Below are 218,893 nucleotides of genomic sequence, written 5' to 3'. Positions count from 1 at the left end.
GTTCCAGATGCTGGTGGCCTGCGCCACGATGATCATGATGCCGGCGGCGATGTTCGAGCGCTTGTCCACGCCGAAGGCCGCGATCACGCCCATCATGATGGGCACCACGGCCGCGCTGCGGGCGGTCGCGCTGGGCACTACCAGGCTCAGCACGATGGTCACGGCGATACATCCGATCAGGATGCGCCGCGTGCTGGTTCCGACCTTGGACAGCGTCACCAGCGCGATGCGCCGATCCAGTCCGGTGAAGGTCATGGCCGCGGCGATGAACAGGGCGCCGGTGACCAGCGCCAGCGCCGAGTTGGCGAAGCCGGTCAGCGCCATGCTGATGGCGGCCGACGTGCCGTAGACCACCTGCGGATCCTTGATGGTGGGCGCGGTGCCCAGCAGGAAGGCCATCAGCGTCGTGATCATGATCGCGCTGGCTTCGTAGGACACGGCTTCCGTGATCCACACCACCACCGCGAACGCCAGGATCGCCAGCATGCGATGGCCGGCAACGGGCAGGTCGGCCGGCAAGGGCAGCATCAGCACGCCGATCATGACGATGAAGCCGGCGACCAGGCCGATCGGGATTTTGGTTTTCTTGGGGGCTTGCGAGGCAGGGACAGCGGTTTCCGCAGTCATATCCATCTCCGGTTGAGGTCAAACTGACGACACCCCGTTGCCAAGCCTTGGGCTGGATCAAAGCGAAGTGTCGACGCTACAGAATGATCGTGACGGCATTAAGGAAAACCCGTATTGATGCGTGTCAATTCGGCGGACAATCGTGCTTGTCGGAAACCCGCTCCGGAGATTATGCTCGTCGGCCGGCAAAAATCGCAACCCTGCGAATGTTGCATAAAAACAAACAAATACTGCAACACCACCCGTGCGAGGCAGTTAATTCGTTCGTGTTATGGCGCGAATGAGATCAGCCCAACGCCAGGCGCAATTGCTCGTCCAGGTGCAGCGTGGGCGCCACGCGCCAGCCGCTCTGCGCATAGCGCAGCCAGCGGCCCAGCACCAGGTGCGTCAGCAGGCTGGCGTGCGCGGCCACGTTGGCCTCGGGCGGCAGGCCGCCGTCGGTCACGGCGATACGCAGCGATTGCTTCAACGACGCCTCGATGCGGTCGTTGATGTGGTTGATCCGTTCCTGCAGGCGATTGTCCTCGGTGACCAGGGCGTCACCCGTCAGCACCCGCGTCATGCCTCGATTGCGTTCCGAGAACGTCAGCAGCATCGACACCGTCTGGTGCGCCTGCGACAGGCCATAGGGCTCGGCGATGGCGATCTGGTTCACCAGCGTGAAGATGCTGGTTTCGATGAATTCGATCAGCCCTTCGAACATCTGCGCCTTGCTGGCGAAATGCCGATAAAGCGCGGCTTCCGATACCGCCAGGCGCGCGGCCAGCGCCGCCGTGGTGATGCGCGAGGCGTGCGGCTGCTCCAGCATCTCGGCCAGGGTCTGCAGAATCTGGGTCTTGCGCTCGCCGGGTTTGCTCGCCATGGACGGGTCTGGTGTTACGCAGGCTGACGGTGGAGGAGGGAGGGCGCGTCGGCGATCAACCCCGCAAGGGGCGCCGGCGCAGCAGCAAATCACTGACGGAGTTTACCCGCAAGTCGACGTAGGCCGGCCGTTGTGCGCGGCCGCGCGCGAACGGGGTGCCGGGATGGAACACATGCACCGTGCGCAGCCCGGCGCGGCGCGCGCCGCGCAGATTGGCAAGGGTGTCTTCCACCAGCACCGCCTGGCGCGCCGGCACGCCTTCGCGCGCCAGCACGTAGCGCAGCAGCGCCGGCGATGGCTTGGGGCGGAATTCGCCATGCAGGCGCATGTGCTCGATGGCCCACAGGCTGTCGAACTGGCGCAGGATGCCCAGCCGCCGCAGCACCGCGCGCGCGTAATGCAGCGGCGCGTTGGTCAGCAGTACCTTGCGCCCGGGCAGTTGCTTCAGCTTGTACGCCAGCGCCTTTTCGGCGCGCACGAGCGGATTGACGTCGAAATCATGGCTGCGATGCAGGAAGACATGCGGGTCCACGCCATGGTGCCGGACCATGCCGATCATCGTGGCGCCATAGCGCTGCCAGTACTGCTTGCGCACGGCATTGGCGGTGTCGACGTCGACCTCCAGCGCCTCGGCCACCGCCATGGTCATGCCATGGTCGATTCGAGGGAAGATCGCATGCGACGTATCGTGCAGCGTGTTGTCCAGGTCGAACAACCACAGGCGCCCGGGGGCGTCCGTGGTCGTGCGGCGCGAGCGGCGCTGGCGCACCGCCGGCCGCAGCAGGGTGCGCAGCGCTCGCATCAGTGCGAGCTGATCATCGTGCCAACGCCTTGGTCGGTCAGGATTTCCAGCAACAGGCAATGCGGCACGCGGCCGTCGACGATGTGCACCGAATTGACGCCATTCTTGGCGGCATCCAGCGCCGACGAGATCTTGGGCAGCATGCCGCCCGAGATGGTGCCGTCGGCGAACAGTTCGTCGATGGTCTGGGCCGACAGGCTGCGCAGCAGCTTGCCGCCCTTGTCCAGCACGCCCGGGGTGTTGGTCAGCATCAGCAGCTTTTCGGCGCCCAGCACTTCGGCCATCTTGCCGGCGACGACGTCGGCGTTGATGTTGTAGGCGGTGCCGTCTTCACCGTAGCCGATGGGCGAGATGACCGGAATGAACTGGTCGTCCTGCAGGGCCTTGACCACCGCCGGCTCGACCAGGGTGATGTCGCCGACGAAACCGATGTCGATCGGTTCGGCCGGGTTTTCCTTGTTGGCCATCAGCTTCTTCTGGGCCTGGATCAGTCCACCGTCCTTGCCGGTCAGGCCCACGGCCTTGCCGCCGACCTCGTTGATCATCATGACGATGTCCTGCTGGACCTGGCCGCCCAGCACCCATTCGACCACTTCCATGGTCTCGGCATCGGTGACGCGCATGCCCTGGATGAAGGTGCCCTGCTTGCCGATGCGGCGCAGCGCGTCGTCGATCTGCGGGCCGCCGCCATGCACCACCACCGGATTCAGACCCACCAGCTTGAGCAACACCACGTCATGCGCGAAGCTGCGCTGCAGGCGCTCTTCCGTCATGGCGTTGCCGCCGTACTTGACCACGATGGTTTTGCCGTGGAATCGTCGGATATAAGGCAGCGCTTCGGAGAGCACCGCGGCTTTGACAGCGGGAGACGAGACGGCAGCAGGGTCGGGGGTGTCGGTCATGGCAGCTAAGTCGGCAATAAGTAGGGTATGAAAGTTAGAGGTTGAAAGCCCGCGCCAGCGATGGCGGACAGGCATTGCCCCCCGTGGGGGCGTGGGGTCCGGCAGTAAAAAAATGCCTGCACAGGAACGCGTTGGCAACGCGGTAGCGCAAGCATACGACGGATTGTAGTACCCGCAGGTTGCTTATGCTTTAAACCCATGTTGTTATGCCCGACAAATAACCGGCATTCGGGTAAATTGGGGGCGTTTTCGCAACGGAGCACCCCTCACAAGGGGGAATCTCCACACCGGCCGGGCATATGCCCCCAAATTTCTACCTATAAAAGAGGCAACTCATGCGTTTGAATTTCGTCCGTTCCGCCCTGGTGGCGTCGGCCCTGCTGGTGGCAGCCACCGCCGCCCATGCCGAAAAGATCGTGGTGGGCGCCACCCAGGTGCCGCATGCCGAGATCCTGGAAGTGGTCAAGCCGCAGTTGGCCAAGGAAGGCGTGGAACTCGACATCAAGGTGTTCAACGACTACGTGCAGCCCAACCTGCAACTGGCCGACAAGCAGCTCGATGCCAACTTCTTCCAGCACAAGCCGTACCTGGATACCTTCAACAAGGACCGCAAGGCCACGCTGGTGCCGGTCGCCCTGGTGCACGTGGAGCCGTTCGGCGGTTACTCCAAGAAGATCAAGAGCCTGGCCGAACTGAAGGACGGCGCCACCGTCGCCATCCCGAACGATCCGTCCAATGGCGGGCGCGCGCTGGTGCTGCTGCAGAAGCAGGGCGTCATCAAGCTGAAGGATCCCTCCAACATCCTGGCGACCGCCGCGGACGTGACCGATAACCCCAAGAAGCTGAAGTTCCGCGAACTCGAGGCCGCCATGCTGCCGCGCTCGCTGGACGACGTCGACCTGGCCCTGATCAACACCAACTACGCGCTCGAAGCCGGGCTGGTGCCGACCAAGGACGCGCTGTTCATCGAGGGCTCGGATTCGCCGTACGCCAACATCCTGGTGACCCGCTCGGACAACAAGGACGCGCCGGGAATCAAGAAGCTGGTCAATGCGCTGCATTCGCCCGAGGTGAAGAAGTTCATCGTCGAGAAATACAAGGGCGCCGTGGTGCCGGCGTTCTGATCGCGACGCTTCCCCTGCCGAAACCGCCCGCATCATGCGGGCGGTTTCTTTTTGGGCCAGGCGCTGGCTTCGGACGTGGGGCCAGGGGGGCGGCGGGGATCGGCCCGGGGTGTGGCCGAGGCCGGCGGGCCGCCCGCGGCCAAATGAAAACCGCCCGGCAGGCGGGCGGTTCATGGCGGCGGCCAAGCGGACCGGGGTTCAGCCCGCGGCCAGTGCCTTCTCGACGGTGGCATGGAATTCGGCCACGTCGTACTCGCCCAGGTAGCGCTTGATAATGCGTCCCTGTTTGTCGATCAGGAAGGCCGTGGGCGTCAGGCGGATGTCGCCAAAGGCGCGGGCGATGTTGCCCTTGGTGTCCAGCGCCACCGGGAACGGCAGCTTGCGGCTTTCGCTGAAGTTCAGCACGTAGTTGGGCGGGTCGTAGTCCATGGCGACCGCGATGGCCTCGTAGCCCTTGCCCGCGTACTCGTTGTAGGCCGAGATGGTTTCCGGCATCTGCTTGACACAGGTGACACAGCTGGTGGCCCAGAACTTCACCAGGACCACCTTGCCGCGCAGGTCCTGCATGGAGAAGGTCTTGCCCTCCAGCGTGGTGAAGGTCACGTCGGGCGCGGTTTGCGTGGGGCGCAGGGTGAACCAGGCGCCGACGCCGACCGCCACCAGGACGGCCAGGGCTACGATGGCTTTTTTCATTTGATGGGCATCGCCTCTACGGCACTGCCACCGCTGCTGGGCGCGCTGCTGCCGCTGTCGGCAGCGCCCGCGCCGCTTTCGATGGGGGCCTTGGTTTCCGTGGTGGTCGACTTGCTGCCGCTGCTGGACAGGCGGATCGCTTCCTCGCGGCTGATGGTCTCGAACAGTTTTACCACTTTTGCCACGCCGCCGAGGTCGGCCACCGCGTTGGCGGCGTAGTCGCCCTCGGCCTGCGTCACCTTGCCCATGAGGTAGACGACGCTGTGGTCGGTGGTGACGGCGATGGTGCCGGAGGGCACGTACTTGGTGTTGATCAGCGCGGTCTTGGCCTTGGACGTCAGCCAGGTGTCGTTCGAGCGCACGCCGAACGACGCGATCGGACCGACGGTGAGTTGGTTGACCACCTGCTTGACGTTCTCGACGCCCTGGGCGATGGCAGTGGCCTGCGACTTGGCTTCCTCGGTGGGCACGTCTCCGGTCAGCAGCAGGTGGCCGCCGTACGCCATGGCGTTGACGCGCGCCGCGTCGCCGAGCTTGTCGGAGATCTGCTTCTGGGCCTTGAAGGCCATGTTCTGGTCTTCGAGCTGGATCCCCGAGGTGCGCCGGTCGGTGACGACGACGGCGGTGGTGGCGGCCGCGCCGCCCACGATCAGGGGCGCGCAGGCCGACAGCGACAGCGCGGCGCCGGACAGGGCCGCGGCGAGCAGCAGGGGGCGGGCGGCGGTTCTGGCGTCTGAAATCATTCGGTGTCTCCAAGCAGAAGAGCGTCAATGCCGTCGCAAAGCGCATGCAACAGCAGTATATGGACTTCCTGGATGCGCATGGTGCGATCGCTGGGAACACATAGATGGACGTCCATTGGCGTGATGAGTTCCCCCATGACGCCGCCGCCCTTGCCGGTCAGGGCCAGGACGTGCATTTCGCGGCTGGCGGCCGCCTCCATGGCGCGCACCACATTGGGCGAATTGCCGCTGGTGGAAATGGCCACCAGCACGTCGCCGGCCTGGCCAAAGGCGTTGACCTGGCGTTCGAACACTTCGTCGAAACCGTAGTCATTGCCGACGGCGGTCAGGATCGAGGTGTCGGTGTTCAGGGCGATGCCGGCCAGGGGCAGGCGTTCGCGTTCGAAGCGGCCGACCAGTTCGGCGATGAAATGTTGCGCGTCGGCGGCCGAGCCGCCGTTGCCGCAGGCCAGAATCTTGCCGTTGTTGGCCAGGGCGCCAAACAGCACGTCCACCGCGATTGCCAGCGGCTCGGCCAGCACGTTCATGCTTTGTTCGTACGTGGCCATGGCGTCGCGAAAGTGCGACGTCATTCGAGAGGTCATATCCATGGCCGCGATTATCTCACGGGCGGCGCCCGATCAAGGCAGCTCGAACGCCGCGCGTAGCCACCGGACCTGGCCGCCGTCGAAGAGCACGGCGTCGAAGCGGACCGCGGGCGGCCTGCCGCGCCAATGGCGTCGGGCCAGCTCGGGCAGCCAGTGGGCCGCCGCGCGCGCCAGCCGCGCCTGTTTGTCACGGCCGATGCTGGCGGCCGCGCCGCCATAGGCGTCTGCCTGGCGTGAACGCACTTCGACCAGCACCAGGATGTCGCCTTCACGCATGGCCAGGTCGATCTCGCCGGCGCGGCAGTGCAGGTTGCGCGCCAGCAGCACCAGGCCGGCGGCCTGCAGCAGGCGCAGCGCGGCGTCTTCATGGGCGTCGCCGGTGCGTTGGCGGGGCGAGCGCCGGGGAGGCGGGCGGTCCGCGGGGCCGGCGCGTCGCGCCCCGCGGCGGCGGCGTTTTTCGGCGCGGCGGCGTGCCGCCAGGGCGAGCTCGAAAGCGAATGTGTCAACCGTCATGCCAGTTCCGAAACGGGGGGGCGATGGCGGCTACACTGGCATGGTTTTCCGTGTAAGTAGGCTGCAATGAACCAAAATGTCTCACCCCCGGTGGCCGGCGATGCCTGGGCCCGCGTGGCTGAACGCGTGGCCGGGCAGCATTGGCCGGCCTCGACGCTGTATGTGGTGGCCACGCCGATCGGCAATCTGGGCGACCTGGGGTTGCGGGCCTGGCACGCGCTGCAGCGCGCCGACGTGATCGCGGCCGAAGACACCCGCGCCAGCCGCACCCTGCTGGATGCCTGGGGCGTCGGCACGCCCCTGATGGCGGCTCACCGACACAATGAAGCGGCGGCGGCGCAGGCCATCTGCGAACGCCTGGCCCAGGGCCAGCGCGTGGCGCTGGTGTCGGACGCCGGTGCGCCGGCGGTCAGCGACCCCGGGGCGCGCGTGGTGCGCGCGGTGCGTGAAGCCGGTTTCGCCGTGGTGCCGGTGCCCGGCCCCAGCGCGGTGATCGCCGCCTTGATGGGCAGCGGCGTCACCACCGACGAAAATCCCGCATACGCGTTCGCCGGCTTTGCGCCATCCAAGGCCGCGGCCCGCCAGCGCTGGCTGCGCACCTGGTGCGCGTTGCCCGCGCCGGTGGTGATGTTCGAATCGCCGCATCGGCTCGCGGCGACCCTGGCGGATCTGCTGGAGGTCTGTGGCCCCGCCCGCCTGGTGACGGTGGCCCGTGAACTGACCAAGCGTTTCGAGGAGATCGCCACGTTCCCGCTGTCCGAGGCCGCCGCCTGGCTGGCAGCCGACCCGCATCGCGAGCAGGGGGAATTCGTGCTGATCGCGCATGCCCAGGCGGGTGGCGAGGTCGACGAAGACGCCGACCCGCGCGCCGACGCGTTGCTGGACGCGCTGCTGGAAACCCTGTCGCTGCGCGATGCCTCGAAGGTTGCGGCCAAGGTCACCGGCCTGTCGCGCGACGTCCTGTACAACCGGGCCCTGGCCCGCAAGAATTCGTAAGCCATGATCTACATCGCACAGGCACGCAAGCGTCCCGGCGAAGCGGCCGAACGCGTGGTCTATCGGGACATGCCCACGCCTTTGGGTGAAATGCGGCTGGTGGCCAGCGCCAGGGGCCTGCGCGGCGCCTGGTTCACCGACCAGATGTCGCTGCCCCCGGCCGACGGCTGGGTGCTCGACGAATCGGATCCCATCCTGGAACAGGCGCGGCGCGAACTGGACCAGTGGTATGCCGGCGAGCGCCGCGATTTCGACGTGGCGCTCGATCCGGTCGGCACGCCGTTCCAGCACGAGGTCTGGCGCGCCCTGTGCACGCTGGATTTCGGCCAGCTTGCCAGTTATGGCGAACTGGCGCGCGTCGTGGGGCGTCCCAAGGGGGCCCAGGCGATCGGCGGCGCGGTCGGGCGCAATCCGGTCAGTATCATCATCCCCTGCCATCGCGTGATCGGCGCGGACACCTCACTGACCGGGTTTGGCGGCGGCCTGCCGCGCAAGCAGGCGCTGCTCAAGCACGAAGGCAGCCAGTACCTGAGCCGCAATCCGCGCGCGCGGCGGGTTTGCGACGGGCAGGCGCAACTGCCGTTCGAGTTGCCGACGTTCGACTGGCCGCCGGCAAGGTAGGCGTTATTGCGCGGCGATGCTGGGGGTGATGCCGAGGCGGTCGGACACCAGCTGTACCGCGTTCAAGGCGCTCTGGCGATCCGGATAGGGCCCGATCTTGACGCGGTAAAGGTTGTTGGCCTGCTCCACCGCGGCCGCTGGCGCGCCCTCGGCGCCCAGCTGCGTATTGATGCGGCTGACCAGTGATTGCGCGTTGGCCGGCTGGCTGAACGCGCCCACCTGCAGGTAGACGCTGCCGGCCGCGCCCATCGGGCGCACCGGCGCGCTGCCCGGCGCGGGCGCGGGCTGCTGCGCCAGCGGCTGGGGTTCCAGCGCCACCGGCGCGGCGGCAACGGGTGTGGCCACCGGCGTGGAGCCGGTCGCCGAGGCGGGCATCGGCGCCGGCGTGCCTTGCGAGGCCAGGCGGCGGATCTCGTCCTGTCCGATGCTCTCGACCACCACCTGGCCGCTGCCCGGCCCGATGATGCCCAGCTTGTAGGCCGCCACGTACGACAGGTCCATGATGCGGTCGCTGTGGAATGGCCCGCGGTCATTGACTCGCACGACGATGGTCTTGCCGTTGACCAGGCTGGTGACGCGCGCGTAGCTCGGGATCGGCAGCGTGGTGTGGGCCGCCGTCATGGCGTACATGTCGTACGGTTCGCCGATGGAAGTGGAGTTGCCGTGGAACTTCTTGCCGTACCACGAGGCGATGCCCTGGCGCTTGTAGGGCTGGCCGCTGGTATCCGGCACGTAGCGCTGGCCGAACACCACATACGGCCGGTTGGCGCCGCTGGCGTAGGGCTCGATGCGCGGCACCGCGTCCGGAACCTGGTCCAGGTTGGACGGCGGATTGGCGTCCGGGCCATCGTCCTTGTAGTACCCGCCGCCTTTCTTGCGTCCCCCGGTGGAAGAGCAGCCGGCCACGGCAATGGCCAGCAACAGCATCATCAGGATATGGAGCGGGCGGGACAGGATCATGCGGATTCGTCGGGCAGTTGGGTGCGATGGCGCACCAGCAGCGGGTCGTGGTCGGCAAAGCGCTTGGCCAGCTCTTCGACCACGTAGACCGAACGATGCTGGCCGCCGGTGCAACCGATGGCGACCGTCAGGTAGTTGCGGGTGTCTTGCGTGTATTGCGGCAGCCAGCGGTTCAGGAAGCCGGTGATGTCGTCGATCATCTGGCCCACCTGTTCATAACCGGCCAGCCAGGTGGCGACGGGCTCGTCGCGGCCGGTCAGCGGACGCAGGTTGCGGTCGTAATAGGGGTTCGGCAGGCAGCGCACGTCGAACACCAGGTCGGCATCGCGCGGCACGCCGCGCTTGTAGGCGAACGATTCGAAGGTCAGCACCAGCGGCGCGCGGTCGGCCTGGATCAGGTCGCGGATCCACGCGCGCAGCTGGCCCGGGGTGAGTTCCGAGGTGTCGATGACGTGTTCCTGCTCGCGCAGCGGCGCCAGCAGTTCACGTTCGAGCGCGATGCAGTCGGTCAGCGACGGGGCGGTGCCGCCGCGTTGCAGCCGGTCGGTCAGCGGATGGCGGCGGCGCGATTCGGAGTAGCGTTGCACCAGGGTGTCGGTGCTGGCATCCAGGAACACCACGCGCAGGCTGGTTCCCATGGCGCGCAGCGCGGTGACCACGTCCGGCAGTTCGGCCAGTTCGCCCGGCGAACGCACGTCGATGGCGACCGCCACGCGTTCCAGGCCGTCGTCACGGGCATTGGCGATGAATTCAGTCAGGAACCGCACCGGCAGGTTGTCGACGCAGGTGTAGCTGGCGTCCTCGAGCATGCGCAGGGCGACGGACTTGCCTGAGCCTGAGATGCCGGTGACGAGGACGACTTTCAACATGGACATGATTGTGGCACGCTTTTCCGGGAGGATGCCGGCGGGTTGGCATCTGATATGGCCGTAAACTGCGGATCTGCGCCTGTACCGTTTTACCGCCCCTGGCGTAAGCTTGGGCACCGGCACACGACCGAGATTCATCTACGCGCCCCGCCGCCATGCGCTTCCGGGGTTGGTTCGACTTAGTGTTAACTGGCCCTAGATGTTAGCCTTCATTTCCTTTCGTAGTGTTTCACTGCCACGGTTTTGGGCAAAATCCCGGCTTCTGGCCGCCGCCGTTGTGGCCTTTTCCGCAGCCCCCGTGCTGGCCCAGGACACGCCCCAGGTATTGCAGCCCGGCACCATGGCGGCCCGGGTGGCGGCCTGTACGGCCTGTCACGGCGAGCAGGGCCGCGCCGGCGCCGACGGTTATTACCCGCGCCTGGCCGGCAAGCCGCAGGAATACCTCTACCACCAACTGCTCAATTTCCGCGACGACCGGCGCCAGTACCGGCCCATGGCGCACCTGCTGGCGGGCCTGCCGGATGCCTATCTGCACGAAATGGCCGGCTACTTCGCAGCGCAGCACGTGCCGTATCCGCCGCCGGTGCGCGCCGAGGTGTCCGCCGCCACGCTGGAAGCCGGCCGCAGGCTGGCGCTCGGCGGCGATGCCGCCCGCGGCCTGCCGGCCTGTGCGTCCTGTCACGGCGCCTCGTTGGGCGGCCTGTTGCCGGCCGTTCCCGGATTGCTGGGCTTGCCGCGCGACTACATCAGCTCGCAGATCGGCAGCTGGAAGAACGGCCTGCGCCGCGCCGCCGCGCCCGATTGCATGGCCGACGTTGCCCACAAACTCACGCCCGCGGACATCGGCGCCCTGGCGGCCTGGCTGTCGTCGCAGCCGGTGGCTGACGACTATGCGCCCGAACCGGCCGGTTCCCTGCGCCTGCCAGCCGAGTGCGGCAGCCAGGCGCAGCGTTGAGGGGGCACGCCATGAAACTGATGAAGCGACTCCTCGGCATCCTGTTGGCGCTGGCCGTGTTGGCGGTCGGCATTCTCTATTGGCAAGGCACGCGCGACGATGCCAGCACCGGCCCGACCGAGGCGCCGGCCGATCCGCAGCAGCGCATCGAGCGCGGCCGCTACCTCGCCCTGGCCGGCAATTGCATGGCCTGCCATACCGCGCGCGGGGGCCAGGCGTATGCCGGAGGCACCGCCATTCCGACGCCATTCGGCACGATCTACGGCCCCAACATCACGCCCGACGAGAAGACCGGCATCGGCGCCTGGAGCGCGGATGATTTCTGGCAAGCGCTGCACAACGGCAAGTCGCGCGACGGCACGCTGTTGTATCCGGCCTTCCCGTACACCGAATACACCCGCGTCACGCGTGCCGACTCGGACGCCCTGTTCGCCTATCTGCGTACGGTCACGCCGGTCGAACGGCCGAGCCGCGCGCCGGAACTCGATTTCCCGTACGACCGGCGCATCCTGCTGGCGGCGTGGCGCGCCCTGTATTTCCGCCCTGGCGTGCAGGAGGCCGATCCGGGCCAGTCGACCCAGTGGAACCGCGGACGTTACCTGGTCGAGGGCCTGGGCCACTGCGCCGCCTGCCATGCGCCGCGCAACAGCCTGGGCGCGACGCGCGCGGCCGACAGCCTGGCTGGCGGCATCATTCCCATGCTGGACTGGTATGCGCCGCCCTTGACCAACGATCCGCAGACGGGCCTGGGGCGCTGGTCGGCCGAAGACATCGCGGCGCTGCTGCGCACCGGCATCGCGGCCCACTCCAGCGCCAGCGGCCCGATGGCCGAGGTGGTGCTGGGCAGCACGCAGCACCTGAGCGATGCCGACGCACTGGCGATGGGCGTGTATCTCAAATCGTTGCCGTCGACTCCGGCGCCGGCAGCGGTCGCGAGCGCCGCGGTCGCGCCCGCGGCGATGGAGCTTGGCGGCAAGATCTACCGCCAGCAATGCGCGCAGTGCCACCAGCCGGCGGGCGAGGGCAGCGCGGGCGCCTGGCCCGCGCTGGCCGGCAACCCGACCGTGACGGCGCCGTCTCCGCTCAATGCCATACGCATGGTGCTGGATGGCGGCTTCGCGCCGGCCACCGCGGCCAATCCGCGGCCCCACGGCATGCCGCCGTTCGGCCAACTGCTCAATGACAATGATGTCGCCATGCTGGTGTCCTACATCCGCAACAGCTGGGGCAACCAGGCGGGGGGCGTGACGCCGCTGGAGGTCAAGCGCGCCCGCGCCGCCTCGACCCGCAACTGATCAGGAGGGCCGCGTCGCCTGGCTGCAGGCCGCGCGCGCCATCTCGCCCAGGACGCGGATGGCGTCGGCCTTGCCGTCGTCCCATGGATGGCCGTAGTTCAGCCGCAGGGCGTTGCCGAACTGCCCGCTGGCCGAGAAGATCGGTCCCGGCGCCACGCTGATGCCGCGCGCCAGCGCCTGCCGGTGCAGCGCCAGCGCGTCCACCGCCGCGGGCATTTCCAGCCACAGGAAGAAACCGCCCTGCGGACGCGTCACGCGGGTCCCGGCGGGAAACTCGCGCGCGATCGCATTGGCCATCAGGTCCTGCTGGGCCTGCAGCGTTTCGCGCAGCCGGCGCAGGTGGCGGTCGTAGCCGCCTTGCTCCAGGTATTCGGCGAGCGCGCCCTGGGCCGGACCGGACGCCGACAGGGTGGACGACAGTTTCAGGCGCTGCACGCGCTGCGTATAACGGCCGGCGCTGGCCCAGCCGATGCGGTAGCCCGGCGCCAGGCACTTGGAGAACGACGAACAGTGCAGCACCAGCCCGTGCTTGTCGAAGGCCTTGGCAGGCACCGGCCGGGCCGCGCCGAAGTACAGCTCGCCGTAGACGTCGTCCTCGATCAGCGCGATTTCGTGGCGCGCCAGCAGCTCGACCAGCTGCCGCTTCTTTTCCTCGGGCATCAGGCTGCCCAGCGGATTCTGGAACTGCGTCATCAGCCAGCAGGCCTTGGGCCGGTGGCGCTTGATCGCCGTTTCCATGGCCTCCAGGTCCACGCCGGTGCGCGGATGCGTGGGCACTTCCAGCGCCTTCAAGCCGTGGCGCTCCAGCGCCTGCAGGGCGCCGTAGAAGGTCGGCGCTTCGACGATGACCGTGTCGCCGGGTTCGGCCACGGCCTGCAGGCACAGGTTGAGCGCTTCCAGCGCGCCATTGGTGACCACGATGTCGTTGGCCGGCACGTTGATGCCGGCGATCAGATAGCGCAGCGCGATCTGCCGGCGCAGGCCGGGGTTGCCGGGCGACAGGTCTTCTATCGTGTCCAGCGGGTCCTGGCGCTTGAGATGGGCCGACATGGCCTGGGCCAGCCGCGGCAGCGGGAACAGCAGCGGCGACGGAAAGGCCGAGCCCAGCGGCGTGACGTCGCGGTTGCGCACGGAATCGAGGATGTCGAAGATGCGCTCGCTGATCGCCAGCTCGGTCGATTCGCCGTCGGGACAGGACGTGTCCGGTTCGGGCGGCAGACTGTCGTCGCGCGCATTGACGTAGTAGCCGGAACGGGGGCGGGCGCGGACCAGGCCGCGCGCTTCCAGCAGGTAATAGGCCTGGAATACCGTCGACGGACTGACGCCGCGGCTGGAACAGGCATCGCGCACCGAGGGCAGCTTGTCGCCCACGCGCAGCACGCCGTCGCGGATCGACTTGGCGATCTCGTTGGCGAGTTTCTCGTACAGGCTCACGGTGCCGCGGGGCGACGCGCGTTATTTGCTGCTTTGCAGGATCGCCATGGCCTGGCGTTCCATGAATTCGCCCAGGGTGTCGATGCCGCGCAGCTTCAGGATGGTGTTGCGCACGGCGGCTTCGACCAGCACCGCCAGGTTGCGGCCGGCGGCAACCTGCAGCATGACCTTGCGCACGGGCAGGCCCAGCATGTCCTGGGTGATGTCCTGCAGCGGCAGGCGTTCGAACTTGTCCTGCGCGGTGGCGCGCACCAGGTGCACGATCAGCTTCAGGCGCATCTTGCGTCGCACCGAGGTCTCGCCGAAGATGGTGCGGATATCCAGCAGGCCCAGGCCGCGCACTTCCAGCAGGTTCTGCAGCAGCTGCGGGCAGTGGCCTTCGATCATGTTGGGCGCGGTGCGCGAGAATTCGACCGCGTCGTCGGCCACCAGGCCGTGGCCGCGCGAAATCAGCTCCAGCGCCAGTTCGCTCTTGCCCAGGCCGGATTCGCCGGTGATGAGCACGCCCAGGCCCAGCACGTCCAGGAACACGCCATGCACGGTGGTGGTGGGCGCGAGCTTCTTGCCCAGGTAGATGCGCAGCAGGTCGATCAGCTGCGCGGCCGCCACGGGAGTGGACAGCAGCGGCACCTGGTGCTGGTCGCACTGGTCCACCAGGTCCTGCGGCGGCGTCAGGCCGTCGGCCAGCAGGATGGCCGGCACGCCGCCGATCAGCAGCTCGTCCATGTGGTGCATGCGGCGGCGCAGGTCGAAGCGCGTGTAGTACGCCAGTTCCTCCTGGCCGAACACCTGGATACGCGACGGGTGGATCAGGTTCAGGTGGCCCACCAGGTCGGCGGCCGCCATGCCGTCATCGGGAATCGCGCGGTCCGCGGCCCCCTGGCCGGAAATCCAGTTGAAGGGGATTTTGTCGGCGTTGTCGTCGACGAGTTCCTGCACCGTGAGCATGGCAGCGTTTCCGCGAGGGTCAGAGTTGGCCGGTGGTGAGCATCTTGTGCACGACGGCCGGATCCGGCTCGGTGGCCAGGGCCTCGCGCAGGGCCTTGTTGGACATCAGTTGCGCCAGTTCGGCCAGGATGTCCAGGTGTTGTTGCGTGGCGGTTTCCGGCACCAGCAGACAGAGCAGCATCGAGACCGGCTGGCCGTCCGGTGCGTCGAACGTGATGGGCTGCGCCAGGCGGATGAAGGCGGCCAGCGCCTGCTCCAGGCCCTTGACCCGGCCGTGCGGCACGGCAACGCCCTGGCCCAGTGCCGTCGAGCCCAGGCGTTCCCGTGCAAACAGGCTGTCGAACACGAGCGCGCGTGCCAAGCCGTGGTTGTTTTCAAAGAGGAGGCCAGCCTGTTCGAACGCGCGTTTCTTGCTCGTAGCGAGCATATCGAGGACGACGTTGCCGGCGGGAAGGATGCGCGACAAATGATTCATCGGGTCATTATAGGGTTATATGACGCACTGCAAAAAAACTCCGGTGGGAGGCACTTTCCTGGCGGTCCGCACCCTCCTGGATCAGGCCGCCGCTCCCGGCACGAGAGCGACAGCATAGACCGATAGCGCCGCGTTGTGGGCATTCTTCGTGCGCAGGTAGGTATACCAGCACGGTATGGCGTGCTCGCTGCGAGCGGATATTCGGGGAGTACACGGCGCTCCGCGGCCATGTGCCGGGGAATCGGGGGACAAGGAGAAGGGAACTGAGGGAGGGAGTTTGCCGATGCCCCGGCTGGACGATGCGTCTAGCGGGACACCGGGACTTAGGCAGGATTCAACGATTGCTGTTTCCTGGCTCGCACGGCGAGCGGATCATGAAGCGCGTTGTTACTGGGTTGGCGAGAGGCTCGCCGCTTGCCGCTTCACGGACTCTGCCGAGTGGCTTCGTACCTTGTCCTTGTGCTTGATGACCTGACGGTCGACTTTGTCAGCAAGAAGGTCGATCGCGGCGTAGAGGTTTTCATCGGTTGCTTCACAATGAATGTCCTTGCCACTAAGACGCATGGTGATTTCGGCTCTGTGCCGCAGGGGCTCTACTGAGAGCATGACCTGGGTATCGATGACGTGATCGAAATGCCGCAGCACTCGCGCCAGTTTGTTCATGACATATTCCCGGATGGCCGGGGTGACGTCGAGGTGACGACCGCAGATGCTCAGGTTCATAGTGTGCTCTCCTTCTAAAAGAGGAAAAAATGGTGCGCGGAAGGCGCGGTGGGGTCGTTAGGCGTTCTCCTTGTTCGAGGGGTTCGTTTGATACTAGTGTATAGACTCGGGCCGATAAAACAAGCTGACCTAGCGCAAGTTCATGGCACTTTCATGGCGGCCGCCCAGGGGCGTGCCCCAGGGGCCGTCGCGGACCCTGGGACTTTCCCCAATCGGGGTGTTACATGCGGAAGTGTTCGCCCAGGTAGACGCGCCGAACGGCCGGATCGCCGACGATTTCGTCGGGGTGACCGTCGGTCAGCACCTTGCCTTCGCTGATGATGTAGGCGCGGTCGCAGATGCCCAGCGTTTCGCGCACGTTGTGGTCGGTGATCAGCACGCCGATGCCGCGGCCCTTCAGGAAACGCACGATGCGCTGGATCTCGATCACGGCGATCGGGTCCACGCCCGCGAAGGGCTCGTCCAGAAGGATGAAGCGCGGGCTGGTGGCCAGCGCGCGCGCGATTTCGACCCGGCGGCGCTCGCCGCCCGACAGCGAGATGGCGGCGTTGCTGCGGATATGGCCGATCTGCAGCTCTTCGAGCAGCAGTTCCATCTGTTCATTGATCTTGGGCGTGGACAGCGCGCGGCCGTCCGGCCCCAATTGCAATTCGAGCACGGCGCGGATGTTCTGCTCGACCGTCAGGCGCCGGAACACCGAGGCGTCCTGGGGCAGGTACGACAGTCCCATGCGGGCGCGCTTGTGGATCGGCATCGCGGTGATCACCGAGCCGTCGATCTCGATGCGGCCGGCGTCGGCCGGCACCAGCCCGACGATCATGTAGAAGCTGGTGGTCTTGCCCGCGCCGTTGGGGCCGAGCAGGCCGACCACTTCGCCGCTGGAGACGGACAGGGACACGTCCTGCACCACGGTGCGGCCGTTGTAGGTCTTGCGCAAGCCGGTTGCGCGCAGGCTGCCCTGCTTGACGCCCGAAGGGGCGGAGGTCACGGGAGTCTGCACAGAGGGTTGGTTCATCGTGGCTGCGTGTGGATAACGTGGGAGGCGCTTCAGCGCCCCTTCTTCGATTCTTGCTGCTTGCGGCACTCGGCGATCGCGGCATCGGACTTGGCGCGCGGCTCGGCCACCGAGCGCACCCGACCGCCGGCGGCCGACGAGTTCGGGCCTCCCTGGGCCTCGTAGGTGCCGCTTTTCTCGTTGTAGCGCACCCGGTCGCCGCGAATCGTGTCAAACGGCTTGCCACAGACATAGCGCACCACCACGGCCTGGCCGATCAGGTCGAAGGTGCTCTTGGTGCCGTCGTATTCGGCGCGCAGGCCCTTGCCTTCGATCAGTTCGAAGTTCTCGGGACGTTCCTGGCGGATGGTCACGACCTTGCCCTTGTTGGCGGTCGCCGTGCCGTACTGGTTGCCCGCGGCGTCTTCGCGCATTTCCAGATTGTCGGAGGTGAGCGTCATCAGGCCGCGCGTCATGTTGACGTTGCCCGTGAAGACGCTCTGCTTTTTCACGTCGTCGTAGTGCAGCGTATCCGACAGGATCGTGGTGGTGGGTTCCTCGGCGGGCGCGGTCTTGCTTGCGCCGGCGGCCGGCTTGGGGTCGGCGGCGAGCGCCGGCGCAACCGCCGATGCCATCAACAGCACCGCGCCCAGCAGGCGCGTGGTGGGGGCAATGCGAATCCGGAAGTCGGTCATGGTTTCTTCTGGTCAGAGGTGTTGGCAGGGCTGTCGGCCTGGCGGCGCGGCTTGTTCTCCGAGCCGGCGATCTCCACGTCCGTGGAGGCCGATACCTGCAGTTGGCGTGTCTTGTTGTTGTAGTGCATACCCTTGCCGTTCATGCGCGAGCGTCCCTTGATGACCTCGGCCGGCAGGTCGGTGTACACCACGTCTTCGTCGGGCAGCAGGATCAGCTGTTGGCTGCGCACGTCCAGCACGTCGTTGTTGGCGTCGGGCTGGCGGTGCACGTGGGCGTCGCCATTCATGACGATGCGCTTGCCGCCCTGTTCCATGACGGCGGTCTTGGACACGCCCACGGTGATGGGGCTGGCTTCGCGCTGGCCGACGGCCCGCGGTTGGGTGATGTGGTACGAATCGTCGTCGGGGAAATGCTCGGCGTAATCGCCTTCCAGCCGGTTGATGGGGCGACCGGTCGGGTCGGTGCGCAGCATCACGAAATTGCGCGACCAGGCGTCCATTTCGTGCGTGACGCGGCGCGGCGGATCCGTCTGGATGGCCCGTTGCGCGTAGTCGGCGGCCCAATACGTGCTGGCGACCAGCACCAGCAGCAGGAACAGCGCGATCAGGGAAGGGAAACGATCTTTCATCAGGTGTGCGAAGCGAGGTTGGGGGCGCGCTTACTGGATGGCGCCCGGGCCGAGCAGCCCCGGCGCGGCCAGGAATCCGCCCAGCCGGCCCTGGGAAGCCAGCAGCAGGTCGCAGCACTCGCGGACCGCGCCACCGCCGCCAGGTTGCGTGGCGATCCAGTGGGCCGCCTGGCTGACATAGCCCGGCGCATTCGGCACGCTGGCGGCGAAGCCCGCGCGTTGCATTGCCGGCAGGTCGATGATGTCGTCGCCCATGTAGCCGGTCTGGTTCAGTTGGACCGCGCTGCGCTGCGCAAGTTCGGCCAATGCGGCACCCTTGTCGCGCACGCCCTGCATGATCTCGGAAATGCCCAGTTCGGCGGCGCGGCGCGCCACGATCGGGCCGGAGCGGCCGGTCATCAGAGCGACCTTCAGGCCGCCTTCCATCAGCAGGCGCAGCCCGTGGCCGTCCAGCGCATGGAAGCGTTTCTGCACTTCGCCGCTTTCCCCGTAATACAGGCTGCCGTCGGTGAGCACGCCGTCCACGTCGAAGACCATCAGGCGCACGGCGGCGGCGCGTTCGCGCACGCCCGGCGGGATGCGGGCCAGGACCAGCGCTTCGGCGGGGTGGGTGATCGAGGGAGGAAGAGTCATAGTCATACCACTTTGGCGGCCATCAGGTCGTGCATGTGCAGGGCGCCGAGCAGGCTGCCATCGGCATCCAGCACCAGCATGTGATTGAGCCGCAGTTCGTCCATCTGGCGCGCGGCCTCGACGGCCAGCGCGTCCGGGTTGATGCTGCGCGGCGAGCGTGTCATGCCGGCCTCGACGTTCAGGCTGCGGATGTCGCCGTAGCGCGCGATCAGGCGACGCAGGTCGCCGTCGGTGAAGATGCCCACGGGGCGGCGCTGCGGGTCGCATACGACCGTCATGCCCATGCCTTTGGCGGACATGACCTCGAGTGCCTGCGCCACCGGCGTGCCCAGGGCCACCACGGGCAGGGCGTCGCCCTGGCGCATGACGTTGCGCACGTGGGTCAGCAGGCGGCGGCCGAGGGCGCCGCCAGGATGCGAGCGGGCGAAATCCTGCGGGCCGAAGCCGCGCGCTTCGAGGCAGGCCACCGCCAGGGCGTCGCCCAGCGCCAGGGCGGCCGTGGTGCTGGCAGTGGGCGCCAGGTTCAGGGGGCACGCTTCCTGGGCCACGCTGGCGTCCAGGTGGACATCGGCCAGCAGGGCCAGTTCGGACTGCGGATTGCCCGTGATGGCGACCAGGCCCGCGCCCATGCGGCGGGCGACAGGCAGGATGGTCAGCAATTCCTGGCCGGAGCCGGAGTACGAAATGGCGATCAGGACGTCGTCGCGGGTGATCATGCCCAGGTCGCCGTGCACCGCCTCGGCGGCGTGCACGAAGAAGGCGGGCGTGCCGGTGGAGGCCAGCGTCGCCGCGATCTTGCGGGCCACATGGCCGGTCTTGCCGATGCCGCTGACCACGACGCGGCCGCGGCAGGCCAGCAGCATGGCGACGACCTGCGCGAAGCTGTCGTCGAGCCGGGCGGACAGGTCCAGGATGCCCTGGCTTTCGATTTGCAACGTCCTGCGCGCAGATGCCAGCGCGGTCTCGGACGATGTGGTGGGATGGTCGGTCATCAGGGGATTTTAATATCAGGTTGCGGGTTTGCCCCGGGCTGGGGGGTATGGCATCCTGGCGGCTCTTTCATCCGGCTATCACTCTTTCCTTTCCAGGCCCGCTCCATGTCCAGCATTCCCAGTCCCGTCCTCGGCACGCCCCTGTCCCCCCTGGCCACCCGCGTCATGCTGCTCGGGTCGGGCGAACTGGGCAAAGAGGTCATCATCGCCCTGCAGCGGCTGGGCGTGGAAGTCATTGCGGTGGACCGGTATGCGGACGCGCCCGGACACCAGGTGGCGCATCGCGCGCACGTGGTGTCGATGACGGATCCCGAAGCCCTGGAAAAGGTCATCCGGCAGGAGCAGCCGCACGTTATTGTCCCCGAAATCGAGGCCATTGCCACCAATTTGCTGGTGCAGCTCGAATCGGCCGGCGTGGCGCGGGTCACGCCGACCGCCCGGGCGGCGCAACTGACCATGAACCGCGAGGGCATCCGCCGCCTGGCGGCCGAGACCCTGGGCCTGCCCACGTCGCCCTATGCCTTCGTCGACACGGAAGACGAGTTGCGCCAGGCCATCGATGGCGGCATCGGCTATCCCTGCGTCATCAAGCCGGTCATGTCCTCGTCCGGCAAGGGCCAGTCCCTCATCAAGGCGCCCGAAGAGGTCGCGTCCGCCTGGCGCTACGCCCAGGAAGGCGGCCGGGTCGGGGGCGGCCGCGCCATCGTCGAGGGATTCATTCGCTTCGACTACGAGATCACCCTGTTGACCGTCCGGGCGCGCGGCGCCGACGGCCAGGTCGAGACCCGCTATTGCGAGCCGATCGGCCACAAGCAGGTCGACGGCGACTATGTCGAAAGCTGGCAGCCGCATCCCATGTCGCCGGCCGCGCTGGCGCGGGCCCGCGAGATCGCGTCGGCGGTCACGGCGGAATTGGGCGGGCTGGGCATCTTCGGTGTCGAACTTTTCGTGGCCGGTGACCAGGTCTGGTTTTCGGAAGTGAGCCCGCGGCCGCACGATACGGGCATGGTCACCATGATCACCCAGGCTCAGAACGAATTCGAGCTGCACGCCCGGGCCCTGCTGGGGCTGCCGGTGGACACCTCGCTGCGCCAGCCCGGCGCCAGCAGCGTCATCTATGGCGGTGTCGACGCCCAGGCCGTGTCGTTCCACAACGTGGCGCAGGCCCTGGCCGAGCCCGGCACCGACATCCGCCTGTTCGGCAAACCCGAATCCTTCGTCAAGCGCCGCATGGGCGTGGGCCTGGCCGTGGCGGGCGACGTCGCGGCGGCCCGTGCCAAGGCCAAGCGCGTTTCCGCCGCCGTGACCGTCAAGGCCGGCTGACCTTCCCGCTTTTCCGGGCGCTTGGCGCCCGGCTTCCCGTTGTTTCCCGCCACCGTCCCACCGGCCGGTGGCTTTTTTTCGTCGTTCGGCCGCAACAAACGCCGATTGAATCCACGGCGAAAGCGGTTGAATACGCTGCGCTTGCGGTCTTGCCCCCACCGGGAGTGTGGTTTGTGTTTTCGCACAGTTTGTTCGATAATTTCAGGAATTTCTGAAAACGGCGTAACTATTTATGTTTGCGCCGTTGCATTTGTCGGCCTGGATTCCTCATGGTGCTTACCCCCCAAAACGAACGTTTCGTCCTGCACTTCGGCGAAATGGGCAGCCGTTGGGGCGTGAACCGCACCGTCGGCCAGATCTACGCCTTGCTGTTCCTGGCGCCCCAGCCCCTGCATGCCGACGACATCGCCGAAACGCTCGGCTTTTCCCGCTCGAACGTCAGCCTGGGCCTGAAGGAACTGCAGTCCTGGCGCCTGGTGAAGCTGGTGCACCAGGTCGGCGACCGCCGCGACTACTTCGAGACCCCCAAGGATGTGTGGGAGATCTTCCGCATCCTCATGGAAGAAAAGCGCAAGCGCGAGATCGATCCCACCCTGACCCTGCTGCGCGACACGCTGCTCGAGCCCCCGAGCGGGCCCGATGGCGCCTACGCCCAGCAGCGCATGACCGAAATGCTGGAGCTCATCGAACTGTCCACCGGATGGTTCGATGAGGTTCAACGTCTGCCGCCGGAGACACTGCAGAACCTGATGAAACTGGGTTCGAAGGTGCAGAAAGTGCTGGGCTTCGCCGGCAAGTTGCGGGGCAAGGGTTGATTTTTGATCTGCCCCGTTTTTTTCAGGAAACCTCTATGAAGCTGTATACAACGCCCTTATCATGGCGCCAGAGTCGGCCTGGGAACCATGCCGGTTGCTGTGGCTACTCACCTGCAAGGGAGCGCCTCAATGATTGATCTCGACGTCGTCAACCTGTCGCGATTCCAGTTTGCCGCGACCGCGCTGTACCACTTCCTCTTCGTCCCCCTCACGCTCGGCCTGTCGTTCATCCTGGCCATCATGGAGAGCGTGTACGTCATGACTGGCCGCCCCATCTGGAAGCGGATGACAATGTTCTGGGGCACCCTGTTCGGCATCAACTTCGCGCTGGGCGTGGCCACGGGCGTGGTCATGGAGTTCCAGTTCGGCATGAACTGGTCGTACTACAGCCACTACGTGGGCGACATCTTCGGCGCGCCGCTGGCGCTCGAAGGGCTGATGGCCTTCTTCCTGGAAGCCACCTTCGTCGGCCTGTTCTTCTTCGGCTGGAACCGCATGTCCAAGGTCAGCCACCTGGTGGTGACCTGGCTGGTGGCGTTCGGCACCAACTTCTCGGCGCTATGGATCCTGATCGCCAACGGCTGGATGCAGAACCCGGTGGGCGCGGTGTTCAACCCCGACACCATGCGCATGGAAATGACCGACTTCGCCGCGGTGATCTTCAACCCGGTGGCGCAGGCCAAGTTCGTGCACACGGTCAGCGCGGGCTACGTCGCGGGCGCCATGTTCGTCATGGCGATCAGCGCCTGGTACCTGCTCAAGGGCCGCCACACCGACCTGGCCAAGCGCTCGATGGCGGTGGCCGCCAGCTTCGGCCTGGCTTCTGCGCTGTCGGTGGTGGTGCTGGGTGACGAAAGCGGTTATCTCACCACCGAGCACCAGAAGATGAAGATCGCGGCCATGGAATCCATGTGGCACACCGAGCCGGCGCCCGCGTCCTTCAACCTGATCGCGCTGCCCAACCAGGCCGAACGCAAGAACGACTTCGCCATCGAGATCCCCTACGTCATGGGCATCATCGGCACGCGTTCGCTGACGACGCCGCTGCTGGGCATCAACGACCTGATCCTGCGGGCCGAGAACCGCATTCGCGACGGCATGGTGGCGTACGATGCGCTGCAGAAGATACGCGCCAATCCCAAGGACGTCGACGCGCGCATGGTGTTCGACCGCACCTGGCCCGATCTCGGCTACGCGCTGCTGGTCAAGCGCTACCAGCCAGACATGAGCAAGGTCACCGAGGAAGACATCAAGAAGGCCGCGGTGGATACCGTGCCGAACGTGGCGCCGCTGTTCTGGGCGTTCCGCATCATGGTGGCCGTGGGCATGTACCTGATCCTGTTCTTCGGCGTGGCGTTCTGGCTGGCCTCGCGCGGCCGCCTGGACAGCCGTCGCGGCCTGCTGAAGGTGGCGCTGTGGAGCCTGCCCCTGCCCTGGGTCGCCATCGAGAGCGGCTGGTTCGTGGCCGAGTATGGCCGCCAGCCATGGGTGATCGAAGGCGTGCTGCCGACGTACTACGCGGCATCGGGCCTGACCATCGCCGACCTGGCCATCAGCCTCACGATCTTCCTGGTGCTGTACACCGCGCTGCTGATCATTGGCGTGAAGGTCATGCTGCACGCCGTGCGCAAGGGCCCGAAGTCCGACGCGCCGGCCCCGGCCAGCGCCGCCGCCGATCCCGTCCACGCCGCCGTGCGCGCTTAAGGGGAGAGAAACAATGGATACCCTTATTCCTTTCGACTACGCCACCTTGCGGGTGGTCTGGTGGGTGCTGCTGGGCGCGCTGCTGATCGGCTTTGCCGTCATGGACGGCTTCGACCTGGGCGTGGCCGCGCTGTTGCCGGTGGTCGCCAAGACCGATGCCGAACGCCGCGTGGTGATCAACGTGGTCGGCCCCGTGTGGGAAGGCAACCAGGTGTGGCTGATCACCGCGGGCGGCGCCATCTTCGCCGCCTGGCCGCTGTTGTATGCCGCTTCGTTCTCGGGCTTCTACCTGGCGATGATGCTGGCGCTGATCGCGCTGATCTTGCGTCCGGTCGGTTTCAAGTACCGCAGCAAGATGGAAGGCACGCGCTGGCGCAACAGTTGGGACGGCGTGCTGTGCTTCTCGGGCGTGGTGGCCTCGCTGGTGTTTGGCGTGGCCGTGGGCAACATCATCCTCGGCGTGCCGTTCACGTTCGACGACAACGCGCTGCGCATGGTGTACCAGGGCCATTTCTACCAGTTGTTCACGCCCTTCGCGCTGCTGTGCGGCGTGTTGAGCGTGTTGATGCTGGCCATGCACGGCGCCGTGCTGCTGGCGTGGCGCACCGAGGACCCGGTGTCGTCGCGGGCCCGTAACTGGGGCCGCCTGTGCGCGCTGCTGACGCTGGCGCTGTTCGTCGCGGGCGGCTTCTGGGTGGCCAAGCTGGGCGGCCATGCGATCACCAGCACTGTCGACCTGCAAGGGCCGTCGGACCCCATGCTCAAGACGGTCGCCGTGGCGCCGGGCGCCTGGATGGCCAACTACGCCAAGTGGCCGCTGATGTGGATCGCGCCGGCGTTGGGCGTGGCCGGCGCCGTGCTGGTGCTGCTGCTGTTGACGCTGCGCGCCAATGTGCTGTCGTTCCTGGCCTCGGCGGTATCGATCGCCGGGATCATCCTGACAGTCGGCTTTTCGCTGTTCCCGTTCCTGATGCCCTCGTCCAGCAACCCGAAGGCGGGCCTGACGGTCTGGGACGCCTCCTCCAGCCACATGACGTTGTGGATCATGGTGATCGCCGTCGTCATCTTCCTGCCCATCGTGACGCTCTACACCGCCTGGGTGTACCGCGTGATGCGGGGCAAGGTGACCCACGCATCCGTGGGCGACACGCCCAACTCATACTGACAAGGAGTTTGCACCATGTGGTATTTCTCATGGGTACTCGGCCTGGGATTGGCGTGTGCGTTCGCCATCCTCAATGCAATGTGGTTCGAGCTGCGCGAAGGTCACTCGCATGACCCGCGCGCCAACCGCAACGACGAGTGAACGGCCGCGCGAGCAGCCTGGAGCACGATCCCTCGGCCAGCCTGCGCAAGCCGCCGCGCGAGCAATCGCGCTGGTTGATGGCGCTGGCCGGGGTGGCGCGGCTCCCGCTGATGCTGGCCGGCGCCGCGCCCCTGGTGTCGGGCGCGCTGCTGGTGGCGCAGGCCTGGCTGCTGGCCAGCGTGCTGGATGCCGCCATCGTCCGGCACGTCGCGCGCCAGGAGTTGCTGGGGCAGATCCTGGCCATCGTGGCCCTGATCCTGGTGCGTGCATGCATTACCTGGGCGGGTGAGCGCGCCGGGGCGGACGCCGCCGAACGCATCAAGCGCCATGTGCGCCAGGCCCTGTTTGCGCGCCTGCTGCAAAAAGGACCTGACTGGAGCCGCAGACAGGCCTCGGGTGAAATCGCCAGCGCGCTGGTGGATCAGGTCGAGGCGCTCGACGGCTTTTTCGCCAAGTACCTGCCGGCCATGGCCGCGGCGGCGCTGCTGCCGGTGGCGTTTTCGGTATTGCTGCTGCCGGTCGACGTGATCGCCGGGTTGGTGTTGTTGATCACTGCGCCGCTGATTCCCTTGTTCATGGCGTTGGTGGGCTGGGGCGCGCAAGGCGCCAGCCGCCGCCACTTGCGCGCTTTCGCCCGCCTGTCGGGGTTTTTCGCCGACCGCATGCGCGGCCTGTCGACACTCAAGCTGTACGGTCGCGCCGAGGCCGAGGCGGCGTCCGTGGCCGCGGCCAGCGATGCGTTGCGCCAGCGCACCATGTCCGTGCTGCGCATCGCCTTTCTTTCCTCGGCGGTGCTGGAGTTCTTTGCCGCGCTCGGCGTGGCGGGCGTGGCCGTCTACATCGGCCTGAGCTACCTGGGTTTCCTGGACCTGCGCTGGTCGCCTTTCACGCTGCAGGCCGGGTTGTTCTGCCTGCTGATGGCGCCCGAAGTCTATGCGCCGCTGCGCCAGTTCGCGGCGCACTATCATGACCGCGCCACGGCGTTGGCGGCCGTGTCGCAGATCGCCACGTTGTTCGATGGCCTGCCGCGGGAGGAGGGCGTCGCGCCCGCGTCCGATGCGCCGCTGGCGCGCCCGCCGGGCGGCGCTGCGGCAACGGTGGCCGGCCTGACGGTGACGGCACCTGGCCGGCCGTCGCCGGTGTTGGCCGATGTGGCCCTGACGCTGGCGCCGGGTGAACATGTGGCGCTGATGGGCCCCAGCGGCATCGGCAAGTCGACCCTTATCGAAGCGATCGCGCGACTGCGCCCCGCCCAGGGCGACATCCGTCTGGACGGGGTGCCCCTGGATCAGTGGGGCGAGGCCGATTTGCGCGCGCGCGTGGCCTTGATCGGGCAGAAGCCGCAACTGCTGGCCGGCTCGATTGCCGACAACATCCGCCTGGGCCGTCCGCAGGCCGACGACGCGGCGCTGCGGGAAGCCGCCCGCCGTGCCTGTGTGCTGGAGTTTGCCGCCGGACTGCCGCAGGGGCTGGACACGCTGTTGGGCAGTCGCGGACATGGCCTGTCGGGCGGTCAGGCGCAGCGCGTCGCGCTGGCACGGCTGTTCCTGCGCGATCCGGGCCTGATCCTGCTGGACGAACCCACCGCGCATCTGGACGAGGCGACACAGGCGCGCGTACTGGACGAGATCCTGGCATTCGCCGCCGGCCGGACGCTGTTGCTGGCCACGCATTCGCCCGCGGTCGCCGCGCGTTTCCCGCGGGTGCTGCGCATCGCCGATGCACAAGTGAAAGACGCATGAAGAATCTATTGCTGCTCCTGCCGCTCTACGCACGCCGCAAGGGCGGGCTGCTGCTGGCGTTGTTCTGCGCCCTGGCGACTGTCGCCGCGGGCGTGGGGCTGCTTGGCGTGTCGGGCTGGTTCCTGACCGGCGCGGCGCTGGCCGGCGCCGGGGGCGCCTTCAACCTGTTCGCGCCGTCCGCGCTGGTGCGCGGCCTGTCGTTCCTGCGGATCGTTTCGCGCTACGCCGACCGCGTGGTCGGGCATGCGGCCACGCTGCGCCTGTTGGCGGATTTGCGCGCGGCGGTGTTCGCCGCGCTGATCCGGTTGACGCCACGACAGCTGGCGCGCTATCGCAGCGGCGACCTGGTGGCCCGCATGACCGGCGATGTCGATGCGCTGGACACCGTCTTCCTGTTCGTGCTGGCGCCGCTGGCTACCGCCATCCTGGCCGGCGCGGCGCTGACGGCGGTGCTGGGCTATTGGGTGCCCGCGGCCGCGCTGGTGTTCGCGCTGGCCTTGCTGACGGTTTGCGTGCTGGTGCCGCTGTGGCTGCTGCGGGCGGCGCGCGCGCCCGGCGCGGCGGCGCAGGAAAGCGCCGCCGGATTGCGCGCCGCGACGCTGGACGCGGTCGATGGCCATGCCGACATGGTGGCGCTGCACGCGCAGGCGCAGACCCGTGCGCATTTCGAACGGCTGTGCCAGACCAGCGCCAGGGCGCGCGCCAGCCAGGCGCGGGTGGCCGCCAGGGGACAGTGGTTCCTGCAGGCGGCGGCGGGGCTGTCGCTGGTGGCCTTGCTGTGGTTCGGCCTGGCACAGCATGAAGCCGGCGTGCTGGAGGGGCCGCTGCTGGCGGGCCTGCTGCTGGCCGTGATCGGCATTTTCGAAGTGGCGGGTCCCATCATGCGCGGGGCCTCGCGCATGGGGTCGGCCCTGTCGGCCGCGCAGCGCATCCGCGATGTGGCGCAGCGCGAACCCGACATGCGCGATCCGGCCGCGCCCAGTCCGCTGCCGCGACGCGGCGCATTGGAAGTGGTGGACCTGACGTTCGCCTATCCGGCCAGGTCGGCGGAGCCGCCCGCGCCATTGCTGCGCGATCTGCGCCTGCGGGTGGAGCCCGGCGAACGGGTGGCGATCCTGGGCGAAAGCGGCGTGGGCAAGTCCACCTTGCTGCACCTGCTGTTGCGCCTGGAGGATCCGCTGGCGGGCCAGGTGCGCTACGCCGATGTGGACGCCCGCGCCTGCGCCCAGGCCGACTGGCATCGACGCATCGCCTTGCTGTCGCAGGATGCGCCGGTGTTCCTGGGAACGTTGCGCACCAACCTGCTGATTGGCGATCCGCAGGCCGACGATGCCACGCTGTGGCGCGCCCTTGACGCGGCCCGGCTGGGGGAGTTCGTGCGGGGCCTGCCCGACGGCCTGGATACCTGGACCGGCGAGACCGGCTCGCAATTGTCCGCCGGCCAGGCGCGGCGTCTGTGTCTGGCGCGCGCCTTGCTGTCGCCGGCAGAGGTCATTGTGCTGGACGAGCCGACGGCCGGCCTGGACGGCGCGGCCGAAGCCGCGTTCTTCGCCGACCTGGGGCAGGCGGTGCAGGGGCGCACGGTCGTGTTGGCGACGCACGCCGCATTGCCCGCCGGCGCCGTCGACCGCTGTTGCATATTGCGCGGCGGACAGTTGCATGACGTGTCATCGGCGATGGCAATCCTGGCTTAAGCGCGGTTGCGCGGTTATAGTTCGCGTTGCTTCAATTCTTCAGGGCCGTCTTCCATGCAGACCGACAACGCCGAGTACATCCGGCGCACCATCCGCAGCGTTCCAGACTGGCCCCAACCCGGCATCATTTTCCGGGACATCACGCCGGTGCTGCAGGATCCTCGTGCGTTCCGGGTGCTGATCGATCTCTTCGTCTACCGCTACATGCGCCAGCGCCTGGACCTGGTGGCCGGCGTGGACGCGCGCGGTTTCATCATCGGCAGCGTGCTGGCCTATGAACTCAACCTGGGTTTCGTGCCGGTGCGCAAGAAGGGCAAGCTGCCTTATCGCACGGTGGCCGAGGAATACTCGCTGGAGTACGGCAATGCCGCCGTCGAAATGCACACGGACTCCGTGCGCACGGGGCAGCGCGTCCTGCTGGTGGATGACCTGATCGCCACCGGCGGCACCATGTTGGCGGCGATCAAGCTGTTGCAGCGCCTGGGTGCGAACGTGGTCGAGGCCGCCGCCATCATCGACCTGCCCGAGCTGGGCGGTTCGGCCAAGATCGCGGCCACCGGCACGCCCTTGTACACCGTCTGTCAGTACGACAGCGCGTCCGTCTGAAACGCGGCGGCGAGCCCGAAGGAAAAGGGCTCAGGCGTCCGACAGCCGCGGCTGGATGAAGTCCAGGAAGGCCTTGGTCTTGGCGGGCAGCATGCGGGACGGCAGCAAGGCGAACAGGGGCAGCGGCGTCAGGCTCCAGTCGGGCAGCACCCGCACCAGTCCGGCCTGCTTGATCGCGCGCTCCATTGCATCGAACACCAGCAGTGGCGTGATACCCAGCCCCTGGCCGGCCAGGCGTCCCAGCATGCCGACGTTGTTGGCGGACAGCCGCCCGGAGACCTGCACGCGCTCGACCTTGTCGCCTGAATGAAGCATCCAGAAGGATGACTCGTCGCGCATCGTCGGCCGCAGGCATTCGTGATGCGTCAGGTCGGCCGGCACCCGCGGTTCGCCGTGGCGTGCCAGGTAATCCGGCGAGGCATACAGCTGGTGGGCCATCAGCACGATCTTGCGTGAAATCAGGCTGGAATCGGGTTGCTGCCCGAATCGAAGGATCAGGTCGAATGGATTGCTGATGGGATCGATCGGCCGCATGCTCAGATCGAAATCGCACTCGATATCCGGATGCTGTTCGCGGAATTCGCGGATCACGGCGGGCAGGAACAACTGCGCCAGGCTGGTCGGCAGCGAGATGCGCAGGCGGCCCTTGGGCTGCACCGCCATATCGAGCAACTGATCGTGGGCGATGCGGGCTTCTTCGACGATGTGCCGGCACCGCTCGAAATAGATGGCGCCGGCTTCGGTCAGGTCGATCTTGCGGGTGCTGCGGTTGAGCAACCGCATGCCTACGCTGCGCTCGAGTTCGCTGACACGGCGTGACAGCGTGGACGTCGGAATATTCAAGGCTTCCGCGGCATGGCTGAAGTTCTTGCGCTTGGCGACCTCGACGAAAAGCGCGATGTCGTTAAGCTGGATGTCCATGGAGCCCTCGATTTCAATTCCATTTCTGGCAGAGTCATATGATAAATGGAATTATTGTCCCGGCAGTGGAAATGTCTATTTAGTTAGGACAAAGAAACTTCGGGGCGCGGCTGCGCCCATTTTTCTTTACATGGCTGGCGCGTAGCTGAATGGACGACGGCGGATCACATCGGAGCAAGGTCGGCATTGCGCAATTGATGCGCAGGTTCCACGTATGTGCTCGGCAATTGTCCCGCATATGCAAATATGTTCACCAAAATAAGGGTTTTTACTAGGACCTGATCGCCAGATACTTCACCCCAGCAATCGAATTGACACATTGCCGCCGTCGCCCTGGCGGCGGACGGTGTGCCAGGTTTAGGATGGAGTCAACGCAATGAAAGCCCTAGCTACCGCAATCATGGTTACCGCAACGCTCGCAGGCATGTCCGCCGCCCACGCCGAAGGCAAGACCCGCGAACAGGTCCAGCAGGAACTGCAGGCCGCCAAGGCCGCCGGCCAGGTCACGTTCGGCGAACAGGATTACCCCCCCGCCATTCCCCAGCAGACCAACCTGACGCGCGAACAGGTCCAGCAGGAGCTGCAAAGCGCCAAGGCCGCCGGCCAGGTCACCAGCGGCGAGCTGGATTACCCGCCGCGTGCCGCCGCCCCGCAGGCCATGGGCAAGACGCGCGAGCAGGTGCGCGAAGAACTGGCCCAGGCCAAGGCCCGCGGCGAATACACCTTCGGTGAACTCGACTACCCGCCCAAGGGGCGCTGAGTCGTCACGGCCGCGCCGCATGGAGGCATAAGCCCCTGCAAGGGGTTTTGCCTTTGATGCGGGAGGCTGCGTGTGGCCTCGCATGTGGTGTTTATGCCGCAAAAATTGTGCGGCTCGCGCAACAGGTGATGTCGATCGCCCGGCCCGCCGGGCCACGTCGCGGAGGCCGTCGCGGCGCGATTGCGAGCAACAATTCGCATTTGATATCAAGACGTTAAAGCGCGTTCCTCGAGGTGTGGAAGCGGTTGCCGCCGCGCATTATCCCACCCATGGAAAGTAGTTCTTCGAAATTCGGATTACTTCAAATTGTTCCAGGTCCGACACTAGATTCAGTGCAGACGCCGCTCGCTTTCTCGTAGCGGCACGCAGCCCGAAGCGGAACCCGCCGTACGGATGCGGATTGCCTTTATCTTGCCATTTCGAGGACTCTCATGAAAAAGACGCTATTGGCTGTCGCGTTGCTGACCGGCTTTGCCGGTGCCGCGCAGGCTGCCGACTCCGTGACGCTGTACGGCTTGATCGACGCCGGTATCGGCTACGAAAAAGTCAAATTCAACGGCAATTCGCAAAGCCGCGTCGCCGGCGTGCAGGGCGTGAGCAGCGGTTCGCGCTTCGGCCTGCGCGGCTCGGAAGACCTGGGCGATGGCTTGCGCGCCGTGTTCAACCTGGAAGGCGGCTTCGGCCCGATGAACGGCCAGTCGCTGCAAAGCGGCCGTCTCTGGGGCCGCCAGGCCACCGTGGGCCTGGACAGCGACTCCTGGGGCCGCCTGGAATTCGGCCGCCAGACCAACCTGGCCTCGAAGTACTTCGGCTCGATCGACCCGTTCTCGATCAGCTACAACAACGCCAACCTGGGCACCACGTTCAGCAGCGCCAACACGATGCGCCTGGACAACATGGTGCTGTACCAGACCCCCAGCATGGACGGCTTCAAGATCGGCGTGGGCTATTCGTTCAGCGCCGATGACAGCGTTGAAGACGGCGTCAAGGAAAAGCACCAGACCGGCTTTGCCACGGGCAACAACAACCGTGTGCTGACCGCGGGTGTGCAATACCTGAACGGCCCGCTGAACCTGGCGGCAGCCTATGACCGCTTCAATCCGTCCAATGACAACATCGGCGGCAAGTCCAGCGCGCGTATCCAGTCGTACCTGATTGGCGGCACCTACGACTTCGAGGTGGTCAAGGTGGCGGCGGCTTTCGGCCAGACTCGCGACGGCTGGTTCGTAGGCCAGAACATGGGCACCACGCCGGACGGCATGCAGAAGTTCGGCACGTTCAAGCTGGCCGACGGCTTCCGCGCCAATTCCTACATGATCGGCGCGACCGTGCCGCTGGGCCGCCACGCTGTCTTCGGCTCGTGGCAGCGCGCCGCGCCGAGCAACGACAAGCTGACCGGCGACGACGCGACCTTCAACGTCTACAGCCTGGGCTACACGTACGACTTCACCAAGCGCACCAACCTGTATGCGTATGCGTCCTACGCCGACAACTACGCGTTCCAGCGCGATGCCAGCGACACCGCCTTCGCGGTGGGTCTGCGTCACCGGTTCTAAGCGCAGGCGCCGGCCTGGCTGCACCTTGCTGAATGCGCGGCACATCTCCGTGAGCCGCCGAGTGACAGCGAACCCCCCCTCCAGGTTGCAGCCGGGCGGGTCTTGAGCAAAGAAGGGCAGGGCCTCCGTTTGGAGGCCCTCTCGCTTTCCGGACCGGGAATTACAGGAACAGCTTGTAGGCCGGGTTGTCGGTCTCGTTCCAGTGCGGATAGCCGAGCTCGGCCACGAAGTTGCGGAATTGCTTCTTGTCGGCCGGCGGCACCTGGATGCCGATCAGGATGCGGCCGTAGTCGGCGCCCTGGTTGCGGTAGTGGAACAGGCTGATGTTCCATTCCGGGTTCATCGCGTTCAGAAAGCGCATCAGCGCGCCCGGCCGCTCGGGAAATTCGAAGCGGTACAGCAACTCGTCGCGCGCCTGCGCCGAGCGGCCGCCGACCATGTGGCGCAAGTGGGTCTTGGCCATTTCGTCGTGCGTCAGGTCCAGCGTATCGAAGCCATGGCGGCGGAAGTGGCCGGCAATCCTGTCGGGTTCGGTCGGCGCTGAAACCTGCAGGCCGACGAAGACATGGGCGCGGTCGGAATCGGAGATGCGGTAATTGAATTCGGTCACGCTGCGCTCGCCGACCAGTTCGCAGAAGCGGCGGAAGCTGCCGCGCTGTTCCGGCATGGTGACGGCGAAGACGGCCTCGCGCATCTCGCCGACCTCGGCGCGTTCGGCCACGAAACGCAGGCGGTCGAAGTTCATGTTGGCGCCGCAGGCGATGGCCACCAGCGTCTTGTCCTTGAGCTTGTGTTCGGCGGCGTACTGCTTGGCGCCCGCCACGGCCATGGCGCCGGCCGGCTCCAGTACGCTGCGGGTGTCCTGGAACACGTCCTTGATGGCGGCGCAGATGGAATCGGTGTCCACCACGACGAAATCATCGACGTATTTGCGGGTGAGCTTGAAGGTCTCGGCGCCGACCAGCTTGACCGCGGTGCCATCGGAGAACAGCCCTACGTCGTTCAACTGCACGCGGCGGCCGGCGCGCACGCTGCGCAGCATGGCGTCGGAGTCTTCGGTCTGCACGCCGATGATCTTGATCTCGGGGCGCAGCTGCTTGATGTAGGCGGCCACGCCGGCGATCAGGCCGCCTCCGCCGATGGCCACGAAGATGGCGTCGATCGGGCCGGGATGCTGGCGCAGGATCTCCATGCCGACCGTGCCCTGGCCCGCGATCACATCGGGATCGTCGAAGGGGTGCACGAAGGTCAGTTTTTCCTTTTTCTCCAGCGTCTGCGCGTGGGCGTAGGCATCGGAGAAGCTTTCGCCGGCCAGCACCACTTCGCCGCCCAGCCGGCGCACCGCGTCGATCTTGACCTGCGGGCTGGTGGTGGGCATGACGATGACCGCGCGGCAGCCGAGCCGGGACGCGGCCAGCGCCACGCCCTGGGCGTGGTTGCCGGCCGAGGCCGCGATCACGCCGCGGTTGCGCGCCGCCGGCGCCAGGTTGGCCATCTTGTTGTACGCCCCGCGCAGCTTGAAGCTGAAGACGGCCTGGGTGTCCTCGCGCTTGAGCAGGATCGTGTTCGCCATGCGCTGCGACAACAGCGGCGCGGCTTCGAGCGGCGATTCGACCGCGACGTCGTAGACCTTGGAGGTCAGGATGCGTTTCAGATAATCGGTGGACATGGACTGCGCGAGGGTTGGGGCGGAAAGAGGGCGGGGCGCGGGCAGGCCCGCGCGCCGTGGTGTGAGCGCGATTATTGCAGGGAAAGCCGCGTCTCCGAGGGTTTTCAGGCGCTTTCGCCACGCACCGGACGGCCGCGGCCGCGCGCGGCTACACTCGCTGGCATCATGGAAGAAAGCCTCCTCTCCGCCGTCCACTGGTTGCTTGGCCTGCTGGCCTTGCCCTCGGTCGGCCTGCCCGCGATCTTCGCGGTGTCGTTGATTTCCGCCACGCTGCTGCCGCTGGGGTCCGAGCCGGCGGTGTTCGGTTATCTGAAACTGTCGCCGGACATGTTCTGGCCCGCCATTCTGGTGGCGACCGCCGGCAACACCATTGGCGGGGCCATCAGCTATGCCATGGGCCTGGGCGCGGAGAAGGCGGTCGAGCGCTGGAAAGAGCGCCACCCGCACGCGCCGGCCGAACGACGCATGCGCGGCCGTTGGCACGAGCGCGCCCACGACTGGATCCACCGCATGGGACCGCCGGCGCTGCTGCTGTCCTGGCTGCCGGCGGTGGGCGATCCGCTGTGCGCCGTGGCCGGATGGCTGCGGCTGCCGTTCTGGCCTTGCGTGGCCTATATGGCCATCGGCAAATTCCTGCGCTATCTGGCCATGACGGCCAGCCTGCTGTGGCTGTTTCCCGGGCAGGTCTAGCGCTGACGTCCCGCTTAATTGGGGACATATAAACATGCAATTGCCCCGGTTTTGGACGCTTCCCAGGGGGTATTCGGGGGCAGTTCCGGCCAATGGCATAAAATAATTTTTTAAGGGCCCCCTCTTGCCGCCATGAACGCCCCACTCGCCAGCCACATCTTGAACGGGGCGACGCCGCCCGCAGCACCCGCGCGACTGCGCGAAATCCCCTACAACTACACGTCGTTTTCCGATCGCGAGATCGTCGGCCGTCTGCTGGGCGATGATGCCTGGAGCCTGCTGACCGACCTGCGCGGCGAACGCCGCACGGGGCGGTCCGCCCGCATGTTGTACGAGGTGCTGGGCGACATCTGGGTGGTGCGCCGCAACCCGTACCTGCAGGACGACCTGCTGGACAATCCCAAGCGCCGCAAGCAGCTGATCGATGCGCTGCACCATCGGCTGGGCGAGATCGACCGCCGCCGCGAACCCGGCGCGCCGGCCGAGGCCGGCCACGATCCGCATCGCGATGAGAAAGTGCTGGGCCTGCTGGGTCGGGCGCGTTCGGCCATTGCCGCCTTCGAGGGCGAGTTCGACCAGACCGCCATGCTGCGCAAGCAGGCGCAGAAGGTGCTGGGCCGCATCACCGCGCGCGACAACATCAAGTTCGACGGCCTGTCGCGCGTATCGCACGTGACCGACGCCACCGACTGGCGCGTGGAGTACCCCTTCGTGGTGCTGACGCCGGACACGGAAGACGAGATCGCCGCGCTGGTCACCGCCTGTATCGAGCTGGGCCTGACCATCGTGCCGCGCGGCGGCGGCACCGGCTACACCGGCGGCGCGATTCCGCTGACCTGGAAGTCGGCCGTCATCAACACCGAGAAATTCGACAAGCTGGGCAAGGTCGAGTCCTGTATCCTGCCCGGGCTCACCGAGCCCGTGGCCGTTATCCATGCCGGCGCCGGCGTGGTGACCAAGCGGGTGTCGGAGGCGGCCGAGGCGGCCGGTTTCGTGTTCGCCGTGGACCCGACCTCGGCCGAGGCCTCGTGCGTGGGCGGCAACATCGCCATGAACGCCGGCGGCAAGAAGGCCGTGTTGTGGGGCACCGCGCTCGACAACCTGGCCTGGTGGCGCATGGTCGACCCGGACGGCAACTGGCTCGAAGTGACGCGCCTGGCGCACAACATGGGCAAGATCCATGACGTCGACGTGGCCCGTTTCGAACTCAAGTGGTTCGACGGCCGCGGCAAGCCGGGCGAGCGCCTGCTCAAGACCGAGACCCTGGAAATCGCCGGCCGCGTGTTCCGCAAGGAAGGCCTGGGCAAGGACGTCACCGACAAGTTCCTGGCCGGCCTGCCGGGCATCCAGAAGGAAGGCTGCGACGGCCTGATCACGTCGGCGCGGTGGGTGCTGCACCGCATGCCCAAGCATACGCGCACGGTCTGCATGGAATTCTTCGGCCAGGCGCGCGACGCGATTCCTTCGATCGTCGAGGTCAAGGGCTACCTGGACGGCGAGGGCCGCGCCCGCGGCGCCATCCTGGCCGGCCTGGAGCACCTGGACGAGCGCTACCTGCGCGCGGTTGGCTATGCCACCAAGAGCAAGCGCGGCTCGCTGCCCAAGATGGTGCTGATCGGCGATATCGTCGGCGACGACGAGGACGCCGTGGCCGCGGCCGCCAGCGAAGTGGTGCGCCTGGCCAACACCCGCCACGGCGAAGGCTTCGTCGCGGTGAGCGCAGAGGCCCGCAAGAAGTTCTGGCTCGACCGCTCGCGCACCGCGGCGATCGCGCGCCACACCAACGCCTTCAAGATCAACGAAGACGTGGTGATCCCGCTGCCGCGCATGGGCGAATACACCGACCATATCGAGCGCATCAACATCGAGCTGTCGACCCGCAACAAGCTGCGCCTGCTGGGCGCGCTGGACGACTACCTCTGTACGCCGCTGCCCGTCGGCAAGGCCGAGGACGCCGCCGACGACGATGAAACCCGCGCCGAGGTGCTGGCCGAACGCACGCGCCAGGCCATCGAGCTGCTGGCCGCCGCGCGCCAGCGTTGGCAGTGGCTGTTGGACAACCTGGACCTGCCGCTGGCCGACGCCATGCCGCAGCTGGAAACGCTGGGTATGGGCCATCTGCGCGCCACGCTGGCCGAGCGCCTGGAGGCGCAGCCGCAGGCGCGCGTGTTCGATGTGGTGCAGGACCGCACCATCCGCGTGTCGTGGAAGACCGAGGTGCTGGCCGGCCTGCAGGCCGCGTTCTCGGGCGCGGCGCGCAAGCCGATCCTGGACGAGCTGGTGGCGATCCATGGCCGCGTGCTCAAGAGCCGCGTATTCGTGGCGCTGCACATGCACGCCGGCGACGGCAACGTGCACACCAACATTCCGGTCAACTCGGACGACTACGGCATGCTGCAGGAGGCCCACCAGGCCGTCGAGCGCATTATGCAGATCGCGCGCGACCTGGACGGCGTGATCTCGGGCGAGCACGGCATCGGCCTGACCAAGTACGAGTTCCTGACGGAGGCCGAACTGGCGCCGTTCCAGGAATACAAGCGTCGCGTCGATCCCAACGGCCACTTCAACGCCGGCAAGCTGATGCCCGGCGCCGACCTGCGCCACGCCTGGACGCCCAGCTTCAACCTGATGGGCCACGAATCGCTCATCATGCAGCAGAGCGACATCGGCGCCATCTCGGATTCGATCAAGGACTGCCTGCGCTGCGGCAAGTGCAAGCCGGTCTGCGCCACCCACGTGCCGCGCGCCAACCTGTTGTACTCGCCGCGCAACAAGATCCTGGCGACCTCGCTGCTGGTCGAGGCCTTCCTGTACGAAGAGCAGACCCGCCGCGGCGTCAGCCTGAAGCACTGGGAAGAATTCGAGGACGTGGCCGACCACTGCACCGTTTGCCACAAGTGCTACAACCCCTGTCCGGTCGACATCGACTTCGGCGACGTATCGATGAGCATGCGCGCCGTGCTGCGCCGCATGGGCCGCAAGTCGTTCAATCCGGGCACGGCCAGCGCCATGTTCTTCCTGAACGCCAAGGACCCGGCCACCATCAACGCCACCCGCAAGGCGATGGTGGGGGTGGGCTACAAGGTGCAGCGCGCCGCGCATGACCTGCTGTCGGGCCTGGTGAAGAAGCAGACCTCGGCGCCGCCAGCCACGGTTGGCAAGCCGCCGCTGCGCGAGCAGGTGGTGCACTTCGTCAACAAGAAGATGCCTGGCGGGCTGCCCAAGCAGGCCGCGCGCAAGCTGCTGGACATCGAGGACGCGAACTACGTGCCGATCATCCGCGACCCCAAGGCCACCACGGCCGACACGGAAGCGGTGTTCTACTTCCCGGGCTGCGGTTCGGAACGCCTGTTCTCGCAGGTCGGCCTGGCCACGCAGGCCATGTTGTGGCATGCGGGCGTGCAGACCGTGCTGCCGCCGGGCTACCTGTGCTGCGGTTATCCGCAGCGCGGCAACGGCATGACCGACAAGGCCGAGCAGATCATCACCGACAACCGGGTGCTGTTCCACCGCGTTGCCAACACGCTGAACTACCTGGACATCAAGACCGTGGTGGTCAGCTGCGGCACCTGCTACGACCAACTGGCCGGCTACGAGTTCGAGAAGATCTTCCCGGGCTGCCGCCTGATCGACATCCACGAATACCTGCTGGAAAAGGGCATCAAGCTGGAAGGCGCCAAGGGCGTGCGCTACATGTATCACGACCCCTGCCACACGCCGATGAAGCTGCAGGATCCGATGAAGACGGTGCGGTCGCTGGTGGGCGACGGCGCCGTCAAGAGCGACCGCTGCTGCGGCGAGTCGGGCACGCTCGCCGTCAGCCGGCCGGACATCTCGACCCAGGTGCGCTTTCGCAAGCAGGAAGAGTTGCTCAAGGGCGATGCGGCCTTGCGCAGCGATGGCTTCACGGGCGACGTCAAGGTGCTGACTTCGTGCCCGTCGTGCCTGCAGGGCCTGTCGCGCTACCAGGGTGATACCGGCATGGACGCCGACTACATCGTGGTCGAGATGGCGCGCCACATCCTGGGCGAAGGCTGGATGGAAGACTACGTGCGCCGCGCCAATGCCGGCGGCATCGAGCGCGTGCTGGTGTAGCGACCGGCGCGGCTGGTATGGCGCGAGGAACGCCCGGCGGTAACGCCGGGCGTTTCGCTTTTTGGCGGACCGGCGCACCGGTTGGGCCAACAGAAAGCTTGAGTTGAAATTTTATTGCAAATAACATTGCGTCTCAGTTGTAATGTGAGGCGTCGCTTTCCCCATGCCTGTTTCTTCCCGCTCCCCCCTCCTGGCCGTCGTCCTGGCGGCCGCGGCCAGCCTGCCGGCCCATGCCGCGCGCCAGCCGGTCGCCGAAGCGCCACTGTCCGGCGAAACCGAGTTCCACTGCCGCTTTGGCAAGGACAACAGCACCGAGTGCGTCAGCACCTATCGCTACACCATCCTGACCCTGGCCGGGCGCGACCTGGTATCGCGCATCGACCGCAGCTACGCCGAGAACGACAGCCTCAAGGTCGAGCGCGCCGAACTGATCCAGCCGGGCGAAAAGCCGGTGCCGCTGGCCGCCGCCCAGATCGACACCCGCATGGCGCCCAATCCGGACCAGGGCTTCCTGCGCCAGAAGCAGACTTCGCTGGCCTTTCCCAATCTGCGCGTGGGCAGCACCATCGTCTACACCTTGCGTGAACACTTTGCCGGCATCCCTTCGGCCACGCAGTTTCATTACGTGCTGGATCTGCAACCACGCGCCGTGCGCCAGGAGCGCTTCCGCGCCGAGTTCAGCGCCGATCGCCCGATGATCTGGCGCGGCCAGGCCATGGAGGCCTACCGCGTCGAGGTGGCGCCCGATGCCAGGCACATCACCGTGGAGTTGAAGGCCACGCCTTACTACTACGCCTACGTCAATGAGTCGGACCAGGGTTATCTGCGGCAGTCGCCGCGCCTGGAGATCGGCAGTGCCGACGCGCTGCAGGATTATTTTGGCCCGTTCGCCAAGCGCTACAACGAGATCCTGGCGGCCCCGCTGCCGCCGAACGCCGCCGCGGTGGTCGCGGCGCAGCGCGACAAGCCCGCGCCCCAGGCCGTGGCCGGCCTGATGCGTCATCTGCACGAACACTATCGCTACCTGGGCGACTGGCGCAGCAGCGAGCGTGGCCAGATTCCGTTTGCGCTCGACGAGATCGAGCGCCGCGGCTATGGCGACTGCAAGGACCTGGCGGTGCTGCTGGTGGCCATGCTGCGCGCGGTCGGCATCGAGGCCGAACCCGCCCTGGTGGCGCGCGGCACCATGGCGCCCGAGGTATTGCTGCCCGGCCTGGCCGCGCCCAACCATGCCATCGTGCGCGCCCGCGTGCAGGGCGCGACCTGGTGGCTGGATCCCACCAACCCGGTGTTCGTGCCGGGCTTCACCATGCCCGATATCCAGCAGCGCTGGGCGTTCGTCATGGACAGCCAGGGCAATATGCGGCGCGAGGACATTGCGCTGGAGGCGCCGGGCGTCGGCGTCGTGGTGACGCGCAACGAGCGCTTTGGCGAGGACGGGCAGGCGCAGGTGCGCGCATCGGTCGAGGTGGGGCGCATGGTGGCGGCCGAAGTCAGCGTGGGTGATCTGCAGAACGGCGCGACGGCGATGGACCAGGCGCTGTGCCGCAGTTTCGCCGCCGAGAATCGCGATTGCCGGCTGCAGCGCGGCGCCAGCGATTTCGTGGTGCCCGCCACCTATCGCATCGACGCCACGCTGGTGGACCTGCGGGCGCTGGAACGCGTCGGCCGGCAGTATGTGCACACGCAATCGCACCTGGGCGATGACTGGGAGGCCTTCGCCCGCTACCGCCAGACCGGCCAGCTGGCGGATATCTATCTGGGCACGCCGGAGACCGCGTCGTACGACGTGACGCTGACGGGCGGCCAGGTCGACGCGCCGGCGCTGCATTGCCAGGTGCGCTCACCCTGGATCGATGTGGACCTGGACGGCAAGCCCGCCGCCTCGGGTTACCAGTACCGCTATCGCAGCGTCCGCAAGGTCAGCTGGTTCAGCCATGCGGACATCGTGTCGGATGGCTTCGGCCAAGCCATCGACAAGGGCCGGCAGTGCGTGGAATCCCTGCGCCTGGCGGTGACGCTGCCGGGCAAGTGATCGGCCGCCTGTCCTTCGCCGGTGGCGCGGTCACCAATGAAAAACGCGGCCCCGGGGCCGCGTTTTTCATTGGCAATGCGCGCTCATTCGAGCTTGATGTTGGCCTTCTTGATCACGTCGGCCCAGGTGGCGCGCTCCTTGTCGGCATAGGCCTTGAAGTCCTGCGCCGACATGGGCATCGGGATGACGCCCATGTCCAGCATCTTCTGCGACACGGCAGGCGACTTCAGCGTGGCGTCGAGTTCGGCGGACAGCTTCTTGACCACGGCTTCCGGCAGGCCGCCGGGGGCCACCAGGCCTTGCCAGGCGTAGGCGGTGAAGTCGGGCACGCCTTGTTCGGCCATGGTGGGCGCGTCCGGCAGCACGGCAACGCGCTCGGGCGTGGCCGCGCCCAGCACGCGCAGCTTGCCGGCCTTGACGTTGGGCAGGCCGGCGGCCAGGTCGATGAACATCACGTCCACCTGTCCACCCAGCAGGTCCTGGATGGCGGGCGCCGCGCCCTTGTAGGGCACGTGCAGCAGGTTGGCGCCCGTGCGCTGCTTGAACAGCTCCAGCGCCAGGTGGTGCGGCGAGCCGGCGCCGGCCGAGGCGGCGGTCAGCTTGCCGGGTTCCTTCTTGGCGGCCTGGATCACGTCGGCGACCGTCTTGTAGGGCGAATTGACGTTCACCGCCAGCAGCAGCGGGAACTTGGCGATGCCGCCGATGTAGGTGAACTTGGACGGATCGTAGGCCAGCTTGGCGTACAGCGTGGGGTTGTAGGCCAGGGTGCCGGAGTCGGCGGTGCCGACGACGTAGCCGGTGGGTTCGGCCTGCGAGATCGCGGTGGCGCCGATGATGGTGGCGGCGCCGGGGCGGTTCTCGACCACGATGGTCTGGCCCAGCGGCTTCTCGATGCCGCTGGCGACGGTGCGCGCGACCACGTCGGCGCCGCCGCCGGCCGGGTAGGGCACGATCCAGCGGATGGGTTGGGTGGGCCAGGATTGGGCGGCGGCCGTGGCGGCGGCCAGCGACAGGGCGGCAAGCGCCAACAGGCGCCGGGCGTGCTTGTGCATGGGGAGTCTCCTCATTTTTTTGCGACGCTATTATGCCCCGGCAACGCGGCAATATGCGCCTGTTTCCAGGCCCGGATTCAGCGGCTTATTGCGGATCCGGGTAGCTGCGGGCGCCGAAGATGGCGGTGCCGATGCGCACTTCGGTCGAGCCCTCCTCGATCGCCAGTTCGAAATCTCCGCTCATGCCCATCGACAGGCGGTCCAGCGACACCCCTTCGATCGCTTCGTGGCGCAGCTGGTCGCGCAGTTCGCGCAAACTGCGGAAGCAGGCGCGCACTTCGCCCGGATCCGGCGAGTTGACCGCCATCGTCATCAGGCCGCGCACGCGCAAGGTCGGGAACTCGGCCACGATGCGCCGCAGGAAGGCCGACACGTCACTCGGCGCCATGCCGTATTTGCTGGGTTCGCTGGAGGTCTTGACCTGCACCAGCACGTCCAGCGTCCGGCCCTCGAGAACGAGGCGGCGGTGCAGGGCCTCGGCCAGGTCGATCCGGTCCAGCGATTGCAACTCGGTGGCGTCACGCGCCGCGTCCTTGGCCTTGTTGGTCTGCAGGTGGCCGATCAACACCCATTGCAGTCCCTGTCCCGCCAGCGCCGCGGCTTTCTGCCGCAATTCCTGGGTCTTGTTCTCGCCGAACCGGGCCAGGCCCAGCGCCATGGCCTCGCGGATGGCGTCGACCTCGAACGTTTTGCTGACGGGCAGCAGCGTCACGCTGTCCGGTGCCCGGCCGGCGCGTTCGCAAGCCTGGGCGATGCGTTGCCGGATCGCGGCCAGGCGGATGGCCATGGTGTCTACTTCGGTCATGCGGGGTCTCTTCGGTACGGAATGTCCCATAGTGTAGGACGCGCGCGCACCGTTTCGCCACACCGGTCCGCGCCGCGCCGCATCTTCGTTGACCCTGCCGGAGCGGCAGGCTTAGAATTTGGCGATATTTGTTTAGATTTCAATGTTCTAAGCCTCCGGCGCCGTCCGCACGACGACGCGGGTCCTCCCTTTCTCCTCGCCGTCCCCTCCGCCATGTCCAGCGCCGCGCCCGAGTACGCTTTTGCCACGCCTTTCCTGAATCCCCCCGCCTCCCCGATCCGTTCGCTGATGCCCTACGCGATGCGGCCGGGCACCATTTCGCTGGCGGGCGGCTATCCGGCGCAGGAACTGTTCGACGTGGACGGCCTGACGATCGCCTCCACCCAGGTGCTGGCGCGGCTTGGCGCCTGCCTGCAATACTCGAACATCGACGGACAGACCAGTCTGCGCAACGAATTGGCGCGGTTGTCGGCGGCGCGCGGCCTGCACTGCAACGCGGACACGGAACTGGCCGTCACCGGCGGGTCGCAGCAAGCCATGGCGCTGCTGACCCGTGTGATGCTCCAGCCCGGTGACCATGCCGTCATCGAATCGCCGGCCTTCCCGAATTCCGTGCAGGCGTTGCGCTACACCGGCGCCACGGTGCATACCGTGCCGTCCGGCCCGGACGGCGTCGACATCGACGCGCTCGATGAGCTTGCCGCGCGCGTCAAGCCCAAGGTCGTGTGCGTGGTGGCGTCGTTCTCCAATCCCTGTGGCGCCACCATTTCGCGCCAGCGCCGCCTGCGCCTGCTGGAGCTGGCGGTCAAGCATCGCTTCCTCATCGTCGAGGACGATCCGTACAGCGAATTGCGCTTCGCCGGCGAGGCGGTGCCACCCATCATGGCGCTGGCCGAGGGCGAGGCCCGCAACTGGGCCGTGTACCTGGCAAGCATGTCCAAGACCATGGCGCCCGCCTTGCGCATCGGCTGGCTGGTGGCGCCGGCCGAAATCCGCCGCCGCTGCGTCGGCGCCAAGGCGGCCGACGACATGGCTTCGTCCACGTGGATCCAGGAAGTCGTGGCGCAATACCTGGCGAATGGCCGCTACGAAGAGCACGTGCCGCGCATCCGCGCGGCCTATGGCCTGCGCTGCGACGCCATGGCCGAATCGTTGACGCGCGAGCTGAACGGACGCATTGCGTTCAGCAAGCCCGAGGGCGGCATGTTCTTCTGGGCGCGCCTGACGGGCGAGGTCGACGCCACCCGCCTGCTGCCCTACGCCATCGAGCACGAAGTGGTCTACGTGCCGGGCAAGGCGTTCTACGCCGACCCGGCGCAGGCCGACCTGCATGCCATGCGCATGTCGTTCGCCACCATGAACGAAGCCCAGATCGCCCAGGGCATGCAGCGGCTCAGCCGCGCCCTGGACGCGTGCGAGGCCAACCAGCCGGTGTCGATCTCGCTGGCGGCGTGATATACCCAAATAAGCGCTGGTTATTTTGCGCGGGCGCTTCATGTCTATAAGCTTCTCGCCGTGGCGCGCTCGCGCGTCCCGGTACAACAGGAAAAACAGTCATGAACATTGCAAAAGGGTTGGTGGGCGCGGCGTTGTTGCTGGCCGTGGCACAAGGCGCGCAGGCGGCGACGTTGGACGTCGTGCGCCAGCGTGGGGCGGTGGCTTGTGGCACCACCACGGGTTTCGCGGGCTTTTCCGCGCCGGACGCGCAGGGCAAGTGGCAGGGGCTGGACGTGGACCTGTGCCGCGCGATCGCCGCGGCCGTGTTCGGCGATGCCAACAAGATCAAGGTGGTGCCGCTCAATTCGCAGCAGCGCTTCACCGCGCTGCAATCGGGCGAAGTCGACGTGCTGACCCGCAACACCACCGTGACGCAGCAGCGCGACACGGCGCTGGGCATCATCCACGCCGGCATCAATTTCTATGACGGCCAGGGTTTCCTGGTGCCCAAGTCGCTGGGCGTCAAGAGCGCCAAGGAAATCAACGGCGCCACGATCTGCCTGCAGACCGGCACCTCCAACGAGAACACGCTGGCCGACTGGGCGCGCGCCAACAACGTCACCTACAAGCCGGTGGTGATCGAGACCTTCAACGAAGTGGTCAATGCGTTTGCCGCGGGCCGCTGCGACGTGTTCTCCACCGACGCCTCGGGCCTGGCATCGATCCGCATCTCCAAGCTGCAAAACCCCGACGACTACGTGGTGCTGCCCGAGATCATCTCGAAGGAACCGCTGGGTCCGTTCGTGCGCCAGGGCGACGACGCCTGGCTGAACATCGTGCGCTGGTCGCTGTCGGCCATGATCGAGGCCGAGGAATATGGCGTCACCTCCAGGAACGTCGACGAACAGGCCAAGAGCAGCAATCCCAACATCAAGCGCATCCTGGGCGTGACGCCCGGCGGCGGCGCCAACCTGGGGCTGGACGAGAAGTGGGCCTACAACATCGTCAAGCAGGTCGGCAATTACGGCGAGAGCTTCGAGCGCAACGTCGGCCAGGGCAGTCCGCTGAAGATCAAGCGCGGCCTGAATGCGCAGTGGACGCAGGGCGGCCTGATGTACGCGCTGCCGATCCGCTGAGCGCGGCCTGGGTCCGGGCGGCGCCGTTCGGGCCCGCCAATGAAAAACCGATGCCGCGGCATCGGTTTTTTTTTGGGCCGTTGGTGGCGGCGGTGGCGCCTGGTCCGGATCGTCAGCGGCGCCGGTACACCTCGGCAATCCGGGTGAACGCCGCGCGCAGTTCGCGCGTGCCGCCCTGGAAGATCACGGGCCGCCCGCGATGCGTGAACACCACCAGCCGCTTGGAAAAGATCATCGGCACGAAGCGGACTTCGCGCACGTCCTCCCAGGCGACTTCGCGCCGCGAGAACCAGGTCTGGCGCAGGCCGTGTTCGTCGATGGTGGTGATGGAGGTCTGCATGTGCCATGACACGAACAGCAGGCCGATGAAGCACAGGCCCACCACGACGGCCATCATGCCGTCCAGCGACTGGCCCGGGGCGCGGATGGCGGTGGTGACGACCTGGACGCCCAGCACGGCCAGGATGACCCAGGTCAGGATGCGCACCCAATCGGGCCAGGCCTGCCCCGACAGGGGCAGCGGGCCGATGGCGCGCAGCAGGGCGGCGTGATCCTCGGGCGAGGGGGAGGGGGCGGGGGACGTCATGCGGCTGCGGAGTTCCGGTAGCGTTGCGAGAAGACGTGCGCCGGGTGGCCCCGGCGCTCACGCGAAACGCGCGCAGCCATTCTACGAGTTTTTCGCGTCAGGCGGCCCGCTTGGCGGCAATGGCGTTGCCGGCGCGGCTGGAACCCTTGCGATTCAGGTTGGCCGACATCCATTGGCCGATGTCGACCACCGCGTCGAAGTCCACGCCGGTGTCGATGTCCAGGCCGCGCAGCATGTACAGCACGTCTTCGGTGGCGACGTTGCCGGTCGCGCCCTTGGCGTAGGGGCAGCCGCCCAGGCCGGCCACCGAGGCGTGGAAGATCGAGATGCCGGTTTCCAGCGACGCCAGGATGTTGGCCAGCGCCTGGCCGTAGGTGTCGTGGAAGTGGCCGGAGACGCGCGCCGGATCCACCACGCGGGTGACCGCGGCCATCACGTCGCGCACGCGCTGCGGCGTGCCCACGCCGATGGTGTCGGCCACGTCGATCTCGTCGACCTGCAGGGCCAGGTAGCGCTGCGCCACGTCGACCACGGATTCGATGGGCACCTCGCCCTGGTAGGGACAGCCCAGCGCGCAGCTGATGCTGCCGCGCACGCGGATGCCGGCTTCGCGGGCGGCCTGCACCACGGGCTCGAAGCGCGCGATGGACTCGGCGATGGAGCAGTTGATGTTCTTTTGCGAAAAGGCCTCGCTGGCCGCGCCGAAGATGACGATCTCGTCCGCGCCGGCGGCCAGCGCGCCCTCGAAGCCCTTCATGTTGGGCGTAAGCACGGAATAGATGGTGCCGGGGCGGCGCTGGATCCGCGCCATCACGTCGGCGCCGTCGGCCATTTGCGGCACCCACTTGGGCGACACGAACGAGGCCGCCTCGACGTTGGGGAAGCCGGCGGCCGCAAGGCGGTCGATCAGTTCCACCTTGATGTCGGTGGGCACGAATTCCTTTTCATTCTGCAGGCCGTCGCGGGGCGAAACCTCGACGATCTTGACGCGTGTGGGCAATGCCATGTCTCTTCCTGTATCGGTATCGGGGGCGGCCGCGATGGCGGCCTGGTGCCAGGGACAATATTAGCGCCATCGCATCCGGCCCCGTCCGTGGCCGGCGCCAGCCCTGTCCATGCCCTGGCCGGCGCGTCGGACGGCAGGGGGCCGCAGCCTATTTCAGGCGCTGGAAGCGGCCATCGTCCAGGCGCGCGACGCGCGCGGCCAGTTCGAGTTCGAGCAATTGCGCTTGCAGCGTGGCGGTGTCCAGCCCGCAGCGTGCCTGCAGCGCATCCAGGTGCAAGGGGTCGAAGCCCAGGGCTTCGAGCACCGGATGGGTCGGGTTGTCGGCGTCGCCCGGATCGTCGGCCGGCTCGGGCGGTCGGCGCGTGCCCGGTTGGGGGCCGCCGCCAAGTTCGTCGGTAATGTCGGCCGCGGTCTCCACCAGCTTGGCGCCCTGGCGGATCAGCGCATGGCAGCCGCGCGACAGTGGCGAATGGATCGAGCCGGGGATGGCGAACACTTCGCGTCCGCTCTCACCCGCCAGGCGCGCGGTGATCAGCGAGCCGCTCTGCCGGGCCGCTTCCACCACCAGCACGCCCCGCGCCAGGCCTGCCACGATGCGGTTGCGCTTGGGGAAATGCTGCGGCAAGGCGCCGGTCCCCAGCGGCAGCTCGGATACCAGCGCGCCGTGCGCGGCGATGCGGTGCGCCAGGTCGCGGTGGCGCGCCGGGTAGATGCGGTCGATGCCGGTACCCATCACGGCGACCGTGCCGGCGCCGCCCGGGCCGGCGTCCAGCGCGCCTTCGTGGGCCGCGGCGTCGATGCCCAGCGCCAGGCCGCTGACCACGCGCCAGCCGCTGCCGGCCAGGTGGCGGGCGAAGGCGCGGGCATTTTCCTGGCCGCCGGGCGTGGCGTTGCGCGCGCCCACCACCGCCAGCGCGGGGCCTTGCAGATAGGCCGGATCGCCATTCACGTAGAGCAGGATGGGCGGATCGGCGATGGTGAGCAGGCTTTGTGGATAACCCGGATCTGACAGCGTCAGGATGTGATGGCCGGGCGCGTCGACCCACTGCAGGGCGCTGTCGACCTGGGCCGCCATGTCGGCGGGCATGGGCGCGGCCAGCTGGCGGGCCAGCGCGTCGGGCAGCTGGCGCGCCAGGGCGGTGGCGCGCTGGGCGTAGATCTGTTCCGGCAGCCCCAGGGCGCCCAGCAGCGTGCAGGCGGTGGCGGAACCTATGCCCGGTTCCAGGGACAGGCGCAGCCAGGCGGACAATTCAGCGGCGGTATGGGTGAGCGGCATGGGCGAAGAGCGCGGGATGGGCCGGCGCGGGAAAGGCGCAGGGGGCGCGCTTGGCGCGCCGGACGTCCGAGAGTGTCTCATGACGGTGGGGCCGGGGCGGGCGGGGCGGACCGAATCGTCCCGCCCGCCATCGGGCAAAACGGTGCCGGACAGTGCTCCGACAATCCCGGATTTAGCCGAAAACTATTAGAAATCAAGACTCTAATGAATTAAACTGTTGGTCAGACACCAATTACCAACGATCCCTATTCAATGGCTTTACTTCCCATTCTTCGTTACCCGGATCCGCGCTTGCACAAGAAGGCCAAGCCGGTCGCCGAGGTCGATGACCGCATCCGCCAACTGGTGCGCGACATGGCCGAGACCATGTACGACGCGCCGGGGGTGGGCCTGGCCGCGACCCAGGTGGACGTGCACGAGCGCGTGGTCGTCATCGACGTCTCCGAAGAAAGCAACCAGCTGCTGGTGCTGATCAACCCCGAGATCACCTGGCGCAGCGACGATTACAAGATCTACGAGGAAGGCTGCCTGTCGGTTCCGGGCATCTACGACGAAGTCGAGCGCGCCTCGCGCATCCGTTGCAAGGCGCTGGACATCGACGGCAAGCCGTTCGAGTTCGACGCCGATGGCCTGCTGGCCGTTTGCGTGCAGCACGAGCTTGACCACCTGGAAGGCAAGGTGTTCGTCGAATACCTGTCCAACCTGAAGCAGAACCGCATCAAGACCAAGCTGAAAAAGGCCGAGCGCGAAGCGCTGCGCGCCTGACGCCCGTCCCATCCTTCCCGGTCCGACCCTCATGCGCCTCGTTTTTGCCGGCACGCCGGAATTCGCCCGTATCGCCTTCGACGCCCTGCGGGCGGCAGGGCACGACATTCCCCTGGTCATGACCCAGCCCGACCGTCCGGCCGGGCGCGGACTCAAGCTGACGCCCAGCCCCGTCAAGCAGGCCGCGCTCGACGCCGGTATCGAGGTGGCCCAGCCGCGCAGCCTGCGGCTGGATGGCCGCTATCCCGATGAAGCCGCCGAGGCGCGTGCCCTGCTCGAACGCGTGGCGCCCGACGTCATGGTGGTCGCGGCCTACGGCCTGATCCTGCCGCAGTGGGTGCTGGACCTGCCGCGCCTGGGCTGCCTGAACATCCACGCCAGCCTGCTGCCGCGCTGGCGCGGCGCGGCGCCGATCCAGCGCGCCATCGAGGCCGGCGATGACCGCACCGGCGTCACCATCATGCAGATGGACGCGGGCCTGGACACCGGCGACATGCTGCTCGAACGTATCGTGCCAATCGGCGCCGACACCAATGCCGCGCAGTTGCACGACGCGTTGGCGCTGGCCGGTGGCGAGGCGATCGTGGCGGCCCTGGCCGCGCTGGCGCAGGGCGGCCTGGCGCCGCGCAAGCAGCCCGAGGAAGGCGTGACCTACGCCGCCAAGCTCGACAAGGCCGAGGCGGCGCTCGACTGCAGCCAGCCCGCCGCGCTGCTGGCGCGCCGCGTGCGCGCGTTCAATCCGGTGCCCGGCGCCAGCATCCGCCTGCCCGGCCTGGCCGATCCCGTGAAGGTGTGGCGCGCCGAGGCCGTGGCGCAGGCCGTGACGGCCGCGCCCGCAAGCGTGTTGCGCACCGCTGCCGACGGCATCGACATCGCCACCGGCGATGGCGTGCTGCGCTTGCTGGAACTGCAGAAGGCGGGCGGCAAGCGCCAGCCGGTGGACGTGTTCGTGCGAGGCTGGCAGCCGGACTGACGCCGGCCGATGCTGCCCAGGCCGTGCCGCCACCCTTGGCGCCGGGTTCAGCCCCGTTGGGCCAGCAGATCCAGATAGGCGCCGGACACCAGCTGTTCCGGGGCGATCCGCAGGCTGGCCAGCAGTTCCCGCGCTTCGGCCATGCCGGCCTCGGCGCTTTCCCCGTCGCGCAGCACCACTTCGAGTTCCAGGAATTCCCCCAGTCCCTCGACCCGGTCCAGATGGATGCGGGTGCGGCCGGCCATGAACAGCAGGCGCTGCTTGCGCACGCGGCCGATGACGCCGTAGGCCAGCCCCAGCGCATCGCGCAGCGTGTCCGGCGACGACGTCGGCGAGATGACGTAGAAGCTTTCCTTGGGCCCGGTGTCGTCGGCGCGGCGGTAGAAGATCAGTTCACCCGTGCCGTCGCTGAAAGCGCGCAGCTTGAGACGGCCATCGGGACAGGCGAAGAAGGTGTCGTCCTGCGCGATGGCGACCGGCTCCTTGCCGGACAGCGCCGCCGCCAGGGATTCGATGGCGGCAAGGCTGGCCACCCGCGCCTTGATCTCGATGTTGCGTGCCATGGGTGCCTCCGGGGCGAAAGCCGCGTCAAGCGAGCACGGCGGGCAGATCGGCGACCTGCATGATCAATTCGTCGGGGCCGCGCTCGCGCAACGCGTCCACGTGGTTGTAGCCCCAGGCCACGGAACCGACCCTGACCCCCGCCTTGCGCGCGGCGTCGATGTCGCGCATTTCGTCTCCGACCAGCAAGAAACGTTCCGGCGCGGTGTCGTGGCGCTTGAGCAGCCGGTCGATCTTGGCCGCCTTGCCGAACAGGTCGGTGCCACATTCGTAGTCGTCGAACAGGGCCGCGGTGTCGGGCCCCAGCACGCGCCGCACGTTTTCCAGCGAATTGGAGCTGACCACCGCCAGCCGCACCCCCGCGGCCTTCAGGCGGGCCAGCGCGTCGGGAATGCCGTCGAACATGTGCACGCTGGGATCGATCTCCTGCATCAGGGTGCGCACGTGCGCCATGATGGCGGGCAGCTTCCACAGCGGGATGCCGAGGAATTTGAGGATCTCGGCGGCGTCGCGGTGACGCAGCTGGTCGCGTTCGGCGGCGTCGATCTTGCGAAAACCGTACTTGTCCGCGACCGTGTTCAGGATGGAATTGAACCAGGGCATGGTATCGGCCAGGGTTCCGTCGAAGTCGAAGGCTGCGATGTCGTATTTCAAGTAAACAATCCGATGCCGAGCTACATGGGGTGAAGCAGATACTGCACCACTGGCGCCAGGTCTTCAAGCGGCGGGGCGCCGGCGACCACGCGCTGCGCGTTGGTCCAGGGGTAGTCCAGCGCCAGCAGCCAGCCGAAGACGGCGTCGGCGTCGCCAGGAGGCAGGGTCACCATGGTCTCGATAGTGATGGTCAGGCGCGAGGCGCGGTAGGGCTCGGGCTGGAACGTCCAGTCGTAGCGACCGCAACCCACGCGCACGTTGCCCGTGGCTTTTTCGGTCATGCCGACGATCCAGTCACAGGAATAATCGGACAGACGCGCATCGGCTTCGGGCCGCGCCAGGTAGAAGGTGTAGACGTTGTCGTAGGTCTGGCCGAACTTGCGCACCAGTGTGTCGGTGATCGCGGCCAGGCCGTGGGATTCGGGCGGAAACGCAATGGCCTGCGTGCGCAGCGCCATCTTCAGCACGGCCTGCGGCGCGAAGGCGCGGGCCATGTAGTGCGGACGGTTTTCGTCCTTGGCGTGGAAGTAATCGCGCAATACGGACTCGGTGCTGGCGGGGAACGACGAACCGTTGGACATTGCGGGCTTTCCTTGGGGCGGGTTAGGGGGCGCGATGCTCGGGCTTGACCGGCTCGAACCACTTGGAGACGTTGGGCGGCTCGTAGATGGCGTAGCGGTCCAGCAGCGTCGCGGGATCGCTTTCCACCACCAGCATGTCGCGGTGCTGGGGGCGCATGAAGGCTTCGTCGACGGCGTGGTCGACGAACTGCATCAGCGCGTCGTAGTAGCCGGCGATGTTGAGCAGGCCGCAGGGCTTCTGGTGCATGCTGAGCTGGGCCCAGGTCCAGACCTCGAAGAATTCCTCCAGCGTGCCGGCGCCGCCGGGCAGCGCGATGAAGCCATCGGCCTTCTCCATCATCATGGCCTTGCGCTCGTGCATGCTTTGCACCAGGTGCAATTCGGTCAGGCCGCGATGGGCCTGTTCCTTCTTTTGCAGCAGTTCAGGGATCACGCCGATCACCCGGCCGCCGCCCGCCAGCACCTCGTTGGCGATCACGCCCATGATGCCGACGATCGAGCCGCCGTAGACCAGGCCCAGGTCACGCTTGACCAGTTCTCGGGCCAGCACGCGGGCCTGTTCCAGATAGTCGGGGCGCGCGCCGGGATTGGAGCCGCAATACACGCAGATGTTCTTCAGGGTCATATGAAGCTACTTATTGCCGGGCCCGTTACAGATTGCGTCACGGGCCGTCCGGGAAGCCGATAGTTTACGAGAAGCGCCGAACGCGTTTTTGCGCGGCGCGTGAAAGGCCGATCCGGGGCCATGGGCAATGTTTGGACACAGCATCTTTTTGCGTGGCCGGTAGACTGGGTTGTTCGGAACGACTGGAAATCCAGCGTCGTCTTGCTAACCCAAAAGGAGCTAACGATATGGAAAACACGACCCGTAACCGCGAACAGGCAAGCCGCCCCTTCGACATGGATGTGAAGGCGATCCGCGCCAAGGCGCGCCAGGACATCGAGTCCGGCGCCGTCACCGACACCTACCGCGCCGACCGCAAGACCGTGCTCAAGCTGCTGAACGAAGCGCTGGCCACGGAAATCGTCTGTGTGCTGCGCTACAAGCGCCACTTCTTCATGGCCCGCGGCCTGAACGCCGAGCCGGTGGCGGCGGAATTCGCCGAGCACGCCACCCAGGAACAGGAGCACGCCGACAAGTTGGCCGAACGCATCGTGCAGCTGGGCGGCGAGCCCAACCTGTCGCCCAAGGGCCTGCTCGAACGCAGCCATTCCGAGTACGTCGAGGGCAGCACGCTCGAAGAAATGATCAAGGAAAACCTCATCGCCGAGCGTATTGCCATTGACAGCTACCGCCAGATGATCGAGTACATCGGCGAGCAGGATTCGACCACGCGTCGCCTGCTGGAGGAAATCCTGGCGGTCGAGGAAGAGCACGCCGACGACATGTCTGATTTTCTGGCCAAGCATTAAGGCCGACGCCGGCCGAGGGCGGGCCGTCCGCCCGGGACGCGCCGGCTGGCTGTGATCAGCCGGCGCGCGCGGCCGCCGCGTCATGGCGGCGCGCCGCCGCGTCCAGTTGCGCATGGTGCCTTTCGGCCCAGCGATCCAGCGCCACCAGCGCCACATTCAGCGATTTCCCCAGCTCGGTCAGGTGATAGCGCACGTGCGGCGGCACGGTGCGCATGTCCTCGCGCCGCACCAGCCCGTGGCGTTCCAGGTCGCGCAGCGTCTGCGTCATCATCTTCTGCGAGATGCCGCCCAGCTTGCGCAGCAGTTCGTTGTTGCGCAGCGGGCCGCGCGCCAGCGCGGGAAGCACCAGCGGCACCCACTTGCCGGAAATCAGTTCGAGCGCGCGGCGCGACGGACAGGCGGCGTCGAAGACGTCCGCCGATGAAGAGGAAGAGACAGCCATGGCGAGCCTTTCATGGTTACCAAAAGGTGCGTACTTGTGTATGGGTAACTATAGGCCCTAAGCTTGCCGCATTCCAATATCGAAGGGAGGCCGCGATGGCCTGGTGGATCCTGTTGGCCGCGAGCGCGGTGGAAATCGTGATGGCGCTGGCGTTGAAGTACGCAGACGGCTGGACGCGGTTCTGGCCCAGCGCCATCGGCATCGCCGCGGCCTTGGGCAGCATCTTCCTGTTGACCCTGGCGATGCGGCACCTGCCCGCCGGCACCGCCTATGCGGTGTGGACCGGCATCGGTTCCGTGGGCATCACGGTGCTGGGGATCGTGTTGTTCGGCGATTCGCCGTCCGTCGCGCGCCTGGCGTGCATCGCCCTGATCGTGGGCGGCGTGGCGGGCCTGAAGCTACTGGAGGCCTGAGCCGCAGGGGCTGGGGCTTCCTGCCGGCGGCGGGCGCCGCCGGCAACATGGCGCTCAGACCGTGTCGGCCCAGAGGTCGTATTCGTCGGAGTCGGTGACGCGGGCGCGCACCAGGTCGCCGGCCTTGAGCTTGCGGTCGGAACTGACGTAGACGCAGCCGTCGATTTCCGGCGCGTCGCCGGCGCTGCGGCCCACGGCGCCGTCGTCGTCCACTTCGTCGATCAGCACCTCGATCTCGCGGCCGACCTTGCGCGCCAGACGGGCGGTGGAAATCGACTGCTGCATTTCCATGAAGCGTTCCCAGCGTTCCTGCTTGACCTCGTCAGGCACCGGATTGTCGAGCAGGTTGGCGGGCGCGCCTTCGACCGGCGAATACTGGAAACAGCCGACGCGGTCGAGCTGGGCTTCCTGCATCCAGTCCAGCAGGTACTGGAAGTCTTCCTCGGTTTCGCCGGGGAAGCCGACGATGAAGGTCGAACGGATGGTCAGGTCGGGGCAGGTCTCGCGCCACTGCTTGATGCGTGCCAGCGTCTTGTCCTCGAACGCCGGGCGTTTCATGGCCTTGAGGATGCGCGGGCTGGCGTGCTGGAACGGGATGTCCAGATAGGGCAGGATCTTGCCCTCGGCCATCAGCGGAATCACTTCGTCCACGTGCGGGTAGGGGTAGACGTAGTGCAGGCGCGTCCAGACGCCCATTTCGGACAAGGCCGTACAGAGCTCGGTCATGCGGGTGCGCACCGGGCGGCCGTTCCAGAAGCCGCTGCGGTACTTGACGTCGACGCCATAGGCGCTGGTGTCCTGCGAGATCACCAGCAGTTCCTTGACGCCGGCCTTGACCAGGCGCTCGGCTTCGCTGAGCACGTCGCCCACCGGGCGGCTGACCAGGTCGCCGCGCATCGACGGGATGATGCAGAAGCTGCAGCGGTGATTGCAGCCTTCCGAAATCTTCAGGTAGGCGTAGTGGCGCGGGGTCAGCTTGACGCCCTGCGGCGGCACCAGGTCCAGGTAGGGGTTGTGGTCCTTCTTGGGCGGCGCGGCGTCGTGCACGGCGCGCACCACTTCCTCGTACTGCTGCGGGCCGGTCACGGCCAGCACGCTGGGGTGCACATTGCGGATCACCGATTCCTCGACGCCCATGCAGCCGGTGACGATGACCTTGCCGTTCTCGGCCAGCGCTTCGCCGATGGCTTCCAGCGACTCGGCCTTGGCGCTGTCGATGAAACCACAGGTGTTGACCACCACGACGTCGGCGTCGTTGTATTCGGGCGTGACTTGATACCCTTCGGTGCGCAGTTGGGTCAGGATGCGTTCGGAGTCGACCAGGGCTTTGGGACAGCCCAGGCTGACGAAGCCGACTTTGGGGGAAGACATGGAATACCTCGGTGGGCGCGAGCCGGCGCCAGTGATCAAATACTGCGCAATTCTAGCGCGGCAGGGCGGGGGGCCGTTATTTTAGCGGGTCGCCGAGGGCGATTCCCGGCTGGTGTGCGTCCCTAATATCGGAGCAGGGCGACGCCGGGCGTCAGGCGCCGCTGCGGCGGTACAGCGCCAGGGTGCCGGCCAGCCCGATCATCAGCGAGCCGCAGACCCGGTTCAGCCAGCGCAGGCCCGAGCCGCGAAAGGCTCGCACCAGCTGCGCGCCCAGGGTGGCGTAGGCCAGCATGGTCAGGATGTTCATCAGCGCCAGCACGGCGGCCACGGTGGCGTATTGCGGCAGCAGGGGCGCCTGGGTATTGATGAACTGCGGCAGGAAGGCCGACATGAACAGCAGCGCCTTCGGGTTGGTCAGCGCCACCACGAAGCTGCGCAGGCCCAGCTTCAGGCCCACCGGCCGCGCGGCGCCGGGTTCGGCGGCCGGCAGCACCAGCGCGGCGTCCGAGCGCAGCATCTTCCAGCCGAGATAGGCCAGGTAGGCAGCGCCCGCCCACTTGATGACATGGAAGGCCACTTCGGAGGCGGCCAGCACCACGCCCAGGCCGGAAGCGACCGCGCCCACCAGAATGAAATCCGCCAGTACCGCGCCGCCCATGCCCCAGCAGGCGGTGCGCACGCCGTGGCGCGAGCCGTTGCTCATGGCGAGCAGGACGGTCGGGCCGGGCGTCACGATGGCGACGGCCGAGGCCAGGATGAACAGCAGCAGCGTGGCGGTGGACATGGCGGGCTCCGAGGCAAGCGGCCAGTGTGACGCGCCCGGCCGGGTTCGTCCAGCGCTCCGGGGCCGGCCGTCGCGGCGAGGAAAGGCCGCGCCGGGCTACCATAGCGGTCTTGTCCTTTGATTTCCTGCCATGTCCACGCGTTCCGCCCCCCCTCATCTGGCCCCCCCGCTGTCCACCGTCCTGCTTGCCAGCGCGGGCGTCGTGGAGCAAGTCCTGGACGGGCGGTCGCTGACCGAGGCGCTGGCCGACGTCGACGGACCGCTGCGACCGGCCGTGCAGGCGGTGTCGTTCCACGCCATGCGCTATCTGGGCTGGGCCGACGCGGTCGGCCGCGAGTTGGTGCAGCGCTATCCCAACGTGTTGTTCGAGTCGCTGCTGCTGGTCTCCCTGACCCTGCTGCGGGCCGAGGGAGAGGCCGCGGCCGCGCTGCCGGGCATGCCCGTGTACGCGCCGCACACCGTCGTGGACCAGGCCGTCACGGCCGCCTCCAGGAACCGCAGCCTGGCCTCGTTCAAGGGCCTGCTCAATGGCTGCCTGCGCCGCTTCCTGCGGGAACGCGAGGCGCTGGCGGCCGCGGTGGCCGACAGCCCCGAGGCCGAATGGAACCATCCGGGCTGGTGGGTCAAGCAACTGCGCGTGGCCTATCCCCAGCAATGGCAGGACATCCTGCGTGCCGCCAACCTGCCGGCGCCGCTGACCCTGCGCGTCAACCGCCGCCGCGCCAGCCGCGAGCAGGTGCTGGCCGCGTTCCGGGACGCCGGCCTGGCGGCCGAGCCCGTCGGCGTGGCGGGCCTGGTGCTGGCCACGCCCCGGCCCGTGGCGCAACTGCCCGGCTTCGCCGAGGGCTGGTGGTCGGTGCAGGACGCCGGCGCCCAGCTGGCGGCCGAGCTGCTGGCGCCGGTCGACGGCATGCGCGTGCTGGACGCCTGCGCGGCGCCCGGCGGCAAGACGGCGCACCTGCTGGAGCTGGCGGACATCGACCTGCTGGCGCTGGACGCCGATGCCGGGCGCTTGGCGCGGGTCGGCCAGAACCTGGACCGGCTGCGCCTAGCCGGCGAGCGGGCGCGGTTGCAGGCGGCCGACGCCGCCGATCTGGACGCCTGGTGGGACGGCCGGCCGTTCGATGCGGTGCTGGCGGACGTGCCCTGCACCGCATCGGGCATCGTGCGGCGCCACCCCGACATCCGCTGGCTGCGTCGCGAAAACGACCTGCGCCGCACCGCCACGCTGCAGACCCGCATCCTGGACGCGCTCTGGCAGACCGTGGCGCCTGGCGGCCGGCTGCTGTACGTGACCTGCTCGGTATTCCCGATCGAAGGCACGCGCCAGGCGCTGGAATTCCTGCAGCGCCATCCCGATGCCCGGCGCCTGGAGGCGCCGGGGCAATTGCTGCCAGTTGCTGTCGACGCAACACCCGCGGCGCAGCACGATGGGTTTTTCTACGCCTTGTTTGCCAAGCAGTCGTGAATCGCCAAGAATAGGGGGCATGACGGGGGTTCTGGTGTCGTATGTCCATCATTTCACGCTTATTTCTCGGGTTGTTGTTCGCATCTGCCGCGCTGTCATTGGTGCCGGCCGGCCAGGCGCATGGATCCGAGCCGAAAGTGGCGCGGGTCGAACCGGTGGTGCGTGGCGACAAACTTGAAATCGATGCCGACATCGAATTCGAACTGAACCCGCAATTGCGAGACGCCGCCCAGCGCGGCGTGCCCCTGTATTTCACCGCCGACCTGACCATCACGCGCGAGCGCTGGTGGTGGTTCGACAAATCCCTGGTGGATACCTCGCGCACCTGGCGCGTGATCTACAACGCGCTGACGCGCCAGTGGCGCGCCGGGGTGGGCGAGCTTTCCTTCCCCGTGGCATCGCTGGACGATGCCATGAGCGTCATCCGCCACGTCCGCAACTGGCAGGTGGCCGACGCCGACGAGTTCGACGAAGGCGTGGTCTATGGCGGCCAGCTGCGGTTGCGGCTGGACACGTCGCTGCTGCCGCGGCCCTTCCAGGTCAATGCCCTGAACAGCAGTTCCTGGATCCAGGCGACGCCGTGGACCGATTTTTCGTTCACGCTGGGTGACAAGGAGAAAGACCCCTCATGAGGCTGCTGCTTCGGCTGGCCTTGATGGTCGGCGCCGTGAGCGGCCTGGCGTTGCTGGGCCTGCTGGCGTGGTCCACCGGCAATGCCTCGCGCTTTGCCCGCTATTACGACACGCTGTTGATTCTGAACGGCATTTTCGCCCTGGCGCTGTTCGTCTGGGTGGTGGCGCTGACGGTGCGGCTGGCGCGGCAGATCCGCCGCCGGCAGTTCGGCGCCCGGCTTACCGCGCGGTTTTCGCTGGCCTTTGCCTTGATCGGCGTGGTGCCCGGCGCGCTGATCTACACGGTCTCGGTGCAGTTCATGTCGCGCTCGATCGAGTCGTGGTTCAACGTGCGGGTCGATAGCGCGCTCGAGGCCGGCCTGAACCTCGGCCGCGCCGCGCTCGACTCGCTGCTGGCCGACCTGGACGCGCGGGCGCGCTCCATGGCCGCGGAACTGAACCGCAATTCCGACACCGGCGTGACGCTGGCCCTGACCCGCCTGCGCGAAGCCAACGGCGTGCAGGAAGCCATGGTCTTCACCGGCAGCGGTCGCATGGTGGCATTCTCCACCAGCCAGTATGGTCAACTGCTGCCGGCCATGCCGCCGCCCACCGTCATGAACCAGTTGCGCCTGTCGCGGGGTTACTCGGCCGCCGAGGCCGACGATCCGGTCAAGCCGGGCGTGGACGGCGGCCTGCATCTGCGCGTGGTGATCCCGCTGACCGGGCCCGACCGCTACGACAACCTGCTGGGCGCGGCCTCCGAGCCGCGCTGGCTGCAGCTGCTGCAGCCGGTGCCCGAGCAAATCGCGCACAACGCCAACCTGGTGCAGCAGGGCTTTCGCGACTACCAGGAATTGGCCCTGTCGCGGCTGGGCCTGCGCAAGCTCTATGGCATCACGCTGACCCTGGCGCTGCTGCTGGCCGCCTTCGGCGCCATCGCCGTGGCGCTGTCGCTGTCCAAGCGGCTGGTGCGGCCGCTGCTCAGCCTGGCCGGCGGCACCCAGGCCGTGGGCGTGGGCGATTACCGTCCGCTGCCGGAGCCGCCCGAACGCGACGAGGTCGGCCAGCTCACCCGTTCATTCAACGCCATGACGCGCCAGCTCGACGAGGCCCGCCGCATGGTCGAAAGCAACCGCCAGCAGCTCGAGCGCTCCAACGTCTACCTGGAAAGCGTGCTGTCGAACCTGTCTTCCGGGGTGCTGGTGTTCGACGAGTCCTTCCGCGTCACCACCGTCAACCAGGGCGCCCAGACCATCCTGCAGGCCGACCTGCGCTCGGTGATCGGGCGGCCGCTGGAAACCGTGGACGGCATGCTCGAATTCGCGAATGTCGTGCGGCAGGCGTTTTCCACCCACGCGGCGGTGGGTTCGGAACGCCAGCACTGGCAGCAGCAGTTCGAGATCGCCCCCAAGCAGGGCGACACGCCCAACGGGCCGCAGGCGCTGACGCTGCTGGCGCGCGGCACCCACCTGCGGGTCGATGGCCGTGGCAACGGCTACCTGGTGGTGTTCGACGACATCACCGAGGTCATTTCGGCCAACCGCACGGTGGCCTGGGGCGAGGTGGCGCGCCGCCTGGCCCACGAAATCAAGAATCCGCTGACGCCGATCCAGCTCTCCGCCGAGCGCCTGGCGATGAAGCTGGAGGGCAAGCTGCAACCGGCCGAGGCCCAGATCGTCGAGCGGTCCACCAACACCATCGTCAACCAGGTGGCGTCGCTCAAGCAGATGGTGGACGATTTCCGCGAATACGCCCGCACGCCGCCGGCGGTGATGCAGCGCATCGATTTCAACGCCCTGGTGGCGGACGTGCTGTCCTTGTACGGCTGGGAGCCCGACGGCGCCCCCTCGGTGCGTTCGGCGTCGGGCAAGGCGCTGAACCTGGACGTCAGCCTGGGCGCCGACCTGCCGGCCATCGAGGGCGATCCGACCCAGCTGCGCCAGGTGATCCACAACCTGCTGTCCAACGCCCGCGACGCCATCGCCGAGAAGGGCGGCGAGGGCCGGGTCAGCGTTACCACCCAGCTGATGCGCAGCGAGCAGCCCGACCGCGCCGACCAGCAGGCCCTGCGTTTCACGGTCGCCGACACCGGCCCGGGCTTCCCGCCGCAGGTCATGCAGCGCGCCTTCGAGCCCTACGTAACCACCAAGTCCCACGGGACTGGGTTAGGATTGGCAATCGTACGCAAGATCGTGGAAGAGCATGGCGGTCGGATCGACCTTGCCAATCGCAAGGAAGGCGGCGCGCGGATCTCCATCTTGTTGACCCGGCTTGCGCCCGGGGCCGATACTATGGACGCGACCGCGCAAGAAAAGGATAATGCGGCTACGCAATAGGTGGATGCTTTATGGCCAGAATTCTGGTGGTTGACGACGAAGTCGGTATTCGCGAGCTTTTGTCGGAAATCCTTTACGACGAAGGGCATACGGTCGAACTGGCCGAAAACGCGGCGCAAGCGCGCGCCGCGCGCCTTCGCATGCGTCCCGATCTGGTGCTGCTGGACATCTGGATGCCGGATACCGATGGCGTCAGCCTGCTCAAGGAATGGGGCTCGCAAGGCCTGCTGGACATGCCGGTCATCATGATGAGCGGCCACGCCACCATCGACACGGCGGTCGAGGCCACGCGCATCGGCGCCATGGACTTCCTTGAAAAGCCCATCACGCTGCAACGCCTGCTCAAGACCGTGGCGGCCGGCCTGGCCCGCGGCCGGGTGCCGCATCCGGCGCCCGTGGCGGCGCCGGCGACGGCCAGCGCCACCGTGGCCCTCGAAGACGAACTCGATCCGCCGGCGTTGTCGGCTGCCCCCGCCAACGAGGTTCCGGTCACCGCCAACGGCCAGCTGGGCAGCATCTCGCTGGACCAACCGCTGCGCGAGGCGCGCGATGAATTCGAGCGTATCTACTTCGAATACCACCTGGTCCGCGAAAGCCACAGCATGACGCGCGTTTCCGAACGCACCGGCCTCGAGCGCACCCACCTGTATCGCAAGCTCAAGCAATTGGGCATTGAATCGGCGCGCAAACGGGGCGCATGAAGATCCTGATCATCGGCGCTGGTCGCGTAGGCACCAGCGTGGCTGAAAACCTGGTGTCCGAGCAGAACGACATCACGGTGATCGATTCGGATCCGGCCCAGCTGCAATACCTGCAAGAACATTTCGACCTGCGCGTCGTCCACGGCGACGGCTCGCAGGTATCGGTGCTGGAGGGCGCGGGCGCCGCCGATACCGACCTGCTGATCGCCTGCGCCGCCTCCGACGCGGCCAACATGGTGGCTTGCAAGATCGCCCGCCAGTTGTTCAACATCCCACGCCGCATCGCCCGCATCCGATCGGGCGAAATCGCCGAATATCCCGAACTGATGAGCGAAGAGGGCTTCTGCATCGACGCCATCATCAGCCCCGAGCGCAGCGTCACCACCTACCTGCACAGCCTGATCGAGTTTCCCGAGGCGCTGCAGGTGGTCGAATTCGCCGAGGGCCGCGTCAGCGTCGTGACCGTCCGCGTCGGGCATGGCAGCCCGATGGCGCATCATCCCGTCGACAAGCTGCGCGAGGTCTGGCCCGACGTCACCGCCCGCGTGATCGACGTGCTGCGCGGCGGCCGGCCGCTGCGGGCCGGCTCCGGCACCGTGATCGCGCCCGGCGACGAAGTGGTGCTGGTGGTGGACACGCGCCATGCCCGCCGCGCCGTGCGCCAGCTGCGCGAGGCCGAGAAGGCCGTGCGCCGCGTGATGATCGCCGGCGGCGGCAATATCGGCCTGCGGCTGGCGCGCGCGCTGGCCGAAGAGAATTACAGCGTGCGCATCATCGAGCGCGACCTCAAGCGCTGCGAATACCTGGCCACGCAGTTGCCCGACAGCGTGCTGGTGCTGCATGGCAGCGGCACCGACGAGGCGCTGCTGGAACGCGAGAACATCGAGGACATGGACACCTGGCTGGCGCTGACCAGCGACGACGAGGACAACATCATGTCGTCGCTGCTGGCCAAGCGGCTGGGCGCGCGCAAGGTGATCGCGCTGATCAACCGCCAGGCCTATGGCGAACTGATGCAGGGCAGCCATATCGACATCGCCGTGTCGCCGTCGCAAGCCACCATGAGCGAACTGCTGCGCCACGTGCGCCGCGGCGACGTGGCGGCGGTGCACCGCCTGCGCCAGGGCGTGGCCGAGGCGCTGGAGGCGATCGCCCACGGCGACCGCTCCAATTCCAAGGTGGTGGGCCGGCCGGTGGGCGAGATCAGCCTGCCCAAGGGCGCCAGCATCGGCGCCCTGGTGCGCGAGGACGAAATCATCCTGCCCGACGCCGATACCGTGATCGAGACCGACGACCACGTCATCGTCTTCGTGCCCTCGCGCAAGCAGATGCCGCGCGTGGAAAAGCTGTTCCAAGTGTCGGCGTCGTTCTTCTGATGGATCCGCGCGCCCAGCTTCCCGGCGGGCCGGCGGCGGCCGGAGGGCTTCCCGCATGAAGCGCGTCCTGGCCACCCTGCATATCCTCGGCCTGACCATGGTGATGTTTGCCCTCACCATGCTGATCCCGCTGGGCGTGGCCTACGTGGGCGGCGACGCGGCGCGCGACGCCTTCCTGCATGGCTTCCTGATTTCCGTCGGCATCGGCGTGGCGCTCGCGGCACTGACCCGGCGTTCGCGCAGCGAGCTGCGCGCGCGCGACGGATTCGTGCTGGTGTCGGCGGTTTGGGCCGGGCTGCCGCTGCTGGCGGCGATTCCGTTGCTGATCTATTTCCACCGCGCCGGCCTGCCGCTGTCGTTCACCGGCGCGTATTTCGAGGCCATGTCGGGGCTGACGACCACTGGCGCCACCGTCCTGACCAATCTGGATGCGCTGCCCGCCTCGATCAACCTGTGGCGCGCCACCCTGATCTGGATCGGCGGCATGGGGATCCTGGTGCTGGCGGTGGCCATCCTGCCGCTGCTGGGCGTGGGCGGCCACCAGGTGGTACGGGCCGAAACGCCCGGCCCCATGAAGGACGAGCGGCTGACGCCCCGCATCGCCAGCACCGCCAAGGCGCTGTACGCGGTGTACTTCGCGTTTTCGATCCTGTGCTTCCTGGCGTACCGGGCCGTCGGCCTGTCCTGGTTCGAGGCCTGGTGCCACATGGCCACGACCATGGGGCTGGGCGGCTTTTCCACCTGGGATGACGGCTTCGCCCATTTCGATTCCGTGGCCGTGGAAATGGTGGCCATGGTGTTCATGCTGATCGCCGGCATCAACTTCGCCACGCATTTCAACGCCTTCCGCCAGCGCAGCCCGCGCGCCTACCTGCGTTGCCCGGAAGCCATTCCCTACCTGGTGGTGGTGCTGGGCGTGGGCCTGGTGATCTCGGTGTTCCTGTACGTCAAAGGCGTCTACCAGGAGCCGCTGCAGGCGCTGCGCTATGGCATGTTCAACACCATCTCCATGGCCACCACCACCGGCTACGCCAACACCGATTTCGCCCAGTGGCCGTTGTTTGCGCCGCTTACGATGCTGTTGCTGTCGGGGTTTGCCACCTCGGCCGGGTCGACGGGCGGTGGCATCAAGATGATCCGGGCGATCCTGCTGGTCAAGCAGGCTCGCAATGAGTTGGTAACAATGTTGCACCCGCATGCGGTCAGCCCGGTGCGCATCAATGGCCGCGCGGTGGAAGCGCGGACCATGTCGTCGGTGCTGGCGTTCATGCTGTTCTACGGCCTGTCCATCGCCGTCTTCACCAGCCTGCTGCTGTTGTCCGGGCTGGACCCGATCACGGCCTTCTCGGCCGTGTTCGCCAGCGTCAACAACACCGGTCCCGGCCTGGGCCCGGTCGGGCCCATGGGCAATTTCGCCGTGCTGTCCGACTTCCAGATCTGGGTGTGCACCTTCGCCATGCTGATCGGCCGCCTGGAATTGCTGACGGTGCTGGTGCTGTTCACGCCCATTTTCTGGCGCAAATAGCGGCGCATTCCGGATCCGGCCCGGCAGCGGCGTGCCGTCGGGCGCGAGTGACCTGACGCCCGGCCGAAGCGAGCGAATTTGCTTGGGGATAACCCTTGTAAGGGTTATCCCACCCCAAACGAAAAGCCCCGTCCAGCCTGCGCCTGCGACCTTCGCAGGCCGGCGAGCCCCGCCATCCCTACGTTGTGAGTGCTCGCTCACTTTGTCGTATAGGGCAAAACCGAATGCATCGCGATGTTGCACACAAATGTCACGATTTACATTCGTTTTGCCACAAACCTGCGGCTATTATGCAGTCACAAGCCGCCGTCTAGCGCCCCCCGGGAAGTTACCGGGCTTCAAGGTCGAACGGCGCATCCCCTCATCACATATCCGAAGGAGTCCGAGATGGAACAGATCCCGTTCATTTCGTCGGCCCCCAACACCCTGGGCATCGAACTCGAGCTGCAACTGATCGACCCCCGCAGTTTTGACCTGACCGCAGCTTCTGACGAACTGCTGGCCCAAATGGCCAACCATCCCATTGCCGACCGCGTCAAACCGGAAATCACGCGGTCCATGATTGAATTGAATTCCTCGGTGCACGAGCACCCCATGGGCCTGCTGGCCGAAATGCGCGAAATGCGCGATGCCCTGGTCGAAGCGGCCGATGCCGTCGGCGTTTCGGTGGCGGGCGGCGGCGCCCACCCCTTCATGCGCTGGCAGGAACGCTCCATTTCGGATACGCCGCGCTTCCAGTACCTGGCCGAAATGTATGGTTACTTGGCGCGTCAATTTACGGTTTTCGGCCAGCACATCCACCTGGGCGTGAAAAGCGGCGACGAAGCTATCAAACTGTTGCGCCGGCTTTCGCCCTATGTGCCTCACTTCATCGCTTTGTCCGCCTCGTCGCCGTATTGCGAAGGCGTGGATACCCTGTTCTCGTGCTCACGCCTGAACGCGGTCAACAGTTTCCCGCTGGCTGGCCACATGCCGGCCGAGGTCAAGGACTGGTACCAGTTCGAGGCGCACCTGGCGCAGCTGCGCGCCTACGGCCTGGCCGAGAGCATCAAGGACCTATACTGGGACATCCGTCCCAAACCGGAATTCGGCACCGTGGAAATCCGGGTCTGCGACACGCCGTTGACCGTCGAGCGCGCCTGCCAGATCGCGGCGTTCGCCCAGGCGCTCGCGGTGCTGCTGATGCGCGAGGACGATCCCAGTGACAAGGCCTGGCTGTCCTACCGCAGCAATCATTTCCAGGCCTGCCGTTTCGGCCTGCAAGGCAGCTACGTGACGCCGGATGGCCAGCGCCTGCGCCTGATGGACCACCTGCGCGCCTTGTTCCAGCGGCTGATGCCGGTGGCCGAAGAACTGGGAACCGGGGATATGATCGCGGCGTTGCGCGATGAGGCCATGCGCAGCGGCAACGATGCGCGCTGGTTGCGCAGCCAGTTCCATCGCCTGCGCGATCTGCCGCTGGTGGTGGAGTCGATGTCGCAAGCCTGGCGCGGCGAGTCAACCCAGGCGGCGGCGCCGGCCGAGCCGACCGCGGTGTTGCGGCGGCGCATCCGCGCCAACTCCGAGCCCATGCAACCCTTGTCGGCGGCGGAACCGGGCGTGACGGTGACGCTGCCCGAACGGCTGCACTAAAGGGGTAGTTCTGGCTTTACCGGCCCCGGCAGGCGCCCCTTCCCGGGGTTGCCGCCGGGGCGGTGTCTTTCAAGGCGTGCCGCGCTGCCGGCCGCCGATGGCGCTGACCGACAGGCGGGTCTCTCCCGCCACACCGCGATGGGTGGCGGCCCGCCACGCATGGCCATAGGCCACTTCGATGCTCAGGGCGATGACCCCGTCCGGCCGCCGCTGCGCTTCGAGCGCCGCGCACAGGCGATCGCGCCAGTCCCGTCCCACCAGGCCGCCGCGGCGGCCGGCAGCGGGGTTGCCGCCCAGCGCCCGCACGTCCTGCAGCAGTTTTTCCGGCGTGCGGTAGGTCAGCGTCAGGATTTCCTGGTCCATGACCGGATCGGCGAAGCCATTCTCCACCAGCAGGTCACCGAAGTCGTGCATGTCGACGAAGGCCGGCGTGGCCGTGCGCAGGCCGGCGTCGTCCAGCGCCTGGCGCAGTTCGCGCAGGGTGGCGGGCCCAAGACAGGAGAACATCGCCAGTCCCCCCACCTTGAGGATGCGGCGCCATTCGGCCAGGACGGCGTGCGGCTCGCGATGCCAGTGCAGGGCAAGGTTCGACCACACCAATTCCAGCGATTCGGGCGCCAGGCCGCTCGCGGCCAGGTCGGCGTTGACGAAGGCGTTGGCCGGGCCGCGCCGCGCCAGCTTGCCGATCCAGGCGGACAGTCCGCCGGGCGCATGGCGCTTGCGGGCGACTTCCAGCAAGGCTTCGCAATTGTCCAGCCCGGTGTACGCGGCCTCGGCATAGCGTTCGCGCAACAGCGGCAGGTTGTCACCGGCGCCACAGCCGGCGTCGAGCATGGCCTGGGGCTGGACGCGGATGTACTGCAGCCGTCCCAGCATGCGACGGGCGACCTCGCCGTACAGGAACTGGGCCTCCGACAGGTCGCCGCGGCGGGCGAACTGCCGCGGCACGTCGGCGGCGACCAGGGGGAGCGAAGGCGGGGTGGCGGGTGCTGGCAGGGACATTTCGGTCGCGCCCGGGTCGGCGCCGCGGGCGGATCATGATTTCATGGGGGGATGGCTCACATTATTGCCCATCCCGGCCGCGGCGGCCGATTGTCCCTACAGGCCATGGGGCGGCGCCTGCTGGCCCAGGTGCCTTGCGACTGCCCGCTGTGCGGAGCGCGTGTCGCGGGCGCCAGGCTGTGCGAGGGCTGCGAAACCGACCTCGCCGATGCGTCGTTCGCGCCGCGCTGCCCGCGCTGCGCCTTGCGGTTGGAGCCCGATGCCTTGCATTGCACCGCCTGCCTGGCGCGGCCGCCGGCTTTCGTGCGCACGATCGCCGCGTTCGATTACGAGGCGCCGGCCGATACGCTGATCGGCCAGCTCAAGACCCAGTTGCGACTTAGCGCTGCGCCGGTGCTGGCGCGCCTGCTGGCACATGCGGTGTGGTGCGAGCCGCCGGCGCAAGCGCTGCTGTTGGTGGCGGTGCCGTCCAGCCGTGCCTCGCTGCGCCGGCGCGGGATGAACCCGGCGGCCGAGATCGCCCGTAGTCTCGCGGCGCAACTGGGTTGGCCATGGTTGCGGGCGGCGCTGCGGCGGCGGCGCGAAACGCCCCGGCAGACGGCCCTGGGGCGCCAGGCGCGGCTGGCCGGCGCGCGCGGGGTGTTCCATTGTCCGCGCGATCTGCGCGGCCGCCATGTCGGCCTGGTGGATGACGTCATGACCACGGCTAGCACCGCGGATGCCGCCGCCCGCGCCTTGCTGGCGGCGGGGGCGGCCAGCGTGACGGTGCTGGTGGCGGCGCGCACGCCGCGCGGCCGCTGACCCGCCGCGTGGTTGCACCGGCTTACGCGCGCGGCCAAGCGCCGGGGGAAGCGGGCCGCCAAATCGGCGACAATCGCTCCAACGCGGCTCCGGCCGCCAGCCCGTCTTCAACGTCTTTCCGCTCGTTCACCATGTTCCACGTCATCCTCGTCTGTCCCGAGATCCCGCCCAACACGGGCAATGCGATCCGCCTGTGCGCCAATACCGGTGCGCAGTTGCACCTGGTGCGTCCGCTGGGATTCGAGCTCGACGATGCCCGCATGCGGCGGGCGGGGCTGGATTACCACGAATGGCAGCCGGTGCGAGTGCACGACACCTTGCAGGAGGCGCTGGACGACACCGGCGCGTCCGTCTCGCATATCTACGCGTTGACGACCCAGGCGCAGCGCAGTGTGGGCGACGTCCGCTTCGAACCGGGCGATGTGTTCGTGTTCGGGCGGGAAAGCGCCGGGTTGTCGGCCGAGCACCACGCGCTGTTTGCGCCGCAGCAGCGGCTGCGATTGCCGATGCGGACCGGCCAGCGGAGCCTGAACCTGTCGAACGCGGTGGCGGTGACGGTATTCGAGGCCTGGCGGCAGCAGGGGTATGAAGGCGGCGTTTAGGCCTGGATGAGCCTGGCAGCCCCGCCGTCGGGCGGGGGCAGGTTATCGAGCCGCGCCTTGGCATGCGCGCGGGATGGCGGCGGGGTCAGTCCAGCGACAGGTTGAGTTTCTGGATGACCTGGTCCCAGCGGGCCTTTTCGTCGCGGATGCGGACGGTGAGGGCTTCGGGGGTGGAGGCGGCGGGGGTGAAGTACTGCAGCGCCATCTGCTTGCGGACCGTGTCGCTGTTGATGATGCGGGTCAGTTCGCTGTTCAGGCGCTCGATGATGGGCGTCGGGGTATCGGCGGGGGCCAGGATGGCATTCCAGGAGATGGCCTCGAAGTCCGGGTAGCCCTGCGCGGCCATGGTCGGGATGCCCGGCAGGGTGTCGCTGGGTTGCAGGCTGGTGACGGCCAGGACCTTGACCTTGCCGTCGCGGGTCTGCGGCACGGCGATGGCGGGGACCATGAAACCGGCCTGGATGTCGCCGCCGATGATGGCGCTGATCACCTGCGGGAAGCCGGCGTAGGGGATGTGCGCCATGTCGATGCCGGCGCGTTCCTTGAACATTTCCATGGCGAGATGGGCCGAGCTGCCGGGGCCGACGGAACCGTAATTGAGCGAGCTGCCGTGCTCCTTCACCATGCGAACGAAGTCCCGCACCGAGTCCACGTTCCTGAGGTTGCCGGGCACGGTCAGCACATTGGGGCTGGTGCCGACCAGCGTCACGGGCGCCAGGTCGTGCAGCGGGTCATAGCCCAGCGTCTTCTTGTAGAGCGTGGGGGCGGTGACCAGCGGGCCGTTGATCGTATAGAGCAGGGTGTAGCCGTCGGGCTTGGCCTGGGACACGATGCGGGTGCCGATGTTGCCCCCGGCGCCGGGCTTGTTGTCGATGACGATGGGTTGTCCCAGGGCCTGGGCCAGGGGTTCGGAAATGGTGCGCGCCAGGATGTCCGGCGACGACCCGGGCGGGAATGGCACCACCATGTGGATGGGGCGATCTGGCCAGTCGGCGTGAGCGGCGGCTGGCAGGACGGCCGCCAGGCTCAGGCAGAGGCTGCGCAACAGGCGGCCGACCCGGAACTTGCGGGTGTGCGTCATGGGGTGTCTCCAGGGTGTCGTGCGTGGTGTTGTTATGGAAGACTGGGAATAGGGCCCGGCGGCTCGGGCGATTCAGCCGCCGTCGCCGTGCTCGTCGCGGGCATTGCGCGCCAGCAGCGCGGAGACGGCCGTCATGGGCGCCACGCCTTCGAACAGCACGGCGCAGACGGCCTCGGTGATGGGCAGCTCCACGCCGATGGCGCGGGCGCGTTCGAGCGCGGCGCGCGCGCAGCGTACGCCCTCGGCCGTGACGCCGCTGGCCAGGATGTCGGCCAGCTTGCGGCCGGCGCCGATTTCCAGGCCCACGCGGCGGTTGCGCGACAGTTCGCCGGTCGCGGTCAATACCAGGTCGCCCAGGCCGGTCAGGCCGGCGAAGGTTTCGGCCTGCGCGCCCAGGGCGACGCCGAAACGGGTCATTTCGGCCAGGCCGCGCGTGATCAGCGCGGCGCGGGCGTTGGTGCCCAGCGCCAGGCCGTCGCCGATGCCGCAGGCCACGGCGATGACGTTCTTGAGCGCGCCCCCGACTTCCACGCCGACCAGGTCGGCGCTGGCGTAGACGCGCAGCGCGGCGCCGTGCAGGGCCTGGGTGGTGGCGGCGCGCAGGGCAGCGTTGCCGCTGGCGACGGTCAGCGCCACGGGCAGGCCCTGCGCGACTTCGCGGGCAAACGACGGGCCCGATAGCGCGCCGCCGATGGCGCCCGGCAGGGCTTCGCGCACGATTTCATGCGGCAGCCGGGCCGTGTCGGCCTCGAAGCCCTTGCAGGTCCAGACGATGGGTGTGTCCTGCAGGCCCAGGGCGGGCAGGCGGTGCGCCAGTTCGGCGCAGGTGGCGGCAAGGCCTGCCACCGGTACGCCCAGGATGATCAATCCCGCCGCGCCGTCCTGCTTGAGGCTGCGCAGGGTCGCGTCGAGATCGGAGGAAAGGGTCAGGGTCTGCGGCAGCGCAATGCCGGGCAGATAGCGCGCGTTTTCATGGCGGGCGGCCATGTCGGCGGCCTGCGCCGGATCGCGCGCCCAGAGTACGGTGGGCTGGCGGCGGCTCGCGGCCGCCGCCAGCGCGGTGCCCCAGCTGCCCGCGCCCAGGACGGCGACGCGCAGGCCGGGCGGAGTGGGTTGGTTCATGGGGCGCCGCGGATCGCCTTATTGGCGGGTGGCGCTGGCGGGCAGGATGATGCCCGAGTCGCTGCCATTGCCATTGCCATTGCCGTTGGCATTGCCTTGCTGTTGTTGCTGCAGTTCCGCCAGGCGTTGCTCGTACAGGGCCTGGAAGTTCACTTCGGTCAGGTGCAGCGGCGGCATCGAGGTGCGGGTGATCGCATCGGCGATGTTGGCGCGCAGGTACGGGTACAGCATCGTCGGGCAGACGATGCCCAGCAGCGGATCGAGCTGCTCTTCGGGGATGTTGGCGGCTTCGAAGATGCCGGCCTGAGTGCCTTCGACCAGGTACACGACCTTGTCGTTGACGCGGGTGGTGACGGTGACGGTGACCGTGGTTTCGAACACGGTTTCGGCCAGGCGCTGGCCGCCCACGGTGATGCTCACCTCGACCTGGGGCGCTTCCTGCTCCAGGAAGACGTGGGGCGCGTTCGGCATTTCCAGCGAAAGGTCTTTCAGGTAGACGCGCTGCAGATTGAACGAGGGCGCGTCGTTGCCGCCTTCTTGCTGGGTGTTTTGGTCTTGATCAGCCATGAGTGTTTCCGTTGGTGGGAGGGGCAAAAAGGGGCGAATGGCCAGGCGGTCAGCCGGGGCCTGAGCCGTTGAGCATGGGCACCAGGCCGCCCGAGCGGTCCAGCGCCATCAGGTCGTCGCAACCGCCGACGTGGGTATCGCCGATGAAGATCTGCGGCACCGTGCGCCGGCCGGTGCGTTCGATCATGCGATCGCGCTGGCCGGGTTCACGGTCGATCTGGATGATTTCCAGGTCGGTCACGCCGCGCTGCTCCAGCAGCGCCTTGGCGCGGGCGCAATAGGGACAATAGTCCTTGCTGTACATGACAACTTTGTTCATAGGCGCTCCAGGCGGATTCTGTCAGTAATATGGGGGCGCGCCGCGCCGGTTCAACCCTTCTGGGTGACCGGCAGGCTGGCGGCCAGCCAGGCGCGCATGCCGCCTTCGAGCGGCACGACGTCGGCAAAGCCCTGCGCGCGCAGCTTGGCGGCGGCGCGGGCGGAATCGCGGCCATTGTCGCAAACCACGACCAGCGGCTTGTTCTTGGGCAGCGAGGCGGCTTTCTGTTCCAGGTCGGCAACCGGCAAGCTGCGTGCCTGGGCAATGTGGCCGGCCTGGAACTGCTCGGCGGGACGCACGTCGACCCACACGGCTTGGCGCTGGTTGACCATCTGGATGGCTTCCGTGGTGCTGACGGCCGAGCCGGTGCGGCCCTTGCGCAGGGCGGGAATGGCCAGCATGACGCCGGAAACGAGGGTTACGGCGACAATGAAGATGTTGTTTTTATCGAGCAAGAATTGCAGAAGGTCCACGGGGCATCCTGAAGTGCGGCGTCTAGCCTGGTAAGGGCGAACCCTGACGCGCCGCGCCGCGAAATCGACGGGTGCGCCGGGGCAAAATCAAGGGCAAAATCGCTCAATTATAAAATGAGCGCATTCCGCAACTTTAACCCGCGTTACACGCCTGCCAAACCATGCACAAACTCGTTCTCATGCGCCACGGCGAAAGCCAGTGGAATCTGGAAAACCGCTTCACCGGCTGGACCGACGTCGACCTGACGGAAACCGGCCGCGAACAGGCCCGCAAGGCGGGCGAACTGCTCAAGAAGGAAGGCTACACCTTCGACCTGGCCTACTCGTCGGTGCTCAAGCGCGCCATCCGCACCCTGTGGATCGCCCTGGACGCCATGGACGCCATGTACACGCCGGTGGGCGTGAACTGGCGCCTGAACGAGCGCCACTACGGCGCCCTGCAGGGTCTGAACAAGGCCGAGACCGCCGCCAAGTACGGCGACGAGCAGGTGCTGATCTGGCGCCGCGCCTACGCCATCGCGCCGGAACCCCTGTCGCTGGACGACGAGCGCCATCCGCGCTTCGACAGCCGCTACGCCCGGATCCCGGCCGACCAGTTGCCGGCCACCGAGTGCCTCAAGGACACCGTGGCGCGCGTGCTGCCGTTCTGGAACGAGTCCATCGCCCCGGCCATCCGCGCCGGCCGCAAGGTGCTCATCGCCGCCCACGGCAACAGCCTGCGCGCCCTGATCAAGCACCTGGACAACGTGTCGGACGACGATATCGTCAACCTCAACATCCCCACCGGCCAGCCGCTGGTGTATGAACTGGATGATGACCTGCGCCCCATCCGCCACTATTATCTGGGCGATGCCGCCGAGATCGAGGCGGCCATGGCCGCCGTCGCGGCCCAGGGCAAGGCTAAGAAGGACTGATATCCATGGTGCGCATGGCGGGGTGGTTGTTGGCGGTCATGCTGGCCGGTGGAGTGCTGCCGGCGGGCGCCGTGTCCAACGATCTCGCCGGCCGCCAGTCCGATGCCGAGAAGCAGCAGGCGCAGCTGCGCGACCGTATCGAAAACCTGCAGAAGGACATCGATACGCGCGAAGCCGCCCGCAAGGAAGCCGCCGATGCCTTGAAACAGTCGGAATCGGCGATTTCCAGGATCAACCTGCGCCTGAAGGAACTGGCCGAAGCCAACCGCCAGGCGGCGGCCGACCTGTCCGGCCTGGAAAAACAGATCACGGCCCAGCAGGCGGTGCTGGCCAAGCGCCGGGTCGAGCTGGCCGACCAGCTGCGCACCCAATACACCAGTGGCCTGTCGCCCTGGACCGCGCTGCTGTCCGGCGATGATCCCCAGGTGCTGGGGCGCAACCTGGGCTACCTGGATTATGTCTCCCAGGCCCGGGCCCGCGCGGTCGAGGCGCTGCGCGCCGATATCGACCGCCTGGCGGCCCTGCAGGGCCGCGCCGATGCCCGCCGCGCCGAGATCGAAAAGCTGGTCGCCGAAACCTCCGAACAAAAGACCGCGTTGGTGGCCCAGCAGAAAGAACGCGCCACGCTGCTGGCGCAGCTGGAAGGCCAGATCGCCGCCCAGCGCGCCGAAGCGAACAAGCTGGGGCGTGACGACCAGCGCCTGTCGCGCCTGATCACCGACCTGGACGCGGCCATCATCAAGCAGGCCGAAGAGGCCCGCAAGGCCGAAGAGGCGCGGCGTCGCGCCGAGGAAGCCCGCAAGGCCGAGGAAGCCCGGCGCGCCGAAGAGGCCCGCAAGAAGGCCGAGGCCGACCGTCGTGCCGAGGAAGCCCGCCGGAAGGCGGAAGCCGACCGCAAGGCGGCCGCCGACAAGGCCGCGGCCGACAGCGCCCGGCGTGACCGCGACGCGCGCGAGGCCGCCGCCGCCCGCGAACAGGTCGAGGCCGCGTCGCGCCAGGGCCGTGGCCCGGTCGCCGTGGCCGATCCCGACGCCGCCGGCCTGCGCCCGGCCGATTCGCGCCATCCCCGCCTGACCGGCCCGGCCGAGACGCCGCCGGCAAAACCCGCGGAGCCCCCCAAAAAGGCGGAACCCGTGGAAGAGCCCGCCACTCAAACCCGCAGCGCGCCCAGCCAACAGGCGACGCGCGCCGCGCCGGTCGGCGGCGGCAATGGCCTGCGCCATGGCCTGGCGGCACCCGTGCGCGGCCAGGTGCAGGGCCGTTTCGGGGTCGACCGTCCGGATGGCGGCGTCTGGCGCGGTATCGTGCTGCGCGCGCCCGAAGGAACGCCGGTGAAGGTGGTGGCGCCCGGCACGGTGGTCTACGCCGATTGGCTGCGGGGTTTCGGCAATCTCATCATTGTGGATCATGGCCAGCAATATCTGACCGTCTATGCTTACAACCAAAGTCTGCTCAAACGGGTGGGCGATTCCGTCGCGGCGGGGGATACTATTGCTTCGGTAGGAGCAACCGGCGGCCAAGTGGAATCCGGCCTATACTTTGAAATTCGCCATCGCGGCGCTCCTGTGGATCCAGCCCAGTGGCTGGCCCAGTAAAGCCAGACGGCCAAACGCTCCGGGGCCAACCCAAGGGCGAAAACCAATTCGGGAAGTGTGCATGGGCACTCGCAAGTTTCGTGGTTTCGGTCTGATTGCCATCGGTGCGGTGGCAGGTGTCTTGCTCAGCGTGGGTGTGACGGCTGTCGCCCAGCGCGGCAGTCCCTTGCCGCTGGATGAGCTCAGGCAGCTGAGCAACGTCTTTGCGGCCATCAAGAACAACTACGTCGAATCGGTCGACGACAAGACCCTGATCGACAATGCCATTTCCGGCATGGTGTCGAACCTGGACCCCCACTCTGCATACCTGGATGCCGACGCCTTCCGCGAAATGCAGACGGCCACCCAAGGCGAGTTCGGCGGCCTCGGTATCGAAGTCGGCGCCGAGGACGGCTTCGTCAAGGTCATCTCCCCCATCGAAGACACCCCCGCCGCGCGCGCGGGCGTCATGGCCGGCGACCTCATCATCAAGATCGACGACACGCCCACCAAAGGCATGTCGCTGAACGACGCCGTCAAGCTCATGCGCGGCGCCCCCAAGTCGCCCATCACGCTGACCATCATGCGCGCCGACCGGCCGCAGCCGATCGTGCTCAAGATCGTGCGCGACATCATCAAGGTGCGCAGCGTGCGCAGCAAGATGCTGGACAACGGCGTGGCCTATGTGCGCATCGCCCAGTTCCAGGAAAAAACCGGTGCCGACCTGGCCAAGCAGCTCAAGGACCTGGGCGCCAAGGAAGCCCCCAAGGGCCTGGTGCTCGACCTGCGCAATGACCCGGGCGGCCTGCTGACCAGCGCCATCGGCGTGTCCGGCGCGTTCCTGCCGGCCGATGCCCTGGTGGTCTCGACCGACGGCCGTACCCCCGACGCCCGCCACAAGTACCTGGCGACCCCGTCGGAATACGCCCGCGGCGAAAGCAATTACCTGTCGGGCCTGCCGGCCTGGACCAAGACCGTGCCGATGGTGGTGCTGGTCAACGTCGGTTCGGCCTCGGCCTCCGAGATCGTGGCCGGCGCGCTGCAGGACCACAAGCGCGCCAAGGTGCTGGGCAACCGCACCTTCGGCAAGGGTTCGGTGCAGGTGATCCTGCCGCTGTCGGAAACCACCGCGGTCAAGCTCACCACCTCGCGCTACTTCACGCCCAGCGGCCGTTCAATCCAGGCCACCGGCATCGAGCCCGACTACGTCGTGGCCGATACCGCCGACGGCGACCTGTTCCGCCTGCCGCGCGAAGCCGACCTGCAGCGCCACCTGTCGAACCCGGGCACGGCCAACGAAGTGAAGTCCAACTCCGAGCAGGACAACGTCGACGTGCCGACCAAGGTGTTCGAGTTCGGCGGCAAGGATGACTTCCAGCTGCAGCAGGCGATCAACCTGCTGGCCGGCAAGCCGGTGCAGAAGGGCTCGGCCCGCGCCCAGGCCAAGGCCGACGCCAAGCCCGGCGCCGGCAACGCCCAGCGCATGAAGATCACGCCGACCGGAGTCGAGCCCAGCAAGGACAAATGAACGACGAGCAACTGCTGCGCTACGCCCGCCACATCCTGCTCGACGAGCTGGGTATCGAAGGGCAGGAAAGACTGCTGGCGGCGCGTGTGCTTGTCGTAGGGGCGGGTGGGCTGGGTTCGCCCGCCGCGCTCTACCTGGCCACCGCTGGCGTCGGCGAGATCACGCTGGCCGACGACGACGTCGTCGAGCTCAGCAACCTGCAGCGCCAGATCCTCCACACCACCGCGAGCGTGGGCCGGCCCAAGGCCGAGTCCGGGCGCGACATGCTGGCGGCTTTCAATCCCCAGGCCCGCGTGCATGCCCGCGTCGAGCGGCTGCAGGGCCAGGCCCTGTCCGACGCCGTGGCGCAGGCCGACCTGGTGCTGGACTGCACCGACAACTTCACCACCCGCCACGCCATCAACCGCGCCTGTGTGCAGCACCGCAAGCCGCTGGTGTCTGGCGCCGCCATCCGTTTCGACGGCCAGGTCAGCGTCTACGACCTGCGCGATCCGGACGCTCCGTGCTACCACTGCCTGTTTCCCGAGGCGGACGACGTCGAAGAGGCCAACTGCGCCACCATGGGCGTGTTTGCGCCGGTGGTTGGCATCATCGGCAGCATGCAGGCGGCCGAGGCCCTCAAGCTGCTGTCCGGCGTGGGCGAGAGCCTGTCGGGGCGCCTGCTATGGCTGGACGTGCGCACCATGCAGTGGCGCAGCGTCAATGTCCAGCGTGATCCCGAGTGCGCGGTCTGTGGCGCGCGCGGGCACTGATCCGGCCATCATCGGCACATCCCGACCCCTTTAAAGCGGCCCGCCATTGCCCTCGCGGACAATATTAAAGGCTTGAAATACCTGCTATAACGCCAGCCAGCCTGCCGCTCCGTGGCAGCCAGCTTTGGACGTAACGGTGTGGACACAGGATTGAGCTTCAGCCTGCCCAAGTGGCGGCTGACCCGTTGGTTGACGCATTCCGGGCAGGACACGCCCGCGGACATCCGCGCCGCCTTGATCGCCAGTCTGTTCGGCACCTTGCCGATTTTCGCCGGCGGCGTCATCAACACCCTGATGATCTCCGGCGTGGTCGCCTGGCGCCGGCCCGAGCCGCTCTATATTTCCTGGCTGGTCCTGGAGATCCTGCTGGCCGTGGTGCGCGTCACCGTCCTGCGCTCGGCGTTGCGCAATGCCGCTCGCGGCGGCAGCACCCATACCGACATCTACATCGTGCTGGCGCTGCTGTGGGCGTTCAGTGTCGGCTATGGGGTCTTCGTCACGTTCCTCAACCATGACTGGCTGGCCGCCACGCTGGCTGGCGTGTCCTGCGGCGCCATGGCGGGCGGCATCTGCTTTCGCAACTACGGCGCGCCGCGGCTGGTGGCGGCGATGATATTCCTGAGCCTGGGGCCGATGTGCCTGGGCGCGCTGTTCGCCGGCGAATACGTCACCGCCATCGTCTTCATCCAGATCCCGTTCTACCTGGTCAGCATGAGCATCGCCTCGCAACGGCTGCGGCGCATCCTGGTGTCCACCATGCTGGCCGAGCGCGAGAACGAGCGCCGCGCCAGCCAGGACGCGCTGACCGGCCTTGCCAACCGCGCCGGCCTGGAAGCGGCGCTCGAGCGCATCTGCACCAGCGCGCGCGAGCATGACAGCGCCGCCGCGCTGTTCTACATGGACATGGACGACTTCAAGATCATCAACGACACCCACGGCCATGCCGCTGGCGACCAAGTGCTCAAGACCATCGCACAGCGCATGCGCGCCATGTTGCGGGTGGACGACGTGGCCGCCCGCATCGGCGGCGACGAATTCATCGTGCTGGCCACCGGCATCGACGCTACCGCCGCGCTGCGGCTGGGTAACCACTTGCTGCATGATGCCAGCCAGCCCATCGTGCTGGCCGACGGCACGCGCGTCAGCGTCGGGCTGTCGATCGGCATTTCGATCATCTCCGGCGCCAACCGCAAGGCGCAGGCGGTGCTGGATTCCGCCGATGCCGCGCTGTACCGCGCCAAGGCCCGCGGCGGCCGCCGCTGTTCCGTCGCCGGCCTGCCGGATGCCGAGGACGCGCTGCGGCCCGGCGACGCCGCCGCGGCCGCCTGAAGCGCGGCGGGTCCGCACCGACCGGACACGGAAGGGACTGCCAAAAGTTATCAGATAACCTGAAAAGTACGGGTTATACTTCGCCCCTATGCTGACCAAGAGCCTGACCCTCACCGAACAGGTCGCCCGCCAGATCGCGGGCGACATCGCCCATGGCGTCTATCCCGTGGGCGCCAAGCTGCCGTCCGGCCGCATCCTGGCCGAGCAGTACGGCGTCAGCGCCGCCGTCATTCGCGAAGTCACCGAGCGCCTGCGCGCCCAGGGCCTGATCCAGAGCCGCCAGGGGTCGGGTTGCGTGGTGTTGGCGCGCACCGGTGCGCAGGGCTTCCAGGTGCCCGCCGACATCGCCGTCAGCCGCGAACAACTTGCCAGCGTCTACGAACTGCGCATGGAACTCGAAGGCGGCGCCGCCGCGCTGGCGGCCGAGCGCCGCAGCGCCGCCGACCTGGACGCCCTGGCTCGCGCCCTGGCCGACCTGGAACGGCACCAGCACCATCCTGAACATGGAGTCGAACACGACATCGCCTTCCACCTGGCGATCGCGGCCGCGACCCACAATCCGTTCTACCAGGACCTGCTGCAGTACCTGAATCTGCAATTGCGCCTGGCTGTCAGCACCGCGCGCGCCAACAGCCGCCAACTGGCCGGCATGACGGATGCCGTGCACCACGAACACGTCGCCGTGTTCGAGGCCATCCGCGACCGCGATGCGGCGCGCGCGCGGCTGACGGCCGAACGCCACCTGCGCCAGGCTGCCGGCCGCCTGCGCCTCGATTCCCTCTTTCCCGCCTCCAGGCAGACATCATGACCACAACCGACATCGCCCAGCGCCTGGTCCGGGCTTTGGGCCCCGACACCGTCTTCACCGCCAGCGACGACATCGCGCCCTGGCTGTCCGACTGGCGTGGCTTGTATAACGGCCACGCCCAGGCGGTGGTCCGCCCGCGCACCACCGCCGAGGTCGCCACCTGCCTGGCGCTCTGCAACGAGGCCGGCGTGCCGGTGGTGCCGCGCGGCGGCAACACCGGCCTGTGTGGCGGCGCCACGCCTGATGCCGCGCCCATCAACGTGGTCCTCAGCCTGGACCGCATGAACGCCGTGCGCGCCATCGACACCGTCGCCAACACGATGGTCGCCGAAGCCGGCTGCATCCTCGGCAACCTGCGCCGCGCGGCGCAGGACGCCGGCCGGCTGCTGCCCTTGAGCCTGGCCGCCGAGGACTCCAGCCAGATCGGCGGCAACGTCGCCACCAATGCCGGCGGCGTCAACGTGGTGCGCTACGGCATGGCGCGCGAACTGGTGCTGGGCCTGGAAGCGGTGCTGCCCAACGGCGAGATCTTCAACGGCCTGCGCACCCTGCGCAAGGACAACACCGGCTACGACCTCAAGCAGCTGCTGATCGGCTCCGAAGGCACGCTCGGCGTCATCACCGCCGTGGCGCTGCGCCTGTTCCCGCGCACCGACGTGCGTTCCGTGGTGCTGGCCGCCGTCGAATCCCCGGCCCAGGCCCTGCAATTGTTCGAAATCCTGTTCGAACAATGCGGCGCCCGCTTGCAGGCTTTCGAGTATTTTTCCGGCGACTGCCTCGACCTGGTCCTGGCCCATGCCGCGGGCGTGCAGGAGCCGTTCGACCAACGTTATCCGGCCTACGTGCTGGTCGAACTGGCCGACACCGCCGACGAAGCCGCCCTGACCGCGCTGCTGGAAAACGTGATCGGCACCGCGCTCGAACGCGGCCTGTGCCTGGATGCCGCCGTCTCGGCCTCGCTGGCCCAGTTGCAGGCGCTGTGGAAACTGCGCGAGGAAATCTCCGAAGCGCAGCGCGCCGACGGTCCGCATCTCAAGCATGACGTGTCGCTGCCGATCGAACGCATCCCCGACTTCATGGTTTCCGCCGAAGCGCGCGTACGCGCGCTGTACCCGGCCATCCGCCCCTTCATCTTCGGGCACTTCGGCGACGGCAACCTGCATTACAACCTCTCGCGTCCCGCCGGCGTCGAGCGCGGCTGGGTGGCCGAACACGGCGCCGCGATCACCGACGCGGTGCTCGACGAGGTCAACCGGTACGGGGGCAGCATCAGCGCGGAACACGGCATCGGGCAGCTCAAGCGCGACCACTTCCTGCATAGCAAGGATGCGGTGGAGTTGCGGTTGATGCGGGAGATCAAGCGGGTGCTGGATCCCAAGGGGATCATGAATCCCGGAAAGCTGCTGTAGTTTTTCTTGCGCTTGTCGGCGGGCGTTTCAAGGACCTCACCGCGCGCGATCAAAGATCGGACCAATTCCGCAAAAAAACACCGCGGATAACAAAAAAGGCCTGGAGCAGCGCTTCCAGGCCTTTTTCATCTTCCCCGTGTCCGCCGGACCACCGCCATCAGCGGCCAGTCCGGCAAGGGGGATCCGTTCGGAACATCACTGCCGGTGGTAAACCTCGGCGCCTTTCTTCACGAACTCGATCGACTTCTCCTGCATGCCTTTCTGCAGGGCGTCTTTTTCGCTCACGCCCTGCGACGCCGCGTAATCGCGCACATCCTGGGTGATCTTCATGCTGCAGAAGTGCGGCCCGCACATCGAGCAGAAGTGCGCCACCTTCATCGAGTCCTTCGGCAGCGTTTCGTCGTGGAACTCCTTGGCCGTGTCCGGATCCAGGCCCAGGTTGAACTGGTCGTCCCAACGGAACTCGAAGCGCGCCTTGGACAGCGCGTTGTCGCGGATCGCCGCGCCCGGATGGCCCTTGGCCAGGTCCGCCGCATGCGCCGCGATCTTGTACGTGATGATGCCGTCCTTCACGTCCTTCTTGTTCGGCAGCCCCAGGTGTTCCTTGGGCGTCACGTAACAGAGCATCGCCGTGCCGTACCAGCCGATCAGCGCCGCGCCGATGCCCGAGGTGATGTGGTCGTAGCCCGGCGCGATGTCGGTCGTCAGGGGGCCCAGCGTGTAGAACGGCGCCTCGTGGCAGTGTTCCAGCTGCAGCTCCATGTTTTCCTTGATCATCTGCATCGGCACGTGGCCGGGGCCTTCGATCATCACCTGCACGTCGTGCTTCCAGGCGACCTGCGTCAGCTCGCCCAGCGTCTTCAGTTCCGCGAACTGGGCTTCGTCGTTGGCGTCGTAGCCCGAGCCCGGGCGCAGGCCGTCGCCCAGCGAGAAGCTGACGTCGTAGGCCTTCATGATTTCGCAGATTTCCTCGAAGCGCTCGTACAGGAAGCTTTCCTTGTGGTGCGCCAGACACCACTTGGCCATGATCGAGCCGCCGCGCGAAACGATGCCCGTCATGCGGTCCGCCGTCATCGGAATGAACGGCAGGCGCACGCCGGCGTGGATCGTGAAGTAATCCACGCCCTGTTCGGCCTGCTCGATCAGCGTGTCGCGGAAGATCTCCCAGGTCAGTTCCTCGGCCTTGCCGTCCACCTTCTCCAGCGCCTGGTAGATCGGCACCGTGCCGATCGGCACCGGCGAATTGCGGATGATCCATTCACGCGTTTCGTGGATGTGCTTACCCGTCGACAGGTCCATGACCGTGTCGCCGCCCCAGCGGATCGCCCAGGTCATCTTCTCGACTTCCTCGCCGATGCCCGAACTGACTGCCGAGTTGCCGATGTTGGCGTTGATCTTGACCAGGAAATTGCGGCCGATCGCCATCGGCTCGACTTCCGGGTGGTTGATGTTGGCGGGAATGATGGCGCGGCCGCGCGCGATCTCGTCGCGCACGAATTCCGGCGTGATGGCGGCGGGGATGGCGGCGCCGAACGACTGGCCCGGGTGCTGGCGCAGCAGGCGCTTGACCATCTTCTCGCCGTCCGGACCGCTGTCGCGCAGCGTCTGCAGGTAGTGCTCGCGGCGCAGGCTTTCGCGGATCGCCACGTATTCCATCTCGGGCGTGATGATGCCGCGGCGCGCGTAGTGCATCTGCGAGACGTTGGCGCCGGCCACCGCGCGGCGCGGCGGGCGTTGCAGGTCGAAGCGCATGGCCGTCAGCTTGGGATCGGTCAGGCGCTGCTTGCCGTACTCGCTGGTCGGACCCGACAGCACTTCGGTGTCGCCGCGCTCGTCGATCCAGGCGCGGCGCACTTCCGGCAGGCCGCGGCGGATGTCGATCTTGACGTCGGGGTCGGTGTAGGGGCCGCTGCAATCGTAGACGATCAGCGGCGGGTTCTTTTCGCCACCGAACATGGTGGGCGTGTCGTCCTGCTCGATCTCGCGGAACGGGACGCGGATGTCGGGACGGGAGCCGACCTCGTAGACCCGGCGGGATTTGGGCAACGGGGCGACCGCGGCCGCGTCGACTTCGGCGGTGGCGGCCAGGAATTTGGGATTGGCGTTCATGGAAAGCTCCAAGCGAATGGTTTGGAGCCGATCGGGAATGGACTCCCGCCATGCGGGCATGGCGGGAATACGGCTCCCAGCATCGGCATTATCCGTACTGGTACGAAGGGACTCTCTCAACACGTCGGGCCGTTCTGGCGCGACGAGTACCCCTGCGCGAAAGCGAAGTATAGAGCCTGCCCGGCCGGCAGGCGAATAGCGGCCATGCTGCGCCGCCGCAGTGGGGCGGCGCACGCTGGTAGTACCGGTTTACATTTGGAATCAGTCTGCGGAGACAGTGCCATACAGGTTCTGTACACTTTTTCACGTCAGCCGGCGGTCCGCCCACCGGCCCCAGTCCACTCAAGAAGGAAACGAGCATGCAACTGACCCTACGCAAACTGGCGCCCGCCCTGGTTGTCATGACCCTTGCGCTTGCGGGTTGCAAGACCGCCCCGACCAAATCCGGCGCCGCCGCCACGCCCGACGCGGCCGGACAGCAGCAATCGTCCACGCAACCGGCCACTGCCGCGGTGGTCGAGTTCTACGTCGCCCAGACCCAATCGGGCCCCGGCCTGGTCGAGGTGAACCTGCCCGACGGCAAGATCTACATGCAGCAGCAGCCGGTGCTGACCCGCGCCGACCTGACCGAGGCGGCCGCCCTGGTCGATCGCCAGGGCGCCAACTTCGTCGGCCTGCGCTTCTCCGACGCCGGCGCGCGCAAGCTCAATGACGTCAGCAGCAAGAACGTCGGCAACATGCTGGCGCTGGTGATCGACCGTGAACTGATCGCGGCGCCGCGCATCGGCGAACCCCTGAACCGTGGCGTGCTGGCTTTCGGCGTGCCGTCGGCCCAGGCCGCTTCCGACATCGCCGCCAAGATCCGTGGCGAAAGCGCCCCGGCCGCGGGCGGCGCCGCCCCGGCCACCGCACCGGCTCCCGCCAAGCCCTGAGCGGCGATTCACGGCCATGAAAAAAGCCCGGCATCGCCGGGCTTTTTTCATCCTGCCATCGCAATCGCGGCGGCCATCCTCAACTCTTGCGGCCGCGCGGTTTGATGCCGCGGCGCGCCTGGGAGGCTTCGATAAAGGTCTGGTTCAGCGCTTCGAGCACCAACCGGTCGTCCGCCGTCAGCGTATCGAACTGCGCCGGCGCAATATTGGGGAAGGGCCACGGCGCCAGGGGACGCCCGCGGCGGGCAATGGCGCGCGGCAACGGCTCGGACACGCCGGTCGCCGGCAATGTGTCGCTCAGGTCATAGCCTTCCATGGGCAATTCCATGGGGCCCTTGCCCGTCTCCAGCCATTCGAGTTCCACCTTCAATACCTGCGCCAGTTTGCGCAGTGAACGGCTCGAATGCCTCAGCCCGCTCTCATAACTGCCGATCGCGCTTTGCGACAGTCGGGCCATGCGAGCGAGCGCTTTCTGCGTGTGGCCACGCAAAAGACGGGCGTGCTTCAGTCGGTCTGAAAAAGTTTTCACGCGTCGATTGAAGCTTGCACTGTAGGCACTTTGGTAGATATAAATATTACTTAGGTGATAAGTTCGGAGAGGCAGCACATGCAGGAAAGAGGTTACGTCCTCGTCGTGCAACTTGGTGGAATGGCGTGCAACAAGTTTGTGCACACCTTGCGTCAACTTCAGTGGGAGGTCGGCCTGTGCCGGTCCCCAGACAGCCTGTTGGCACGGCTGCGCAGCGAACCGGCCGACATCGTCGTGTTGCGCGGCACGAGCGACAATCTGTCGCAACTGATTGCCGAACTGCGTCGGGCCGCATCTGGTAGCGCAGTCGTGTGGCAATCCCCCGAAGATTCCCCCACGGCCCGCATCGCGGCGCTCGACGCCGGCGCCCATGCCTGCGTGCCGTTGCAGGCGAACATCGCGGAATGGGATGCGGTGCTGCGCAACCTGATCCGTTGCCGGCGCGCCGAGACCGACACATTGCCGCGCTGGCGTGTCGATGGCCGCGGCCGGATGCTGGCCGGCCCCGCGGGCGAACGATTGCCGCTGACCAACACTGAACGCGCCTTCTTTGTCAGCCTGCTGAACGCCCCGCATCAGTGCCTGCCCCGCGAAGGCTTCTTCCCCGAGGCCACACGCGACCCCATGGACGGCGCGCGGCGCGTGGATGTGCTGGTGTCGCGCCTGCGCAGCAAGGCCCGCCGCCTCAACATCGACCTGCCGGTGCTGGCGGTGCGCGGGTGGGGGTACATGTTGATGCCGCAAGGCGTGCCGGCGCCCCACGACTAGGACGCGGTCCCGCGCGTGCTCCAACACCAGGCCGCGGGGATTCCTACTAATGTGATATTCGAATTACATAGGTAGGGGAGCGTCGCGCCGGTACAGGCGCGCATGCGATTGCGCCAACGGGCGGCGGATGCCGCCTTGTTCGGGAAGAGGGAGGGGCGCCGCCCGCGCGCTGTCAGAGCACGACCAGGTTGTCGCGGTGCATCAGCTCGGGGTCGGTCATGCTGCCCAGGATGCGGGCGATCTGCGATGACGGCTGGCGCAGGATGCGTCGGGTGTCCACCGAGGAATAGTTGATCAGGCCGCGGGCGCATTCGCGGCCCTGGCTGTCGACGCAGGCGACCACGTCGCCGCGGCCGAATTCGCCTTCTACATCGACCACGCCGATCGGCAGCAGGCTCTTGCCTTCACGCAGCAGGGCCTGCACGGCGCCGTCATCGAGCACCACGCGGCCGCGCAGCCGCAGGTGGTCGGCCAGCCACTGCTTGCGCGCCGACCAGACCGGCAGCACGGCGCGCAGTTCGCTGCCGATGCATTCGCCTTGCGCCAGGCGCGTCAGCACGTTGCGTTCGCGGCCGGAGGCGATCACGGTGTGCGCGCCGCTGTGCGCGGCGCGCTTGGCCGCCAGAACCTTGGTCAGCATGCCGCCGGTGCCGATGCCGCTGCCGGCGCCGCCAGCCATGGCTTCCAGCGCCGGATCGCCGGCCTGGACGTGCGCCATGAATTTGGCGTCGGGATTCTTGCGGGGGTCGGAGTCGTACAGGCCGCGCTGGTCGGTCAGGATGATCAGCGTGTCGGCTTCGATCAGGTTGGTGACCAGCGCGCCCAGCGTGTCGTTGTCGCCCAGCCGGATCTCGTCGGTGACCACCGTGTCGTTTTCATTCACGATCGGCACCACGCCCAGGCGCAGCAGCGCGAACAGCGTGCTGCGCGCGTTCAGGTAGCGGTGGCGGTCGGCCAGGTCTTCGTGGGTCAGCAGGATCTGCGCGGTGCGCAGGCCGTATTCGGCGAATGCCGCTTCGTAGGCCTGGCACAGGCCCATCTGGCCCACCGCCGCCGCGGCCTGCAGTTCGTGCATCACCGACGGGCGCTTGCGCCAGCCCAGGCGGGCCATGCCTTCGGCGATGGCGCCGCTGGATACCAGCACGACCTGCTTGCCCTGCTTGTGCAGCGCGGCGATCTGGGCCGCCCAGTGCGCCACGGCGGCGCGATCCAGGCCTCGGCCTTCATTGGTGACCAGCGATGAGCCGACCTTGGCGACGAGGCGTTGGGCATTGGCGACGACGGAAACGGCGGGTGATTCGGCAGACATGATGGCGGCGGGCTGCGGCGCGAAAAAAGGCGTAATCGAACGAGATTGCGATTATGGCTTATTCGTCGCCGCGCGGCGCGGCAGTCTTGTTGTCGGCGTCGCCGCGGGTGTCGTCGAAACGCGGATCTTCGGCCACGTAGGTGCCATCGGCCTGGTCCTGCGCCAGTTGTTCCTTTTCGCGTTCGGCGTCAAGGTAGTCCTGCAGCGCGTAGATCAGGTCCTGGGTGCCGTCGCCGGACAGGCCGGAGATGCCGAACACCGGACCCTTCCAGTCGTACAGCTCGATGAAGCGGCGCTTGGTGTCCTCGGGATCGGCCACCATGTCCAGTTTGTTCAGCACCAGCCAGCGCGGCTTGGCGGCCAGCTCGGGATCGTAGCGGCGCAGTTCCTCGACGATGGCGCGGGCGTCAACCACGGCCTGCTCCACCGGATCGGCATCGGGATCGGGCGTGGACACGTCCACCAGGTGCAGCAGCACGCGGGTGCGCGCCAGGTGGCGCAGGAACAGGTGGCCCAGGCCGGCGCCTTCGGAGGCGCCTTCGATCAAGCCGGGAATGTCGGCCACGACGAAGCTGCGCGACGGCGAGGTGCGCACCACGCCCAGGTTCGGGTGCAGCGTCGTGAACGGGTAGTCGGCGATCTTCGGCTTGGCGTTCGAGATGCGGGTGATCAGCGTGGACTTGCCGGCGTTGGGCAGGCCCAGCAAGCCCACGTCGGCCAGCACCTTCAGTTCCATGCGCAGGTAGCGGTGTTCGCCTTCCTTGCCGGGCGTCCACTGGCGCGGGGCGCGGTTGACGCTGGACTTGAAATGCATGTTGCCCATGCCGCCCTGGCCGCCGGCGGCCAGCACGACCTTCTGGTCGTGGCGGTTCAGGTCGAACAGGACTTCGCCGGTCTCGGCGTCATGGATGATGGTGCCGACGGGCACGCGCAGCGTGATGTCCGGGGCGGCGGCGCCGTACTGGTCCGAGCCGCGGCCGTTTTCGCCGTTCTTGGCGCGGTGCAGGCGCGCGTAGCGGAAGTCGATCAGCGTGTTGATGTTGCGATCAGCCACGGCGAAGATGCTGCCGCCGCGTCCGCCGTCGCCGCCGTCCGGGCCGCCCTTGGGAATGAATTTCTCGCGGCGAAAGCTCGCCACGCCATTGCCGCCTTTGCCGGCGACGACTTCGATGGTGGCTTCGTCTACGAATTTCATGATGTCTGCGCGTGTATGAGATAGGGAGTCGCCGCAGCGCGGCGAGGGCCGCCACGCATTTGCGGTGGCCCGAAGGAAAAAAAGCCCTGCCGCGTGCGACAGGGCTTTGCCGTTCTGGCTGGCGGCGGATCGCTGAGGCGACCGCGCCGCGTGCCGGACCGTGCTGCGTCGAGGATTACTCGGCGGCGACGATCGAAACGGTTTGCTTGTTCAACGCGCCCTTGAAGCCGAATTGAACCTTGCCGTCGACCAGCGCGAACAGGGTGTGGTCCTTGCCCATGCCGACGTTCACGCCAGCGTGGAAACGGGTACCGCGCTGACGCACGATGATCGAACCAGCGGGAATCAGTTCACCGCCGAAAGCCTTGACGCCCAGACGCTTCGATTCTGAGTCGCGTCCGTTTCGCGTAGAGCCGCCGCCCTTTTTCTGTGCCATGTTTAGCTCCTGCTAATGTGGTGCCGAGTCGCGTCTTAGGCCGTGATGGCTTCGATGCGGATTTCGGTGTAGTTCTGACGGTGGCCCTGACGCTTCTGATAGTGCTTGCGACGGCGCATCTTGAAGATCTTGACCTTGTCGTGGCGGCCTTGCGCAAGAACCGTTGCCTTGATCACGGCGCCGGCGACGAGGGGCGTACCAACTTTCAGTTGGTCGCCTTCGCCCACGGACAGCACTTGATCCAGGGTGATTTCTTGCCCAATGTCAGCCGGTATCTGTTCTACCTTGAGTTTTTCGCCAATGGCAACACGGTACTGCTTGCCACCGGTTTTTACGACCGCGTACATGGGGTATTCCTTAAATAGGTAAATGGGTTCATTCGCTTGCCGGCCCTGCTGGGCTGGCAGTGCTTGCCTGGGGTTGCCAAGATTGGGGTTGCCAATATGGGGTTGCCAAGACCAAGCGCGCGTAATTCACCGACGTAATTCGGCCATCTCTGACCGAATCCGGGATATTAGCCCGCGGCTGGGGAAAAGTCAAAAAGCGCTTGCAGGCTAAGGGCTTAGGTGTGGCCGGGGCGCCGCGTCGGGGTGGCGCGCAGCCGAAAAAACGGGGGCGGGGCGGTTCGGATGGGATGGCGGAGGGGGATTCCGCGCCCCGGGCAGGGGCGTCGCTACGTCCGGCTCCGGTTCCTGGCAGCCCGTATAATCGCTGGTCGAATCCCCCGCCATCCCGGCGGCCCAGCGGTAAGAGCTGTTACATATGGCTCGTTTCACTCTCCGGATACGTCTTGAATCTCCCCGCGCTCATTGCTCCCATAGTTGACGATATGAAAGCCGTCGATGCGGTTATCCGCGAGCGGCTGAATTCCGATGTGGTGCTCATCCGTACGATCGGCGACTACATCATTGGCGCGGGCGGCAAGCGCATGCGCCCGGCGATGGTGCTGATGGTGGCGCGCGCGCTGGGGTATCAAGGGACGCACCACCAGTTGCTGGCCGCCGTGGTGGAGTTCATCCATACCGCGACGCTGCTGCATGACGACGTGGTCGACGAGTCCGACCTGCGCCGCGGGCGCGAAACCGCCAACGCGGTGTTCGGCAACGCGGCCAGCGTGCTGGTGGGCGACTATCTGTATTCGCGCTCGTTCGAGATGATGGTCGAGGCCGACTCGATGCGCATCATGAGCATCCTGTCCGAAGCCACCACGGTCATCGCCGAGGGCGAGGTGCTGCAGTTGCTGAACGTGCACGATCCGGACGTCTCGCAGGAGCGCTACCTGCAGGTCGTGCGCTACAAGACCGCCAAGCTGTTCGAGGCCGCCGCCCAGGTCGGCGCGGTGCTGGCGGGCGCCACGCCCGAGCAGGAAGCCGCGGCCGCCGCCTATGGCCGCCACGTGGGCACGGCCTTCCAGTTGGTCGACGACGTGCTGGACTACAGCGGCGACGCCGCCGCGCTGGGCAAGAACGTGGGCGACGATCTGCGCGAGGGCAAGCCCACGCTGCCGCTGATCCGCGTAATGGAAGTGGGAACGCCGCAGCAGCAGCAATTGATCCGCGACGCCATCAAGACGGGCGACGCCGACTTTGCCGCCGTGGCCGCCGCCATCCAGGCGACGGACGCGTTGGAACACGCCCGCCAGGCCGCCGTGGCCGAGGCGGATCGGGCCCGCGAAGCACTTTCTGCATATCCCGTTTCCCCTTTTCTAAATTCTCTGTTAGAATTCTGCGCTTTCGCGGTGAATCGAGATCGCTAGCTGAAAACAGCACTGCAAGCGCTGCTTTGAGCAAGGTTGGAATTCACGAGGCGGGAAGGGCAAAACCTTCAAGCCGAAGCGAAAAGATGATTTGGTTGCACTGAGCGCAACGAAGTCAGTAGCTGTAGGGTGTGGGAGATGTATAAGCCCATGCCCAGACTCGGGGCGTAGCTCAGCCTGGTAGAGTACTGCGTTCGGGACGCAGGAGTCGGAGGTTCGAATCCTCTCGCCCCGACCACTTATCTGTGGTCGAATTCTTGAAGGTGTTTCCCGACGCCTTTGGCTGAAAGCCGGTACCGCGCAAGCGTTGCCGGCTTTTTTGCGTGGGCACGCCGTTTGCTGGCGTGGCGCCCATGAACTCGTTTTCTCTCGCAGACGGCCCGCTCGTGGTCGCTTATCCTCGCCGCGCTCGGGCGTCCGAGCACGAAGTGGCGTCGCATGACGCCCTGGCGGCGCGCCTGGCCGCGCTGTTGGGCGGGCGCCATGTTCGCGATTACCGGCCCAGTCGCCATCGCGGCGGCCCGGTTCCGTATTACGTGCCCGACCGCAGCATCGCCGGCGCGGCGCGCGCGGCCATCCTGGGCATCGCGGGCATCGCCGACCTCTATGGTGGCGTCGTGCCGCATGCCTTCGTCGCCACCAAATCCATCAGCCATGGCCTGGCGCGGCCGGATGCACCGGCGCCAGCGGGTTGGGTCGCCTCGCTGGCGGATGCATTGGGTGACGCGGTGCTTGCCGGCTACACGGCGTTCCGCCCGGAAGACGCGCTGGCCGGTGGCCTGCGGCTGTTGCAACGCGGGCCGGTGCGGTTGAAACCTGCCGATGCGACCGCCGGGCGCGGGCAGGAGGTCGCCTCGGATGCGGATGCGCTGCGGCAGGCCTTGGAGCGCCAATGCGCGCGGACGATGGGACGGCTCGGCTTGGTGATCGAGGAAGACCTGGACGAAGTCGAAACCTGCAGCGTGGGCTGGTCCAAGGTGGGAAAAATGGAGATCGCCTATGTCGGCACGCAGTCGCTGACGCCCGACAATGCGGGCTGCCTCGTGTACGGCGGCTCGGAACTGCGCGTGGCGCGGGGCGGCTTCGATGCCTTGCGCAGGCTGGATCTCGCCGACCGTGAACGCCGCGCGATCGACCTGGCGTGCCAGTATGACGCGGCTGTATCGGCCGCCTATCCCGCGCTGATTGCTTCGCGGCGCAATTACGATGTGGCGTTTGGTCTCGGCGCCGATGGCCGGCCGCGCGCGGGCGTGCTGGAGCAATCATGGCGCGCGGGTGGCGCCAGCATCGCGGAACTGGCCGCCATGCAGGCCTTTGCGCTCTCGCCCGCGCTGCGCGAAGTGCGCGCCGCGACCCGCGAGCGCTATGGCGCCGACGAACCGGCGCCAATCACGCAACGCCTGGTGTTCCACGGCCACGACGCGGCGGTCGGGCCCATCAGCAAGTCGGGCGGCATCCTGGAGGCGGCCGATGGCGGCGCATAGCAGTCCGCTCGCGCTCGACGTGGATGGCGTGTCGCTGGACGCCACGTTCCTTACCCCGGAAGACAAGGTGCCGGGGGTGCTGTTCATTCATGGCTGGGGCGGCAGCCAGCAGTTCGACCTGTCGCGCGCCAAGGGCATTGCCGCGCTGGGTTGCGTCTGCCTGACCTTCGATCTGCGCGGACACGCCGCCACGCAGGCGCGGCAACGCGAGGTGACGCGCGAGGACAATCTGCGCGACGTGGTGGCGGCCTATGACCGGCTGGCGCAGCATCCGTCGCTGGACTCCGGTTCGATCGCCGTGGTGGGCAGCAGCTACGGCGGTTACCTGGCGGCCCTGTTGAGTACGCTGCGTCCGGTGCGCTGGCTGGCGCTGCATGTGCCTGCCCTGTATCGTGACGACGAATGGCTGGTGCCCAAGAATCAGCTCGATCGCGAGACCCTGCGCGCCTATCGCAGCGTCTACGTCGCGCCGGAAGAGAACCGCGCGTTGAAGGCGTGCACGGCGTTCGCCGGCGACGTGCTGTTGGTCGAGGCGGAACACGACAGCTATATCCCGCATTCGACCATCATGAGCTATCGCTCCGCGTTTCGCCGATCGCACTCGTTGACGCACCGGATCATCGACGGCGCCGACCACGCGCTGACGGAAAAACCGGCGCAACGTGCCTATACCTCGATACTGGTGAACTGGGTGACCGAAATGGTCATGGGCGCCCGCATGGGCGAGGGTAGGGCGCGCTACTGAGCGGCCGCGGTCGGGCTGGCGCGTTGCGCGCAAGGCCGGCAACGATGCCGGCCCTGGCGCTTTCCGCCGCGCGGGTCAACCCGGGTAGAGATCGGTGCGGCGATGCTCCCAGGCCGGCAGGCCGGCGCGCAGCGTGGCGACGCGCTGCGGGTCGAGGTCGGCCAGGATGTAGCCGGTGCGGTCCGGCATGCAGGCCAGCACCGTGCCCCAGGGGTCGATGATCATGCTGCGGCCGAGGCAGGGCAGGCCCGGGCCGTCGCCGCCGATCTGGGCGGCGGCGATCACGTAGCACTGGTTCTCGATGGCGCGGGCGCGCAGCAGGGTTTCCCAATGATCGCGCCCGGTGTGCAGGTTGAAGGCCGCGGGCACCACCAGCACGTTGGCGCCGCGTGCGCGCAGCGCGCGGTAGAGTTCGGCGAAGCGCAGGTCGTAGCAGATGCTCAGGCCCAGCGTCAGGCCCGCCGCCTCGACGGTCCGCAGGTGCGCGCCGGGCGCGAAGTCGGCGGATTCGCGGTAGGGGATGCCGTCGACCACCGCGTCGTACAGGTGGACCTTGCGGTAGGAGGCGGCGATGCTGCCGTCCGGGGCGAAGGTGACGCCGGTGTTGCCGAGCCGGTCCTGGTCCGCCAGGCGTTCATGCATCGAGCCCAGGTGGATCCAGCAAGCGTGGCGTTGCGCCAGCGCGGCGATGCGCGCCGTGACCGCGCCGGGGATCGGACTGGCGGCGGCGCGCAGCGTTGGTGTGTCGCCGCGCACATCGCTGTACTCGGGCGTGACGATCAGTTTCGCGCCGTCGTTGGCCGCGGCCGTTATCCAATGTTCCAGCGCCGCCAGGTTGGCATCGCGGTCACGGCGGCTATCGAGCTGGACGGCTGCCACTCTGATGGACATGCGGGCTCCTTGTCAGTGTGTGTGCGCCTGGGCTTTCAGGCCGAGCGCGACCGCGCGCGCGATCTGCCCCAGCAGGGCGGCGCCTTCGCCGCCCTGGAGCGTCTGCGCGGTCTGCCAGTCGGTGAAGCCGTCGGCCAGCACCGCCAGCACCACGCTGCGGTCCGCCACGGTGAGGATGCCGGCGTCATGGCGCAGGCCTGGCAGCTGGCCGGCCTTGCTGGCCAGATGCGCTGGCGCCGGCAGCGCGGCGCCGAAGTGGGCGCGCTCGCGCTGGTCGGCCAGCAGGTCGAGCGCGAAGGTCCGCAAGGGCGGCGGCAGCATGCCGTCGCGCAGCATCCAGCAGAGCGCGGCGGTGGCATCGTCGGCGCTGGTGAAGTTGTCGCGGCCGGCTTCGCGCGCGGCGGCGTCCATCATGCGGCGTTGCAGGCGGCTTGCCGCCAGTCCGGCGCGCTGGCTCCATTGGTTGATCGCGTCAAAGCCCAACAGATCGATCAGCGCGTTGGTGGCGGCGTTGTCGCTGAGCACGATCATCAACCGCGCCAGTTCGGCCAGCGACAGGCTGGCGACGCTGGGCAGTTGGGCCAGGATGCCGGTGCCGCCGGCGCGGTCGCCGCAAGCGGGCAGGGCCAGCGGCTGTTCGAGCGCGTAGCGGCCGTTGGCCATCGCTTCGAGCAGCGCCAGCAGGATGGGCACCTTGATGATGCTGGCCGATGGCTGCACGCGGTCGGCGTGGTGCGCCAGCACGATGTTGCCGTCCAGGTCGCGCAGGCTCAGCGAGACCCGCGCGGGCGTGGCGGCCAGCAAGGGCGCCAGCGCCGCGTCGACGTGCTGGCGCAAGGCGTTGCGGTCCAGCGGTTGCGATCCCAAGGGGAACATGGTCGATCTCCTCAGACCAGGAAGAAGAACAGGGACGAGAACAGGCAGAGGTTCACCAGGATCACCGCCCAGCCGTTGTAGAGCATGTATTTGAGCTCGCCCGAGCGCGCCAGGCCCATCTGGCCGAACATGTCCGAGGTGGGGAACGGACCGAACCAGTCGATCTGCGAACTGCCCAGGATAACCGCCGTGGTGGCCGCGGGGCCGACGCCGGCGGCCGCCAGCAGCGGGCCGAAGATCTTGGCGGTGAAGGTCATCTGCGCCACCGCCGCGCCGGGGATGTGGCCGATCACGTTGAACCACAGCACGATGACGCACAGCATGGCGCCGCTGATGCCGGCCAGGTGCGGCTTCGCCAGTTCCAGCACGGCGTGGTAGGCGTTGAGCTGGTCCACCAGCACCAGCACCGGGTTGAACAGCCAGAACAGGAAGAAGATCCAGATCAGCTTGCCGGTGCCCGCATACATCGCCTGCAGGATCGCGCGCGGACCCATGCCGCCGGCCAGGCCGGTGGTGGCCGCCAGCGACACCATGACGATGATGGCGAAGGCGTAGCCGGCCTTGGCGAGCACGCCGGCGACCGCCAGGATGATGATGGTCAGGCAGAACGCCCACGCCGCGCGCAGGGCCGTGGGGGACGGCGCGGCGTCCAGGTCGAGGGCGGCCATGCTGGCGCCGGCTTCCTCGTATTGATGAGTCGCCTCGGTCATCTTCTGGATGCGGCCCGACATGAACCAGCCGGCCAGCAGCGTCGCCACGGCCATCGGGATGCCCGCCACCAGCAGGTACTGCGGATAGCTCAAGCCGGTCAGGCCGGTCACGGTGACCACGTTGGGCGTGAAGGGCCCCAGCACCAGTCCGGCCGAACCGGCGGTCTGGAACAGCGCGGCCACCGCGGGCGGCGACAGGCGCACCGCCGCCGCGATGGGGATTACCACCGCCGCGATGATGGCGTTGCCGCCGGCCAGGGTGCCCAGCGCGCCGCAGATCAGGGTCGAGGTCACCATGATGCCCAGGCGCACGCGCACCTGGTTCGACAGGCCGATGCGGCGCACGATGGCGCGCACCATCTGTTCCGCGGCGCCGGTGCGCGAGGCGACTTCGCCCACGCCGGCACCGAGCACGATGATCAGGCCGACCACCGCGATGAACGACCCCAGCGATTCGGCCAGCAGCTTGCTCATGGCGATGGGCGTGGTGCCCGTCATGATGGCGCCGAGCACGATGGCGGCGATGGTGGACAGCACGATGTCCACGCCCAGCAGCGCGATGATGGCGAACACCAGCACGGGCGTCAGGCCCCACAGGCTGGTCTGGCCCGGCAGGGCGTAGTGGGTGTAGAGCGCGATGGCCAGCCCGACCAGGAATACCGCGATGGCGGCATTGCGCCTGCGTGGGTGCAACGAGCCGCCGGCGGGCGGGCGTGGCGCCGCCGCCGTTTGTGCCAATGAGGTCATGTCTTCTCCGTCCCTATCCAATCCGTGGCCAGGCCGTGACGCGCGGCGCGTCCGGCGGTTGTCGGCCTATTGTTGTGATCCCGCCTTGTGGGTGCTGCAGGCGTGGATTCCCAGCGGTCCAATGTCCAGGCCGCCGGGCCGCATCGGACGGCCTGGCGCTGGACGGTGAGAGTGTGGGCGTGACGGGCGACAGGTTCAAATGAGTGGTGCGGGTGCGACCATAACCAAAGGTTATGCGTTCGGCGCGGCGCCGATGCGCATGACCGACTTGCCGATCTGTTCGCGCGCTTCCAGCCGCGCATGGATGCGCTGCACGTCTTCCATTTCGTAGCGGCCCTCGATGGCGATGTCCAGCGACCCTTCGAGCAGCGCGCCGAACACGGCGTCGGCGCGGCGCTGCACGGTGACGCCGTCCCGCATGTGGTCGGCCAGCCGCGGCCGCGTCAGGAACAGCGAACCGGCCTCGCCCAGTTCGATCGGATCCAGGTCGGTGACCGAGCCCGAGACATTGCCGTAGTTGATGACCAGGCCGCGCGCGCGGCAGGCGCGCAAGCTGTCGCGCAGGGTAGCCTTGCCGACCGCGTCGAACACCACGTCCACGCCCGCGCCGCCGGTGGCCTCGCGGATGCGGTCGGCGAAGCGGCCGTCGTCGTAGGGCAGGGCGTGGTGGGCGCCGCGCGCGCCGGCGACGGCGCGCTTTTGCGCGCTGCTGGCGGTGGCGAACACGGTGGCGCCGCGCCGCGCGGCCATCTGCACCAGCAATTGGCCGATGCTGCCGGAAGCCGCGTGGATCAGGCAGGTGCTGCCCGGGCCCAGCCGGGCGATGTCCTCGACCAGGTAGTGCGCGGTGGCGCCCTGGAAGATCGCGGCGGCGGCCAGGTCGAATGGGATGGCGTCGGGGATCCTGGCGACCTTGGCCGCCGGCACGCTGGCGTACTCGGCGTAGCTACCCCAGGCGATGCACCAGGCGACGCGGTCGCCGGGCGCCAGGTGCGTGACGCCGGCGCCGACCGCGACGATCTCGCCGGCGCCTTCCATGCCGAGGGTGCAGGGCAGGCGGACGGGATAGGTGGCGGAGGCCGCATACTTGCCCTGGCGGGTGTGCACGTCCATGAAGTTGATGCCGGCGTAGGCGACCCGCGCCACCACGTGGCCGGGCGCGGCATCGAGCATGGGATGGTCCGCGCGCATCTGCAGGACTTCGGGGCCGCCGTAGCGTTCTATCAGGATGGCTTTCACTGCGAAGGATTCCTTGTTGAGGGAGGGACGGCGCGCCGTGGCATCGATCGATGGCGGCCATCGTAGAAGGCGTGAATCGGTCTGGGAATTCCCCAGGAATTCACCGGGGGCGTGAGGAAATTGCCGGAACGGACGCGCCAATGCGCGGCGGCCGCGTGCAATCGCGGCGGGTGTTGGTCGACAAGCAGGATTAAGTCCCATTCCGGTTTGGGCTATGCTGCGGCAGGCGCCGCCGTTGCGGCGTGCCGAACCGTTTTCCATTCCGCCGACGGGCTGGCGCCTGCGGCACGCGCAATTCCGAGAAGCCGATGTCCTCCCGTATCCTGTTCCGCCTTTGCCAAGCCGCCTTGTTCAGCGGCGTTCTCTGGAGCGCCGGTGCGCAGGCGCAGGCACCGACGCCGAACGATGCGGGCGCGCCGGTCGCGCGCGGCGCGCAGCTTGTCGGCGAGACCGTGGCGGACCGGCCGTCGACGGTCTATCGCTTTGAAACGCACCGGCTCGATTCGGCCGATGGCAAGCGCCACTACCGCATCCAGATCGCCGTGCCGCGCCAGGCCGCGCCGGCCGGCGGCAGCGCGGTGTTGTACATGCTCGACGGCAACGCGGCGCTGGCCACGCTGACCGATGCCGACCTGCTGCGGTTGGGCGCGGGCGGGGCGCCGGTGCTGGTGGCCGTGGGCTACGACGTGCCGACGCGCAACGACGTGGTGGCGCGCGCCTATGACTACACGCCGCCCGTGTTCGAGCAGGGCGCGCGCCAGCCGAATCCGGTGGTGCTGGGCCGCGAGGGAGGCGGCGCGGACGAGTTCCTGGCCCTCTTGCGCGAACGGGTCAAGCCGCTGGTGCGCGGCCGCGCCGCGGTCGACGACAGACGCGAATACCTGTGGGGGCATTCCTATGGCGGCCTGTTCGCGCTGCACGTGCTGTTCACGCGGCCGGACACGTTCGCGCGCTACATCACGGGCGACCCGTCGGCCTGGTGGGCCGATGGCGCCCTGTTGCAGGAGTGGCGGCGCTTCGACGCGCGGCGCGCGGCCGGCAAGCGCGTGCTTGTGCTGGCGGGCACCAAGCCGCGCGATCCGGCGCGCCAGCGGCCCAATGCGCCGTCGACGCGGCCGGATGGCACGCCGATCGACCTGCAGCCTGCCGTGCGCGCGATGGTGGAAGGCCTGCGCGAAGGCGGCGCGGATGCCCGCTACGAGGCGTTTGCGCAGTTCGGCCACGGCGAGATGCTGCGGGTGTCGCTGGAGCGCGCGCTGCAGGTCGCGCTTGAACCCTAGAAGGCCATGGAAGCCGGGACCGGCTTGGCGCCGCGCCGGCGCATGGTAAAAGCGGCATCAGGATCCGGGAGTTTTCTCCCGCACGATCATCCCCGGCGTGAGTGGACAATCCGATGTTCGACTGGCAGGACCTGTATTACTTCACCGTCTTGGCGCGTACCCAATCGTTGTCGGCGGCCGCCCGTGAACTGCGGGTCGAGCATGCCACCGTGGGGCGCCGCATCGACGCGCTGGAAAAATCCCTGGGCCTGCGGCTGGTGGACCGGCTGCCGCGCAGCCGTCCGCTGACCGAGGACGGACGCGCGCTGGCGCGGCTGGCCGGCGCCATGAACGAGATCGCCACGGGAGTCGAACAGTTGTCGCGCATTGCCTCGATCGAGGTCGCCGGCACGGTCCGCGTCAGCGCGCCGCCGTCGCTGGCCAGCCACTGCATCGCGCCGCGGATCGCCGCGCTGCGCGAGCGGCATCCGAAGCTGAACGTGGTCCTGCTGCCGTCGCTGTCGCTGGTGGCGCTGGACCGCGGCGAGGCCGACATCGCCCTGCGTACCGTGCGCCCGGAAGAGGATGCGCTGGTGCGCAGGAAAATCGGCGTGGTGCGATTCGCGCTGTATGGCTGCGCCGGATACGCGGAGCAGCCCGCCGAGCAGTGGCGCTTCATCGCGTATGACGCGAGCGGCGACGCCCTGCCGCAACAGGCCTGGCTGCATCAGGTCCGCCGCCACCGGCCGGTGGTCTTTGCCGCCAGCGACCTGGCGGCGCAGCAGATGGCCGCGCGGTCAGGGCTGGGCGCCGTGGTGCTGCCCACGATCGTGGGCGACAGCGACGCCATGCTGCAACGGCTGGCGGTGGCGGGCGAGGCGCCGTCCCGCGATCTGTGGCTGGCGGTGTTTCCGGACTTGCGCCGGTCGCCGTCGGTCAAGGCGGTGATGGACTTCCTGGTGGAGTGCGTGCAACAGGAACCACGGCTGCGCCCGTGACCGTCCTGCTCGCGGCTATTCGGGGGAGGCCGCGGCGCCCTCGGCCAGCATCTGGCGCAGGCGGGCGCGGCGACGTTCGAGGTCGGCGATCTGCCGTTCGACCGAGGCCAGGCGCTGGCGTTGCACTTCGGAGGTCTGCGGGCAGGCGGCCGCGCCCTCGATCATGCGCATGCAATCGGGAAAGCCCTGGATCTCGGCGAGACTGAAACCGGTTGCGATCAGGCGCTGGATCTGCCGCACCTGGCTGACCGCGGCGGGGGCAAAGTGGCGATAGCCGTTGTCGGCGCGCGAGGAGGCCAGCAGGCCGTGCGCGTCGTAATGGCGAATCGAGCGCAGGCTGGCGCCGGTGGCGCGGGCGAGGGCGCCGATCGACATCGGCTTGGCGGCGGGCGGGAGTGTCATGGCGAAGTTTCACGAGCCGGGCGCTTGACTCTAACACCGGTGTGAGGGTCGAGACTGCGATTCCCCTTTTGCCATCCAGGAGTCAGCCCCATGCCCGGCCAGCCTTTGTTCCGTCAATTCCGTCGCCTGCTGGCGATGATCGCCCTGCTGTCGGCGAGCGCCGCGGCATTGGCCGATGATCGCCAGTACACCGCCGTCGCGCCGGATGGCGTGACGCTTGCCATCCAGGAGTCCGGCGATCCGGCCGGCCCCGCCATCGTCTTCGTCCACGGCCTGCTGGGCAGCCGCCTCAGCTGGGAGGCGCAGTTGTCCAGCCCCCTGTTGCAGCGCTATCGCCTGATCGCCTACGACCTGCGCGGCCACGGCCAGTCGGGCAAACCGACCGCGCCGCAGGCCTACACCGATGGCCGGCGCTGGGCCGATGACCTGGCGGCCGTGATCGCCGCGTCGGGCGCGCGCCAGCCGGTGCTGGTGGGCTGGTCGCTGGGCGCCGCCGTGACGACCAACTACCTGGCCGCGTACGGCGACGGCGATGTCGCCGGCGCGGTCTACGTGGGCGGCGTGATCGAACTGGACGCCAGCCAGATCGCGCCGCATCCCGAGGTGTATCGCGGCATGGCGTCGACCGACCTGAAGACGCACCTGGACGCCGAACGCGCCTTCCTGGCGCTGTGTTTCGAGACGCAGCCGGACACGGCCACGTTCGAGCGGCTGCTGGCCAACGCCGCCCTGGCGTCGCCCGGGATGCAGGCCGCGGTGCCGCGGATGACGATCGCGGCCCGCCAGGGCCTGGGCGCGATGCGCAAGCCGCTATGGCTGATCTATGGCGCGCGCGATGCGCTGGTGCGCGCCGAGCCGTCGCTGGAACGCGCCAGGCAGTTGAATCCGCGCGTGCGCGGCTCGGTCTATGCGGCGTCGGGACACGCGCCGTTCGTGGAAGAGGCCGAGCGGTTCAACCGCGATCTGGCGGCCTTCGTCGACGCGGCGGCGGGGCGCTGACGCCCGCCGGAGGCACGCGGTCGGTGGTTCAGTTGCCCCCGGCCGGGGCGGACCGCTTGCTGGGCCGGGTGCCGATGTCGCCCGGGGTCGAGCCTTCGTCATCCACCGTGAGGCCGCCGCCACGCATGATGCCCTTGGCGATCTCGTCGGCGGACTTGCCGGCGAAGCCATGCTCGCCCGCGACGATGCGGAAGCTGTCGCCTTCGAGCGGGCTTTGCAGCGTGGCCGAGGACAGCAGCACGCCGTTCGAGCGCAGCTGGATGCGCTTGCCGACGCGGTCGCGGGTGAAGTCCGCCAGGGCCTGGCGGCTGTCGGGATGCAGCACCACGTCGACATAGCGCATCGAGGTTTGCGGGTCGACGCCGGCGGTGGCTTTGTCGGCCCGCAGGGCCACGCTTTCGGCGTGGGAGGCGGCGGCCGCCAGCAGCAGCGCGGCGCAGGCGAGGGATCGGACAACGGTCATGGGCGGGCTCCGGGAAGCGGCGGATCGATGACGGCATCCTAGCCTCATCGACGGCGATGCGTATTACGACTTGTATGCGAACGCTGGCATTGCCTGCCGCCGGTGGGCTGGCGGGCATTTGGCCGCTAATATGGCGGCTCGATGATCGCCCCCCGGCCGCGTCCGGCCGCCGCAAGGAATCCCGTCACATGAAGCTGTCCGCCCCCTGGTTTCTGTCCTGCCTGCTGCTGGCCGGCGCGGCCCACGCCGGCTCTGCGCCGGCCGAGCTGTCGTGCGTTTCGGAAAGCGGCAAGGTGGCGCTGCGCGGCGCCATTCCGTCGCCGTCGTCCGAGGAGCTCAACCTGACGCTGACCTATGGAAACGCGACGCAGGGCTTCGACTCGGGTGATGCCCCGGCCTACGTGGTGGCGGATTTTCCGCTGGGCGTCTTCACCCTTGTCGCCTCCGACGACGCCTGGCCGCTGACGCTGTACGCCTTGCCGGGCACCGTCGCGGTCAGGAAGGTTGCCAACGGGGATGTGGCCGGCACCTTCCAGGCCAAGCTGACCGGGCCGCGGCCGGGCGGCCCGACCGCCTCGGGAGCGGGCAATCCGCTCAAGGCGACCTTGAATTGCGACTACCGCTATTCGCTGTGAGGGCCGTCGCTCGCTAACGGGCGGACGGACGAGGGGGCGACGGACGAGGCAAGGCTCGCGCTACCGGGTAATCCCGCTACCGGCTTTTTCGGCAAAATTTGTATGATGACCATATGACTATGCCGAGGGAGGCGCGCATGCCGCAAGACCATTCCGCTGTCCGTCACCGCCCTGCGCGGGGCGCGCCATGAGCCTGGAAACCCGTATCCGCGAGGAGATCTGCACCGTCGGGGCCAGTCTCTACCAACGCGGCTATACCGTCGGCGCGGCCGGCAACATCAGCGCGCGCCTGGATGACGGCTGGCTGATCACGCCCACCGACGCCTGCCTGGGTCGGCTCGATCCGGCCGGGCTGGCCAAGGTGGACCTGGCCGGCAATCCGGTTTCGGGCGGCAAGCCTTCCAAGACCCTGGCGCTGCACCGGGGCATCTACCAGGCCGATCCCGCCGCGCGCGGCGTCGTGCATACGCATTCGACGCACCTGGTGGCGCTGACGCTGGCCGGCGTCTGGCGCCAGGACGAGGTGTTGCCGCCGATCACGCCCTACCAGGTGATGAAGGTGGGCCGCATTCCGCTGATCCCCTATCGGCGGCCGGGCGATCCGGTCGCGGCCGCGCGGGTGGCGGCGCTGGCGGCGCAGGTTCGGGGGGTGCTGTTCGAGCGCCTGGGACCCGTGGTGTGGGAGCGGTCGGTGTCGCACGCATCCCATGCGCTGGAAGAGCTGGAAGAGACCGCGCGCCTGTGGCTGATGTCCGAGCCCCGGCCCGCGCCCCTGTCCGAGACGGCGATCGAGGAATTGCGCGCCGTGTTCGGGGCGCGCTACTGATCCGCGCATCGCGCGGGCCGACGGCGCCCGCCACGACCTGAAGGAGCCGACATGCCGCGCCTGGCCGCGAACCTGAGCATGATGTATGCGGAACACCCGTTCCTGGAGCGCTTCGCCGCCGCCGCGCGCGATGGTTTCCAGGGCGTGGAGTTCCTGTTTCCCTATGACCATCCGGCCACCGAGATCCGGACGCGGCTGCAGGCGCACGGCCTGACGCAGGCGCTGTTCAACGCGCCGCCGGGCGACTGGGCGGCCGGCGAGCGCGGTATCGCCGCGCTGCCGGGGCGCGAGGACGAGTTTCGCCGCGGCCTGGACCGGGCGCTGGAGTATGCCGCGGCGCTGGGCAACCGCAGCCTGCACGTGATGGCGGGACGGGTCCCGGCCGGGCAGGAGCGCGCCGCGCATCGCCAGGCCTACCTGCGCAACCTGGAAAGCGCCGCGCGCGCGGCCGCCAGCGCTGGCGTGACCATCGTGATCGAGCCGATCAATCCGCGCGACATGCCCGGCTATTTCCTGACGCGCCAGGACGAGGCCCAGGCCATCCGCGCCGAGGTCGGCGCCGACAACCTGCGGGTGCAGTTCGATTGCTACCACTGCCAGATCGTCGAGGGCGACCTGGCGGTGAAGCTGCGGCGCGACATGGCGGGCATCGGCCATATTCAGATCGCCGGCGTGCCGGACCGCCACGAGCCCGACCTGGGCGAACTGAACTACCCGTACCTGCTGGCGCTGGTCGACACGCTGGGTTACGCGGGCTGGATCGGCTGCGAATACCGGCCCAAGGGCGCCACGACGGCGGGGCTCGGCTGGGCCAAACCCTATCTCGCGGGAGGCGAGCGATGAAGATACTGATTACCGGCGGCGCCGGCTTCCTGGGCCAGCGCCTGGCGCGCAAGCTGTTGGAACAGGGGCGATTGGCCCTGGGTGGCGAGCGCGTGCCGATCTCCCAGATCGACCTGCTCGACGTGACCCGGACCGACGCCATCAACGACACGCGCGCGCGTTCGGTCGAGGGCGACGTCGCGGCTCCCGATTGCCTGCGATCCCTGATCGGCGCCGATACCGCGGTGATCTTCCACCTGGCCGCCATCGTCAGCGGCCAGGCCGAGGCCGATTTCGACCTGGGCATGCGCATCAACCTGGATGCCTCGCGCGCCTTGCTGGAGGCCTGCCGTCGGCAAGGCCATCGGCCGCGCGTGGTGTTCACCAGCTCGGTCGCGGTCTACGGCGGCGCCCTGCCGGAAACGGTGCGTGACGACACCGCGCTCAATCCGCAATCCTCCTATGGCACGCAGAAGGCCATTGCCGAACTGCTGCTGGCCGACTACACGCGCCGCGGCTTCGTCGACGGCCGCGCGCTGCGCCTGCCCACCATCAGTGTGCGGCCGGGCCGGCCCAACGCGGCGGCCTCGTCGTTCGCCAGCGGCATCATCCGCGAGCCGCTCAATGGCGAGCCGGCGGCATGCCCGGTGGCCGCCGACACGCGCCTGTGGCTGCTGTCGCCGCGCCGGGCGGTGCAGGCCTTGATCGCCGGTTGCGAACTGGACGCCGGGGCGGTGGCGGATCGCCGGCCGATCAACCTGCCGGGCGTCTCGGTGACGGCGGCCGAGATGGTGCGGGCCTTGCGCGAGATCGCGGGCGACGCGGTGGCCGACCGCATCCGCTGGCAGGCGGATGCGCGGGTGCAGGCCATCGTCGGCAGCTGGCCGGGCCGCTGGGACACGGCGCGGGCGGCGCGCCTGGGGCTGGAGGGCGACAGCGATTTCGCCGAGATCATCCGCGCCTACATCGGCGACGACTTGCGGGGGCAGGCATGAGCGACGTCAACGAAATGCGCCCGGTCGGCGTGATCGGCCTGGGCGCGATGGGGGCGGGCATCGCGCAGAGCCTGCGCCGCGCCGGTTGCCGGGTGCATGCCTACGACATCCGGCCGGGCGTCGCGGCGGCGTTCGCCGAAGAAGGCGGCGTGGCCTGCGCGACGCTGGCCGACATGGCCGCCGCCTGCGAGGTGGTGGTCAGCGTGGTGGTGAACGCGCAGCAGACCGAGAGCGTGCTGTTCGGCGAGGGCGGTATCGCGGCGGCCATGCGGCCCGGCAGCGTATTCGTGATGTGCTCGACGGTGGACCCGGCCTGGTCTAGCGGGCTGGAGGCGCGCCTGGCGGCGTTGGGCATCCACTACCTGGATGCGCCGATCTCGGGCGGCGCGGCCAAGGCCGCGGCCGGCCAGATGACCATGATGACCGCCGGCACCGTAGCCGCCTATGCCGCCTGCGGCAACGTGCTGGAGTCGATGGCGGGCAAGGTCTACCGGCTGGGCGAGCGCGCCGGGGCAGGCAGCAAGGTCAAGATCATCAACCAGCTGCTGGCCGGCGTGCACATTGCCGTTGCGGCCGAGGCCATGGCGCTGGGCCTGCGCGAAGGCGTCGACGCCGATGCCTTGTACGAGGTCATCACCCACAGCGCCGGCAACAGCTGGATGTTCGAGAACCGCATGGCGCACGTGCTGGCGGGCGACTACACGCCACTGTCGGCGGTGGACATCTTCGTGAAGGACCTGGGGCTGGTGCTGGACACGGCGCGCCACAGCAGCTTTCCCTTGCCGCTGGCGTCCACCGCGCACCAGATGTTCATGCAGGCGTCAGCCGCCGGGCACGGGCGCGAAGACGACAGCGCGGTCATCAAGATCTTCCCCGGAATCACTTTGCCGGAGTCCGCATGACGATCAAACTGGGCTGCATCGCCGACGACTTCACTGGCGCCACCGACTTGGCCAACAACCTGGTGCGCGCCGGCATGCGCACCGTGCAGGCCATCGGCGTGCCGGCCGGACCGCTCGAGACGCCGGCGGACGCGGTGGTGGTGGCGCTCAAGACCCGCACGCTGCCGGCCGCCGAAGCGGTGGCGCAATCGCTGGCGGCGCTGGCCTGGCTGCGGGCGCAGGGCGCCGGGCAGATCTATTTCAAGTACTGCTCGACCTTCGACAGCACGCCCGCGGGCAATATCGGTCCGGTCGCCGATGCGCTGATGACGGCGCTGGATACGGATTTCACCATTGCCACGCCGGCCTTTCCCGACAACCAGCGCACGGTGTTCAAGGGCTATCTGTTCGCCGGCGACGTGCCGTTGAACGAATCGGGCATGCGGGATCATCCCTTGACGCCGATGACCGACGCGAACCTGGTGCGCGTGCTGGCGGCGCAGACGCGGCGCAAGGTCGGCCTGATCGACTACGCGGTGGTGGCGCGTGGCGCCCGCGCGATTCATGATCGCATCGACGAACTGCGGCAGGCGGGGGTGGAGATCGCCATCGTCGATGCCATCTCCAACGACGACCTGCTGGCGCTGGGTTCGGCGATCAAGGATATGCCGCTGGTGACCGGGGGATCGGGCGTGGCCATCGGCCTGCCTGGAAATTGGGGGCTGGCGCCGGGCGCCGCCGCCGGGCTGCCGCGCGCAGCGGGCGCGCAGGCCGTGGTGGCGGGCAGTTGCTCGACCGCCACCCAGGGGCAGGTGGCCGCGTTCATCGCGACCGGCCGGCCCGCGCTGGCGCTGGACCCGCTGCGTATCGACGCGGGCGATGACGTCGTGGCGCAGGCGCTGGCCTGGGCCGCGCCGCGCTTGCCCGACGGTCCCATCCTGATCTATTCGACCGCCCGGCCCGACGCGGTGCAGGCGGCGCAGGCCAGCCTGGGCGCGGCCCGCGCCGGCGCCCTGGTCGAGGACGCGATCGCGCGGATCGCGGCGGGCCTGGCGCGGCTCGGGGTGCGGCAGTTGATCGTGGCGGGCGGCGAGACCTCGGGCGCGGTGGTGCGGGCGCTGGGCCTGGCGCAACTGGCCATCGGCGAGCAGATCGATCCCGGGGTGCCGTGGTGCGCCGGGTACGCGCAGGCGGTGCAGGCGCGTATCAGCATCGCTTTGAAGTCGGGAAATTTCGGGGGCGCCGATTTCTTCACGCGGGCGTTCCGCCCGACTGCCTGAGGACCGATCGCCGGCCCTTGCGCCGCGCCTTCGAAGGCGGGCGCGTTCAGCGATGCGCCAGGCGCAGGCGCTTGGCCGCGTTGACCATGTGGATGCGGGCGGCTTCGCGCGCCGCGTCCTCGTCCTGGCGCCGGATGGCCTCGGCGATGGCTTCGTGTTCGCGCAGCACCGCGCGCATCTGGTCGGCGTGGCACGCCTCGTTGCCGCGCGTGACGCGGGTGGCGGCTTCGAGATACTGGCTGACGAACGCCAGCGTGGCGAGGAAGTACGGATTGCCGGTGGCGCGCGCGATGCTGCGGTGGAAGGCCACGTCTTCCTTGACGCCATCGCCACCGTTGTCGACCGCGGTGGCGATGGCCGCCAGCGCGTCGTCGATGGCCGCCATGTCGCGCTTGCCGCGCCGGGCGGCGGCTTGCGCCGCGATTTCGGTTTCCAGCGCGCGCCGCAGGTCGACGATGTGCAGCACCGCGTCCAGCGAGGCCAGCTCGGCGGCGTCGATGCGCAGCGCGCGGTTGCCGTCGTGGCCGGTGACGAACACCCCGCTGCCCTGGCGCGCCTCGACGATGCCGTCCTGGCGCAGCCGCGACACCGCTTCGCGGATGACGGTGCGGCTGACGCCGAACTGCTCGGCCAGGCGGGTTTCGGTGGGCAGCTTTTCGCCGGGCAGCACGCGGCCCGCGTCGATCTCGGCGAGCAACCGCTTGGCCACCGTATCGGTCAGCGTGGGGGGCGTGTTGAGTCGGGGAAACGCCATGGCATGGGGCCGCGTAAGCAAGGCGGGTCACCGCCCTGGGAGTGGGGGGCTCATGATAACCCGCCGCATCAGGCCGGCGCGCGGGCGCGGTTCAGGCACTCGATGAAAAACTGCGCGGCCGGCGTCGGCGGCGAATCCGCCCGGGTCAGGATCGACACCCGCGCCGCCGGCAGCGGATGCGCCAGCGGCAATATGCACAAGGACGTCGGTGCCAGCACGCGGTGCAGGCCGTTGCGCACGAAAAAGCCCACCGCGTCGCTCTGGTCCAGTATCGCCAGCGCGATGGCGATGGACTGGCACGGAATCACGTCGGTGGGCGGCGGCAGGCCGCGTTCCGCATAGGCCAGGCGCAGCAGATTGGTGGGCGTCTGGGTATTGCCGGGCATCAGCCACAGCAGGTCGCGCAGTTCGGCCAGGTCGGTGGCGTGACGCAGCGGATGATCGGCGCGCGCGCCCACCGCCAGCGGCAGGGTGAACAGCGTGGTGCGGGCAAAGCCGTCGTAGATGTCGCCGTCGTATTCGGTCTGCACCACCAGGTCGTAGCGGCCGGTTTCCAGCTGTTCGTGGCTGTAGGGTGGCGCGACTTCATGGAAGGCCACGGCAACGCGCGCCATGCGGGCGCGAAACGCGGCCAGCGCGGCCGGCAGTATCGGCAAGACCGATGAGCTGATGGCCAGGTTGAGCGTGCCGCCTTCGCCATCGCGCATCTGGTCGATGTCTTCCTGCGCCCGCCGGGCTTCCTGCAGGATCAGCACGGCGCGCTTGTGCAGCGCCTGGCCGTAGGGCGTCAGTTCGACCCCCTTGGCGCTGCGCCGCACCAGCTCGGCGCCCAGGCTCTGTTCCAGTTCGCGCAGGCTGCGCGTGGCCGCCGGCTGGGTCACGCACAGGGCGCGGGCGGCGGCGCGGATGCTGCCGTGTTCGGCGATCAGCACGAAGGCGCGCAACTGGCGCAGGTTCATCGGAGCGGGCACGGCGGGCTATAAGTAAAAGTCATCGCTGCGCCAAAAATACTGTCTTTTGCGTTTCGCGGGCCATCCGTATATTCACTAGGCACGGTTACCGGAAACACGGGCCGGCACAGAGATCGGACATCAAGGGGAAAACATGTCTATCGCCATCGCGGCCGGCGCCGGCGCGCGCAGCCTGCATACGCCTTCCATGCGCCGGCGGGTCATCGCCGGCACCACCATCGGCAACGCGCTCGAGTTCTTCGACTTCACCGTATTCACTTTTCTGATGCTGGTCATCGGGCCGCTGTTCTTTCCCGCGGCCTCCAGTTACGGCCAGCTGCTGCTGACCACCGCCACGTTCGGCGTCGGCTTCCTGATGCGGCCCGTGGGCGGCATGCTGATCGGCTCCTACGCCGACCGCCATGGCCGCCGCGCCGCCATGACGCTGACACTGTGGCTGATGGGCCTGGGCTGTGCGTTGATCGCCGCCGCGCCCACGCACGCGCAGATGGGCCTGCTGGGGCCGGTCATGATGGTGCTGGCGCGGCTGATCCAGGGCTTTGCCGCCGGCGGCGAGGTCGGCGCCTCGACCACGCTGCTGGTCGAGCACGCGCCGCCGTCGCGACGCGGCTTCTATTCCAGCTGGCAGTTCGGCAGCCAGTCGCTCGGCGTGGCGCTGGGCGCGGTGGTGGTGGGCACGTTGACCGCCGCGCTCAGCGCCGAGCAGATGCAGGCCTGGGGCTGGCGGGTGCCGTTCGTGATCGGCATCCTGACGGTGCCGGTGGGCGCCTACATCCGCCGCAACCTGGAAGAGACGCTGCATGTCGAGGAGGCCGGGGCGCGCCGGCCGAGCGCCGCTGGCCACCAGCCGCTGCGCCGCGTCTTCGCCGAGCACAAGACCGAAGTGGCCAAGGGCATCTTGCTGATGATCGGCGGCATGGTGTGCGCGCAGATCATCGGCTTCTACATGCCGTCGTACGCCCACCGCGAGCTGGGCCTGCCGGCGACCTCGACCCTGTCGGCCAGCGTGGTGGTGGGCGTGGTCGGTTTTGCGTGCGCGCCGCTGGTCGGCATGCTGGCCGACCGGGTGGGGCGCAAGCGCGTGATCTTCTGGTCGCGGGTGACGACCGTGGCGGTGCTGCTGCCGTGCTTCCAGTGGCTGGTGGCGGCGCCCAGCAGCGCGCGGCTGATGCTGGTGGTGGCGCTGCTATCGGTGCTGCTGGCGATGCAGTCGGCGCCGGGCATCACCATGCTGCCCGAATTGTTCCCCAAATCCGTGCGCACCACCGGCATGTCGGTGGTGTACGGCCTGGGGATTTCCGTGTTCGGCGGTTTCGCGCAGTTCTTCGTGACCTGGCTGCTGCACGTGACCGGCAATCCCATGGCGCCTGCCTGGTACCTGATGGTGGCGGTGGCGCTTTCCACGGTGGTGCTGTTCTGGATCCGCGACCGCACCGGCGACGATATCGACAACCAGGAGGCCTGATGCAATCCGCTAGCCCTTACTTTTCCCGCAGTTATGCTTTGGCGCGCGAGCGCTTTACCGCCGCGGCCCGGCCGCTGGCCACGCGCTTCGCGTCCTATGCCATCGAGCCCAAGGGGCGCGAAGGCGAAGACCTGGCCACCGACGTCGCCCTGATCGGCGATGCCGACGCCAAGCGGTTGCTGATCATGACCTCCGCCACCCATGGCGTGGAAGGCTTCTGTGGCTCGGGTTGCCAGCTGGCCCTGCTGGACGACGCCGAGATGCTCGAACGCGCGCGCCAGGCCGGCGTGGCGCTGTTGCTGGTGCATGCGGTGAATCCGCATGGATTCTCGTGGATCGCGCGCACCGACGAAGGCAACGTCGACCTGAACCGCAACGCCCAGCCGTTCGACGGCCAGCCGCTGCCGGCCAACCCCGGCTACGAGCAGATCCATGAACTGCTGCTGCCGGCGCAATGGCCGCCGTCGGACGCCAATCGCGCGCAGATCGCCGCCCATATCGGCGAGCATGGCCTGCCGGCCTTCAAGCAGGCCGTGACACGCGGCCAGTACACGCACGCCGACGGCCTGTTCTATGGCGGCGACCGCCCGGCCGCGTCGCTGCTGAACTTGCGCCGCATCCTCCAGGAACATGCCGCCGGCTTTGCGCGGATCGGCTGGATCGATGTGCATACGGGGCTGGGGCCGCGCGGACATGGCGAAAAGATCTACGCTGGCCGCCGCGACGATGCCGAGGTGGAGCGCGCTCGCCGCTGGTGGGGGACCGACATCGCCGTGCCCTACCTGGGCACGTCGGCCTCGGTGGACATCACCGGGCACCTGGCGGGTCTGATCTATCAGGCTTGTCCGAATTCAGTGCCCACCCTGATGGCGCTGGAGTACGGCACGCAACCCTCCGAACAGGTGATCGATGCCCTGCGGGGCCGCAACTGGCTGCGCGCGCATGCCGACGCGGCGCCGACGTTGCGCGACCAGATCCTGCGCACGACGCTGGAGGCCTTTTATTGCGACGCGCCCGACTGGCATGGCGCGGTGCTGGGCCAGAGCCGCGTGGCGGTGCTGCAGGCGGTGCTTGGCTTGGCGGCTGGCTGAGTGTTGCCGGCAGGGCCGATTCCCGGGAATCGGCTTGTCTTGTCTCTGAGATGTTATATCATCCTTAAGTTTTCTGTAATGATATAACATCAATGAGGGTAAAGATGAAAGGCAAGACGCAGGACAAGCAGGCGTTGCGCGGCAGGTGGAACGCGGCCGGGGCGGGCAGGAGCCGGGGCGCGCGGGCGCTCAAGCCGCTGGTTTGCTCGCTGATGCTGGCCGCGCCGGTGGCGCAGGCCGAAACCGAGGCCGACCCGTCGCGCAACCGCACGCTGGCGCCGATCACCGTGTCGGCCAATCCGCTGGGGCTGGACCTGAACAGCACCATGCTGCCGGCTTCCGTGCTGGAAGGCGATGAGCTGGTCGAGCGGCGCGCCGGCACGCTGGGCGAAACCCTGAAAAGCCAGCCGGGCGTGAACAGCGACACCTTCGGCGGCGGCGCCAGCCGCCCCGTGATCCGCGGCCAGACCGCGCCTCGTGTGAAAGTGCTGTCCGACGGTTCCGAGGTGATGGACGCGTCCGGCATCTCGCCGGACCACGCGGTGACGGTGGAACCGCTGCTGGCCGAGCGCATCGAGGTGCTGCGCGGCCCGGCCACGCTGCTGTACGGCGGCGGCGCGATCGGCGGCGTGGTGAACGTGGTGGACAAGAAGATCCCCACCGCCGTGCCGGAGAAGGGCGTGGAAATGGAAGCCGAGTTGCGCGGGGCCACCGGCACCAAGGAGCGCGCCGGCGCCGTGGGCATCACCGCCGGCGAGGGCCAGTTCGCCGTACGGGTGGAAGGCATGAAGCGGCGCACCAGCGATTACGACGTGCCGGACTGGCCCGGCGGCAAGCTGGAGGGTTCGTACAGCGAATCCTCCCAGGGCACGGTCGGCATGTCGTGGATCACGCCGCGCGGTTATGTGGGCCTGGCGTTCACGCACCTGGAAAGCAAGTACGGCCTGCCCGGCCACAACCACGAGTATGAAGGCTGCCATCCGCACGGCACCCATCTGCATTGCGGTGGCCACGACCACGACCATGGCGACGAAGGCGAGGAAGGCCACGACCATGACCACGATCACGAACACGGCGGCGTGCCTTACGTCAAGCTGCGCAGCAACCGCCTGGACCTGCGCGCCGAATACCAGGATCCCTTCGCCGGCTTCGAGAAGATCCGCGTGCGTGGCGGACTGACCGACTACCAGCATGACGAGATCGAGGGCGGCCAGGTCGGCACCCGCTTCAAGAACAAGGGCTACGACCTGCGCGTGGAACTGCAGCACAAGCCCGTGGCCGGCTGGCGCGGGGTGATCGGCCTGCAGAATGCCTACAGCGACTTCCGCGCCGATGGCGAGGAAGCCTTCCTGCCGCGCAGCCGGACCCGTTCGAACGGCCTGTTCGTGCTGGAGGAATACCAGTTGAACGACTGGCGCTTCGAAGTCGGCGCGCGCCAGGACTGGCAGCGCATCGCGCCGTCCGGCGGCGCCTCGCGCAGCAGCCTGTCGGGCACCTCGCTGTCGGCCGCCGCCATCTGGGACTTCGCGCCGCAGTATTCCGTGGCGCTGTCGCTGTCGCGTTCGCAGCGCCTGCCGAGCGCGCAGGAGCTGTACGCCGATGGCGTGCACTTGGCCACCAACACCTACGAACTGGGCAACTCGGGCCTGGGCCGCGAGACCTCGCACAACATCGACCTGACCCTGCGCAAGCACGCCGGCGACACCACTTTCTCGGCCAGCGTGTTCCACAACCGCGTCAAGAACTACATCTACGCCGACACGCTCGACCGCTACGAGGACTTCCGCCTGATCGAGTACACCCAGCGCGACGCCGAATTCACCGGCGTGGAAGGCGAGCTGCGGCACCAGTTCACGCCGGTGTTCTCGGCGGCGGTGTTCGGCGACTATGTGCGCGGCAAGCTGACCGGCGGCGACGGCAACCTGCCGCGCATCCCGGCGGCGCGCGCCGGCCTGCGCGGCAACGTCAAGTGGCAGCAATGGTCGGGCGGCATCGAATACGCCCGCGTGTTTTCGCAGAAGGACATTGCCGCCTACGAAAGCAGCACGCCGGGCTACAACCTGGTCAACGCGGTGGTGGCGTATCGCGGCCGCTACGGCGCGACCAGCTATGAAGTCTATCTGCGCGGCACCAACCTGCTGAACAAACTGGCGTACAACCACGCTTCGTTCATCTCCTCGGTGGCGCCGCTGCCGGGCCGCAGCGTGATGCTGGGCGTGCGCATGACCTATTGAGGCGTGCCGGCGAAGCCGGATTCCGCGGGCGGATATGCTAAGTTCCAGCCATGCCGTCCGCCCCGGAGTCCGCCATGCTGAAGTTCGCCGCCAATCTGTCGATGATGTACCCGGAACATGCGTTCCTGGACCGCTATGCGGCCGCCGCGGCCGACGGTTTCGCGGGCGTGGAATGCATGTTTCCCTACGAGGCGCCTGCCGCCTTCGTGCGCGAGCGCATGGATGACGCGGGCGTGTCGCAGGTCCTGTTCAATGCCCCGCCGGGCGTGAGCGCGCGCGGCGAACGCGGGCTGGCCGCGCTGCCGGACCGCCAGGACGAATTCCGCGCCGGTATCGAGCAGGCGCTGGGCTATGCGACTGTGCTGGCCTGCTCGCAGGTGCACGTGATGGCCGGCGTGGCGCCGGATGGCGTCGCGCGCGACGCCATGCTGGACTGCTACCGCGAGAACCTCGACTGGGCCGCGCGCCAGGCGCGTTCGGCCGGCGTGACGCTGCTGATCGAACCCATCAACACGCGCGACATTCCCGGTTATTTCCTCAATCGGCAGGACGAGGCCCACCAGGTGGTGCAGGCCGTCAACGCGCCCAACCTGAAGGTGCAGATGGACCTGTACCACTGCCAGATCGTCGAGGGCGACGTCACCGCCAAATTGCGCCAGTACCTGCCCACCGGACGCGTCGGGCACCTGCAGATCGCCGGCGTGCCGCTGCGCCAGGAGCCCGACCGTGGCGAGCTGGACTACGGCTGGATCTTCTCGGTGCTGCGCGAACTGGACTATGCCGGCTGGATCGGCTGCGAGTATCGCCCGGCGGCCGCCACATCCGCCGGCCTGCGCTGGCTGGCCGCGGCCCGCGCTTGAGCGGCAACCGGCGTATCGCCATGATGCTGTCCCCATGATCGGCCCCGCATGCCATGCTCGCCGCCTGCTGAAAATATAGTTAATATGTTAATTAAATAAAGAACACCAGGAGACAACCGCATGTCCAGAAGAGGTTTCATCCACCGCGCGCTGGGGACGCTGGGCGCCGCCGCGCTCGCGGCGAGCGCCATGCCCGCGTGGGCCGGCGATTTTCCCGACCATCCGATCCGCTGGCTGGTGCCTTTCAGCGCTGGCGGCGGCAGCGACCTGGCCACCCGCATCGTCGCCAAGCATGTCAGCCAGACACTGGGCCAGCCGGTGGTGGTGGAGAACCGGCCCGGCGCCGCCACCATCGTGGCGGCCCAGGAAACCGCGCGCGCCGCGCCCGACGGCTATACGGTGATGACCGCGGGCATGAGCACGCTGGCCCTGAATCCGTGGCTGTACAAGCAACTGCCCTATGACCCGTGGAAGGACCTGACGCCGGTCTCCACCCTGGTGGCGTTGCCTATCGTGCTGGTGGCCTCGCCGGCGTCCGACCTGGACAACATGCCCGACGTGATGGACTACCTGTCGCGCAACAAGACGGCCAGCTATGCGTCGCTGGGCGTGGGCAGCCCGCACCATCTGGCGATGGAGTTGTTCCTGTCGATGTTCGGCGCCAAGGCCACCGCGATTCCCTACAAGGGCACGCCGCCTGCCTTGCAGGACGTGGCCGCGGGCGTGGTGCCGCTGATGATGGCGGACCTGGCCGCGGCGCGGCCGTTGATCGAGGCAGGCAAGCTGCGCGCCATCGCGGTGCCGGCGTACGAGCGTTCGGAGCAGTTGCCCGAGGTGCCGACCTTCGGCGAGAGCGGCGGGCCGCCGCTGGAGGCCGCCGCCTGGCAAGGGGTGGTGGCCCCGGCGCGCACGCCGCGCGAGGTGGTGGACAAGCTCAGCGGCGCGATCCAGGCGGCGTTGAAGTCACCCGAGGTGGTCAAGCAGCTCAAGTTGCAAGGCATGGAGCCCATGGGCAGCTCGTCCAACGAATTCTATGACTACGCGCGCCGTCAGTACGACAGCTGGGGCGCGGTGATCCGGCAGAAGAACATTTCGGTGGATTGACGCGGCGCGGCGGCGCGCCCGCCGCGGGCGCCGCTGCCGTGGCCCGCGGCCTACCCGGCCGCGGCGGCGCGGTTCTGGCGGCGCGCGGTGGCGGCGCAGCCCGCCGAGGCGATGATGATGCCGCAGATCGCCAGCCACTGCGTGCCGGACAGGTGCTCGTTCAGCACGATGACGCCGGCCAGCGCGCCCATGGCGGGTTCCATGCTCAGCAGCACGCCGAAGGTCTTCTGCGGCAGGCGCCGCAGGGCCACCATTTCCAGCGAATAGGGCAGGGCGCTCGACAGGATGCCGACCGCGACGCCGGCCAGGATCAGCTTCGGGTCCAGCAGCGCCATGCCGGCATGGGCCGCGCCCACCGGCAGCGCCACCATGGTGGCCGCCAGCAGTCCCAGGGAAGTGGCCTGCCCGCCATGCACGTTGCCGGCCATCTTGCCGAAGATGATGTACAGCGCCCAGCAGACCGCCGCGCCCAGCGCATAAGCGATACCGACGGGATCGAGGTCGTGCATCGACTGGCCGGTCGGGATCAGCAGCACCAGCCCGGCCAGCGCGCAGGCGATCCAGACGAAGTCGATGGCGCGCCGCGACAGCACCACCGCCAGCGTCAGCGGGCCGGTGAACTCGATGGCGATGGCCACGCCCAGCGGCAGGGTCCGCAGCGCCATGTAGAACAGCAGGTTCATGCAGGCCAGCGTCACGCCATATAGCGCGATCTTGGCGGCATTGCGAGCGGTCAGCGGAAAGCGCCATGGGCGCCAGAACGCGATCAGGATGATGGCGCCGATGACGATGCGATAGGCCGTCGTGCCCTGCGCGCCAACCTCGGGAAACAGCGATTTGGCGAACGATGTGCCGATGCACAGCGAGGCCATGGCGCCGATCAGCGACAAGGTCGGCATCAGGGTGGAGGCGGAGGCATCGCGTCCGGAGGGAAGAGTGGCGGCGGTCATGGTGCTGCGTCTGCGGAAGAATCAGGGGTTCAAGGTCAGGGCGGTGGAGTAGAGCACGTAAAGGGCCAGCGCCAGCATGATCGCGCCCAGTAGTCCCTGCTGCATGCGCAGGAACCACGGGTTGCGGCCCACCCAGCCGCGGATGCGCGATGCGCCGTAGGCGAAGCAGCTGCCATAGGGCAGGCTCAGCGCCTTCATGGTCACGCCCAGCACCAGCATCTGGAGCCACACCGGACCGTTGTCCGGGGTGGTGAACTGCGGCAGGAAGGCGATCATGAACAGCAGCACCTTCGGGTTCAGCAGGTTGGTCATGAAGCCCTGCCAAAAAGCGTCGCGCGCATCGCCGGGACGCGCGGCCAGGGAGATGTCGGCGTCGCGGGCGCAGCGCAGGATGGCCTTGATGCCCAGGTAGCCCAGGTACAAGCCGCCGGCCGCCTTGATCGCCAGGAACAGCGTCGGAAACGCCTGCAGCACCGAGGCCAGCCCCAGCACCACGGCCGGCACCTGGATGAATCCGGCCGCCACGTTCCCCAGCACACTGTGGAAGGCAGGCCGGAAGCCCTGCGTCATGCCTCGCGACAACGTCAGCGCCATATCCGGGCCGGGGGTGAGTTTCAACGCCGCGTCGGCGGCCAGGAAAAGCAGGAAAAGCTGGAGTGACGGCATGGGAATCGGGCTGTGCCTGGCCGCGAGGGCGGCCAGAGGGTTCCCAGTGTAAGCAAGGCGGGTGATTAATTCCTGCAGCCGGCGGTGCGCAAATGAAGTTTCCCGTCGAATTTGGGGGCGGGTCGTGGCGCGCACCCGTTTAGAATCGTCCTACGGGCCCGCGTGGCCTGGATCGCCGCGGCGCCGAGACCCCATGGAACTAGACGATTTCGACCTTCAGATCCTGCAGAGCCTGCAGGAAGACAACCAGCGCACCAGCCAGGAGGTGGCCGAGCGCGTGAACCTGTCGCCGGTATCGTGCCTGCGCCGCATGAAGCGGCTGCGCGAGTCCGGCGCGGTGCTGGGCGACGTCTCGGTGGTGGACCCGGCGGCGGTGGGGCGCGACATCATGATGGTGGTGCTGGTGTCGCTCGAAAGCGAGCGCGCCGACAAGCTCGACACCTTCAAGCGCGCCATGCGCCAGGCGCCGGAGATCATGCAGTGCCTGGCGGTCACGGGCGAAGTGGATTTCGTCGTCACCATGACCGTGCGCGACATGGCGGAATACGATGCGTTCGCGCAGCGCCACTTCTGGGGCGATCCCAATGTGAAGCGCTTTTCGACGCTGGTGGTGATGAATCGCGTGAAATACGGATTGGCGGTGCCGACGATGCCGTCGCACGAGGCATAACGTGCCGGCCGGAGATTGCGCGCCCCGAGCCGGCGGCGCTAGACTGGCCGCCTCCCTCCTTTGCGCATATCCCCGCCATGGCCTTGCATAGCTGGCTCATCTATCTGGTTGCCGTGATCGGCCTGTCGATCACGCCCGGTCCCAATACCTTGCTGGCGCTGACCCACGGCGCGCTGCATGGCCATCGCAAGGCGCTGTGCACCATCGCCGGCGGCGCGGTCGGCTTCATCGCCCTGATTGCCCTGTCGATGCTGGGCATCAGCGCGCTGCTCAAGGCCTGGGGGCCGGCGCTGACGGTATTGAAATGGGCGGGCGGCGCCTACCTGATCTGGCTCGGCATCCAGCTGTGGCGCTCGCCCGGCGTGCAACTGCGCCCGGCGCCCGACATGCCGCGGCTGCGCGGCACGCGCATGTTCAGCCAGGGGTTCCTGTCGGCGATTTCCAACCCCAAGGCGCTGCTGTTCTATGGCGCGTTCCTGCCGCAGTTCATCGATCCGGCGCGCAGCCTGTTCACGCAGTTCGTGATCATGGCCGCCACCTTCGCGGTCATCGAGTTCCTGGTGGAATACGTGCTGGCCCGCCTGGCGCACCGCGTGCGGCCGTGGCTGGAGCGCGCCGGCCGGCGCTTCAACAAGGTGTGCGGGGGATTGTTCGCGGCGATGGGAGTGGCGTTGCCGGGGTCTTGACCCGGTCGTCAACGTCGGCGTGAGGGGGCTGAACTGATTTATCTTTGATACCAAGCGTGGGTTGTTATCCAGTCCGGGATATTTTGCTTGGCGCGATTTACTTGCGTGGTGAGCTCTTAGTGAGCGTCCGAATTCGTAATAGAATGTGTGGTTTGTCCGAAAAATTCCGGGCATAGCAGAGACTCGGTCTGAAATGAGCGGCCGTAACAGGAAGAACGCGAGGTTATGGTGCAATCGTTGACATTCGAGAGTGCGCTGGCTGGCCGCAGGGTTTTCGTTACCGGCCACACCGGTTTTACGGGCGGCTGGGCTTGTCTTTGGCTTAAGTCCATTGGCGCCGAAGTGGCGGGATATTCCTTGCCGCCCGATACCCAGCCCTCGTTGTTCGAGGCGGTCGGCTTGGGCAGCGATATGGTTTCGAGCTTTGGCGATATCTGCGATTATGAGCCGCTACGCGGCGCAATTGACGCATTCCAACCTGATCTCATATTGCATTTAGCGGCGCAACCGCTGGTGCGGAAATCCTATCGGGAACCGCTCAGGACATTTCTCGTGAATGCCCAGGGGACCGCTCATTTGCTCGAAGCCGCCCGCGCCGTCAAGAGTGTCAAGGGCGTGCTCTGCATTACCACCGACAAGGTCTATAAGAATAACGAATGGCCTTGGCCGTACCGCGAAAACGACCCGCTGGGTGGCAAGGATCCCTACAGCGCATCGAAGGCCGCCGCCGAAATGGTCATCCAGAGCTATGTGGCCTCCTATCCTCGGAAGGAAGGCCTGGGGCCGGCGATTGCGACCGCCCGAGGCGGCAATATCATTGGTGGTGGAGACTGGTCCGAGGATCGCCTGATTCCGGATTTCGTTCGCGCGGTTGTTAATCAAGGGGCGTTGGTTCTGCGTTATCCCGATGCGACGAGGCCGTGGCAGCATGTACTGGCGCTGGTCCATGGCTACCTGGTCATCCTGGCCGGCCTGGTCTCGTCGGATCCGGAGCGGGCCGCCAAAGCGTGGAATCTGGGACCGCATGATGCCAAACAGTATTCGGTACGGGATGTTCTAGAGTTGATGAGTGACAGCTGGCAGCGTCCAGCGCTGGAGTACATGGACAACCCGCTACCGGAGGCGCAGGCGCTGGCCCTGGACAGTTCACTGGCGCGCAACCAGTTGAACTGGATCCCGGCCTGGGATGCGGAGCAGGTGGTCCGGGAAACCGCGGCCTGGTATCGCGACTACTACGCCGATCCCACATCGGCGCGCGCCATCACCCTGGCACAGATCAGCGCTTGGCGTGCCGCGTTGCGATGACGATCTATTTGATTGGCTCCAGGGGACGTCTGGGTCGAGCCATCGCGCATGAATATGCCGGGCATGACGTCAGGTCTTTGGATAGGGCGATCTATCAGTCCTGGTCGCAGCCGGAGATGGCGGACGACGTGGCTCGATATTTCGAGGCCTCGAAGGCGGGCGCGGATGCCACCCTTTTTGTTGCCTCCGGTCTACTGGATCCGGCGTTGCCGCATGAAGAGTTGCTCGGGGTCAACTATTACCTGCCCAGAAATTTGATCGATGGCGCCGCCAGGCTCGGTGCGAAGGTGCTTACCTTCGGAACGGTGATGGAAAGCCTGCTGCGCTCGAAGAATCCCTATATCCAGACCAAGACGGCGCTGGGAGAGTATGCGGCCGAGGTCGCTAGCACCGGATTGTCGGTGACTCATGTGCAAGTCCACACTCTCTTTGGCGCCGGGCAACCAAGCGCTTTCATGTTCCTGGGGCAAATGCTCGCCGCCATTAGGGAAAATCGGCAGTTCAAAATGACGTCGGGCCGGCAACTGCGTGAATACCACCACCTGCACGATGAGGCCCGCGCTGTCAGGATGATTGCTCAATCCGCCACCGTCGGCGTGCTGAATCTCAGCCACGGCCGGCCGGTCAGCCTGCGTGCCGTGGCTGAAAGCGTGTTCGGCGCATTCGGCAGGGAGGATCTCCTGTGCGTAGGCGCATTGGCCGAACCGCCCGACGAAAACTATCAGCAAATCCTGGCTCCAACCGGATCGCTCGATCCGGCAATGTTCCGTGATTCCTTGCCAGCAATTGCCCAGTACATGCAGGACTGCTTTTACGGTCGAGAGATGCAAGCATGAACGAAAACAACAAGCCGCTTATTTCTATTTCGATTCCCGTGCTGAACGAAGCTGGGAATATCGACGCGCTCTACCGGCGTCTGTGTGCGCTTGCGGAGGTCATGCGTAATCGGTGCGACCTGGAGTTCGTGTTCTCGGACAATCACTCCGACGATGAATCCTGGGCCATGTTGACAGCGTTGTCCCAGGCCGATGCGCGTGTAAGGGCGATTCGCTTCTCGAAGAATTTCGGCTTCCAGCGTTCGATTCTCGCCAACTACATGCATACGCGCGGCGACGCGGTCCTGCAGATCGATGCCGATCTGCAGGACCCACCCGAAATGCTCGAGGCATTTTTCGAGCAGTGGCAGCAGGGCTATCAGGTCGTGTATGGCATCCGCAAGAATCGGCCTGAAGGCGGCTTGCTGCGAGCCTTCCGGAAATTGGGCTATTGGGTGATCGACAAGATCAGTGAGCATCCCATTCCGCGCGATGTCGGGGATTTCCGCCTGATCGATCGCAAGGTCATCCAATCGTTGTGCCAGATCAAGACCGCCAACCCGTATCTGCGCGGCATGATCGCGAACCTGGGATTCAACCAGGTCGGCATATCCTACGACCGGGATGCGCGTACGGCGGGAGAAAGCAAATTCAATGTGTCGCGCCTGATCCGCCTGGGACTGACGGCAGTGTTCAATCACTCCACCGTGCCCTTGCGGGCCGCCTCGTTCGTGGGCGGGATCATTCTGGCGGCGAGCGTTATTGGCGCTTTGTATTACCTGGTCTTGAAAATCCTGCATCCTGAACTGCCGCAGGGTGTCGCCAGTATTCACATTCTCGTCCTGTTCGGTATCGGCCTGAATTCATTCCTGCTGGGCATCATCGGAGAATACCTTCTCCGCATTTACCTGGTGTTGCGGGCGGATCCCGTGGCGATCATCGAGCAAAGTTTGAATATTGATTCTTCCGAGTTGAAACTCTGAATTGGGAACGTTATGAAAGCAGTCATTCTTGCAGGCGGACTGGGTACGCGCATCGCCGAAGAGTCCGATACCAAGCCGAAACCGATGGTCGAGATCGGCGGCAAGCCGTTGCTCTGGCACATCATGAAGACCTACGCGCGTCATGGTGTGAAGGATTTCGTGATCTGTCTTGGCTACAAGGGTTATGTGATCAAGGAGTTTTTCTTCAATTACTACCGTCATATGTCCAATATGACCATCGATCTGAAGACCGGTGACCACGAGATCCTTGACAGTCAGGCGGAAGACTGGCGGATTACATTGGTCGATACCGGGCCGGATACCATGACCGGCGGACGCCTCAAACGGGTGGCCCCGTATCTCGACAACGGGACGTTCTGTCTCACGTACGGTGACGGCTTGTCCGACATTGATATCACCGCCGAACTGGCGTTCCATCGCAAGCATGGCAAGTTGGCGACCGTAGCTGCGGTACAACCGCCAGGCCGCTTCGGCGTGCTCAATATCGACGACCAGGACCAGGTCTTGAGTTTCGAGGAAAAGCCCAGCGACGAGATCGGCTGGATCAATGGCGGCTTCTTCGTCCTTGAGCCCGGCGTCATCCCGTACATCGCTGGGGACGAGATTTCCTGGGAGCGGGCGCCGTTGTCGAACCTGGCCAAGGACGGCCAGTTGGCCGCGTTCCACCACACGGGCTTCTGGCAGCCTTGCGATACCCTGCGTGACAAGCGCGAGCTGGAAGCCTTGTGGGCGACCGGCAAGGCGCCGTGGCGCACCTGGGCTGGAGCATGACTGCTGATCAGCGCCGAGGTTCGGCGCCCTGGTTCAAGCATCTGGCGGGCGCGGGCATCACGGTCTTGTGCCTGGTCGTCTTTATCCGCCAGGTCAACGTTCCCGACCTGCTCGATGCGCTGGCCCACTTCCACTGGGCCTACCTGATTGCCGGGATCGCGTCGCTGGCCGTGGGCTATGCGCTGCGCATCGTACGCTGGTCGATGATGTTGCGGGCGACGGGGGCGAACGCCACCTTCCGCGATTGCTGCGCGCCATTCCTGGGCTCCATTGCGCTCAATAACGTCCTGCCGCTGCGGCTGGGTGACGTGGTGCGCGCTTTGGTGTTTCCCCGGTCGATGGGCATCACCAAGACGACCGCCACCAGCAGCCTGATCGTCGAGCGGCTGGTCGATCTAATGACCTTGCTGGCAAGCCTGGCGATCGGTCTCTTCGCAATCCGCGCCATTGCCATTCCGGAAGCACTCAAGGCCTCTGCCGTGTCGTTGGCCATCATCGGCGGTATCGTCTTGGCCCTGGGGTTCTTCTTCAGCGGGGCGCTGGGGCGCCTGTTCGATCGGATGTCCAGCCGGGCCCTGGAGCAGGGGGCGGGCAAACGGGCCGCGGTCTGCTCCACCGTGGCGGGCCTGCTGCACGGATTCGATGCCATGTCGCGGCCGCGCCTGTTGCTGTCCATGCTGGCTGTGTCGATGCTGGTCTGGGTCGGCGAGGCGGGTCTGTTCTATTTTGTCCTGCTCGGCGCGGGCGTGGAGGGATCACCACTGGTGGCTTTGCTGGTGATGGCGGTTGCCACGCTGTCGACGCTGGTACCGTCTTCACCCGGTTATGTTGGGCCGTTTCATCTTGCCGCATTCACCGCCATCTCGCTGGTAGGTGGAACGGCCGCGCAGGCCGGCAGCTATGCAGTCATTGTGCACCTGGCGTTGTGGTTGCCCACAACCCTGGCTGGTGCCTTCGCCATTTGGGCAAGACCCGAGTTGTTCCGCGCGGCCAAATCCCAGGCCGCCTGACGCTCAAGCGTATCAAAGGTAGAAATTCATGGAAAAATTCGACGTGGTCATTGTCGGAGGCGGCTTCACTGGCCTCACTGCCGCGTACGTACTGGCCAAGCAAGGCAAACGTGTTCACGTACTGGAAGCCGACGATACGCCAGGCGGACTGGCCGGCACCTTCAATTTCAATGATGGTGTCAAGGTCGAGAAGTTCTATCATCACTGGTTCAACAACGACGTTTACGTGCCCGAGCTGGTTAAGGAGCTGGGCCTGGACGGCGACATCATGTTGCTGCCGACGCGCACGGGCATGTATTTCAACGGCCGCCTGTGGAAGCTGTCGACGCCGCTGGATCTGTTGCGTTTCAAGGCGCTATCGTTCGTGGATCGTATCCGGCTGGGGTTGCTGGTGTTCCAGGTGCGGCGCATCAAGGATTGGAAGACCATCGAGCACCTGAGCATCCGGGAGTGGCTCGAACCCCTGTGCGGGAAGACGGTCTACAAGGTCGTCTGGGAGCCGCTGATCAATTCCAAGTTCTCTGTTTTCGCCGAGGCCGTCAATGCGGTCTGGATGTGGAAGAAGCTGGTGCTGCGTGGCGGTACCCGCAACGACAAGGGAGGGGAGGAGCTTGCCTACTTCAAGGGCGGCTTTGGTCGCTTGGCTGAGGCGCTGGCCGACGGTATCCGGCAGCATGGCGGGCACGTGAGTTTCGGCCGTCGGGTTACCGGCATCGAAGCGAATGGCTCCGAGATCGCGCGCCTGAAGACGGACCTGGGGACGGTCGAAGGTGACAAGTATCTGTTCACGCCATCGTTCCCCATCATTGCCGACATTTTCGAAGGTTCCGCCGATCCCCAGTGGGTCGCGGCGTTGCGGCGCGTGAAGTACCTGGGGAACATGTGCCTGGTCCTGCGTTTGAACCAGAGCCTGTCCGAGACCTATTGGCTCAACGTCAACGATCCGGGATTTCCTTTCGTTGGAGTCATCGAGCACACTAATTTCGACTCGCCGGAAAACTACCGTGGCTCGCGCATCGCGTATCTGTCGCGGTACCTGGCTACTGACGATCCGGTCTGGGCCTACAACGACGAACAGTATTTCCAGTTCGCCATGGAACATCTGAAGAGAATGTTCCCCAAGCTGGATCAGTCGTGGGTACTGGACTACAAGGTTTGGCGATCCGAATACGCGCAGCCGGTTACCGAGCGGAATTATTCGTCCTATGTGCCTGGCCGCGATACCCCCTATGCCAATGCCTTTATCTCGACAATGGCGCAGATCTACCCGGAAGACCGGGGAACCAACTATGCCATCAGAGAAGGCCGCGAGATTGCGCGCGTCTTGACGCAGGATTGATGATCGGATCGGTAGGAGGGGGTATGACGCAGTTTTTCCAGGGGCGCGGCTTCCAGGTTGCAGCGCTCATGTTGGCGGCCTTCCTGGTCCTGATCGTGAACCGGGAGTTCGGTGTCGCGGACAATGGGGATTTTGGGCGCTACATGGGAGAATTCGCTTCCATCCCCGTGGGCTCGACCGAAGAGAATCCGGCGGTATACAGCAGGGAATGGCAGTATCGCTATTTCCAGCAACCGGTCTTCTACTGGAATTCGCCTGGCTCGACTTTCAGCGAGCCTTGGTTCACGTCGGCCATTCTATTTTGGCGGGCTGGCGAGATACTGGGAAAGTACTTGTTCAGTGCGGACGTTGTGAGCCTCAGGTACATCGGGCTGCCATTGTTCCTTCTCCATTTCCTAGCGCTTGCATTACTGGTGCGAAGAGTGCCTCCCTTGGCGGCGGGTCCTTCCCTGTTGTTGTTGGGCACGTTCCTGATCATGACGGATGCCCGCACGACCGCTTTCTACAACTCGTTTTACGCGGAGTCCGTTTCATTTGCGGCGCTCTTTCTCGTGTTCGCCTTCCTGGCGAGCCACGTATGGTCCGGCCACGCGGTACCGCGGCGAGGATGGAAAGAGAGTGTGATATGTAGCGCGGTATTGGCGGCCCTGGTTGCCGCGATGTTCGCGAAGAGACAATATCTGTACTTTATCGGTCCGGCGCTAGTGCTGGTCTATTACTATGCGAAAGCCGGCGTTCGGCTGAGCGGTGTGAAGTGCGCTGTTGTGGTGGGGGGGGGCGCGGTGGCGCTAGCGTGCGTGGCGGGCGCGCTCACGACCGCCAAACGGATCGATAATCCCGAAGAGTTGCTGGCTTCCCGCTTCACCAGTTTCCATGCTCTTTATTACGGCTTGCTGCCTCATTCCAAGAAGCCGTCGCAGGTGCTGGAAGCATTGGATCTGCCTGCAACATCGATATCGCTTATCGGAAAGAGTGCTTGGCACCCTGATACGGGAAGGTTTGTTGCCGAACACCCGGAGATCACTGTCAAGACCTTCCTAAAGGCCATTGTGCTCGACCCGCGCGCATTCTTGGGGTCGCTGTGGCAGAACGCCAAGGAGGTGGGTAACTTCGATACCGCATTGGGGATGATTCATGGCGAAAAGGCCAAGTACCCTCCAGCGCTGGTATCCGCTTTTGCCGTGGGGTCCACCAAGGTGGCCGGTGCCGGGATTTTCGTTTTGTCGATTCTGCTGGCCGGGATATTGGCGATTTTTCCCGCTGGCGCGTCGCCTGAGGGCAGATTCGCGTCGAGAATCCTGAGCGTCACGCTGCTGGTGATCATCTTGGCCGACGTGGTCATATCGACGTTCGATGGGCGCCAGGAGGCCCGCAAGCACGTGATGGTAGCCAGCTTGGCTGCGGCCCTGATGCTGGTTCACGCGGTGTCATCATGCGCGGCGCATTGGGCCCACAGACGCGCCACCGATTGGAGGCAGCCTGACTGAGCAAGCATGCTGCGGGGGGGGGCTAATGTCGAATGGGCCCCTGGCTAGCTCGGGCTCTGGGCCAGGCTATGGGGGCACGTTTGGGGGCACTGTTCGGGGCGGCTGTACGTTGCTCGAGATGTGAAAAGCCCCAGTGCTCGTGGGAGCACTGGGGCCTTGTATTCTGGTGGCCTGGGGCGGAATCGAACCACCGACACGCGGATTTTCAATCCGCTGCTCTACCAACTGAGCTACCAGGCCAACGAAGTCCGCAACTATACACAATTTTTTGGACTTGTGCCAGCCGCCTCGAAAAAAGTGTGAAGAATTTTCGGGCCGCCTTCCAACGCGGCAAGCGGCAGGGGCGCATGGTATCGCAAACGGCCATTGCATGGGGTGCGACACACGGTCGCGGCCAGGGGCCCGAATGGCGTGGGGATAACCCGCGGGAGTATAATCATGGCCGGTCCGCTGTTACATGCACGCTGCACCGCATGGGCTTTGCGGGGACCACAGCTCTAATACTCACGGCCTTGTCCTTTACATGTCGGTAGCTGTCCTAGCCTTCGGTCTGAATCACACGTCCGCGCCGGTTTCGGTTCGCGAACGCGTGTCCATGCCCGTCGATCTGGTCAAGCCGGCGCTGGAAGGCCTACGTTCCGCGTTCGGCGGGTCGGTGCGCGAAGCCGCCATCCTGTCGACCTGCAACCGCACCGAAATCTATTGCGCCGCCGACGGCCACGTGGCCGACCAGCTGCCCGCGTGGCTGGCCGAGCACAACCGCCTCGATGCCGGCACGCTGCGCCCGCATCTGTACCGCCACCAGCAGGACGACGCCGTGCGCCACGCCTTCCGCGTGGCCAGCGGGCTCGATTCCATGGTGCTGGGCGAAACCCAGATCGTTGGCCAGATGAAGGACGCCGTGCGCGCGGCTGGCGAAGCCGGTTCGCTCGGCACGCTGCTGCACCAGATGTTCCAGCGCACCTTCTCGGTGGCCAAGGAAGTCCGTTCGCAGACCGCCATCGGCGCGCAGTCGGTGTCCATGGCCGCCGCCGCGGTGCGCCTGGCCGAACGCGTGTTCGGCAACCTGGACCAGGCCCGCACGCTGTTCATCGGCGCGGGCGAAATGATCGAGCTGTGCGCCACCCACTTCGCCGCGCAGCGTCCGCGCAGCATGGTGGTGGCCAATCGCACGGCCGAACGCGCCGAGCTGCTGGCCAACCGGTTCTCGGCCAGCACCATGAAGCTGTCGGACCTGACCGAGCGCCTGTCCGAATTCGACGTGGTGGTCTCCTGTACGGCCAGCTCCCTGCCCATCCTCGGTTTGGGGATGGTGGAACGGGCCACGCGCCTGCGCCGCCACCGTCCCATGGTGATGATCGACCTGGCCGTGCCGCGCGACATCGAACCCGAGGTCGGCCGCCTGGACGACGTCTACCTGTATTCCGTCGATGACCTGGGCCGCCTGGTCCAGACCGGCACCGACGCCCGCCGCGCCGCGGTAGTGCAGGCCGAGGCCATCATCGAAACCCGCGTCCAGGGCTTCATGCACTGGATGCAATCGCGCGAAGTGGTGCCCGTCATCCGCGACCTGCACCAGGCCGCCGAAGACGTCAGCGCCGCCGAACTCGAACGCGCCCGCCGCCTGCTGGCGCGCGGCGAATCGCCGGAGGCCGTGCTCGAGCAACTGGCCCACGGCCTGACCCAGAAATACCTGCATGGCCCGCTGGCGGCGTTGAACCGCAGCGAAGGCGAGGACCGCAAGCAACTGCTTGCCTGGATGCCGCGCCTGTTCCCCGGCCGCGACTCCCGCCGTTAGCGGCGCTGCCTCCGCCCCGCCTTGCGGCGGGCGCTCGTTGCGGGCGCCCGCCATTTCCGTTTTCCCTTGCTGAATCCCCATCATGAAATCTTCCATGCGCAGCCGGCTGGAGCATCTGTGTCACCGCCTTATCGAGGTGGACGCGCTGCTGGCCGAACCGGAAACCGCGTCCGACATGGACCGCTTCCGCAAGCTGTCGCGCGAGCGCGCCGAACTGGAGCCGGTGGTCGAGGCGTTCACCGCCTTCGTGCGCGGCGAGGAAGACCTGGCGACCGCGCAGGAGATGCTGGCCGATCCCGAGCTGAAGGCGATGGCCGAGGACGAGATCAAGAGCGGCCGCGTCAAGCTCGAATCGCTGGAGGCGGCGCTGCAATTGCTGCTGCTGCCGCGCGACCCCAATGACGGCCGCAGCGTGTTCCTGGAAATCCGCGCTGGCACCGGCGGCGACGAAAGCGCGCTGTTCTCGGGCGACCTGCTGCGTATGTACACGCGCTACGCCGAACAGCGCGGCTGGCGCGTCGAGCTGATGTCGGAAAGCCCGTCGGAGCTGGGCGGCTACAAGGAAGTGATCGCGCGCATCGAGGGCGACGGCGCCTACGGCCGCCTGAAATTCGAGTCCGGCGCGCACCGCGTGCAGCGCGTGCCCGCCACCGAGGCGCAGGGCCGCATCCACACCTCGGCCTGCACGGTGGCCATCATGGCCGAAGCCGACGAGATGTCGGAGATCGTCATCAACCCGAGCGACCTGCGCATCGACACCTTCCGCGCCAGCGGCGCCGGCGGCCAGCACATCAACAAGACCGACTCGGCCGTGCGTATCACGCACTTGCCGACGGGGCTGGTGGTGGAATGCCAGGACGACCGCTCGCAGCACCGCAACAAGGACAAGGCCATGCAGGTGCTGGCCGCGCGCCTGAAGGACAAGGAAACGCGCGAGCGCCAGAGCAAGGAAGCGGCCGAGCGCAAGAGCCTGATCGGCTCCGGCGACCGTTCCGAGCGCATCCGCACCTACAACTTCCCGCAGGGCCGCGTCACCGACCATCGCATCAACCTGACGCTGTACAAGCTGCAGCAGATCATGGAAGGCGACCTGGAAGAGCTGACCGGCGCGCTGATCGCCGAGCACCAGGCCGAGCAGTTGGCGGCGCTGGGCGACGATATCTGAGCGGCTGGGCGGCCCCTTCGGCGAGAACGTTCCGACCATGACGACCCAGATCAAGAGCCTGTTGCTGGACACGCGCCTGCCCCGGCTCGAGGTGCGCATGCTGCTCGAGCACGTGCTGGCCAAGCCGCGCGCCTGGCTGCTGGCGCATGACACCGATCCGCTGGCGCCCGAAGTGGCCGCGGCCTACGAGGCGCTGGCGCAGCGCCGCCTGGCCGGCGAGCCAATGGCTTATCTGCTGGGCCAGCGCGAGTTCATGGGGCACATGTTCCGCGTCACGCCCGACGTGCTGATTCCGCGTCCGGACACCGAGGTGCTGGTGGAAACGGCGCTGGAATGCGTCGCCGGCCAAGCGGCGCCGGCGGTGCTGGATCTGGGCACCGGCAGCGGCGCCATCGCCATCTCGATCGCACTGGCGCGTCGCGATGCGCGGGTGATGGCCAGCGACGTCAGCGCCGCCGCGCTGGCGGTGGCCGCGGGCAATGCCTGGGAGCTGACGGCCTCGGTGCGCTTCGTCGAAGGCAGCTGGTACGACGCGGTGCCGGCCGGCGAGGGCTTCGACCTGATCGTGTCCAACCCGCCCTATGTCGCCAGCGACGACCCGCACCTGGGGCAGGGCGACGTGCGCTTCGAGCCGCGTGGCGCGTTGACCGACGGCGCCGACGGCCTGGAAGACCTGCGCCGCATCGTGGCCGGCGCCCATCGCCACCTGAAGGCGGGCGGTGCGCTGTGGATGGAGCACGGCTGGGACCAGGCCGAAGCGGTGCGCGCCTTGCTGGCGGCGACGGGCTTCAGCGATGTCCATAGCCGACGCGACCTGGCCGGCATCGAGCGCATTTCCGGCGGACGCTGGCCCGGGCGTGGCTGACGCCGCACGGGCGATTTGTAACCGGCCGCCGCGCGGCGACCGGCCGATTCCCCGGGGCGGTTCCGGGGTATCCGGGACGAAATCCCGCCTGTACCTATAATTGGCGTATTCCGTTATGCCTCCTGTCCAAGAGACCACCATGAGCGACGTTCAAGAATTCATCCGCGAAACCGTGACCCAGCACCCGGTCGTGCTGTTCATGAAGGGCACCGCCCAATTCCCGCAATGCGGCTTTTCCGGCAAGGCCATCCAGATCCTCAAGAGCTGTGGCGTCAAGAAGCTGGTCACCGTGAATGTGCTGGAGGACGACGAAGTCCGCCAGGGCATCAAGGAATTCTCCAGCTGGCCCACCATTCCGCAGCTGTACGTGGCCGGTGAATTCATCGGCGGTTCGGACATCATGAACGAGATGAACGAGTCCGGCGAACTGAAGACCCTGCTGGAGCAATCCGGCGCCACGGCCTGATTCCATGCGGCGACTGGTCGTCGGCATCACGGGCGCCACCGGCGCCCTGTACGCGGTGCGCATGCTGCAGGCGCTGCGCGGCGTGGACGATGTCGAGACGCACCTGGTGGTGTCGGCCTCGGGCGTGCTCAACATCAAGCACGAACTCGATGTCAGCCGTCATGATGTCTACGCGCTGGCCGACCACGTGCACAGCGTGCGCGATGTGGGCGCCACGCTGGCCAGCGGCGCGTTCCAGACGGCCGGCATGGTCATCGTGCCGTGCTCGATGCGCACGCTGGCGGCCGTGGCCCATGGCCTGTCCGACAACCTCATCACGCGCGCGGCCGACGTCACGCTCAAGGAGCGTCGCCGCCTGGTGATGATGGTGCGCGAAACGCCCTTCAACCTGGCGCACCTGCGCAACATGACCGCCGTCACCGAGATGGGCGGCATTGTGTTTCCGCCGCTGCCGGCGTTCTATCACCGGCCGGCCAGCATCGAGGAAATGGTGGATCACACCGTGGCCCGGGTGCTGGAGCTGTTCGACATCCATGTGCCCGGTCCGCACTGGGAAGGCATGAAATAAGCGCCGCCGCGGCCCCCGGGCCGTGATGGTCCAACGCCCCGGGGATCTACCGATTCCTGGGGCGTTTTCGTTTTACCGTGCGCGTGGGCGCCATGGCTCAGCGCGCTGCGATCACTCCACCAACCCCAGGCCGTTCAAGGCCGCCAGGTTTTCCGGCCAGCGGCGCGCGCGGGCGTTCTGCAGTTCGATGCGGGCCCAGGCCATCCAGCCGGCCCACTCGATGCGCTTGTCCCAGGCGGTGCCCCAGGCTTGCAGCGCGGCCAGGCCGGCGGCGGCGTGGCCTGCGGCGGCCTCGAAGTCGCCGGCGGTCAGCGCCAGTTGCGCCAGCAGCAGGCGCGGCTCGGCGACCCACGGGTTGTGCGCCACCGCGGCGTCCAGCATGTGGCGCGCGGTGTCCATTTCGGTCTGCGGGTGCATGCGGGTGACGACCTGCCAGTAGAGCGCGCTGGCGGCGGCCTCGTCGCGCGGGCTGAGGGTGGCGCGGCAATGGTCGAACGCGGGTGGCACGGGGATGCCGGTATCGGCCGGCAGCGCTGACAGCGGCGCCAGCAGGTGCGACAGCATCGACAGGATGTTCGACGGCGGCTTCAGCGGGCCGGGCCACAGCGACGCGGCCCAATGCGATTTGAGGTCGCGGCGCTGCTGCTGCGGATAGCCGGCGAAGATCTCGTCCTGCCAGCTATGCCATTGCTCGCCGATGTCGGCGGCCGACACCACGATGAAGGCGGCGACCTGGCGCGGGGTGAAGGTGAAGACCTGGCCGTCGGCGCCTTCCAGCGTCAGGCCCTCGGCCCCTCGGCCCTGGCCTTTCAGGATGGCCTGCACGAAGCGGGTGCGCGGCATGGCGCAGAACAGGCTGACCCATTCCTCGGCCTCGGCCCCGAGCACCTCGCGCAGCGTGTTGCGTTCGCGCTCGCGGTCGAACAGGGTGAGGTCGACGTACTCGTTGCCATACACGCTGTGGAACAGGCCCAGCAGCCGCACTTCGCGCGGCTGGTTCCATAGCGTCAGGGTGCGGTAGACGCCAAGCAGGTGGTGCTTGAAGGTGCCGGCCTTGTGCCAGTCTTCGCCGGCGCTGCGGGCAAAGAGCAGGTCGAGCAGGGCGGGCAGGTCGGCATCCACCGCGGCATAGTGGTCGGCCAGCAGGGCGCGCGCGTGGGGATGCAGTTCGTTGGGGGTGGACATGGCAATGACGGCAAGGTGTTTGAATCCAGCCGCTATTGTGTCGCGCCGGCGCGGGCTTGTCATCGCGGCGGGCTTTATATGGAAAGACGCATATCAATATGAAAATTCATCGCTTCCGGTTTTGAAGGACGCTCACTAGAATCCGGGGCTTCCATTCCCTGTTCGATAGCCGAGATTCCCATGCGTCTACGCCACACCCTGGCCGCCCTTGCCACCCTTATCGGATTTGCCGCCGCCGCGCCGGCCATGGCGCAGGACGCCGAATTGAAAGTCGGCGTGACTGTCGGCCCGCATGCCCAGATCGGCGAAGTGGTGCAGCAGGTCGCGGCCAGGCAGGGCCTGAAGGTCAAGCTGGTCGAGTTCAGCGATTTCATCCAGCCCAACGCCGCGCTCGATGCCAAGGAGCTGGACCTGAACATCTACCAGCACAAGCCCTTCCTGGAATCGCAGAACAAGGCGCGCGGCTACAAGCTGGTGCCGGTGGCCACGGCGGTGGTGCAGCAGATGGGCATCTACTCCAAGCGCGTGAAGTCGCTGGACGAGCTGCAGCCGGGCGCCAAGGTGGCGATCCCCAACGACCCGACCAACGGCGCCCGCGCGCTGCTGGTGCTGCAGGCCGCCAAATTGATCAAGCTGAAGGACGGCGTGACCGTGACGGCTTCGCTGTTCGACGTGGTCGACAACCCCAAGAAGCTCAAGTTCGTCGAGATCGAGGCCGCGCAACTGCCGCACTCGCTGGCCGACGTGGACGCCGCCGCGGTGAATTCGGCCTACGCCATCCCGGCCGGCCTGTCGCCCGCCAAGGATGCGCTGGTGCTGGAAAGCAAGGAGGCGCCGTTCGCCGCCGTGGTCATCGCCGCGCGCGAGGACAACAAGAACGATCCGCGCATCGCGCGCTTCATCAAGGCCTACCAGTCCGACGAGGTGAAGGCCTTCGTGGCGCAGAAGTTCCCTGGCGCGTACAGCACCTCCTGGTAAGCGATGTCGACGCTGACGATCTATCCGCAGGACGATCCCGCCGCCGGCCGGCGCCTCGATGACGCCGGCGAGATCCGGCGCGAGCTGGCCGCCATCGGCGTGACCTTCGAACGCTGGCGCGCGCAGGCGCCGGTGGCCCCCGGCGCGCCGCAGGCCGAGGTGCTGGCGGCGTATCGTCCCGAGATCGACCGGCTGGTGGCCGAGCGCGGCTATCGCAGCGTCGACGTGGTCAGCCTGGACCCGGCGCATCCCGAGCGCGAGGCCTTGCGCCGCAAGTTCCTTGCCGAGCACACGCACGCCGATGACGAGGTGCGCTTCTTCGTTGCCGGCAGCGGCCTGTTCACGCTGCATGCCGCCGGCCGCGTCTACGCGGTGCTGTGCGAGCAGGACGACCTGATCTCGGTGCCGGCCGGCCTGCCACACTGGTTCGACATGGGCTCGGCGCCCGCGTTCACCTGCATCCGGTTGTTCAATGACCCGGCGGGCTGGGTGGCGCGGTTCACGGGCGACGAGATCGCCACGCGTTTTCCGGTGCTGCCCTGACGACGAGGGCGCGGGGCGGCCTGGTCGCGTCCTCCGCGTCACGCGGTCCGGATACGCGCCCGGGCTGCGCCGCTACGTTCTTCCTTGCGGTTTGCCCTAAGCGTATTTGCCCGTCAGGCCCCCGTCCACCAGCAGTTCCGTGCCGGTGATGTACGAGGCTTCATCCGACGCCAGGAACGCCACCGCGTTCGCCACTTCCCAGGGCGTGCCCATGCGGCCCATCGGCACCTGCCGGTCGCGCGCCTTGCGCGCCGCCTCCAGGTCGTCCTTGGCGAACATGCCGGCCACGTTCCTGGCAACACGCGGCGTATCGATCAGGCCCGGGATCACGGTATTGACGCGGATGCCGTCGGCCGCGTACTGCTGCGCCGCCATGCGCGCGAAATGGATCACGGCGGCCTTGCTGACGCTGTAAGCCAGGTGGGGATAACCGGTGTAGCGGATGCCGGCGATCGACGATACGGTGACGATGGCGCCGCCGCCCTGTGCCCGCATCACGGGCGCCAGCAGGCGCGTGGCGATCAGCAGGCTGGTGACGTTGACGCGCTGGATGCGGTCCCAGTCGGCCAGGTCGATGTCTTCCGGGCCGCCGACCTTGCCGATGCCGGCGTTGGCTTGCAGCACGTCGATGCGGCCGTAGTGGGCCAGTGCCGCGGCCACCGCGGCCCGCATGGCGTCGGCGTCGGCCACGTCGGCCTGCACCGGCAGCGCCTGGCCGCCGGCTCGCTCGACTTCATGGGCCGCGTCCTCGGCCGCCGCCCGGTCGGCGTCCAGCGCGATGATGGCCGCGCCCTGACGCGCCAGCGTCACGCAACTGGCCTTGCCGATGCTCCAGCCGGCGGCCGAGGAACCGGCGCCGGCCACCAGCGCGATCTTGCCCGCCAGCCGCGCGCCGGGCGCGGGCGGGATCACGACGGTTCTCCGTCGCGCTGGTGCGACTTGCCCTTGCCGACGTAGGGAATGGCGTGGTCGATGGTTTCCCAGATAAAGCGGCCGCTCGGGCTCTGCTGCTCCTCGGCCACGTGCGACACCAGGCCGGCGGCGCGCGAGATGACCGCGAAGCCGCGCATCAGCGCGGTGGGCACGCCGATCTCGCTGAGCAGCGCGGCGACCGCGCCAGTGGCGTTGATGGTGATGTGCTTGCCGTAGGTCTCGTCGATCGCCGCCGCCAGCAGGCGCAGCGCCTTGAGCGAATCGCCGGGCAGGTCCGGCTCGGCCTCGGCCAGCGCCAGCAGCTTGATCGAACGCGGGTCGTCGGGCTTGTGCAGGTGATGGCCGAAGCCCGGCAGCGGCTGGCGGCTGGCGCGGAATTCCTGCGCGATCGCCAGCGCCTCGGCGCGGCCGTCGGCGGCCTGGCGGATGCGGTCCAGCAGGCGCGAGCAGTTCTCCATGGTGCCGACGAACTGGCTGCCGACTGCCATCAGGCCGGATGCCACCGCGCCCTGCAGGTTTTCGGGCGCGCTCATGTAGATCAGGCGGGTGGCGATGGCGCTGGGCGTGAGGCCATGCTCCATCAGGGTCACCAGCACCGCGTCGACGATGCGCATGTCCACCGGCCGCGCCTCGCGGCCCAGGATCTGCATGATCATGACTTCGGTGAAGGTCTTCTTGCCGATCAGGTCTTCCACCAGGTCGACGTCGCGGTACGACATGCCGGTGAGGTGATGGGCGCAGAGGCGGGTTTCGGGCGTGTTCATGAAGACTCCTTGAGGGCCGCGTCGCGCACGGCGTTCTTGAGCACCTTGCCGACGGGCGAGCGCGGCAGGCTGGCGTGGAGGTGGATCTGCTTGGGCGTGGCGACCGGGCCGAGCAGGCCGCGCACGTGGGCCTTGAGCGCGTCGGCGTCGGCCGCGACGCCGGGATGCAGTTGCACCGCGGCGTGGACGGCCTCGCCCCATTTGTCGTCGGGCAGGCCGAACACCGAGCATTCGTAGACGGCTGGATGCGACGACAGCGCGTTCTCGACATCCACGGGATACACGTTGAAGCCGCCGGTGATGATGACGTCGCGCAGGCGGTCCTTCAGGAACAGGTAGCCGCGTTCATCGATCAGGCCGGTGTCGCCCGTGTGCAGCCAGCCGTCGACGATGGTCTCGGCGGTCTTCTCGGGCAGGCGCCAGTAGCCCGACATCACCAGGTCGCCGCGCACCACCACTTCGCCGATCGCGCCGCGCGGCAGCAGGGCGCCGGCCGGGTCCATGATGGCGACGTCGGACAGCCAGGTGACGCGGCCGACCGAGGCGCGGTTGTCGGGCGATTCCAGGTCGGCCGGACGCAGCACCGTGACGATCTGCGGCGCCTCGGTCTGGCCGTAGGTGGTGCCCAGCACCGGGCCGAAGAAGGCGCGGGCGCGTTCGACTTTTTCGGGCGGCATGGGCGCGCCGCCGTAGATCAGGTTGCGCAGTCTCGGGAAATCGGCGCGCGACACGCCCGGCTGCGCCATGATCATGTAGATCAGCGTCGGCGGCATGAAGCTGAGCGTGCCGCCGCGTTCGCGGAAGGCGGCGGTGATCGAGGCCGGGGTGGCGCTGTCGAGCAGCACGTGCGCGCCGCCGCGCGCCAGCACCGGCAAGAGGTAGGTGCCGGTGCCATGCGTCACCGGAGCGGAGACCACGTAGCGGTCCTCGTGCGTCAGGCCCCAACTGTGGATCTGGTTGATGATGGCGGCGTTCCAGGCGTGATAGGGCTGCATCACGCCCTTGGGCAGGCCGGTGGTGCCGCCGGTGAACTTGATTGCCTGGGTGGCCTCGCGCGGCAACGCGTGGCACAGCGGTTCGCGCCCGGCGCCGCGTTGCAGCAGGGTCTCGAAGGCAACGCCCGCGGCGTCCGCCGACAGGCTGACGCGGTGCGGCGCGCCCGCCGCCACCAGCGCGTCGCCGGCACCGTCGACCATGACGATGGACGGCTCGGTGGCATCCAGGATGCGCCCGATCTCGCGCGCGGTGCTGCGGATGTTCAGTGGCACCCAGACCTTGCCGCTGGCCAGCACCGCCAGCAGCGCCAGGATATGCCGGCTGGTGTTGCCCGCGCACAGGGCGATGCGGGTCTGTGGCGCCGGGTCCAGGTCCTGCAACGCGGCGGCCAGCGCGCGCACGTCCGTGGCCAGCCGCGCATACGTCACCTGGCCCTCGGGCGCGTCCAGCGCCACGCGGTCCGGATACTGCTCGGCGGCGCGAAAAAAGAAATCTATCGGGTACACCCTGGTGCTCCTCAGTTGGCTTTGATGTCGGCGCGCTTGACCACTTCGCCCCATTTGTCGATTTCGCTGGCGATCTTCTTGCCGAAGGTCTCGGGCGTGTTGGGTTGCTGCGGCGCGTAGAAGCCCGATTGTTTGTAGGACGCCACCAGCGCGGGGTCGGCCAGCGCCTTGTTCAAGGCCTGGTTCAGGCGCGCGATGACGGGTTGCGGCGTGCCGGCCGGCGCCATCAGGCCGAACCAGGATTCGACGTCGAAGTCGGGCAGGCCGGACTCGGCCAGCGTCGGCGCCTCGGGCACGGCCGGAAGCCGCCGCGGCGAGGTGACGCCGATGGCGCGCAGCTTGCCGGCCTGCACGTGCGGCAATGACGAAGGCAGGTTGTCGAACATGGAATCGACCTGGCCGCCCAGCAGGTCGGCCACCGCCGGACCACTGCCGCGATAGGGCACGTGCAGGATGTCGGTGCCGGTCTGCATCTTGAACAGTTCGCACGACAGGTGGATGGACGAGCCGCTGCCCGACGAGGCGCAGGTCAGCTTGCCGGGGTGGGCCTTGGCGTAGGCCAGGTATTCCGGCACCGTCTTGACCGGCAGCTTGGGGTTGACCACCAGGATGTTGGGGATGGTCGCCAGCAGGCCGATCGGCGCGAAGTCCTTGACGAAGTCGTAGTTCAGCTTGCTGTAGAGCGTGCGGTTGATGGTGTTGGCGATCGAGCCGACGTAGAGCGTATAGCCGTCGGGCGCGGCGCGCGCGACGATTTCGGCGCCGATGTTGCTGTTGGCGCCGGTCTTGTTCTCCACCACGATGGTCTGGCCGAGTTCCTCGTTCAGGGCCTTGGCGACCAGGCGCGCCACGATGTCGGTGGCGCCGCCCGCGGCGTAACCGACCACCAGGGTCACCGGGCGTTCGGGATAGGGTTTGGCAGCCTGGCTCGGCGCGCTGAATGCAATGGCGCCTGCCAGGGCCGCGACGCTGGCGGCCAGCCGCCTGCTGAATGTCTGCATGGTTGTCTCCGTCCTGTTTGTCTAATATCTGGACAGATCTTTGCCTGCCCGACTTCATATTGGGCTTTGATAGGCGCCTCATCAACGCAAGGTGTCCAGAAAATGAACAAACCGGAAAGCGACGACGGCGGCCCGCGGGTGTTGCGGCGCGGGCTGCGGGTGCTGGGCGTGCTGCGCCAGGCGGGCGCGGCCGGCATGCACGTGACCGACATCGCGCGCGCCGCCGGCATGCAGCGCTCCACCGTCTACCGGTACCTGGATGTGCTGGCGCAGGAGGGCTACGCGCTGCGCGAGCCGGATGCGCCGCACTGGCGCATGGCGGAACTGGGCGTGATGATGGCCGGCGATCCGCACGCCGAAGCGGTGCGCGGCCTGCGGCCGGTGCTGCGGCAGATCAGCGACGTCAGCGGCGATTCGGCATTCCTGATCTGCCGCGCCGGCGGCGATTCGCTATGCCTGCATCGCGAGGTCGGCAACTATCCGGTGCAGGTGCTGGCGGTGACCATCGGCCATCGCCAGCCGCTGGGCGTGGGCGCGGCCGGCCTGGCGCTGCTGGGCGCCTTGCCGCCGGCCGAGGCCGACGAGGTGATCGCACAGAACGAGCAGGCCCTGCGCGCCTACGGCGGCATGACGGTGGCGCAGATGCGGCGGCTGGCCGAGAACACGCGCGACCGGGGCTGGGCGGTGGTGGGCAATGCGGCGGTGCCGGGCGTGCTGGGGGTAGGGGTGGCGTTGTGCGACGCGGGCGGCTATCCGCGGCTGGCGGTCAGCGTCTCGAGCCTGATCGACCGCATGCAGGCGCCGCGCCAGCGCGCCATTGCCGAGTTGATCCGCACGCAGTTGGGGCAGGACGAGGTCAGGCGCCAGCGCTGGAGCTTGCCCGGCGTGGTCGACGAGGCGGATTGAACGATAAGGGTTCGGTCCGGCCTCGATGGCATCGAGGCCGGCTGCGCGTGTCAGGCCTGCGCCGGCGCGGGCGCGCGGTAGGTCTTCTGGTAGTGCACCGTGAAGGTCTTGAACGCGTCCAGCGCCTTGCGCGGGTCGTGGCCCGGCTTGACCAGGAAGCTGTCGAAGCCGACGCGCGCCTGGTAGTGGATGGTGTCGATCATCACGTCGCCGACCGCGCGCAGCTCGCCCGTCCAGTGATAGCGGGTGCGCAGCAGTTGCGCCAGCGAATAGCCGCGGCCATCGGTGTAGACGGGGAAGTCCACCGCGATGAAGGCGATGCCGGCGGGATCGAGCGTGCCGTCGGCTTCCAGCAGGTCGCGCAGATCAGCGTCGGGTCCCAGCAGGACCGCGACCGGATGGCGATGGCGTCGCAGCGTGGCGCGCGAGGCCTTCCAGGTGGCCAGCGGCACGATCCAGCCGGGCTCGTCGGTCGGCACCTGGCCGTCGGCCGCCACCTCGGGATCGGGCACGAAGGGGCGGGCCGCGTCGCTTTCGAGTTGCCCGTTGCGGATCAGGTGCGGGCCGGGCGCGTCGTGGGCGTAGGGCTCAGACATGGGCGGCCTCCTGGGCGGGCTTGGCAAAGGCGGGGTCGGAATACACGTCTTGCTTGAAGGGATCGATGCCGACGCGGTCCACCACGTCGATGAAGCGTTCCTCCTCGCTGTCGCGCAGGCCAAGGTAGGTGCGGATCAGGCGGTCGACCACGCCCGGCACCTGGTCGCGGGCGAACGAGGGGCCGATGATGCGGCCGATGGCGGCGCCGCCGCCCTTCGTCGATTCGATGTCAGGCAGGGGCTTGGCGGCGCCGTTCTGGCGGCCGCCGATGGTGACCTGGTACCACTCTTCGCCGGCCTTATCGACACCCAGGATGCCGATGTGGCCGACGTGGTGGTGGCCGCAGGAGTTGATGCAGCCGGAGATGTTCAGGTCCAGCTCGCCGATCTCGAACAGGTAGTCGAGGTTGTCGAACTGGCGCTGGATGGCCTCGGCCACGGGGATCGACACGGCATTGGCGAGCGCGCAGAAATCCCCGCCCGGACAGGCGATGATGTTGGTCAGCAGGCCGACGTTGGGCGTGGCCAGGTTCAGCGCTTCGAGCTTGCCCCACAACTCGTGCAGGCGCGCGCGGCGCACGTCGGCCAGGATCAGGTTCTGCTCGTGCGACACGCGCAGTTCGCCGAAGCCGTATTCATCGGCCAGCGCGGCCACCGCGTCCATCTGGTCGGCGGTGATGTCGCCCGGCGGCACGCCGGTGGCCTTGAGCGAGACGGTGACGGCGGCGTAGCCCGGCGTCTTGTGGGCGTGCACGTTGGTGCGGACCCAGCGCGCGAAGCGCTTGTCGGCGGCGGCCAGCGCCGCCGTGTTGTCGGTATCGTGCGCCGCGGCCGGATCGTATTGCGGCCAGATGAAGCGCGCGGCGATGGTGTCGACGAATTCCTGCGTGATGGTGTCGGGGCCGCCCTTGATCAGCTGCCACTGTTCGTCCACCTGCTGCGCGTAGACTTCCGGCGTCAGGTCCTTCACCAGGATCTTGATGCGCGCCTTGTACTTGTTGTCGCGGCGGCCATGCAGGTTGTAGACCCGCAGCGCGGCCTGCAGGTAGGTCAGCAGGTCCTGCCATTCGACGAACGGGTTGATCAGCTTGCCGACGATGGGCGTGCGGCCCATGCCGCCGCCGACCCAGACGCGGAAACCGAGCTTGCCGTCGCGCTCGACCGCCTGCAGGCCGATGTCGTGCACGCCGACCGCGGCGCGGTCCTGCACGGCGCCGCTGACCGCGATCTTGAACTTGCGCGGCAGGAACGCGAATTCGGGGTGCAGCGTGGACCACTGGCGGATGATCTCGCACCACACCAGCGGGTCGATCAGCTCGTCCGGCGCGACGCCGGCGAAGTGGTCGGTGGTGGTGTTGCGGATACAGTTGCCGCTGGTCTGGATTGCGTGCATTTGCACCGTGGCCAGTTCGGCCAGGATGTCCGGCACGTCTTCCAGCTTGGGCCAGTTGAACTGGATGTTCTGGCGCGTGCTGAAGTGGCCGTAGCCCCGGTCCCACTTGCGCGCGATGTGCGCCAGGGTGCGCAGCTGGCGCGAGGCCAGGATGCCGTAGGGAATGGCCACCCGCAGCATCGGCGCGTGGCGCTGGATGTAAAGGCCGTTCTGCAGGCGCAGGACGCGGAATTCATCTTCGGTGAGCTGGCCATCGAGGAAGCGGCGCGTCTGGTCGGCGAACTGCGCCACGCGCTGCTCGACGAGCTGCTGGTCGACGGGGTCATACACGTACATGTCTACTGCCCTTGAGGTCTTCTCGGTCTGGTCCCCGCAAGCGTGGCCCGCCGTAGGCGGGGACTGGGGGATTCATAACCGTAACAGGCAGCCGCTTCGACCGTCTAAGTCATTCTGGTAATAAGCGTATGCCTGCGGCAGACACCCGCGTGGCGGCGTTCAGCCGCCGGACCCGGCGACCGCCCGGTGACGCGGCCGGGCACCCCGGAAGGTAGCCAGGCTGGCCAGCGCCAGCAGGCCGACGGCCGCCGCGCCGTACAGCATCACGTCGCCGAACCCCTGCGTCAGCGCGGTCCGGGCCACGTCCGCGGGGATCGCGAGCCCCGCGCCATCGCCCAGGTTGCCCGCCGACAGGGCCTCGGCCATGGCGCGCAGCGTGGCATCGGCGGGCGCCTGGGGCCAATGGCGGCGCAAGGAAGACAGCACGCTTTCGACCAGCAGGAACCCCATCAAGGCGATATTGATCGACAGGCTGATCATGCGCACGCTGATGTCGATGCCCGAGGCCATGCCGGCGCGGTCGCCGGGCACCGCGCCCGTGGTGGTGTTGGTGACGGGCGTATTGATCAGGCCCAGGCCGGTGCCGGCCAGCAGGCAGCCGGGCAGCATCGTCAGCCAGCTGGCGTGCGCGACGCCGCTGCCCCATTTCATCAGCGCGAAGCCCAGGCAGATGGCGAACAGGCCGGCCGGGATCACCGTGTCGGGGCGGTAGCGCAGCGCCAGTTTCTCGCCCAGCGGCGGCGCCACCAGTGTCGGCAAGGTGTAAGCCAGCAGCGACAGGCCGGTGCCCAGGCCGCCGTAGCCCAGGCCGTTCTGGAAATACAGTGGCAGGTAGATCATGAAGGGCCAGAAGCTGAAGTTCATCGCGGCCGACGCCAGCAGCGCGCCGGAGAAGCGGCGGATGCGGAACACCGCGAAGTCGAACATCGGGTCGGCGCAGCGGCGTTCGGCGATCACGAAGACGACCAGCGCCAGGATGGCCGCGCCCAGGCTGGCGAGGGTCGGCGCGCTGGTGAAGCCAGCCGCGGGACCCTGGGTAATGAACCAGGCCAGGCCGAACACCGCCAGCGACAGCGAGACGATGCCGGCCACGTCCAGCTTGCGCTGGCGCGGATCGCGCGATTCGTCCACGCCCTGCCACGTCAGCCCCAGCGCGACCAGCGCCAGCGGGCCATGCGCCAGGAATACCCATTGCCAGCTCGATAGCGCGACGATGGCCGAGCCGATGACCGGGCCGAATCCCAGGCCGACGCCGAAGGCGATGCCCCAGGCGCCAAAGGCCCGGCCACGCGCGGCGCCCTCCTGGAAGCGGTGCGACAGCACCGCCACTTGGCAGATCAACATGGCGCCGCCGGACAGGCCTTGCAACGCGCGTCCGGCGATCAGCACGCCGGTGTCCTGCGCCCAGCCGCAGACCAGCGAGGTCAGGCCGAACACCGCCAGGCTGGCCATCAGCAGGCGCTTGCGGCCGTAGCGGTCGGCCAGCGTGCCCGCTGCCATCAGCACCGTGGTGCAGGCGATGGTGTAGGCGTTCATGATCCATTGCAGTTCCTGGAAGCCGCTGCGCAGCGCCTGTTCCAGCGTGGGCAGGATCACCGGCACGCTGGAAATCTCCAGGCCGAACATCAGGGCGGCCAGGCAGACGGCGGCCAGCGTGAAGCTATTTTTCTGCGCTATCGAAAGCGGCATCGGGGTTCTCACGAGAGGTCGGCGGCGGGAATCCGCCGCGGGACCTCATTCTGGGAGCGTGTTAAAAATGATGGAAATGATTTAATTTCGTCGGATTCATCAATATTCATCATGAGTTGACGCCATAGACTTCGATACCGCCTTGTTGCGCACCTACGTCGCGGTCAAGGAAGCCGGCGGATTCACCCGCGCCGCCGAACGGCTGCACCTGAGCCAGTCGGCCGTCAGCCACCAGATCCGGCGCCTGGAAGCGCAGGCCGGCACCGCGCTGCTGGTCCGCACCACCCGCAGCCTGGCGCTGACCGAGGACGGCGAGGACTTCCTGCGCTACGCCGAGCAGGTGCTGCGCGCCCAGGACGCGCTGGCGCGGCGTTTCCAGCGGTCATCGGTGGCGGGGGCGGTGCGCCTGGGCGTGCCCGAGAATTTCATGGGCGAACGCCTGCCATTGCTGCTGGCGCGGTTCGCGCGCGCCTTTCCGGCGGTGCGCCTGGACGTGGTGGTCGGCAGCTACCTCGACCTGCGCACCCAGGTCGAGGCGGATATGCTGGATCTGGCGGTGGTGATGGCGCTGCCCAGCGAACCCGAGCGCGGCGCGATGCTGCGGCGCACGCGCTTCGTGTGGGCGGCCGCGCACGCGTTCGACTTTTCCGGTGACGAGCCCATACCGCTGGCCTTCGCGCCGTCGCCCTGCGTGCATCGCCTGGTCGGCGTGGACGCGCTACAGGCGGCCGGCCTGGAATGGCGCGTGGCTTTCACCTCGCCCAGCCAGGAGGGCCTGCGCGCGGCCGTGCTGGCGGGGCTGGCGGTGACGGCGCTGCCGCAGGAAGACGTGCGGCCCGGCATGGATGTGATCGACGGCCGCTACGGCCTGCCGCCGTTGACCCATGCCGAATTCAGGCTGATTTCGCGCCAGGCGGAACAGCAGGCGCCGGCGGTGCGGGCGTTCGGGCAGTTGCTGACGGAAATGTCGGCGCTGGCGCTGCCCTAGCGTGCTGTCTCGCGGCTACGCGGGCACGCGATCCGCCCATTGACGCCATGGCGTCGTTGCCAATCGCGCGGCGGCCTACAGCGCGGCGTTGACCGCCCAGCGCGCCACCAGCACCAGGATCACGACGAGGCAGGCGGCCATCAACAGGCCGGTGAGGATCAGCGGGGCGGGCTTGTTGTGGGCGATGTCGGCGTCGTAGCCGCGGCCGCGGCGCACGCCGAAAAAGCCCCACAGCACGGATTTGACCGTGCGCAGGAAGCTGAGCATCGGGAGGGTCTCCTGACAGGGGATGCGGCCACTGTAGCCGCCCCGGCGCGGGCGGGGCAGATGCAGATTCGCGCCAGGCGACCGTATCAGATGGCGTCGGCGGGCGTGCCGATGCCGCGCACGATGTGGTCCAGCAGCTCGCGCGCGGCGGGCGAGATGTGGCGGCCGGCGCGGCTGAGCACGTGCAGGCTGCCCTGGTTGAGAATGGGGTTGGCCAGCGGCAGGCTGGCCAGGCGCAGCGCGGCCATGTCGGCGGTGACGGCGATGGGCGGCGTCAGGGCGTAGCCGATGCCAGTGGCGGCGAATTGCCAAAGCGCCTTGAACGACGAGGTGGTCAGCACGTTGCGCAGCCGCACCTGTTCGCTGATCTCGGCGGCCTGGATGTGCTGGCGCACGCCGAAGCCTTCCTGCATCGCGGCGCCGGGATACTCGACCAGGTCGGTCAGCAGCAGCGGCCGTTGCAGGCGCGTCAGCGGATGCTCCTGGCGCACGATGGCGCGGATCGGCTCGGGGCGCGAATAGTGCGTGCGCAGCCGGGCATCGTTGGGCGGCTGGAACACCAGGCCGATGTAGGCCTGGTCATCGACGATGCGCTGCACGATTTCCGAGGTGCGGGCCACGTCGATGTCCAGCGTGACTTCCGGATGATTGTGCCAGTAGCCGGGCAGCACGCGGTCGAACATCAGCTCGACGAAGCCTTCGCCCAGCACCAGGTCGATGTGGCCGCGCTCCGCCTTGCGCAGGCTGTCGATCTCCGAGAAGAAGCTCTCCTGGATGTTCTGCTGGCGCTTCACATAGCGCGCCAGGATGTGGCCGGCGTCGGTCGGCACCACGCCGCGGCCGCGCCGCTCGAACAGGGCCATGCCGCAGTCGCGCTCCAGCGCGGCGATGGCGCGGCTGACGGCGGACGGGTCCATGTTCAGCACTTCGGCGGCGCCGCGCACCGAACCGCGGCTCATGACCTGCATGAAGTAATGGGTGCGGCGGGCGTCGAGTTTTTCGTCCATGGGGCGGCTCCGTGGCGCAAAGGCATCGGTTCGGTCTGCAACATATTGAGGGTTTACCCTTATATATTGCCGGTTCTTGCAAAAAATTCCCTGCCCAGGGGCATCCGTTGCATTTTACGCAACACATTAGCCCAGGCGCTGTCATGGTTGGCGCGCCGGCCCCCGGGCGAAAATCGCCGCTGCCGCCCGCTCGCATCGCGAGCCGTCCCTACGGACCGCCCCGTGCACGCCGTCCCGCGCCAGCCGTTCAGCGGGGCTGGCCCGCCACGGACATGCCGATCGGGCCGCGCCATACCTACTCACGTACTCAGGGGAATCCGATGTCTCATGCCAGCGCCAGCCTGGCCATGCCCGCCATGTCGCTATCGAGCCGCATCCGCATGCTTGTCGCCATCTTGCTGGTGGTGCTCGTGTCCGAAGCGATCGGCAGCGTCACCTTCGCGGTGGGCCCGGGCAAGATCGTTCTGCAGCCCATGCTCTGGGCCATCTTCATCGGCGCGGTCGTGGCCGCCTTCGGCCAGCGCCTGCCGGCCAACGCGGGTATCGACACCGCCATGCAGACCCGCATCAGCGGCTACCTGCAATACGCGCTGCTGCCGTTCCTGGCCAAGCTGGGCCTGATGGTCGGCGGTTCGCTGCCGCAGGTGCGCGAGGCCGGCTGGGCCCTGGTGTTCCAGGAGTTCGGCCACTTTTTCGGCACCATGGCCATCGGCCTGCCGCTGGCGCTGCTGCTGGGCATCAAGCGCGAAGCCATTGGCGCGACCTTCTCGGTGGGCCGCGAGCCCAGCCTGGCGATCATCGGCGAGCGCTACGGCATGAATTCGCCCGAAGGCCGCGGCGTGATGGCCGAGTACATCACCGGCACCGTGATCGGCGCGCTGTTCGTGGCGCTGATGGCCGGCTTCATCACCAGCCTGAACATCTTCGATCCGCGCTCGCTCGCCATGGGCGCCGGCGTGGGCTCGGGCAGCATGATGGCCGCGGGCGTGGGCGCTATCGCCTCGCAGCAGACGCCGGAAGTGGCGCACCAGGTGGCCGCGCTGGCCGCCGCCGCCAACCTGCTGACCACGGTGGTGGGCGTGTACTTCACGCTGTTCATCTCGCTGCCGACGACCATCTTCCTGTACGGCAAGCTGGAGCCGGTGCTGGGCCGCTTCTCGCGCGCCAAGGCCGAGACCGCCGCCGACACCACGGCCGCGACCGAGGCGCCGTCGCATGCCGTGAAGATGGGCTTCGGCGATCGCCTGACGGCCTATGCCGTGTGCGGCCTGTTCGCCCTGGTCGGCAACCAGTTCGGCTACAAGGTGCCGATCCTGGACGCGCTGCCCGGCATGCTGATCATCATCCTGCTGGTCGTGATCGCCGACCTGCTGCTGCGCGTGGTGCCCAAGCTGCCCGCCGTGGCGGTGCTGTCGCTGATCGCCATGACCGTGGGCTGCCCAGGCGCGGTGCCGTACTCGGACCAGATCATCGCCGCGGTCAACAAGGTCAACTTCCTGCCGTTCACCACGGTGATCCTGGCGATGGCCGGCCTGTCGATCCTGAAGGACCTGCCGGCCTTCCGCAAGCTGGGCTGGAAGATCGTGGTGGTGTCGCTGGCGGCCAACGCCGGCACCTTCCTGGGCGCAACGATGATCGCCGAGTTCTTCCACTGATCGGACGTCGCCGTCCGGCAAGTGACAAGCCGCCCGTGTGGGCGGCTTTTTTCTTGCCTGGATCGGCGCAGCGGTGCACGTGAGCGTTATCCGAGGCGTTTATACCCGAGCCTTCGTGTCGCGAGCGGGGGGCCAGGCGCGGATTGCGCCTGCGCGGCTCAATCAGGTGCGCGCGTTGGGCCGGTAGCGGGCTTGGTCGGTCACGTTCTCGGTGGGGCCGATGTTCTCGACCTTGGGGATGCCCAGGCCCGCGGCCTTCAAGGCCACGGTGGTCTGCAGTTCCTGCACTTGCGGGTTGCCCATGGCCACGCGATAAGGCTGCAGCGGCGTCAGGCCTTCGATGGTGCCAAGGTCGTTGGCGCTGTCGGCGCGCAGCGCCACCGGGTCGGGGCGCGCCGAGAATTCATCGATGGCGCGGCGCAGGCGGGCATCGGCGTACAGGTCGCGCAGCTGGTCGACATTGATGGCGGCGGGCGCGGCGGCCGTGAGGGCGACCGCCCTGGATGGCGTGTTGGTGACGGCGCGGCCGGCATCGGCGTCATCCGCCTGCGGCGAGGCAGCCGCGCGGGTGACGCGCTGGGCCTGCCAGGCGGCCTGCGCCTGCGCGCTGCGTTGCGCCTGGCGCGTGGCGGCGTTGCGGGCGGCCCATTCGGCTTCCCAGACGGGGCGTGTATCGTCCAGCAACGGTATGCGCGCGGCATACGGCGGGGCGACGCGGGCGATGGGGGAGACGGCGGTCACGTTCATGCGTGGGCTCCCTGGTCTGTGGGTCTACCAGTTGGTCCGGCGGGGACCTCGGAAGTTCAATATAGACGGCCCTGGGCGGGGCGGTATGTCGATCTGTAAGAAAAAAAAAGCCCCTGGCAAAAGCCAGGGGCGAGCGGCGGGCCCAAGAGGGCGCGCCGTACCGGGCGGCCGTTGCGCCGGGAGCCCGGCGGGTTCTCCAGGCTTGGCGGCCACCCAAACCGGAGCGGGTCAGGCGTGCGGCAGCGTGGCCTGCATCGAGGGGCGCTGGTTGAACGCCTTGAACCAGGCGGCGACGGCGGGATGGCCGGCGCGCCAGTCGAAATCGGGATAGCGGAAGTCCAGGTAGCCCAGGGCGCAGCCGACGGTGATGGTGCCGATGTCCAGGCGGCCTTCCAGGCGGGCGGCGGTCTTCTCGAGCAGCGCCAGGCCGTCGCGCACCTTGCCCATCTGGCCTTCGTACCAGCCGTCCCAGCGCAGCGGCTCGGGGCGCAGCACGGTTTCGTAGCGCGCCAGCAGCGCGGCGCCCAGCATGCCGTCGCCCAGGGATTGTTCGGCCAGCGCGGCCCAGCGGGTGGCGCCAGTGGGGAACAGCGCGCCCTTGCCCAGGTCGTTCAGGTATTCGCAGATGACGCGGCTGTCGAACAGGCGCTGGCCGTCGTCGGTGATCAGCGTCGGCACCTGGCCCAGCGGATTGTCCGGGATGATGTTCTGGTCGCGGGCCACGGGGCCGGCGGCGCTGGGCAGTTTCTCGATGCGGTCGGCCAGGCCCAGTTCGTGGGCGATGACCATGCATTTGCGCACGAAGGGCGAGGCGGGCGAGAAGTAGATCTTCATGGGAGTCCTTGTCGGTGGTGGTGCGTCAGTGTTGGGCACGGGCCAGGTGTTGTCCAGCGACCCAGCCGAAAGTCAGGGCGGGTCCGAGCGTGATGCCGGGCGCCGGGTAGGCGCCGCCCATGACCGAATGCATGTCGTTGCCGGCCACGTAGAGGCCGGGAATCGGCTGGCCGGCGGCGTCCAGCGCCTGCGCGTTGCCATTGGCGGCGATGCCGCGGGCGGTGCCGATGTCGCCGGCATAGACCTTGACCGCGTAGTAGGGGCCGGCGCCGAGCGGCGCCAGGCAGGGGTTGGGCTGGTGCTCGGGATCGCCCAGGTAGCGGTTGTAGGCGGTGCTCCCCTTGCCGAAGTCGGGGTCCAGGCCTTGCGCCGCGTATTCGTTGTAGCGCGCGACGGTCGCGTGCAGCGCATCGGGCGGCACGCCCAGTTTCTGCGCCAGCGCCTCCAGCGTTGCGCCTTGCAGCAGGTAGCCGGCATCGATGAGATGCTGGCGCGGCCGTCCGCCGGGCAGCGCCAGGCCCAGGCCCCAGGTATCGATGAAGCGCTGGTCGCACAGCAGGAAGGCTGGCATCGTCGGCACCTGCTCGTGGCTGCGGTACATGGCTTGCACGAAGGCGTGGTACGAAGTCGATTCGTTGACGAAGCGGCGGCCGGCGCCGTTGACGGCGATGAGGCCGGGCTTGGCGCGGTCCCACACCAGGTGCGGATAGTGCAGCCGCTTGCCGCCGGGTTGTTCCAGGATCGACACCGGCGCCCAGAAGGCGGGGCTGGAATGGCCCTGGCCCAGCGCCGCGCCGGCGTCCTCGGCCAGGCGGATGCCGTCGCCGGTATTGTCGCGCGGCGCCATCGACCAGTCGTCGGTGGGGTGGGGGTAGGTCTGGCGGCGGCGCGTCGAATCCCACGGAAAGCCGCCGGTGGCCATGACCACGCCACGGCGGGCGCGGATGTTCATGCGCCGGCCTTCATGCTCGACGGTGGCGCCCAGCACCGCGCCGTCGGCATCGCGCAGCAGCGTCAGCGCCGGCGTGTCTAGCCAGTAGGGCACCTTGCGCGCCAACATCGCGTGGAACAGTTGGGCGGCCAGCGCGTTGCCCAGCAGCAGGCGGGTGCCGCGGTGGTAGCCGCGTAGGCGGTCGGCGCCATAGCGCAGCACCAGCTTCATGGCGTGGCGCCACGAGGCGAACGCGCGGGTGGCGCGCAGCAGGTGGCGCACGTCGGTGATGCTGACCATCATGCCGCCCAGCACCGTGAACTCCTTCAACGGATCGCGCAGCGTCTTGAAATGGCGGCCCAGCTTGCGGCCGTCGAATTCCACCGGATCGAGCGAGCGGCCGCCCATGGCGGCGCCGGGCAGGTCGGGGTAATAGTCGGGCGAGGCGGTGCGCGCGGCCACCTGCAGGAAGCCGCGCGCGACCAGGTCATCCATCATGCGCGGGCCGGCGTCCAGATAGGCGCGCTTCATCTCGTCGGGGGCCGCCGCGCCGACGGTTTCCTGCAGATAGGTCCAGACCTTGTCGAAGCTGTCCGGATGGCCGGCGGCCTCGGTCTGCGCGTTCAGCGGTATCCATAGCGCGCCGCCGGAAATGGCGGTCGAGCCGCCGATGCGGTCGGTCTTCTCGATGAGCAATACGTCCAGGCCCGCCACGCTGGCGGTCAGCGCGGCGCTCATGCCGCCCGCGCCCGAGCCGACCACGAGCGCGTCGACTTCCTTGTCCCACTTGATGCTGTCCATGCTGCCTATGCTCCCGACCCGCCCAGCGACTTGCCGCCGTCCACGAAAATCACCTGGCCGGTGATGAAGTCCATTTGCGGCGAGGCCAGGAACGACACCGCGTTGGCCACGTCTCGCGGCTGGCCGGCGCGGCCCGTGGGCTGCAGCGCCAACTGCGCCGCCAGGCGTTCGGGGCTCAGATTGCGCAGCAGCGGGGTGTCGATCAGCCCGGGGGCGATGGCGTTCACCAGGATGCCGCGTGGCGCCAGTTCCATGGCCGAGGCGCGGGTGTAGCCCACCAGCGCAGCCTTCGAGGCCACGTAGTGCGGATGGTTGCGCGCGCCCAGGTAGGCGCGCGAGGCGATGTTGACGATCTTGCCGCCGGCGGCCATGTCGTGCGCGGCTTCCTGCGTCAGGGTGGCGACGGCCAGCAGGTTGACGTCGTACATGCGCCGGTAATCATCGCTGGTGACGTCGAAGAACTTGCGCTCATCGAACAGGCCGGCGTTGTTGACCAGCGCCGCCAGCGGCGCCAGTTCGCGCACCAGGGCGCGGGTGGCGTGTTCGTCCGCCAGGTCGACCACGCGGTAGTCCACATCCAGGCCCTGCGCGCGCAGCGCCTGGGTTTCCTTGTCGGCCAGGGCCGCGTTGCGGTCGGCCATGACGACCCGAAAGCCGTCGCGCGCCAGCCGCTCGACGATCGCCAGGCCCATGCCGCTGGCGCCGCCGGTGACCAGCGCGGTGCCGAGGGAGTTGAGGGGTTCCATATCGATTCCTATACGGCCAGGTAGCCGCCGTCCACCGGCAGCACCACGCCATTGACGTAGCTGGCCATGGCCGAGGCCAGGAACAGCACGGGGCCGACGATCTCGTCGGCGCGTCCGGCCCGCGCCATCGGCGCGCGCCGCATGTACCAGTCGGTGCCGTGGGCCTGGGCGCGCTGGCCGGCGGTCATCTCGGTTTCCATCAGGCCGGGGGCGACGGCGTTGACGCGCACCCCGTGCGGCGCCAGGTCGCGCGCCAGCACTTCGGTGAACGAGCGCACGCCGCCCTTGGAGACCACGTAGCCGGCGGTCGAGATGCCGCAGCCATAGGCCACGATCGAGCACAGGTTGACGATGGCGCCGCGGCGGGCCTTGAGCTGTTCGACGAAGGCGTGGGTGACGTTGAAGGTGCCCTGCAGGTTCACGTTCATCACGCGTTCCCAGATCTGCGGGGTCTGTGGATCGTCGAACGGCGCGCGCGCCGAGATGCCGGCGTTGTTGACCAGCACGTCGATGGCACCGTGGCGCGCTTCGCATTCGGCGGCGAAGGCGCGTACCGCCTCGGCGTCGGTCACGTCCAGCGCGGCGTCGATGGCGCGGCCGCCGGCGGCCGCGATGGCCTGGGCGCTGGCGCGGGCCAGGGCGGGATCGAGGTCGGCCACGATCACGGTGGCGCCTTCGCGCGCGAAGCCCTGCGCGATGGTGGCGCCCAGGCCGCGCCCGGCGCCGGTGACGAGGACCCGCTTGTCTTGCATCATCAGGGTCATGGTTCGCTCCTAGCCGCCCAGGTAGGCGCGCTGCACGCCTTCGTCGCTGGCCAGCGCGGCCGATGCGCCTTCCAGCGCGATCTCGCCGTTTTCCAGGATGTAGGCATAGCTGGACACCGACAGCGCCAGCTTCACGTTCTGTTCCACCAGCAGGATGGTGATGCCCTGTTCGCGGTTCAGGCGCAGCACGATGTCGAATATCTGTTCCACCACCAGCGGCGACAGGCCCATGGACGGTTCGTCCAGCAGGATCATGCGCGGGCGCGCCATCATGGCGCGGCCGGTGGCCAGCATCTGCTGTTCGCCGCCCGACAGCGTGGCGGCCTTCTGCTCGAAGCGCTCGCGCAGCCGCGGGAAGGTATCGCAGACCATGTCCAGGTCGGCCTTGACCGCCTGGCGGTCCTGGCGCAGGTAGGCGCCCATCTCCAGGTTCTCGCGCACGCTCATTTCGCGGAAGATCTCGCGGCCCTCCGGCACCTGCACGATGCCGCGGCTGACGATGGCGTCGGCCGGCTGGCGATGGATGGCCTCGCCCGCAAAGCGCACGCTGCCCGCGGTGGGCGTCACCAGCCGCGAGATCACGTTGAGCGTGGTGGACTTGCCGGCGCCGTTGGCGCCCAGCAGCGCGACGATGGCGCCCTGCGGCACTTTCAGCGACACGTCCTGCAGGGCGCGGATATTGCCGTAGGCGGCGCTGACCGATTCGACTTCAAGCAGGTTCTCAGCCACCGGCGGCTCCCTTGCCCAGATAGGCTTCGATGACGCGGGGGTTGCTGCGCACCTCCGCGGGCGTGCCTTCGGCGATCTTCTCGCCGAACGACATGACGGTGATGCGATCCGAGATCGACATCACCAGCTGCATTACGTGCTCGACCAGCAGCACCGTGATGCCGTCGCGTTCGCACAGCTCGGTGAGGATGCGGTCGAGCGTCTCGATTTCGCGATTGCGCAGGCCGGCGGCGGGCTCGTCCAGCAATAGCAGCTTGGGCGAGATGGCCAGCGCGCGCGCCAGTTCCAGCATCTTCTGGCGGCCGAAGTCCAGGCTGCACGCGGGCGTGTCGAGGAAGTCGGCCAGGCCGACGCGTTCGAGCAGGTGTTCGACGCGTTCGCGCGCCTCGGCGGTGGCCGGGCGCAGCAGGCGCGCGGCCGTGCTGGCGCCGTGCGCATAGGTGCCCAGCAGCGCGTTCTCGCGCACGCTCAGTGCGCTGAACAACTCCAGGTTCTGGAAGGTGCGGGCCACGCCCAGCGCCGCCATTTCGTGCGGCTTCTTTTTCGTGACGTCGATGCCGTCGAAGACGATGCGGCCCTGCGTCGGCCGGTAGTAGCGCGAGACGCAATTGAAGGTGGTGGACTTGCCGGCGCCGTTGGGGCCGATCAACGCGTGGATGCGGCCGCGTTCGACCTGCATCGACAGGCCGTTGATGGCGGTCAGGCCGCCGAATTTCACCGTCAGGCCCTGGACGTCGAGGTAGGGTTGGGCGCTCATGCGGCGCTCCTTTGCGTGGGTTTGGCGGTCGCGCCCTGAGCGTCCCGGCGCGCGGGCAGCGGGGCGGCCGGCGGCGGCGCGTGGCGGCGCGCCTCGCGGCTGGCGAACAGGCCCTTGGGCGCGAACATCATGAAGCCCATCAGGATCACGCCGTAGATGATTTCCTGGAACGACAGCGCCTGGCGCAGCAGCTCCGAGATCAGGCCGAAGCCGATCGCGCCGGCGATGGCGCCGCGCACCGAGCCGATGCCGCCCACCACCACCATGGTCAGGATCAGGATGGTGGTCTGGAAGCCCAGGCTTTCCGGGTGGATGAACGAGGCGAAGGTGGTGTACATGCCGCCGGCGATGCCGGCGTAGGCGGCCGACAGCGTGAAGGCGGTGCGCTTGATGGCGTTCACGTTCACCCCCATGGCCTGCGCCGCCACGTCGCTCTCGCGCACGGCGCGGAAGGCCGAGCCCAGCTGCGAGCGCGACAGCGCCACGGTGGCCCACAGCAGCAGCGCGGCGATCGCTACCACGAAGGGATAGGCCTTGATGTCGGACACCAGCTCATAGCCGAACAGCGTGGCCGGCGAAATGCGGAAGCCGTTCGAGCCGTTGGTCACCGACTGCCAGTTCAGGAACACCCACTGCATCGCCTCGCCAAAGGCGAACGTGGATAGCGCCAGGTAGATGTCGCGCATGCGCAGCGCCAGCGCGCCGATCAGGTAGCCGAGCACGGCCGCCAACAGCCCGCCCGCCAGGATCGAGACGAAGAAGGGCGGATGCCACAGGTTGTTGATCAGCCCGGCGGTGTAGATGCCGACGCCGTAGAACGCGGCGTGCGACAGGGCGAACTGCCCGGTCTCGCCGATGACGATGTGCAGGCCCAGGGCCAGCACCACGAACACCATCAGCAGGTTGACGACGTAGATCACATAGCCGCTGGCGACGAACGGCAGGGCCGCCAGCGCCACGGCCATCAGCGCCAGCAGGGCGCGGTCGGTCTTGGATTTCATACTTTTTTCACCTGCAGTTTGCCGCCCAGCAGGCCTTGCGGACGCAGCAGCAGCACCACCATGATGGCGACGAAGGGCGCCACCACGATGGCGTTGGTCGAAATGAACAGGCCCACCAGGTTCTCGGCCACGCCGATCACGAAGCCGCCGACCACCGCCCCGGGCAGGCTGGTGATGCCGCCGACGATGGCGGCCGCGTAGGCCAGGATGGCGATGTGGCCGATGTCCGGCGTGATCAGGATCTTGGGCGTGATGAGCAGCGCGGCCACGGCCGAGATCAGCCCGGACAGCGCCCACACCATCATGCGGATGCGCGTCAGGTTCACGCCCACCAGGCGCGCGGCCTTGGGGTTCATGCCGACGGCGCGCATGGCCTTGCCCACGCGGGTGTAGGTGAACATCACGTACAGCAGCAGCATCACGCCCACGGCCACGGCGAAGATCACCAGGTCCAGCTGTGTCAGCACGGCATCGCCGATGAGGATGGCGTCGGTGGGGGCCAGCGGCGGCAGCGAGCGCGGCGTGTCGCCCAGCCCGGTCTGGCGCACCAGCCCTTTAAGGGCGTAGGCCAGGCCCAGCGTGGCGATCACCATCTGCACGCCCACGCCCCTGGAGGCGATGACGCGCTCCATGACGACGCGCTGGAACAGGCCGGAGACCACGGCCACCACGGCCAGCGTCACCGGGATGACCGCCAGGTAGGGCCAGCCCATCACCAGGGTCAGGAACAGGGCGACGTAGCCCCCGACCATGAAGATCTCGCCCTGGGCGAAATTGGGCACATCCGTGGTCTTGAAAATGATGACGACGGCGACCGCCAGCAGCGCATACACGCTGCCCGTCACCAGTCCCGACAGCACCCCCTGCTGCAGGAACAACCAGATATCGGCAAAGCTCATGATGGTCTCCGGCGGTCCGCGCGGCGCTGCGCCGCGGCGCGGACCTGGCCTGTGGCGGCGGTTACGGCTGGTACTGCCAGACGCTCTTGAAGGCGCCCGGCACGAGCGACATGTTGGTGCCGTCGAACTTGATGTAGATGGCCGATTCCTGCGCGGCGCGGTCGTTCGGGCCGAATTCGATCGGGCCGGCCATGACGCCGGAATCGAACTTCATGGTCTCCAGCGCGGCCAGCACCTTCTCGCGAGTGGGCTGCGGGCCGGCGGCCTTGAGCGCATTGACCACCGCCATGGCGGGCGGCAGGCCGTAGGGCATGTAGGTCTGCGGATGGCCGGGCTTGGCGGCCAGGTCCGGATAGGCCTGCTTGTACATGTCGTAGACCCAGGTCAGCTTGGCGCCGCCGGGCACGTCGGCCAGCACTTCCTGGATGTAGACGTTCTTGAAGGCGTCCTTGTTGCCGACGTTCTCGACCAGCTGCTTCAGGTCGGCGGTGCCGTTGACGGCCAGCACGATGGGCTTGTTCCAGCCCAGTTCCTGCGCCTTCTTGATGATCAGCGCGGCGGGCCGGGCATACGTCGTCAGCAGCAGCACGTCGGGATTGCCGGCGCGGATCTTGAGCATCGGCGCGGTCACGTCGGTGATGTTTGGATTGACCGATTGCACCTGCAGGTTCAGGCCGCCCAGCTGCTTGGACTGGGCCTGGGCGGCTTCCAGGTTCCAGCCGCCGTAGGCATCGTCATGGTTGATGTAGCCGATCTTCTTGGCCTTGAGATGCTCGGCGGCGAACTGCACCATCGAGCCGCCCACGGCGTGCTGCGAGATCGAGAACGCGCCGTAGATGTACTTGGACGGCGGATACAGCGCGCCGTCGCCCGAGGCGTTGAGCATGACCAGCGGCACCTTCTCGCGCTCGACGTATTCGCGCGCGGCCACCACGGCGGCCGAGCACGAGCCGCCGTTCAGCAGGAACACCTTGTCCTGCTCCGTCAGCTTCTTGACCGCCGCCACCAGGTCGTTGGCGTTGCAGCGGTCGTCCTCGATCACCAGCTCGATCTGGCGGCCGTTGATGCCGCCTTCCTTGTTGACCTTGGCGTACCACATCTTGGCGGCGTTCAGCACGTCAAAGCCATAGGCCATGCCGCTGCCCGACAGGGGCGCGAACAGGCCGATCCTGATGGTCTTGTCGGTGATGCCGGGTTCCTGCTGGGCCTGGGCGGAAGCGCCCAGGGCGAGGGCGCATAGCGCGGCGGCCGCGTGGCGGCGGAGGTGCTTCATGGTTTGTCTCCCGTTTTTTGAGTGCGCGCCTTTATCGATGGCGCGTTGCTGCTTGGCGGCGAAGCCGCCGGATTGGGTTCATTGCACAGGGTTCACTGCATGCGGTAGCCGCCGTTGACGTCGATGACGCTGCCGGTGATGTAGCCCGCTTCTTCCGAGGCCAGGAAACGCACCGCGGCGGCGACATCGTCCACCGTGCCGATGCGGCCCAGCGGAATCGCCTGGGCGGCCGCCGCGAGCGCGCCGCTGCTGGTGACGGTGCTGCGCAGCATGTCGGTGTCGATCAGCCCCGGCGCGATGCCGTTGACGGTGATGCCCAGGTGCGCGGATTCGCGCGCCATGGCCTTGGTCAGGCCCAGCACGGCCGACTTGGCGGCGATGTACGAGGCGCTGGAGCGATAGCCGCCCAGTTGCGCGGCGACCGACGTGAAGGTGACGATGCGGCCATGCTTGAGCGGCGCGGCTTCGCGCCGGCGCAGGTAGGCGCGGCCGCACAGGAACACGCCGCGCGCGTTGACGGCGAAGCTGCGTTCCCAGATGTCGAGCGTGGTGTCCTTGATGAGCGGCCGTTCGCCGTTGGGCTGGAACAGCAGCAGGCCGGCGGCGCTGACCAGCACGGCGATGGGGCCGTGGGCCTGCTCGATCTGGTCGAACGCCGTTTCGACGGCGCTTTCATCGCTGACGTCGAAGGCATGGGCGCTGTGGGGCGCGCCGAGTTCGTCGGCCACGCGGCGGGCGCGCTGGGCATCCACGTCCGACACCACCACGCGGTAGCCGGCGCGGGCCAGCTCCTGGCAGATGGTGGCGCCGATGCCGCCGCCACCGCCGGTGACGAGCGCGAGCCGCGGAGCCGGGCCTGCGGCCGGCGTGGATACATTGGACATGCTGCCTCCTGTTGCGCGGATTCGTCCGCCTTGGAAACGGCGTCCGCTGATCTGAATTTTTGGCGATTATGTATACATGACGGGGAGGCAGGTATAGGGGGTTTCCCGTAGTTGCGCATGAAGCTTGATGGTTCTCATTGGGGAAAGCCCTAGCGTGATGGTATGGGGCGCTGTCGCATGTATTCTTCATGTATACAATGTGGGCATGGATACGCTATCTCAACACGTGACCGATACGCTGCGGGACTGGGTGCTGCATGGCAAGTTCAGCCCGGGCGCCCGCCTGGAGGAAATTCCGCTGGCCGAGAAGCTGGGGGTGTCGCGCACGCCGGTGCGGGCGGCCCTGGCGACGCTGGGCAACGAGGGGCTGCTGGAGCACCTGCCCAAGCGCGGTTATACGGTGCGGGCGTATGACCTGGCCGAGATCGTGGCGGCTTACGAGGTGCGGGCGGCGCTCGAAGGATTGGCCTGTCGGCAGGCGGCGCTGCGCGGTTTATCGAATGACGCGGTGGCGGTGCTGAAGAACTGCCTGGACGAAGGCGATCGCATTCTCGGCAAGGGCGTGCTGCTGGCGGAGGACCATCTGCCTTACCAGCAGGTCAACATCACCTTGCACAACGGGATCCTGGAGGCGGCGGGCAATCCGTGGGTGAAGCGGTTCGCGACGCAGGCGCAGGCGATTCCGTATGCGTCGGATCGGATCATCCTGTGGGAGGATCATGGGATCATTCTGCGGTCGCATGATGATCATCATCGGATCGTCAATGCCATTATTGCGCGGGATGGAGCGCGGGCTGAGGATCTGATGCGGGAGCATGTCTACTATGCGGGGATCATTCTCAAGAGTAATTATGAGAGGTTGGCGCAGGCCTATCGGGTCTAAGGGGGCTGGCGGTTGGGTTCTTTAGCCGCGGGTGACGGGGCAGGCGGGGGATGGCGGGGCTACGATTGCGGTCCGGAGCGTTCGCTCCGGACTCCCCCTTCGTCATCTTCGTCCAGGCCTGCGGCCTTCCCTTCAGATTCCCTCGGGCGCATCTACACGCCCCGCCATCCCCCGCCTGCCCCGTCACCCGCTCGCGATGAGACTTAACGGGGGCCGTGGGGGCTAGTTGTTTGCTTGGCGTTTTTGCCAGCGATCGGGGGTAGGGGAAGGTCTTGCGGGGTCGCCAAAGGCGGCCGCGCGGGCGGCCTTCTTTGGCGTTTGGGTGTCTGGCGTCGGGGATGACGCTGCGCGCTGGTGATGGCGCTGCGCTGGCCGTGTGATGTTGCGGCTGCGCTGTGACGGTTTGGCGTGCCAGCCGCGTTTGCATGGCGCGGATGCGTCTGCGCTATTTGTCCGTGGCGACATGCGCGCGGCGGCCGAGCCGCCGCGTTTGGGGAGCGATCAGCCGGGCAGGCCGGTTTCCAGGCAGGGACTGAATTCGCCGGTGGCGGGGTCGCGCAGGAACAGGACGCCGGTGGCGACGCCGAAGTAGGTGCCGTGCAGCTCCAGGTCGCCCTTTTCGACGCGGCGGCGGATGGAGGGGAAGGTCATCAGGTTGTTCAGGCTGTGGCCGATGACGGCGAGTTCCAGGCGCTTGAGGTTGGCGGCGCGGTCGTCGCCGCCGGGGCCGAGTTCGTCGGCGACGGGGGCGATCTGGGACATCCACTTGCCGATGAAGTCGCCCTTGGTCAGGGGCTTGGCGTCGTCGAAGAAGGCGCGGATGCCGCCGCAGGAGGCGTGGCCGAGGACGACGATGTGCTTGACGTTCAGGCCGTTGACGGCGAATTCGATGGCGGCGCTGGTGCCGTGGTACGAGGATTCGGAGTCGGGGTCACAGGGCGGGACCAGGTTGGCGACGTTGCGCACGACGAACATTTCGCCGGGGCCGGCGTCGAAGATGGCTTCGGGCGAGACGCGCGAGTCGCAACAGCCGATGATCAGGATTTCCGGGCTTTGCCCAGTTTCGGCCAGTTTTTCGTAGCGGCTGCGTTCCGAGTGGAAGCGGCCGGCGAGAAAGGACTGATAGCCTTCGGTGAGTCTTTTGGGAAACATGATCTTTTCACTTCCTTGATAACTGGGCCGGGCATGCCGGCGTGCCGGCGGACGCAACAAGGGGCTTCGTGTGGAAGCCCCTTTTGTCGAGTCGGCTGCGGAATTTTCCCACAATTGGACTTGCGCCGGCTTGACTAAACCCTATCCCGATAAGGGTTTTTTGCCGGAGCAATCCGTCGGGCAAGTGAGCGCAGCGTGGGAAACGCGCGGCCGTCGCGCAAGAAAAGCCGTCCTGTCGCCCGGCCGCCCGAAGGCCGGACAGCCCCCTCGGGGGGCAGCAAGCGCGCAGCACGCAGCGTGGGAAACGCGCGGCCGTCGCGCAAGAAAAGCCGTCCGGCCGCCCGGCCGCCCGAAGGCCGGACAGCCCCCTCGGGGGGCAGCAAGCGCGCAGCGCGCAGCGTGGGAAACGCGCGGCCGTCGCGCAAGAAAAGCCGTCCGGTCGCCCGGCCGCCCGAAGGCCGGACAGCCCCCTCGGGGGGCAGCAAGCGCGCAGCGCGCAGCGTGGGAAACGCGCGGCCGTCGCGCAAGAAAAGCCGTCCGGCCGCCCGGCCGCCCGAAGGCCGGACAGCCCCCTCGGGGGGCAGCAAGCGCGCAGCGCGCAGCGTGGGGGTCAACCATTCACCTGGCCCGGATGTCCAGGGCGGTGACCTTGGCGAATTGCAGCGGCGTGATGGCGCGGATCATCTTGATCTGGCCCGGCGCCAGGGGGCCGATGTCGTCGTCGCGCACGCGGCCGATTTCGCGGCCCTGTTCGTCGTAGAGCACGAAAGTGAGCATGACGTAGTTGACGGCGCGGGCCGATTGGTTGGCCAGCGAGCCGGTGATGGTGGAGACGTTTTCGTTGGCGTCGCGGATCGCCTGGATATTGCCCAGCGTGACGCCGTACAGGTTTTGGGCATGGGCGGCACCGGTCAGGCCGGCCAGCAATGCGAGGGAGGCGAGGACGGTTTTCATGGCGGTCTCCTGTGACCCGGTTGCCGGGCGTCCCAGCCGCGGACTCTGGGGCCGCGTGTCGGGGTCATGCGCCTATCTCACACCTTTCCCGCCGGGCGCACAACGGGCCAAAGGGATGAATGGGTAACAGGTTGCAGGGGATGGCCGCAGATTCATCTGTGGATGCCACAAGTGCATCGGAATGTCTCCGACTTGCGGGTATTTTCGCGCCTTTCCGCAAGCTGAACGATCGCGGCGGCGTTAGCATTTGTTGTCCTTTCGGCGCTTGCGGAGCATGCGGCTTTGTCCGATGATGACCACGCCGGCAACTTGGCCGGCGGATCTTGCGGCCCGGGTGTGCGCCAGGATGGCGCCGGCGGGCGCTCAAGGGAGGAACTCATGCTTTCCCGTACTAGCCAATTGGCTTCGGCCATCGTGTTGTCCGCCTGTTTCCTGGGCGCCGTCCATGCCCAGACGCCGGCCGCCACGCCCGCACCCGCCAAGACCCCGGCGCCTGCCGCCACGCCCGCCAAGACGCCAACCGCGCAGCAGCAGCGCATGGCCGATTGCAACAAGTCGGCCGAGGGCAAGAAGGGCGATGAGCGCAAGACGTACATGAGCGCCTGCCTGAAGGGCGAGGCGCCGCCGCCCGCCAAGCAGCTGACGCCGCAGCAGCAGAAGATGAAGGACTGCAACGCCAAGGCCGGCGAGCAGAAGCTGACCGGCGACAAGCGCAAGACCTTCATGAGCACTTGCCTGAAGGGCTGAACGCGGCGTTGATTCCGCGCGGGTGAAAAGCGCCGGCCGTTGAACGGGCCGGCGCTTTTTTCTGCGTGCTCCAAGTCGGGCGTCGCCCGTTGCGGCGAGCCCTGATGGCGACGATGCCGTTGAAGAGCGTACCTGCCAGGCGCGCATTCCCGCCACGCCCGGCGCAACCGCAGGCGTCGCCTACACCGTGGCGATCGGCGTGACCGGCGAGCCGATCGCGTGCGGCAGGCGCAGCGGCGGGGCGGTCAGCATGAAGCGGTGGCGGCCGTTGGCGCGAAGCCAGTCGGCCAGGTCCTTCAGGTACCACAGCTCGGCCAGCGGCAGGCCCAGCTTGAACAGGCAGTGGTGATGCAGCGGCAGCATGGCGCGCGGGCCGGTTTTCTCGCGCGCGGGATAGGCTTCCACGGCATAGTTGTCGGCGCAGATGGCGGCGATGCCGCTGTCGGTGATCCACTGCAGCAGCGCGGCGTCGGTGCCGTCGAGCGCGGCGCCGTAGGTGTGCAGCACCTCGGCGTCGGGCTTGCCGGCCATGGCGACCACGGCTTCGGCGTAGCCGGTGCGCAGCACCAGCATGTCGCCGGGCTCGATCTCGATGCCGTCGGCCTTCAGTACGTGCATGATCTCGGCGTGGCCGACCAGGGTGCGGCCGGGGCCGTAGTGGCGCGCCAGGTCCAGCAGCACGCCGCGGCCCTGCATGCCTTTCTGCGCCAGGTTCTCTACGCCCAGCTTCAGCGCGGCCGAGGGGCCGCCGCTGTTGCAGCCGCAGCCGGTGTGGTCGCCATCGGCCGGGCCGATGACGTCGACGCCGGCCTGGAAGCCGTTGTAGTAGCGCAGCTCGGGCTGGCCGTCGCCATCGGCGTCGAACAGCGCGCCGACGTGCGCCAGCGCGTCCCATTGCGTCGAGTACTGCATCGACAGCAGCACCTGGTCGTCGCTCAGCACGTCGACCGCGTCCGGGTTGACGTTGCGCAGCGGGAAGTTCAGGTAGGGCGTGTCGGCCAGGCGCGTCGGGCTCAGTTGCGGCGGATGGCGCCGCGGGTTGAGCACGTTGCCGCCGGGCAGGTCCAGTGGCAGCGACAGGCAGAAGGTCTTGCCGGCGCGGATTTCACGCGCGCCTTTCAGGACCTGTTCTTCGGTGATGAGATTGAGGCGGCCGAGTTGGTCGTCGGGTCCGAAGTCGCCCCAGTTGGAGCCTTCGGGCCGATGGGTCCAGCGCTGCATGGTTTACTCCGTGAGGAAGTCGACCACCGCGCGGGTGAAGGCTTCCGGTTGTTCCCAGTTGGAGATATGGGAGGTGTTCAGTTCGAGGTAGCGCGCGCCGTTGATGGCGGCGGCCAGTTCCTGGCCCTGCGCGGGCGTGGCGGCCAGGTCGTGGGTGCTGCTGATGACCAGCGTCGGCGCCTTGATGGCCGACACCTGTTCGCGGAAGTCGGCGTCGCGCAGCGCGGCGCAGTTGCCCGAGTAGCCGGCGTCGGGGGTGCGGCGCAGCATGTCCACCAGCACTTGCGACAGGCCCGGCTCGGCGGCGCGGTAGCCGTCGGTGAGCCAGCGCTCGACCAGGGTCGGAGCCATCTTTTCCAGCGTCTGTTCGGCCACGGCGGCGATGCGGGCGCTCCAGCCTTCGGCCGAGCCGATGCGCGCGGCGGTATTGCACAGGATCAGCTTGCCGATCAGTTCGGGACGGTTCAGCGCCAGCCACAGGCCGGTGGGGCCGCCCATCGACAGGCCGCAGAAGTGGGCGCGTTCGATGTTCAGGTGCGCCAGCAGTTCGGCGACGTCGTTGCCCAGCTGCGCGAAGCTGTATTCGCCGTCGGGGATCGAGGATTTGCCGTGGCCGCGGGTGTCGTAGCGCAGCACGCGGAAGTGCTTGCTCAGCGCGGGAACCTGGCGTGCCCACATGTCGGCGTTGGTGCCCAGCGAATTGGAGAGCACCAGCACCGGCGCGTCGGCGGGGCCATCGATGACGTAGAACAGCCGTGCCTGGCTGAGATCGGCGTAAGACATGCGGAAAATCCTCGGGGAATGAAAGCGCGGCCACCCGGAGGCGGCCGCGTGGCGATTACAGGTGGCAGGTGCCGTCGACGTAGGCCTTGCGCCAGCGCGTGATGGTCACGCGCTGGAACAGCTGCGCCTGGGCGAAGGGATCGGCGTCGATGAACTGCTGCGCGGCCTCGCGCGTGTCCAGGTCGACGATGTACAGGCCGCCGCCCAGGTCCTTGCCGTCATCCTGCAGCTTGGCGCCGCAGGCCAGCAGCAGGTGCTTGTTGGCGTCCAGGTATTCGAGGTGCGCGGCGCGATGCTGCTGGCGCACGGCCTGGTGGTCCGGCTTGTCGAAGGTTTCGATGATGTAGGGCATGGGCGGCTCCGATCAGATGGCCGAGGGATGGCGCGCCAGCGCCGTCACCTGGATGTCCATGTACGGGAACAGCGGCAGCGACGACAGCAGGGCGTGCAGTTCGTCGTTGTCCTGCACGTCGAAGATGCTGACGTTGGCGTAGCGGCCGACGACGCGCCACAGGCTCTGCCACTTGCCGTCGCGTTGCAGCTGCTGCGCCAGCGCCTTTTCGTCGGCCTTGAGCTTGTCGGCCTGGGCGGCCGGCATGTCGACGGGCAGATTGACCTGCATTTGAACCATGAACAACATGATGAGTGTCTCCAGGAAATCGGCCCCGGCGTTGCCGGGGCGCGAGGATTGATCAGTTGGAAAACTTCAGCGGCAGGCCGGTCAGGCGCAGCAGTTCGTCGGCGGTGGTTTCGCCGAACATGTCGATCACCGTGACGCCGTCGGCGCGGATGTCGAACACGGCCACGTCGGTGTACACGCGCGACACGCAGCGCACGCCGGTCAGCGGATAGGTGCAGGCGTCGACCAGCTTGCTCTGGCCTTCGCGGGTCTGCAGTTCCATCATGACGAAGACGTCCTTGGCGCCGATGGCCAGGTCCATCGCGCCGCCCACGGCGGGGATGGCGTCGGGCGCGCCGGTGTGCCAGTTGGCCAGGTCGCCGTGCTGCGACACCTGGAAGGCGCCCAGCACGCAGATGTCCAGGTGGCCGCCCCGCATCATCGCGAACGAGTCGGCGTGATGGAAGAACGAGCAGCCGGGCAGTTCGGTGACGGGCTGCTTGCCGGCGTTGATCAGGTCGTAGTCTTCCTCGCCCTTGGCCGGCGCGGGGCCCATGCCCAGCATGCCGTTCTCGGTGTGCAGGATGACTTCGCGGTCGGCCGGCAGGTGGTTGGCCACCAGCGTCGGCAGGCCGATGCCGAGGTTGACGTAGGCGCCTTCAGGGATGTCCTGGGCGACGCGGGCGGCGATCTGGTCGCGGGTCAGTTTGGTGCTCATTGCTGCTCCTTGGCGGCCTGGGCGGCGTCGATCTGCACGACGCGCTGCACGAAGATGCCGGGGGTGACGACGGTTTCCGGGTCGAGGGCGCCCAGTTCCACGACTTCGCGCACCTGGGCCACGGCCACGCGCGCGGCGCTGGCCATGATGGGGCCGAAGTTGCGCGCGGTCTTGCGGTACACCAGGTTGCCCCAGCGGTCGCCGCGCTCGGCCTTGATGAGCGCGTAGTCGGCGTGCAGCGGATATTCCAGCACGTATTGGCGGCCGTTGATCTCGCGGGTTTCCTTGCCGTCGGCCAGCGGGGTGCCGTAGCCGGTGGGCGAGAAGAACGCGCCGATGCCGGCGCCGGCGGCGCGGATGCGCTCGGCCAGGTTGCCCTGGGGCACCAGTTCGAGTTCGATCTTGCCGCTGCGGTACAGGCCGTCGAAGATCTGCGAGTCCACCTGGCGCGGGAACGAGCAGATGATCTTGCGCACGCGGTTGGCGCCCAGCAGGGCGGCCAGGCCGGTGGTGCCGTTGCCGGCGTTGTTGTTGATGATGACCAGGTCCTTGGCGCCTTGCTCGAGCAGGGCGTCGATCAGTTCCATGGGCTGGCCGGCGGTGCCGAAGCCGCCGATCATGACGGTGGCGCCGTCGGGGACGTCGGCGAGGGCGGCCGCCGCGCTTGCAACAAGCTTAGAAATCATGGTGTTCGCTCATAGGTGGCGTGTCATAATTTGTTCTTAATTAGAACTTTCGTTCTTCTGAAGAACATCGTTTCATGGGGATGGTCGACCGTCAAGGCAAGCCGGCGCGGTGCGATCCTCCCCGTTTCAGGGTTGCCGGCAACGGCAACGTTTTTTCTCGCGGTAGACGGATGGCCGAGCAAGCAACCCAGCAACCCAGCGACAGCTACGTTCAATCTTTTGCGCGCGGCCTGTCCGTGATCCGGGCGTTCGGCCCGGATCGTTCCCAGATGACGCTGTCCGAGGTCGCGGCCGTCACCGGCCTGACCCGCGCCGGCGCGCGCCGCATCCTGCTGACGCTGGAGCACCTGGGCTACGTCACGGTCGAGGACCGCAAGTTCGCGCTGACCCCGCGCATCCTCGAACTGGGCTACGCCTACCTGTCGGGCACGCCGTTGTGGAACCTGGCGCTGCCCTACATGGAAGAAGTGGCCGAGCAGACGCGCGAGTCGTGCTCGGTGTCGGTGCTGGAAGGCGCCGACATCGTCTACATCCTGCGTCTGTCGACGCACAAGGTCATGACCATCAACCTGGCGGTGGGCAGCCGCCTGCCGGCCTGGGTGACGTCGATGGGCCGCGTATTGCTGGCGGGCCTGCCCGCGGCCGAACTGGACCGGGTGCTGGCCATGAGCCAGATCCAGGCCTATACCAAGGACACCGTGACCGACATCGGCGCGCTCAAGGCCATCCTGGCCGGCGTGCGCGCCGACGGCTACGCCTGCGTGGCGCAGGAACTGGAACCGGGCCTGCAATCCGTCGCGGTGCCGATCGTCGACCGCAGCGGCCGCGTGATCGCCGCGATGAACGTCAGCGGCCATGCCAACCGCTTCTCGCGCGAGGAAATGCTGGCGACCTTCCTGCCGCCGCTGCGCCACGCCGCCGACCAGATCAACCACGCGCTGCTGCGCCGCTAGGCGGCGCGGGCGGGCGGAGTCGGGCAGGCGGGCGGACATGGCGGCCGGCCTCAGATCGGGGCGACGCCCAGCGTCGTGCCGCCGCAGACGTACAGCATCTGGCCGGTGACGAAGCCGTTGTCGGGCGACAGGAAGAACATGGCGGCGCGCGCCACGTCCTCGGGCGTGCCCAGGCGCTTGACCACGATGCTGTTGATGATGCGCTCGGTCTGCGGCGCGCCGGCGGGGTTGCTCTTGGTGAACAGGTCCGTGGCGATGGGGCCGGGGCCGATGGCGTTGACGGTGATGCCGTCGCCGCCCAGTTCCATCGCCAGCGTGCGCGTCAGGCCGACCAGCCCGGCCTTGGTGGCCGAATAGACCACGCGGTCCGGCTTGCCCAGCGCGGCGCGCGACGACATGTTGACGATGCGGCCGAAGCCGGCCGCGCGCATCGCCGGCAGCGCGGCCTGCACCAGGATCAGCGCGGTGCGCAGATGCAGGTTGACCACGTAGTCCAGGTCGGCCAGGGTGGCCGTGTCGGCGGTGCCGGGGCGCGTGGCGCCGGCGTTGTTGACCAGGCCGACGATGTCGTAGGCCGCGGTCACTTCGGCGGCCACTTCCTTGGTGCGCGCTTCGTCGGTCAGGTCGGCCTGGTACGACACCAGCCCCGCCGGCGGATGCTCGGGCAGGCGGTAGTCGATGTTGACCACCTTGTGCCCGGCATCCAGCAGCATGCGGACGATGGCGGCGCCGATCCCGGCGCTGCCGCCGGTCACCAGATACGCGGTAGGTTTGCTCATCTCAGCTCCCAATTCAGTTCTCAATCGCGACGTCCTCAAGAACACCGCCTCTCAACATTCCATCTACCTCCCCAGCGAGGACACCGCCAGATCCGGCTCTGCCGGTCTGCAGGTGTCGCCCCCTTGAGGGGGCGCGCGCGAGCGCGTACGGGGTGGATCTCGTTCTCCGGTCTGCAGGTGTCGCCCCCTTGGGGGGCGCGCGCAGCGCGTAGGGGGGGGGCCCTCTTAATGGGTCAGATAGCCCCACGCCAGCACGGCGGTGATGTGGATCACGCCGACCCACAACATCATGATGACCGTATAGCCCATCACGTCGCGCAGCTTGAGCTTGGACAGCGCCAGCGCCGGCAGGATCCAGAAGGGCTGCACCAGGTCGTTCCAGGCGTTGCCCAGCATCACGGCCATGGTCGTCTGGTTGAGCGCGCTGCCGATTTCGCGGGCGGCGTCGATCATGAACGGACCCTGGATGACCCAGTGGCCGCCGGCCGAGGGCGCGAAGAAGTTGATGACGAACGAGCTGATCAGGCCCCAGAACGGCAGCGTGGCCGGCGTGGCGACGTCGACGAACACCTTGGAGATCGTGGTCACCAGGCCCGAGGCGGCCATGATGGCCATGATGCCGGCGTAGAACGGGTACTGCAGGATGATCCCGGAGATCGTCTTGATGCCTTCGGTCAGCTTGGCCACGTAGGCGGCCGGCGTGCCCAGCAGGATGATGCCCAGGAACAGGATGATGAAGTTGATCAGGTTCAGGTCGAGCGAGCCGCCATCGATGAAGTGGAAGGCGACGTAGGCCACGCCCAGCGCGCCGATCAGCAGGCTGAGGATGCGGCTGTTGTTCAGCTTGGAGGCGAGGGTGCCTTTCTCCAGCATGTCTTCGGCCGCGTTGGACGCGTTGGCGTCGCGGTCGATGGCCGGATCCACTTCGACGATCTTCTCGCCCTTCTTCGGATGCAGCCAGGCGTTCAGCAGCGGCAGCGTCACGATGATCACCAGGCTGGTGATCAGCATCGGCACCGAGAAGATGGTTTCCGTCAGCGGGATGATGCCCATCTGCTTGGCGGTGGGGTGGCCGGGGGTGGCCACCAGCACCGGGATGCTGGCCGACAGGCCCAGGCCGTACATGGTGAAACCGCTGTAGGCCGCGGCGATGATCAGCGGGTAGTGCACGCCCTTGACCTTGAGCGCCAGCTTCTTGGCGACGATGCCGCCGATGACCAGGCCGAAGCCCCAGTTCAGGTAGCTGCCGATGCCGCCCACCAGCGTGGCGACGATGATGGCGGTGTGCGGCTTGTGCACGTGGCTGACGATGCGGTTGAGCAGGCGGTCGGTCAGCGGCGCGGTGGCCAGCACGTAGCCCATGGCCAGGATCACGGCCATCTGGGTGGTGAACGCCAGCAGGCTCCAGAAGCCCTTGCCCCAGGCGCGGGTCACGTCGCCGATGCCCTGGCCTTCGATGCCCATGGCCAGCAGCACGGTGAGCAAGGTCAGCGCGATCGCGAAGACAAAGGGATCGGGCAGATACTTGCGCATCAGCTCAGTGAAAAAAGATGCCAATTTATTCATGGTGCCTCCTACGAACTCCGGTAAGGCGTATTGCTCTTGTGTCTTGCGCCGTGGCGCGCCGGATGTGGCGGCGCCGCGGGTGGGACGGTCGGTTTCTTTGTGTGGTTGGGCTCGTGGCCCGCTGGCGCGTCGGAGGGATCGCCGCGCGCCTTATGGTGTAGGGTTTCGGTGATGCGGCGGCGTCAGGAATCGCCGGCCTTGGCATTGAGCCACGCGGCCAGCTCGCCCAGCGCCGCGCTCTTGTCGCGCAGCACCCGTTCGCGGCGTTCGGCGCTCCAGGTGTAGAACCCCTGGCCGCTCTTGGCGCCGAGCTGGCCGTTCTCGACCTTGCTCTTGAGCAGCTCGGACGGCTCGGTGCGGTTTTCCAGGTCTTTGTAGAGATAGCTGGCGATGGCGTAGTGGACGTCGATGCCGTTCATGTCGCGCTGCTCCAGCGGACCGGACAGCGCCAGGCGGATGCCCAGGCTCCACTTGACCACTTCGTCGATGTCCTCGGCGCTGGCCACGCCCTTTTCCAACAGCGAGATGGCTTCGCGCGCCAGGGCGTGCTGGATGCGGTTGGCGATGAAGCCGGGGATGTCCTGGCGCACCAGCACCGGGCGCTTGCCGCCCAGGCGCAGCGTCGCCATGACGCGCGCCACGGTGTCTTCCGAGGTGGCGTCGTTGCGCACCACTTCGACCAGCGGGATGACGTCGGCGGGGGTGAAGAAGTGCGTGCCGACAAAGCGGTCGCGGCGCGCGACAGCACTGGCGATGGCGTTGATCGACAGGCCCGAGGTGTTGGTGGCGAAGATCGCTGCGGGCTTGCACAGCGCATCGAGCTGCGCGAACAGGCCGCGCTTGAGCTCCAGGTTCTCGGGAACCGCCTCGATCACCAGGTCGCAGTCGGCGGCCGCGTCCAGGCCGGGCGCCATGCGGATGCGTTGCATCACGGCGTCGACCTGGCCGGGCGCGTAGACGTTCAACTGGCGTTCGATGACGGCGCGGGCGCGATCCAGGGCGCCGTCCATCGGATCGACCAGGACCACGTCCAATCCCTTCGAGGCGAAGAGCGCGGCGATGCCGCTGCCCATGGCGCCGGCGCCGATGACGGCCAGATTCTGCAGGGGAGTATCCATGAGGGTTCGCTTGCCTTACACGGCGCGCGCGGCGGGCGGCACAGGCGGAACCAGGGAACTGCGATCTGTCTCTTCCGTCGGTGTCTTCCTGTGCGCGGGCCAGAAAAATCGTTGTGTTCTATATACGAACATTTGTGCGTATATAGAATTTCTGGAAAAGATAGTACTAAAAGTTGCCGGGGGTGGACAAATGGCCTTTTTGCGGTGTTCGGCAGGTGGACAGTGTGGAGCGCGGCCAAGCCGCCTGCCGGGGTCGTCGCGTTCCGCACGGAGGGCCGATTCGAGGGGATGGGGGCAAAGAAGGCGCCGGAGCGCGAGGCCCCGGCGCGGCGTTAGTCTTTCGCCTCAGCCCGAATTGCGCAACCCGGCGGCGATGCCGTTGATGGTCAGGTGGATGGCGCGTTGCACGCGTTCGTCGGCCTCGGCGGCGGGCGACTTCTGCGCCGCGCGGTGGCGGCGGATCAGGTCGACCTGCAGGTAGTTGAGCGGGTCGATGTAGGCGAAGCGCTCGCGCAGCGAGGCCTGCAGCGCGGGGTTGTCGGCCAGCAGCTCGCGCCGCGTCAGCAGCTTGAGCATGGCCAGGGTGCGGGCGTGTTCGGCGCTGATCATGCCGAAGATCTTCTCGCGCAGCGCGCGCTGCGGCACCAACTGCGCATAGCGCGCGGCGATGGCCAGGTCGGACTTGGCCAGCACCATCTCCATGTTGGACAGCAGGGTGCGGAAGGCGGGCCAGTCGCGCGCCATTTCGCGCAACTGGGCCAGGCGGCCGCGCTGCGAGCGCGGCGCCCCCGGCGCGCCGGTCTCCAGATAGGCCTCGATGGCCGAGCCCATGCCGTACCAGCCGGTCAGCATCAGGCGGCATTGGGCCCAGGAAAACCCCCAGGGGATGGCGCGCAGGTCTTCGATGCGCTGGCCCTTCTTGCGCGAGGCCGGGCGCGAGCCGATGTTCAGGCCGGCGATCTCGGCGATGGGCGTGGCGGCGAAGAAGTACTCGGCAAAGCGCGGCGTGTCATACACCAGGCCGCGGTAGCTGCGCTGCGCGGTCTCGGACATGAACGACATGGCCGGGCCGTGCTGCGCCATGTGCGCGTCTTCCGCGCTGGTGGCCTCGGCGCGCGGCGCCAGGCTGGATTCGAGCGTGGCGGCGACCAGCAGCTCCAGGTGCCAGCGGCCGACCTCGGCGTCCTTGTACTTGCTCTGGATGACCTCGCCCTGTTCGGTCAGGCGGATCTGGCCGGCCACCGTGCCCGGCGGCTGCGCCAGGATGGCGTCGAAGCTGGAGCCGCCGCCGCGGCCCACCGAGCCGCCGCGTCCATGGAACAGGCGCAGGCGCACGTGGCGGCTGGAGAAGACGTCCACCAGCGCGCGCTCGGCCTGGTACAGCGACCAGTTGGAGGTGAGGAAACCGCCGTCCTTGTTGCTGTCGGAATAACCCAGCATGACTTCCTGGGCGCCGTTCTGGGCGCGCTTCACGCGCTCGCGGATCTCGGGCAGGTCGAGCCAGGCGGCCATGATGTCGGCGCCGCGCTGCAAGTCGGGAATGGTCTCGAACAGCGGCACCACCATCAGGCCGTCTTCCGGCGGGATGTCCTGGCCGGCGGGCGCGATCAGGCCCGCTTCCTTCTGCAGCACCATCACTTCCAGCAGGTCGCTGAGGGTTTCGGTGTGCGAGACGATGGTCTGGCGCACGGCCTGCCTGCCATAGCGCTGGCGGCCGGCGGCGGCGGCGCGCAGCACCGCGAGTTCGCGCGTGGTGTCCTCGCTGTAGGCGATCCAGGGCGAGGCCAGCGGCCGCGCCTGCGCCAGTTCGGCGCGCAGCAGGGCCACGCGCGCGTCCTCGTCCAGCGCCAGATAGTCCAGCGGCTGGCCCGCGTGCGTGACGCCGGCGCGGCTGAACAATTCGGCCAGCGCGCGCTCGTGCACGTCGGAACTCTGGCGCAGGTCGACCGTGGCGAGGTGGAAACCGAACACTTCGACCGCCTGCTGCAAGCCGGCCAGCCGCAGCCGGCCGATGGGCGCGCCATGATGCGCGGCCAGCGACGCGGCGATGATGGCCAGGTCGGCCGACAATTCCTGCGGCGTGTCGTAGGGTTGCGCCGCGACGGTGCTGCGGCGGGCCAGGTTCTGGCCGGTCAGGCGCAGCGCGGTGGCGGCCAGGCGCGCATAGACGCCGACCAGCGCGCGGCGGTAGGGCTCGTCGCTGCGATGCGGCGAGTCGTCGCCGCTGTGTTCGGCCAGCGCCAGCAGCGCCGGGTCGACCGCGATCAGCAGCGTGGTGATGGACAGTTCGGCGCCCAGCGCGTGGACTTCCTGCAGATAGTGCTCGAACAGCACCGTGGCCTGGCGCAGCAGGGCCCGCTCCAGCGTGTCGGCGTCGACGTTGGGGTTGCCGTCGCGGTCGCCGCCGATCCAGCTGCCCATGCGCAGGAACGGCTCCAGCGGCGCGGGCGGGGCGCCGAAGGGCTTGGCGTCGCGGTTGAGCAGCTTGGACAGGTCGCCGTAGACGCGCGGGATGACCTGCAGGAAGGTGCTGCGGTAGTACGACAGCGCGTTCTCGATTTCGTCGGCCACCGTCAGGCGGGTGTAGCGCAGCATGCGCGTCTGCCACAGCGTGGCCACGCGGCCGAGCAGCGCGGCGTCGAGCTCGGCCAGTTCCTCGGGAGTCAAGGGTTGGTCGCGCTGGGACAATGCCGCGGCGATTTCGCGATGCACGTCCAGCGTGCTCTTGCGTTGCACCTCGGTGGGGTGGGCGGTCAGCACCGGCATGACGCAGGCCTCGGCCAGCAGCCGGCGGATGCGCGCGGGCGTCACGCCCTGGCGGCCCAGGGTCTGCACGGCATCGCGCAGGCTGCCGCGGGCCGGCGCGTCGCCCGCCAGCGCGCGGGCGCGCTGGCTGCGGTTCTGGTCGCGGTCCTCGGCGATGTTGGACAGGTGCAGGAAATAGCTGAAGGCGCGCGCCACCGAGTTGGGGTCGCTGCCCTGCAGGTGCTTGACGCGCTGTTCCAGCAGCTTGCCGTCGGCGGCATTGCCTTCGCGGCGGAATTTGACGGCGGTGCGGCGCAGGGTCTCGATGGTGTCGAAGACGCGTTTGCCTTCGCATTCGGCGATGACTTCGCCGAGCAATCGGCCTAACAGCCGGATATCGTGACGCAAGGGTTCTGCTGAATCGGACTGCGGGCGGCTGGCATTCATCGGGCGGGAGATCCGTCGGGCTGCTGGGAAAGGGAAGGGTCAGGTGATGCGCACTGCGGGTAAACCGTAAACGAGAACGGCACCGATTTTACGCAGGCTTCCTTACGGGAAAGACGGCTGGCTGCGGTAAAGTCTGGCCTATCCCTTCGTCTTTGCAGAAACCCCCTTTTATGCTGAATCACCAACGTCGCGCGCTCGTGTTGTTTTCGGGCGGCCAGGATTCCACCACCTGCCTGGCCTGGGCGCTGGACCGCTATGCCCATGTGGAAACCGTGGCGTTCGACTATGGCCAGCGCCACCGCATCGAGCTGGATGCGCGGCTGAACGTGCTGCGCGACATCCGCGCGCGCTTTCCGCAATGGGCGCCGCGCCTGGGCGAAGACCATCTGCTGGACCTGAAGGTGCTGGGCCAGGTGGGCGACACCGCCATGACCAGCGACCGCGCCATCGAGATGCAGGCCAATGGCCTGCCCAACACCTTCGTGCCGGGACGCAACCTGCTGTTCCTGACGCTGGCGGCCGCGCTGGGCTACCGGCGCCAACTGGACGTGCTGGTGGGCGGCATGTGCGAAACCGATTTTTCGGGCTATCCCGATTGCCGCGACGACACCATCAAGGCGCAACAGGTGGCGCTGGGGTTGGGCCTGGGCAGCCGCGTCACCATCGAGACGCCGCTGATGTGGATCGACAAATCGGAAACCTGGGCGTTGGCCAGGAGCCTGGGCGGCGACGCGCTGGTCGAGACCATCGTCGAGGAAAGCCACACCTGTTACCTGGGCGAGCGCGGCGCGCGCCATGACTGGGGTTATGGCTGCGGCGAATGCCCGGCCTGCAAGCTGCGCCGAGCTGGCTGGGACAAATGGCAGGCGCAGGGCGGGATCTGAGGCCTCCGTCCATCCCCCATCGATAACCCTGAATTCACACCGCTTCAGCGACAGGCCGCGATGCACTGCCGACCAACGCCGCAATGGCGTCAGAACTCGCGTGGACGGTAGCCATACGCGTGTCGCTACGTTTCGCCGATCAGTGATTTTTATTTCGATATGTTGAATTCCATTCATTTAAAAATGAATGGAATTCAATTATTTTCGACTTTGCGCAGTGACGTGAACGATTGAGCGCTCTTTTTTTGCGACCCTGTTCCCGGTATGGAGATGCAAACAAACATTTCAATACCGTTCGATGGAAAGCGGTTTCACTCAGGGCTCAATCATCATGAATCGGTCGCGCATTATCCTTATTTTCGACAACGAATTCGCCAAGCAGGGCATCTCCGATTCGCTCGAGCAGATCGGTTTCGTCCTGAATCCCGTATCGCTCCAGGAACCGGCGCCGGCGTGCCAGGCCGGCGAAATCCAGGTGCACCTGTGCCTGCCGCGAGATCTGGACATCACCATCGGCCAGTTGCGCGCGCGCTTCGCCCATTCCACGATCATCGCCATCCGCCACATCGAAAGCCCGGCGGTGCGGATCAATGCGCTGCTGGCCGGCGCCGACAGCTGCTATGGCGCCAACATCAGCTATAGCGAAGTGGCGGCCGCGATCCAGTCGGCGCAACGCAAACTGACCCTGTGCCAACCGCCCGCGGCGGTCGGGCCGCGGCGGCCGGACGCGCCGCCCGATCCGACCGCGGCCGAAAAAAGCTGGCGGCTGTGCGACAACGAATGGACGCTGGTCTCGCCCGCGGGGCCGGGCGTCAGCCTCACGCCCATGGAGCGCGCGGTGCTCAAAGGCATGCACGCGCATGCCGAACGGCTCATCCGCCGCGCCGATTTCGCGGTCGCCAGCCTGGATATCCCCGGCAACGGCCGCGCGCTGGACCTGGTCATCAGCCGCCTCAAGCGCAAGGGCGCAGCCGCCGGGCTGAGCATTCCGATCCGCAGCTTGCGCGGCAAGGGATATTCGTTCTCCGCCGCGTTGGCGCAGGATAGCGCCGCCGGCGACGGCCGCGAACCGGCGGCGCCCCGGAAAGAGGGCGGGCCCGTCTCGCCGTTGCTGGCCGCGATCCAAGGGGACCGGCTGCAATTCCACTACCAGCCCATCGTCGCCGCTTCGGACCTGGAGATCGTGGGCGCCGAGGCGCTGTTGCGGTGGCGGGCGGCCGGCGGCGAAACGCTGGGCATCGACGGCCTGTTGCGCGAGGCCGGGGCGCCCGAGGTCGCGCAAGCCCTGATCAGCTGGGGCATTCGCACCATTGCGAGCGACCAGGCGCGCTGGCGGCAGGCTGCGCGCGGCTGCGGACCGGCGGTCAATATCAATATCTCGCCCCAGAGCTTTGCCCGCCGTGACGTCGTCGGCGTGATCCTGCGCGATATCGCCGTGTGTGGACTGGCGCCGCGCGATATCCGTATCGAACTTACCGAAGAGGCGGCCTTGCACGCGGCCAGCGCGGACATCCGTTGCATGCTGGAGGAGTTCACCAGCCGCGGCATCCAGGTGTGGCTGGACGATTTCGGCAAGGGCTACAACAACCTCGAATGGCTGTCGACGCTACCGCTGGCGGGCTTGAAACTCGACAAGTCCATCGTCTGGAGCGCGGCGCGGCAGGCCGATGCGCAGAAAGTGCTGGCCTCGATCTGCCAGCTGGCGCGGGATCTGGATATCGTCACCGTGGCCGAAGGGGTAGAAACCGAGGCGCATTGCCGGGCCGCGCGGGAAGCCGGCTGCGACCTGTTGCAGGGCTTCCTGTTCTTTCGGCCCGGCACCGCCGACGAACTGGCCACCGCGTTGAACGCGCAATGCCAACGCCGTGACGACGTGGCCTGGGCGCGCGACCGCGGTGCGCCCGCCACGGCGGTCTGCGACGGCGGCGCGCCGTTCAGCCCCGTGCCCGGGCAATGAAGCGCCACCGCAGCGCCAATGCGGCGGCCAGGATGGCGCCGGCCACGCCGGCGGACATGCCCATCGCGGCATGCGCCCCATGCCGTTGCACGACGTAGGCGTACGCCACCGGCGCGGCGGCCGTCAGCAGGAAGCTGGGCATCAGCAGGGCGCCGGTCACCGCGCCGTAACTGCGGAAGTCGAACAGTGCCAGCGGCAGCGTGCCGCGCGTGATGGTCAGCAGGCCGTTGCAGGCACCGTACAGCGAGGCATAGGCGGCCAGGGCGGCGAGATGGCCGCCGGAGAACAGCGCCAGCATGAAGCCGAGCGGCAGCAGGGCGGCCACCGCCAGGGTCAGGGTCAGCGGATGCAGGCGAGATCCCAGCGCGACATCGGCCAGCCGCGAGGCGAACTGGCCAATGCCCCATAGCGCGGCGACGTTGACGGCCAGGGCCTTGGCCAGGCCAAGGCCGGACAGCAGGGGGATCAGGTGGGCGGCGTTGCCGGCCGCCAGGAAGTTGGTCAGCATGGCGATCGTGGCGTACAGCGCGCCAGCCAGGCGGCGCTCGCGGGCATTGCGCGCCAGGCCGGCTCCGCCCTGGCCCGGTGCCTGCGCCGGCGCGGCGTAGCGCGTGCGCGGCAGCGCCAGGTACAACGGCAGCGTCGCCAGCGCCAGCGCGGCGTACGCCAGCACCGCGCCGCGCCAGCCCAGCCAATCCGACAGCGCATGGCCCACCGGCCACATCACCGTCGAGGCGAGTCCGCCGAACAGGGTGATCTGCGACATCGGCCGGCGCGCGGCGGGACCCGCGGCGCGCGCCAGCGAAGCGAAGGCGGCGTCATACAGGCACAGCCGCATGCCCAGGCCCAACAGCGTCCAGGCGGCGAAGTACGCCACCGGCCCGTGCGCGGCGGCCAGCAGGATGCAGCCGGCCGCGGCCACGACGGCGCCGGTCGGCATGATGCGGTGGCCGCCCCAGCGGTCCACCGCCCGGCCAGCCAGCGGCGAAACCAGCGCCATGACGACGATGGCACAGGAGAAGCCGCCATAGATAGTGGCGGGGTTCCAGCCCAGGTCGGCGGCCATGTCCGGTCCAAGCGCGCCGATCAGGTAGAACGTCACGCCCCAGCCGACCAGTTGGGTCAGGCCCAGGCAGACCACCGCGCGGGCGGCGATCACGGGCGTTGCGGCGGCGTGCCGTCGCCTTCGCCAAGCGCGCGCTGCATCAGCACGGTGTCGCGCCATTCGCCATGCTTGTGACCCACCGAGCGCAGCGTGCCGACCGGATGGAAGCCCTGGCTCGCATGCACCGCGAGCGAGGCGGCGTTGCGGCTGTCGCCCACCACCGCCAGCATCTGCCGCCAGCCGGCCGCGGTGCAGCGTTCGACCAGCGTCGCCAGCAACCTGCCGCCGATGCCCTGGCCGGCGCGGCCGGCCTTGACGTAGACCGAATCCTCGACGGTGTGGCGGTAGGCGGGACGCGGACGATAGGGGGTCACGTAGGCATAGCCCACGACTTCGCCGTCGATTTCGGCCACCAGGTAGGGCATGTCCTTTTCCAGCACGCCGGCGCGCCGCTGGCGCATTTCCTGGATCGACGGCGGGTCCAGTTCGAACGACGCGGTGCCGTGCTGCACGTGATGCGCGTAGATGGATTTGATCGCGGGCAGGTCGGCGTCGACGCTGTCGCGGATCAGGATGGGGGCGGCGGAGGGCGGCATGGCGATGTTTTCTGCGGTGGGGGATCGATGGAAAGCAGCCGCCAGTGTGGCGCAGGCCCATGCATAAATAAAGCTTTGGTTTATTATGGTTTTCATAAGCAAAACTTTGGATGACGGGCGGACCATGCGCGGCCTCAATCTGGACGCCCTGCGCACGTTTGCGCAGGTGATCGAACTGGGCAGTTTTTCGGCGGCCGCCGAACGCGGCGGCATCACCCAACCCGCGGTCAGCCTGCAGGTGCGCCAGCTCGAGCGCCGCTTCGGCCTGAAGCTGGTCGAGCGGGTCGGCCGGCGCGCCGGTCCCACCGCCGCCGGACTGGAACTGCTGAACCACATCCGCGCCATCGACGCGGCGCTGGCGCAGGCCGAGCAGGCCATGACCGCGCATGCTTCACAGGTGACGGGCCGCGTGCGGCTGGGCACCGGCGCCACCGCCTGCACCTACCTGCTGCCGCCGCTGCTGGCCGATCTGCGGCGCCGTTTTCCGGCGCTGGACGTGGTGGCCAGCACCGGCAATACCGCCGACATGCTGCGCGGGCTGGAGAACAACACGCTGGACATCGGCCTGGTGACCCTCCCCGCACCGGGGCGCATGATCGAGGCCACGCCGGTGCTTGAAGACGAGTTCGTGGCCATCTTCCCCGCGCGGGGGCCGCTGGCGATTCCCGACGCGGTGACGCCGCAGGCGTTGGCGGCATTGCCGCTGGTGCTGTTCGAGCCGGGCGCGCGCACCCGCCGCCTGGTGGACGACTGGTTCGAAGAGGCCGGAGTGGCGGTCAAGCCGGTCATGGAGCTGGGCAGCACCGAGGCCATGAAGGAAATCGTGGCCGCCGGCCTGGCCTGCGCGGTGCTGCCCAGGATGGCGGTGAGCGGCGCGGGCCAGCGCGGCAGCCTGGCGCTGCGTTCGCTGGCGCCGCGCCTGGCGCGCACCCTGGCGGTGGTGGTGCGCCGCGACAAGCCGCTCAGCCGCGGGCTGCGGCACCTGCAGGAGGCATTGCTGGCGCTGCGGACGTGAACGCGTAGGGGTGGAACACGTCCACCGGCAATTGGTTGCATGCCTGCACGCAGTCGCGCACGGCGGCCATGTCGGAAAAGTCCAGGCCGCTGGCGATGCCCTGCCGGTCCAGGTTCAGCGCCAACGTCACCAGATCGACGTTGCCGGTGCGTTCGCCGTTGCCGAAGAGGCAGCCTTCGACGCGGTCGGCGCCCGCCAGCACCGCCAGCTCCGCCGAGGCCACGGCGGTGCCGCGGTCGTTGTGCGGATGCACGCTCAGCACGATGCTGTCGCGCCGCGCCAGGCGGCGGTGCATCCATTCGATCTGGTCCGCGTACACGTTGGCGGTCGTGCACTCCACCGTCGACGGCAGGTTGATGATCATCTTGCGGGCCGGACTCGGCCGCCAGATGGCGCTGACCGCATCGCAGACCTCGAGCGCGAAATCCAGCTCGGCCAGGCTGAAGGTCTCGGGCGAGTATTCGTAGATCCACTCCGTCTCCGGATGCGCGTCGGCCAGCGCGCGGATCTGGCGGGTGCCGGCCAGCGCGATCTCCTTGATCTCGGCGCGGCTCATGCCGAACACGATGCGGCGCCATTGCGGCGCTATCGGGTTGTACAGGTGCACGATGGCGCGCGGCGCGCCGCGCAGCGATTCGAAGGTGCGCGCGATCAGGTCGGGCCGCGACTGGGTCAGGACCTCGATGGTGACGTCGCTGGGGATGCGGCTTTCCTCGATCAGCTTGCGCACGAAATTGAAATCCGTGTCGGACGCCGAGGGAAACGCCACTTCGATCTCTTTCAGGCCCACCGCTACCAATTGCTCGAAAAAGCGCAGCTTGCGGGCCGCGTCCATGGGTTCGATCAGCGCCTGGTTGCCGTCGCGCATGTCGGTGCTCATCCAGATCGGCGGTGCGCTCGGACGACGCGTGGGCCACTGGCGTTCGGCGTAGTCGCGCGAAAAGGGCTGGACGGGGCGGTACTTGTGTTGGGGGTGGTCGAGCATGGAAACCTCCGGCCGCGCGGCGCGCGGCGTCTGTGGCCGCCGGTCTGCGGCGGCGGGCGGGCAAGGGAGGTGGCGAACGGACCCTTCAGAGGGGCCGTGGCTGCCGGGCGGCCACGGGGCGCAAGGCCCGGCAACCGCGCGCTAGTCGTAGCGTCGACGCGGTGGCGTGCGCGACAGGGGGGGCGAAGGGACGGGTGGCCGGGAGGGCTGGCGCGCAGGCGCAAGCGGGGCGGGCGTCCGGGATGGCGCGCGTCGAGGTGAAGGCGTCCGATTTGCCGGCCACGCGCGCGCGCCTGCCGCGCAAGGTGGCGCAGGCGGCGGTGGAACTGGGGGCGGGACGCATGATCGGGGCGCGGGCAGCAATGAAATCGAACGGGGATGCCGGCAGGATAGGTACACTGGAAAAGACCGTCTACCGCCAGCTGGACATGAATCGTCGAGAAATGGACAAACCCAAACCGCCGTCGCGCCTGGCCGGCTCGCGCAAGCCCGCCGATCTGGACCTGTTCCCATACGAATCCTCGCTGCGCCCGGTGGCCGCGCTGGCCGTGGACTACGAGGACGGGCATCGCGTGGGCCGCCATCGTCACCGCCGTTCGCAGCTGGTGTATGCGATCTCGGGCGTGATGGTGGTGGATACCGACGCCGGCATCTGGGTGGTGCCGCCCACGCGCGGCGTGTGGGTGCCGGCCTGGGTATCCCACTCCATCCGCATGAGCGGCGAGCCGCGCATGCGCACCGTGTTCGTCGAGCCGGGGGCGGCCTCGCACCTGCCCACCGAATGCTGCGTGCTGTCGATCTCGCCGCTGTTGCGCGAGCTGATGGTGGCGGCCGCGGAGGTGCCGCTGGACTGGAAGCCGGGCACCCGCGATGGCCGGCTGATGCTGCTGCTGCTGGACGAATTGAAACAGGAGCCGGTGCTGCCGCTGCACCTGCCGCAGCCGTCCGAGCCGCGCCTGGCGCGCATCTGTCGCGCCATCGTGCGCCACCCCGAGCGGCAGGCGGGCGCGGCCGACTGGGCGCGCGAATTGGGGGTGGATCCCAAGACGGTGCACCGCCTGTTCCTGCGGCATACCGGCATGACCTTCGGCCGCTGGCGCCAGCAGGCGCGCCTGCTGGCGGCGATGGAGCGGCTGGCGCGCGGCGAGCGGGTATTGGATGTGGCCCTGGACCTGGGCTATGAAAGCCCCAGCGCCTTCGCGGCCATGTTCCGCAAAGCCCTGGGCGAGCCGCCCAGCGCCTTCGCCGCGCGCGGCGCGGCGTCCGCCTGATGGCCGCGGCGCGGTCTCGGGGCGGCCTCGGAGGCGGTCCGCGGCCGCTGCGCGCCGGAACCAGCGTATTATTTACCGTTTTGCCGCCCACGCTAATAGCCTGAGACAAGATCATGCCGCACTACCGTTCCCGCACCTCGACCCACGGCCGCAACATGGCCGGCGCCCGCGCCCTGTGGCGCGCCACCGGCATGAAGGACGGAGACTTCGGCAAGCCGATCATCGCGGTGGTCAACTCGTTCACGCAGTTCGTGCCGGGCCACGTGCACCTGCGCGACCTGGGCGCGCTGGTCGCCAAGGAAATCGAGGCCGCCGGCGGCGTCGCCAAGGAATTCAACACCATCGCCGTCGATGACGGCATCGCCATGGGCCACGGCGGCATGCTGTATTCGCTGCCTTCGCGCGAACTGATCGCCGACTCGGTCGAATACATGGTCAACGCGCACTGCGCCGACGCCATGGTCTGCATCTCGAACTGCGACAAGATCACCCCGGGGATGCTGATGGCCGCGATGCGCCTGAACATCCCGGTGGTGTTCGTGTCCGGCGGCCCGATGGAAGCAGGCAAGGTCAAGTCGCCGACCGACGGCAAGGTGATCGCCAAGATCGACCTGATCGACGCCATGATCAAGGCCGCCGATCCCAACGTGTCGGACGCCGACGTGGCCGAAGTCGAACGCAGCGCGTGTCCGACCTGCGGCTCCTGTTCCGGCATGTTCACCGCCAACTCGATGAACTGCCTGACCGAGGCCATCGGCCTGGCGCTGCCGGGCAACGGCACCATCGTCGCCACGCACGCCTGGCGCAAGGGGCTGTTCGAGCAGGCCGGCCGCCTGGTGGTGGACCTGTGCCGCCGCTACTACGTCGAGGAAGACGAATCGGTCCTGCCGCGCAGCATCGCCACCAAGAGCGCGTTCCAGAACGCCATGGCGCTGGACGTGGCCATGGGCGGTTCCACCAACACCGTGCTGCACCTGCTGGCCGCGGCGCAGGAAGCCGGCGTCGACTTCACCATGGCCGACATCGACCGCATTTCGCGCAAGGTGCCGTGCCTGTGCAAGGCCGCGCCGGCCACCGACAAGTACCACATCGAAGACGTGCACCGCGCCGGCGGCATCCTGGGCATCCTGGGCGAACTGGCGCGCGCCGATCTGCTCGACCTGTCCTGCGGCAACGTGCACAGCGGCACGCTGGGCAACGCCATCGCGCAATGGGACGTGGCCGGCGGCGCCGGCGAAGCGGCGCAGAAGTTCTATCGCGCCGCGCCTGGCGGCATCCCCACCACCGTGGCCTTCAGCCAGGACGCCACCTTCCTGACGCTGGACACCGATCGCAAGACCGGCTGCATCCGCAGCAAGGAAAACGCCTACTCCAAGGACGGCGGCCTGGCCGTGCTGTACGGCAACCTGGCCGAGAAGGGCTGCATCGTCAAGACCGCCGGCGTGGATGAATCGCAGTGGGTCTTCACCGGCCGCGCGCGCGTGTTCGAAAGCCAGGACGACGCCGTCGAAGGCATCCTGGGCGACAAGGTCGTGCCGGGCGACGTGGTGGTGATCCGCTACGAAGGCCCCAAGGGCGGTCCCGGCATGCAGGAAATGCTGTATCCCACGTCGTACCTGAAGTCCAAGGGCCTGGGCAAGACCTGCGCGCTGTTCACCGATGGCCGCTTCTCGGGCGGCTCGTCGGGCCTGGTGATCGGCCACGCCTCGCCCGAAGCGGCCGAGGGCGGCACCATCGGCCTGGTGGAAGACGGCGACACCATCGAGATCGACATCCCCAACCGCAAGATGCACCTGGCCGTGTCCGACGACGAGCTGGCCCGCCGCCGCGCCGCGATGAACGCGCGCGCCGATGGCGGCTGGCTGCCGGTGGGCCGCGAGCGCGTGGTGTCGCAGGCCCTGCAGGCCTACGCGGCGCTGGCCACCTCGGCCGACCGTGGCGCGGTGCGCGATCTGTCGCAGCTCAAGCAGAAGCGTTGATCGGCCGGCGGTCGATCCCATGGAAAAAGCGGCGCCGCGTGCGCCGCTTTTTCTTTTGTGGTCGCAGAGCCAGATAACCCTGCCGTCGGCCCGGCCACCGCGCAACCGGGGCGTGCACGCGCTATAAAATTCCGCTACTCGTGATCCGGAGTCAAAAATGGCGCTCAATTCCGAGGCCCTGCGGTTGTTCCTGGGCGTGGTCGACGCCGGCTCGATGAGCGCCGCCGCCGAGATGCTCGGTCAGACCGCGTCCGGCGTCAGCCGCGGCCTGTCGCGCCTGGAAGAGGACCTGGGCGTGACGTTGCTGAACCGCACCACCCGGCGCATGGAACTCACGGCCGAAGGCGCGCATTTCCTGCAGAAGGCGCGCCAGATCGTGCAGTCGCTGGAAGAAGCCGAGGAATGCATGCGCATCGTCAACCAGCAGCCGGCCGGCCGCCTGCGCGTCGATGCCTCGGTGCCGGTGATGCTGCATTGCGTGGTGCCGCACGTGGCGGACTTCCGTCGGGAGTATCCGGCGATCTCGCTGGAGCTGACCAGCAACGATCGCATCGTCGACCTGATCGAGCATCGCACCGACGTGGCGCTGCGCATGGGGCCGTTGAATGATTCCACGCTGCATGCGCGGCCCATGCGGCCGCGCCCGCGCTGGCTGATGGCGAGTCCGGAATACCTCGCGCGGCGCGGCGTGCCGCGCACCGTCGAGGACCTTGCCCGCCACGAACTGCTGGGCTTCACCCAGCCCGAAAGCCTGAACGTCTGGCCGCTGCGCCACGCGGGCGGCTCCACCTACCTGGCCACGCCCACGCTGGCCACTTCCAGCGGCGAGACCCAGCGGCACCTGGCGCTGCGCGGCGTGGGCATCGCCTGCCTGTCGGACTTCGTGTCGCGCGACGACCTGCGCGAAGGGCGGCTGGTGCGCATCATGGAAGACCTGCACACCGACTACCTGCAGCCGATGCACGCGGTGTACTACCGCAATACGCAGCTGTCGCGGCGTATTGCGTGCTTCCTGGATTTCTTCGCCAGCCGGTTGTGAGGGCAGGGGCCTGGCGCGACCGATGACGGTCCGCGCCAAACCCCTGAGCGCTGCAACGCGCTTTAGCCGTGCAGCGCCCGGCCGAAAGCCGCCAGCACCGATTCGTGCAGCGTTTCCGACAGCGTCGGATGCGCGAACACGGTGTGCATCAGGTCTTCCTCGGTGGCTTCCAGCGCCGCCGCCACGCCGTAGCCGGCGATCAGCTCTGACGCCTCCGGGTGGATGATGTGCGCGCCCAGCAGCTCGCCGGTGCCGGCATCGAACACCGTCTTCACCAGCCCCTGGTCTTCGCCCATGGCAATCGCCTTGCCGTTGCCGACGAAGGTGAATCTGCCGACGCGGATCTCGCCGCCCGTCGCCTTGGCGTGCTCGCGGGCGCGGGCCTCGGTCATGCCGATGCTGGCGACCTGCGGATGCGAATACGTGCACGCGGGAATGCGCAGCGGATCGAGCGCGTGCACCGGCAGGCCGGCGATGGCTTCCACGCACAGCACCGCCTCGTGGCTGGCCTTGTGCGCCAGCCACGGCGCGCCGGCCACGTCGCCGATGGCGTAGACGCCCGGTTCGGCGGTGCGGCACAGGCCGTCGGTGACGATGTGGGTGTTCTCCACTTTCACGCGGGTCTGTTCCAGGCCCAGGTTCTCGACGTTGCCGACGATGCCGGCCGCGACGATGACGCGCTCGACCTCCAGTTCGATCTGCCTGCCCTGTTGCTCCAGCACGGCCTTGACGCCGGTGGCCGTCGGGCTGGAAGACTTGACCGCGCACTGCGTCAGCACGCGGATGCCCTGCTTTTCGAAGGCCTTGCGCGCCAGCGCGGAGATCTCGGCGTCTTCTTGCGGCAGGATCTCGGCCGTCATGTCGATCAGCGTCACCTCCGCGCCGACCGCGCGGTAGAAGCTGGCGAACTCGGCGCCGATCGCGCCAGCGCCCACCACCAGCAGCGACTTGGGCAGCGCCGGCGGCGTCAGCGCCTGGCGGTAAGTCCAGATTCGTTCGCCCACCGGCAGCGCCGGCAGCTCGCGCGCCCGCGCGCCGGTGGCCAGGATGATGTGTCGGGCCGACAGCGTGGCGCCGTTGTCGAGCGCGACGCGGCCGCTGCCGGCCAGTTTGGCGCTGGCGGCAAAGACCGTGACGCCGTTCTTCTTCATCAGGTGCGTCACGCCCTGGCCCAGGCGGCCGGCGACCTTGCGCGAGCGCGCCACCATCGCGGCCAGGTCGGGTTGGGCCGCGCCGGCGCCGGTCACGCCGTACTGGTCGGCCTCGCGGCAGGCGCGCAGCACGGTGGCGCTGTGCAGCAGCGCCTTGGTCGGGATGCAGCCCCAGTTCAGGCAGATGCCGCCGAGTTCGGCGCGTTCCACCAGCGCGGTGGACAGGCCCAGTTGCGCCGCGCGGATGGCGGCCACGTAGCCGCCGGGGCCGCCGCCCACCACCACCAGGTCAAACGAAGTCTTGGTCATGGCGGGGCTCACAGCAGGATGCGCACGGGGGCTTCGATCAGCGCGCGGAAGGCGGCCAGCCAGCGCGCGCCGACGGCGCCGTCCACCACGCGGTGGTCGGCCGACAGCGTCACGGTCATGACGGTGGCTGCCTTCAGGTCGCCATTGTCGTCCACCACCGGGCGGCGTTCGGCCGCGCCCACCGCCAGGATCGCGGCCTGCGGCGGGTTGATGATGGCGGCGAACTGCTTGATGCCGTACATGCCCAGGTTGCTCACCGTCAGCGAGCCGCCGGTGAATTCCTCGGGCTTCAGGCGATTGACCTTGGCGCGGCCGGCCAGCTCGACGATCTCGGCGGCGATGGCGGACAGCGGCTTGACGTCGGCGTTGCGCACGATGGGCGTGACCAGGCCGCCGTCGGTGGCCACGGCCACGCTGATGTCGGCGCCGGCGTGGAATTCAATGGCATCGTCGTGCCAGCTGGCGTTGACCTCGGGCACCTCGCGCAGCGCCAGGGCGGCGGCGCGCACAATGAAGTCATTGACCGACAGCTTGACCGCGCCGCCCTGGTTGGCCTGGGCGCGCAGGGCCAGCAGCGCGTCCATGCGGCAGTCCACCGTCAGGTAGAAGTGCGGCACCTGCTGCTTGCTTTCGGTCAGGCGGCGGGCGATGGCGCGGCGCATGCCGGAATGCGGCACGCGGCGCGCGGCGGCGCGATTGGCGGACGGCGTTGCGGCAACGGGCGAGCGGTCGCGCGCGGCCTCGACGTCGCGGCGCACGATGCGGCCGCGCGGGCCGGTGCCCTGCACGTCGAGCAGGTTGACGTGCCATTGCGCGGCCAGGCGGCGCGCCAGCGGGCTGGCGAAGCGGCGCGTGCCGGGAGTGGGGGCGTCGGAAGCGGCGTCGCGTGCGGCGGGCGCCGGCGCGGCGATCGGTGCCGCATGGGCGGTGGCCGCAGGCGTCGCTGCCGGCTGCGCGGCGGCAACGGGCGTGGCGGGCTTTGCTGCCTGCGCGCCGTGTTCCGCCAGCGCCTGATCGATCGCGGCGGCGTCTTCGCCCGGCGCCAGCAGCACGCCGATCACGGTGTTGATCGGCACCGACGCCGGCCCGGCCTGCACCACGATGCGGCCGAGCACGCCCGCGTGTTCGGCGTTGATCTCGACGATCGCCTTCTCGGTTTCGATTTCCGCCAGCGCCTCGCCCACGGCGACCGTGTCGCCTTCCTGCTTGAGCCATTGGTGCAGCGTGCCGGCGTCGGCATCGGCCGCGACGGAGGGGAGCTTGATAAGGTGTGCCACGTGTAGTTCGTCCTATTCTGCGCGCACGGCCAGGTCGGGCCGATAGGCCGCCGGGTCGTCGTATTCGACCAGTTCCAGCACATTGCCTTCGGGGTCGCGGAAGAAGGCCAGCCAGGTGCCGGGCCGCACTTCCATCGGCGCCGGATCGCTGTCGAAGACCACGCCGCGCGCCCGCAGGCGCTCGACGGTGCCGGCCAGGTCATGCACGATGAAGGTCAGGTAGGTGCTGCCCTGGCGGTCCAGGATGGCGGCGCCGCGCACCGCGGGCTCCGGCGCCACGGCCGGCTGCAGCAGCTTGATGCGCTCGCCGTACGAGGTCTGCAGGCGCGCCACGTCGTAGCCATGCTGCGTCAGGCCGGTGGCGCGGGCCTTGTCGGCCGGCACGCTGACGCGGTTCACCAGCGTCAGGCCGACTATGTCGGTGTAGAAAGCCAGTTGCGCGTCCAGGTCGGCGCAGCAAATGCCGACTTCCATCGGCACGCTCATGCGCAAGGCGGCGTTCATGCGCGTTCTCCCAGGTCGGCCAGCACGTCGTTCAGGCCGGCGATGACTTCTTCCGTGTCGGCGAAGGCCGCGCGCTCCAGCACCTTGGAGATGCTGGGCGAGGCCTCGCCGCCCGTGACGCGCTTGACCGGCTGGTCGAGCCAGTCGAAGTAGCGGCGCTGGATCTCGTCGGCCAGCATGGCGCCGTACGAGGTGCCGCGCGCGCCCTGTTCGACGATCAGCACGTTGTTGGTCTTCTGGATGCTGGCGCCGATGGTGTCCCAGTCGAGGTTGGCGCGGTCCAGCGTGCGCAGGTCGATCACCTCCGCATCCACGCCGGTTTCCTCCGCCGCCTTGAGGGCGCGGCTGACCATCGACAGGTAGGTCAGCACCGTGACCTTGGAACCGGCGCGGCGCACGCGCGCCTTGCCGAACGGAATGGCGTAGTCCAGGTCGCCGTCGGGAACCTCGCCCGACGAGGCGTACAGGTCGACGTGCTCGATCACCAGCACCGGGTCCTTGGAGGCCAGCGCGGTGTTCATCAGGCCGATGTATTCATACGGCGTGGACGGCGCGACGATGCGCCAGCCCGGGGCTGTGGCGAAGACGCCGGCCGGGTCCATCGAGTGCTGCGAGCCGTAGCCCGTGCCCATCGCCACCTTGGTGCGCAGCACGAAAGGCACGTCGATGTCGCCGCCGAACATGTGGCGGGCCTTGCCGATCTGGTTGAAGATCTGGTCGGCCGCGACCCACATGAAGTCGGGGTACATGAATTCCACCACCGGCTTGTAGCGGCCGTCCATGGCCAGGCCGCCGCCCAGGCCGGCGAAGGCGTTCTCGGAAATCGGCGTGCCCAGCACGCGGTCGGGGTACTTGTCCTTCAGGCCGCGGGTGGCGCCGTTGGTGCCGCCCTTCAGGCGGTGCACGTCCTCGCCCAGCACCACCACGCCGGGGTCGGTTTCCATGCGGCGGTCGAGCACGTCGGCCACCGCGTCCACGAACTTGCGCTCGACGCGGGCGCCGGCATGGTCGGCGGCGTCCTGGTAGCGCAGGCCGGCCAGTTCCGAGCCGTCGCTGCGCAGGCCCACGTCGCGGAAGTCGGGGCGCGGCCACAGGTCGGCGCGCACGCGGCGCTTGCCGCCGTCGGTGGCCTCGGTCAGCCGGCCCGACACGTCTTTCATCACGTCCTTGCAGCGCTGGCGCAGGGCGTCGACCTCGGCCTGGGTGATCAGCTGACGGCCGATCATCTCGCTGGCGATCTTGTCGAGCGGATCGCGGCGGCGCCATTGCGCCTCTTCTTCCTTGCTACGGTAGCCGAAGGCGCTGCCGGGGAACGGGCCGTTCTGGTGGAAGAAGCGGTAGACGTCCACCTCGATGATGGTGGGGCCGTTGCCGGCGCGCATGTGCGCCACGGCTTCCGACATGGCCAGGTGCACGGCCAGCGGGTCCATGCCGTCGACCTGCCAGGCCGGGATGTTGAAGGCCTGGCCGCGGGCCGACAGGCGCGGCTCGGCGGTCGATTCCTCGACCGTGGTGGACACGGCGTAGCGGTTGTTCTCGATGAAGAAGCACAGCGGCGTCTTCCACGCGGCGGTCAGGTTCATCGTCTCGAGCACCGAGCCGATGTTGACGGCGCCGTCGCCGAAGTAGGTCACGGCCACGCGGTCGGTGCCGGCGTGATGGTGGGCCCAGGCCGCGCCGGCGGCCAGCGGCACGCCGCCGCCGACGATGGCATTGGTGCCGAGCGCGCCGGCTTCCAGCCAGCGCAGGTGCATGCTGCCGCCACGGCCGCGGCAGTAGCCTTGCGCCAGGCCCATGATCTCGGCCAGGGTCTTGTGCAGCACTTCGTCGATGGCGGGCGTGAGCGGGTTGCGCGGATCCAGGCCCAGCGGCGCGACGTGTTGCAGCGCCTTGGCCAGGAACTGGTGATGGCCGCGGTGCGAGCCGTTGATCTGGTCGCCGGCGCCCAGCGCCAGCACCGAGCCGACGGCGCCGCCTTCCTGGCCCACCGACGAGTGGGCGGGGCCGTGCACCAGGCCTTCGGCGGCCAGGTCCAGCACCGCTTCCTCAAAGGCGCGGATCCAGTGCAGCTGCGTCAGCATGGTGGCCAGCAGCGCGGGGTCGGCCTGTTGCCAGTCCGAGGCCTCGACCGTCAGTTGCCGCCAGGGCGCCTGGGAACCAAGCGGTTGGTAGGTGGCCATGAGTGAATCTCCAGAATGTAGGTAAGCGTCGATGCGTCAGAGGTAGCTGTAGCGGCTCCAGCCGCCATCGGCCACCAGGGTGTGTCCGGTGATGTAGGCGGCCTGGCTGGACGCCAGGAACACCGCCAGGTCGGCCATTTCGGCCGGTTGCGCCAGGCGCCGCAGCGGCGTGCGCTGCTTGAGGCGTTCGGGGTCGAGGCGGCCGCGCGCGGCCAGGTCGCGCACCAGGTCGGTCTCGACGTAGCCGGGCGCCAGCGCGTTCACGCGCACGCCCGCCGGGCCCCATTCCACCGCCAGGGTCTCGGTCAGCAGTACCACCGCGCCCTTGGTGGCGCAGTAGGCGGCGCGGTCGGGCGCCGCCACCACGCCATACATGGAGGCCAGGTTGATGATGCAGCCCTCGCCCTTGGGCACCATGCGGCGGCCGGCGGCCTGGGCGCACAGGAACACGCCGGTCAGGTTGATGTCGACCGCGCGGCGCCATTCCTCGGGCGTGACGTCCAGCGACGGCTTGTTGGCCGAGATGCCGGCGTTGTTGACCAGCACGTCGATGCCGCTCCAGGCCTGTTCGACCTGGGCGAAGGCGCGCTCGACCGCGTCGGCGTCGGTGACCGAGGCCTGCGCGGCCAGCGCTTCGCCGCCGGCCGCGCGCAGCCCGGCCACGGCCGCATCCAGCGCGACCGGGTCCATGTCCAGCAGCGCCACCCGCGCGCCCTGGCGCACGAACGCCTCGGCCGTGGCGTAGCCGATGCCTTTGGCGCCGCCGGTGATCACCACGTTCTTGCCGCGCAGGTCGGCGTGGCGTACTTCAGGGGTATTGTCCAAGTGCTTGCCTCTACAGATAGGGCCGCGGTCAGACCGCCAGCCATTCCTGGACCACGTCCTGGCGCTCATGCAGCTGCGCGGGCGGTCCTTCGAAAACGATGCGGCCATGGCCCATCACGCTCACCCGCGTGGAGACCTTCAGCGCGATGGTCAGCTTCTGCTCGACCAGCACCACCGACACGCCGCGCTGGTGGATGTCGCGGATCACGTCGGCGATCACTTCCACGATCTTGGGCGCCAGGCCCTCGGTGGGTTCGTCGATCAGCATGACCTTGGGATTGCCCAGGAGCGAACGGCACATGGTCAGCATCTGCTGTTCGCCGCCGGACAGGTTGCCGGCGCGGGTATTGCGGCGTTCCTTCAGGCGCGGGAAGTAGCCGAACATTTGCTCGATGGTCCAGGCCGGCGCGTCGGGCCGGACGGGCTGTTCGCCCATGCGCAGGTTCTCGTCCACCGTCAGGTTGGCGAACACCTCGCGTTCTTCCGGCACGAAACCCAGGCCGGCGCGAGCGATCTCGAAGGGGCGCTTGTTGGTGATGTCGCGGCCTTCGATGGCAATGCGGCCGCCCGTCACGTCCACCAGCCCCATGATGCTCTTCATGGTGGTGGAGCGGCCGGCGCCGTTGCGGCCCAGCAGGCTGACCACTTCGCCGCGGCCCACCGTCAGGTCGATGCCGTGCAGGATGTGGCTCTTGCCGTAGTGCGCGTGCACGCCTTGCAGGGCCAGCAGGGGGGATTGCATGCTCATACCGTTTCCTCTCCCAGGTAGGCTTCGCGCACGCGGGCGTCGCCGCGGATCTCGGCGGGCGTGCCGGTGGCCAGGATCTCGCCGTACACCAGCACGCTGATGCGGTCGGCCAGCGAGAACACCACCTGCATGTCGTGCTCCACGATCAGCAGGGTGCAGTCGCGCGTTACGTCCTTGATGAGTTCGACGGTGTAGTCGACCTCGTGCTGAGACATGCCGGCCATCGGCTCGTCCAGCAGGATCACTTTGGGCCGCGAGGCCAGCGTCATGCCGATTTCCAGCGAACGCTGCTCGGAGTAGTTCAGGTCGCCCGCCGCGGTGTGCTGCTTGGCGGCCAGGCGCACTTTCTCCAGCAGCTGGTCGACGTTCTCGTTGACGGCGCGGTGGCGCGCGATGGGGCGCCAGAAGTTGTAGACCAGGCCGTGCATGCGCAGCACCGCCAGCCGCAGGTTTTCGCGCACCGACAGGCGCGGGAACACGTTGGTGATCTGGAACGAACGCGCCAGGCCGAGGCGGTTGATGCGCTCGGGCGGCAGGCCGCCGATCGGGCGCGAGCGCAGGCTGATGTCGCCCGAGGTCGGCGCGAACGAGCCCGACATCAGGTGGAACAGCGTGGACTTGCCGGCGCCGTTGGGGCCGATGACGGCATGGCGTTCGCCGGCCTCGACCTTCAGGTTGACGCCGCGGATGATCTGCGCGTCGCCGAAGGACTTGCGCACGTCGGTCAGGGTCAGGATCTCGTGGCTCATTTTGCGGTCTCCAGCGCGGGCGCGGCCTCGGCCTCGCCGCGCCACAGGGCCAGCGCCCAGCGGCAGGCCAAGAGGCCGCCCGCGAACAGCGCCAGCGGCAGCAACCAGGTCGACAGCGCCAGCGGCGCCCAGTCGTGGCCGAACAGGGAAATGGCGGGCCAGCCGGCATCGGGGTTCATCGCCAGCAGCGAGCGATAGTCGCGCGCGAACATGCGTTGCAGCATTTCCACCGTGAACACCGTGGCGCCGGTCAGCAGCAGGCCGCCGGCGACGGACACCGCGGCGCGCGGCAGCCAGTCGGCCAGCCCGCGCTGGCGCAGCGACCTGGCGGCGCGCTGCACCAGGCCGACCAGGCCGTCCGGCACGAACAGCATCACCAGCACGAACAGGATGCCCTGGTACAGCAGCCAGGAACGGGTGATGTCGGCCAGCGTCTGCGACAGGAAGGTCAGGATCGACGCGCCCAGCACCGGTCCCAGGAAGGCGTTGACGCCGCCGATGTAGGCGAACAGCACCGCGTCGGTCGACAGCTTGACCTCGAACAGCACGTAGTTGCCGGCCTCGATGTTCAGCGCCTGCAGGCCGCCGGCGATGCCGGCGAACATGGCCGACAACGCGAACACCATGGTCTTGAGCGTGTGCGGCCGGTAGCCCAGGTAGCGCAGGCGGTTGGCGTTTTCGCGCAGGCCCAGCGTCAGGCGGCCCAGCGGCGTGCGGGTCAGGCCATACAGCGCGGCCAGCGACACCAGCACCCAGGCCAGCACCAGGAAGTACACCTCGACGTCCGAGCCGAAGGTGAAGCCCCAGGCCGGCATGCGCATGGCGGACAGCCCGGCTTCCCCGCCGAACACGCCTTTCAGGTGCGGCGCCAGCGCATGCAGCAGTTCGGCCAGCGCCAGCGTGATCATCGAAAAGTACACGCCGGCGCGCATGGTGGCGAACCAGCCCGCGACCAGGCCGAACAGCAAGCCGGCCACGCCGCCCGCCAGCGGCATCAGCGGCGTCGGCAACAGGCCCGCGCCGCCCAGCGCGTTCATGGCGTGGATGGTGGCGAAGGTGCCGACGCCGAAGTAGGCCGCGTGGCCGAAGGACAGCATGCCGCCCTGGCCGGCCAGCAGGTTGAAGGCGCAGGCGAACAGCGCCGCGATCAGCATCTGCACCGCCGCGACCAGCTGGCCGGCGGGCAGCAGCCACGGCAGCGCGCACAGCGCGGCCACGCAGACGATCAGCAGCAGGCCGGCGGTGGCCCGGCGAGACGAGTTCTGGCTCATGCCTGTTCTCCTTTCAGGCCCGAGGGCTTGACCAGCAGCACCACCAACATCAGCAGGAACGGCAGCGTCGCGGCCAGGCTGGAGATCTTCACCGTCATCAGGCCGCCCACGCTTTCGGCCCACTCGCCGGCGCCGAACAGGCCGAACAGGGTCGCCAGGCTGGCGTCGATGCCGACCGAGAACGAGCTGATCAGCCCGATCAGCAGCGAGGCGATCATGGCGCCTTCAAGCGAGCCCAGGCCGCCCACGACCACCACCACGAACACCAGCACGCCCAGTTCCAGCGCCATGTTCGGATTGGTGGTGTAGAAGGCGCCCGCGACCGCGCCCGCCAGGCCGGCCATCGCCGCGCCCACGCCGAACACGCTCATGAACACCAGCGGCACGTTGTGGCCCAGCGCCTCGGCCATGCGCGGCCGGTAGATGGCCGAGCGCACCACGATGCCGACGCGGGTGCGCGACAGCAGCAGGTAGATCACCGCGAACATCGCCAGCGACACGCCGCCCATCAGCAGGCGGTAGAACGGATAGTCGGCGTCGAACACGCGGAAGGCCGCGAAGTTCAGGAACTGCGGCACGCGGTAGTCGACCGGGAAGTCGCCGTAGAACAGCTTGATGAGCTCGGCGACGATGAACGCCAGGCCGAAGGTCACCAGCAGCTCCTGCGCGTGGCCGAACTTGTGCACGCGGCGCAGGAAGAAGCGCTCCACGCCCATGCCGAGCACGCCGGCGATGACGGTGGCCAGCACCAGCGCGGTCCAGAACCCGGTGACGGGCGTCAGGGTATAGGCGGCGTACGCGCCTATCATGTAGAAAGAGGCGTGCGCGAAGTTGAGCACGCCCATCATTCCGAAGATCAGTGTCAGGCCTGCCGACACCATGAATAGCAGCAGGCCGTAAATCACGCCGTTCAACAGCGAGACGGTAAAGTATTCCATGTCCGCTCCAAAATCCTTGCGCGCAGGCGCCGGGCGCCTGGCGATCCATCACGCTCTGTTGTGTCCCGGCCCCGCGCCGGCGAGCGCTTTATCGGCGAGTGGCCGCGGACGGCATGCCGTCCGCGGCCACTCGCGTCATCAGTCCGGGCGAACCATTTTGCAAGTGGCCTGCACCGGCGCGGACACGTCCGCGGCGGACAGCACCTTGACCGGCTCGAAGCCCATGTCGGTGCCGTCGGCCTTGTACTTGGCGTTCTTGCCGACCTTGGACACCACCATCGGCAGCTGCACCTGGTGGTCTTCGGCGCGCATGGTGTAGGTGCCCAGCGGCGAGGTGTAGGTGACCTTCTCCAGCGCGCGCGCCAGGTCCGGCACCGACAGCTTGCCGTCCTTGGGCTTGACCGTCTTGAGCGCCTCGCCCAGGAAGGTGATGCCGATGACGGTCTGCGGCTCGGTGTAGCTGGGGTAGTGGCCGGTCTTGGCCTTGTAGTCCTCGGCGAACTTGGCGCCTTCCTCGCCGGCGGCCTCGATGTTGTAGGGATGGGCGATGTAATGGCCCAGCGCCACGTCGCCGGCGTTGGCGAGGTTGCCGACCTGGTCCAGGAACACGGTGGCAAAGCGCACCTTCAGGCCGGCCGACTGCGTGGCCTTCATCAGCAACAGCAGGTCGTTGGACCAGTTGCCGGTGATGACGGTGTCGGGATTGGCCGAGCGGATGCGGGCCACGTAGGGCGCGAAGTCCTGGATCTTGTTGACTTCGTGCAGCGTCTTGCCGACCACCTCGTAGCCGTACTGCTTGGCGAAGCGCTCGGTGGCGCCTTCCATGTCCTGGCCCCAGGAGTAGTTCTGGTTGATGGCGTAGACGCGCTTGCCCAGCGTGCCGTCGGCCGACATGACCGAGGCCAGCGCCTTGACGCGCAGGTCGGCGTTGGTGGTGAAGCGGAAGTGGTAGAAGTGGCACTTCTGGCCGGTCAGTTCCAGCGCTTCGCCGCCCACGTTCAGGAACACGACTTCCTTGCCCGGGTTGCGCAGGTTGTGCTTGCGCACGTCCTCGGTGAGCTGGCCGGAGATGGCCGACGACGAACCCTGCACCAGGATCTGCACGCCTTCGGCGGCGGCGGCGCGGAAACGGTCGGAGGCGCCCACGGGGCCGCCCTGGTTGTCGAACTCGACCAGTTCCAGCGGCTGGCCGTTCCAGCCGCCGGCGGCGTTGATGCGGTCCAGCTGGTACTTGACCGCGGCGCGGAACATCAGGCCGGTCGAGGCCTGCGGGCCGGACAGCGTTTCGATCAGGCCGATCTTGACGGGCGCGGCCTGGGCCGATGCGGCGATGCCGGCCAGGCACAGCAGGCCGGTGGTGAAAGCCAATTTCATGCGTGTCTCCTCCGTGGAACGGGAGTGGTAGGTCCGTGAATCAAGCAAGCGCGTTCAGCAGTTCCTGCTGCGGCTTTTCTATGCCCAGGAAGCGGGCAATTTCGGTGAGTTGTCCTTCCAGCATGTAGAGGCCGGGATGGGTGCGGCAGCCGCGCGCGGTAGCGGCGCGCAGCAGCGGCGTGTCGACGCGGCTCATGACGGCGTCGGCCACCACCGCGCCGGGCGCCAGGGCGTCCAGTTGGAAGGGCAGGGGATCGTTGTCGTCCAGGCCGAGGGTGGTCGCGTTGATGGCGATGTCACAGGCTTCGGGACGCGGGCCGGCCACACTGATGGCCAGGCCGGGATAGTGGCGCGCCAGGCGCGCGGCGAACGCCTCGGCCTTGCCGGGCGAACGGTTGTACAGGCGCAGGCTGGCCGGGCCGGCCTCGGCAATGGCGCAGGCGATGGCCTTGCCGGCGCCGCCCAGGCCCGCCAGGTAGACGTGGCGGCCGGCGGGCTCATGGCCCTGGCCGCGCAGGCCGGCGACGAAGCCCAGGCCGTCGAAGTTGCCGCCGGTCAGGCAGCCGTCGCGCAGCCGCACCGCATTGACGGCGCCGATCAGTTCGGCGGCGGGGGTGAGGGCGTCGCACAGCGCGGCGGCGCTTTCCTTGTGGGGCACGGTAACGACCAAGCCGCCCAGGTTGGCCAGGCCGCGCAGGCCCGCGAACAGGCCGGGCAGGCCGGCGGCGGTGACGTGGAACGGCACCATGACGGCGTCGATGCCGCGCTCGCGCAGCAGGGCGTTGAGCCGCTGGGGCGTCTTGACGTGCGCGATCGGGTCGGCCGCGATCGCGAATACGGTTGTGCTGCCGGTGATTTCCACCTGGTTGTCCCCTGCCTGTCATGCGGCCGTTGGCCGTGTTTTTCCGACCTGCTTGCCTGAAATCGCCAGTTGCTTTACGCTTTCAACACAAGTTGTCAGGCAACTTTATTAAGTTGTCCGATAAATCATAGGGCAAGCGTTTTTCCCGTGTCAAGCGATGCATTTGGCGGTTCAATCGAACCGTCGGCGGCACCCCGGGAGCGGGCGCTTGCCGTCGAAAAAGCGCTTTGGAGACAGCATGATTTCGTTCGAAGGACAGGTAGTCGCCATCACCGGCGCGGGCAATGGCATCGGTCTGGCGACCGCGCGGCTGATGGCCGCCCATGGCGCCCGGCTGGTGCTCACCGACATCGACAAGGCGCGCCTGGACGAGGTGGCCGCCGAGCTGGACGCCAGCGGCCAGCGGGTGTTCGTGCACGCGCTGGACGTGGCCGCCTCGCACGATTGCGACCGCGTGCTGGAACGCGCCGCGCACCACTTCGGCGGCCTCGACCACCTGGTGCATTGCGCCGGCATCTACCCGGAGCAACTGGTCAAGGACACCAGCGACGAGGCCTGGAAGAAGCTGATGGGCGTGAACCTGGACGGCACCTTCTACGTGTGCCGCGCCGCCCAGCGCCACCTGCGCCAGAACGGCTCGATCGTGCTGCTGACGTCGCTGGCGGCGCAGCGCGGCAGCTACGCGCACGCGGCCTATTCGGCGTCCAAGGGCGCGGTGCAGAGCTTCACCCGCAGCCTGGCGCTGGAGCTGGCGCCGCAGATCCGGGTGAACGCGGTGGCGCCCGGGATCATCGCCACCTCCATGACGCACGACCTGATCGGCCAGAAGGGCGCGCAGTTGCTGGAAAGCACGCCGTTGCGGCGCTTCGGCACGGCCGAGGAAATCGCCGGCGCGATTGCTTTCCTGTGCTCGCCGCTGGCCGGTTTCGTGACGGGCGAGGTGATGCAGGTGAACGGCGGCATCTATATCGCGTAAAGTCCGAGGCGGCCGCGCCCTTGATTCCGGCAAAATCCTATAATTTTCAAGGGCGCCGCCGCAGTGAAACGTCGAGAATTCCTATAACCACGGGCCGGCGCGCCCCAGGGGCTTCCCCGCCGCGAGCCGCCTTCACGTTTTAACGATTCCACATGCAGCCCACTCAAGCACAGGACTCCGACCCGCAGCGCGCCGCGCCCAGGCATTCGCTTTCGGCGGGCGTGGCCGACGCGCTGGCCGAGCAGATCCGCCAGGGCACGCTGGCGCCCGGCGACCGCCTGCCCACCGAGAAGCAATTGACCGAGATCTACTCGGTCAGCCGCGCCGTGGTGCGCGAGGCGCTGGCGCGCCTGAAATCCGAAGGCTTGATCACCTCGCAGCAAGGCAGCGGCGTGTTCGTCGATCCGAACTTCCAGCGCAACGCCTTCCGCATCGCCGCGCCCACGCCGGGCGACAACCAGGACCTGGAACACATCCTGGAGCTGATGCTGTCGATCGAAGTGACCGCCGCGCGCTACGCGGCGCAACGCCGCACCGAACCCGACCTGAAGAAGATGCGCCAGGCGCTGGTGGGCATGGAGTACGCGCTCATCAACGACAAGCTGGGCGACGAAGAGGACTACCAGTTCCACCAGGCCATCGTGCAGGCCACGCACAATCCGCACCTGGTGGCGCTGAACGACTATCTGGAAGCGAATGTGCGGCGCGTCATCCGCAGCGCGCGCAACAACACGGCGCGCATGTACGCCGAGCGCATGGCGGCGGTGCAGAGCGAACACCAGGCGATCTTCGCGGCCATCGAGGGTGGGGATTCCGATGCCGCCGGCAAGGCCGCCGAGCAGCACCTGCGCAATGCCGCCGACCGCCTGCGGCTGTTCCAGGCGGAACGTTCGCCGCCGGTCTGACGGTCGCCGGCCCGTCCCGATTCACGCGGGGCCGGGGGCGGCATGGCGAGGCGCCGCGTTCAGGCGAAGGTCTGTTCCATTTCGCGGCGGAACTGCACGGCGGCCGAACGATCGTCGTATTCCACGTCGCTCCAGCGGATCGCCTGCGACTGCCGCACCGCGTGCTTGAGCTTGACCTGGTGCGACAGGCCCAGCGGCAGGTAGCCCTCGTCGACCGAATCGCGCGCCGGCATCAGCCGGCCATACACGGTGTAGCCGCCTTCGCCGTCCAGCAACTGCCCGGCCTGCAGGTCGCGCTTGGCCGTGGCCACTACATCGCCATGCCAGCCGGCCGGCGCGCCGGTAGGCTCGCGCCGCAAGCCGACGCTGGCCACGCTGATGCCCAGTTCCAGCCCGATCAGGTGATACGGCTTGTACATGGCGGTGTAGTTGCCGCTGGGATCGGTGACCAGGCCGTATTCCTTGAAGCAGCGGCGCACGTAGTCGCTGTCGGCCGCCAGCGTCACGTACACGCCCCAGCGCAGGTCGCGGAACACCGGCCGGCCGTCGCGTTCGAGAGAGGAGATCACTTCCACCTGGCCGCGATGATGCAGGATGCCGCCATCCTCGCGCGGCCGCAGCACGCGCGCCAGGTCGTCCACGCCGCAAGGCGGAAAGTGCAGGCCGGACGGCGAGGGCAGCAGCCCGGTGGCGTTGGAGACCGCGGCCATCTCGATGGCGCTCTTGGTGCCGTCCAGGAAGCTGTTGAACATCTGCGCGTTGAAGTCGCCGGCCGCCACCATCTCGGCGGTGAAGCCGTAGTAGGGCCAGACGGTGTCGGGCGTGGAAGTATGGAATTCGGGCAGGTACTTGGTGCCCTTGCCGGCCGCCATCACCTCGAAGCCGCTGGCGCGGGCCCAGTCCACCATTTCGCAGATCAGCGCCGGCTGGTCGCCATAGGCCAGCGAATAGACGATGCCGGCTTCGCGCGCGCGGCGCGCCAGCAGTGGCCCGGCCAGCGCGTCGGCCTCGACGTTGACCATGATGATGTGCTTGCCGTGCTCGCAGCAGGCCAGCACGTGGCCGATGCCGGCGGCCGCCTGGCCGGTGGCGTCGATGACGATGTCGACGTCCGGACTGGCGATGACCGCGTGGGGATCGTCGGTGAAATAGACTTTGCCTTGCTTGAGGGCGTCGCCGGTGCTGGCGGCGTTGAGCGCCGTGGCCGGCCAGCCGACCCGGGTGAGCGCGGCGCGGGCGCGATCCGGGGTCAGGTCGGCCACGGCCACCAGCCGCATGCCGGGCGTGCGCGGGGCCTGGCTCATGAACATCGCGCCGAACTTTCCGGCGCCCAGCAGCGCTACGCGCAAGGGCTTGTGATCGGCTTCTCGCTGCTTGAGCAGGCGGTGCAGATTCATGGTGCAGGCTCCTCCAGGGTGTGGGGATACAGCACCACAGAATAGCCTCAACCCCGGCCGCTGAACAGGGCCGGCCACCCGGCCGTCAGGATGTCATCCAGGCGTCATTCGTCGGCCGTATACAGCTCGCCGGCCAGCACGTTGCGCCAGTTGCTCCAGGTGATCCGGGGGCGGTCGGCGACGCCGCGGTTGTAGGGCGCGTCGAACAGGACGTGCTTCCAGCGCGGCTTGACCGCGCCCTGGATCAGGGGCTTGTCGTCGATCAGCAGGTTGCCGTGCACCAGGGTCTTGTCCTTGGTCAGGATCAGCCGGTTGGTGGCCTCGCGGCCCAGGTGTTTCTCGACCCACAGGTATTTCTCGGCGACGCAGTTCTCGAACTGCGACAGGGGCGAGGTGCAGATGCGCACGTCCATGCCCAGCGCCAGCAGTTCCTTCACGGCCTCCAGCGCTCCCGGCACCGGCGGCAGGTTGCGGATGAACCCGGGCGCGGTGTAGATGGCCTCGGCCATGCCGCGCAGCTCGGGCGCGTAGTCTTCGCGGATATAGAAGGATTTGCGGTCCTCGAACGCCACCGGCGCGATGTCGGGATGGCGCGCGCGCCAGGCATCGATGAAGGCGTGTTCGAAGTCGGCCAGCACGCCGTCTTGGTCGAGCAGGATGATCATAAAGATCCTAAGTCGTTGCGACGCGCTCGATTGTGCCAGAGCGCCGGCGAGTAGCCTCAGCCCGGTTGCGGTTTCGAGCGGGCGACGACGCGGTAGCGGCTGCCGCCGTCGGTGGATTCGGATGCCACCAGCACCATGCGGTCGTAGTGCCAGGTCAGGGGCGGGGGGGCGTCGGCGGGTGGGTCGTTGCGCTCGATGTTGCGCAGCAGCGTGACGTGGGGGCGGAACGGCTGGGCGGGCGGCACGAAGCCGAAGGCTGACAGCCACAGCCACAGGCCGTCGTGGCTGGCCTGGAGCGAAGCCGGGGTCTGCGCGGGGCCGGCCCAGAGAATGCGAGGGCGGGCGAAGACGCCGTAGCGGTCGAGGGTGACGGTGCCGGGTTGCAGGCGGTGGTAGGGGGTGGCGTCGATGAGTTCGTCGGCGATTTCCTTTTCCACGGAGCCCAGGAAGGCCAGCGTCATGTGCAGGGTTTCCGTGCGCATGGCGCGGCCGCGGCTGTGCGGTTGGGCTTGAGTGGCCCAGGTGGACAGCGTGTTGGCCAGGGGGGTGTCGGGCCAGAGGGCGTAGAAGAGGCGGATGGGCGACATGGCGGAGATTGTAGGGGTTGTTAGGTGTCGCGAGGGGGTGTGGGTTCTTGAGGCGCGCGTGGCGGGGTCGGTGGGGGATGGCGGGGCTACGATTGCGGTCCGGAGCGTTCGCTCCGGACTGCCCCTTCGTCATCCTCGTACGCCTTCGGCTCCCTACGGATTCCCTCGGGCGCATCTACACGCCCCGCCATCCCCCACCGACCCCGCCACTCGCTCGCGATGAGGCTTAGCCTCGGGCGTTGGGGCGAGCGGTGTGCTTGGCGTGTTGGCGCACATCGGGGCTGGAGAGGAGGGTCTTGCGGAGCCCGCCGCAAGCCGGCCGCGCGGGCGGCCTTTTGCGGCTTACGCGATGTCTTGCGTCGGAATGATGACGCTCTCGCGTGTGGGAGAGACCAAATCGCTTGCTATTGAAAGCCTGTTGGCACCCCGCCTGTTTGTGGTCGGCGCGAGAGGTCGTCACGCGCAACATGCCTTATGCCGCGCCGACCACCACCGCCCCTCCCCCTGACGTGCGGAATCATTAGAAAACCGCTCGCCACCAGCGCGCAGCGCACCCGCAACACTTTCAAATGCACAGACGCTCATCGTGGCCGCCCGCGCGGCCGCGATGGGCAGCCCTGTAGATTCCCTTCCCCGCACACAGGTCTAACAGCGCGACAAGCCTAGACGCTCGCAGCCCCTCGGGCGGGCGGACCCGATGGCGGGCAACCTCGATGCGCCCGACGGAATCCGAAGGAGTCGCCGAAGGCGAGGACGAGGATGAGGATGGGGAAGTCCGGAGCGAACGCTCCGGACCGCAATCGTGGGCGCCCGCCATCGGGTCCGCCCGCCCGAGGGGCGACCTACGAAGACCGACTCATCATCGCCAACAGCAGCCAACGCAATGCTCGAGCAATGAACAACTAACGATTAGCCGCCACAGCCTCCGCCCCAGGCACCGGATTCCCCCACCCGCCGCCGATCGCCCGAATCAGATCCACCGCAGACCGCGCCTGCTCACCGCTCAACTGCACCGCCACCCGTTGCTGCAGCAGCACACTGCGATCAGCTTCGATCACGTCGAGATAGCTGATCGAGCCTTCGCGGTATTGCGTGTGCGACAGCTTCGCGGCGCGGGCCGAGGCTTCCACCGCGGCGTCCTGCGCGCGCGTCTGGTCGGACAGGATGCGCAGGTTGGCCAGGTTGTCCTCGACTTCGCGGAACGCGTTCAGCACCGTCTGGCGGTAGACCGCCACATCTTCCTCGTACACTGCGCGGGCGCGGTCCAGGCCGGCCTGGCGGCGGCCGCCGTCGAAGATCGGCATCGACAGCGCGGCGCCGACCAGCGGACCCAGCAGGAACGTGCGGCTCGACCATTGGAACAGGTTGCCCAGTTCCGACGACTCGTAGCCGAAGGCGCCCGTGATGTCCAGGCGCGGGAAGAACGCCGACTTGGCGGCGCCCACGCGGGCGTTGGCGGCGGCCATGGCGCGTTCGGCGGCGGCGATGTCGGGACGGCGTTCCAGCAGCGTCGACGGCAGGCCGGCCGGGATCGACAGCGCCACCTTTTCGATCGGCTTGGGCGGCATCGCGAATTCCGACGGCGCGCGGCCCAGCAGCACGGCCAGCGCGTGTTCGCCGGCGGCGCGGCGGCGGTCGATGCCCAGCGCCTCGGATTGCGCCGAGGCCAGTTCGGCCTTGGCGCGCGCCAGGTCCAGCTCGCTGATGTCGCCCGCGTCGTAGCGGCGCTGGATCAGCTGCAGGGTCTCGGTGCGCAGTTGCACCGTCTGGCGGTACAGCGCGGCTTCGGCATCCTGTTCGCGCACCAGGAAATAGGTGGTGGCGACGTCGGCCTGCAGCGCCAGCAGCACCGAGCGGTACAGCGCTTCGCTCTGCTGCGCGTCGGCGGTGGCGGCGTCGGCGGTGGAGGCGACGCGGCCGAACAGGTCGGCCTCGTACGACACCGTGCCTTGCGCGCGCCAGGTGGTCACCGGCCGCGTCGACGTGCCGTCGGGCAGGCCTTGCGATACGGCCGAGGGGCGCTGGCGATTGGGGCCGAAGGCGGCGTCCAGGCTGGGGAAGAAACCGGCGCGGGCCTCGCGTTGCAGCGCGCGCGCCTGGGTCAGGCGGGCGGCGGCGGCCTGCAGGTTCTGGTTGGCTTTGTGCGCCTCTTCCTGCAGCTGGTTCAGGCCTTCGTCGCCGAACACTTTCCACCATTCGCCGCGCAGCGCTTCCTCGGACGGCTGGGCCGGTTTCCAGGTGCCGGCTTCGGCGGCGGGCAGCGCGGCTTCCTTGTAGGCCGCCGGCGTGGCGGCCGCGGGCCGTTCGTAGGTCGGGCCCACCGCGCAGCCGGCCAGCACGAGCAGGACGGCAAGCAGGGCGGAACCGCGGATCAGTCTTTTGGTCTTCATGACGATTCTCTTGGGCGCGCGCCCCGCCGTGCGGGACGGGGCGCGCTGGCTATTTTTTTCCAGGCCGGATCAGGCGTTGTGCTGCGTGGCGGGCGGCGCGTTCGGGTCGATGTGCGGCATGCACACCGGCGCCTCGTGCGGCGCGGCCGAGTGCAATTTCTTGCCGCCCATCGAACGCAGCAGCACGTAGAACACCGGCGTCAGGAACAGGCCGAACAGGGTCACGCCGAGCATGCCGAAGAACACCGCGACACCCATGGCGTGGCGCATTTCCGAACCGGCGCCGGACGACAGCACCAGCGGCACCACACCCATGATGAAGGCGATCGACGTCATCAGGATCGGACGCAGGCGCAGGCGGCTGGCCTCGATCGCGGCTTCCAGCGGCGTGCGGCCGTTCATTTCGAGCTCGCGGGCGAATTCCACGATCAGGATCGCGTTCTTGGCCGACAGCCCCACCAGCACCATCAGGCCGATCTGGGTGAAGATGTTGTTGTCATTGCCCGTCAGATACACGCCGGTCAGCGCGGCCAGGATGCTCATCGGCACGATCAGGATCACGGCCAGCGGCAGGGTCAGGCTTTCGTACAACGCGGCCAGCACCAGGAACACCAGCAGCACGCTGATCGGGAACACCCACAGGCCGGCGTTGCCCGCCAGGATCTGCTGGTAGGTCAGGTCGGTCCATTCCAGCTTCATGCCGCGCGGCAGGGTTTCGGCGGCCACGCGCTCGGCCGCGGCCTGGGCCTGGTCGGACGAGTAGCCCGGCGCCGGTCCGCCGTTGATGTCGGCGGCGGTGTAGCCGTTGTAGCGCACCACCATTTCGGGGCCGAAGGTCTGCTTGACGGTCACCAGCGACGACAGCGGCACCATGTCGCCGGCGGCATTGCGGGTCTTGAGCTGCAGGATGTCATCGGCATGCGCGCGGTACTGCGCGTCCGCCTGTGCCCGCACCTGGAACACGCGGCCGAACCGGTTGAAGTCGTTGACGTACATCGAGCCCAGGTAGATCTGCATGGTGTCGAAGACTTCCGTCACCGGCACGCCCAGCTGCTTGGCCTTGACGCGGTCCAGGTCCACGTCCAGCTGCGGCACGTTGATCTCGTAGCTGGAGAACGCGGGGCCGAGCTCAGGCGCCTGGCGCGCCTTGGCCAGGAACGCGGACTTGGCCTTGTCCAGTTCGGCGTAGCCGGCGGCGCCGCGGTCCTCGATCTGGAACTTGAAACCGCCCAGCGTGCCCAGGCCCATCACGGGCGGGGGCGGGAACACGGCGATGAACGAGTCCTGGATGGCCGCGAACTTCTGGTTGAGCGAAGCCGCGATGGCGTTGCCCGACAGCGCGGCGCCCTTGCGCTCGTCGAAGGGTTTGAGCATCACGAACACGATGCCGGCGCTGGAACTGTTGGTGAAGCCGTTGATGGACAGGCCCGGGAAGGCGATGGCGCTCTGCACGCCAGGTTCCTTCAGGGCAATGTCGCTCATGCGGCGGATCACGGCGTCAGTGCGGTCCAGCGAGGCGCCGTTGGGCAGCTGGGTGAAGCCGATCAGGTACTGCTTGTCCTGCGCCGGCACGAAGCCGCCCGGCACCAGGTACGACACGCCGATGGTGGCGGCAACCAGCACGGCATAGACGCCCATGGCGCCGGCCTTGCGGCGGATCACGCCGGACACGCCCACGCCGTAGCTTTCCGAAGCGCGGCCGAACATGTTGTTGAACCAGTTGAAGAAGCGGCCGAACACGCGGTTCATGCCCCGGGTCAGCCAGTCGGGCTTGTCGTGGTGGCTCTTGAGCAGCAGGGCCGACAAAGCGGGCGACAGGGTCAGCGAGTTGAAGGCCGAGATCACCGTCGAGATGGCGATGGTCATGGCGAACTGCTTGTAGAACTGGCCGGTCAGGCCGGTCATGAACGCCAGCGGCACGAACACCGCGCACAGCGTCAGGGCGATGGCGATGATGGGGCCGCTCACCTCGCGCATGGCGCGATAGGTCGCGTCACGCGGGCTCAGGCCCGCGGCGATGTTGCGCTCGACGTTCTCCACCACCACGATCGCGTCGTCGACCACGATCCCGATGGCCAGCACCATCCCGAACAACGACAGGGCGTTGATGGAATAGCCGAACATCAGCAGCAGGCCGAACGTACCCACGATGGACACCGGCACCGCCAGCAGCGGGATGATGGACGCGCGCCAGGTCTGCAGGAACAGGATCACCACCAGCACCACCAGCGCGATGGCTTCCAGCAGCGTGTGCACCACGGCCTCGATACTGGAGCGCACGAACTGGGTCGGGTCGTATTCGATGCGGTATTCCACGCCCGGCGGGAAGTCCTGGGCCAGCTCGGCCATGGCGGCGCGCACCTGCGAGGACACGTCCAGCGCGTTGGCGCCCGGCGATTGCATGATGCCCATGCCCACCGCCTGCTTGTTGTCCAGCAGCGAACGCAGGCCGTATTCCTGGGCATCCAGTTCCACGCGGGCCACGTCCGACAGGTGCGTCACGGCGCCATCGGGCGAGGTCTTGAGGATGATGTCGCGGAATTCCTCTTCGGTCTGCAGGCGGCCGCGCGCATTCACGTTCAGCTGCAGCGGCACGTCGCCCAGGGTCGGGGACGCGCCGATCACGCCAGCGGCGACCTGCACGTTCTGCTCGCGGATGGCGGCGACCACTTCGGCGGCCGTCATGCCGCGCTGCGCCACCTTCTGCGGGTCGAGCCACACGCGCATCGAGTAGTTGCCCGCGCCCCACACCGTCACTTCACCCACGCCGGTGATGCGCGCCAGGCGGTCCTTGATGTTCAGGATCGCGTAGTTGCGCAGGTAGGTGATGTCGTAGCGGTCGTTGGGCGAGATCAGGTGCACCACCAGCGTCAGGGTGGGCGAGCTCTTGGTGGTCGTGACGCCCAGCCGCTGCACGTCCGGCGGCAGGCGCGGCAACGCCTGCGACACGCGGTTCTGCACCAGCTGCTGCGCCTTGTCCGGGTCCACGCCCAGCTTGAAGTTGACCGTCAGCGTCAGGTTGCCGTCGCTGTTGGCCTGCGACTGCATGTACAGCATGTTTTCCACGCCGTTGATGGATTCCTCCAGCGGCGAGGCGACGGTTTCGGCGATGACCTTGGGGTTGGCGCCCGGATACTGCGCGCGCACCACCACCGAGGGCGGCACCACTTCCGGGTATTCCGAGATCGGCAGCTGGAACATGGCCAGCAGGCCGCCCAGCAACACCAGCACGGACAACACCCCGGCGAAGATCGGCCGGTCGATGAAGAATTTCGAGATATTCATGAACGTTCTCGTTCTGCTTTGCGGTTCACCGGCGGCTTAGTTGGCGGCCGCGGTCTTGACCGGGTTGCGTTGCGCCGCGACCATGGGCACCACGGTCGGGCTCACGGCGTCGCCGGGGCGCACGCGCTGCAAGCCATTGACCACGATGCGTTCGCCGGCGGCCAGGCCGGAGTCCACGACCCGCAGGCCTTCCTGGTTGGCGCCCAGCTTCACCTGGCGGTAGTTGGCGTGATTCTTGTCGTCCAGCACCAGCACGTAGCGCTTGTCCTGGTCCGTGCCGATGGCCTTCTCGTCGATCAGCACGGCGCTGCGCGGTTCGCTGCCGCCCAGGCGGATGCGGGCGTACAGGCCCGGCAGCAGGGTGCCGTCGGCGTTGTCGAACTCGGCGCGCACGCGGATGGTGCCGGACGTGGCGTCCAGGCGGTTGTCCACCGATTGCACGAAGCCGGTGCGCGAGTAGCCATCCTCGTTGGCCAGGCCCAGTTCGACCGGCACCGAGCCGGCCTTGCCGTTGCGGGCGGGGTTCACGTACTTCAGGAAGGTCTGCTCGTCGACGTCGAACGAGGCGTACATCTTGGAGACCGACACCAGCGTGGTCAGCGGCACCGAGGCGGCGCCGGCGGCGACCACGTTGCCCACCGTGACTTCCGCGCGCGACACGCGGCCGGCGACCGGCGCTTCGATGCGGGTGTAGCCCAGGTTGAGCTTGGCATAGTCCAGCGCGGCCTGCGCGCCTTGCAGGTTGGCCGCGGCTTCACGCGCGGCGTTCTGCTTTTCCTCGAAGTCGCGACGGGCGATGGCGTTGTCGGCCAACAGGCGCTGGCCGCGGGCCAGTTCGGTGGCCGTGTACGAGGCGCGGGCCTTGGCGGCGGTCAGGGCGGCGGCGGCGCGGTCCACCTCGGCCGCGTAGGGGCGCGGGTCGATGGTGAACAGCACGTCGCCCTTCTTGACGATGCTGCCGTCCTGGAAGTGCACCGCGGTCAGAGTGCCGGACACCAGCGGGCGGATGTCCACGCGGTCGATGGCTTCCAGCCGGCCGGAGTAGCGTTGCCAATCGACGATGGTCTTGCTGACCACTTCGGCCACCTCGACAGGGGTCGCGGCGGGCGCGCCTTGCGCCTGGGCCGCGTTGGCGCCGGCGGGGGCGCGAAACAGGGCATAGCCACCGCCGGCCGCGATGACGGCCGCGAAGACGACGAGCACAGCAATACGATTACGCGAAACCATGATGTTCCTTGATGGGTGATGTCGGGGTGAAGTGCGCTTGCCGTGACCGCGACGGGGGCGGGTTGGCGGCGGGGCGGGCATCGCGGCGGGTCTGTCAGTCCTGAAACACCGATGTCATATTGCAGTGCAACATGCAACGCGGTTACGTTTCCCTGGTGGAACCCGCCTTTTTTTGGGGGACGGGTTATACCGGGATCGGAATCTGAGGATTGACAGGCCCTGGGATGGCGCCGGGCGGCACGGGCACTTCAAGATGCTTTGCATTCTGAGTGTTTTGCCGGCGCGGATAAACACGTCTATCTCGGCAACACTGTTCGGCAGATTTGTCTAATCTCGGACGAATTCGGGTTATGCTCCGTACACCCCGACCAAATTGCCCTTAAAGGACACCGTCGCCATGGACCGTTTTCAGGCTATGCAGGTGTTTGTGCGCGTCGTGGACGCCAATAGTTTCACCCGGGCGGCCGACAGCCTCTCGCTTCCGCGCACCACCGTCACCACCATCATCCAGAATCTCGAACGCCTGCTGGGCGTGCGCCTGCTCAACCGCACCACGCGCCGCATCGGCCTGACGCCCGACGGCGCCGGCTACTACCAGCACTGCGTGCGCATCCTGGCCGACGTCGAGGAAACCGAGGCCTGTTTCCAGGAAGCGGCGCTGCGCTTGAAGGGCCGGCTGCGCATCGATGTGCCGACCTGTATCGGCCGGCTGATCCTGATTCCCTCATTGTGTGATTTCCACGACAAGTACCCCGATGTCGAGCTGGTGCTGGGCATGGGCGACCGTCCCGTCGATATGGTGCAGGAGGCGGTCGACTGCGTCATCCGCGCCGGCGACCTGGAAGATTCCAGCCTGGTGGCGCGCCGCATCGGGACCCTGCAGACCGTGACCTGCGCCTCGCCGACCTACGTCGCGCGCCATGGCATGCCGCAGACCATCGAGGAACTGCGCAACCACCACGCCGTGCATTATTTCTCCAGCCGCACCGGCCGCAACTGCGCCTGGGACTTCAAGATCGACGGCAAGCACCAGGAAGTGGACATGCGCGGCACCGTGGCGGTGAACGAGGCCGGCGCCTACCTGGATTGCGGCCTGAAGGGTTTCGGCCTGATCCAGACGCCGCGCTACATGGCGCTGCCCTACCTGCAGTCGGGCGAGCTGATCGAGGTGCTGCCGCAATGGAAGCCCAGCGCCACCGCGATCTCGGTGCTGTATCCGCAAAGCCGCCAGCTGTCGCCCAAGGTGCGCGCCTTCGCCGACTGGGCGGCGGAACTGTTCGCCAGCTGCCCGCTGCTCAGCGGCCGCGACGAGACCGATCCGGCCGCCGCCAGCTGCGGCGTGTTCCAGCAGCGCCAGATCAGCCAGGCCAAGCAGATGGCCGTGGCCGGCGTGGCCGCTGCCAACGACCCCATGCCGCGCCGCCGTACCGCGCGCGAAGAGGCCGCCGAATACGCGCTGTAAGGCAGGCCGTGTCCGAGGTGGCGGGCCCGCGGGTCCGCCACGCCCGCAATTTGCCGGCAAAATCCCGGAACACCGGGAAACCCCGTAGTAAATACAGGGCTTGCGTCCCTCGTATTTCCCGAAACGTCTGTATAGTCCGACAGTCAAAGCCTCAACGCATTCACTGTCGATCCGCTCTATGCAGCCTGTACTCCCCGCTTACCTGATCGCCCGTTGGCTTTTGCTGCTCGTTTTGTTGGCGGGGGTGTATTTCCTCAGCGGCTTCCTGGTGCCGGCGCTGGCCGCGCTGATCATCGGCCTGGCCAGCTGGCCCCTGTACCAGCGGCTGGTCGCGCGCTGCGGCGGCCGCACCGCGCTGGCGGCGTCGCTGGCCCTGCTGGTGGTGATCGTGGTGCTGATCGTGCCGTTGTCGCTGGCGCTGTCGTACGCCATCAAGGAGGCCAGCACCTTCTTCGCCTGGGCCATCGCCGCCAATCGCCATGGCGTCGCGGTCCCCAACTGGATCACCTCGATGCCCGTGGTGGGCGACCGGCTCTCCGAATACTGGCAGGCCTATATCGGCCAGCCGCATGCGCTGGGCGCGCTGGTCGAGGCCGTCAGCGGCGAACACCTGGGCAATATCTACCGCATGGTGCTTGCCGCCACCGGCAACGTGTTCCAGTTGCTGCTGACGGTGCTGTTCATGCTGATCACGCTGTTCTTCGTCTACAAGGACGGCATGCGCATGGTGGCGCAACTGGACGTGCTGGGCGAACGCATCCTGCCGGCGCGCTGGCAGCGTTTTTCGCGCGTGGTGCCGGCCACCATCAATTCCACCGTCACCGGCATGGGCCTGATCGCATTGGGCGAGGGCGTGGTGCTGGGCATCGCCTACTGGGTCGCCGGCGTGCCGTCGCCGGTGCTGCTGGGCGTGGTCACCGGCTTCATGGCGTTGATTCCCGGCGGCGCGCCGCTGTCGTTCACGCTGGTGTCGCTGTACCTGGTCGGTTCCGGCCATGTGGTGGCGGGCATCGCGTTGATGGTGTGGGGCAGCGTCGAACTGTTCATCGTCGACAAGACGCTGCGTCCGCGCCTGGTGGGCGGGCCGGTCAAGCTGCCGTTCCTGCCGACCTTCTTCGGCCTGGTGGGGGGCGTGAAGACCATGGGCATCGTCGGGCTGTTCGTCGGCCCGGTGCTGATGGCGCTGCTGGTGGCCGTGTGGCGCGAGTGGGTGCACCACGAGGAAGCCGAGCGTGACACCGCCCGCCTCCGGGCCGCGGCCCCGCCCGACCAGACGCCGGCCGCCGGCCCGCGTATTTAGGTGTAATCTAGCTCTCCCCGCGCTCGCCGGCGCCTCGCTCGGCACGCGCCTGCCCTGTGCGCAGACGCTTTGCAGCTTACGCCGCGGGGTCTGAGGGGGTGGCAGGTTCATCATGTCCGCGTCGTTGCAAGAAGATGAGTTAGCGGTCCTGCGCGAGCAGGGTTTCGTGGTCGCGCGCCAGTTCGCCGACCCGGCCGAGGTGGCGGCGCTGCGCGCGCTGGCCGAGCGCCATCTGCGCGAGCACGTGGCGCCCATCGAATACGAGGCGGACCTGCGCTATCCCGGCGCGCCCGAGTCGCGCAACGCCGAAGGCGGCCTGACGGTGCGGCGCCTGCTCAGCGCCTATGGGCGCGATCCCTTGTTCGCGCAATGGGCCACCAACGCGCGCATCGGCCAATCGCTGGCGCGCTATTTCGGCGAGACGCCGGTGCTGTCCACGGTGCACCACAACTGCGTGATGACCAAGCATCCCGCCTATGGCAGCCTGACCGGCTGGCACCAGGACATCCGCTATTGGTCGTTTTCCGATACCGACCTGATGTCCTGTTGGCTGGCGTTGGGCGACGAGAACTGGGACAACGGCGGCCTGTCGTTCATTCCAGGCTCGCACGCGGCGGCGTTCAAGCCGGCGCAGTTCGACGAGCAGAAATTCTTCCGCGATGACGCGCCCGAGAACGCCGCATGGATCGCGCGCGCCGTCTGTCCCGAGCTGCGCGCCGGCGACCTGGTGTTCTTCCATTGCCGCACGCTGCACGCGGCGCAGGGCAACCGCAGCGACCGCGTCAAGCTGTCACTGGTGCATACCTACCATCCGCAGTCCTGTCATCCGGTGCCGGGCACGCGCTCGGCCAGCCAGCCGGGCGTGCCGTTGGCCGCATGACGGCGCTCGCGGCAGCGTGAGGGCCGGTCCGCCGGCGCACGGTTGAGGGCAGCTCGATCGCGCGTGCCGCGCTATGTGGTAATTGGGATCTGCTACTAATAATTGAATTACAATTAAATCGCGTGCGATACGCGCGATTGCCGCCGGCAAGACGGCCCGCGCTTCCGATTCGCGCGCGCTCCTTCTTTCAAATAGGCTGCTCCCGTGCCCAAAAACAAGCCCGACGATACGGACAAGACGCAGGCGGCGACCGAGACCCGGTCTTCGCTCTTTGTAGGCTCGACCGAAAAAGCCTTCCAGGTGCTGCACGCCTTCGACGGCCCGAAACGCCACATGACGCTGGCCGACATTGCGCGTGCCTCGGGCCTGGACCGCAGCGCGACGCAACGCCTGGTCTACACGCTGGAAACGCTGGGCTATCTGCGCCGCATTCCGGACACGCGCAATTACGGACTGACGCCGAAGGTGCTGCAGTTCTCGTACAACTACGTGCGCGCCAATGAGTTGATCGACAAGGCGTCGCCCTATCTGCTGGACATCAGCCGCACGCTGGGCGAAACCACCAACCTGCAAGAACTGGACGGGCACGAGATCGTGTTCGTGGCCCGCTTCCCAGGGCATCACCTGGTCAATGTGGACATCGCCGTGGGCAGCCGCCTGCCGGCGTATTTCACCGCGTCGGGCACGGCGATCCTGTCACGCCTGTCGGACGAGCAGCGCCGTGAAATCCTGTCGCAGACCCGCCTGGAGCCGATCACGCCCTACACGGAAGTCAATCCCGACAAGCTGCTCGAACGCGCGCAGCGCGTGGCCGAAAAGGGCTACGCGATCATCGTGAACGAAACGGTGCTGGGAGATATTTCGGTGGCGGCGCCGGTGATCGATCATCGGGGATTGGCGGTGGCGGCGATCAACATTTCCGTGCCGACGACGCGATGGACCGTGGCCAGGGTCGAGGCGGAGTTGGCGCAGCACGTGCAGGTGGCGGCCACGTCCATCTCCAAGTCCAAGTTCTCGGCGTATTCGAGGTAAGGGCCGGGCGCGGTCGATCGATTGCGCCCAATCCTTCCCGAATCGCCTGTCTCAAACGCCTTCGAACTCCGCCAGCAAGGGCTTGACCACCGCGCGCAAGGACGCCTGCAGGTCGGCCCCGGGCTGCACCAGGGGATCCAGCACTTCCGGCGCATCGACGCCGATGAGATCCATCACCGACTTCATCGGTCCGGGATTGGTCTCGGCGAACGCAAGGTTCATCAGGGGGATCAGGCGACGGTGCAGCAGCATGGCGTCGCGCGTGCGGCCTTCGGCGGCCAGGTCATAGACCTTGCGCCAGGCCTTGGGCAGCAGGCTCGCCGTCACCACGATCCCGCCCTGGGCGCCGGCGGCCAGGTGAACCGGCAGCAGCGTGTCTTCGCCGCTGAACACGGCGAACGATTCGTCCACGCCGGCCACCGTGCGCAGGAAGTGGTACATGTCCGTGTTGCAGGCCTTCATGCCGATGATGTTCGGGTGGCGCGACAGTTCGTGCAGCACTTCGGGCGCGATCGCGATGCGGGTGCGGTACGGGATCTCGTAGATCATCACCGGCAGCGGCGATGCGTCGGCGTAGCGCAGGAAGTACTCGCGGATGCCGGCCTGGGTCGGGGTCGTGTAGTAGGGCGTCAGCACCATCAGCGCGTCGGCGCCCGCGTCGGCGAATTCGCGGCCGGCCTGCAGGGCGTCGTGAAAGCCCGGGTCCAGCACGCCGGGAATCACCGGCACGCGCTTGGCCACGGCGTCCACCGTCAGTTTGCACATGCGGATGCGTTCGGCCCGCGCCAAAGCTCCGTACTCACCGGTGCCGCCGAGCGGCACGATGCCGTCGATGCCCTGCTTGAGCAGGTAGGCGATCAGCGCCTGGGCCGCCGGGACGTTGATGGTGTCGTCGGCATTGACCGGGGTGGGAATCGCGGGAAACACGCCGCGCAGTTGGCTTGCATTCAACATGGGAAAATCCTGATGGAAGGGAAACGGCGCCGCGCCTCAGCCCGCCAGGCTGCGGCGGCGCAGCCGGTCGGCGAGCCAGATCAGCGCGGCGATGAAGATAAACAGGCAGGTGGACACGGCGGCGATCACCGGAGAGATCTGCAGCGTCACCTCGTCCCAGAATTGCTTGGGCAGGGTGGCGTTCAGGCCGCCCGAGGCGAACAGCGCGATCGTCAGTTCGTCGAACGAGGTCGCGAAAGCGAACAGGAACGATGACATCAGCCCCGCGCCGAGGATCGGGAAGGTCACGAAGCGCAGCGTCGACCAGGGCCCCGCGCCCAGGCTCTGCGCCGCCAGGTCCAGGCGTGTGTCGTAGTTGCGCAGCACCGCCATCATGGTGATCACCACGTACGGCACCGCCACCACCGTGTGCGCCAGGATCAGGCCGACGGTCGACCCGACCAGGCCGACGCGGGCGAAGAAATAGAACATGCCCACCGCGATGATCATGCGCGGCACCACGATGGGCGACAGCACGAAGGCCAGCATGGCGGACTTGCCGCGCATGTCGGCGCGCACCAGCAGGAAGGCGGCCGGCGTGCCGATCAGCATGGCCAGCAGGCCGGTGCCAACGCCCACGACCAGCGAGCGCGTGATGGCCTGCATCCACACCGGCGACGTGAACATCTGCTCGTACCATTGCAACGAAAAGCCCTTGGGCGGCCAGGTCAGGCCGGACCCCGAATCGAACGACAGCGGGATCATCAGGAAGGCGGGCGCGGACAGGAAGGCCAGCACCGCCAGCACGATCCACCACAGGGTGCGCGATTGGCCGGTGCCTGACACCGAACGGCGCAGGCGCGAGGGCAGCAGCGAGAACAGGCGGTCGGACAGCGCGGCCAGCAGGTCCAGCAGGGCCTCGCCCGCGCGGCGCGCCAGGCCGGGCTTGGCCGAGACGCGGGGGCGCGACGCGCCGGCGCCGGTCATGGTCGACAGGCCCAGTATGCGGTCGTACAGCGCGAACACCGCCAGCACCACCACCAGCAGCAGCACCGACACCGCGCCGGCGAATTCCCAGTTCATGGTCTGCTGCACCTGGTCGATGATGATCTGGGTGATCATCGTCTCCTTGCGGCCGCCCAGCAGCGCCGGGGTGATGAAAAAGCCGATGGCGGTGACGAACACCATGATGGCCGCGGCGGCCACGCCGGGCATGGACAGCGGGAAGTAGATCTTCCAGAACGCGGTGCCCGGGCGCGCGCCGAGGGTGGAGGCGGCGCGCGGCAGGTTGCGGTCGATGTTCTCCATGACCGACAGCATTGTCAGCACCGCCAGCGGCATCAGCGCATGCACCATGCCGACCAGCACGCTGCCGAAGTTGTAGAGCAGGTTGGCCGGCGCATCCAGGATGCCCAGCGCCTGCAGCATCTGGTTGACCACGCCGTTGCGGCCCAGCAGCACGACCCAGGCGAAGGTGCGCACCAGGAAGCTGGTCCAGAACGACAGCAACACCCAGAACAGCAGCGACGTCTTGCGCCGGGCCGACAGGCTCGAGATCAGGTAGGCGACCGGGTAGCCGGCCACCACGGCAAAGAAGGTCGTCCAGAGCGAGATCTTCAGCGTGATGAGCAGCACGTTGACGTACACCGACGACTCGAACAACCGGTGGTATTGCGTCAGCGAGAAACCCTGGTCGCCGTAGAAGCTCAGCAGCAGCAACTGGCCGACCGGATAGATCAGCAGCACCAGCAGCAGGATCACCAGCGGCGCGGCCATGAGGAAATGGCGGCGGCCCTGGCTCATGCGCTTGCGGGGAGGGGCAAGGGGGCTCATGCGGTCACTCCGCGATGGCGACCGCGTCGGCGGCCTGCCAGGTCACCGACAGCGGCTGGCCGATGGCGTACTGCTCGGCCTGGCGGCGCGTGGGGTAGGCGACCACGAGCGGGGCGCTGTCGGGCGCGCCCGAATCGAGATAGAGCTTGGTCAGGCTGCCGGTCACCATCACGTCGAGCAGCTTGCCGGTCAGGGCTTGGCCGTGGCCCTGGGCGGGGCCGGCCTGCAGGTTCTGCGGTCGCACCATCAGCGTGACCTTCTGGCCGACCTTGACCGTGGCGCCATTGGACAGGGCCTGGCCGCTGACGCCCTGGTGCGCCAGCCTGACGGTCAGCGTGGCGCCGTCGATGGCCGTGACCTCGCCTTGGAGCAGGTTGGATTCGCCCAGGAAGTCCGCCACGAACAGGGTACGTGGGCGGAAGTACAGGTCGGCCGGCGTGCCCAGTTGTTCGATCGCACCGCCATTCATCAGGCAGATACGGTCCGACATAGTCATGGCCTCTTCCTGGTCATGCGTCACGTAGACGATGGTGGTCCCTAGTTCACGGTGGATGCGCTTGATCTCCAGCTGCATCTGGTCGCGCAGCTTCTTGTCCAGCGCGCCCAGGGGCTCGTCCATCAGGATGATCGCGGGGCGGTAGACCATGCAGCGCGCCAGCGCGATGCGCTGCTGCTGGCCGCCGGACAGTTCGCGCGGCAGGCGCGCGCCGACCTGCGGCAGCCGCACCATGTCCAGCGCTTCCTGCGCGCGCCGCTTCGCCTCGGCCGCCGGCACCTTGCGCATCTTCAGCGGAAAGGCGATGTTCTCCAGGATGGTCATGTGCGGGAACAGCGCATAGTTCTGGAACACCATGCCGATGTCCCGCTCGTACGGCGCGCCGTGGGTGACGTCGTTGCCGTCGATCAGCACGCGGCCCTCGTCGGGCCGGGCCAGGCCCGCGATCAGGCTCAGCAACGTGGTCTTGCCGGAGCCGGACGGGCCCAGCAGGGTCAGGAATTCGCCGCGGGCGACATCCAGGTGCGTGGGCGCCAGGGCGACGAAATCGCCATAGCGTTTGCCCAGGCCCGAGATTTGCAGATTGGAAGAAGACATGGCGTTCGGCGTATGCAGAGAATTACTTCAAGACCCAACCGTTGAAGCGCTCGAGCACGTCGCGCTGCTTGTCCAGCCAGTAGGCGGCGTTGATGTGCAGGCCGGTCTTGATGTTGTCGGGGTGGGTGGGGCAATTGCGCGCCACGTCGGCCTTGATGTGGTCGAACGCGGCGGGTTGGGTCACGCCGGCGGCGAAGAACTCGACCAGCGCGGCCTGGCGCTTGGGGTCCGAGGCGAACTTGATGAATTCGCGGCAGGCGTCGGCGTTGGGCGTGCCCTTCAGGATCGACCAGTTGTCGCAACCCCAGATGTTCTGGTCCCACACGATCTGCACGGGCGCGCCGTTGGCGATGGCCGATTGCGCGCGCGAGACCCAGGTGGCGATCATGTCGACTTCGCCGGAGCCCAGCATCTGCTCGACCTGCGCGCCGGTGTTCCACCACACGTCGACGGACGGCTTGATCTTGTCCAGGCTGGCCAGGGCGCGGTCGATGTCGCAGGGATAGACCTTGTCGGTCGGCACGCCGTCGGCCATCAGCGCTTCCTCGATGGTGTCGAACGGGTGCTTGCGCAGGCCGCGCCGGCCGGGGATGTTCTTGACGTCCCAGAAGTCCGCCCACGACGCCGGGGCGCGGCGGCCCTTGAAGGCGTCGGTGCGGTAGGCCAGCACGGTGGTGTAGACGTTGTTGCCCACGCCATAGGGCGACATGTATTGCTTGGGAATGGTGGCCACGACCGGGTCGGATTCCAGGCCGTGCTTTTCCAGGTAGACCTTGCCGCCTTCGGTGAGCATCAGGATGGCGGGCTGGCTGATCTTGGCCATGTCCCAGGTGTAGTTGCCGGTGTCCACCATGCTGCGGATCTGCGCGGTGGGCTCGGCGTTGGCCTGCACGCCCACCACCTGGATGCCGGTGGCGTCCGTGAACGGCTTGTAGAACACCGCGCCATAGGCCTTACTGTAGATGCCGCCGTCGTCGCGCACGACGATGCGCTTGGAAGCCGCGCGCGACGGCGTCCAGATCATCGGCATGGCCAGGGCGGCGACGCCAGCGGCGGCGGTCTTGAGCGCGCTGCGGCGCGAGGCGTTGTGGGAGGTGGATTTCATGGAAGGGCTCCAGCGGGACGGCGGACGGGAAGGGCGGCTTCAGGGCAGCAAGCGACCGGGATTGAAGAGAGCGGCGGGGTCGAAGCTGGCTTTCAGCGTGCGCATCATGGCCAGTTCGACCGGTGACTTGTAGTGCGCCATTTCGGCCAGCGACGTGCGGCCCACGCCATGCTCGGCGCTGAAGGTGCCCCCCAGCGCATCGGCCACGTCGTTGACGGCGCGGCGAATGGCGGCCGCCATGGCGTCGCGCTCGGGCAGCGCGTTCCAGGCGTCGAACGTGAAGAAGGGAATGAAGTGCACGTTGCCGTCGCCCAGGTGGGCCACGATCAGGATGGGCAGGTCCGGCACCAGGCGGCGCACGGCCTCGGTGGCGGCGGCGATGAAGCGCGGCACGCTCGAGACCGGCACGGCGCTGTCGGTGGTCAGGCCCACGCCGGCCTTCTTGTTGCCTTCCGAGACGCTATGGCGCACTTCCCAGAGCGCGGCGCGCTGGCTGTCGTTGCTGGCCACCACGGCATCTCGCAGCAATCCCAGTTCGAAGGCTTGTTCCAGGATCTGTTGCAGGACCTCCTGCAGCTCCGCGCCGCTGCCGGTGTCCGACAACTCCACCAGCACATGCCAGGGGTGCGCGCCGGGCAGTGGATTCTTGCGGCCGGGCACATGGGTCATGACGATGTCCAGCTGATTGCTGTCGATCATTTCGAAGGCTGACAGGCGCGAGCCGCATTGCTGCTGGAACAGGCCCAGGATGTCGAGCGCAGCCTGCGGATCGGTGGGCGCCAGCCAGGCGATGGCGTGGCGGTTGGGCAGGGGGTGCAGCTTCAGCACGGCCGCGGTCACGATGCCCAAGGTGCCTTCGGCGCCGATGAACAAGTGCTTCAGGTCGAAACCCGTATTGTTCTTGCGCAAGGCGGTCAGGCCGTTCCAGATCGATCCGTCGGGCAGCACGACCTCCAGGCCCAGGATGTTGTCGCGCGTATTGCCGTAGCGCAGCACGCCGGTGCCGCCCGCGTTGGTGGCGATGGTGCCGCCGATCTGGCACGAACCTTCCGCGCCCAGGCTGATGGGGTACAGGCGGCCTTGTTCCGCCGCGGCCTGCTGCACCGTGGCCAGCACGCAGCCGGCTTCGACTTCCATCGAATTGTTGGCCGGGTCCACGCGGCGGATCTGGCGCAGGCGCGACAGGTTGACGATAACGGGCGGCGGGCCGGCCTCGTCCGGCACCGCGCCGCCGCACAGGCTGGTGTTGCCGCCTTGCGGCAATACGGGGGTGGCGTAGTCGTTGCACAGGCGCACGATGTCGGCGACTTGCCGGGTCGACCCCGGCAGGGCCACGCACAGCGCCGCGCCTTTGTAGCGGCCGCGCCAGTCTTCGGTGTAGCCGGCCATGTCGGCGTCGGAGCGCAGGACTGCGCTATCGCCCAGCGCCTGGATAAGCGCATCGAGCAGGGGGGTACCTATGGTCATGTCTGTCGTCCCGTAGGGATCGGAAAGGTCGAGAACCGATCACGTTGAGACACAGCATACGATTACTTAAATTGCTTTTCGATTTAAATAATCGTATATCAATTGAATTTAGGGTATGTCCTAAGCGGGAAGGCCGGAATGGCTCACGCTAAAACAATCGAAATACAATTGATGTGTTTGTTATGTAATTTAATTGAAATCCAGCCAACAAGGAAGAGACATGCTGCCCAGCGTGATGGATTACCGGGCGCAGGCGCGCAGGCGGCTGCCCCGGTTGGCCTTCGATTATCTGGAAGGAGGGGCCGAGGACGGGATCTCGCTGCGCCATAACGTGGCCGCCTTTGGCGAGCTGGAATTCGTGCCGCAAGTGCTGGCGGACGTCACCGACTGCCACCTGGAAACCACCGTGCTGGGCGCGGCCGCGGCCATGCCCGCCATTGTCGGGCCGACGGGCCTGAACGGGCTGTTCTGGCCCGATGCGGACGTGCACCTGGCGCGCGCCGCGCATCGAGCCGGCCTGCCGTTCGTGCTGTCCACCGCATCGACCTCGCTGCTGGAAGACGTGCGCGCGGCCAGCGCCGGCGAGTTGTGGTTGCAGCTATACGTGCAACGCGACCGCCGCATCGCCGAACACCTGATGGACCGCGCATGGCACAGCGGCTACACGGTGTTGTTCCTGACGGTCGACGTGCCGGTGCATGGCAACCGCGACCACGACAAGCGCAACGGCTTCCAGCTGCCGCTGCGCCCTTCCGGCCGCCTGCTGCTCGACCTCGCGGCCCATCCGGGCTGGTGCTGGCGCATGTTGCGCGGCGGCGGTCCGCAGCTGAAGAACCTGGCTGTCAGTTCCAACGCGCGCGAGGACATCACCGAGCAGGCGTCCGCCCTGAGCCGGCAGATGGATATGGCCCTGACCTGGGACGACATCGATTGGCTGCGCCGCCAGTGGCCCGGCCGCCTTGTCATCAAGGGCATCCAGACGCTGGCCGATGCGCGCAGGGCGCAGGCCAGCGGCGTGGATGGCATCGTGCTGTCCAACCATGGCGGCAGGCAGCTGGAATGCGCACCCTGCCCGCTGGAAGTCCTGCCGGCTGTCGCGGCCGAACTGGGGCAGTCGCTCGAGGTGCTGGTGGATGGCGGGGTGCGGCGCGGCAGCGATATCGCCAAGGCGGTGGCGCTGGGCGCGCGTGGGGTGCTGCTGGGCCGCGCGCCGCTGTACGGGCTGGCGGGACGGGGGCCGCGCGGCGCGGGCGAGGTGCTGGCGATCCTGCGGACCGAACTGGAGAACACATTGCGGCTGCTCGGGCGTAATCGCATCGGCGCGCTCGACGCCGCGGCGGTGCGCAGGCGCCGGGCCATTTTCGATTGAGGAAAGGAATCAGGATGATGCAAGAAAAAATCGTCTTCATCGGCGGCGGCAACATGGCCAGCGCCATCATCGAGGGATTGCTCGGACAGGGCCGCCAGCTGGCGGATTTCCTGGTGATCGAACCCTTCGAGCCCACCCGCGCCGGCCTGCTCGCGCGCGGCGTGACGTGCCGCGAGAGCGTCGGCGCCGAGATCGCCGACGCGGCGCTGTGCGTGCTGGCGACCAAACCGCAGGTGTTGCGCGAGGCGTGCGGGCAAGTCCAGGCGCATCTACGCGCGCAGACGACGGTGGTCAGCATCGCGGCGGGGGTCAATCTCACGGCCTTGTCGCAATGGCTGGACGGCCATGCCCGTATCGTGCGCGCCATGCCCAACACGCCGGCCAAGTTCGGGCTGGGCATGACGGGCCTGTACGCCAGCCAGGCTTGCGGCGCGGCGCAGCGCGAGCAGGTGGACGCGTTGTTCGCCGCCGTGGGCGAGCGCATCTGGGTCGATCGCGAAACCCTCATCGACGCGGTCACCGCCGTGACCGGCAGCGGCCCGGGCTATGTGTTCCATTTCATGGCGGCGCTGGAAAAGGCGGCGCTGGCGCTGGGCTTTGGCTCGGTCGATGCGCGTCGCCTCTCGGTGGCGGCGTTTCGCGGCGCGGCCGAGCTGGCCGCGCGCGACGAAGCGCCCCTGGTCGAACTGCAGGAACGGGTGACCTCAAAGGGTGGCACCACCTACGCCGCGCTGGCGCATCTGCGCGAGGCAGGCGTGGCGCCCGCCATTACCGAGGCGGCGCTCAAGGCCGAGCAACGCGCGCGCGAATTGTCGGCGGGCTAGGTCAGCGCCGCCGCCCCAACCACCACAGCAGCAATACCGACGTGGCGATCGCCGCCACGTTGAACTGCATGGCGCTGGCGAACGCGCGCGCGTAGCGATCGCCGAGCGCCGCGTCGGCGTGCGCGTCCAGCGCGCCGCTGAACAGCATGCCGGCGGCG

General features: G+C 67.8%; 210 protein-coding genes and 2 tRNA genes (2 of these 212 only partly in view). 97 read left to right on the top strand and 115 right to left on the bottom strand.

The features are described 5' to 3' along the window. From ACVN9Z_RS05675 to argB, 4 genes are all read right to left on the bottom strand, one after another. Positions 1-627 carry the beginning of a DASS family sodium-coupled anion symporter gene (locus tag ACVN9Z_RS05675; RefSeq protein ID WP_006389861.1) on the bottom strand. It extends 867 nt beyond the left edge of the window, so 627 of the gene's 1,494 nt are visible here — the first part of the coding sequence; it begins with the start codon at positions 625-627; the stop codon falls past the left edge of the window. Positions 628-913: 286 nt separating this feature from the next. Continuing rightward, positions 914-1,489, bottom strand: coding sequence for a nucleoid occlusion factor SlmA (slmA, locus tag ACVN9Z_RS05670; RefSeq protein ID WP_006389862.1), 576 nt, complete (start codon positions 1,487-1,489; stop codon positions 914-916). A gap of 55 nt (positions 1,490-1,544) precedes the next feature. Next, positions 1,545-2,291, bottom strand: a complete 747-nt coding sequence (locus tag ACVN9Z_RS05665; protein WP_006389863.1) for a pyrimidine 5'-nucleotidase — start codon at positions 2,289-2,291, stop codon at positions 1,545-1,547. Then, positions 2,291-3,193 (bottom strand): acetylglutamate kinase, encoded by a 903-nt coding sequence (gene argB, locus ACVN9Z_RS05660; RefSeq protein ID WP_026382124.1) that lies wholly within the window; start codon positions 3,191-3,193, stop codon positions 2,291-2,293. Before argB ends, ACVN9Z_RS05665 begins: the two co-directional genes overlap by 1 nt. Positions 3,194-3,528: 335 nt before the next feature. On the opposite strand from argB, the gene ACVN9Z_RS05655 reads away from it, so the two are divergent. Continuing rightward, positions 3,529-4,317 carry a MetQ/NlpA family ABC transporter substrate-binding protein gene (locus ACVN9Z_RS05655; RefSeq protein WP_006389865.1) on the top strand — a complete coding sequence of 263 codons (789 nt, stop codon included), beginning with the start codon at positions 3,529-3,531 and terminating at the stop codon, positions 4,315-4,317. Between the two features lie 198 nt (positions 4,318-4,515). Here the strand turns inward: ACVN9Z_RS05655 and ACVN9Z_RS05650 are convergent, their stop codons facing one another. From ACVN9Z_RS05650 to ACVN9Z_RS05635, 4 genes are read right to left on the bottom strand one after another with little or no spacing between them, the layout of a single operon-like run. After that, a complete protein-coding gene (locus ACVN9Z_RS05650) occupies positions 4,516-5,010 on the bottom strand; it encodes a peroxiredoxin family protein (protein WP_006389866.1) in 495 nt (164 codons plus the stop codon). Further along, entirely contained in the window at positions 5,007-5,753 is a 747-nt protein-coding gene (locus tag ACVN9Z_RS05645) for a BON domain-containing protein (RefSeq protein ID WP_006389867.1), read from the bottom strand. The genes ACVN9Z_RS05650 and ACVN9Z_RS05645 overlap by 4 nt, the downstream gene beginning before the upstream one ends. Continuing rightward, on the bottom strand, positions 5,750-6,343 hold the full coding sequence (locus ACVN9Z_RS05640; protein WP_006389868.1) for a phosphoheptose isomerase: 594 nt from the start codon (positions 6,341-6,343) through the stop codon (positions 5,750-5,752). Before ACVN9Z_RS05640 ends, ACVN9Z_RS05645 begins: the two co-directional genes overlap by 4 nt. Positions 6,344-6,373: 30 nt before the next feature. After that, positions 6,374-6,853 carry a YraN family protein gene (locus tag ACVN9Z_RS05635; protein WP_054485436.1) on the bottom strand — a complete coding sequence of 160 codons (480 nt, stop codon included), beginning with the start codon at positions 6,851-6,853 and terminating at the stop codon, positions 6,374-6,376. A gap of 66 nt (positions 6,854-6,919) precedes the next feature. On the opposite strand from ACVN9Z_RS05635, the gene rsmI reads away from it, so the two are divergent. Together rsmI and ACVN9Z_RS05625 are read left to right on the top strand one after the other, a co-directional pair. Beyond that, positions 6,920-7,849: a 16S rRNA (cytidine(1402)-2'-O)-methyltransferase gene (gene rsmI, locus ACVN9Z_RS05630; RefSeq protein WP_006389870.1), complete on the top strand. Its 930-nt coding sequence runs from the start codon at positions 6,920-6,922 to the stop codon at positions 7,847-7,849. 3 nt (positions 7,850-7,852) lie between these two features. Further along, a complete protein-coding gene (locus ACVN9Z_RS05625) occupies positions 7,853-8,470 on the top strand; it encodes a methylated-DNA--[protein]-cysteine S-methyltransferase (protein WP_006389871.1) in 618 nt (205 codons plus the stop codon). Between the two features lie 3 nt (positions 8,471-8,473). Here ACVN9Z_RS05625 and ACVN9Z_RS05620 read toward each other — a convergent pair whose 3' ends face one another. Together ACVN9Z_RS05620 and rapZ are read right to left on the bottom strand one after the other, a co-directional pair. Then, entirely contained in the window at positions 8,474-9,430 is a 957-nt protein-coding gene (locus ACVN9Z_RS05620; RefSeq protein ID WP_024070668.1) for a septal ring lytic transglycosylase RlpA family protein, read from the bottom strand. Next, positions 9,427-10,299 carry an RNase adapter RapZ gene (gene rapZ, locus ACVN9Z_RS05615; RefSeq protein ID WP_006389877.1) on the bottom strand — a complete coding sequence of 291 codons (873 nt, stop codon included), beginning with the start codon at positions 10,297-10,299 and terminating at the stop codon, positions 9,427-9,429. The genes ACVN9Z_RS05620 and rapZ overlap by 4 nt, the downstream gene beginning before the upstream one ends. Before the next feature lie 199 nt (positions 10,300-10,498). Here rapZ and ACVN9Z_RS05610 point away from each other — a divergent pair, with 199 nt between their 5' ends. After that, complete coding sequence (locus tag ACVN9Z_RS05610; RefSeq protein WP_006389878.1) at positions 10,499-11,254, top strand: c-type cytochrome; 756 nt, start codon at positions 10,499-10,501, stop codon at positions 11,252-11,254. An 11-nt stretch (positions 11,255-11,265) separates the two neighbouring features. Beyond that, positions 11,266-12,549, top strand: coding sequence for a c-type cytochrome (locus tag ACVN9Z_RS05605; protein ID WP_458213218.1), 1,284 nt, complete (start codon positions 11,266-11,268; stop codon positions 12,547-12,549). On the opposite strand, the gene ACVN9Z_RS05600 is transcribed toward ACVN9Z_RS05605, so the two are convergent. The 9 genes from ACVN9Z_RS05600 to ACVN9Z_RS05560 form a co-directional block, all read right to left on the bottom strand. Next, positions 12,550-13,983 (bottom strand): aminotransferase-like domain-containing protein, encoded by a 1,434-nt coding sequence (locus ACVN9Z_RS05600; RefSeq protein ID WP_020925981.1) that lies wholly within the window; start codon positions 13,981-13,983, stop codon positions 12,550-12,552. It abuts the gene before it with no gap. A gap of 21 nt (positions 13,984-14,004) precedes the next feature. Further along, on the bottom strand, positions 14,005-14,931 hold the full coding sequence (gene hprK, locus ACVN9Z_RS05595) for an HPr(Ser) kinase/phosphatase (RefSeq protein WP_006216298.1): 927 nt from the start codon (positions 14,929-14,931) through the stop codon (positions 14,005-14,007). A gap of 19 nt (positions 14,932-14,950) precedes the next feature. Next, entirely contained in the window at positions 14,951-15,406 is a 456-nt protein-coding gene (locus ACVN9Z_RS05590; protein ID WP_006389881.1) for a PTS sugar transporter subunit IIA, read from the bottom strand. 387 nt (positions 15,407-15,793) lie between these two features. After that, positions 15,794-16,129, bottom strand: a complete 336-nt coding sequence (hpf, locus tag ACVN9Z_RS05585) for a ribosome hibernation-promoting factor, HPF/YfiA family (protein ID WP_006389882.1) — start codon at positions 16,127-16,129, stop codon at positions 15,794-15,796. 220 nt (positions 16,130-16,349) lie between these two features. After that, complete coding sequence (gene lptB, locus ACVN9Z_RS05580; RefSeq protein ID WP_076469712.1) at positions 16,350-17,144, bottom strand: LPS export ABC transporter ATP-binding protein; 795 nt, start codon at positions 17,142-17,144, stop codon at positions 16,350-16,352. A 32-nt stretch (positions 17,145-17,176) separates the two neighbouring features. Beyond that, positions 17,177-17,818 (bottom strand): lipopolysaccharide transport periplasmic protein LptA, encoded by a 642-nt coding sequence (gene lptA, locus ACVN9Z_RS05575; RefSeq protein ID WP_006389884.1) that lies wholly within the window; start codon positions 17,816-17,818, stop codon positions 17,177-17,179. Next, positions 17,815-18,447, bottom strand: coding sequence for an LPS export ABC transporter periplasmic protein LptC (lptC, locus tag ACVN9Z_RS05570; RefSeq protein WP_006389885.1), 633 nt, complete (start codon positions 18,445-18,447; stop codon positions 17,815-17,817). Before lptC ends, lptA begins: the two co-directional genes overlap by 4 nt. A gap of 30 nt (positions 18,448-18,477) precedes the next feature. Next, on the bottom strand, positions 18,478-19,086 hold the full coding sequence (locus ACVN9Z_RS05565) for a KdsC family phosphatase (protein WP_006389886.1): 609 nt from the start codon (positions 19,084-19,086) through the stop codon (positions 18,478-18,480). Continuing rightward, positions 19,083-20,072 carry a KpsF/GutQ family sugar-phosphate isomerase gene (locus ACVN9Z_RS05560; protein ID WP_006389888.1) on the bottom strand — a complete coding sequence of 330 codons (990 nt, stop codon included), beginning with the start codon at positions 20,070-20,072 and terminating at the stop codon, positions 19,083-19,085. Before ACVN9Z_RS05560 ends, ACVN9Z_RS05565 begins: the two co-directional genes overlap by 4 nt. Before the next feature lie 105 nt (positions 20,073-20,177). On the opposite strand from ACVN9Z_RS05560, the gene purT reads away from it, so the two are divergent. From purT to ACVN9Z_RS05520, 8 genes are all read left to right on the top strand, one after another. Continuing rightward, positions 20,178-21,395 carry a formate-dependent phosphoribosylglycinamide formyltransferase gene (gene purT, locus ACVN9Z_RS05555; RefSeq protein WP_006389889.1) on the top strand — a complete coding sequence of 406 codons (1,218 nt, stop codon included), beginning with the start codon at positions 20,178-20,180 and terminating at the stop codon, positions 21,393-21,395. Positions 21,396-21,664: 269 nt separating this feature from the next. Beyond that, a complete protein-coding gene (locus tag ACVN9Z_RS05550) occupies positions 21,665-22,210 on the top strand; it encodes a GbsR/MarR family transcriptional regulator (RefSeq protein WP_020925982.1) in 546 nt (181 codons plus the stop codon). A gap of 129 nt (positions 22,211-22,339) precedes the next feature. Further along, on the top strand, positions 22,340-23,914 hold the full coding sequence (locus ACVN9Z_RS05545) for a cytochrome ubiquinol oxidase subunit I (protein ID WP_006389891.1): 1,575 nt from the start codon (positions 22,340-22,342) through the stop codon (positions 23,912-23,914). A gap of 13 nt (positions 23,915-23,927) precedes the next feature. Further along, positions 23,928-25,079 carry a cytochrome d ubiquinol oxidase subunit II gene (gene cydB, locus ACVN9Z_RS05540; protein ID WP_006389892.1) on the top strand — a complete coding sequence of 384 codons (1,152 nt, stop codon included), beginning with the start codon at positions 23,928-23,930 and terminating at the stop codon, positions 25,077-25,079. Between the two features lie 15 nt (positions 25,080-25,094). Continuing rightward, complete coding sequence (gene cydX, locus ACVN9Z_RS05535; protein ID WP_024070662.1) at positions 25,095-25,220, top strand: cytochrome bd-I oxidase subunit CydX; 126 nt, start codon at positions 25,095-25,097, stop codon at positions 25,218-25,220. Next, positions 25,217-26,962 carry a thiol reductant ABC exporter subunit CydD gene (cydD, locus tag ACVN9Z_RS05530; RefSeq protein ID WP_024070661.1) on the top strand — a complete coding sequence of 582 codons (1,746 nt, stop codon included), beginning with the start codon at positions 25,217-25,219 and terminating at the stop codon, positions 26,960-26,962. Before cydX ends, cydD begins: the two co-directional genes overlap by 4 nt. Beyond that, positions 26,959-28,656: a thiol reductant ABC exporter subunit CydC gene (cydC, locus tag ACVN9Z_RS05525; protein WP_070780689.1), complete on the top strand. Its 1,698-nt coding sequence runs from the start codon at positions 26,959-26,961 to the stop codon at positions 28,654-28,656. Before cydD ends, cydC begins: the two co-directional genes overlap by 4 nt. Positions 28,657-28,710: 54 nt before the next feature. After that, positions 28,711-29,262, top strand: a complete 552-nt coding sequence (locus ACVN9Z_RS05520; RefSeq protein ID WP_006389896.1) for an adenine phosphoribosyltransferase — start codon at positions 28,711-28,713, stop codon at positions 29,260-29,262. Between the two features lie 30 nt (positions 29,263-29,292). Here ACVN9Z_RS05520 and ACVN9Z_RS05515 read toward each other — a convergent pair whose 3' ends face one another. Continuing rightward, on the bottom strand, positions 29,293-30,183 hold the full coding sequence (locus ACVN9Z_RS05515; protein ID WP_006389897.1) for a LysR family transcriptional regulator: 891 nt from the start codon (positions 30,181-30,183) through the stop codon (positions 29,293-29,295). A gap of 149 nt (positions 30,184-30,332) precedes the next feature. Here ACVN9Z_RS05515 and ACVN9Z_RS05510 point away from each other — a divergent pair, with 149 nt between their 5' ends. The 3 genes from ACVN9Z_RS05510 (at position 30,333) to ACVN9Z_RS05500 (ending at position 32,499) form a co-directional block, all read left to right on the top strand. Beyond that, entirely contained in the window at positions 30,333-30,458 is a 126-nt protein-coding gene (locus ACVN9Z_RS05510; protein WP_458213217.1) for a hypothetical protein, read from the top strand. 101 nt (positions 30,459-30,559) lie between these two features. Continuing rightward, positions 30,560-30,943 carry a DUF4148 domain-containing protein gene (locus ACVN9Z_RS05505; protein ID WP_045952948.1) on the top strand — a complete coding sequence of 128 codons (384 nt, stop codon included), beginning with the start codon at positions 30,560-30,562 and terminating at the stop codon, positions 30,941-30,943. A gap of 431 nt (positions 30,944-31,374) precedes the next feature. Further along, positions 31,375-32,499, top strand: a complete 1,125-nt coding sequence (locus ACVN9Z_RS05500) for a porin (RefSeq protein ID WP_241072078.1) — start codon at positions 31,375-31,377, stop codon at positions 32,497-32,499. Between the two features lie 160 nt (positions 32,500-32,659). Here the strand turns inward: ACVN9Z_RS05500 and ilvA are convergent, their stop codons facing one another. Then, positions 32,660-34,168 (bottom strand): threonine ammonia-lyase, biosynthetic, encoded by a 1,509-nt coding sequence (gene ilvA, locus ACVN9Z_RS05495; RefSeq protein ID WP_006389900.1) that lies wholly within the window; start codon positions 34,166-34,168, stop codon positions 32,660-32,662. A gap of 165 nt (positions 34,169-34,333) precedes the next feature. On the opposite strand from ilvA, the gene ACVN9Z_RS05490 reads away from it, so the two are divergent. From ACVN9Z_RS05490 to ACVN9Z_RS05480, 3 genes are all read left to right on the top strand, one after another. Beyond that, positions 34,334-34,858 (top strand): YqaA family protein, encoded by a 525-nt coding sequence (locus tag ACVN9Z_RS05490; RefSeq protein WP_020925988.1) that lies wholly within the window; start codon positions 34,334-34,336, stop codon positions 34,856-34,858. A 132-nt stretch (positions 34,859-34,990) separates the two neighbouring features. Further along, positions 34,991-38,953 carry a DUF3683 domain-containing protein gene (locus ACVN9Z_RS05485; protein WP_173010578.1) on the top strand — a complete coding sequence of 1,321 codons (3,963 nt, stop codon included), beginning with the start codon at positions 34,991-34,993 and terminating at the stop codon, positions 38,951-38,953. Between the two features lie 163 nt (positions 38,954-39,116). After that, positions 39,117-40,988: a DUF3857 domain-containing transglutaminase family protein gene (locus tag ACVN9Z_RS05480; protein ID WP_458213216.1), complete on the top strand. Its 1,872-nt coding sequence runs from the start codon at positions 39,117-39,119 to the stop codon at positions 40,986-40,988. Positions 40,989-41,071: 83 nt separating this feature from the next. On the opposite strand, the gene ACVN9Z_RS05475 is transcribed toward ACVN9Z_RS05480, so the two are convergent. Next, the gene (locus ACVN9Z_RS05475; protein WP_006389904.1) at positions 41,072-42,040 is read right to left on the bottom strand and encodes a Bug family tripartite tricarboxylate transporter substrate binding protein; all 969 of its coding nucleotides are present in this window, start codon (positions 42,038-42,040) and stop codon (positions 41,072-41,074) included. A gap of 85 nt (positions 42,041-42,125) precedes the next feature. Continuing rightward, positions 42,126-42,845 carry a YggS family pyridoxal phosphate-dependent enzyme gene (locus ACVN9Z_RS05470; RefSeq protein ID WP_006389905.1) on the bottom strand — a complete coding sequence of 240 codons (720 nt, stop codon included), beginning with the start codon at positions 42,843-42,845 and terminating at the stop codon, positions 42,126-42,128. Positions 42,846-43,058: 213 nt separating this feature from the next. Between ACVN9Z_RS05470 and ACVN9Z_RS05465 the strand changes: the two genes are divergently transcribed. Together ACVN9Z_RS05465 and ACVN9Z_RS05460 are read left to right on the top strand one after the other, a co-directional pair. Further along, positions 43,059-44,300, top strand: coding sequence for an aminotransferase-like domain-containing protein (locus ACVN9Z_RS05465; RefSeq protein WP_458213215.1), 1,242 nt, complete (start codon positions 43,059-43,061; stop codon positions 44,298-44,300). A 101-nt stretch (positions 44,301-44,401) separates the two neighbouring features. Next, positions 44,402-45,418, top strand: coding sequence for an amino acid ABC transporter substrate-binding protein (locus ACVN9Z_RS05460; protein WP_006389907.1), 1,017 nt, complete (start codon positions 44,402-44,404; stop codon positions 45,416-45,418). A 112-nt stretch (positions 45,419-45,530) separates the two neighbouring features. On the opposite strand, the gene ACVN9Z_RS05455 is transcribed toward ACVN9Z_RS05460, so the two are convergent. The 3 genes from ACVN9Z_RS05455 to dprA form a co-directional block, all read right to left on the bottom strand. Beyond that, a complete protein-coding gene (locus ACVN9Z_RS05455) occupies positions 45,531-46,004 on the bottom strand; it encodes a hypothetical protein (protein ID WP_006389908.1) in 474 nt (157 codons plus the stop codon). Between the two features lie 97 nt (positions 46,005-46,101). After that, on the bottom strand, positions 46,102-47,010 hold the full coding sequence (locus tag ACVN9Z_RS05450) for a hydroxymethylglutaryl-CoA lyase (RefSeq protein ID WP_458213214.1): 909 nt from the start codon (positions 47,008-47,010) through the stop codon (positions 46,102-46,104). Between the two features lie 148 nt (positions 47,011-47,158). Further along, positions 47,159-48,286, bottom strand: a complete 1,128-nt coding sequence (dprA, locus tag ACVN9Z_RS05445; protein WP_038504550.1) for a DNA-processing protein DprA — start codon at positions 48,284-48,286, stop codon at positions 47,159-47,161. 252 nt (positions 48,287-48,538) lie between these two features. Between dprA and def the strand changes: the two genes are divergently transcribed. Then, positions 48,539-49,051, top strand: coding sequence for a peptide deformylase (gene def / locus ACVN9Z_RS05440; protein WP_006389914.1), 513 nt, complete (start codon positions 48,539-48,541; stop codon positions 49,049-49,051). A gap of 31 nt (positions 49,052-49,082) precedes the next feature. Further along, the gene (gene fmt / locus ACVN9Z_RS05435; RefSeq protein WP_020925995.1) at positions 49,083-50,024 is read left to right on the top strand and encodes a methionyl-tRNA formyltransferase; all 942 of its coding nucleotides are present in this window, start codon (positions 49,083-49,085) and stop codon (positions 50,022-50,024) included. A 47-nt stretch (positions 50,025-50,071) separates the two neighbouring features. On the opposite strand, the gene ACVN9Z_RS05430 is transcribed toward fmt, so the two are convergent. From ACVN9Z_RS05430 to ACVN9Z_RS05415, 4 genes are read right to left on the bottom strand one after another with little or no spacing between them, the layout of a single operon-like run. Next, entirely contained in the window at positions 50,072-50,587 is a 516-nt protein-coding gene (locus ACVN9Z_RS05430; RefSeq protein WP_060720947.1) for a class IV adenylate cyclase, read from the bottom strand. Positions 50,588-50,612: 25 nt separating this feature from the next. Further along, the gene (locus ACVN9Z_RS05425; RefSeq protein ID WP_020925997.1) at positions 50,613-51,239 is read right to left on the bottom strand and encodes an HAD hydrolase-like protein; all 627 of its coding nucleotides are present in this window, start codon (positions 51,237-51,239) and stop codon (positions 50,613-50,615) included. Between the two features lie 20 nt (positions 51,240-51,259). Continuing rightward, on the bottom strand, positions 51,260-51,820 hold the full coding sequence (locus tag ACVN9Z_RS05420; RefSeq protein WP_458213213.1) for a hypothetical protein: 561 nt from the start codon (positions 51,818-51,820) through the stop codon (positions 51,260-51,262). Between the two features lie 22 nt (positions 51,821-51,842). Further along, positions 51,843-52,445, bottom strand: coding sequence for an LOG family protein (locus ACVN9Z_RS05415; RefSeq protein ID WP_006389919.1), 603 nt, complete (start codon positions 52,443-52,445; stop codon positions 51,843-51,845). Positions 52,446-52,672: 227 nt separating this feature from the next. Here ACVN9Z_RS05415 and ACVN9Z_RS05410 point away from each other — a divergent pair, with 227 nt between their 5' ends. After that, the gene (locus ACVN9Z_RS05410; RefSeq protein WP_006389923.1) at positions 52,673-53,233 is read left to right on the top strand and encodes a ferritin-like domain-containing protein; all 561 of its coding nucleotides are present in this window, start codon (positions 52,673-52,675) and stop codon (positions 53,231-53,233) included. A gap of 55 nt (positions 53,234-53,288) precedes the next feature. Here ACVN9Z_RS05410 and ACVN9Z_RS05405 read toward each other — a convergent pair whose 3' ends face one another. Next, on the bottom strand, positions 53,289-53,675 hold the full coding sequence (locus tag ACVN9Z_RS05405) for a winged helix-turn-helix transcriptional regulator (RefSeq protein WP_006389924.1): 387 nt from the start codon (positions 53,673-53,675) through the stop codon (positions 53,289-53,291). A 95-nt stretch (positions 53,676-53,770) separates the two neighbouring features. Between ACVN9Z_RS05405 and ACVN9Z_RS05400 the strand changes: the two genes are divergently transcribed. After that, entirely contained in the window at positions 53,771-54,088 is a 318-nt protein-coding gene (locus ACVN9Z_RS05400; protein ID WP_006389925.1) for a DMT family transporter, read from the top strand. Between the two features lie 54 nt (positions 54,089-54,142). Here the strand turns inward: ACVN9Z_RS05400 and rimO are convergent, their stop codons facing one another. Both rimO and ACVN9Z_RS05390 read right to left on the bottom strand, forming a co-directional pair. Further along, positions 54,143-55,459 (bottom strand): 30S ribosomal protein S12 methylthiotransferase RimO, encoded by a 1,317-nt coding sequence (rimO, locus tag ACVN9Z_RS05395; protein WP_006389926.1) that lies wholly within the window; start codon positions 55,457-55,459, stop codon positions 54,143-54,145. A gap of 151 nt (positions 55,460-55,610) precedes the next feature. Further along, positions 55,611-56,243, bottom strand: a complete 633-nt coding sequence (locus tag ACVN9Z_RS05390; protein WP_006389927.1) for a LysE family translocator — start codon at positions 56,241-56,243, stop codon at positions 55,611-55,613. 130 nt (positions 56,244-56,373) lie between these two features. Here ACVN9Z_RS05390 and rsmB point away from each other — a divergent pair, with 130 nt between their 5' ends. The 7 genes from rsmB (at position 56,374) to ACVN9Z_RS05355 (ending at position 65,895) form a co-directional block, all read left to right on the top strand. Further along, positions 56,374-57,711: a 16S rRNA (cytosine(967)-C(5))-methyltransferase RsmB gene (gene rsmB, locus ACVN9Z_RS05385; RefSeq protein WP_458213212.1), complete on the top strand. Its 1,338-nt coding sequence runs from the start codon at positions 56,374-56,376 to the stop codon at positions 57,709-57,711. Positions 57,712-57,752: 41 nt separating this feature from the next. Next, on the top strand, positions 57,753-58,343 hold the full coding sequence (locus ACVN9Z_RS05380; protein WP_006389929.1) for a DUF4390 domain-containing protein: 591 nt from the start codon (positions 57,753-57,755) through the stop codon (positions 58,341-58,343). Next, positions 58,340-60,661, top strand: coding sequence for a sensor histidine kinase (locus tag ACVN9Z_RS05375; protein WP_024070648.1), 2,322 nt, complete (start codon positions 58,340-58,342; stop codon positions 60,659-60,661). The genes ACVN9Z_RS05380 and ACVN9Z_RS05375 overlap by 4 nt, the downstream gene beginning before the upstream one ends. A gap of 11 nt (positions 60,662-60,672) precedes the next feature. After that, positions 60,673-61,362 carry a response regulator gene (locus ACVN9Z_RS05370; RefSeq protein ID WP_006389931.1) on the top strand — a complete coding sequence of 230 codons (690 nt, stop codon included), beginning with the start codon at positions 60,673-60,675 and terminating at the stop codon, positions 61,360-61,362. Next, positions 61,359-62,738, top strand: a complete 1,380-nt coding sequence (gene trkA, locus ACVN9Z_RS05365; protein WP_020926002.1) for a Trk system potassium transporter TrkA — start codon at positions 61,359-61,361, stop codon at positions 62,736-62,738. The genes ACVN9Z_RS05370 and trkA overlap by 4 nt, the downstream gene beginning before the upstream one ends. A 55-nt stretch (positions 62,739-62,793) precedes the next feature. After that, positions 62,794-64,263, top strand: a complete 1,470-nt coding sequence (locus tag ACVN9Z_RS05360) for a TrkH family potassium uptake protein (RefSeq protein ID WP_020926003.1) — start codon at positions 62,794-62,796, stop codon at positions 64,261-64,263. A gap of 387 nt (positions 64,264-64,650) precedes the next feature. Continuing rightward, positions 64,651-65,895: a YbdK family carboxylate-amine ligase gene (locus ACVN9Z_RS05355; protein WP_006389935.1), complete on the top strand. Its 1,245-nt coding sequence runs from the start codon at positions 64,651-64,653 to the stop codon at positions 65,893-65,895. A gap of 69 nt (positions 65,896-65,964) precedes the next feature. Here ACVN9Z_RS05355 and ACVN9Z_RS05350 read toward each other — a convergent pair whose 3' ends face one another. Further along, on the bottom strand, positions 65,965-66,897 hold the full coding sequence (locus ACVN9Z_RS05350; protein ID WP_020926005.1) for a methyltransferase domain-containing protein: 933 nt from the start codon (positions 66,895-66,897) through the stop codon (positions 65,965-65,967). Between the two features lie 90 nt (positions 66,898-66,987). Here ACVN9Z_RS05350 and ACVN9Z_RS05345 point away from each other — a divergent pair, with 90 nt between their 5' ends. After that, positions 66,988-67,698 (top strand): ComF family protein, encoded by a 711-nt coding sequence (locus tag ACVN9Z_RS05345; RefSeq protein WP_458213211.1) that lies wholly within the window; start codon positions 66,988-66,990, stop codon positions 67,696-67,698. A gap of 131 nt (positions 67,699-67,829) precedes the next feature. Next, positions 67,830-68,300 carry a tRNA (cytidine(34)-2'-O)-methyltransferase gene (locus tag ACVN9Z_RS05340; protein ID WP_458213210.1) on the top strand — a complete coding sequence of 157 codons (471 nt, stop codon included), beginning with the start codon at positions 67,830-67,832 and terminating at the stop codon, positions 68,298-68,300. A gap of 85 nt (positions 68,301-68,385) precedes the next feature. Here the strand turns inward: ACVN9Z_RS05340 and ACVN9Z_RS05335 are convergent, their stop codons facing one another. The 5 genes from ACVN9Z_RS05335 to ACVN9Z_RS05315 all read right to left on the bottom strand — a co-directional run bounded on the left by ACVN9Z_RS05335 (position 68,386) and on the right by ACVN9Z_RS05315 (position 71,862). Continuing rightward, entirely contained in the window at positions 68,386-69,381 is a 996-nt protein-coding gene (locus tag ACVN9Z_RS05335) for a Bug family tripartite tricarboxylate transporter substrate binding protein (RefSeq protein ID WP_458213209.1), read from the bottom strand. Positions 69,382-69,453: 72 nt separating this feature from the next. Further along, the gene (locus ACVN9Z_RS05330) at positions 69,454-70,503 is read right to left on the bottom strand and encodes an NAD(P)H-dependent glycerol-3-phosphate dehydrogenase (RefSeq protein WP_047992067.1); all 1,050 of its coding nucleotides are present in this window, start codon (positions 70,501-70,503) and stop codon (positions 69,454-69,456) included. A gap of 18 nt (positions 70,504-70,521) precedes the next feature. Next, on the bottom strand, positions 70,522-71,070 hold the full coding sequence (secB, locus tag ACVN9Z_RS05325; RefSeq protein WP_006389941.1) for a protein-export chaperone SecB: 549 nt from the start codon (positions 71,068-71,070) through the stop codon (positions 70,522-70,524). Between the two features lie 49 nt (positions 71,071-71,119). Next, entirely contained in the window at positions 71,120-71,389 is a 270-nt protein-coding gene (gene grxC, locus ACVN9Z_RS05320) for a glutaredoxin 3 (RefSeq protein WP_006389942.1), read from the bottom strand. Positions 71,390-71,439: 50 nt separating this feature from the next. After that, positions 71,440-71,862, bottom strand: a complete 423-nt coding sequence (locus ACVN9Z_RS05315; RefSeq protein WP_006389943.1) for a rhodanese-like domain-containing protein — start codon at positions 71,860-71,862, stop codon at positions 71,440-71,442. Between the two features lie 161 nt (positions 71,863-72,023). Between ACVN9Z_RS05315 and gpmA the strand changes: the two genes are divergently transcribed. The 7 genes from gpmA (at position 72,024) to ACVN9Z_RS05280 (ending at position 80,176) form a co-directional block, all read left to right on the top strand. Further along, complete coding sequence (gpmA, locus tag ACVN9Z_RS05310) at positions 72,024-72,776, top strand: 2,3-diphosphoglycerate-dependent phosphoglycerate mutase (RefSeq protein ID WP_006389944.1); 753 nt, start codon at positions 72,024-72,026, stop codon at positions 72,774-72,776. A 5-nt stretch (positions 72,777-72,781) separates the two neighbouring features. Continuing rightward, positions 72,782-74,371: a murein hydrolase activator EnvC family protein gene (locus ACVN9Z_RS05305; RefSeq protein WP_020926011.1), complete on the top strand. Its 1,590-nt coding sequence runs from the start codon at positions 72,782-72,784 to the stop codon at positions 74,369-74,371. 61 nt (positions 74,372-74,432) lie between these two features. Further along, positions 74,433-75,878 carry a S41 family peptidase gene (locus ACVN9Z_RS05300; protein WP_006389947.1) on the top strand — a complete coding sequence of 482 codons (1,446 nt, stop codon included), beginning with the start codon at positions 74,433-74,435 and terminating at the stop codon, positions 75,876-75,878. Next, the gene (locus tag ACVN9Z_RS05295; RefSeq protein ID WP_026382147.1) at positions 75,875-76,630 is read left to right on the top strand and encodes a HesA/MoeB/ThiF family protein; all 756 of its coding nucleotides are present in this window, start codon (positions 75,875-75,877) and stop codon (positions 76,628-76,630) included. Before ACVN9Z_RS05300 ends, ACVN9Z_RS05295 begins: the two co-directional genes overlap by 4 nt. A gap of 138 nt (positions 76,631-76,768) precedes the next feature. Next, positions 76,769-77,959 carry a diguanylate cyclase gene (locus tag ACVN9Z_RS05290; RefSeq protein ID WP_458213208.1) on the top strand — a complete coding sequence of 397 codons (1,191 nt, stop codon included), beginning with the start codon at positions 76,769-76,771 and terminating at the stop codon, positions 77,957-77,959. A gap of 88 nt (positions 77,960-78,047) precedes the next feature. Then, the gene (locus ACVN9Z_RS05285) at positions 78,048-78,767 is read left to right on the top strand and encodes a FadR/GntR family transcriptional regulator (RefSeq protein ID WP_060720949.1); all 720 of its coding nucleotides are present in this window, start codon (positions 78,048-78,050) and stop codon (positions 78,765-78,767) included. Continuing rightward, positions 78,764-80,176 carry an FAD-binding oxidoreductase gene (locus ACVN9Z_RS05280; RefSeq protein WP_458213207.1) on the top strand — a complete coding sequence of 471 codons (1,413 nt, stop codon included), beginning with the start codon at positions 78,764-78,766 and terminating at the stop codon, positions 80,174-80,176. The genes ACVN9Z_RS05285 and ACVN9Z_RS05280 overlap by 4 nt, the downstream gene beginning before the upstream one ends. Before the next feature lie 195 nt (positions 80,177-80,371). On the opposite strand, the gene thiC is transcribed toward ACVN9Z_RS05280, so the two are convergent. After that, positions 80,372-82,285 (bottom strand): phosphomethylpyrimidine synthase ThiC, encoded by a 1,914-nt coding sequence (thiC, locus tag ACVN9Z_RS05275; protein ID WP_458213206.1) that lies wholly within the window; start codon positions 82,283-82,285, stop codon positions 80,372-80,374. Between the two features lie 359 nt (positions 82,286-82,644). Here thiC and ACVN9Z_RS05270 point away from each other — a divergent pair, with 359 nt between their 5' ends. Next, entirely contained in the window at positions 82,645-83,217 is a 573-nt protein-coding gene (locus ACVN9Z_RS05270; RefSeq protein ID WP_006389953.1) for a SecDF P1 head subdomain-containing protein, read from the top strand. A 79-nt stretch (positions 83,218-83,296) separates the two neighbouring features. On the opposite strand, the gene ACVN9Z_RS05265 is transcribed toward ACVN9Z_RS05270, so the two are convergent. Further along, positions 83,297-83,746 (bottom strand): helix-turn-helix domain-containing protein, encoded by a 450-nt coding sequence (locus ACVN9Z_RS05265; protein WP_076472060.1) that lies wholly within the window; start codon positions 83,744-83,746, stop codon positions 83,297-83,299. 78 nt (positions 83,747-83,824) lie between these two features. On the opposite strand from ACVN9Z_RS05265, the gene ACVN9Z_RS05260 reads away from it, so the two are divergent. Continuing rightward, the gene (locus ACVN9Z_RS05260; RefSeq protein WP_035184254.1) at positions 83,825-84,514 is read left to right on the top strand and encodes a response regulator transcription factor; all 690 of its coding nucleotides are present in this window, start codon (positions 83,825-83,827) and stop codon (positions 84,512-84,514) included. Between the two features lie 172 nt (positions 84,515-84,686). On the opposite strand, the gene proB is transcribed toward ACVN9Z_RS05260, so the two are convergent. The 4 genes from proB to rplU form a co-directional block, all read right to left on the bottom strand. Further along, on the bottom strand, positions 84,687-85,823 hold the full coding sequence (gene proB / locus ACVN9Z_RS05255; protein ID WP_006389957.1) for a glutamate 5-kinase: 1,137 nt from the start codon (positions 85,821-85,823) through the stop codon (positions 84,687-84,689). Between the two features lie 58 nt (positions 85,824-85,881). Beyond that, positions 85,882-87,018 carry a GTPase ObgE gene (gene obgE / locus ACVN9Z_RS05250; RefSeq protein ID WP_054438983.1) on the bottom strand — a complete coding sequence of 379 codons (1,137 nt, stop codon included), beginning with the start codon at positions 87,016-87,018 and terminating at the stop codon, positions 85,882-85,884. Positions 87,019-87,193: 175 nt separating this feature from the next. Continuing rightward, positions 87,194-87,454 (bottom strand): 50S ribosomal protein L27, encoded by a 261-nt coding sequence (rpmA, locus tag ACVN9Z_RS05245; RefSeq protein ID WP_006389959.1) that lies wholly within the window; start codon positions 87,452-87,454, stop codon positions 87,194-87,196. Positions 87,455-87,489: 35 nt separating this feature from the next. Then, on the bottom strand, positions 87,490-87,801 hold the full coding sequence (gene rplU / locus ACVN9Z_RS05240) for a 50S ribosomal protein L21 (protein ID WP_006389960.1): 312 nt from the start codon (positions 87,799-87,801) through the stop codon (positions 87,490-87,492). Positions 87,802-88,244: 443 nt separating this feature from the next. On the opposite strand from rplU, the gene ispB reads away from it, so the two are divergent. The 4 genes from ispB (at position 88,245) to ACVN9Z_RS05220 (ending at position 91,439) form a co-directional block, all read left to right on the top strand. Continuing rightward, positions 88,245-89,210, top strand: coding sequence for an octaprenyl diphosphate synthase (gene ispB, locus ACVN9Z_RS05235; RefSeq protein ID WP_006389961.1), 966 nt, complete (start codon positions 88,245-88,247; stop codon positions 89,208-89,210). 161 nt (positions 89,211-89,371) lie between these two features. After that, positions 89,372-89,448 (top strand) — tRNA-Pro (locus tag ACVN9Z_RS05230). A gap of 115 nt (positions 89,449-89,563) precedes the next feature. After that, positions 89,564-90,694 (top strand): DUF3182 family protein, encoded by a 1,131-nt coding sequence (locus ACVN9Z_RS05225; protein ID WP_049050802.1) that lies wholly within the window; start codon positions 89,564-89,566, stop codon positions 90,692-90,694. Then, a complete protein-coding gene (locus tag ACVN9Z_RS05220) occupies positions 90,681-91,439 on the top strand; it encodes an alpha/beta hydrolase family protein (protein ID WP_006389963.1) in 759 nt (252 codons plus the stop codon). Before ACVN9Z_RS05225 ends, ACVN9Z_RS05220 begins: the two co-directional genes overlap by 14 nt. 75 nt (positions 91,440-91,514) lie before the next feature. Here ACVN9Z_RS05220 and ACVN9Z_RS05215 read toward each other — a convergent pair whose 3' ends face one another. The 4 genes from ACVN9Z_RS05215 to ACVN9Z_RS05200 all read right to left on the bottom strand — a co-directional run bounded on the left by ACVN9Z_RS05215 (position 91,515) and on the right by ACVN9Z_RS05200 (position 95,902). Beyond that, positions 91,515-92,330 carry a carbon-nitrogen hydrolase family protein gene (locus ACVN9Z_RS05215; RefSeq protein WP_458213205.1) on the bottom strand — a complete coding sequence of 272 codons (816 nt, stop codon included), beginning with the start codon at positions 92,328-92,330 and terminating at the stop codon, positions 91,515-91,517. 12 nt (positions 92,331-92,342) lie between these two features. After that, positions 92,343-93,206, bottom strand: coding sequence for a serine hydrolase (locus ACVN9Z_RS05210; RefSeq protein WP_054514340.1), 864 nt, complete (start codon positions 93,204-93,206; stop codon positions 92,343-92,345). Positions 93,207-93,217: 11 nt separating this feature from the next. Further along, a complete protein-coding gene (locus ACVN9Z_RS05205) occupies positions 93,218-94,663 on the bottom strand; it encodes a gluconate:proton symporter (RefSeq protein ID WP_049050804.1) in 1,446 nt (481 codons plus the stop codon). Positions 94,664-94,894: 231 nt separating this feature from the next. Continuing rightward, positions 94,895-95,902: a quinone oxidoreductase family protein gene (locus tag ACVN9Z_RS05200; RefSeq protein WP_458213204.1), complete on the bottom strand. Its 1,008-nt coding sequence runs from the start codon at positions 95,900-95,902 to the stop codon at positions 94,895-94,897. 308 nt (positions 95,903-96,210) lie between these two features. Between ACVN9Z_RS05200 and ACVN9Z_RS05195 the strand changes: the two genes are divergently transcribed. Next, on the top strand, positions 96,211-97,182 hold the full coding sequence (locus ACVN9Z_RS05195; RefSeq protein ID WP_006389968.1) for an alpha/beta hydrolase: 972 nt from the start codon (positions 96,211-96,213) through the stop codon (positions 97,180-97,182). A 113-nt stretch (positions 97,183-97,295) separates the two neighbouring features. Next, a complete protein-coding gene (locus tag ACVN9Z_RS05190) occupies positions 97,296-98,159 on the top strand; it encodes a LysR family transcriptional regulator (protein ID WP_054443585.1) in 864 nt (287 codons plus the stop codon). A gap of 15 nt (positions 98,160-98,174) precedes the next feature. Here the strand turns inward: ACVN9Z_RS05190 and ACVN9Z_RS05185 are convergent, their stop codons facing one another. Beyond that, entirely contained in the window at positions 98,175-98,561 is a 387-nt protein-coding gene (locus ACVN9Z_RS05185; protein ID WP_006389970.1) for a MerR family transcriptional regulator, read from the bottom strand. 90 nt (positions 98,562-98,651) lie between these two features. Here ACVN9Z_RS05185 and ACVN9Z_RS05180 point away from each other — a divergent pair, with 90 nt between their 5' ends. After that, on the top strand, positions 98,652-99,560 hold the full coding sequence (locus ACVN9Z_RS05180) for an alpha/beta fold hydrolase (RefSeq protein ID WP_049050807.1): 909 nt from the start codon (positions 98,652-98,654) through the stop codon (positions 99,558-99,560). A 28-nt stretch (positions 99,561-99,588) separates the two neighbouring features. Here ACVN9Z_RS05180 and ACVN9Z_RS05175 read toward each other — a convergent pair whose 3' ends face one another. Beyond that, positions 99,589-100,023: a SecDF P1 head subdomain-containing protein gene (locus tag ACVN9Z_RS05175; protein ID WP_035184262.1), complete on the bottom strand. Its 435-nt coding sequence runs from the start codon at positions 100,021-100,023 to the stop codon at positions 99,589-99,591. A gap of 188 nt (positions 100,024-100,211) precedes the next feature. On the opposite strand from ACVN9Z_RS05175, the gene ACVN9Z_RS05170 reads away from it, so the two are divergent. The 6 genes from ACVN9Z_RS05170 (at position 100,212) to otnK (ending at position 105,462) form a co-directional block, all read left to right on the top strand. Then, a complete protein-coding gene (locus ACVN9Z_RS05170) occupies positions 100,212-100,658 on the top strand; it encodes a hypothetical protein (protein WP_049050809.1) in 447 nt (148 codons plus the stop codon). Between the two features lie 187 nt (positions 100,659-100,845). Next, the gene (gene otnC, locus ACVN9Z_RS05165) at positions 100,846-101,484 is read left to right on the top strand and encodes a 3-oxo-tetronate 4-phosphate decarboxylase (protein WP_024070621.1); all 639 of its coding nucleotides are present in this window, start codon (positions 100,846-100,848) and stop codon (positions 101,482-101,484) included. Between the two features lie 51 nt (positions 101,485-101,535). Beyond that, positions 101,536-102,327, top strand: coding sequence for a 2-oxo-tetronate isomerase (gene otnI, locus ACVN9Z_RS05160; protein WP_054499689.1), 792 nt, complete (start codon positions 101,536-101,538; stop codon positions 102,325-102,327). After that, positions 102,324-103,301, top strand: coding sequence for a D-erythronate dehydrogenase (gene denD / locus ACVN9Z_RS05155; RefSeq protein WP_458213203.1), 978 nt, complete (start codon positions 102,324-102,326; stop codon positions 103,299-103,301). The genes otnI (ACVN9Z_RS05160) and denD overlap by 4 nt, the downstream gene beginning before the upstream one ends. Beyond that, positions 103,298-104,203 carry an L-threonate dehydrogenase gene (gene ltnD, locus ACVN9Z_RS05150; RefSeq protein WP_458213202.1) on the top strand — a complete coding sequence of 302 codons (906 nt, stop codon included), beginning with the start codon at positions 103,298-103,300 and terminating at the stop codon, positions 104,201-104,203. Before denD ends, ltnD begins: the two co-directional genes overlap by 4 nt. Then, positions 104,200-105,462: a 3-oxo-tetronate kinase gene (otnK, locus tag ACVN9Z_RS05145; protein ID WP_241122366.1), complete on the top strand. Its 1,263-nt coding sequence runs from the start codon at positions 104,200-104,202 to the stop codon at positions 105,460-105,462. The genes ltnD and otnK overlap by 4 nt, the downstream gene beginning before the upstream one ends. A gap of 46 nt (positions 105,463-105,508) precedes the next feature. On the opposite strand, the gene ACVN9Z_RS05140 is transcribed toward otnK, so the two are convergent. Both ACVN9Z_RS05140 and ACVN9Z_RS05135 read right to left on the bottom strand, forming a co-directional pair. After that, on the bottom strand, positions 105,509-106,216 hold the full coding sequence (locus tag ACVN9Z_RS05140) for a FadR/GntR family transcriptional regulator (RefSeq protein WP_458213201.1): 708 nt from the start codon (positions 106,214-106,216) through the stop codon (positions 105,509-105,511). A 68-nt stretch (positions 106,217-106,284) separates the two neighbouring features. After that, positions 106,285-107,187 carry a LysR substrate-binding domain-containing protein gene (locus ACVN9Z_RS05135; RefSeq protein ID WP_223203263.1) on the bottom strand — a complete coding sequence of 301 codons (903 nt, stop codon included), beginning with the start codon at positions 107,185-107,187 and terminating at the stop codon, positions 106,285-106,287. A 133-nt stretch (positions 107,188-107,320) separates the two neighbouring features. Between ACVN9Z_RS05135 and ACVN9Z_RS05130 the strand changes: the two genes are divergently transcribed. The 5 genes from ACVN9Z_RS05130 to ACVN9Z_RS05110 all read left to right on the top strand — a co-directional run bounded on the left by ACVN9Z_RS05130 (position 107,321) and on the right by ACVN9Z_RS05110 (position 113,941). Then, positions 107,321-108,652 carry an MFS transporter gene (locus ACVN9Z_RS05130; protein WP_024070615.1) on the top strand — a complete coding sequence of 444 codons (1,332 nt, stop codon included), beginning with the start codon at positions 107,321-107,323 and terminating at the stop codon, positions 108,650-108,652. Beyond that, complete coding sequence (locus tag ACVN9Z_RS05125; RefSeq protein ID WP_238880141.1) at positions 108,652-109,743, top strand: M14 family metallopeptidase; 1,092 nt, start codon at positions 108,652-108,654, stop codon at positions 109,741-109,743. Before ACVN9Z_RS05130 ends, ACVN9Z_RS05125 begins: the two co-directional genes overlap by 1 nt. A gap of 212 nt (positions 109,744-109,955) precedes the next feature. Further along, positions 109,956-111,977 carry a TonB-dependent receptor domain-containing protein gene (locus ACVN9Z_RS05120; protein WP_458213504.1) on the top strand — a complete coding sequence of 674 codons (2,022 nt, stop codon included), beginning with the start codon at positions 109,956-109,958 and terminating at the stop codon, positions 111,975-111,977. A 74-nt stretch (positions 111,978-112,051) separates the two neighbouring features. Then, entirely contained in the window at positions 112,052-112,837 is a 786-nt protein-coding gene (otnI, locus tag ACVN9Z_RS05115) for a 2-oxo-tetronate isomerase (RefSeq protein WP_024070612.1), read from the top strand. A gap of 120 nt (positions 112,838-112,957) precedes the next feature. Next, a complete protein-coding gene (locus tag ACVN9Z_RS05110; RefSeq protein ID WP_458213200.1) occupies positions 112,958-113,941 on the top strand; it encodes a Bug family tripartite tricarboxylate transporter substrate binding protein in 984 nt (327 codons plus the stop codon). A 50-nt stretch (positions 113,942-113,991) separates the two neighbouring features. On the opposite strand, the gene ACVN9Z_RS05105 is transcribed toward ACVN9Z_RS05110, so the two are convergent. Beyond that, positions 113,992-114,891 carry an EamA family transporter gene (locus ACVN9Z_RS05105; protein ID WP_006389986.1) on the bottom strand — a complete coding sequence of 300 codons (900 nt, stop codon included), beginning with the start codon at positions 114,889-114,891 and terminating at the stop codon, positions 113,992-113,994. A gap of 21 nt (positions 114,892-114,912) precedes the next feature. After that, the gene (locus ACVN9Z_RS05100; protein WP_081397501.1) at positions 114,913-115,557 is read right to left on the bottom strand and encodes a LysE family translocator; all 645 of its coding nucleotides are present in this window, start codon (positions 115,555-115,557) and stop codon (positions 114,913-114,915) included. Positions 115,558-115,750: 193 nt separating this feature from the next. Between ACVN9Z_RS05100 and ACVN9Z_RS05095 the strand changes: the two genes are divergently transcribed. The 9 genes from ACVN9Z_RS05095 (at position 115,751) to wsfD (ending at position 124,644) form a co-directional block, all read left to right on the top strand. Continuing rightward, positions 115,751-116,227 (top strand): Lrp/AsnC family transcriptional regulator, encoded by a 477-nt coding sequence (locus tag ACVN9Z_RS05095; protein ID WP_024070608.1) that lies wholly within the window; start codon positions 115,751-115,753, stop codon positions 116,225-116,227. 77 nt (positions 116,228-116,304) lie between these two features. Next, the gene (locus ACVN9Z_RS05090) at positions 116,305-116,913 is read left to right on the top strand and encodes a LysE family translocator (protein WP_006389989.1); all 609 of its coding nucleotides are present in this window, start codon (positions 116,305-116,307) and stop codon (positions 116,911-116,913) included. A gap of 225 nt (positions 116,914-117,138) precedes the next feature. Continuing rightward, the gene (gene rfbG / locus ACVN9Z_RS05085; protein WP_458213199.1) at positions 117,139-118,218 is read left to right on the top strand and encodes a CDP-glucose 4,6-dehydratase; all 1,080 of its coding nucleotides are present in this window, start codon (positions 117,139-117,141) and stop codon (positions 118,216-118,218) included. Further along, the gene (locus ACVN9Z_RS05080; protein ID WP_458213198.1) at positions 118,215-119,054 is read left to right on the top strand and encodes an NAD-dependent epimerase/dehydratase family protein; all 840 of its coding nucleotides are present in this window, start codon (positions 118,215-118,217) and stop codon (positions 119,052-119,054) included. The genes rfbG and ACVN9Z_RS05080 overlap by 4 nt, the downstream gene beginning before the upstream one ends. Next, on the top strand, positions 119,051-120,016 hold the full coding sequence (locus ACVN9Z_RS05075) for a glycosyltransferase family 2 protein (protein WP_458213197.1): 966 nt from the start codon (positions 119,051-119,053) through the stop codon (positions 120,014-120,016). Before ACVN9Z_RS05080 ends, ACVN9Z_RS05075 begins: the two co-directional genes overlap by 4 nt. Before the next feature lie 12 nt (positions 120,017-120,028). Beyond that, positions 120,029-120,808 carry a glucose-1-phosphate cytidylyltransferase gene (gene rfbF, locus ACVN9Z_RS05070; protein ID WP_458213196.1) on the top strand — a complete coding sequence of 260 codons (780 nt, stop codon included), beginning with the start codon at positions 120,029-120,031 and terminating at the stop codon, positions 120,806-120,808. After that, positions 120,805-121,818 (top strand): lysylphosphatidylglycerol synthase transmembrane domain-containing protein, encoded by a 1,014-nt coding sequence (locus ACVN9Z_RS05065; RefSeq protein WP_458213195.1) that lies wholly within the window; start codon positions 120,805-120,807, stop codon positions 121,816-121,818. The genes rfbF and ACVN9Z_RS05065 overlap by 4 nt, the downstream gene beginning before the upstream one ends. A gap of 28 nt (positions 121,819-121,846) precedes the next feature. After that, the gene (locus ACVN9Z_RS05060) at positions 121,847-123,157 is read left to right on the top strand and encodes an NAD(P)/FAD-dependent oxidoreductase (protein WP_458213194.1); all 1,311 of its coding nucleotides are present in this window, start codon (positions 121,847-121,849) and stop codon (positions 123,155-123,157) included. A gap of 23 nt (positions 123,158-123,180) precedes the next feature. After that, positions 123,181-124,644, top strand: a complete 1,464-nt coding sequence (wsfD, locus tag ACVN9Z_RS05055; protein ID WP_458213193.1) for a glycan biosynthesis hexose transferase WsfD — start codon at positions 123,181-123,183, stop codon at positions 124,642-124,644. A gap of 164 nt (positions 124,645-124,808) precedes the next feature. Here the strand turns inward: wsfD and ACVN9Z_RS05050 are convergent. Then, positions 124,809-124,884 (bottom strand) — tRNA-Phe (locus ACVN9Z_RS05050). A gap of 283 nt (positions 124,885-125,167) precedes the next feature. Between ACVN9Z_RS05050 and hemA the strand changes: the two genes are divergently transcribed. The 5 genes from hemA to ACVN9Z_RS05025 all read left to right on the top strand — a co-directional run bounded on the left by hemA (position 125,168) and on the right by ACVN9Z_RS05025 (position 129,506). Then, entirely contained in the window at positions 125,168-126,442 is a 1,275-nt protein-coding gene (gene hemA / locus ACVN9Z_RS05045; protein ID WP_006389995.1) for a glutamyl-tRNA reductase, read from the top strand. An 82-nt stretch (positions 126,443-126,524) separates the two neighbouring features. Then, on the top strand, positions 126,525-127,607 hold the full coding sequence (gene prfA / locus ACVN9Z_RS05040) for a peptide chain release factor 1 (RefSeq protein ID WP_006389996.1): 1,083 nt from the start codon (positions 126,525-126,527) through the stop codon (positions 127,605-127,607). A 37-nt stretch (positions 127,608-127,644) separates the two neighbouring features. Beyond that, on the top strand, positions 127,645-128,472 hold the full coding sequence (gene prmC / locus ACVN9Z_RS05035; RefSeq protein WP_006389997.1) for a peptide chain release factor N(5)-glutamine methyltransferase: 828 nt from the start codon (positions 127,645-127,647) through the stop codon (positions 128,470-128,472). Positions 128,473-128,611: 139 nt separating this feature from the next. Next, positions 128,612-128,938, top strand: a complete 327-nt coding sequence (gene grxD, locus ACVN9Z_RS05030) for a Grx4 family monothiol glutaredoxin (RefSeq protein ID WP_006389998.1) — start codon at positions 128,612-128,614, stop codon at positions 128,936-128,938. Between the two features lie 4 nt (positions 128,939-128,942). Then, positions 128,943-129,506: a UbiX family flavin prenyltransferase gene (locus tag ACVN9Z_RS05025; protein WP_006389999.1), complete on the top strand. Its 564-nt coding sequence runs from the start codon at positions 128,943-128,945 to the stop codon at positions 129,504-129,506. A gap of 111 nt (positions 129,507-129,617) precedes the next feature. On the opposite strand, the gene ACVN9Z_RS05020 is transcribed toward ACVN9Z_RS05025, so the two are convergent. After that, on the bottom strand, positions 129,618-130,691 hold the full coding sequence (locus ACVN9Z_RS05020; RefSeq protein WP_458213192.1) for a DUF6817 domain-containing protein: 1,074 nt from the start codon (positions 130,689-130,691) through the stop codon (positions 129,618-129,620). 180 nt (positions 130,692-130,871) lie between these two features. Here ACVN9Z_RS05020 and ACVN9Z_RS05015 point away from each other — a divergent pair, with 180 nt between their 5' ends. Both ACVN9Z_RS05015 and ACVN9Z_RS05010 read left to right on the top strand, forming a co-directional pair. Continuing rightward, positions 130,872-131,669, top strand: coding sequence for a MetQ/NlpA family ABC transporter substrate-binding protein (locus ACVN9Z_RS05015; RefSeq protein WP_149895576.1), 798 nt, complete (start codon positions 130,872-130,874; stop codon positions 131,667-131,669). A 3-nt stretch (positions 131,670-131,672) separates the two neighbouring features. Then, positions 131,673-132,212 (top strand): 1,2-dihydroxy-3-keto-5-methylthiopentene dioxygenase, encoded by a 540-nt coding sequence (locus ACVN9Z_RS05010; protein ID WP_047992041.1) that lies wholly within the window; start codon positions 131,673-131,675, stop codon positions 132,210-132,212. A gap of 96 nt (positions 132,213-132,308) precedes the next feature. Here ACVN9Z_RS05010 and ACVN9Z_RS05005 read toward each other — a convergent pair whose 3' ends face one another. The 4 genes from ACVN9Z_RS05005 to ACVN9Z_RS04990 are packed head-to-tail and all read right to left on the bottom strand — an operon-like array spanning position 132,309 to position 136,412. Continuing rightward, positions 132,309-133,124 carry an SDR family NAD(P)-dependent oxidoreductase gene (locus ACVN9Z_RS05005; RefSeq protein ID WP_054443574.1) on the bottom strand — a complete coding sequence of 272 codons (816 nt, stop codon included), beginning with the start codon at positions 133,122-133,124 and terminating at the stop codon, positions 132,309-132,311. After that, the gene (locus ACVN9Z_RS05000; protein ID WP_006390004.1) at positions 133,121-133,909 is read right to left on the bottom strand and encodes a citryl-CoA lyase; all 789 of its coding nucleotides are present in this window, start codon (positions 133,907-133,909) and stop codon (positions 133,121-133,123) included. Before ACVN9Z_RS05000 ends, ACVN9Z_RS05005 begins: the two co-directional genes overlap by 4 nt. Continuing rightward, positions 133,906-135,411, bottom strand: coding sequence for a class I adenylate-forming enzyme family protein (locus tag ACVN9Z_RS04995; protein WP_458213191.1), 1,506 nt, complete (start codon positions 135,409-135,411; stop codon positions 133,906-133,908). Before ACVN9Z_RS04995 ends, ACVN9Z_RS05000 begins: the two co-directional genes overlap by 4 nt. Positions 135,412-135,422: 11 nt before the next feature. Beyond that, entirely contained in the window at positions 135,423-136,412 is a 990-nt protein-coding gene (locus tag ACVN9Z_RS04990) for a Bug family tripartite tricarboxylate transporter substrate binding protein (protein WP_458213190.1), read from the bottom strand. Positions 136,413-136,514: 102 nt separating this feature from the next. Here ACVN9Z_RS04990 and ACVN9Z_RS04985 point away from each other — a divergent pair, with 102 nt between their 5' ends. Next, a complete protein-coding gene (locus tag ACVN9Z_RS04985; protein WP_024070597.1) occupies positions 136,515-137,318 on the top strand; it encodes an IclR family transcriptional regulator in 804 nt (267 codons plus the stop codon). Positions 137,319-137,368: 50 nt separating this feature from the next. Here ACVN9Z_RS04985 and ACVN9Z_RS04980 read toward each other — a convergent pair whose 3' ends face one another. The 3 genes from ACVN9Z_RS04980 to ACVN9Z_RS04970 form a co-directional block, all read right to left on the bottom strand. Beyond that, the gene (locus ACVN9Z_RS04980; protein ID WP_006390008.1) at positions 137,369-137,914 is read right to left on the bottom strand and encodes a DUF934 domain-containing protein; all 546 of its coding nucleotides are present in this window, start codon (positions 137,912-137,914) and stop codon (positions 137,369-137,371) included. Next, entirely contained in the window at positions 137,907-139,643 is a 1,737-nt protein-coding gene (locus ACVN9Z_RS04975) for a nitrite/sulfite reductase (protein WP_024070596.1), read from the bottom strand. The genes ACVN9Z_RS04980 and ACVN9Z_RS04975 overlap by 8 nt, the downstream gene beginning before the upstream one ends. A gap of 159 nt (positions 139,644-139,802) precedes the next feature. Beyond that, positions 139,803-141,332 carry an MFS transporter gene (locus ACVN9Z_RS04970; RefSeq protein WP_024070595.1) on the bottom strand — a complete coding sequence of 510 codons (1,530 nt, stop codon included), beginning with the start codon at positions 141,330-141,332 and terminating at the stop codon, positions 139,803-139,805. Between the two features lie 142 nt (positions 141,333-141,474). Here ACVN9Z_RS04970 and ACVN9Z_RS04965 point away from each other — a divergent pair, with 142 nt between their 5' ends. Next, entirely contained in the window at positions 141,475-142,320 is an 846-nt protein-coding gene (locus ACVN9Z_RS04965) for a LysR substrate-binding domain-containing protein (protein ID WP_458213189.1), read from the top strand. A gap of 75 nt (positions 142,321-142,395) precedes the next feature. On the opposite strand, the gene ACVN9Z_RS04960 is transcribed toward ACVN9Z_RS04965, so the two are convergent. Together ACVN9Z_RS04960 and ACVN9Z_RS04955 are read right to left on the bottom strand one after the other, a co-directional pair. Further along, entirely contained in the window at positions 142,396-142,587 is a 192-nt protein-coding gene (locus ACVN9Z_RS04960; protein WP_006390012.1) for a DUF2970 domain-containing protein, read from the bottom strand. Positions 142,588-142,673: 86 nt separating this feature from the next. Next, entirely contained in the window at positions 142,674-143,594 is a 921-nt protein-coding gene (locus ACVN9Z_RS04955; RefSeq protein WP_238920538.1) for a LysR family transcriptional regulator, read from the bottom strand. Positions 143,595-143,914: 320 nt separating this feature from the next. Here ACVN9Z_RS04955 and ACVN9Z_RS04950 point away from each other — a divergent pair, with 320 nt between their 5' ends. Then, entirely contained in the window at positions 143,915-145,249 is a 1,335-nt protein-coding gene (locus tag ACVN9Z_RS04950) for a DUF3100 domain-containing protein (protein ID WP_049054135.1), read from the top strand. Between the two features lie 162 nt (positions 145,250-145,411). Here the strand turns inward: ACVN9Z_RS04950 and ACVN9Z_RS04945 are convergent, their stop codons facing one another. The 11 genes from ACVN9Z_RS04945 to ACVN9Z_RS04895 form a co-directional block, all read right to left on the bottom strand. Then, positions 145,412-145,996: a hypothetical protein gene (locus ACVN9Z_RS04945; protein WP_458213188.1), complete on the bottom strand. Its 585-nt coding sequence runs from the start codon at positions 145,994-145,996 to the stop codon at positions 145,412-145,414. Positions 145,997-146,224: 228 nt separating this feature from the next. Beyond that, positions 146,225-146,830 carry a glutathione S-transferase gene (locus ACVN9Z_RS04940; RefSeq protein WP_006390017.1) on the bottom strand — a complete coding sequence of 202 codons (606 nt, stop codon included), beginning with the start codon at positions 146,828-146,830 and terminating at the stop codon, positions 146,225-146,227. Between the two features lie 25 nt (positions 146,831-146,855). Then, a complete protein-coding gene (locus tag ACVN9Z_RS04935; RefSeq protein ID WP_458213187.1) occupies positions 146,856-148,562 on the bottom strand; it encodes an FAD-dependent oxidoreductase in 1,707 nt (568 codons plus the stop codon). Between the two features lie 5 nt (positions 148,563-148,567). Further along, on the bottom strand, positions 148,568-149,308 hold the full coding sequence (locus tag ACVN9Z_RS04930) for an SDR family NAD(P)-dependent oxidoreductase (protein ID WP_458213186.1): 741 nt from the start codon (positions 149,306-149,308) through the stop codon (positions 148,568-148,570). A gap of 8 nt (positions 149,309-149,316) precedes the next feature. Continuing rightward, entirely contained in the window at positions 149,317-150,072 is a 756-nt protein-coding gene (locus ACVN9Z_RS04925) for an SDR family NAD(P)-dependent oxidoreductase (protein WP_054471219.1), read from the bottom strand. A 9-nt stretch (positions 150,073-150,081) separates the two neighbouring features. After that, positions 150,082-150,801 carry an ABC transporter ATP-binding protein gene (locus ACVN9Z_RS04920; RefSeq protein WP_024070589.1) on the bottom strand — a complete coding sequence of 240 codons (720 nt, stop codon included), beginning with the start codon at positions 150,799-150,801 and terminating at the stop codon, positions 150,082-150,084. Next, a complete protein-coding gene (locus ACVN9Z_RS04915) occupies positions 150,794-151,558 on the bottom strand; it encodes an ABC transporter ATP-binding protein (protein WP_049054129.1) in 765 nt (254 codons plus the stop codon). Before ACVN9Z_RS04915 ends, ACVN9Z_RS04920 begins: the two co-directional genes overlap by 8 nt. Continuing rightward, positions 151,555-152,559: a branched-chain amino acid ABC transporter permease gene (locus ACVN9Z_RS04910; protein WP_458213185.1), complete on the bottom strand. Its 1,005-nt coding sequence runs from the start codon at positions 152,557-152,559 to the stop codon at positions 151,555-151,557. The genes ACVN9Z_RS04915 and ACVN9Z_RS04910 overlap by 4 nt, the downstream gene beginning before the upstream one ends. Beyond that, on the bottom strand, positions 152,556-153,458 hold the full coding sequence (locus ACVN9Z_RS04905; protein WP_006390024.1) for a branched-chain amino acid ABC transporter permease: 903 nt from the start codon (positions 153,456-153,458) through the stop codon (positions 152,556-152,558). The genes ACVN9Z_RS04910 and ACVN9Z_RS04905 overlap by 4 nt, the downstream gene beginning before the upstream one ends. A gap of 61 nt (positions 153,459-153,519) precedes the next feature. Then, positions 153,520-154,731, bottom strand: a complete 1,212-nt coding sequence (locus ACVN9Z_RS04900; protein ID WP_047992025.1) for an ABC transporter substrate-binding protein — start codon at positions 154,729-154,731, stop codon at positions 153,520-153,522. A 92-nt stretch (positions 154,732-154,823) separates the two neighbouring features. Further along, the gene (locus ACVN9Z_RS04895; protein ID WP_006390026.1) at positions 154,824-155,615 is read right to left on the bottom strand and encodes an SDR family NAD(P)-dependent oxidoreductase; all 792 of its coding nucleotides are present in this window, start codon (positions 155,613-155,615) and stop codon (positions 154,824-154,826) included. A gap of 226 nt (positions 155,616-155,841) precedes the next feature. On the opposite strand from ACVN9Z_RS04895, the gene ACVN9Z_RS04890 reads away from it, so the two are divergent. Then, positions 155,842-156,498 carry a GntR family transcriptional regulator gene (locus ACVN9Z_RS04890; protein WP_231133035.1) on the top strand — a complete coding sequence of 219 codons (657 nt, stop codon included), beginning with the start codon at positions 155,842-155,844 and terminating at the stop codon, positions 156,496-156,498. A gap of 501 nt (positions 156,499-156,999) precedes the next feature. Here ACVN9Z_RS04890 and ACVN9Z_RS04885 read toward each other — a convergent pair. Continuing rightward, positions 157,000-157,650: a carbonic anhydrase gene (locus tag ACVN9Z_RS04885; RefSeq protein ID WP_006390028.1), complete on the bottom strand. Its 651-nt coding sequence runs from the start codon at positions 157,648-157,650 to the stop codon at positions 157,000-157,002. 618 nt (positions 157,651-158,268) lie between these two features. After that, complete coding sequence (locus ACVN9Z_RS04880; RefSeq protein ID WP_006390029.1) at positions 158,269-158,604, bottom strand: FxLYD domain-containing protein; 336 nt, start codon at positions 158,602-158,604, stop codon at positions 158,269-158,271. Positions 158,605-158,982: 378 nt separating this feature from the next. Here ACVN9Z_RS04880 and ACVN9Z_RS04875 point away from each other — a divergent pair, with 378 nt between their 5' ends. Next, positions 158,983-159,351: a PsiF family protein gene (locus ACVN9Z_RS04875; protein ID WP_020926094.1), complete on the top strand. Its 369-nt coding sequence runs from the start codon at positions 158,983-158,985 to the stop codon at positions 159,349-159,351. Positions 159,352-159,531: 180 nt separating this feature from the next. On the opposite strand, the gene ACVN9Z_RS04870 is transcribed toward ACVN9Z_RS04875, so the two are convergent. The 6 genes from ACVN9Z_RS04870 to ACVN9Z_RS04845 are packed head-to-tail and all read right to left on the bottom strand — an operon-like array spanning position 159,532 to position 163,378. Next, complete coding sequence (locus ACVN9Z_RS04870; RefSeq protein WP_458213184.1) at positions 159,532-160,572, bottom strand: cyclase family protein; 1,041 nt, start codon at positions 160,570-160,572, stop codon at positions 159,532-159,534. 3 nt (positions 160,573-160,575) lie between these two features. Beyond that, positions 160,576-161,355, bottom strand: coding sequence for a 3-oxoadipate enol-lactonase (pcaD, locus tag ACVN9Z_RS04865; RefSeq protein ID WP_054482073.1), 780 nt, complete (start codon positions 161,353-161,355; stop codon positions 160,576-160,578). A gap of 55 nt (positions 161,356-161,410) precedes the next feature. Next, positions 161,411-161,707, bottom strand: coding sequence for a YciI family protein (locus ACVN9Z_RS04860; RefSeq protein ID WP_024070579.1), 297 nt, complete (start codon positions 161,705-161,707; stop codon positions 161,411-161,413). Between the two features lie 12 nt (positions 161,708-161,719). Then, complete coding sequence (gene catC / locus ACVN9Z_RS04855) at positions 161,720-161,995, bottom strand: muconolactone Delta-isomerase (protein ID WP_006390036.1); 276 nt, start codon at positions 161,993-161,995, stop codon at positions 161,720-161,722. Positions 161,996-162,047: 52 nt separating this feature from the next. Then, complete coding sequence (locus tag ACVN9Z_RS04850; protein WP_020926099.1) at positions 162,048-162,692, bottom strand: 3-oxoacid CoA-transferase subunit B; 645 nt, start codon at positions 162,690-162,692, stop codon at positions 162,048-162,050. Continuing rightward, the gene (locus tag ACVN9Z_RS04845; RefSeq protein WP_024070578.1) at positions 162,689-163,378 is read right to left on the bottom strand and encodes a 3-oxoacid CoA-transferase subunit A; all 690 of its coding nucleotides are present in this window, start codon (positions 163,376-163,378) and stop codon (positions 162,689-162,691) included. Before ACVN9Z_RS04845 ends, ACVN9Z_RS04850 begins: the two co-directional genes overlap by 4 nt. Positions 163,379-163,548: 170 nt before the next feature. Here ACVN9Z_RS04845 and ACVN9Z_RS04840 point away from each other — a divergent pair, with 170 nt between their 5' ends. Beyond that, entirely contained in the window at positions 163,549-164,331 is a 783-nt protein-coding gene (locus ACVN9Z_RS04840) for an IclR family transcriptional regulator (protein ID WP_020926101.1), read from the top strand. A gap of 50 nt (positions 164,332-164,381) precedes the next feature. Here the strand turns inward: ACVN9Z_RS04840 and ACVN9Z_RS04835 are convergent, their stop codons facing one another. The 4 genes from ACVN9Z_RS04835 to ppc all read right to left on the bottom strand — a co-directional run bounded on the left by ACVN9Z_RS04835 (position 164,382) and on the right by ppc (position 170,986). After that, positions 164,382-165,110: an SDR family NAD(P)-dependent oxidoreductase gene (locus tag ACVN9Z_RS04835; RefSeq protein WP_024070575.1), complete on the bottom strand. Its 729-nt coding sequence runs from the start codon at positions 165,108-165,110 to the stop codon at positions 164,382-164,384. Positions 165,111-165,335: 225 nt separating this feature from the next. Next, positions 165,336-166,676 carry a short-chain fatty acid transporter gene (locus ACVN9Z_RS04830; RefSeq protein ID WP_006390043.1) on the bottom strand — a complete coding sequence of 447 codons (1,341 nt, stop codon included), beginning with the start codon at positions 166,674-166,676 and terminating at the stop codon, positions 165,336-165,338. A 182-nt stretch (positions 166,677-166,858) separates the two neighbouring features. After that, a complete protein-coding gene (locus tag ACVN9Z_RS04825; protein ID WP_054515747.1) occupies positions 166,859-167,794 on the bottom strand; it encodes a 3-hydroxyacyl-CoA dehydrogenase family protein in 936 nt (311 codons plus the stop codon). Positions 167,795-168,139: 345 nt separating this feature from the next. After that, positions 168,140-170,986: a phosphoenolpyruvate carboxylase gene (gene ppc, locus ACVN9Z_RS04820; protein WP_458213183.1), complete on the bottom strand. Its 2,847-nt coding sequence runs from the start codon at positions 170,984-170,986 to the stop codon at positions 168,140-168,142. Between the two features lie 170 nt (positions 170,987-171,156). Here ppc and queC point away from each other — a divergent pair, with 170 nt between their 5' ends. Next, positions 171,157-171,870: a 7-cyano-7-deazaguanine synthase QueC gene (queC, locus tag ACVN9Z_RS04815; RefSeq protein ID WP_458213182.1), complete on the top strand. Its 714-nt coding sequence runs from the start codon at positions 171,157-171,159 to the stop codon at positions 171,868-171,870. A gap of 331 nt (positions 171,871-172,201) precedes the next feature. Further along, positions 172,202-173,827: an EAL domain-containing protein gene (locus ACVN9Z_RS04810; RefSeq protein WP_223203262.1), complete on the top strand. Its 1,626-nt coding sequence runs from the start codon at positions 172,202-172,204 to the stop codon at positions 173,825-173,827. On the opposite strand, the gene ACVN9Z_RS04805 is transcribed toward ACVN9Z_RS04810, so the two are convergent. Then, positions 173,805-174,986: an MFS transporter gene (locus ACVN9Z_RS04805; protein WP_038504502.1), complete on the bottom strand. Its 1,182-nt coding sequence runs from the start codon at positions 174,984-174,986 to the stop codon at positions 173,805-173,807. The two genes, ACVN9Z_RS04810 and ACVN9Z_RS04805, sit on opposite strands and share 23 nt — an antisense overlap. Continuing rightward, a complete protein-coding gene (locus ACVN9Z_RS04800) occupies positions 174,983-175,528 on the bottom strand; it encodes a GNAT family N-acetyltransferase (protein WP_053500340.1) in 546 nt (181 codons plus the stop codon). The genes ACVN9Z_RS04805 and ACVN9Z_RS04800 overlap by 4 nt, the downstream gene beginning before the upstream one ends. A gap of 124 nt (positions 175,529-175,652) precedes the next feature. On the opposite strand from ACVN9Z_RS04800, the gene ACVN9Z_RS04795 reads away from it, so the two are divergent. Then, positions 175,653-176,543 (top strand): LysR family transcriptional regulator, encoded by an 891-nt coding sequence (locus ACVN9Z_RS04795; RefSeq protein WP_054471473.1) that lies wholly within the window; start codon positions 175,653-175,655, stop codon positions 176,541-176,543. Here ACVN9Z_RS04795 and ACVN9Z_RS04790 read toward each other — a convergent pair. Further along, entirely contained in the window at positions 176,491-177,528 is a 1,038-nt protein-coding gene (locus ACVN9Z_RS04790; protein WP_006384641.1) for a 2-isopropylmalate synthase, read from the bottom strand. The two genes, ACVN9Z_RS04795 and ACVN9Z_RS04790, sit on opposite strands and share 53 nt — an antisense overlap. A 443-nt stretch (positions 177,529-177,971) precedes the next feature. Between ACVN9Z_RS04790 and ACVN9Z_RS04785 the strand changes: the two genes are divergently transcribed. The 3 genes from ACVN9Z_RS04785 to ACVN9Z_RS04775 all read left to right on the top strand — a co-directional run bounded on the left by ACVN9Z_RS04785 (position 177,972) and on the right by ACVN9Z_RS04775 (position 181,817). Then, entirely contained in the window at positions 177,972-178,799 is an 828-nt protein-coding gene (locus tag ACVN9Z_RS04785; protein ID WP_053499537.1) for an AraC family transcriptional regulator, read from the top strand. Between the two features lie 113 nt (positions 178,800-178,912). Then, the gene (gene ilvD / locus ACVN9Z_RS04780) at positions 178,913-180,778 is read left to right on the top strand and encodes a dihydroxy-acid dehydratase (protein ID WP_020926114.1); all 1,866 of its coding nucleotides are present in this window, start codon (positions 178,913-178,915) and stop codon (positions 180,776-180,778) included. A 157-nt stretch (positions 180,779-180,935) separates the two neighbouring features. Beyond that, complete coding sequence (locus ACVN9Z_RS04775) at positions 180,936-181,817, top strand: LysR family transcriptional regulator (protein WP_053499535.1); 882 nt, start codon at positions 180,936-180,938, stop codon at positions 181,815-181,817. Positions 181,818-181,879: 62 nt separating this feature from the next. Here the strand turns inward: ACVN9Z_RS04775 and lpdA are convergent, their stop codons facing one another. From lpdA to ACVN9Z_RS04720, 11 genes are all read right to left on the bottom strand, one after another. Further along, on the bottom strand, positions 181,880-183,277 hold the full coding sequence (lpdA, locus tag ACVN9Z_RS04770; RefSeq protein ID WP_054448965.1) for a dihydrolipoyl dehydrogenase: 1,398 nt from the start codon (positions 183,275-183,277) through the stop codon (positions 181,880-181,882). Between the two features lie 8 nt (positions 183,278-183,285). Beyond that, on the bottom strand, positions 183,286-184,554 hold the full coding sequence (locus ACVN9Z_RS04765) for a pyruvate dehydrogenase complex dihydrolipoamide acetyltransferase (RefSeq protein ID WP_458213181.1): 1,269 nt from the start codon (positions 184,552-184,554) through the stop codon (positions 183,286-183,288). Positions 184,555-184,566: 12 nt separating this feature from the next. Then, entirely contained in the window at positions 184,567-185,058 is a 492-nt protein-coding gene (locus ACVN9Z_RS04760; RefSeq protein ID WP_006386222.1) for a VOC family protein, read from the bottom strand. Further along, a complete protein-coding gene (locus tag ACVN9Z_RS04755; protein WP_020926119.1) occupies positions 185,055-187,238 on the bottom strand; it encodes an alpha-ketoacid dehydrogenase subunit alpha/beta in 2,184 nt (727 codons plus the stop codon). The genes ACVN9Z_RS04760 and ACVN9Z_RS04755 overlap by 4 nt, the downstream gene beginning before the upstream one ends. Before the next feature lie 36 nt (positions 187,239-187,274). Beyond that, positions 187,275-188,063, bottom strand: a complete 789-nt coding sequence (locus ACVN9Z_RS04750; RefSeq protein ID WP_024070562.1) for an SDR family NAD(P)-dependent oxidoreductase — start codon at positions 188,061-188,063, stop codon at positions 187,275-187,277. 28 nt (positions 188,064-188,091) lie between these two features. Continuing rightward, complete coding sequence (locus ACVN9Z_RS04745; RefSeq protein ID WP_006386225.1) at positions 188,092-188,811, bottom strand: ABC transporter ATP-binding protein; 720 nt, start codon at positions 188,809-188,811, stop codon at positions 188,092-188,094. Then, complete coding sequence (locus ACVN9Z_RS04740; RefSeq protein ID WP_054439057.1) at positions 188,808-189,560, bottom strand: ABC transporter ATP-binding protein; 753 nt, start codon at positions 189,558-189,560, stop codon at positions 188,808-188,810. The genes ACVN9Z_RS04745 and ACVN9Z_RS04740 overlap by 4 nt, the downstream gene beginning before the upstream one ends. Then, positions 189,557-190,831 carry a branched-chain amino acid ABC transporter permease gene (locus tag ACVN9Z_RS04735; protein WP_458213180.1) on the bottom strand — a complete coding sequence of 425 codons (1,275 nt, stop codon included), beginning with the start codon at positions 190,829-190,831 and terminating at the stop codon, positions 189,557-189,559. The genes ACVN9Z_RS04740 and ACVN9Z_RS04735 overlap by 4 nt, the downstream gene beginning before the upstream one ends. After that, positions 190,828-191,769 carry a branched-chain amino acid ABC transporter permease gene (locus ACVN9Z_RS04730; protein WP_006386228.1) on the bottom strand — a complete coding sequence of 314 codons (942 nt, stop codon included), beginning with the start codon at positions 191,767-191,769 and terminating at the stop codon, positions 190,828-190,830. Before ACVN9Z_RS04730 ends, ACVN9Z_RS04735 begins: the two co-directional genes overlap by 4 nt. A 138-nt stretch (positions 191,770-191,907) precedes the next feature. Then, a complete protein-coding gene (locus tag ACVN9Z_RS04725) occupies positions 191,908-193,143 on the bottom strand; it encodes a branched-chain amino acid ABC transporter substrate-binding protein (protein WP_020926123.1) in 1,236 nt (411 codons plus the stop codon). A gap of 40 nt (positions 193,144-193,183) precedes the next feature. Then, the gene (locus ACVN9Z_RS04720; protein WP_458213179.1) at positions 193,184-194,005 is read right to left on the bottom strand and encodes a shikimate dehydrogenase family protein; all 822 of its coding nucleotides are present in this window, start codon (positions 194,003-194,005) and stop codon (positions 193,184-193,186) included. A 238-nt stretch (positions 194,006-194,243) separates the two neighbouring features. Between ACVN9Z_RS04720 and ACVN9Z_RS04715 the strand changes: the two genes are divergently transcribed. Then, on the top strand, positions 194,244-194,981 hold the full coding sequence (locus ACVN9Z_RS04715) for an SDR family NAD(P)-dependent oxidoreductase (RefSeq protein WP_006386231.1): 738 nt from the start codon (positions 194,244-194,246) through the stop codon (positions 194,979-194,981). 152 nt (positions 194,982-195,133) lie between these two features. Then, entirely contained in the window at positions 195,134-195,886 is a 753-nt protein-coding gene (locus ACVN9Z_RS04710) for a FadR/GntR family transcriptional regulator (protein WP_006386232.1), read from the top strand. Between the two features lie 59 nt (positions 195,887-195,945). Here ACVN9Z_RS04710 and ACVN9Z_RS04705 read toward each other — a convergent pair whose 3' ends face one another. From ACVN9Z_RS04705 to ACVN9Z_RS04680, 6 genes are all read right to left on the bottom strand, one after another. Further along, a complete protein-coding gene (locus tag ACVN9Z_RS04705) occupies positions 195,946-197,283 on the bottom strand; it encodes an NAD(P)H-dependent oxidoreductase (protein ID WP_006386233.1) in 1,338 nt (445 codons plus the stop codon). A gap of 104 nt (positions 197,284-197,387) precedes the next feature. Beyond that, positions 197,388-197,948 (bottom strand): 5'-3'-deoxyribonucleotidase, encoded by a 561-nt coding sequence (locus tag ACVN9Z_RS04700; RefSeq protein WP_006386234.1) that lies wholly within the window; start codon positions 197,946-197,948, stop codon positions 197,388-197,390. 56 nt (positions 197,949-198,004) lie between these two features. Continuing rightward, positions 198,005-198,535 (bottom strand): RNA 2',3'-cyclic phosphodiesterase, encoded by a 531-nt coding sequence (gene thpR / locus ACVN9Z_RS04695; RefSeq protein WP_054507906.1) that lies wholly within the window; start codon positions 198,533-198,535, stop codon positions 198,005-198,007. A 902-nt stretch (positions 198,536-199,437) separates the two neighbouring features. Next, positions 199,438-200,925 (bottom strand): efflux transporter outer membrane subunit, encoded by a 1,488-nt coding sequence (locus tag ACVN9Z_RS04690; protein WP_006386236.1) that lies wholly within the window; start codon positions 200,923-200,925, stop codon positions 199,438-199,440. Positions 200,926-200,994: 69 nt separating this feature from the next. Further along, positions 200,995-204,210 (bottom strand): efflux RND transporter permease subunit, encoded by a 3,216-nt coding sequence (locus ACVN9Z_RS04685; RefSeq protein ID WP_006386237.1) that lies wholly within the window; start codon positions 204,208-204,210, stop codon positions 200,995-200,997. Between the two features lie 36 nt (positions 204,211-204,246). Continuing rightward, entirely contained in the window at positions 204,247-205,437 is a 1,191-nt protein-coding gene (locus ACVN9Z_RS04680; protein WP_006386238.1) for an efflux RND transporter periplasmic adaptor subunit, read from the bottom strand. A 397-nt stretch (positions 205,438-205,834) separates the two neighbouring features. Between ACVN9Z_RS04680 and ACVN9Z_RS04675 the strand changes: the two genes are divergently transcribed. From ACVN9Z_RS04675 to ACVN9Z_RS04660, 4 genes are all read left to right on the top strand, one after another. Then, complete coding sequence (locus ACVN9Z_RS04675) at positions 205,835-206,899, top strand: LysR family transcriptional regulator (RefSeq protein ID WP_020926131.1); 1,065 nt, start codon at positions 205,835-205,837, stop codon at positions 206,897-206,899. A gap of 178 nt (positions 206,900-207,077) precedes the next feature. Next, positions 207,078-208,199, top strand: a complete 1,122-nt coding sequence (locus ACVN9Z_RS04670) for an AI-2E family transporter (RefSeq protein ID WP_049055582.1) — start codon at positions 207,078-207,080, stop codon at positions 208,197-208,199. A 112-nt stretch (positions 208,200-208,311) separates the two neighbouring features. Then, a complete protein-coding gene (locus ACVN9Z_RS04665; RefSeq protein WP_006386241.1) occupies positions 208,312-209,079 on the top strand; it encodes a phytanoyl-CoA dioxygenase family protein in 768 nt (255 codons plus the stop codon). Between the two features lie 204 nt (positions 209,080-209,283). Continuing rightward, positions 209,284-210,111, top strand: coding sequence for an IclR family transcriptional regulator (locus tag ACVN9Z_RS04660; RefSeq protein ID WP_006386242.1), 828 nt, complete (start codon positions 209,284-209,286; stop codon positions 210,109-210,111). A gap of 51 nt (positions 210,112-210,162) precedes the next feature. On the opposite strand, the gene dapA is transcribed toward ACVN9Z_RS04660, so the two are convergent. Genes dapA through ACVN9Z_RS04635 form a run of 5 tightly spaced genes read right to left on the bottom strand, consistent with a single transcriptional unit; the run spans position 210,163 to position 216,542 of the window. Continuing rightward, positions 210,163-211,065, bottom strand: a complete 903-nt coding sequence (gene dapA, locus ACVN9Z_RS04655; RefSeq protein WP_251200263.1) for a 4-hydroxy-tetrahydrodipicolinate synthase — start codon at positions 211,063-211,065, stop codon at positions 210,163-210,165. Positions 211,066-211,101: 36 nt separating this feature from the next. Continuing rightward, positions 211,102-212,877 (bottom strand): ABC transporter permease subunit, encoded by a 1,776-nt coding sequence (locus tag ACVN9Z_RS04650; RefSeq protein WP_054448652.1) that lies wholly within the window; start codon positions 212,875-212,877, stop codon positions 211,102-211,104. 4 nt (positions 212,878-212,881) lie between these two features. After that, complete coding sequence (locus ACVN9Z_RS04645) at positions 212,882-213,970, bottom strand: ABC transporter ATP-binding protein (protein WP_458213178.1); 1,089 nt, start codon at positions 213,968-213,970, stop codon at positions 212,882-212,884. Between the two features lie 22 nt (positions 213,971-213,992). Continuing rightward, positions 213,993-215,075, bottom strand: a complete 1,083-nt coding sequence (locus tag ACVN9Z_RS04640) for an ABC transporter substrate-binding protein (RefSeq protein WP_458213177.1) — start codon at positions 215,073-215,075, stop codon at positions 213,993-213,995. 39 nt (positions 215,076-215,114) lie between these two features. Beyond that, positions 215,115-216,542 (bottom strand): FAD-binding oxidoreductase, encoded by a 1,428-nt coding sequence (locus ACVN9Z_RS04635; protein ID WP_049054099.1) that lies wholly within the window; start codon positions 216,540-216,542, stop codon positions 215,115-215,117. 220 nt (positions 216,543-216,762) lie between these two features. Here ACVN9Z_RS04635 and ACVN9Z_RS04630 point away from each other — a divergent pair, with 220 nt between their 5' ends. Continuing rightward, on the top strand, positions 216,763-217,911 hold the full coding sequence (locus tag ACVN9Z_RS04630) for an alpha-hydroxy acid oxidase (protein ID WP_024070549.1): 1,149 nt from the start codon (positions 216,763-216,765) through the stop codon (positions 217,909-217,911). A gap of 14 nt (positions 217,912-217,925) precedes the next feature. After that, positions 217,926-218,735 (top strand): pyrroline-5-carboxylate reductase, encoded by an 810-nt coding sequence (proC, locus tag ACVN9Z_RS04625; RefSeq protein ID WP_458213176.1) that lies wholly within the window; start codon positions 217,926-217,928, stop codon positions 218,733-218,735. Position 218,736: 1 nt separating this feature from the next. Here the strand turns inward: proC and ACVN9Z_RS04620 are convergent, their stop codons facing one another. Next, positions 218,737-218,893 carry the final stretch of an MFS transporter gene (locus ACVN9Z_RS04620; RefSeq protein WP_458213175.1) on the bottom strand. It continues 1,289 nt past the right edge of the window, so 157 of the gene's 1,446 nt are visible here — the last part of the coding sequence; the start codon falls outside the window, past its right edge; the stop codon is at positions 218,737-218,739.

The organism is Achromobacter sp. KK8, from assembly GCF_054188005.1.
Note: the sequence above shows the minus strand (reverse complement) of the source record. Positions and strands in the feature narration are given on the sequence as shown.

What these genes read in the sequence shown, in the direction of transcription:
- slmA (WP_006389862.1), bottom strand. Translation starts at nt 1,489, where the DNA reads ATGGCGAGCAAACCCGGCGAGCGCAAGACCCAGATTCTGCAGACCCTG.
- ACVN9Z_RS05665 (WP_006389863.1), bottom strand. Translation starts at nt 2,291, where the DNA reads ATGCGAGCGCTGCGCACCCTGCTGCGGCCGGCGGTGCGCCAGCGCCGC.
- argB (WP_026382124.1), bottom strand. Translation starts at nt 3,193, where the DNA reads ATGACCGACACCCCCGACCCTGCTGCCGTCTCGTCTCCCGCTGTCAAA.
- ACVN9Z_RS05655 (WP_006389865.1), top strand. Translation starts at nt 3,529, where the DNA reads ATGCGTTTGAATTTCGTCCGTTCCGCCCTGGTGGCGTCGGCCCTGCTG.
- ACVN9Z_RS05650 (WP_006389866.1), bottom strand. Translation starts at nt 5,010, where the DNA reads ATGAAAAAAGCCATCGTAGCCCTGGCCGTCCTGGTGGCGGTCGGCGTC.
- ACVN9Z_RS05645 (WP_006389867.1), bottom strand. Translation starts at nt 5,753, where the DNA reads ATGATTTCAGACGCCAGAACCGCCGCCCGCCCCCTGCTGCTCGCCGCG.
- ACVN9Z_RS05640 (WP_006389868.1), bottom strand. Translation starts at nt 6,343, where the DNA reads ATGGATATGACCTCTCGAATGACGTCGCACTTTCGCGACGCCATGGCC.
- ACVN9Z_RS05635 (WP_054485436.1), bottom strand. Translation starts at nt 6,853, where the DNA reads ATGACGGTTGACACATTCGCTTTCGAGCTCGCCCTGGCGGCACGCCGC.
- rsmI (WP_006389870.1), top strand. Translation starts at nt 6,920, where the DNA reads ATGAACCAAAATGTCTCACCCCCGGTGGCCGGCGATGCCTGGGCCCGC.
- ACVN9Z_RS05625 (WP_006389871.1), top strand. Translation starts at nt 7,853, where the DNA reads ATGATCTACATCGCACAGGCACGCAAGCGTCCCGGCGAAGCGGCCGAA.
- ACVN9Z_RS05620 (WP_024070668.1), bottom strand. Translation starts at nt 9,430, where the DNA reads ATGATCCTGTCCCGCCCGCTCCATATCCTGATGATGCTGTTGCTGGCC.
- rapZ (WP_006389877.1), bottom strand. Translation starts at nt 10,299, where the DNA reads ATGTTGAAAGTCGTCCTCGTCACCGGCATCTCAGGCTCAGGCAAGTCC.
- ACVN9Z_RS05610 (WP_006389878.1), top strand. Translation starts at nt 10,499, where the DNA reads ATGTTAGCCTTCATTTCCTTTCGTAGTGTTTCACTGCCACGGTTTTGG.
- ACVN9Z_RS05605 (WP_458213218.1), top strand. Translation starts at nt 11,266, where the DNA reads ATGAAACTGATGAAGCGACTCCTCGGCATCCTGTTGGCGCTGGCCGTG.
- hprK (WP_006216298.1), bottom strand. Translation starts at nt 14,931, where the DNA reads ATGCTCACGGTGCAGGAACTCGTCGACGACAACGCCGACAAAATCCCC.
- ACVN9Z_RS05590 (WP_006389881.1), bottom strand. Translation starts at nt 15,406, where the DNA reads ATGAATCATTTGTCGCGCATCCTTCCCGCCGGCAACGTCGTCCTCGAT.
- hpf (WP_006389882.1), bottom strand. Translation starts at nt 16,129, where the DNA reads ATGAACCTGAGCATCTGCGGTCGTCACCTCGACGTCACCCCGGCCATC.
- lptB (WP_076469712.1), bottom strand. Translation starts at nt 17,144, where the DNA reads ATGAACCAACCCTCTGTGCAGACTCCCGTGACCTCCGCCCCTTCGGGC.
- lptA (WP_006389884.1), bottom strand. Translation starts at nt 17,818, where the DNA reads ATGACCGACTTCCGGATTCGCATTGCCCCCACCACGCGCCTGCTGGGC.
- lptC (WP_006389885.1), bottom strand. Translation starts at nt 18,447, where the DNA reads ATGAAAGATCGTTTCCCTTCCCTGATCGCGCTGTTCCTGCTGCTGGTG.
- ACVN9Z_RS05565 (WP_006389886.1), bottom strand. Translation starts at nt 19,086, where the DNA reads ATGACTATGACTCTTCCTCCCTCGATCACCCACCCCGCCGAAGCGCTG.
- ACVN9Z_RS05560 (WP_006389888.1), bottom strand. Translation starts at nt 20,072, where the DNA reads ATGACCGACCATCCCACCACATCGTCCGAGACCGCGCTGGCATCTGCG.
- purT (WP_006389889.1), top strand. Translation starts at nt 20,178, where the DNA reads ATGTCCAGCATTCCCAGTCCCGTCCTCGGCACGCCCCTGTCCCCCCTG.
- ACVN9Z_RS05550 (WP_020925982.1), top strand. Translation starts at nt 21,665, where the DNA reads ATGGTGCTTACCCCCCAAAACGAACGTTTCGTCCTGCACTTCGGCGAA.
- ACVN9Z_RS05545 (WP_006389891.1), top strand. Translation starts at nt 22,340, where the DNA reads ATGATTGATCTCGACGTCGTCAACCTGTCGCGATTCCAGTTTGCCGCG.
- cydB (WP_006389892.1), top strand. Translation starts at nt 23,928, where the DNA reads ATGGATACCCTTATTCCTTTCGACTACGCCACCTTGCGGGTGGTCTGG.
- cydX (WP_024070662.1), top strand. Translation starts at nt 25,095, where the DNA reads ATGTGGTATTTCTCATGGGTACTCGGCCTGGGATTGGCGTGTGCGTTC.
- cydC (WP_070780689.1), top strand. Translation starts at nt 26,959, where the DNA reads ATGAAGAATCTATTGCTGCTCCTGCCGCTCTACGCACGCCGCAAGGGC.
- ACVN9Z_RS05520 (WP_006389896.1), top strand. Translation starts at nt 28,711, where the DNA reads ATGCAGACCGACAACGCCGAGTACATCCGGCGCACCATCCGCAGCGTT.
- ACVN9Z_RS05515 (WP_006389897.1), bottom strand. Translation starts at nt 30,183, where the DNA reads ATGGACATCCAGCTTAACGACATCGCGCTTTTCGTCGAGGTCGCCAAG.
- ACVN9Z_RS05510 (WP_458213217.1), top strand. Translation starts at nt 30,333, where the DNA reads ATGGACGACGGCGGATCACATCGGAGCAAGGTCGGCATTGCGCAATTG.
- ACVN9Z_RS05505 (WP_045952948.1), top strand. Translation starts at nt 30,560, where the DNA reads ATGAAAGCCCTAGCTACCGCAATCATGGTTACCGCAACGCTCGCAGGC.
- ACVN9Z_RS05500 (WP_241072078.1), top strand. Translation starts at nt 31,375, where the DNA reads ATGAAAAAGACGCTATTGGCTGTCGCGTTGCTGACCGGCTTTGCCGGT.
- ilvA (WP_006389900.1), bottom strand. Translation starts at nt 34,168, where the DNA reads ATGTCCACCGATTATCTGAAACGCATCCTGACCTCCAAGGTCTACGAC.
- ACVN9Z_RS05490 (WP_020925988.1), top strand. Translation starts at nt 34,334, where the DNA reads ATGGAAGAAAGCCTCCTCTCCGCCGTCCACTGGTTGCTTGGCCTGCTG.
- ACVN9Z_RS05485 (WP_173010578.1), top strand. Translation starts at nt 34,991, where the DNA reads ATGAACGCCCCACTCGCCAGCCACATCTTGAACGGGGCGACGCCGCCC.
- ACVN9Z_RS05480 (WP_458213216.1), top strand. Translation starts at nt 39,117, where the DNA reads ATGCCTGTTTCTTCCCGCTCCCCCCTCCTGGCCGTCGTCCTGGCGGCC.
- ACVN9Z_RS05475 (WP_006389904.1), bottom strand. Translation starts at nt 42,040, where the DNA reads ATGCACAAGCACGCCCGGCGCCTGTTGGCGCTTGCCGCCCTGTCGCTG.
- ACVN9Z_RS05470 (WP_006389905.1), bottom strand. Translation starts at nt 42,845, where the DNA reads ATGACCGAAGTAGACACCATGGCCATCCGCCTGGCCGCGATCCGGCAA.
- ACVN9Z_RS05465 (WP_458213215.1), top strand. Translation starts at nt 43,059, where the DNA reads ATGTCCAGCGCCGCGCCCGAGTACGCTTTTGCCACGCCTTTCCTGAAT.
- ACVN9Z_RS05460 (WP_006389907.1), top strand. Translation starts at nt 44,402, where the DNA reads ATGAACATTGCAAAAGGGTTGGTGGGCGCGGCGTTGTTGCTGGCCGTG.
- ACVN9Z_RS05455 (WP_006389908.1), bottom strand. Translation starts at nt 46,004, where the DNA reads ATGACGTCCCCCGCCCCCTCCCCCTCGCCCGAGGATCACGCCGCCCTG.
- ACVN9Z_RS05450 (WP_458213214.1), bottom strand. Translation starts at nt 47,010, where the DNA reads ATGGCATTGCCCACACGCGTCAAGATCGTCGAGGTTTCGCCCCGCGAC.
- dprA (WP_038504550.1), bottom strand. Translation starts at nt 48,286, where the DNA reads ATGCCGCTCACCCATACCGCCGCTGAATTGTCCGCCTGGCTGCGCCTG.
- def (WP_006389914.1), top strand. Translation starts at nt 48,539, where the DNA reads ATGGCTTTACTTCCCATTCTTCGTTACCCGGATCCGCGCTTGCACAAG.
- fmt (WP_020925995.1), top strand. Translation starts at nt 49,083, where the DNA reads ATGCGCCTCGTTTTTGCCGGCACGCCGGAATTCGCCCGTATCGCCTTC.
- ACVN9Z_RS05430 (WP_060720947.1), bottom strand. Translation starts at nt 50,587, where the DNA reads ATGGCACGCAACATCGAGATCAAGGCGCGGGTGGCCAGCCTTGCCGCC.
- ACVN9Z_RS05420 (WP_458213213.1), bottom strand. Translation starts at nt 51,820, where the DNA reads ATGTCCAACGGTTCGTCGTTCCCCGCCAGCACCGAGTCCGTATTGCGC.
- ACVN9Z_RS05415 (WP_006389919.1), bottom strand. Translation starts at nt 52,445, where the DNA reads ATGACCCTGAAGAACATCTGCGTGTATTGCGGCTCCAATCCCGGCGCG.
- ACVN9Z_RS05410 (WP_006389923.1), top strand. Translation starts at nt 52,673, where the DNA reads ATGGAAAACACGACCCGTAACCGCGAACAGGCAAGCCGCCCCTTCGAC.
- ACVN9Z_RS05405 (WP_006389924.1), bottom strand. Translation starts at nt 53,675, where the DNA reads ATGGCTGTCTCTTCCTCTTCATCGGCGGACGTCTTCGACGCCGCCTGT.
- ACVN9Z_RS05400 (WP_006389925.1), top strand. Translation starts at nt 53,771, where the DNA reads ATGGCCTGGTGGATCCTGTTGGCCGCGAGCGCGGTGGAAATCGTGATG.
- rimO (WP_006389926.1), bottom strand. Translation starts at nt 55,459, where the DNA reads ATGTCTTCCCCCAAAGTCGGCTTCGTCAGCCTGGGCTGTCCCAAAGCC.
- ACVN9Z_RS05390 (WP_006389927.1), bottom strand. Translation starts at nt 56,243, where the DNA reads ATGTCCACCGCCACGCTGCTGCTGTTCATCCTGGCCTCGGCCGTCGCC.
- rsmB (WP_458213212.1), top strand. Translation starts at nt 56,374, where the DNA reads ATGTCCACGCGTTCCGCCCCCCCTCATCTGGCCCCCCCGCTGTCCACC.
- ACVN9Z_RS05380 (WP_006389929.1), top strand. Translation starts at nt 57,753, where the DNA reads ATGTCCATCATTTCACGCTTATTTCTCGGGTTGTTGTTCGCATCTGCC.
- ACVN9Z_RS05375 (WP_024070648.1), top strand. Translation starts at nt 58,340, where the DNA reads ATGAGGCTGCTGCTTCGGCTGGCCTTGATGGTCGGCGCCGTGAGCGGC.
- ACVN9Z_RS05370 (WP_006389931.1), top strand. Translation starts at nt 60,673, where the DNA reads ATGGCCAGAATTCTGGTGGTTGACGACGAAGTCGGTATTCGCGAGCTT.
- trkA (WP_020926002.1), top strand. Translation starts at nt 61,359, where the DNA reads ATGAAGATCCTGATCATCGGCGCTGGTCGCGTAGGCACCAGCGTGGCT.
- ACVN9Z_RS05360 (WP_020926003.1), top strand. Translation starts at nt 62,794, where the DNA reads ATGAAGCGCGTCCTGGCCACCCTGCATATCCTCGGCCTGACCATGGTG.
- ACVN9Z_RS05355 (WP_006389935.1), top strand. Translation starts at nt 64,651, where the DNA reads ATGGAACAGATCCCGTTCATTTCGTCGGCCCCCAACACCCTGGGCATC.
- ACVN9Z_RS05350 (WP_020926005.1), bottom strand. Translation starts at nt 66,897, where the DNA reads ATGTCCCTGCCAGCACCCGCCACCCCGCCTTCGCTCCCCCTGGTCGCC.
- ACVN9Z_RS05340 (WP_458213210.1), top strand. Translation starts at nt 67,830, where the DNA reads ATGTTCCACGTCATCCTCGTCTGTCCCGAGATCCCGCCCAACACGGGC.
- ACVN9Z_RS05335 (WP_458213209.1), bottom strand. Translation starts at nt 69,381, where the DNA reads ATGACGCACACCCGCAAGTTCCGGGTCGGCCGCCTGTTGCGCAGCCTC.
- ACVN9Z_RS05330 (WP_047992067.1), bottom strand. Translation starts at nt 70,503, where the DNA reads ATGAACCAACCCACTCCGCCCGGCCTGCGCGTCGCCGTCCTGGGCGCG.
- secB (WP_006389941.1), bottom strand. Translation starts at nt 71,070, where the DNA reads ATGGCTGATCAAGACCAAAACACCCAGCAAGAAGGCGGCAACGACGCG.
- grxC (WP_006389942.1), bottom strand. Translation starts at nt 71,389, where the DNA reads ATGAACAAAGTTGTCATGTACAGCAAGGACTATTGTCCCTATTGCGCC.
- gpmA (WP_006389944.1), top strand. Translation starts at nt 72,024, where the DNA reads ATGCACAAACTCGTTCTCATGCGCCACGGCGAAAGCCAGTGGAATCTG.
- ACVN9Z_RS05305 (WP_020926011.1), top strand. Translation starts at nt 72,782, where the DNA reads ATGGTGCGCATGGCGGGGTGGTTGTTGGCGGTCATGCTGGCCGGTGGA.
- ACVN9Z_RS05300 (WP_006389947.1), top strand. Translation starts at nt 74,433, where the DNA reads ATGGGCACTCGCAAGTTTCGTGGTTTCGGTCTGATTGCCATCGGTGCG.
- ACVN9Z_RS05295 (WP_026382147.1), top strand. Translation starts at nt 75,875, where the DNA reads ATGAACGACGAGCAACTGCTGCGCTACGCCCGCCACATCCTGCTCGAC.
- ACVN9Z_RS05285 (WP_060720949.1), top strand. Translation starts at nt 78,048, where the DNA reads ATGCTGACCAAGAGCCTGACCCTCACCGAACAGGTCGCCCGCCAGATC.
- ACVN9Z_RS05280 (WP_458213207.1), top strand. Translation starts at nt 78,764, where the DNA reads ATGACCACAACCGACATCGCCCAGCGCCTGGTCCGGGCTTTGGGCCCC.
- thiC (WP_458213206.1), bottom strand. Translation starts at nt 82,285, where the DNA reads ATGAACGCCAATCCCAAATTCCTGGCCGCCACCGCCGAAGTCGACGCG.
- ACVN9Z_RS05270 (WP_006389953.1), top strand. Translation starts at nt 82,645, where the DNA reads ATGCAACTGACCCTACGCAAACTGGCGCCCGCCCTGGTTGTCATGACC.
- ACVN9Z_RS05260 (WP_035184254.1), top strand. Translation starts at nt 83,825, where the DNA reads ATGCAGGAAAGAGGTTACGTCCTCGTCGTGCAACTTGGTGGAATGGCG.
- proB (WP_006389957.1), bottom strand. Translation starts at nt 85,823, where the DNA reads ATGTCTGCCGAATCACCCGCCGTTTCCGTCGTCGCCAATGCCCAACGC.
- obgE (WP_054438983.1), bottom strand. Translation starts at nt 87,018, where the DNA reads ATGAAATTCGTAGACGAAGCCACCATCGAAGTCGTCGCCGGCAAAGGC.
- rpmA (WP_006389959.1), bottom strand. Translation starts at nt 87,454, where the DNA reads ATGGCACAGAAAAAGGGCGGCGGCTCTACGCGAAACGGACGCGACTCA.
- rplU (WP_006389960.1), bottom strand. Translation starts at nt 87,801, where the DNA reads ATGTACGCGGTCGTAAAAACCGGTGGCAAGCAGTACCGTGTTGCCATT.
- ACVN9Z_RS05225 (WP_049050802.1), top strand. Translation starts at nt 89,564, where the DNA reads ATGAACTCGTTTTCTCTCGCAGACGGCCCGCTCGTGGTCGCTTATCCT.
- ACVN9Z_RS05220 (WP_006389963.1), top strand. Translation starts at nt 90,681, where the DNA reads ATGGCGGCGCATAGCAGTCCGCTCGCGCTCGACGTGGATGGCGTGTCG.
- ACVN9Z_RS05215 (WP_458213205.1), bottom strand. Translation starts at nt 92,330, where the DNA reads ATGTCCATCAGAGTGGCAGCCGTCCAGCTCGATAGCCGCCGTGACCGC.
- ACVN9Z_RS05210 (WP_054514340.1), bottom strand. Translation starts at nt 93,206, where the DNA reads ATGTTCCCCTTGGGATCGCAACCGCTGGACCGCAACGCCTTGCGCCAG.
- ACVN9Z_RS05205 (WP_049050804.1), bottom strand. Translation starts at nt 94,663, where the DNA reads ATGACCTCATTGGCACAAACGGCGGCGGCGCCACGCCCGCCCGCCGGC.
- ACVN9Z_RS05195 (WP_006389968.1), top strand. Translation starts at nt 96,211, where the DNA reads ATGTCCTCCCGTATCCTGTTCCGCCTTTGCCAAGCCGCCTTGTTCAGC.
- ACVN9Z_RS05190 (WP_054443585.1), top strand. Translation starts at nt 97,296, where the DNA reads ATGTTCGACTGGCAGGACCTGTATTACTTCACCGTCTTGGCGCGTACC.
- ACVN9Z_RS05185 (WP_006389970.1), bottom strand. Translation starts at nt 98,561, where the DNA reads ATGACACTCCCGCCCGCCGCCAAGCCGATGTCGATCGGCGCCCTCGCC.
- ACVN9Z_RS05180 (WP_049050807.1), top strand. Translation starts at nt 98,652, where the DNA reads ATGCCCGGCCAGCCTTTGTTCCGTCAATTCCGTCGCCTGCTGGCGATG.
- ACVN9Z_RS05175 (WP_035184262.1), bottom strand. Translation starts at nt 100,023, where the DNA reads ATGACCGTTGTCCGATCCCTCGCCTGCGCCGCGCTGCTGCTGGCGGCC.
- ACVN9Z_RS05170 (WP_049050809.1), top strand. Translation starts at nt 100,212, where the DNA reads ATGAAGCTGTCCGCCCCCTGGTTTCTGTCCTGCCTGCTGCTGGCCGGC.
- otnC (WP_024070621.1), top strand. Translation starts at nt 100,846, where the DNA reads ATGAGCCTGGAAACCCGTATCCGCGAGGAGATCTGCACCGTCGGGGCC.
- otnI (WP_054499689.1), top strand. Translation starts at nt 101,536, where the DNA reads ATGCCGCGCCTGGCCGCGAACCTGAGCATGATGTATGCGGAACACCCG.
- denD (WP_458213203.1), top strand. Translation starts at nt 102,324, where the DNA reads ATGAAGATACTGATTACCGGCGGCGCCGGCTTCCTGGGCCAGCGCCTG.
- ltnD (WP_458213202.1), top strand. Translation starts at nt 103,298, where the DNA reads ATGAGCGACGTCAACGAAATGCGCCCGGTCGGCGTGATCGGCCTGGGC.
- otnK (WP_241122366.1), top strand. Translation starts at nt 104,200, where the DNA reads ATGACGATCAAACTGGGCTGCATCGCCGACGACTTCACTGGCGCCACC.
- ACVN9Z_RS05140 (WP_458213201.1), bottom strand. Translation starts at nt 106,216, where the DNA reads ATGGCGTTTCCCCGACTCAACACGCCCCCCACGCTGACCGATACGGTG.
- ACVN9Z_RS05130 (WP_024070615.1), top strand. Translation starts at nt 107,321, where the DNA reads ATGTCTATCGCCATCGCGGCCGGCGCCGGCGCGCGCAGCCTGCATACG.
- ACVN9Z_RS05125 (WP_238880141.1), top strand. Translation starts at nt 108,652, where the DNA reads ATGCAATCCGCTAGCCCTTACTTTTCCCGCAGTTATGCTTTGGCGCGC.
- ACVN9Z_RS05120 (WP_458213504.1), top strand. Translation starts at nt 109,956, where the DNA reads ATGCTGGCCGCGCCGGTGGCGCAGGCCGAAACCGAGGCCGACCCGTCG.
- otnI (WP_024070612.1), top strand. Translation starts at nt 112,052, where the DNA reads ATGCTGAAGTTCGCCGCCAATCTGTCGATGATGTACCCGGAACATGCG.
- ACVN9Z_RS05110 (WP_458213200.1), top strand. Translation starts at nt 112,958, where the DNA reads ATGTCCAGAAGAGGTTTCATCCACCGCGCGCTGGGGACGCTGGGCGCC.
- ACVN9Z_RS05105 (WP_006389986.1), bottom strand. Translation starts at nt 114,891, where the DNA reads ATGACCGCCGCCACTCTTCCCTCCGGACGCGATGCCTCCGCCTCCACC.
- ACVN9Z_RS05100 (WP_081397501.1), bottom strand. Translation starts at nt 115,557, where the DNA reads ATGCCGTCACTCCAGCTTTTCCTGCTTTTCCTGGCCGCCGACGCGGCG.
- ACVN9Z_RS05095 (WP_024070608.1), top strand. Translation starts at nt 115,751, where the DNA reads ATGGAACTAGACGATTTCGACCTTCAGATCCTGCAGAGCCTGCAGGAA.
- ACVN9Z_RS05090 (WP_006389989.1), top strand. Translation starts at nt 116,305, where the DNA reads ATGGCCTTGCATAGCTGGCTCATCTATCTGGTTGCCGTGATCGGCCTG.
- rfbG (WP_458213199.1), top strand. Translation starts at nt 117,139, where the DNA reads ATGGTGCAATCGTTGACATTCGAGAGTGCGCTGGCTGGCCGCAGGGTT.
- ACVN9Z_RS05080 (WP_458213198.1), top strand. Translation starts at nt 118,215, where the DNA reads ATGACGATCTATTTGATTGGCTCCAGGGGACGTCTGGGTCGAGCCATC.
- ACVN9Z_RS05075 (WP_458213197.1), top strand. Translation starts at nt 119,051, where the DNA reads ATGAACGAAAACAACAAGCCGCTTATTTCTATTTCGATTCCCGTGCTG.
- rfbF (WP_458213196.1), top strand. Translation starts at nt 120,029, where the DNA reads ATGAAAGCAGTCATTCTTGCAGGCGGACTGGGTACGCGCATCGCCGAA.
- ACVN9Z_RS05065 (WP_458213195.1), top strand. Translation starts at nt 120,805, where the DNA reads ATGACTGCTGATCAGCGCCGAGGTTCGGCGCCCTGGTTCAAGCATCTG.
- ACVN9Z_RS05060 (WP_458213194.1), top strand. Translation starts at nt 121,847, where the DNA reads ATGGAAAAATTCGACGTGGTCATTGTCGGAGGCGGCTTCACTGGCCTC.
- wsfD (WP_458213193.1), top strand. Translation starts at nt 123,181, where the DNA reads ATGACGCAGTTTTTCCAGGGGCGCGGCTTCCAGGTTGCAGCGCTCATG.
- hemA (WP_006389995.1), top strand. Translation starts at nt 125,168, where the DNA reads ATGTCGGTAGCTGTCCTAGCCTTCGGTCTGAATCACACGTCCGCGCCG.
- prfA (WP_006389996.1), top strand. Translation starts at nt 126,525, where the DNA reads ATGAAATCTTCCATGCGCAGCCGGCTGGAGCATCTGTGTCACCGCCTT.
- prmC (WP_006389997.1), top strand. Translation starts at nt 127,645, where the DNA reads ATGACGACCCAGATCAAGAGCCTGTTGCTGGACACGCGCCTGCCCCGG.
- grxD (WP_006389998.1), top strand. Translation starts at nt 128,612, where the DNA reads ATGAGCGACGTTCAAGAATTCATCCGCGAAACCGTGACCCAGCACCCG.
- ACVN9Z_RS05025 (WP_006389999.1), top strand. Translation starts at nt 128,943, where the DNA reads ATGCGGCGACTGGTCGTCGGCATCACGGGCGCCACCGGCGCCCTGTAC.
- ACVN9Z_RS05020 (WP_458213192.1), bottom strand. Translation starts at nt 130,691, where the DNA reads ATGTCCACCCCCAACGAACTGCATCCCCACGCGCGCGCCCTGCTGGCC.
- ACVN9Z_RS05015 (WP_149895576.1), top strand. Translation starts at nt 130,872, where the DNA reads ATGCGTCTACGCCACACCCTGGCCGCCCTTGCCACCCTTATCGGATTT.
- ACVN9Z_RS05010 (WP_047992041.1), top strand. Translation starts at nt 131,673, where the DNA reads ATGTCGACGCTGACGATCTATCCGCAGGACGATCCCGCCGCCGGCCGG.
- ACVN9Z_RS05000 (WP_006390004.1), bottom strand. Translation starts at nt 133,909, where the DNA reads ATGAACACGCCCGAAACCCGCCTCTGCGCCCATCACCTCACCGGCATG.
- ACVN9Z_RS04990 (WP_458213190.1), bottom strand. Translation starts at nt 136,412, where the DNA reads ATGCAGACATTCAGCAGGCGGCTGGCCGCCAGCGTCGCGGCCCTGGCA.
- ACVN9Z_RS04985 (WP_024070597.1), top strand. Translation starts at nt 136,515, where the DNA reads ATGAACAAACCGGAAAGCGACGACGGCGGCCCGCGGGTGTTGCGGCGC.
- ACVN9Z_RS04980 (WP_006390008.1), bottom strand. Translation starts at nt 137,914, where the DNA reads ATGTCTGAGCCCTACGCCCACGACGCGCCCGGCCCGCACCTGATCCGC.
- ACVN9Z_RS04975 (WP_024070596.1), bottom strand. Translation starts at nt 139,643, where the DNA reads ATGTACGTGTATGACCCCGTCGACCAGCAGCTCGTCGAGCAGCGCGTG.
- ACVN9Z_RS04970 (WP_024070595.1), bottom strand. Translation starts at nt 141,332, where the DNA reads ATGCCGCTTTCGATAGCGCAGAAAAATAGCTTCACGCTGGCCGCCGTC.
- ACVN9Z_RS04960 (WP_006390012.1), bottom strand. Translation starts at nt 142,587, where the DNA reads ATGCTCAGCTTCCTGCGCACGGTCAAATCCGTGCTGTGGGGCTTTTTC.
- ACVN9Z_RS04955 (WP_238920538.1), bottom strand. Translation starts at nt 143,594, where the DNA reads ATGGACGAAAAACTCGACGCCCGCCGCACCCATTACTTCATGCAGGTC.
- ACVN9Z_RS04950 (WP_049054135.1), top strand. Translation starts at nt 143,915, where the DNA reads ATGTCTCATGCCAGCGCCAGCCTGGCCATGCCCGCCATGTCGCTATCG.
- ACVN9Z_RS04945 (WP_458213188.1), bottom strand. Translation starts at nt 145,996, where the DNA reads ATGAACGTGACCGCCGTCTCCCCCATCGCCCGCGTCGCCCCGCCGTAT.
- ACVN9Z_RS04940 (WP_006390017.1), bottom strand. Translation starts at nt 146,830, where the DNA reads ATGAAGATCTACTTCTCGCCCGCCTCGCCCTTCGTGCGCAAATGCATG.
- ACVN9Z_RS04935 (WP_458213187.1), bottom strand. Translation starts at nt 148,562, where the DNA reads ATGGACAGCATCAAGTGGGACAAGGAAGTCGACGCGCTCGTGGTCGGC.
- ACVN9Z_RS04930 (WP_458213186.1), bottom strand. Translation starts at nt 149,308, where the DNA reads ATGGAACCCCTCAACTCCCTCGGCACCGCGCTGGTCACCGGCGGCGCC.
- ACVN9Z_RS04925 (WP_054471219.1), bottom strand. Translation starts at nt 150,072, where the DNA reads ATGACCCTGATGATGCAAGACAAGCGGGTCCTCGTCACCGGCGCCGGG.
- ACVN9Z_RS04915 (WP_049054129.1), bottom strand. Translation starts at nt 151,558, where the DNA reads ATGAGCGCCCAACCCTACCTCGACGTCCAGGGCCTGACGGTGAAATTC.
- ACVN9Z_RS04910 (WP_458213185.1), bottom strand. Translation starts at nt 152,559, where the DNA reads ATGAAATCCAAGACCGACCGCGCCCTGCTGGCGCTGATGGCCGTGGCG.
- ACVN9Z_RS04905 (WP_006390024.1), bottom strand. Translation starts at nt 153,458, where the DNA reads ATGAGCTTTGCCGATATCTGGTTGTTCCTGCAGCAGGGGGTGCTGTCG.
- ACVN9Z_RS04900 (WP_047992025.1), bottom strand. Translation starts at nt 154,731, where the DNA reads ATGAAGCACCTCCGCCGCCACGCGGCCGCCGCGCTATGCGCCCTCGCC.
- ACVN9Z_RS04895 (WP_006390026.1), bottom strand. Translation starts at nt 155,615, where the DNA reads ATGTCCAATGTATCCACGCCGGCCGCAGGCCCGGCTCCGCGGCTCGCG.
- ACVN9Z_RS04885 (WP_006390028.1), bottom strand. Translation starts at nt 157,650, where the DNA reads ATGTTTCCCAAAAGACTCACCGAAGGCTATCAGTCCTTTCTCGCCGGC.
- ACVN9Z_RS04880 (WP_006390029.1), bottom strand. Translation starts at nt 158,604, where the DNA reads ATGAAAACCGTCCTCGCCTCCCTCGCATTGCTGGCCGGCCTGACCGGT.
- ACVN9Z_RS04875 (WP_020926094.1), top strand. Translation starts at nt 158,983, where the DNA reads ATGCTTTCCCGTACTAGCCAATTGGCTTCGGCCATCGTGTTGTCCGCC.
- ACVN9Z_RS04870 (WP_458213184.1), bottom strand. Translation starts at nt 160,572, where the DNA reads ATGCAGCGCTGGACCCATCGGCCCGAAGGCTCCAACTGGGGCGACTTC.
- pcaD (WP_054482073.1), bottom strand. Translation starts at nt 161,355, where the DNA reads ATGTCTTACGCCGATCTCAGCCAGGCACGGCTGTTCTACGTCATCGAT.
- ACVN9Z_RS04860 (WP_024070579.1), bottom strand. Translation starts at nt 161,707, where the DNA reads ATGCCCTACATCATCGAAACCTTCGACAAGCCGGACCACCAGGCCGTG.
- catC (WP_006390036.1), bottom strand. Translation starts at nt 161,995, where the DNA reads ATGTTGTTCATGGTTCAAATGCAGGTCAATCTGCCCGTCGACATGCCG.
- ACVN9Z_RS04850 (WP_020926099.1), bottom strand. Translation starts at nt 162,692, where the DNA reads ATGAGCACCAAACTGACCCGCGACCAGATCGCCGCCCGCGTCGCCCAG.
- ACVN9Z_RS04845 (WP_024070578.1), bottom strand. Translation starts at nt 163,378, where the DNA reads ATGATTTCTAAGCTTGTTGCAAGCGCGGCGGCCGCCCTCGCCGACGTC.
- ACVN9Z_RS04840 (WP_020926101.1), top strand. Translation starts at nt 163,549, where the DNA reads ATGGCCGAGCAAGCAACCCAGCAACCCAGCGACAGCTACGTTCAATCT.
- ACVN9Z_RS04835 (WP_024070575.1), bottom strand. Translation starts at nt 165,110, where the DNA reads ATGAGCAAACCTACCGCGTATCTGGTGACCGGCGGCAGCGCCGGGATC.
- ACVN9Z_RS04830 (WP_006390043.1), bottom strand. Translation starts at nt 166,676, where the DNA reads ATGAATAAATTGGCATCTTTTTTCACTGAGCTGATGCGCAAGTATCTG.
- ACVN9Z_RS04825 (WP_054515747.1), bottom strand. Translation starts at nt 167,794, where the DNA reads ATGGATACTCCCCTGCAGAATCTGGCCGTCATCGGCGCCGGCGCCATG.
- ppc (WP_458213183.1), bottom strand. Translation starts at nt 170,986, where the DNA reads ATGAATGCCAGCCGCCCGCAGTCCGATTCAGCAGAACCCTTGCGTCAC.
- queC (WP_458213182.1), top strand. Translation starts at nt 171,157, where the DNA reads ATGCTGAATCACCAACGTCGCGCGCTCGTGTTGTTTTCGGGCGGCCAG.
- ACVN9Z_RS04810 (WP_223203262.1), top strand. Translation starts at nt 172,202, where the DNA reads ATGAATCGGTCGCGCATTATCCTTATTTTCGACAACGAATTCGCCAAG.
- ACVN9Z_RS04800 (WP_053500340.1), bottom strand. Translation starts at nt 175,528, where the DNA reads ATGCCGCCCTCCGCCGCCCCCATCCTGATCCGCGACAGCGTCGACGCC.
- ACVN9Z_RS04795 (WP_054471473.1), top strand. Translation starts at nt 175,653, where the DNA reads ATGCGCGGCCTCAATCTGGACGCCCTGCGCACGTTTGCGCAGGTGATC.
- ACVN9Z_RS04790 (WP_006384641.1), bottom strand. Translation starts at nt 177,528, where the DNA reads ATGCTCGACCACCCCCAACACAAGTACCGCCCCGTCCAGCCCTTTTCG.
- ACVN9Z_RS04785 (WP_053499537.1), top strand. Translation starts at nt 177,972, where the DNA reads ATGGACAAACCCAAACCGCCGTCGCGCCTGGCCGGCTCGCGCAAGCCC.
- ilvD (WP_020926114.1), top strand. Translation starts at nt 178,913, where the DNA reads ATGCCGCACTACCGTTCCCGCACCTCGACCCACGGCCGCAACATGGCC.
- ACVN9Z_RS04775 (WP_053499535.1), top strand. Translation starts at nt 180,936, where the DNA reads ATGGCGCTCAATTCCGAGGCCCTGCGGTTGTTCCTGGGCGTGGTCGAC.
- lpdA (WP_054448965.1), bottom strand. Translation starts at nt 183,277, where the DNA reads ATGACCAAGACTTCGTTTGACCTGGTGGTGGTGGGCGGCGGCCCCGGC.
- ACVN9Z_RS04760 (WP_006386222.1), bottom strand. Translation starts at nt 185,058, where the DNA reads ATGAACGCCGCCTTGCGCATGAGCGTGCCGATGGAAGTCGGCATTTGC.
- ACVN9Z_RS04755 (WP_020926119.1), bottom strand. Translation starts at nt 187,238, where the DNA reads ATGGCCACCTACCAACCGCTTGGTTCCCAGGCGCCCTGGCGGCAACTG.
- ACVN9Z_RS04745 (WP_006386225.1), bottom strand. Translation starts at nt 188,811, where the DNA reads ATGAGCATGCAATCCCCCCTGCTGGCCCTGCAAGGCGTGCACGCGCAC.
- ACVN9Z_RS04740 (WP_054439057.1), bottom strand. Translation starts at nt 189,560, where the DNA reads ATGAGCCACGAGATCCTGACCCTGACCGACGTGCGCAAGTCCTTCGGC.
- ACVN9Z_RS04735 (WP_458213180.1), bottom strand. Translation starts at nt 190,831, where the DNA reads ATGAGCCAGAACTCGTCTCGCCGGGCCACCGCCGGCCTGCTGCTGATC.
- ACVN9Z_RS04730 (WP_006386228.1), bottom strand. Translation starts at nt 191,769, where the DNA reads ATGGAATACTTTACCGTCTCGCTGTTGAACGGCGTGATTTACGGCCTG.
- ACVN9Z_RS04725 (WP_020926123.1), bottom strand. Translation starts at nt 193,143, where the DNA reads ATGAAATTGGCTTTCACCACCGGCCTGCTGTGCCTGGCCGGCATCGCC.
- ACVN9Z_RS04715 (WP_006386231.1), top strand. Translation starts at nt 194,244, where the DNA reads ATGATTTCGTTCGAAGGACAGGTAGTCGCCATCACCGGCGCGGGCAAT.
- ACVN9Z_RS04710 (WP_006386232.1), top strand. Translation starts at nt 195,134, where the DNA reads ATGCAGCCCACTCAAGCACAGGACTCCGACCCGCAGCGCGCCGCGCCC.
- ACVN9Z_RS04705 (WP_006386233.1), bottom strand. Translation starts at nt 197,283, where the DNA reads ATGAATCTGCACCGCCTGCTCAAGCAGCGAGAAGCCGATCACAAGCCC.
- ACVN9Z_RS04700 (WP_006386234.1), bottom strand. Translation starts at nt 197,948, where the DNA reads ATGATCATCCTGCTCGACCAAGACGGCGTGCTGGCCGACTTCGAACAC.
- thpR (WP_054507906.1), bottom strand. Translation starts at nt 198,535, where the DNA reads ATGTCGCCCATCCGCCTCTTCTACGCCCTCTGGCCCGACACCCCCCTG.
- ACVN9Z_RS04690 (WP_006386236.1), bottom strand. Translation starts at nt 200,925, where the DNA reads ATGAAGACCAAAAGACTGATCCGCGGTTCCGCCCTGCTTGCCGTCCTG.
- ACVN9Z_RS04685 (WP_006386237.1), bottom strand. Translation starts at nt 204,210, where the DNA reads ATGAATATCTCGAAATTCTTCATCGACCGGCCGATCTTCGCCGGGGTG.
- ACVN9Z_RS04680 (WP_006386238.1), bottom strand. Translation starts at nt 205,437, where the DNA reads ATGGTTTCGCGTAATCGTATTGCTGTGCTCGTCGTCTTCGCGGCCGTC.
- ACVN9Z_RS04675 (WP_020926131.1), top strand. Translation starts at nt 205,835, where the DNA reads ATGGACCGTTTTCAGGCTATGCAGGTGTTTGTGCGCGTCGTGGACGCC.
- ACVN9Z_RS04670 (WP_049055582.1), top strand. Translation starts at nt 207,078, where the DNA reads ATGCAGCCTGTACTCCCCGCTTACCTGATCGCCCGTTGGCTTTTGCTG.
- ACVN9Z_RS04665 (WP_006386241.1), top strand. Translation starts at nt 208,312, where the DNA reads ATGTCCGCGTCGTTGCAAGAAGATGAGTTAGCGGTCCTGCGCGAGCAG.
- dapA (WP_251200263.1), bottom strand. Translation starts at nt 211,065, where the DNA reads ATGTTGAATGCAAGCCAACTGCGCGGCGTGTTTCCCGCGATTCCCACC.
- ACVN9Z_RS04650 (WP_054448652.1), bottom strand. Translation starts at nt 212,877, where the DNA reads ATGAGCCCCCTTGCCCCTCCCCGCAAGCGCATGAGCCAGGGCCGCCGC.
- ACVN9Z_RS04645 (WP_458213178.1), bottom strand. Translation starts at nt 213,970, where the DNA reads ATGTCTTCTTCCAATCTGCAAATCTCGGGCCTGGGCAAACGCTATGGC.
- ACVN9Z_RS04640 (WP_458213177.1), bottom strand. Translation starts at nt 215,075, where the DNA reads ATGAAATCCACCTCCCACAACGCCTCGCGCCGCAGCGCGCTCAAGACC.
- ACVN9Z_RS04635 (WP_049054099.1), bottom strand. Translation starts at nt 216,542, where the DNA reads ATGACCATAGGTACCCCCCTGCTCGATGCGCTTATCCAGGCGCTGGGC.
- ACVN9Z_RS04630 (WP_024070549.1), top strand. Translation starts at nt 216,763, where the DNA reads ATGCTGCCCAGCGTGATGGATTACCGGGCGCAGGCGCGCAGGCGGCTG.
- proC (WP_458213176.1), top strand. Translation starts at nt 217,926, where the DNA reads ATGATGCAAGAAAAAATCGTCTTCATCGGCGGCGGCAACATGGCCAGC.